The 191,577-nt window shown below is 42.2% G+C and carries 133 protein-coding genes, 1 tRNA gene and 6 pseudogenes (1 of these 140 cut by a window edge); 63 read left to right on the top strand and 77 right to left on the bottom strand.

What is annotated here, in order from left to right; translation table 11 throughout:
• Positions 1 to 271: 271 nt before the first annotated feature.
• From ACM0P2_RS20855 to ACM0P2_RS20840, 4 genes are all read right to left on the bottom strand, one after another.
• Positions 272 to 745, bottom strand: coding sequence for a nuclear transport factor 2 family protein (locus ACM0P2_RS20855; RefSeq protein WP_159119895.1), 474 nt, complete (start codon positions 743 to 745; stop codon positions 272 to 274).
• A gap of 294 nt (positions 746 to 1,039) precedes the next feature.
• Positions 1,040 to 4,081 carry a sulfatase-like hydrolase/transferase gene (locus ACM0P2_RS20850; RefSeq protein ID WP_159119896.1) on the bottom strand — a complete coding sequence of 1,014 codons (3,042 nt, stop codon included), beginning with the start codon at positions 4,079 to 4,081 and terminating at the stop codon, positions 1,040 to 1,042.
• 15 nt (positions 4,082 to 4,096) lie between these two features.
• Positions 4,097 to 6,454: an alpha-L-rhamnosidase N-terminal domain-containing protein gene (locus ACM0P2_RS20845; RefSeq protein WP_159119897.1), complete on the bottom strand. Its 2,358-nt coding sequence runs from the start codon at positions 6,452 to 6,454 to the stop codon at positions 4,097 to 4,099.
• 54 nt (positions 6,455 to 6,508) lie between these two features.
• On the bottom strand, positions 6,509 to 9,352 hold the full coding sequence (locus tag ACM0P2_RS20840) for an alpha-L-rhamnosidase (RefSeq protein WP_236547187.1): 2,844 nt from the start codon (positions 9,350 to 9,352) through the stop codon (positions 6,509 to 6,511).
• Between the two features lie 242 nt (positions 9,353 to 9,594).
• Between ACM0P2_RS20840 and ACM0P2_RS20835 the strand changes: the two genes are divergently transcribed.
• The 4 genes from ACM0P2_RS20835 (at position 9,595) to ACM0P2_RS20820 (ending at position 14,214) form a co-directional block, all read left to right on the top strand.
• Positions 9,595 to 10,140 (top strand): sigma-70 family RNA polymerase sigma factor, encoded by a 546-nt coding sequence (locus tag ACM0P2_RS20835; protein ID WP_236547188.1) that lies wholly within the window; start codon positions 9,595 to 9,597, stop codon positions 10,138 to 10,140.
• The gene (locus ACM0P2_RS20830; RefSeq protein ID WP_159119898.1) at positions 10,137 to 11,777 is read left to right on the top strand and encodes a LamG-like jellyroll fold domain-containing protein; all 1,641 of its coding nucleotides are present in this window, start codon (positions 10,137 to 10,139) and stop codon (positions 11,775 to 11,777) included. The genes ACM0P2_RS20835 and ACM0P2_RS20830 overlap by 4 nt, the downstream gene beginning before the upstream one ends.
• Before the next feature lie 161 nt (positions 11,778 to 11,938).
• Positions 11,939 to 12,499: a gluconate 2-dehydrogenase subunit 3 family protein gene (locus tag ACM0P2_RS20825; protein WP_173359782.1), complete on the top strand. Its 561-nt coding sequence runs from the start codon at positions 11,939 to 11,941 to the stop codon at positions 12,497 to 12,499.
• Positions 12,496 to 14,214, top strand: coding sequence for a GMC oxidoreductase (locus ACM0P2_RS20820; protein ID WP_419227751.1), 1,719 nt, complete (start codon positions 12,496 to 12,498; stop codon positions 14,212 to 14,214). Before ACM0P2_RS20825 ends, ACM0P2_RS20820 begins: the two co-directional genes overlap by 4 nt.
• 76 nt (positions 14,215 to 14,290) lie before the next feature.
• Here the strand turns inward: ACM0P2_RS20820 and ACM0P2_RS20815 are convergent, their stop codons facing one another.
• The 4 genes from ACM0P2_RS20815 to ACM0P2_RS20800 all read right to left on the bottom strand — a co-directional run bounded on the left by ACM0P2_RS20815 (position 14,291) and on the right by ACM0P2_RS20800 (position 21,598).
• Complete coding sequence (locus tag ACM0P2_RS20815; RefSeq protein WP_419227750.1) at positions 14,291 to 17,626, bottom strand: glycosyl hydrolase; 3,336 nt, start codon at positions 17,624 to 17,626, stop codon at positions 14,291 to 14,293.
• 57 nt (positions 17,627 to 17,683) lie between these two features.
• Positions 17,684 to 19,207: a BNR-4 repeat-containing protein gene (locus ACM0P2_RS20810; protein ID WP_419227749.1), complete on the bottom strand. Its 1,524-nt coding sequence runs from the start codon at positions 19,205 to 19,207 to the stop codon at positions 17,684 to 17,686.
• Between the two features lie 109 nt (positions 19,208 to 19,316).
• Entirely contained in the window at positions 19,317 to 20,825 is a 1,509-nt protein-coding gene (locus ACM0P2_RS20805) for a sulfatase-like hydrolase/transferase (RefSeq protein ID WP_419227748.1), read from the bottom strand.
• Positions 20,825 to 21,598: a sugar phosphate isomerase/epimerase family protein gene (locus ACM0P2_RS20800; protein WP_159119904.1), complete on the bottom strand. Its 774-nt coding sequence runs from the start codon at positions 21,596 to 21,598 to the stop codon at positions 20,825 to 20,827. The genes ACM0P2_RS20805 and ACM0P2_RS20800 overlap by 1 nt, the downstream gene beginning before the upstream one ends.
• A gap of 403 nt (positions 21,599 to 22,001) precedes the next feature.
• Here ACM0P2_RS20800 and ACM0P2_RS20795 point away from each other — a divergent pair, with 403 nt between their 5' ends.
• The 5 genes from ACM0P2_RS20795 to ACM0P2_RS20775 are packed head-to-tail and all read left to right on the top strand — an operon-like array spanning position 22,002 to position 27,591.
• Positions 22,002 to 22,562, top strand: coding sequence for a gluconate 2-dehydrogenase subunit 3 family protein (locus tag ACM0P2_RS20795; protein ID WP_159119905.1), 561 nt, complete (start codon positions 22,002 to 22,004; stop codon positions 22,560 to 22,562).
• Positions 22,559 to 24,277 (top strand): GMC oxidoreductase, encoded by a 1,719-nt coding sequence (locus tag ACM0P2_RS20790; protein ID WP_159119906.1) that lies wholly within the window; start codon positions 22,559 to 22,561, stop codon positions 24,275 to 24,277. The genes ACM0P2_RS20795 and ACM0P2_RS20790 overlap by 4 nt, the downstream gene beginning before the upstream one ends.
• A gap of 9 nt (positions 24,278 to 24,286) precedes the next feature.
• Positions 24,287 to 25,108, top strand: a complete 822-nt coding sequence (locus ACM0P2_RS20785; protein WP_419227746.1) for a 3-keto-disaccharide hydrolase — start codon at positions 24,287 to 24,289, stop codon at positions 25,106 to 25,108.
• Complete coding sequence (locus ACM0P2_RS20780; RefSeq protein ID WP_419227745.1) at positions 25,108 to 26,295, top strand: glycoside hydrolase family 88/105 protein; 1,188 nt, start codon at positions 25,108 to 25,110, stop codon at positions 26,293 to 26,295. The genes ACM0P2_RS20785 and ACM0P2_RS20780 overlap by 1 nt, the downstream gene beginning before the upstream one ends.
• 36 nt (positions 26,296 to 26,331) lie before the next feature.
• Positions 26,332 to 27,591, top strand: coding sequence for a right-handed parallel beta-helix repeat-containing protein (locus ACM0P2_RS20775; protein ID WP_159119909.1), 1,260 nt, complete (start codon positions 26,332 to 26,334; stop codon positions 27,589 to 27,591).
• Between the two features lie 170 nt (positions 27,592 to 27,761).
• Here ACM0P2_RS20775 and ACM0P2_RS20770 read toward each other — a convergent pair whose 3' ends face one another.
• Positions 27,762 to 29,564, bottom strand: coding sequence for a metallophosphoesterase family protein (locus ACM0P2_RS20770; protein WP_159119910.1), 1,803 nt, complete (start codon positions 29,562 to 29,564; stop codon positions 27,762 to 27,764).
• Positions 29,565 to 29,760: 196 nt separating this feature from the next.
• Here ACM0P2_RS20770 and ACM0P2_RS20765 point away from each other — a divergent pair, with 196 nt between their 5' ends.
• Complete coding sequence (locus tag ACM0P2_RS20765) at positions 29,761 to 30,828, top strand: Ca2+-dependent phosphoinositide-specific phospholipase C (RefSeq protein ID WP_419227744.1); 1,068 nt, start codon at positions 29,761 to 29,763, stop codon at positions 30,826 to 30,828.
• Between the two features lie 11 nt (positions 30,829 to 30,839).
• On the top strand, positions 30,840 to 33,584 hold the full coding sequence (locus ACM0P2_RS20760; RefSeq protein ID WP_159119912.1) for a TonB-dependent receptor: 2,745 nt from the start codon (positions 30,840 to 30,842) through the stop codon (positions 33,582 to 33,584).
• A 44-nt stretch (positions 33,585 to 33,628) separates the two neighbouring features.
• Here ACM0P2_RS20760 and ACM0P2_RS20755 read toward each other — a convergent pair whose 3' ends face one another.
• From ACM0P2_RS20755 to ACM0P2_RS20665, 19 genes are all read right to left on the bottom strand, one after another.
• Entirely contained in the window at positions 33,629 to 36,496 is a 2,868-nt protein-coding gene (locus ACM0P2_RS20755; RefSeq protein ID WP_419227743.1) for a TonB-dependent receptor, read from the bottom strand.
• A 72-nt stretch (positions 36,497 to 36,568) separates the two neighbouring features.
• Positions 36,569 to 37,588: a FecR family protein gene (locus ACM0P2_RS20750; protein ID WP_159119914.1), complete on the bottom strand. Its 1,020-nt coding sequence runs from the start codon at positions 37,586 to 37,588 to the stop codon at positions 36,569 to 36,571.
• A 52-nt stretch (positions 37,589 to 37,640) separates the two neighbouring features.
• Entirely contained in the window at positions 37,641 to 38,168 is a 528-nt protein-coding gene (locus ACM0P2_RS20745; RefSeq protein WP_159119915.1) for an RNA polymerase sigma factor, read from the bottom strand.
• Positions 38,169 to 38,316: 148 nt separating this feature from the next.
• Positions 38,317 to 38,937 carry a hypothetical protein gene (locus tag ACM0P2_RS20740; protein WP_419227742.1) on the bottom strand — a complete coding sequence of 207 codons (621 nt, stop codon included), beginning with the start codon at positions 38,935 to 38,937 and terminating at the stop codon, positions 38,317 to 38,319.
• Positions 38,938 to 39,220: 283 nt separating this feature from the next.
• On the bottom strand, positions 39,221 to 40,366 hold the full coding sequence (locus ACM0P2_RS20735) for an alpha-hydroxy acid oxidase (RefSeq protein WP_159120554.1): 1,146 nt from the start codon (positions 40,364 to 40,366) through the stop codon (positions 39,221 to 39,223).
• Positions 40,367 to 40,485: 119 nt separating this feature from the next.
• The gene (gene rhaI / locus ACM0P2_RS20730) at positions 40,486 to 41,781 is read right to left on the bottom strand and encodes an L-rhamnose catabolism isomerase (RefSeq protein ID WP_419227740.1); all 1,296 of its coding nucleotides are present in this window, start codon (positions 41,779 to 41,781) and stop codon (positions 40,486 to 40,488) included.
• 9 nt (positions 41,782 to 41,790) lie between these two features.
• A complete protein-coding gene (locus ACM0P2_RS20725; RefSeq protein WP_159120552.1) occupies positions 41,791 to 43,983 on the bottom strand; it encodes a bifunctional rhamnulose-1-phosphate aldolase/short-chain dehydrogenase in 2,193 nt (730 codons plus the stop codon).
• 165 nt (positions 43,984 to 44,148) lie between these two features.
• A complete protein-coding gene (locus tag ACM0P2_RS20720; protein WP_419227739.1) occupies positions 44,149 to 45,537 on the bottom strand; it encodes an FGGY-family carbohydrate kinase in 1,389 nt (462 codons plus the stop codon).
• Between the two features lie 357 nt (positions 45,538 to 45,894).
• Positions 45,895 to 46,692 (bottom strand): DeoR/GlpR family DNA-binding transcription regulator, encoded by a 798-nt coding sequence (locus tag ACM0P2_RS20715; protein WP_131094859.1) that lies wholly within the window; start codon positions 46,690 to 46,692, stop codon positions 45,895 to 45,897.
• A gap of 131 nt (positions 46,693 to 46,823) precedes the next feature.
• Complete coding sequence (kduI, locus tag ACM0P2_RS20710; protein ID WP_419227738.1) at positions 46,824 to 47,654, bottom strand: 5-dehydro-4-deoxy-D-glucuronate isomerase; 831 nt, start codon at positions 47,652 to 47,654, stop codon at positions 46,824 to 46,826.
• A gap of 44 nt (positions 47,655 to 47,698) precedes the next feature.
• The gene (locus ACM0P2_RS20705; protein WP_419227737.1) at positions 47,699 to 48,472 is read right to left on the bottom strand and encodes a glucose 1-dehydrogenase; all 774 of its coding nucleotides are present in this window, start codon (positions 48,470 to 48,472) and stop codon (positions 47,699 to 47,701) included.
• 25 nt (positions 48,473 to 48,497) lie between these two features.
• Positions 48,498 to 49,790, bottom strand: a complete 1,293-nt coding sequence (locus ACM0P2_RS20700; protein WP_159120548.1) for a TRAP transporter large permease — start codon at positions 49,788 to 49,790, stop codon at positions 48,498 to 48,500.
• Complete coding sequence (locus ACM0P2_RS20695) at positions 49,787 to 50,290, bottom strand: TRAP transporter small permease (RefSeq protein WP_159120547.1); 504 nt, start codon at positions 50,288 to 50,290, stop codon at positions 49,787 to 49,789. Before ACM0P2_RS20695 ends, ACM0P2_RS20700 begins: the two co-directional genes overlap by 4 nt.
• Positions 50,287 to 51,282 carry a TRAP transporter substrate-binding protein gene (locus ACM0P2_RS20690; RefSeq protein ID WP_159120546.1) on the bottom strand — a complete coding sequence of 332 codons (996 nt, stop codon included), beginning with the start codon at positions 51,280 to 51,282 and terminating at the stop codon, positions 50,287 to 50,289. The genes ACM0P2_RS20695 and ACM0P2_RS20690 overlap by 4 nt, the downstream gene beginning before the upstream one ends.
• A 2-nt stretch (positions 51,283 to 51,284) precedes the next feature.
• Positions 51,285 to 52,250: a sugar kinase gene (locus ACM0P2_RS20685; RefSeq protein ID WP_159120545.1), complete on the bottom strand. Its 966-nt coding sequence runs from the start codon at positions 52,248 to 52,250 to the stop codon at positions 51,285 to 51,287.
• A gap of 164 nt (positions 52,251 to 52,414) precedes the next feature.
• The gene (locus ACM0P2_RS20680) at positions 52,415 to 53,863 is read right to left on the bottom strand and encodes a sulfatase-like hydrolase/transferase (RefSeq protein WP_236547238.1); all 1,449 of its coding nucleotides are present in this window, start codon (positions 53,861 to 53,863) and stop codon (positions 52,415 to 52,417) included.
• A 71-nt stretch (positions 53,864 to 53,934) separates the two neighbouring features.
• Positions 53,935 to 55,644 carry a purine-cytosine permease family protein gene (locus tag ACM0P2_RS20675; protein ID WP_159120544.1) on the bottom strand — a complete coding sequence of 570 codons (1,710 nt, stop codon included), beginning with the start codon at positions 55,642 to 55,644 and terminating at the stop codon, positions 53,935 to 53,937.
• Positions 55,645 to 56,058: 414 nt separating this feature from the next.
• Positions 56,059 to 57,189 (bottom strand): ParB/RepB/Spo0J family partition protein, encoded by a 1,131-nt coding sequence (locus ACM0P2_RS20670; protein WP_419227736.1) that lies wholly within the window; start codon positions 57,187 to 57,189, stop codon positions 56,059 to 56,061.
• Positions 57,186 to 58,112: a ParA family protein gene (locus ACM0P2_RS20665; RefSeq protein WP_159120542.1), complete on the bottom strand. Its 927-nt coding sequence runs from the start codon at positions 58,110 to 58,112 to the stop codon at positions 57,186 to 57,188. The genes ACM0P2_RS20670 and ACM0P2_RS20665 overlap by 4 nt, the downstream gene beginning before the upstream one ends.
• Positions 58,113 to 59,353: 1,241 nt before the next feature.
• Between ACM0P2_RS20665 and ACM0P2_RS20660 the strand changes: the two genes are divergently transcribed.
• The 3 genes from ACM0P2_RS20660 to ACM0P2_RS20650 all read left to right on the top strand — a co-directional run bounded on the left by ACM0P2_RS20660 (position 59,354) and on the right by ACM0P2_RS20650 (position 64,287).
• Positions 59,354 to 60,823 carry a hypothetical protein gene (locus tag ACM0P2_RS20660; RefSeq protein WP_159120541.1) on the top strand — a complete coding sequence of 490 codons (1,470 nt, stop codon included), beginning with the start codon at positions 59,354 to 59,356 and terminating at the stop codon, positions 60,821 to 60,823.
• Positions 60,824 to 61,157: 334 nt separating this feature from the next.
• A complete protein-coding gene (locus ACM0P2_RS20655; RefSeq protein ID WP_159120540.1) occupies positions 61,158 to 62,072 on the top strand; it encodes a hypothetical protein in 915 nt (304 codons plus the stop codon).
• 514 nt (positions 62,073 to 62,586) lie between these two features.
• Positions 62,587 to 64,287 carry a glycosyl hydrolase family 28-related protein gene (locus ACM0P2_RS20650; protein WP_159120539.1) on the top strand — a complete coding sequence of 567 codons (1,701 nt, stop codon included), beginning with the start codon at positions 62,587 to 62,589 and terminating at the stop codon, positions 64,285 to 64,287.
• A 44-nt stretch (positions 64,288 to 64,331) separates the two neighbouring features.
• On the opposite strand, the gene ACM0P2_RS20645 is transcribed toward ACM0P2_RS20650, so the two are convergent.
• Together ACM0P2_RS20645 and ACM0P2_RS20640 are read right to left on the bottom strand one after the other, a co-directional pair.
• On the bottom strand, positions 64,332 to 64,847 hold the full coding sequence (locus tag ACM0P2_RS20645; protein WP_159120538.1) for a PEP-CTERM sorting domain-containing protein: 516 nt from the start codon (positions 64,845 to 64,847) through the stop codon (positions 64,332 to 64,334).
• 9 nt (positions 64,848 to 64,856) lie between these two features.
• On the bottom strand, positions 64,857 to 67,856 hold the full coding sequence (locus tag ACM0P2_RS20640; RefSeq protein ID WP_173359774.1) for a BNR-4 repeat-containing protein: 3,000 nt from the start codon (positions 67,854 to 67,856) through the stop codon (positions 64,857 to 64,859).
• Between the two features lie 169 nt (positions 67,857 to 68,025).
• Here ACM0P2_RS20640 and ACM0P2_RS20635 point away from each other — a divergent pair, with 169 nt between their 5' ends.
• The 4 genes from ACM0P2_RS20635 to ACM0P2_RS20620 all read left to right on the top strand — a co-directional run bounded on the left by ACM0P2_RS20635 (position 68,026) and on the right by ACM0P2_RS20620 (position 74,512).
• Positions 68,026 to 69,789 carry a glycoside hydrolase family 88 protein gene (locus ACM0P2_RS20635; RefSeq protein ID WP_159120536.1) on the top strand — a complete coding sequence of 588 codons (1,764 nt, stop codon included), beginning with the start codon at positions 68,026 to 68,028 and terminating at the stop codon, positions 69,787 to 69,789.
• Positions 69,790 to 69,801: 12 nt separating this feature from the next.
• Positions 69,802 to 71,286 carry a sulfatase gene (locus ACM0P2_RS20630; protein WP_236547237.1) on the top strand — a complete coding sequence of 495 codons (1,485 nt, stop codon included), beginning with the start codon at positions 69,802 to 69,804 and terminating at the stop codon, positions 71,284 to 71,286.
• Positions 71,287 to 73,338, top strand: coding sequence for a methyl-accepting chemotaxis protein (locus ACM0P2_RS20625; protein WP_419227735.1), 2,052 nt, complete (start codon positions 71,287 to 71,289; stop codon positions 73,336 to 73,338). It begins immediately after the preceding gene.
• Between the two features lie 343 nt (positions 73,339 to 73,681).
• A complete protein-coding gene (locus ACM0P2_RS20620) occupies positions 73,682 to 74,512 on the top strand; it encodes a response regulator (protein ID WP_159120534.1) in 831 nt (276 codons plus the stop codon).
• A 79-nt stretch (positions 74,513 to 74,591) separates the two neighbouring features.
• Here ACM0P2_RS20620 and ACM0P2_RS20615 read toward each other — a convergent pair whose 3' ends face one another.
• A complete protein-coding gene (locus ACM0P2_RS20615; protein WP_159120473.1) occupies positions 74,592 to 76,340 on the bottom strand; it encodes a putative bifunctional diguanylate cyclase/phosphodiesterase in 1,749 nt (582 codons plus the stop codon).
• Between the two features lie 232 nt (positions 76,341 to 76,572).
• Between ACM0P2_RS20615 and ACM0P2_RS20610 the strand changes: the two genes are divergently transcribed.
• A complete protein-coding gene (locus tag ACM0P2_RS20610; protein WP_159120474.1) occupies positions 76,573 to 77,046 on the top strand; it encodes an Lrp/AsnC family transcriptional regulator in 474 nt (157 codons plus the stop codon).
• A gap of 34 nt (positions 77,047 to 77,080) precedes the next feature.
• Here ACM0P2_RS20610 and ACM0P2_RS20605 read toward each other — a convergent pair whose 3' ends face one another.
• Positions 77,081 to 77,728, bottom strand: coding sequence for a hypothetical protein (locus ACM0P2_RS20605; protein WP_159120475.1), 648 nt, complete (start codon positions 77,726 to 77,728; stop codon positions 77,081 to 77,083).
• A gap of 329 nt (positions 77,729 to 78,057) precedes the next feature.
• Entirely contained in the window at positions 78,058 to 78,939 is an 882-nt protein-coding gene (locus ACM0P2_RS20600; protein ID WP_159120476.1) for a hypothetical protein, read from the bottom strand.
• Positions 78,940 to 79,108: 169 nt separating this feature from the next.
• Here ACM0P2_RS20600 and ACM0P2_RS20595 point away from each other — a divergent pair, with 169 nt between their 5' ends.
• On the top strand, positions 79,109 to 80,911 hold the full coding sequence (locus ACM0P2_RS20595; RefSeq protein ID WP_159120477.1) for a glycoside hydrolase 43 family protein: 1,803 nt from the start codon (positions 79,109 to 79,111) through the stop codon (positions 80,909 to 80,911).
• Between the two features lie 108 nt (positions 80,912 to 81,019).
• Positions 81,020 to 82,042, top strand: coding sequence for a HipA domain-containing protein (locus tag ACM0P2_RS20590; RefSeq protein ID WP_159120478.1), 1,023 nt, complete (start codon positions 81,020 to 81,022; stop codon positions 82,040 to 82,042).
• Positions 82,043 to 82,283: 241 nt separating this feature from the next.
• Here ACM0P2_RS20590 and ACM0P2_RS20585 read toward each other — a convergent pair whose 3' ends face one another.
• Entirely contained in the window at positions 82,284 to 83,294 is a 1,011-nt protein-coding gene (locus ACM0P2_RS20585) for a YhdH/YhfP family quinone oxidoreductase (protein ID WP_159120479.1), read from the bottom strand.
• A 206-nt stretch (positions 83,295 to 83,500) separates the two neighbouring features.
• On the opposite strand from ACM0P2_RS20585, the gene ACM0P2_RS20580 reads away from it, so the two are divergent.
• On the top strand, positions 83,501 to 83,623 hold the full coding sequence (locus ACM0P2_RS20580; protein WP_236547235.1) for a hypothetical protein: 123 nt from the start codon (positions 83,501 to 83,503) through the stop codon (positions 83,621 to 83,623).
• Between the two features lie 186 nt (positions 83,624 to 83,809).
• On the opposite strand, the gene ACM0P2_RS20575 is transcribed toward ACM0P2_RS20580, so the two are convergent.
• Together ACM0P2_RS20575 and ACM0P2_RS20570 are read right to left on the bottom strand one after the other, a co-directional pair.
• Entirely contained in the window at positions 83,810 to 84,697 is an 888-nt protein-coding gene (locus ACM0P2_RS20575) for a ThuA domain-containing protein (RefSeq protein WP_419227733.1), read from the bottom strand.
• A 115-nt stretch (positions 84,698 to 84,812) separates the two neighbouring features.
• Positions 84,813 to 87,410 (bottom strand): glycoside hydrolase family 3 C-terminal domain-containing protein, encoded by a 2,598-nt coding sequence (locus ACM0P2_RS20570; protein ID WP_173359769.1) that lies wholly within the window; start codon positions 87,408 to 87,410, stop codon positions 84,813 to 84,815.
• Between the two features lie 647 nt (positions 87,411 to 88,057).
• Between ACM0P2_RS20570 and ACM0P2_RS20565 the strand changes: the two genes are divergently transcribed.
• The 4 genes from ACM0P2_RS20565 to ACM0P2_RS20550 all read left to right on the top strand — a co-directional run bounded on the left by ACM0P2_RS20565 (position 88,058) and on the right by ACM0P2_RS20550 (position 95,733).
• Positions 88,058 to 91,069 (top strand): TonB-dependent receptor, encoded by a 3,012-nt coding sequence (locus ACM0P2_RS20565; protein WP_159120483.1) that lies wholly within the window; start codon positions 88,058 to 88,060, stop codon positions 91,067 to 91,069.
• Between the two features lie 104 nt (positions 91,070 to 91,173).
• Positions 91,174 to 92,748, top strand: coding sequence for a tryptophan halogenase family protein (locus tag ACM0P2_RS20560; RefSeq protein ID WP_419227731.1), 1,575 nt, complete (start codon positions 91,174 to 91,176; stop codon positions 92,746 to 92,748).
• A gap of 13 nt (positions 92,749 to 92,761) precedes the next feature.
• Positions 92,762 to 94,168 carry a tryptophan 7-halogenase gene (locus ACM0P2_RS20555; RefSeq protein ID WP_419227729.1) on the top strand — a complete coding sequence of 469 codons (1,407 nt, stop codon included), beginning with the start codon at positions 92,762 to 92,764 and terminating at the stop codon, positions 94,166 to 94,168.
• 23 nt (positions 94,169 to 94,191) lie between these two features.
• Positions 94,192 to 95,733, top strand: a complete 1,542-nt coding sequence (locus ACM0P2_RS20550; protein ID WP_159120486.1) for a tryptophan halogenase family protein — start codon at positions 94,192 to 94,194, stop codon at positions 95,731 to 95,733.
• A gap of 53 nt (positions 95,734 to 95,786) precedes the next feature.
• Here the strand turns inward: ACM0P2_RS20550 and ACM0P2_RS20545 are convergent, their stop codons facing one another.
• The gene (locus tag ACM0P2_RS20545; RefSeq protein WP_419227728.1) at positions 95,787 to 97,052 is read right to left on the bottom strand and encodes a helix-turn-helix domain-containing protein; all 1,266 of its coding nucleotides are present in this window, start codon (positions 97,050 to 97,052) and stop codon (positions 95,787 to 95,789) included.
• Between the two features lie 145 nt (positions 97,053 to 97,197).
• Here ACM0P2_RS20545 and ACM0P2_RS20540 point away from each other — a divergent pair, with 145 nt between their 5' ends.
• Entirely contained in the window at positions 97,198 to 98,976 is a 1,779-nt protein-coding gene (locus ACM0P2_RS20540; protein ID WP_159120487.1) for a glycoside hydrolase family 9 protein, read from the top strand.
• Between the two features lie 135 nt (positions 98,977 to 99,111).
• Here ACM0P2_RS20540 and ACM0P2_RS20535 read toward each other — a convergent pair whose 3' ends face one another.
• The 4 genes from ACM0P2_RS20535 to ACM0P2_RS20520 are packed head-to-tail and all read right to left on the bottom strand — an operon-like array spanning position 99,112 to position 105,532.
• Positions 99,112 to 99,798, bottom strand: coding sequence for a 3-keto-disaccharide hydrolase (locus ACM0P2_RS20535; RefSeq protein ID WP_159120488.1), 687 nt, complete (start codon positions 99,796 to 99,798; stop codon positions 99,112 to 99,114).
• 29 nt (positions 99,799 to 99,827) lie between these two features.
• Positions 99,828 to 101,039 (bottom strand): hypothetical protein, encoded by a 1,212-nt coding sequence (locus ACM0P2_RS20530; RefSeq protein WP_159120489.1) that lies wholly within the window; start codon positions 101,037 to 101,039, stop codon positions 99,828 to 99,830.
• Positions 101,029 to 103,800, bottom strand: coding sequence for an alpha-L-rhamnosidase (locus tag ACM0P2_RS20525; protein WP_159120490.1), 2,772 nt, complete (start codon positions 103,798 to 103,800; stop codon positions 101,029 to 101,031). The genes ACM0P2_RS20530 and ACM0P2_RS20525 overlap by 11 nt, the downstream gene beginning before the upstream one ends.
• A gap of 16 nt (positions 103,801 to 103,816) precedes the next feature.
• A complete protein-coding gene (locus ACM0P2_RS20520; protein ID WP_236547234.1) occupies positions 103,817 to 105,532 on the bottom strand; it encodes a sulfatase in 1,716 nt (571 codons plus the stop codon).
• A 402-nt stretch (positions 105,533 to 105,934) separates the two neighbouring features.
• On the opposite strand from ACM0P2_RS20520, the gene ACM0P2_RS20515 reads away from it, so the two are divergent.
• From ACM0P2_RS20515 to ACM0P2_RS20495, 5 genes are all read left to right on the top strand, one after another.
• Complete coding sequence (locus ACM0P2_RS20515) at positions 105,935 to 107,293, top strand: BNR repeat-containing protein (protein ID WP_159120491.1); 1,359 nt, start codon at positions 105,935 to 105,937, stop codon at positions 107,291 to 107,293.
• A gap of 53 nt (positions 107,294 to 107,346) precedes the next feature.
• On the top strand, positions 107,347 to 108,753 hold the full coding sequence (locus ACM0P2_RS20510) for a sulfatase-like hydrolase/transferase (RefSeq protein WP_159120492.1): 1,407 nt from the start codon (positions 107,347 to 107,349) through the stop codon (positions 108,751 to 108,753).
• 25 nt (positions 108,754 to 108,778) lie between these two features.
• Positions 108,779 to 110,236, top strand: a complete 1,458-nt coding sequence (locus tag ACM0P2_RS20505) for a BNR-4 repeat-containing protein (protein ID WP_159120493.1) — start codon at positions 108,779 to 108,781, stop codon at positions 110,234 to 110,236.
• A 68-nt stretch (positions 110,237 to 110,304) separates the two neighbouring features.
• Positions 110,305 to 111,546: a glycoside hydrolase family 88/105 protein gene (locus ACM0P2_RS20500; protein WP_159120494.1), complete on the top strand. Its 1,242-nt coding sequence runs from the start codon at positions 110,305 to 110,307 to the stop codon at positions 111,544 to 111,546.
• 224 nt (positions 111,547 to 111,770) lie between these two features.
• Positions 111,771 to 113,189 (top strand): sulfatase, encoded by a 1,419-nt coding sequence (locus tag ACM0P2_RS20495; protein WP_159120495.1) that lies wholly within the window; start codon positions 111,771 to 111,773, stop codon positions 113,187 to 113,189.
• Between the two features lie 48 nt (positions 113,190 to 113,237).
• Here ACM0P2_RS20495 and ACM0P2_RS20490 read toward each other — a convergent pair whose 3' ends face one another.
• From ACM0P2_RS20490 to ACM0P2_RS20465, 6 genes are all read right to left on the bottom strand, one after another.
• Positions 113,238 to 113,741 carry a YgjV family protein gene (locus ACM0P2_RS20490; RefSeq protein WP_159120496.1) on the bottom strand — a complete coding sequence of 168 codons (504 nt, stop codon included), beginning with the start codon at positions 113,739 to 113,741 and terminating at the stop codon, positions 113,238 to 113,240.
• 73 nt (positions 113,742 to 113,814) lie between these two features.
• Positions 113,815 to 115,197 carry an NAD(P)(+) transhydrogenase (Re/Si-specific) subunit beta gene (locus ACM0P2_RS20485; protein WP_173359809.1) on the bottom strand — a complete coding sequence of 461 codons (1,383 nt, stop codon included), beginning with the start codon at positions 115,195 to 115,197 and terminating at the stop codon, positions 113,815 to 113,817.
• A gap of 13 nt (positions 115,198 to 115,210) precedes the next feature.
• Entirely contained in the window at positions 115,211 to 115,495 is a 285-nt protein-coding gene (locus ACM0P2_RS20480; protein ID WP_159120497.1) for an NAD(P) transhydrogenase subunit alpha, read from the bottom strand.
• Positions 115,495 to 116,655: an NAD(P) transhydrogenase subunit alpha gene (locus ACM0P2_RS20475; protein WP_173359768.1), complete on the bottom strand. Its 1,161-nt coding sequence runs from the start codon at positions 116,653 to 116,655 to the stop codon at positions 115,495 to 115,497. Before ACM0P2_RS20475 ends, ACM0P2_RS20480 begins: the two co-directional genes overlap by 1 nt.
• A 173-nt stretch (positions 116,656 to 116,828) precedes the next feature.
• Positions 116,829 to 117,143 carry an L-rhamnose mutarotase gene (rhaM, locus tag ACM0P2_RS20470; RefSeq protein ID WP_159120499.1) on the bottom strand — a complete coding sequence of 105 codons (315 nt, stop codon included), beginning with the start codon at positions 117,141 to 117,143 and terminating at the stop codon, positions 116,829 to 116,831.
• 3 nt (positions 117,144 to 117,146) lie between these two features.
• The gene (locus tag ACM0P2_RS20465; protein ID WP_159120500.1) at positions 117,147 to 118,058 is read right to left on the bottom strand and encodes a DUF4861 family protein; all 912 of its coding nucleotides are present in this window, start codon (positions 118,056 to 118,058) and stop codon (positions 117,147 to 117,149) included.
• A gap of 332 nt (positions 118,059 to 118,390) precedes the next feature.
• Here ACM0P2_RS20465 and ACM0P2_RS20460 point away from each other — a divergent pair, with 332 nt between their 5' ends.
• Complete coding sequence (locus ACM0P2_RS20460; protein WP_159120501.1) at positions 118,391 to 121,459, top strand: TonB-dependent receptor; 3,069 nt, start codon at positions 118,391 to 118,393, stop codon at positions 121,457 to 121,459.
• A gap of 131 nt (positions 121,460 to 121,590) precedes the next feature.
• Here the strand turns inward: ACM0P2_RS20460 and ACM0P2_RS20455 are convergent.
• From ACM0P2_RS20455 to ACM0P2_RS20445, 3 genes and pseudogenes are all read right to left on the bottom strand, one after another.
• Positions 121,591 to 122,115: pseudogene (locus ACM0P2_RS20455) on the bottom strand (transposase); the annotation flags it as partial.
• A gap of 729 nt (positions 122,116 to 122,844) precedes the next feature.
• Positions 122,845 to 123,186, bottom strand: coding sequence for a hypothetical protein (locus ACM0P2_RS20450; protein ID WP_159120502.1), 342 nt, complete (start codon positions 123,184 to 123,186; stop codon positions 122,845 to 122,847).
• 103 nt (positions 123,187 to 123,289) lie between these two features.
• Positions 123,290 to 123,757 carry a hypothetical protein gene (locus ACM0P2_RS20445; RefSeq protein WP_159120503.1) on the bottom strand — a complete coding sequence of 156 codons (468 nt, stop codon included), beginning with the start codon at positions 123,755 to 123,757 and terminating at the stop codon, positions 123,290 to 123,292.
• 132 nt (positions 123,758 to 123,889) lie between these two features.
• On the opposite strand from ACM0P2_RS20445, the gene ACM0P2_RS20440 reads away from it, so the two are divergent.
• Complete coding sequence (locus ACM0P2_RS20440; RefSeq protein WP_419227776.1) at positions 123,890 to 125,044, top strand: IS110 family transposase; 1,155 nt, start codon at positions 123,890 to 123,892, stop codon at positions 125,042 to 125,044.
• A 1,125-nt stretch (positions 125,045 to 126,169) separates the two neighbouring features.
• Here ACM0P2_RS20440 and ACM0P2_RS20435 read toward each other — a convergent pair.
• Both ACM0P2_RS20435 and ACM0P2_RS20430 read right to left on the bottom strand, forming a co-directional pair.
• Complete coding sequence (locus ACM0P2_RS20435) at positions 126,170 to 126,505, bottom strand: SMI1/KNR4 family protein (RefSeq protein WP_159120509.1); 336 nt, start codon at positions 126,503 to 126,505, stop codon at positions 126,170 to 126,172.
• A gap of 136 nt (positions 126,506 to 126,641) precedes the next feature.
• Positions 126,642 to 127,001, bottom strand: a complete 360-nt coding sequence (locus ACM0P2_RS20430; RefSeq protein ID WP_419227775.1) for a hypothetical protein — start codon at positions 126,999 to 127,001, stop codon at positions 126,642 to 126,644.
• A 127-nt stretch (positions 127,002 to 127,128) separates the two neighbouring features.
• Between ACM0P2_RS20430 and ACM0P2_RS20425 the strand changes: the two genes are divergently transcribed.
• Positions 127,129 to 128,283 carry an IS110 family transposase gene (locus tag ACM0P2_RS20425; RefSeq protein ID WP_419227249.1) on the top strand — a complete coding sequence of 385 codons (1,155 nt, stop codon included), beginning with the start codon at positions 127,129 to 127,131 and terminating at the stop codon, positions 128,281 to 128,283.
• A 1,363-nt stretch (positions 128,284 to 129,646) separates the two neighbouring features.
• Complete coding sequence (ltrA, locus tag ACM0P2_RS20420; RefSeq protein WP_173361254.1) at positions 129,647 to 130,960, top strand: group II intron reverse transcriptase/maturase; 1,314 nt, start codon at positions 129,647 to 129,649, stop codon at positions 130,958 to 130,960.
• Positions 130,961 to 131,028: 68 nt separating this feature from the next.
• On the opposite strand, the gene ACM0P2_RS20415 is transcribed toward ltrA, so the two are convergent.
• Positions 131,029 to 131,385, bottom strand: a complete 357-nt coding sequence (locus tag ACM0P2_RS20415; RefSeq protein ID WP_419227774.1) for a hypothetical protein — start codon at positions 131,383 to 131,385, stop codon at positions 131,029 to 131,031.
• A gap of 265 nt (positions 131,386 to 131,650) precedes the next feature.
• On the opposite strand from ACM0P2_RS20415, the gene ACM0P2_RS20410 reads away from it, so the two are divergent.
• Positions 131,651 to 132,805: an IS110 family transposase gene (locus tag ACM0P2_RS20410; protein ID WP_419227249.1), complete on the top strand. Its 1,155-nt coding sequence runs from the start codon at positions 131,651 to 131,653 to the stop codon at positions 132,803 to 132,805.
• Positions 132,806 to 133,232: 427 nt separating this feature from the next.
• Here the strand turns inward: ACM0P2_RS20410 and ACM0P2_RS20405 are convergent, their stop codons facing one another.
• On the bottom strand, positions 133,233 to 133,697 hold the full coding sequence (locus tag ACM0P2_RS20405) for a hypothetical protein (protein WP_419227773.1): 465 nt from the start codon (positions 133,695 to 133,697) through the stop codon (positions 133,233 to 133,235).
• 1,688 nt (positions 133,698 to 135,385) lie between these two features.
• On the opposite strand from ACM0P2_RS20405, the gene ACM0P2_RS20400 reads away from it, so the two are divergent.
• Positions 135,386 to 136,351 carry an integron integrase gene (locus ACM0P2_RS20400; RefSeq protein WP_159119839.1) on the top strand — a complete coding sequence of 322 codons (966 nt, stop codon included), beginning with the start codon at positions 135,386 to 135,388 and terminating at the stop codon, positions 136,349 to 136,351.
• A 211-nt stretch (positions 136,352 to 136,562) separates the two neighbouring features.
• Here ACM0P2_RS20400 and ACM0P2_RS20395 read toward each other — a convergent pair whose 3' ends face one another.
• Positions 136,563 to 137,471 carry a LysR family transcriptional regulator gene (locus ACM0P2_RS20395; protein ID WP_159119840.1) on the bottom strand — a complete coding sequence of 303 codons (909 nt, stop codon included), beginning with the start codon at positions 137,469 to 137,471 and terminating at the stop codon, positions 136,563 to 136,565.
• A gap of 99 nt (positions 137,472 to 137,570) precedes the next feature.
• Between ACM0P2_RS20395 and ACM0P2_RS20390 the strand changes: the two genes are divergently transcribed.
• Positions 137,571 to 138,374 (top strand): TSUP family transporter, encoded by an 804-nt coding sequence (locus ACM0P2_RS20390; protein ID WP_159119841.1) that lies wholly within the window; start codon positions 137,571 to 137,573, stop codon positions 138,372 to 138,374.
• A 255-nt stretch (positions 138,375 to 138,629) separates the two neighbouring features.
• On the opposite strand, the gene ACM0P2_RS20385 is transcribed toward ACM0P2_RS20390, so the two are convergent.
• From ACM0P2_RS20385 to ACM0P2_RS20375, 3 genes are all read right to left on the bottom strand, one after another.
• Positions 138,630 to 141,488 (bottom strand): alpha-L-rhamnosidase, encoded by a 2,859-nt coding sequence (locus tag ACM0P2_RS20385; RefSeq protein WP_159119842.1) that lies wholly within the window; start codon positions 141,486 to 141,488, stop codon positions 138,630 to 138,632.
• 288 nt (positions 141,489 to 141,776) lie between these two features.
• Positions 141,777 to 143,195 (bottom strand): sugar porter family MFS transporter, encoded by a 1,419-nt coding sequence (locus ACM0P2_RS20380; protein WP_159119843.1) that lies wholly within the window; start codon positions 143,193 to 143,195, stop codon positions 141,777 to 141,779.
• Positions 143,196 to 143,224: 29 nt separating this feature from the next.
• Positions 143,225 to 144,439, bottom strand: coding sequence for a XylR family transcriptional regulator (locus ACM0P2_RS20375; RefSeq protein ID WP_159119844.1), 1,215 nt, complete (start codon positions 144,437 to 144,439; stop codon positions 143,225 to 143,227).
• Between the two features lie 171 nt (positions 144,440 to 144,610).
• On the opposite strand from ACM0P2_RS20375, the gene xylB reads away from it, so the two are divergent.
• From xylB to ACM0P2_RS20360, 3 genes are all read left to right on the top strand, one after another.
• On the top strand, positions 144,611 to 146,071 hold the full coding sequence (gene xylB, locus ACM0P2_RS20370; protein WP_159119845.1) for a xylulokinase: 1,461 nt from the start codon (positions 144,611 to 144,613) through the stop codon (positions 146,069 to 146,071).
• Between the two features lie 72 nt (positions 146,072 to 146,143).
• Complete coding sequence (xylA, locus tag ACM0P2_RS20365; protein WP_159119846.1) at positions 146,144 to 147,463, top strand: xylose isomerase; 1,320 nt, start codon at positions 146,144 to 146,146, stop codon at positions 147,461 to 147,463.
• Between the two features lie 136 nt (positions 147,464 to 147,599).
• Positions 147,600 to 147,675 (top strand) — tRNA-Phe (locus tag ACM0P2_RS20360).
• Positions 147,676 to 147,826: 151 nt separating this feature from the next.
• Here the strand turns inward: ACM0P2_RS20360 and ACM0P2_RS20355 are convergent.
• From ACM0P2_RS20355 to ACM0P2_RS20345, 3 genes are all read right to left on the bottom strand, one after another.
• Positions 147,827 to 149,347: a S41 family peptidase gene (locus ACM0P2_RS20355; RefSeq protein ID WP_159119847.1), complete on the bottom strand. Its 1,521-nt coding sequence runs from the start codon at positions 149,345 to 149,347 to the stop codon at positions 147,827 to 147,829.
• Between the two features lie 279 nt (positions 149,348 to 149,626).
• A complete protein-coding gene (locus tag ACM0P2_RS20350) occupies positions 149,627 to 149,941 on the bottom strand; it encodes a cupin domain-containing protein (protein WP_131094903.1) in 315 nt (104 codons plus the stop codon).
• 63 nt (positions 149,942 to 150,004) lie between these two features.
• Positions 150,005 to 152,026, bottom strand: a complete 2,022-nt coding sequence (locus ACM0P2_RS20345; RefSeq protein ID WP_236547173.1) for a multiheme c-type cytochrome — start codon at positions 152,024 to 152,026, stop codon at positions 150,005 to 150,007.
• 353 nt (positions 152,027 to 152,379) lie between these two features.
• On the opposite strand from ACM0P2_RS20345, the gene ACM0P2_RS20340 reads away from it, so the two are divergent.
• Positions 152,380 to 153,018: an RpiB/LacA/LacB family sugar-phosphate isomerase gene (locus ACM0P2_RS20340; RefSeq protein WP_159119849.1), complete on the top strand. Its 639-nt coding sequence runs from the start codon at positions 152,380 to 152,382 to the stop codon at positions 153,016 to 153,018.
• A 54-nt stretch (positions 153,019 to 153,072) separates the two neighbouring features.
• Here ACM0P2_RS20340 and ACM0P2_RS20335 read toward each other — a convergent pair whose 3' ends face one another.
• The gene (locus ACM0P2_RS20335) at positions 153,073 to 153,258 is read right to left on the bottom strand and encodes a potassium transporter TrkG (protein ID WP_419227778.1); all 186 of its coding nucleotides are present in this window, start codon (positions 153,256 to 153,258) and stop codon (positions 153,073 to 153,075) included.
• Here ACM0P2_RS20335 and ACM0P2_RS20330 point away from each other — a divergent pair.
• Positions 153,182 to 153,433 carry a hypothetical protein gene (locus tag ACM0P2_RS20330; RefSeq protein WP_236547174.1) on the top strand — a complete coding sequence of 84 codons (252 nt, stop codon included), beginning with the start codon at positions 153,182 to 153,184 and terminating at the stop codon, positions 153,431 to 153,433. The two genes, ACM0P2_RS20335 and ACM0P2_RS20330, sit on opposite strands and share 77 nt — an antisense overlap.
• Before the next feature lie 529 nt (positions 153,434 to 153,962).
• Here the strand turns inward: ACM0P2_RS20330 and ACM0P2_RS20325 are convergent.
• Together ACM0P2_RS20325 and ACM0P2_RS20320 are read right to left on the bottom strand one after the other, a co-directional pair.
• The gene (locus tag ACM0P2_RS20325) at positions 153,963 to 157,133 is read right to left on the bottom strand and encodes a TonB-dependent receptor (RefSeq protein ID WP_159119850.1); all 3,171 of its coding nucleotides are present in this window, start codon (positions 157,131 to 157,133) and stop codon (positions 153,963 to 153,965) included.
• Between the two features lie 469 nt (positions 157,134 to 157,602).
• Positions 157,603 to 158,574, bottom strand: a complete 972-nt coding sequence (locus ACM0P2_RS20320; RefSeq protein WP_173359807.1) for a tyrosine-type recombinase/integrase — start codon at positions 158,572 to 158,574, stop codon at positions 157,603 to 157,605.
• A 161-nt stretch (positions 158,575 to 158,735) separates the two neighbouring features.
• On the opposite strand from ACM0P2_RS20320, the gene ACM0P2_RS20315 reads away from it, so the two are divergent.
• Both ACM0P2_RS20315 and ACM0P2_RS20310 read left to right on the top strand, forming a co-directional pair.
• Positions 158,736 to 159,359, top strand: a complete 624-nt coding sequence (locus tag ACM0P2_RS20315) for a hypothetical protein (RefSeq protein ID WP_173359806.1) — start codon at positions 158,736 to 158,738, stop codon at positions 159,357 to 159,359.
• Positions 159,349 to 160,065, top strand: coding sequence for a hypothetical protein (locus ACM0P2_RS20310; protein WP_236547175.1), 717 nt, complete (start codon positions 159,349 to 159,351; stop codon positions 160,063 to 160,065). The genes ACM0P2_RS20315 and ACM0P2_RS20310 overlap by 11 nt, the downstream gene beginning before the upstream one ends.
• 271 nt (positions 160,066 to 160,336) lie before the next feature.
• Here the strand turns inward: ACM0P2_RS20310 and ACM0P2_RS20305 are convergent, their stop codons facing one another.
• Both ACM0P2_RS20305 and ACM0P2_RS20300 read right to left on the bottom strand, forming a co-directional pair.
• Complete coding sequence (locus tag ACM0P2_RS20305) at positions 160,337 to 160,981, bottom strand: hypothetical protein (RefSeq protein ID WP_419227772.1); 645 nt, start codon at positions 160,979 to 160,981, stop codon at positions 160,337 to 160,339.
• 69 nt (positions 160,982 to 161,050) lie between these two features.
• Positions 161,051 to 161,581, bottom strand: coding sequence for a DUF4145 domain-containing protein (locus ACM0P2_RS20300; protein ID WP_419227771.1), 531 nt, complete (start codon positions 161,579 to 161,581; stop codon positions 161,051 to 161,053).
• 574 nt (positions 161,582 to 162,155) lie between these two features.
• Between ACM0P2_RS20300 and ACM0P2_RS20295 the strand changes: the two genes are divergently transcribed.
• Entirely contained in the window at positions 162,156 to 162,977 is an 822-nt protein-coding gene (locus tag ACM0P2_RS20295) for a hypothetical protein (RefSeq protein ID WP_159119855.1), read from the top strand.
• 409 nt (positions 162,978 to 163,386) lie between these two features.
• On the opposite strand, the gene tnpC is transcribed toward ACM0P2_RS20295, so the two are convergent.
• The 5 genes and pseudogenes from tnpC to ACM0P2_RS20270 form a co-directional block, all read right to left on the bottom strand.
• A complete protein-coding gene (tnpC, locus tag ACM0P2_RS20290; protein WP_419226713.1) occupies positions 163,387 to 164,889 on the bottom strand; it encodes an IS66 family transposase in 1,503 nt (500 codons plus the stop codon).
• 86 nt (positions 164,890 to 164,975) lie between these two features.
• Complete coding sequence (gene tnpB / locus ACM0P2_RS20285) at positions 164,976 to 165,326, bottom strand: IS66 family insertion sequence element accessory protein TnpB (RefSeq protein ID WP_008305429.1); 351 nt, start codon at positions 165,324 to 165,326, stop codon at positions 164,976 to 164,978.
• Complete coding sequence (tnpA, locus tag ACM0P2_RS20280; RefSeq protein ID WP_159120620.1) at positions 165,323 to 165,643, bottom strand: IS66 family insertion sequence element accessory protein TnpA; 321 nt, start codon at positions 165,641 to 165,643, stop codon at positions 165,323 to 165,325. Before tnpA ends, tnpB begins: the two co-directional genes overlap by 4 nt.
• 37 nt (positions 165,644 to 165,680) lie before the next feature.
• Positions 165,681 to 165,986: pseudogene (locus ACM0P2_RS20275) on the bottom strand (IS66 family transposase); the annotation flags it as partial.
• 300 nt (positions 165,987 to 166,286) lie between these two features.
• Entirely contained in the window at positions 166,287 to 167,090 is an 804-nt protein-coding gene (locus tag ACM0P2_RS20270) for a GIY-YIG nuclease family protein (protein WP_159119856.1), read from the bottom strand.
• 163 nt (positions 167,091 to 167,253) lie between these two features.
• On the opposite strand from ACM0P2_RS20270, the gene ACM0P2_RS20265 reads away from it, so the two are divergent.
• The 3 genes from ACM0P2_RS20265 (at position 167,254) to ACM0P2_RS20255 (ending at position 170,266) form a co-directional block, all read left to right on the top strand.
• Positions 167,254 to 168,129, top strand: a complete 876-nt coding sequence (locus ACM0P2_RS20265; protein WP_236547176.1) for a DNA replication terminus site-binding protein — start codon at positions 167,254 to 167,256, stop codon at positions 168,127 to 168,129.
• Between the two features lie 476 nt (positions 168,130 to 168,605).
• Positions 168,606 to 168,980, top strand: a complete 375-nt coding sequence (locus ACM0P2_RS20260) for a helix-turn-helix domain-containing protein (RefSeq protein ID WP_159119858.1) — start codon at positions 168,606 to 168,608, stop codon at positions 168,978 to 168,980.
• A 2-nt stretch (positions 168,981 to 168,982) separates the two neighbouring features.
• A complete protein-coding gene (locus ACM0P2_RS20255; protein WP_159119859.1) occupies positions 168,983 to 170,266 on the top strand; it encodes a type II toxin-antitoxin system HipA family toxin in 1,284 nt (427 codons plus the stop codon).
• 1,032 nt (positions 170,267 to 171,298) lie between these two features.
• Here ACM0P2_RS20255 and ACM0P2_RS20250 read toward each other — a convergent pair.
• Positions 171,299 to 174,445, bottom strand: coding sequence for a TonB-dependent receptor (locus tag ACM0P2_RS20250; RefSeq protein WP_159119862.1), 3,147 nt, complete (start codon positions 174,443 to 174,445; stop codon positions 171,299 to 171,301).
• 467 nt (positions 174,446 to 174,912) lie between these two features.
• On the opposite strand from ACM0P2_RS20250, the gene ACM0P2_RS20245 reads away from it, so the two are divergent.
• From ACM0P2_RS20245 to ACM0P2_RS20195, 11 genes and pseudogenes are all read left to right on the top strand, one after another.
• Entirely contained in the window at positions 174,913 to 176,211 is a 1,299-nt protein-coding gene (locus tag ACM0P2_RS20245) for a DUF1800 domain-containing protein (protein ID WP_236547177.1), read from the top strand.
• A gap of 2 nt (positions 176,212 to 176,213) precedes the next feature.
• Positions 176,214 to 177,374 (top strand): DUF1501 domain-containing protein, encoded by a 1,161-nt coding sequence (locus tag ACM0P2_RS20240; RefSeq protein WP_159119864.1) that lies wholly within the window; start codon positions 176,214 to 176,216, stop codon positions 177,372 to 177,374.
• A gap of 121 nt (positions 177,375 to 177,495) precedes the next feature.
• Positions 177,496 to 179,844 carry an alpha-L-rhamnosidase N-terminal domain-containing protein gene (locus ACM0P2_RS20235; RefSeq protein ID WP_159119865.1) on the top strand — a complete coding sequence of 783 codons (2,349 nt, stop codon included), beginning with the start codon at positions 177,496 to 177,498 and terminating at the stop codon, positions 179,842 to 179,844.
• Positions 179,845 to 180,143: 299 nt separating this feature from the next.
• Positions 180,144 to 181,148 carry a hypothetical protein gene (locus ACM0P2_RS20230; protein WP_159119866.1) on the top strand — a complete coding sequence of 335 codons (1,005 nt, stop codon included), beginning with the start codon at positions 180,144 to 180,146 and terminating at the stop codon, positions 181,146 to 181,148.
• Entirely contained in the window at positions 181,145 to 182,014 is an 870-nt protein-coding gene (locus tag ACM0P2_RS20225) for a hypothetical protein (protein WP_159119867.1), read from the top strand. Before ACM0P2_RS20230 ends, ACM0P2_RS20225 begins: the two co-directional genes overlap by 4 nt.
• A 38-nt stretch (positions 182,015 to 182,052) precedes the next feature.
• Positions 182,053 to 182,838 carry a polysaccharide lyase gene (locus tag ACM0P2_RS20220; RefSeq protein WP_131137652.1) on the top strand — a complete coding sequence of 262 codons (786 nt, stop codon included), beginning with the start codon at positions 182,053 to 182,055 and terminating at the stop codon, positions 182,836 to 182,838.
• Between the two features lie 242 nt (positions 182,839 to 183,080).
• Positions 183,081 to 183,422 (top strand): annotated as a pseudogene (locus ACM0P2_RS20215) (transposase); the annotation flags it as partial.
• Between the two features lie 18 nt (positions 183,423 to 183,440).
• Positions 183,441 to 183,767 (top strand): IS66 family transposase, encoded by a 327-nt coding sequence (locus ACM0P2_RS20210; RefSeq protein WP_419227777.1) that lies wholly within the window; start codon positions 183,441 to 183,443, stop codon positions 183,765 to 183,767.
• Positions 183,680 to 184,308 (top strand): annotated as a pseudogene (locus ACM0P2_RS20205) (transglycosylase domain-containing protein); the annotation flags it as partial. The gene ACM0P2_RS20210 and the pseudogene ACM0P2_RS20205, both read left to right, overlap by 88 nt.
• 27 nt (positions 184,309 to 184,335) lie before the next feature.
• Positions 184,336 to 184,458: a hypothetical protein gene (locus ACM0P2_RS20200; RefSeq protein WP_419227779.1), complete on the top strand. Its 123-nt coding sequence runs from the start codon at positions 184,336 to 184,338 to the stop codon at positions 184,456 to 184,458.
• A gap of 21 nt (positions 184,459 to 184,479) precedes the next feature.
• Positions 184,480 to 185,619, top strand: coding sequence for a penicillin-binding transpeptidase domain-containing protein (locus ACM0P2_RS20195; RefSeq protein ID WP_419227770.1), 1,140 nt, complete (start codon positions 184,480 to 184,482; stop codon positions 185,617 to 185,619).
• A 56-nt stretch (positions 185,620 to 185,675) separates the two neighbouring features.
• Here ACM0P2_RS20195 and ACM0P2_RS20190 read toward each other — a convergent pair whose 3' ends face one another.
• Positions 185,676 to 187,517, bottom strand: coding sequence for a methyl-accepting chemotaxis protein (locus ACM0P2_RS20190; protein ID WP_159119869.1), 1,842 nt, complete (start codon positions 187,515 to 187,517; stop codon positions 185,676 to 185,678).
• A gap of 155 nt (positions 187,518 to 187,672) precedes the next feature.
• On the opposite strand from ACM0P2_RS20190, the gene ACM0P2_RS20185 reads away from it, so the two are divergent.
• Both ACM0P2_RS20185 and ACM0P2_RS20180 read left to right on the top strand, forming a co-directional pair.
• Positions 187,673 to 187,828, top strand: a complete 156-nt coding sequence (locus tag ACM0P2_RS20185; RefSeq protein WP_159119870.1) for a hypothetical protein — start codon at positions 187,673 to 187,675, stop codon at positions 187,826 to 187,828.
• Positions 187,809 to 188,376, top strand: a pseudogene (locus tag ACM0P2_RS20180) (transposase); the annotation flags it as partial. The gene ACM0P2_RS20185 and the pseudogene ACM0P2_RS20180, both read left to right, overlap by 20 nt.
• Before the next feature lie 310 nt (positions 188,377 to 188,686).
• Here ACM0P2_RS20180 and ACM0P2_RS20175 read toward each other — a convergent pair.
• The 4 genes and pseudogenes from ACM0P2_RS20175 to ACM0P2_RS20160 all read right to left on the bottom strand — a co-directional run.
• Positions 188,687 to 189,367, bottom strand: a pseudogene (locus ACM0P2_RS20175) (glutamate-1-semialdehyde 2,1-aminomutase); the annotation flags it as partial.
• A 219-nt stretch (positions 189,368 to 189,586) separates the two neighbouring features.
• Entirely contained in the window at positions 189,587 to 189,769 is a 183-nt protein-coding gene (locus ACM0P2_RS20170) for a hypothetical protein (RefSeq protein WP_419227769.1), read from the bottom strand.
• A 3-nt stretch (positions 189,770 to 189,772) separates the two neighbouring features.
• Positions 189,773 to 191,359 (bottom strand): DUF1223 domain-containing protein, encoded by a 1,587-nt coding sequence (locus tag ACM0P2_RS20165; RefSeq protein ID WP_173359798.1) that lies wholly within the window; start codon positions 191,357 to 191,359, stop codon positions 189,773 to 189,775.
• Positions 191,356 to 191,577: the end of a radical SAM protein gene (locus ACM0P2_RS20160; RefSeq protein WP_173359797.1), read on the bottom strand. 1,152 nt of this gene lie beyond the right edge of the window; only the last 222 of its 1,374 coding nucleotides appear in the window; its start codon lies beyond the right edge, outside the window; it ends in the stop codon at positions 191,356 to 191,358. The genes ACM0P2_RS20165 and ACM0P2_RS20160 overlap by 4 nt, the downstream gene beginning before the upstream one ends.

Here is a 191,577-nt window from a genome sequence, read left to right as displayed (position 1 = left end):
ACAATATATACCGTTATAACTAATTTAGCTTAACAGCATAAACAATAATCCAACAAATTTCATCAAAAACAATCATATTACGTCAGCACCAATCCTCCTTGAATAAGCAGTGAGTCAACTTCTGTCGTATCGGCTTTACGTCAAACATCAACTTTACTTCGCTTATTCAGTTGAATTAGGTCAGAAATAGCGTTAATTTTTTTAAACGGCAACTTAAGACTAAATCCGAAATCACTATTTGTTTTAACAACAAATAGTACTGAAAGTGCCTCTAGCGTTGAGGAATAAACACCTTTGAAGCAATTTTCCAGTGGTCATTAATTTTCACCAAAGTAACAACCTCATACACACGATCTTCCATTTTTATTTGCGCAGTAGCAAGTCGATCATCAATAACATCCAATTTGAGAATCTTAATTTCATTAACATTGAGGTTTGTATTAGGGATAGCCCCCCACATATCTGCCTCACTGTGCATGTCTAACCACTTTGTAAGAGCACTGTCAGGGCTATGTGGTAAAGCTGGAGTTAACATGACAGCATCTTCACTGAAAGAATCTTTAATCAAGCTTGCGTCTCCAGCGATTTGTCCGCCAATATATTTGTCAAATATCACCTTTTCAATTTGTGCAAAACTCTCGGAGGAGTTTGTGAAAGGTGCCTTTATTAAATTCTCTGTAGCAAATGATTGTTTGGACATCAGAACGAATGAAATGACCAAAAATGAATAGTATTTAAGTTTCATATATTTTCTCTCGCATTATCTTTTTAGTGTGTCTACAACAAAGGTATACTGAGAATAAAAATGATTGATAGTTATTATCTTTGAACGGCATGATTTAGAAGTTTAATGAAGGATCCGCATGGGAGAAAGCTTGTCGCGCAGTGATATTTTAATCCCAATCAACCTTTTAAATTAAGTCACCGCAAAAACAATCTAAAAAGCAAAGCTCTATGCGCTTTTTGTCTACGGAACTACCTGGCTTGAATGTAGTCAGGTAGCACTTTATCGCCCGTCTCACAGTTGAAACCGTTTTATCTATTCTTTTACCCATCGCACTTGATATGTTTGAACTGAAAAGGAAGGGATAGACGCATCAATAGAAACAATTGAAGCGCGATCATTCCCTTGAGTGCTTCTCTCAATCCAGTCACTCCACTTCAAGGAAGTGACTTTTCCATATCTTTCCTTTTGCTTACGAAAAACGTCCCGCCCTACTTCGTTTAAAGCATCGCGTATAGATGCCGTAGAATGAGCATCGGCTTTACGCCACCCGCCGTTGCTCTCTAAAATAGTAGCGTTAGGAAAATCCTTGAAAAACTGCTGTTCAATATTTGTTTCGCTATCGATTTGTGCTGCACGATATCGAAACCTTGTGCCAGTAGGCTTGTCAACGCGAACATCTATTTGAAGTAACTCTGGAGCCAGGTTTACCATGTTTTCGTTATTAAAGCTGAAGGTAAGCACGTCAATTCCTTCATCAGCCTCTCTTTTTGTGAATATTCCGTTCACCGTATTTCCCTGATGCGTTTTAGAAACACTTGAGGTATTTTCGTAGAGCGTATTACCCACCATTGAAAACAGTGCAAGCTGTGTCATTGCTTCAGGACTATAAGACCCTTCTTGCACATTCCCCCACTGAAACACCTCTTTGATGTTATGGGTTAGCATCATTTTGGCGAGCATGGCAAAAAACGCTGAGTTATGTGACGTTGCGACACTAACGAAACCTGCCCGCTTCATTTTGACAATGAATTTATACTCATGAATTTCAAAGCTAGCTTCTGGGTTATAATCTACGTGCTCCAAAATGGGAGCTATCTGATTAGCATATACCTTTTCCATATCCATTTCGTGAGGATGGGTTATATGGGGGTAGTAAGAAATCGCTAAGAAATCATAGGGCACGTTATTTTCTTTTGCCCAAGAGACAAAATGCGGTGCATAGGCATCTTCTTTGTTACCAGTGTAATCAATATACCGGCTTTTATGAGAGGCTTCTCTGAAGTGAGCGCCTACCTTTGCACTAGGTAGCACAGTCTTAATTGCTGTTACTGTATTGCGGTAGTGATCAAAAAATTCCTCTCGCGTAGCAGCCCAGTGCTGTGGCCGGGTATCTATTTCAGATCCCACTCTAAATCGCCAGTTAAGCACTCGCTCTTTGCCATAACGTTCAACCAGTTCGGTAATAAAGGCGCGAATGTAATTGTTCCATGCTGTTGCATCGTTCGGCGGTAGTCCATTTCCATACACACCCACTTTGTCTTTCAATAAATAGTGCTCACCATCGGGCTCTTCTACAAATTTATAGCCACGCTGAAAGGCCCAGGGTGGATTATCTAATACAATCTGAAAGATATCCCAATCGCCCTTCAACCAACTATCAAGCTTAGCGAATGCAGCCTCAAAGTTATAAATATACTTCTCACCGTCCCATAAATAGGTATCGCCCGATAAATCTTGGTTAAACCAGCCACCTAACATTCTAACTGAATTCACCTTAGGCCTGCGTCCAAACGTTGCCGGTTTTGAATTTGGGCTCCCTCTCTCTGTTCTCACAGCAACATCGAAAAAATCATACACTTCGCCTACTTGTGAAAGATCGTCCGTGAAATCCGCAGCCAACGTTACTGGTATATTCGTATTATTGACGATTCGCTTTTGATAAAACGATGAGGCATCGAGAGGAAACTTAGCCTGCAGTAGTTCACGTAACTTTTCCTCTATTTTTTGCAAAGCTGGCTGTCCAGACTCATTAACCCGTGCAATTTCGGAATCTGTGTGATCGTATAACTCCGTGAACTTTATTTCCTGCGTAGCAGCATCTCGCCACTGGGTATATCGCCATTGACCGTCCGTTACTGTTACCCCCATAATCTTGCCGCGATTAAACAAGCTATAGGCAGCTGGCTTGAATGAATGGTCGGGATTGTCGATAAGAGACAGCATACTTTTCCCATCTACTTCAGGCATATTAAGACCTGCCGCCTCGGCGAGCGTCGGAAAAATATCGATATTTTCAACCAGTGCAGACGAGGTTCGGTTCGCTACGCGAGCGCTATGAGAAAGCTCTCGACTGATAATCAAAGGTACGCGGGTATCTAGCTCCATGTTGGTATGCTTGTTCCACGCGCCATACTCACCTAGCTTGTAACCATGGTCGCTCATCAACACAACCATGGTATTTTGTCGCAGGCTCATTTCTTCAAGAGCCTGCATTACCCTGCCTACTTGGGCATCCATATAACTTACCGATGCGTAATATCCGTGTATGAGCTTTTTCGTGAGTTCATCATCAACATTACCTTCTTTAGGAATGCCACCGTACATACGAAGTTCCCCCCAGTTCGTAAGTGCAAGGCGGTACATGTTTTCAGGCTTATTCCGGCTTGGCACGGCAAAATCGTTGCTGTTATACAAGTCCCAGTAACGTTTCGGAGCATTAAAAGGAAGGTGAGGCTTACTGAGGCCAACGAACATCAAAAACTTATCGTCTTTTAACGCTTTCAATGTATCTATGGCATCGCTGGCCACTTTACCGTCTTTGTAAAAGTCGTCATCTACCTCGCCCGCTTCATACGCAAATCGCTTCTCTTTATTTCCGTCAATGGCGTAAAAGTTATCGAGCTTTTTGATATGAGTAGACCAGTTTTCTGCATCGTCTGTTGTACTGTGGTAAACCTTTCCAATACTAATGGTCTTGTAGCCATTGGCTTTAAACAATTGGGGCATCGACATCACATTAGGTTGATTAGGTCTAAGTCGGCCGTCTCGCCTAATCGTATACAGCCCCGTGGTTTCAGGCCGCAAGCCTGTCATAATGCTAACCCGAGAAGGGCCGCATATTGCTTGTTGTGCATAGGCTCGAGTAAACTTCACGCCCTCACTGGCCAGCTGGTCGATATTGGGGCTGTGCACCTTATTATGACCATAAACGCCCAAGTCAGGGCGAAGATCATCAATCAAGAACACCACAATGTTAGGAGTTTTATCAGATTGACTTGCATAAGTCATTGCGCTGAATAATATACCTGTAAACACGAGCATAAGCGCAGTTAAGTATTTAAGTACAAATTTCATTTCGACCTCTTGAACCTAAAGTGCGTCTATTTGCCAGGTACCTGGTTCAACTTCAAAATTGATGTATTTTGATGTCTCTGACACAAACTTTACACCGCTTACATTGTTTCTAGCTTGCCCGTTTTGCCATAAAACTCTGCCATTTACGGATATTTTGCTGATATCAAAATACGCTTTAGGCACCCCGAGCGTAGCCACCGTATTAACAGGGGAAGTGAGTTCAAGCGTAAGGTTTTCCGAGGTGCGGCTGATTACAAAATCGATATCGCCTTGCACACTAGGCACGTGCTGTTCAATGCGTTTCATATGCGCCATGTTAGGCATAATCTCATACGTATTCCATGCCACAGAAGTTGGCGCTATGCCGGCAATATATTTGCTAAGCACTGTGCTAGGTGCATTCCATGCGTGGTTTTCTGTTCCCCCGCCATTCATGTATTCGGTTAATGTAGAGCGAACCGGATTGTCTACCTGTTTGCCGTAACGTGTTTTCATTCTTGAGAGTGCATCATCATAACGCCCAGCTATTGCCATAGCGTTATACACCATCCATTCAAAGTGCGGACTGGAAAAGTGGTTGGGGACTAATACATTGTCGACTATTGAGTTGTATTGTGATTCGTCAGCTAAACCGAACAAAATAGCAACTGCGTTGGCTCGATCGTCTTTAAACTGCTGAGGGTTACTGCTGTAAAACCCATTTTGCCAAAACTCTGCCCTAAAGGCCTTTTTGAGTGCTGTGATGCGGCTATTGTAAAAATCCAGGTGAGTATCGTCCCCTAGCGCTTTGGCCATTTTGCGGGCAGATACCAGTGCGCTGTAGTAAAGCGCATTTTGAATAACGTCGTAGTCTATGGTGTCTTGTGGTCCCCAGTCTGTCCATTTCCATGCGCCGCTTCTAAACGTGGCAAGACCATCTTCTTGCGCTCCCCACAACGTAAGGTAGTTGTGCACATATGGATAGGCAAATTCCAACGTTTCCCGATCGCCGGTATTGTAGTAGTAGTGCCAAATACCTTGTTCTATAAACTGCAAGCTCTGTGCTGGCAATTCTCTAAATCGACCAGGACCTAAACCTGCGAAAATACCGGTTTCACTATCGCTGAAGGCCAGCGTTACTTTAATCGCTTTTTTAAGCAAATCTCGCCCCGGCTTATCCATTGAGTAAAACAGATAGCTTGCTTGGTCGGCTACATCGCCAATCCATAAGCCACGTTCCCTGTCAGGGGTATCCATAAAGTTATCGCGAGCACAAATATATAAGGTATTTTCAGCCATCTGCCAAATGCGCGTAAACCAAGCATCGTCTGCTTCAAAATGTCCAGGCGTTGAGCCAACCCCAGTCCAGCGATACTTTAAGCCGTGCACGATGACACCTTTTGGGAAGGTATATTCTATAGTGCGGGCGTTAAACCATGAATACGACTCAAACTGCTGCCGACCTTCTTTTGTCGTATACTCGGTCTCAATGGTGTTAAGTCGCATATTAGAATCGATATGGACCACTTGGCCCTGCTTGGCTTCAATATCAAAATAAGGCGTTACATTTTTATTAAAGTCGAGTACGCATTTAATGGTTTCTCCGTTACTCACAAAGGGAAACTCACTGGCTGGGAAATTCTCGCAGTAAGCTAATCCATAGTTATTAAGAATAGGTATTTCACTGGGGAAAAGCGCATTAAAAGGCGCGCGTGGCGGACGATGTAGACTTTTTGCTTGTTGCCAATGTGTGTCGTCGTACCCTGGCTTATACCAAGCATTGTCGGTCCAGTCTCCCATGCTGTTATTAGCATCGTAGTCAATGTTCCATGCTGCCACGCGGTAAGGAGATTGCTTTGTCACTTTAGTTGCGTAGGCTGGATGTGGGTTTACTTTCCATGAGTCGTCAGAGATAACATGAGTATTACCTATATCAGCTTGAAAGATAAAGCCCCCTTTATTAGACGAAATATGGGTGCCTTTTTGCCCGTTGTCACCGTAATACCATACCAATACTGCAATAGTATTAGTGCCTTCAGTGAGATATGGGCTAATATCAACTTGGTCATAGTACTTGTTAGATGCAATAGGAAAGAAATCCGTTCGCGGCGCAGGTGTTACGGGGGACGGCCCCCCGGTGTAACTTCCCTCGAAGACCACAAGTTCACCGTTGATCCACAACCAATATTTGGTATCTGCGCTGATATAAGCAAAGCTTTCCTGAGGTTGTTCATCTAGGCTAATTTCTTTACGAAATGTCATCCAGGTATTCGGATCGGTAAATCGTTCTTTTACCCAAATCCACTCAGCGGTCCATTCAACAGCAAGCGCAGAATGCGGTAAAACCGAACCAAGTAGCACAATACCGGTAATAATAATTTCTTTTATACGCATAATTTGTTTTCCATAAAACGGTTACAACGGCATGATTGATTAACCAACAGCACGTTACTTGGTTGTCGTAATTTCGCCCGAGATACGATAAGAGCCTGGCTCAAGCCATAAGTCTGTATCTTCCAACTCCTTGCCATCTCGGGTCAGTATCAACCCCTCAACCAACGGGAGTTTCAATTCAGCTCGGGTGTTTTTAGGTATGGTGATACTCATTGATAATTGACTGGAGGCAGTAGACCAAGCCACGCTAATATTGCCATTTATGGTTGGCACAGTGCCCTTTAAGTTATTCAGCTTACTTGTGAACTGCGGATTAATTTGAAAGGTTTTGAACCCTGGCTCTAGTGCCCTAATTCCAAGCATACCGGTATAAAACCACTCAGCCACAGCGCCGTAAGCATAATGGTTTAATGAATTCATATTGGCTTTGTTAAAACCGTCTTCAATAGAGTACGAGTCCCATCGCTCCCAAGTGGTGGTGGCGCCGTTGTTGATTGAGTAGAACCATGACGGATAGGTTTCCTGCAGCAAAATATCGTACATCAGTTCGCTATGGCCATATTGCTGAAGAACTTGATGCAGCATGGGCGTGCCGAGAAAACCGGTACGTAAATGCCGATCGCTTTTCTCTAGCAAGTCTAATAACTTCTCAACGGCAGTGGCTTGTTGGTCCTCGGAGAACAAACCAAACGCCAGCGGCAGTAAATAACTTGTTTGAGTAGTTTTGAGGTTAAGTTCAACAGTTTTTGGTGATTTAAGCCGTTTCCCTTTTTCTCTCTTAATTTGCTTAGTCGTTGTGCTTACAACATTAAGGGCATCATCGAAAAAGAACGTTCTGAATTTTTGCTTAATGTTATTAAATAAACGTCGATATTGATGAGCGTCAGATTCATAGCCTAGCGCCTGTGCAGTTTTGGCCAAGATGTCGACGGAGCGCGCGTAATAGGCTGTAGCTATCAAATCTGGGTGCGTGTCACCTGATGCACGCCCGTTTTCTGTAAAAGGCTGTAGCCAGTCACCGTACGTACCGATATTTGAGATATAGTCAAAGCTATTAAACTCGGTGAATTTTACCCACCGCTTCATCATTGAGTAATTTTCCGAAAGAACTGTTAAATCGCCTGTATGCTGATATAACTCCCATGGAACTATGGTTGCCGCATCACCCCAAGCAGCGGCGGTTCCCTCAGTAAGAAACGGCCGAAACGGCACAAATTTGGGGATCATTCCGTCAATGCCCTGCTCTTCTCGCATGCTCTCTAGCCATGATGCCCAGAATGCGTAAACGTCTGCTTTGTATAAGGATGTGCGTACAAAAACTTGAGCGTCACCCGTCCAGCCTAACCGCTCATCGCGCTGGGGACAGTCGGTTGGAATATCAAGAAAGTTACCCCTTAGCCCCCACGACACGTTGCTTGATAACTTATTAAGTTTGCTATGGTTGCTGGAAAAATTGTCATATACATCAAAATCAGAATGAAGCACCTTTCCTGTAAGCCAATCCAGCGCTGGCGTTGCTGTTTTGTCATAACCAGACACTTCTACGTAACGGTAGCCATGAAACGTAAATGTTGGTTGATAGGTGATTAGGCCGTCAGAGTTAGGAATATACCAATCGGTACTTTTGGCCGAGCGTAGATTTTTAACATAGAATTCCTCTCCTTGCAGTGCTTCAGAAAAACGAATTTTCACGGGTTGGCCCTTTTTCACCGGTAGCGATACTTCGGGCACGCCTACCATGTTTTGACCCATGTCGAAAATGGCTACACCATCTTTTACGCTCACAAGTGTGATAGCAGGAATTGTTTTTGTTACTCTTACTGGCGCATGACGTTTCGGCCGCAGCTTAACCACAGTTTCAGGGGGCTCAGAGTAAACACGTTTCCAGCCCTCACTATCAAACTCTGGAGTATTCCAACCAGGCATCTCATAATTCGCATCATAGCGCTCACCATCGTAATTACCCGCAGTGCGAATGGGGCCTTGGTCCGTTGATAGCCAGCTATCATCCGTTACAATTCGCGAGCTTGTGCCGTCTTCAAAGGTGACTTCAAGCTGCGCAATAAGACGCAGTGGTGTTACGTAATCCTGCTTTGTAGGATGGAAGATACGACCTTGCCACCCTTCTGCCAATGCAGCACCAATGGCATTAGCGCCTGACTGTAGTAGGTTAGTAACATCGTAAGTCAGCGTCTCAATACGTTTATGATATGGCGTCCACCCCGGAGTCATGACATCTTCACTCACCGCCTTACCATTAATGAAGGGCTTAAAAACGCCCTTTGCCGTGATATAAAGTCGGGCACGTTTAATGGGTTTATGAAGTTCAAAGTTTTTGCGTAAATACTGTGGCGGGTAGTATTGGTTATCTGGTTGCTCAATAGCGTTGGGACTTAGCACTTGCGTACGCTCATTGGTGTCTGGATGCCCTATCCATTGAGCGTGCCAATCACTGTTTCTCAATAAGCCAGTTTCGAGCGTCTGTATTTCACTCCATTGTGAACTATTGCTTTTTACATCCCATGTTTTAACTCGCCAAAACACGCGTTGCCTTGATTCCAAAGTGAGGCCTTCAGGTCTTATCCAAGCGTTTTTAGAGGAGGTTACTCTTCCGCTATCCCCAATGATTTGTTCAGGCTTGAATGCACCGTCGCTTGCAACTTGAAGTTGGTAGCTTTGCTGAGCTAGCTGAGAAGACTCAGTGTCAAGCTGCCAACTAAAACGTGGCACGCTCTCATAGTGGCCGATGGGATTTACCCCCCCTTCTCCCACCGTAAGTCCAATGGGGGGAGCTATTAATGATGACTCATTGTCATTGATGGAGTCAGGCCCTACGTGCTCGCAGGCAACAACAAAAATAGCGAATAAACATAATACTGAGTAACGATAATATGGCATTTTTTGGCTCAGATCAGACTTTATATAATTAGAAAAGGCAACGAATTGTGAGATTAATACCCTTAAAATTTAAATTCAATCAAATATAGTCAAAAAATGTCTTAAATGTTAAATTTGCGTAATATATTACAGCGTTGCTCATACACTAGTTGTGTGACGCTAACGCTGCTGACATGCGTATTGAACTGTTGCGATGAATTTGATGATCACATCGTAAAAGAGAGGATAAGGTGTATCAAAACGTGCCATCACCACAGAGTAGTCGAGGTTCTTTGGATACAACCTCAGACATGTTTTCGGCAATGTTTGAATCAGAAAAGCAGCGTTTGTATGCATACATCTATGCCTTTGTTTTAGACAAAGCGGCCGCAGATGATATTTTTCAGGAGACAAGCGTTATTCTCTGGAAGGAATTCGAGACTTTTGAGCGAGGAACGAGTTTTAGAAAATGGTCAAATACTATTGTGTTTAACTGTGTAAGAACGTATCGAAGACAACAGAAAAAATTCGTTTCAGGTTTGAGTGATGAGTTGCTAGAGCAGCTATCAGCAGTAGCTTCCCATCAAGATAATACAGACCAAAAATGGAGCATGCTGCAGCATTGCGTTTCTCAGCTCTCTGCTTCCGCACACGAATTATATTATGGTTTTTTCATAGAAAATTTAAGCGCACAGGCACTTGCAGACAACACGGGGCGCTCGATTTTTGGTATTCGTAAATCTATTCATTTGCTTCGCCGTAAGCTCTTCGACTGCGTTGATAAACAAAAAGTGGAGCACGACACTTGAATCGCTCAGAAAGGTTTGATGAAATTCGGGCCATAGCAGATGATATTTGCGCAGGTACCGTTACACAGATACAGCTTCAAAAACTTGAACCACTGTTGAGTAACGATGAGCAGGCTCAACGGTTTTACCTTGATTACATCGAATTTCACTTTCATCTTAAATCGAATACCCTTCCAAATCTTGAAATAGTAAGGCGAAAAACCTTCGTCGACGAGCTTATTGTGCGGCCCACGCAAGCTTTAAATTTACCTCATCAAAACCAACCTTATGAAGCCTCTTCTGAAAAGAGATCCGCGAGCACAAAACGTAAGTTTTATTTAGCGGGGGGACTCACAGTGCTGTGCATGCTGGTGGTATACCTAATTACTCAATTCAAACCGCTTCCCGACGAACCCTTTGTAGGAAAAATAGTTAGTGGGGAGCTGTTAATTGACGAAAATGGTAACGTACAAAACACGCTCGTTTATTCTGGTGTATACAAAACCGAACGACCGGTTGAGCTTGAATTACGCTCTGGTGATAGCTTAATACTCTCTGCGCATTCGCACTTTAAATTATTTAACTCTACCGAAATTGAGTTAAAAAGCGGTGAGGTTAAGGTTGTCTCTCATTCAAATAAAACTATTGCTATTTCTGCCAACGCCTCTGATATTCAGATGCATTCGGGCAAGTTAACCGTAAAGGTTGACAGTGATGCAACCTCGGTCTCTGGTAACACCAAAGCAAAAATCTTTCCTAAAACATGGCGACCTAAACACTTTTGGAACTTCGATGATGTTGGCGACAGAGTGATGGACTTTGCGGGTCGCGCAGTCGGTGTTCCAAGTAGTGGAGCTCAACGCATCGATGGACTCGTCGGAAAAGGCGCTTTCTATTTTGATAATGGAAAGCATGCAAGAATTAACGTGGGTAGCGGAGGTGGAAGTGCGCCCGCAACAGGTTCGTTCTCCGTTATTGATGGTGTCACTATAGAAGCATTGATTAAGCCTTTATATAGTGGAGAAGGCCCAACTTCGACACGATACGGTGAAATTGATGAGATTTTCAGGAAAGATCAAAGTGATAAAGATCATAGAATACTGCTTAGCTTTCAAAATGACCGCAACAAATCAATAGTAGTGCCAACTGGAGACTATACAGAGTCTCTGAGCTTCGGGTTGTACATTTTAGGTCAAGGGTACCATGAGCTCAAACTACCATTAGACGGCAGGAACGGACGTCCAACGCTTAAGCAGTTAAAAGATGGAAACCTTCACCATGTGGCGGCAACTTATGATGTTGAAAGTGGGATAAAAGCAATTTACATCGACGGACAAGTAGGCGCACTTTACCGATACCCACCTGGCTCAAAAGTATTGAGCGGTGGAGCGGGGTTAGCCAATATTGGCAATTCTCCTAACGCTCAAGGGCACGCCGCAGAGGCCTATGCGGGGACTATAGATGAAGTGGCATTTTATGATTTTGCGCTAACACCTTTTATGGTAGCGCTTCACTATAACAATGTTTTGATGGGCCTGAATTACTTCGGCAGCCAGCCATCTGCAAAAGCGTTACCGTACAAAAGCCATATAGAACTTACTCCCAATAAGACGCTACTACTAGATAACATCACCGGCTTACCCAGAGACAATTTTTAAACGAAAATTTTCAACCCACCTACAACTACTATCCTGCTACCTAATACATTGATGTCAAAACAATGTAAATTAATTTGATTGATAATGATTGCTTTTGGCTTGTTTTTATAGGTAGTATCAACGTCATCAAATTTCCCGAGTCAAAATAAGAAGAGGGTAACGTGGAAATAAACAGACGGATATTCTTAGGCTCTATGCTGTATGTGGTTTCAGCTGCTGTTTTACCATCAGAGTTAAAAAAGGCACTTCACCTTACTGTTTTTGAGTCGGATGCGGTTTTTTTTGATGCTGAGCAATTTACGCTAGTTTACGATATTGTGGACATTATGATACCCCGCACTGACACCCCCGGTGCAGTAGATTCTCACACCGCACAGGTGCTTGATGAGTTAATGATATCTTGGGCATCCCCCTCTACCCAACAGCAATTCACTCTATTTTTATTGGAGTTTTTGCAACGCGCAAAAAACGCATTTAATGCAAACTACCTGTCACTGAGTAAAGAAAATCGTCAGGCCTTTGTAGAGCAAATCGACGAGATCGTTTTCGACACGGATAAAGGTGACTTTTCCATTGCATACAAACGATTCAAAGCGCTGATTTTTCATATTCACTACTCATCTGAAATAGCCAACCCCAACTTCTTTCTTGTTCCTGGTGGCTATCGAGGAAGTCTTTCACAGGATGAGCTAAACGTTATTTACGAGAGAAAATACTTATGAACAACGACTATGACGTCATTATTGTTGGTTCAGGAATTACGGGCGGCTGGGCAGCAAAAGAGTTTTGTGAGCGAGGCTTCAATACATTGGTTATTGAGCGTGGTAGAAATGTGGATCACCGAGGGCCTGAATACAAAGATTTCCAAGCTCCTTGGGACTTACAAAATCGAGGTATGCCAGATGAAACACTCGCTGAAAATGGCCACTACGCTACATTGAGAAAAAAAAGCCACCTATATAAAACCGATGCACTTCACTTCTTTGTCGACGATAAAAAGCACCCTTACAGCTACCCCGAAGACAAGCCATTTATGTGGACGCGGGGATATCAACTCGGTGGCCGTTCATTAACGTGGGGACGGCAGGTATTACGATGGAGTCCAATGGATTTTGAGGCCAATGCGAAAGACGGCCATGGTATTGAATGGCCTATTGGTTACGAAGACTTAGCTCCATGGTATAGCTATGTTGAGAAATTTATAGGTGTTTCAGCGAATAAAGATGGTTTAAAAACTCTACCTGATGGTGAGTTTCAGGCACCGTGGGAGATGAGTTATGCAGAGCAATACATTTCCAATAATATTGCGAAAAAATATACAGACAGACACCTCATTATAGGAAGAGCCGCTAATCTCACCTCTCCCACTGAAGAACAAACTGCACTGGGCAGAGGTAAATGCCTGGCGCGTTCGTACTGTCGAAGAGGATGCAGTTTTGGCGCGTACTTTAGCTCTCAGTCTGCCACGTTACCTGCGGCTCATAAAACGGGAAACCTAACCGTAATGACAGACAGTATTGTTGAGCGTATTGACTACGACGACGTCAATAACAAAGTCTCCGGCGTGTCTGTCATCGATGCTAATACGAAAGAAAGAAGGCAATACAAGAGTCGCGTTGTGTTTATGTGCGCATCGGCATTGGGCACGGTGCAAGTTATGTTGAACTCTACATCCAAAACATTCCCAAATGGTATTGCAAATAGCAGCGGTATGCTGGGCCACTACATACTCGGTCACGTCACCGGAGTTGTAGCAAGTGCGGATGTACCGGTAAGTGAAGATAAGTATGCATTCGGACGGCGTCCTATTGCGACTTACATTCCAAATTATCGACACGAAAAGCAAGATGATGCAGATTTTGAAAGAGGCTTTGGTTTTCAAACCACAGCACAAAACCGCTCGTTCTCCTCACCGAATGCCAAGTCAAAAGGTATCGGCATTATTGCTAAAGAAAGCGTTGGAAAGCCCGGCCCATGGCGTTTCAGGGCGTTTATGTATGGTGAAGTTTTACCGTATTACGAGAATGCAGCCAGCCTCCACCCTACCAATAAAGACGAGTGGGGCATGCCATTACTTCATATCGATGCTGAAATAAAAGCCAATGAAAGAAAAATGATTAAACAAGCGGCCAAGGACATACAAGAAATACTCGAAGCAGGTGGGTGCACCAACATTCAGGTAAAAGCGACACCAGAAAACAAACATGTTCCGATGGGTAAGCAGGTTCACGAAATGGGCGGTGCATGTATGGGAAGTAATCCAGATTCATCTGTTCTCAATGGCTGGGGCCAAGCACACGATATACCCAATTTATTTGTTACCGACGGTGCCTGCATGGCATCTAGCGCAACCCAAAACCCATCGTTAACTTATATGGCGATAACTGCGCGAGCGGCAGATTACGCGGCTAAGCTTCTCAAAAACAACATTATTTAGAGTAGACGCATGCCCTCAAAAAAAGACTTTTGAAAGGGCATGCCTCACCTCAATTACCACCAAGCAAGTCGATGCTTCAATTCCTATCTTGAACCATTATACTCACAGGGCCTAGCAGTCCTGATGGAAGTAACTCATCATCTTTGTTCCAATGCTTCCATGTAGCAAACGTGCTGCGCGACCCAGGTTGTTCAGGCGCAGCTCCTTTAAGCCATTTCGGAAAACTAGTTAACTGAGAGCCTTGGTAGCCATTTTTCTTCCAAGCTGCCGTGTCAGGATACAAGCGCTCGTCGCCAATTAAACGATTGGGCCAAAGAGTAGTTACTTCTATCTCCAAACGGTTTGCTCCGCTTCGGATGATATTACTAATATTAAAGTGATAAGGCGCCCACATTCTCAGTCCGAGATCGTGACCATTTAGCCTTACGCGCGCAAACTGGAAAGCTTCGCCAAGGTTAAGAAGGTAACTTTGGGACGTTGGCAAATCATCAGCCATTTCAAATTCAGTCTCATAGCGAACCGTGCCAGAGAAATATTTGACATCCTCATCCGCGTGTTGAGACAAATCGATGAGTTCGTTAAGCGCTAATGCGTTTGGTTTTTTTACGCCTTTAATAAAATCTACCTGCCACGGTGAATCTAGTACCTGCAGTTGCCGAAGAGGGAGGGTGTTCAGTAGCTGTCCGGTACTCTTTTGAGGTGCTAAAACAACAAACAAAGACTGTGCTTGGTCAAAGTGTAATTTAAATCGCGAGCGACCGTTTTCAACCACGTAATCACTGGCGAGAAGTCGTTTACCTGATAGCGGATCCCAGATTTCAGCCACTTTACCTTTAGCTCTCAAGTCCAATTCTATTTCCGCAGACATGTGATCTAGGTTACTGATGAAATACACATCCGTGTTCTCTTCAGATATATTATGGTGTCGCCAAACAAAGCGGTTATCAGTGTGAGAAATTAGCACATCTGGTAGAATATCTTTATGGTTTAATGCGTCTTCTAAGTTTTCAAACACCTGGTTATTGAATCGCGCGCCCCAAATGTCTCCAGCTAATTGGTTAACTCTTTGATCAGTGCCCGAGGTGTCAAGGGAGCCTTCCAAACTTGGCGAGAAAGTGGGGGGTAAACCTACAACCGTTACCCCTCTCTCTAATAGAGATTTTATTTGCTCCAGTACTTCTACTCGCATACTCACATCGGGCGATATCGATAAGATATTGTAGGTTCTTCCCGACTCAAGAGCGAGTTGCCCTTGATCATTTACGTTGACGTGATTCATCACCCCATTTGTTGAGATAAATTCAAAATCATAACCCTCGGGCAGCTCTCTCAAGGCAAAATCCCTATCAAATGTCGTCGCTGAGTCATCACCTAACAGGTGCAGTACATCAAGCACCGGCTGACCCATACTGAGCAAGGCGTGAGAGCGTGTTAAGTACTTATTCCATGTTTCTACTTCATGCCACCATGTCTGTGTGCGTTCAAAATGTATCCCCCAGTACCCAAGCGTCATACCCGGTTTTAAGGTTGTCCAGGGCTGGTGGGTAAAAAGATGATGTGTTGTCAACGTCACCCCCGCTGCAAGATCGGTATCAGCTTGCGACTTATAAGTTAACGGGTGACTTAGCCACCTATTCGCTTGGGGCAATGATGTGAATGACTCTGAGCGAACAGGCTTGTTATAAATAGAGCCCGCCGAGGCAGCCATTTTTGCAGTTAGGTAGGCAAATTCTTGATTTGGTTTATTTTCTAACGGATTAGTAGAACGAAATGCACTGTTGGCATAAATGATATCCGCTTGACCTAACGCTTGAAGGTTGTCTATGAAAGGCTTCATCGATTGAGCTGAAAATGTTAACCCTAACTCGTTCGCTCGCTGCTGCATGCCTCCGTAAAAGCGCTCAGCAATGAGCTCTGCCAGTGTCTTTCTGTAATCCCAAAGAATTCTCTCGCTGAACGTTGCGTCCTTTACGACATATCCCAGCGTAACAGGAAGCAATCGAATGAGTGAATAACCCCGCCTTTCTTCGAAATCTTTTTCAAATCCCTGCGTCCAGTTTTGACGTCCTACTTCCCAACTATCAGCATGAGTAGAGACAAATGAATCACCCACGTACTTCTGCGAGCGCTCTGCATTTCTTTTAATATAATGCTCAAAGTGAATATCAAGTGCCCGTTCACTTAACTTGTCGACTTCAAGCCCTTCCCCGCCCTCCGAACCAGGTCTATTCACAGCTTCGGTAGACGACATACCAAAACGAATTACTGTCCAATCATCATTAGGTGGTGTCCAGTTAAGACGACCGCTTTCGTCAAGATATTGGGACACGTCAACAATTGAATCGGCGTTGATACTCGCATCACTCTTAAACGAGGCATTCATTGCTTCGCGTTCTGTTTCTTGCATATGAAAGGGGAATATATGCGCTGCTTTTTGACACCAGTTCGCAGTACGCGGTTTATTGTCGAAAATTACCTCACGCACCGCGACATCGACCTTCGGCATCGCCGTGTATAGAAGTTTATTATCGGTGGGCTGGAACACTATTTTTGCGTGTTTTGCTTTAATTGGCTCAAACTGAAAACAGCTTAAGTCATCATAAATCTGCCCACGTTTTGAAAAGGCGATTTCGCGATAATTCTTACCATCATCTGAAACCAGAAGGCGATTCATTCCCATCATTCCATAAGCAGCAAACTTCACAAACGCATTGCGAAAAGTAAATTCTTCAGAGAAATCAATCTGAATAAATCGCTGTTTAGTTTCTTCATCAATATTGGGGTACACCAATGTATTCCAATCACCGTCAATAGCATTTTTAGCAACTACAGTACTTTGCGAAGCAGTACCAGAGATGTTTACGCTTGCGACACGTTCTTGAAATTTCGGCTCGATGTGCGCTTTAGGTGTAGGAAAGGCAAGAACTGCTATGTCCTCATAAAAATTCAACGGAGCGTGAGGAGCGGGAAAAGTTATAGGCTGAAAGCGGTCTCGTATTTGTTGCTCACTCCAAGACAGCTCTTTCATACCGTCTTTAGGACTTATCCAAGGACCACCAGCGACGGACCATCCCTCGCTATTGTACAGGTTCACTTTTAAACCCAGCTCTGAAGCTTTTTCAAAGGTAAAAGCGAGCAGTGATTGGTAATCTTCAGAAAGAAATTTGACAGGCCCTGCGGGAATGACATGATGCTCATTAATGTGCATTAACACTACCCCACCCAATCCAGCATTAGACATCGATTCCAGGTCTGCCTTTATACCTTCTTCAGTAACATTACCATTTATCCAATACCAAAATACCCATGGCTTGTGAGCATCTCCTGGATTGCTAAATACTTCTTTCAGTGATGCTGCACTTACATTGAATGACAAGAAAGCCACAACAATAATCAATAGGATTTTACGCAAAGTATACTCCGGTTTTGAATTGAAACCTGAAAGACCACCATTACAGTATATGATGCACTACTCACCAGATGAGACTTCGCCTAGTTCAAAGTCATAAACATAAATAGGGCTGGGATCACCAATTGAGCCTGGTGCATGCTGCCAAATGACACTCGCAACACCTTGGTTCAACAAGCTGAGATCCCATGTAATATACCCACCCTCGATTTTGCCAAACTTACTATCTACAATCGGCATTTCGACTTGATGCCACTCGGTAAAGTTATCGGCTCTATCAGAATAATAAATCTCAGCACTTTCTCTTCCAGCAAAAGCGAACAGCCTATCACCTAAGAACGTTAACGTTACGTTTGAAGCGCTAAAACCAGAGACACGCTTTTGCCAATTACCTGATGTATCACGTACATAATGATGCACACGAGCCGGGCCATCAGGTGATGTCTTATGGCTAAGCAGAAGGTGGTAGTCACCTGTTTTCGTGTCTATAACGGAGTTGTGGGAAACGTTAGATGGCCGCAGTGTTGTAGGCACATGGACAGCTTCTAACCCTGGAGTTTCAACGGACAATACCTCTCCTTTTCGAGTATCAGCTACTAGATCACCCGCATTGTTGTACCACGTGAGGCCTTCATCATCGCTGTAGGTGTAGTAGATACCGTGATTACAATCAAGTCCGTTAATCTTACCAGGATTGCAATTGACAGGTCGCTCTCTAAATACCCAGCTAATGTGCATGCGACCATTAGCATCAAATTTTGGTCCACCACCAGCTAAATAGGGCCCTCTTGTCGAAGGTTCTTTGTTGCCGTTTACGTTTTGAACGTAGACACCATCACTTGACGATATATTGCGAATATACTGCCACTCACTATTCTTGGCATCATAAAGAGCAAGCTGCATTTCACCTTTTGCTGCCCCACCCTCCCGAAAATACATAAGTACATTACCGCTTTCTAACGAATAAAATTTTGGGTAAGTAACGCGCTCTACCGCGTCGTTAGGAAAACCGAGATTACGCTGAAACGTAAAAACTTCATCATTCCAATCAAGGGTTTCTGGGTGATCTGCGACTCCCGAAGCAGTGCGTGCGTAGTTGATGCGATCTAAATTGTGATGATCGAAGGAAATATGAATGGCACCGTCGCCTTTTGATATCTCGATGGCTTGGCGGTTATGTGCGTCATCAGAAGTCAGTCGATATACCGGCAAGGTGGCGTGTTGCCAGTCGTGCCCTGTTACTTTTCTACGTGCGACGACAACTTCAGCAAAAAGGTCACCGTAACCTCCCCTGTCTTTTGCTGTGTAATAAATCACATATTGATAACCTTTATAGGTAACTGCTTGAGCCCCCATAACACCCGCAAAGAGAGGCTTACCATTTTGCGCACGATCTGAGCCATCTGAAGTATGAGATTTATCAACCAAAAGACTACTCCCCAACAAAATTGGCGTCGAGTGGAGAGACAACGAAGCTACGGTGGCCTGCGTATCTTGACGTGTTGAAGCTCCTTTATCATTCGCAAAAGAAGTGCAGCCAAATAGGTATGCAATTACCATAGCTAAAAGCAGCTTATTTTTCATGTTTCTATGTTCCATATTTTGTTCAATTTGAAGCCCGATGGCCTATCGACTCCGTAAATCTATTTAGTCAATATTTGACTGCTCAATTGCTTATAAGAAGCACCAAGCTTTAAGGCGTTTTAAAAGTCACTGGGGTGAAGCTCGTTGAAAGTGGGTCGTCCAAATCGAGCATTTTCTCTTTGATAGTGTCATCCAGCCTTTTCAACGTCATCTTTTCAGCAGCTGTCAATTCTCTCTCAAGCAGGTTGTGAGTCTCATGAGGATCGACAACTAAGTGATAAAGCTCGTCTCGTTCTTTGTTTTTGAAATCTCGGACTAATTTGTATTGACCATCGCTGTACATTCTCATACCCGTGATTGACTGATGCAGCGTTGAATAAGCGGCAAAATAGTCAGTACTCACTACTAAATCTTCATCTTTTAACGCTTTGATTACACTTTGCCCTCTAATGACTGCTTCACTAGGTAAATCCAGTTTGGCGATATCCATAAGAGTAGGGAAGAAATCAAGATTTGATACGGTAGAGGCATTTTCTGTCCCTGCTGGCACCTTACCTGGCCAACGAACAATAAGAGGTACCTTAAGCACCGCATCATATAGATTTGGGCGCTGGCCTTTGGGTATGGTTTCAGTGCCTTTAGGTGGAGTGTTCAACAACCAAAAGCCATTGCCTTTATGCCAAATACCGTTCTGTCCAATAACGTATCCATGATCAGACGTAAAAATGACGACAGTATTTTCAGATAGCCCTAGTTCGTCTAGATGATCCAACAGTCTTCCGACATTTCTATCTACACCTTTAACAGAAGCTAAATATCCGCGTAATAATTTCTTAGCTCTTTCTGTATTTAAATCCGGGTAATCAGGATGTATTAAATCTACAGCTTTACTAATAGCATCTAAATCACTCTCTGAAACAGGCTCAAATGGATAGTGAGGTGCCCTATAGTGCAGTGATAAAGCAAACTTCCTGTGTTTATTCCTAGTTAAAAAGTCCATGGCATGGTTAGTGAGAAGGTCCACGGTTAATCCCTCTTCATTCTTCGGGGCACCATTTACTAGAAGTTGAGGGTCTATGGGTGAAGTTCCGCCTCCTAGAAAGCCCGTAAACTCGTTGTAGCCGAAATTTTGAGGATGATGTTCAGGTTGTTTTCCTAAATGCCACTTACCGATCAAACCATTATAATAGCCGTTTTCTTGCAATCTTTTGGGCCAGGAATCCAGTTCTGCTGAAAGCCCTAAATCTAACTGGTGCCCTGTTAGGGTTTTACTTTTAAGGTGGTCATTTATCCAATCGTCAATACCCACTTCAAAGCCATAGCGCGAAGTGAGTAAGCCTGCTCGGGAAGGACTACAAACTGGCGTGGTGGTATAGGCATTTGGAAAAGACATTCCTTGTTCCGCTAACGCGTTTAGGTTAGGCGTAACAGCATTAGGGCTTTTGCCTTCTATAGCCCATGGAGCTTGGTCGTCTGTATATATGAAAAGAATGTTAGGCGATTCGCCTTGACTGGTCTTTTTAACTACATCCGACACGTTATCTGAAGCGTTTGCTTGTTGGATAAGAACAACAAGGAAAAGGCTTGCTATTGATGCGGTATGGCATACGTTTAACATTACTCGCACTCCTCTTTTAAAGACAGAATAACATCGTCTAGACCTGCTTTAGATGCCGCAAGAGTTTGAATAGGATCAAGGTTGTGTGGAAACTCCTCTTGCTCGATTACAAACCAGCGTGTTCCGCCATGAGTTAGTGCGTCCTTCACAAGCTGATGCCAGTCGTATCCATCTTCACCAACAATCGGAGATTTGTTTTCCCCATCATGGGTTCGAACTTTAAGGTGCGTCGTGACGATTCGACCAGCATTCCGTTTAAACTGCTCAACGCTATCTGCGCCGGCATAATTTGCCCAACCTACATCTAGTTGGAGGGCAACCGTTTTGTTCGTATTTGACGCCAAGTAATCCCAGTAAGTTGACGACCCAAACGTTTTAAACTCTTTTGCATGATTGTGGTAACCAAGTGCCATTCCATAATCTTGTACTTTCGCGGTGAGAAAATTTAATTCATCGATTAGATCATCGATATCATCAACAATATCCACCCGAGGATCATGAGGGACAATAACAAGCTTCGCTCCTATGTCCTTGAAGAACTGTAAATTATTTTTCCCTATGTCTCCGCGCAATTGTGGTAGTCCAGCATGTACACCACTTACTTCAAGCTTAAGATTATCAAGAAACTGTTTGAGACCTTGCGCGTCATTTTTAAATTGTCCATATCGGCCTGCAAATTCTACAGCATGAAAACCAGCATTTTTTAACTCAACTAACGTGCCTTCAAAATCTTGTTCAATTAGTTGCTTCACTGAATGTAGCTGCACACTCACAAGATTATTCTCCAATGTACTGCACATGCGTTGATTTATTTGATTTGAGGCTACAGCACTGCTCATAAAGAGACATAATACTGCAAAAGAATAAATACGTTTCACTACGCCACGCACCATAATGATTCATTTTGACTATAAAAGCACACTTTAGACACCTAAACAATCTCAATTCAATCAAAAACTTAACAAAACAAAATTTCAATAAAACAAATAAGATTTAAATAATTAAACAAATTCAATAATTTAAAAACACAAAGAGTAATTAAAGAAGAGCTGCCAATCACAAAATCCATTAACACAAAATTGACACACAATGAACATTAATGATTGATATTGACTTGTGGTTCGATGTATTCTGGATTTTAAGGGCTGATTTAACAATGAAAAACGGCGAAGCAAAGTGAAGATAAATAGACGCGTATTCTTAGGCTCAATGCTTTATGTAGTATCCACCGCGGTAATTCCTTTTGAGCTGAAAGGTTCGTTAGAACTTACCGTTTTTAAATCAGATGCATCCTTTTTTAACGCGGAACAGATGACACTAGCTCATGATATTGCAGACATCATGATACCGAAAACTCACACACCTGGCGCATCGGACTCTTATGCAGCACAAATACTCGATGAACTCATGGTGTCATGGGCATCTCTAAATACTCAGCAGCAGATGCTTTCTTTTTTGAGCGAATTTAAAGATAGAGCGCGTGATCTGAACGGCAAAGGCTATTTGTTAATGAACAGAGAACGCCGTCTAGCTTATTTGGTAGAAATAGATCAGAAGGCTTTTGAAGACACAACTTCTTCATTTCTAATCGCTTATAAACGCTTCAAAGAACTGATTTTCCACCTCCATTACACGTCTAAGGAAGCAAACCCAGAGTTTATCTTAGTCCCCGGAGGATACAAAGGAGATGTAACGGAAGATGAATTGCAGGCAATTTATAAAAGGCAATACCTATGAATAATGAGTTCGATGTCATCGTCGTTGGCTCAGGAATAACCGGAGGCTGGGCAGCTAAGGAATTCTGTGAAAAAGGGTTTAAAACGCTTGTCGTTGAGCGGGGGCGCAACGTCAAGCATAGAGGTCCTGAATACAAGGATTTTGAGGCTCCATGGGAACTTCAAAACAGAGGGATGCCGGCGGAAGAGCTTTCTGAAAACGGACATTACACCACATTAAGGCAAAAGGGACATTTATATAGAACTGATGCGCTTCAATTTTTTGCAGACGACAAACAAAGTCCATATAGCTTTCCTAAAGACAAACCCTTCATGTGGGTCAGAGGTCATCAGCTAGGAGGGCGCTCTCTCACATGGGGGAGGCAAGTGTTGCGTTGGAGCAAAAAAGATTTTCAAGCAAACGCGAACGATGGTCATGGCATACCCTGGCCTATTGGTTACGATGATTTAGCCCCCTGGTATAGCCATGTTGAAAAGTTCATCGGTGTAGCTGCAAATAAGGATGGACTTGAAACGCTACCTGATGGTGAGTTTCAGCCACCATGGGAGATGAGCTATGCCGAACGTTTTATTTCAGATAACTTAGCTAAGAGATATAAGGACAGGCACCTAATCATTGGCCGTTCGGCAAACATTACACAGCCAACAGAAGAACAACTGAAATTGGGTAGAGGGAAGTGTTTAGCTCGTTCATATTGCCGCAGAGGCTGTTCATTTGGCGCCTATTTCAGCACACAATCAGCGACGTTGCCGGCAGCTCAAAAAACCGGAAACCTAACAGTAGTTACTGACGCTATTGTCGAACGTGTAGACTATGATGATAAAACCAGACGCGCCACCGGAGTTAGCGTCATTGATGCCAAGACCCTGGAAAAAAGACAGTACAAAGGCCGAGCCATCTTCATGTGCGCATCAGCTTTAGGGACGGTGCAAATTCTATTAAATTCTAAATCTGCCACCTTCCCAAATGGTATAGCAAACTCGTCAGGAGCCTTAGGTCACTATATTATGAGCCACTTTACGGGCGTTGTAGCAAGCGGAGATGTTCAAGTAGAGGAAGATAAGTTTGCATTCGGACGACGCCCTATAGCAACGTATATCCCGAATTATCGTCATGACAAACTCATGGACGCAGATTTTGTGAGAGGATTTGGTTTCCAAACTACCGCTCAACACCGTTCTTCAGTAAGCCCACCGGCTAAACGTCCAGGTATAGGTATAGAAGGAAAAGAAAAAGTCGGTCAATCAGGCCCCTGGAAATTTCGCGCATTTATGTACGGCGAGATACTTCCTTATTTCGACAATATGGCAACACTGCATCCGACTCAAAAAGACAATTGGGGAATGCCGATATTACACATTGATGCGGAAGTGAAGGAAAACGAGCGAAAAATGGTCAAGCAAGCAGCAAAAGATATCGAAGAAATGCTCATTGCAGGTGGATGTTCTAATATCGTTGTAAACGCAGTCCCAGACAGTAAGCACATACCTCTTGGGAAACAAATTCACGAAATGGGCGGAGCTTGCATGGGCAGCGACCCAAACACCTCCGTGCTAAATGAATGGAATCAAACTCACGATGTGGCAAACTTATTCGTTACTGATGGAGCTTGTATGTCCTCAACCGCAACGCAAAACCCTTCGTTAACATATATGGCTATTACCGCAAGAGCCGCCAATTATGCCGCTAATCTTTTAAAGAAAGGCCTAATGTGAGCATAAACAATGATCAAGTTATTAAGATTATTTGGCAAAACGTGCGTAATTCTAATGGGCCTGGTTGCTTCAGCTGATCTTCACGCGAGTGACCTTGACCCACAACCAAAAGATCAATGGATCCCAATATTTAACGGGAAAAATTTAGATGGCTGGATACCCAAGTTTGCTGGCCACGATTTAGGTGTAAATTACAAAAACACATTTCGTGTCCAAAATGGTTATCTGACTACGAATTACGACCAATACGACAAGTTCGATTTCGAATTCGGGCATTTATTCTATCAAACGCCTTATTCGTATTATAAGTTGCGGGCGACCTACCGTTTTCTAGAACAACAGCTACCGGGTTATAAAAACGCATGGAAAAATAACGGATTTATGATCCACGCCCAACCTCCATCGTCCATGACGAAAGAGCAACGTTTCCCAGTGAGTTTGGAAGTTCAGCTTTTAGGTGCTAATGGGGACAATGATGTTCGACCCACCGGTAACGTGTGCACGCCAGGCAGTCATATCTATATCGATGGGGTGAAAATTACTAAGCATTGCGTTTTATCAGCTTCAGCAACATTTCCAGGCGACCAATGGGTAGACATTGAAATTACGGTTCAAGGAAGTGAGCTGATTGCTCACGCTATTAATGGAAAGGAAGTTCTTTCCTACAGTAACCCCACTTTGGACGAGAAACATCAAAACCTTATATCGCTGTATGGTGACACAACCATGCATAGTGGTTTCATCGCCATTCAAGCAGAAAATAGTACCGTACAATTCAAGAGCATCGAAATTATGCCATTAGGCTATGTTCCATCTGAAAAGGAAGATTAATGAAAGTTCTACTAAACAGTCTAAGAAAGCCTTGCAGAAAAAAAATCATCCTTACATTAGCATGCCTTCCGATGTTTGTCTTTGCATCGAGCAACAACGCTCCTCAATTGCCAACACAAGAACACGTAATGGCACAAATGGAAAAAGTCGCAAATTGGCAAGTTGCGCGCACTCAACATATGACTCATGTCGGCCGTGCTCGAGCTGGTTCTGAAGCGTATGGACGATGGATTCAAGGCGCTTTCTATAAGGGCCTCACTAAACTTGCCGAACGATCAGAGAACCCCTTTTACGAAACTTGGATCGGGTACGTGGGTAATGCTCACAACTGGAAAATGGGTAAAGTTAAATACTTTGCCGACGACCATGTTATTGGGCAAACCAACCTTTGGTATTATCGCAGACATAAAAACGAAGAAGCGCTTGCGCCAGTAAAAGATACGTTTGACTGGCTCATTGAGAAAGCGCCAGACAATAGCCTCGAGTTCGTCGCTGGCAGAAATAAAGATAACGTACACAACTGCCAATGGAGATGGTGTTGGGCTGACGCCTTGTTTATGGGGCCGCCCGTACTATTCGAACTTTCCGCTATTACAGGCGATCCAAAATACGCTGATTACGCTCACAAAGAGTTCCAAGCAACCATTGCCTATCTACAAGATCCGAAATCCAAATTACTTTTCCGAGATTCTCGTTATTTTGACAAACAGGGGAAGTTTGGTGAACAAGTTTTCTGGTCTAGAGGAATGGGCTGGGTATACGCAGGCGTTGTACATGTTTTGGAAAACCTCCCTCGCGATCACCAATACCGTTCTTATTATGAGTCGCTCTACGAAGAGCTCACATTAGCTATCGTAGAGCTGCAAAAACAAGATGGCGCTTGGCCTATGTCACTGCTGGCAGGAGAAAAGTATGCTGAGCCAGAAACCAGTGGAACGGCCTTTTTCACTTATGGAATTGCATGGGGAATTAATAGTGGCTTACTAGATAGAAACACATATCTACCTAACGTAAAAAAAGGATGGAAGGTACTTTCTTCAGCCGTACATCCTGATGGAAAATTTGGGTGGGTACAGGGAGTCAATGAAAAGCCCGATGTAGTAACAAAAAATGACTCTCAGCTATTTGGCGTGGGTGCCTTTTTGCTTGCTGGAAGTGCTATGTATGACCTTTTAGAACCTCAATAGTGTTTATCTATTTTGGTGTAAAATCAGGAAATAAATGTGAAAAGAAATATAAAAACCTCGTTACGACTATTAACAGCATGCGGCGCTATGATTTTTGCTGGTCAGGGGCTCGCGGCAGACTGCAGCAGTACCCCAGCAAATCCAAACGGTAAGGCTTCTAAGCTGCAAAACGCGTTACAGCAAGCGACGAATACCGGCAAGCCACTTAGATTGACTGGTACTTACTATATTGGTAGCGATAAAGATGCATCAGATGGAAAAACCATTCTCAAAGGTATAACCGTAACGTTACGGAAAGACTTAATAGTAGATGCCACGGCCGCGCGTTTTATCGCAAAGGCTGATTTAGATGGTGACTTGTTTAGTTTCGACACGAAAAGTAATGACAACGTTTGTGAGAACAAAGGTCAGCTTGCTGACTTTACTTGGAAAGGCGGTGATTTCGATATGTCCCGCGCTAAAGTATCGACTGTTGTACCTATCACACGCTTAACGCCTGCAGGACGGGAAGGTAAAGACAAAACTGCCGATGCACTCTCTATCCGAGGTGTCGTAAATACAACCAACTACCATAAACTAAATGAACTCGTCATCGAATATATTAATTTTTACGGCACGCGCAACAATAGTGACCCTTTCTACAAAGCGGGTGGTGACAGTGGCATTTTGATGACAGGCGCACTGAAAGCGACGATAAGATATAACAATTTTTATGGGGTTCGGGACGCCGCGGTTTATTTATCAGCCGGCGGGGATAAGGGTCAGTTTGGCGACCACTTCACCATTCATGACAACTATGTAGAGCGCGCGTTTGATGGTTTTACGTCAAAAAGAGGGGCTGACAACATAGTTATGCGTAATAACGTACTGGAAGATGTCGTAGTTGGGCTCAGCACAAAAAGTGTTTATCCAGGCTGGCAAGCTACAAACGTGAAGATTCTAGATAACACTATCGATAACGCCATGCGCGCAATCAGCCTTGAAACCACGAACAATGTAATGATTGAACACAACGAAATAAACAAACTGGGAGATGTGGTTGCAGGCCAAACTTCAACCAGCAAAGCTAATTTCAATGCTTATGCCGACGCTTTTGAAGGCATTGCGCTTAATGGCGTTCAAGGAACAAACACTATAAGAAATAATGAAATTAGAGGCGTTACCGGTAGCGCGAGAGAAGGAACCACTACTACGTGGGGGATTGTGCATCGCAGCTATGAAGGCCGCGATACTAAAAACATTAATAAAACTAACAATACATTTTTAAATTTAGACAAGTGGAGCAAGTACCTCTAACTGCTTTGACCCATTAAGCTATCGAAGGCACAGTGTTTTTAGAGCTGGCCTTCTCATTTAACCCTCACATGGACAAGCTATACCCGGCAGCCACCGATTTAAATCGCTTATATTAGAAAACTAGCTCTTCAACTTACACTCTGTATTTTAGCTTTGCTTAGCTAAATTAGTCATAACACGAGACTAACGGCAGCCTTGTCCTCACGCGACGACAAGATCGTGTTAGTTATTAAGACCAATGCTTTTTTGAGAGCATCGCTGTCGTCTAAAGTTTGTGATGTACTTTGTGGAAATTGGCTTTTTAAGCAAAGCGAAAGTTGGTCATAGAAGTTACTGGGTAAAGCTAAATGGGCAAAACTTCCCGCATTTCTCGCTCTGTAGAAATCTATAACAAGGTTCGTCGCATTAAGCTCACTACTATTTTCCATACTCTTGACACTTGGAGCGCAATGACAGAGGTCAACGATCTCTTTTACCGTATTTGACGAGAGTTGCTCTACCAAGTCTGAAGGCCACTCATCTAAATATCTACCGTTGACCACTTGCTGTAAATGCTGGTCGGTGAAATCCAAATGATTTTTTGACGACAAAATACTGTTGTCCCACGTGGCTTGCTGACTTCTATGAAGAAAGCCCCACTCCTTTTCGTAAATCGAAAACCATTTTGAAAAATTCTTAACCTCACGAACGATGACTGTCTCTACTAGTGAATGCCCCTCTGTATTAATCGTCACAATTGAATAGCCAGGCTGGTAAGCAGCTAGAGATGGTACTTGAACATTTGTTAAACCGTGCTTTGAAGATTGGCTTACATCAAAAAGATGCATGTGACCACCAAGATGCAGCTTCAAACCTGTTGCCGCTAGCACAGCTGTAGTATCTTCACTGGGTTGACGTGACATTTGCAGTGAATTTTCGCCAAGTAGCTCAGCAATACTTTGTGTTTGTTGGTCTGAGAATTCAGCCATAGGAAAATGGCTAAAACTGACTAATTTTTTGTTCTGCTTTTTAGCACGCACAACAACATCTTTAATCCAATCCAACAGTTTTGGCTTGTACTTTACTAGCGCATTGTAGCCAGCATTGCTCGACCCATAAAACTGCTTGTCCTTCAAGCTACCTTTCGGCCTGTAGACATTGGCATCTATCGCCAAGAGCCAAAGGCCTTTCACCGGCTCGACCAAATAGCTCATATCAGGCATGTCCACACAAAACTCTTCCGTGTCACACCATTGCCAGTGGCGCTCTTCTAAATCCACTGTATTAAATGGCGTTTCGAACAACTTGTCTTCAGGCGATGGTAAGAAACCATGTTCAGATAGTGATTGTGCAATCTCTTTATACCCCCACTCTTTAAGTAGTTCTGAGCAAAAATCACTTTTCCCAGACATACACTCTTGATGTGATGGGCTCATAACACTGATTTCTGCACCTTCACGATTTATAAAGTCGCGTTTACCACCTGGTTGCGTGAAAGGCCTGACTGGGTCGTGGTTTCCGTTGATAGCGAAGAACCGTAGTCCGTGCTTATGTCGGTATTCGTCTAGTATTTCCTTTAATGCTAGGATATTTACTGGCTGACCGTCGTCTGTAAAGTCACCTGGTAACGCTACTAACTTGATATTTCTTTCTACCACATCATCAAGCGCTTCTTTAAACACCATAATATTTTCATTAAACAGTCGAGTAGAACCTAATTGAGCCCGCATGCTTCTGAGTAATATTGGAGCATGGCTTACAGGGTCTTTTGGCAGGGCATTTTTGGGAAGCCTTGCTGCCGCGGCTTCAGGTGCGTGAAGATGGATATCTGCTATAAAGGCGATTTTTACCGGCGGAATTTCGTTTTGGGCAACGATACTAGTAGAAATAAGTGAAAAGGAGTAACAAATAACTAGCAACGCGCCAGACATTACATTCAATATGCTAGCGTCACATACTCTTATTTCTTTCGCTCTCTTTTCATTTTTACCCATTACGCAGTCCTATTCAGCAAGTCCTAATAGTAATAACTGCGCTTTGCACTCAGTGGGGACAGTGGTTCACACAAACTAATTTAAAACGTTTTGGAGTATTACACTTTTGTGAAGTTTAGCGCTTCGCAAAAATTTCCTGTCCCCTTTTTCAAACAACACCGCTCTACCCTTAAAAATAGTCTTTGAATGTGTACCTATGCGTTATTTCTTACTTTCTTTAACTTTGGTTTTTAGCGCTATATCTTGCGCGAAATCACTGGACCAGTATCAAATTATTGGTTCTCACAATAGCTACAAAAAAGCGCTTCCACCAGAGGCAGAGCAATTCTTAGCAGGTACGTCACCTGAACTTTTAAAGAAGATTTCTTATAGTCACCCTTCACTTGTAGAACAGTTGAATTTAGGAATTCGTCAAATTGAAATTGATGTGGTTAACGATCCAAATGGATATCAATATGACACGCCAGAAATAGAAACGCTTTCTAATGGCAATTGGTTTACAAAGAGCGAACGTCAAATTTTGGCAGAACCTGGGTTTAAGGTTCTACATATTCCACACGTCGATGTAATGACGCACTGTTCGACCATGCAGCTTTGTGCAAGGCAACTTCTAGAGTGGTCAGAAGCGAACCCTAACCATTTCCCCATTACCGTTCTTTTGAATGTGAAAGAATCTCAGCCAACGTTTGTTAGCAAAGCGGCTCCCGCCACTTTCTCCTTTTCAGATTATAAACGCTTAGACAATGAAATTGCGCGTTTATTTGGGGGTAAGTTAGTTACTCCAGATCGCGTTCGGGGTAAGTACCACACGTTAAGGGCAGCAATAGCGGAGACTGGCTGGCCAAGTGTTGAGGCACTTCGAGGTAAGTTCTTATTTTTATTCGATGCTAATGAAGAGCAAAAAGAGATATATCTTCAACAGGGTTCAACCCTTCAAAAGAAAAGCATGTTTCTCTCTGTACCCAGAAATTCCGACGCTGCCGCAATATTCATTCGAAATGATCCAGTTAAAAATCAAAAAGAAATTCAAGCGCTAGTCAAAGATGGTTTTCTAGTGAGAACACGCGCAGATGCTGATTTATCGGCTACGACAGAAAGTTTGCGAGAGCAAAGAGATGCGGCTTTTGCGAGTGGGGCTCAGTTCATCTCTAGTGATTTCTATAAGCAGTCTCCTCAATCCACTAATCGCAGTCATTCAGTGTCTTTCGAGAATGATTGCTTGAAAAGATTTAACGCTGTTACACATCAAAATTTAATCAATTAAAAGGTAAAACCATGCATACTAACTTCAAAAAAACACTCTTAGCTACAGCTGTCCTATCAGCCACCTACATGACGCAATTTACTGCGCTAGCACAGCAGACTGAAGATGAAATGATAGAACAAATTGTAGTGAGTGGTTTTCGTGGCTCGCTGATAAAAGCTAAAGATTTAAAAAAGGACGCGCTAAGTTCGCAAGATTCAATCCTTGCTGAAGATATTGCTGACTTCCCAAGCCTCAATTTAGCGGAGTCTATTCAAAGAATACCAGGCGTAACCATAACCCGTGAAGCCGGTGAAGGAAGGCAGATATCTCTGCGAGGCCTAAATGCAGATTTTACTCAAGTGCAATTAAATGGCATGGAAGCACTGGGTACATCTTCATCTGCAATGGATAGTAGAGGTACAACTAACCTATCTCGCTCTTTCGACTTTAACATTTTTGCGTCCGAGCTATTTAACCAAATTGACGTTCAGAAGAGTTACTCTGCAGAAATGGATGAAGGCGGCATAGGCGGCACCGTCAAGCTCTATACCGCAAAGCCATTTGATTATGATGGCTTCAAAAGTGTAATTAGTGCGCAAGCAGGCAATAATTCGTTAACAGACGACGTAGCCCCTAGAGTCGCAGCCTTAGTTTCAAACACATGGGGTGATTTCGGCGCTCTTGTCTCACTAGCACTTAGCAAGCGTGATACGGCTGAACAAGGTTATAACACCTATCGTTGGCGACCTCGCAACGCCCAAGGCACAGATATATCTTCACTATCACAAACAGATCAAGATGCCGTAAATAGCGGCAACCTGCGTTTCTCACGAGGCAGTAGATACTCCCAATTTAATAGTGAACAAACCAGGGTTGGCGCTACGTTAGCGCTCCAATACAGACCGTCTGATGCATTTTCACTTGGTCTTGATGCGCTATACGGCACACTTGATAACGATCGCGGAGAGTTTCACTTACAAAGCAGAGGCTCTAGTTCTACGGCACTTGGCTGCACAGGTGCGGATTATGACGGTGCGCGCAATTTTTGTTCTAGTTTGATTGACATAGAATATAACCAAAACAACGAAGTTATATATTCGTCATGGGAAAATACCGCGCTGCACTCAGAAAGTCGCGATCAACAAGCAACAACAGACATTTCACAGTTGGTGTTGAGCACTCAGTGGCGTGTGACCGATGCACTTACAATTTCAGGCCTACTCGGCCATATGCAAAGTGAATACGAAAGTAATAGTGCAAAAGTCTACTTAGAATCTTTCGCGGACATGACCATAGATTTCAGAGAAGACCGCTTTTACGGTACCAATTCCTACATCAACGGATTCGACCCAACAGATATCAATGAGTTCCGTTATCACGAGATAGACCTTGAAGAGGATGAAGTAGAAAATAGCTTTGATATCGCTAAGCTTGATGCGGATTACTTGCTGTCTGATAACGCGTCTTTGAAATTTGGTGGCTCCTTTAAGAAGTTCGAACACAGCAACAACAGAGAACAGGTCGGCAATGCACTAAGAAGTGAATGGCAAAGCGGCGAAGTAAGCGATGTGATTAACCCTGAATTTGTTTATGTAAACTCAATTCACAAAAAACAAGATTGGCTAAGTACGGACGTTGGGGCTGTGCTAAACGAATTCAATGTTGACCGCGACATAGAATATAGCGATGCGCCTAATGAAGTCATAGAAGAGACCATGGCGCTATACGCGACATATGAATATGACATTCTATTGCCTGATTCTGAGCTGAGAGCTAGTTTTGGTTTACGCTATTTTGATACCGATATTCAATCTAGCGGCATAGTGAATGGTAGTGAATACGTCACTGTAGAGAGGGACTATGATGGACTGTTGCCCACGCTAAATGTTGCATGGTATGCCACTGAGAGCCTTGTACTAAGAGCGAGCGCAGGGAAAAACGTAACGCGACCTACATTGGGAAGCTTATCTGTATCAGGTACGGTAAATACTGACCCATTATTTGGTTCAAGTGGTTTGAGTATCAATGCGGGTAATCCTGGCCTTCAGCCTTTTGAAACAATCAATATGGAGGCAGCTGTTGAGTACTACTTTGATGAAGTCGGCTATGCCTCTATAACTTACTTCCAAAAAGAGATTGATAATTTTATCGCTACTAATGTATCTCCAATAGCCTATGGTGATACAGGATATCCGCTTTCGTTAATTGAAGGCATGGTAGACGAAAATGGAAATGCGCAAACGCCAGATACGCTGTACACCTTCTCACAGCCTCAAAATCTAGCAAAAAGCGACTTTTCAGGCTGGGAAATAGCGTTCCAGCGTGATTTCGATTTTCTGCCGGCACCGTTCGATAATCTTGGCGCTATTGTTAACTATACCTATTCTGATGGCGAGTCTTTACACAATGTTTTAGTCGACGGTGAAAGTGTGGAAGTTTACCGCCCCTTTTATGGATTGTCTGAAAATATCTACAATGCAACAGTGTATTACGAGACTGATAATTGGGGAATGCGCGTTTCTGCAGCCTATCGTGATGATTACCTAACGCAGGTTGAAACGTCGAGCAGTGACCAAGATGAGGCGGGCTTTCACGGCACCACTTACTGGGACTTCTCAGCATTTTATAATGTAAATGATTATCTCAAGGTGACACTAGAAGGAATCAACCTTTCTGATGAGCGCGAAGAGCAATACAGCGATTCGGATGACCGTTTGTACAACACAACGGTAAGTGGAAGAACCTTTTACTTAGGTTTTACTTATTCAATGTAAATAGATGTGCTCGAAGGGCCCATAGAAATAAGCCCTTCGAGCTTTTAATAGCGATAAGAAATGGCAACAGAGTAATTACGACCACTTACCGTAGTGTTGTATGGACGATAAGTAGAATCGGAGTATTGAATTTCTCGTTCATCAGTGAGATTAGTTGCTTCAATCCTTAGCTCTACACTGTCCGATATTTGATAAGCTACAACCGCATCCATATATAGCGTTGATAGAAATCCTGTCTCATCTTCATCAACTAAGGTTCCTCCATCTACTCTTGCAATATACTCATCGCGATAGGTGGCTGAGAGCCTTAGGCTCAATGCGTATCCCTCAAGATAGGCGGTAAGATTGGCCAATAGTGGAGAAAGATAAGGCGCAGTCTTTTTATCTATGCGGTCACCAGTATTAGTGTTGTAATACTGAACATTTCCAAATGTATAACTAGCATTTGCCACTATCCCAAAGTGAAATACGTTAAGGCGCGACATATAGTCGCCCAATGACCACTCTAATTGCGCACTCCCTTCTACGCCATATAAAAAATAAGTACCTTGGTTCGTTGGCTTTACAACATCTATGTAGACACGTTCAAAATCACTAGAGAATAATTCAGGATAATTGCTAGCTACGTCACTTAAAAGCAAGCGTTGTCTATTGGAAGCTAAACTGTTTTTTATCCATTTACCAAATATATTAGCTGAGTATCTATCGGTTTCTCCCGGATAGGCTTCGAAGCTTAGATCGAGATTGTAAGCACTTACAGGCTTAAGCCTATCATTGGGAAGAATGAATACATTTTCGTTTTCGATAAGCTGAATAGTTCTTGTCAAAGTATCCAATTCTTGGTGGCCTATCGTTCTGCTCATTCCAACTTTAACTACTTGCTCACCTTTTCTGTAATTAAATTGTATTGAGGGGAGAAACGCAATATTGCTTAAGTCATAGCGATTTCTAAGACTAGACTGAAATACCGAAACAGAAGACGCATCACGCTCTGCTCGTAGTCCCGCATCGAATGTCCAATCACGACCTTCGACAGAGTATTGAGTAAAGAAAGACGCTCTTTTTTCTTTTATCAGGTTGTCAATAACTCTATCGGGAGCATAAGAAAATAACAGTGAATCCACCGAAGAAGGTTTGTTGTAAAAAGAGAATACCTCTTCTGGTCTAAGGGCTAACCAATTTAAATGCTGATGACTATCAAAAACATAGGCTGTGCTTTGAGGTACTGACTCTCGTGTAGATGACCAGCGTTCTTTTAGGATGTTTTGAATATCCGTATATTTGGCCGTATTTTCAAACTGCACGAATTCCAAACCCAGCTCCCAGCTGCTTCGATGGCTTGTACTTACCTGTACTTGACCTTTCGCGTAAGTAAAATCAGAGGTAGAGATAAACTGCTCAGAGTCGAGTTCGTTCATTTGCCACATATCGGGTTGAGTCAACTCCGCACTATATTTTATATCAGGAAAGTAATAATCGCCTCTGTAGTCGACAGAAACATCACTTTCTCCTCTCATGTAAGCTCGAATACTCTGAGGCATTCTATAACTAGCACTTTGCATACCTAGCACGCCATCAAATACAAGACTGCTCGACAGTCTATGCTCAAAGTTCAGCACGGTTTGTTGAAACTGTGTTGATACCTCCTGATGACGGCTTTCTGTTCCAACACGAGCATTTCGGTAATCCGCATAAACGAGTTCGTTCTTTGAGTTAACCTCTGCATCAGCTAAAAAAGTTTTGCCCTCGATAATTGGCGTAGACTGAAAACCCCGTGGGTAAAGGTGATTCTCTTGTCGTTGGCTATCGAGTCGGCCGTAGATCCAGTCGATTGTGAAGTGACTAGGGTCAGTTTGATACTCTATAGTCGCCCCGATTCCTAGGCGGTCCATGTCTCCTCGCCACACAGAATAACGATTTCCCCTTGGAATCCTGATTTCTTGATTCTGCCAAGCTTCAACCAACTCTGGCTCTAAGTCAGAGACATTCGCCCCTTCGGGAGCAAGTCGCCTCCATCTAAAGGTATTTGCGCCTTGCTCTTGATACGACCTCTGTCCGTAGGCTGCAGAAATCAACATGCCCCAATGCTGGTCGGTTGAAGACAGAGTAAATGAAGAACGGTTTGAAAGACCTTCAGCATATTGGTTCGTATCGACTTGATGAGAAACGTTCCAATGTAGTCCTGGTGAATCGAAAGGTTTTGCTGTGGTTAAAGCAGCAATACCAGCTACGCCGCCGCTTGGTTGCCCTACAGAGTAGCTTTTAAAAACTTTAATTTGGTTAAAAAGTTCTGAAGTAAACAAGTTGAGGTCAAAGGAACGATCTCTATCTCTCTGAGTCCTGCTATCCATAGGAGAGTCATTGTTTGAAAGTACAGGCATCCCATTAATCGTAACTAAGGTAAAGTCGGGGTCTAAACCTCGAAGCACCACCTGCCGACCCTCACCTGCTTCCCTCGTTATGCTCATTCCTGGAATTCGTTGCATCGATTCTGCAAGATTTCTGTCTGGGTATCTTGAAATGTCTTGAGCGACGATAACATCTGTGACCTGTTTCTCGTTGCGCTTTTCTTGTCTAGACAGGTTTAGAGAGCCCCGAATTCCGTTAACGTTTATTTCTTCTATAACGGTTTCGTCGATTATACTTTCAGGCTTTCGAATGACTACCCCACTACTCGTAATGCTATAAGTTAGTCCTGTTCCGTCCAGCACTTTTTGTATCGCGGTTTCAAGCGTATATCTGCCAGACATAGCAGGCGACATTACTTCTTTAATCAGGGAGGGCGATGCGATATAACCAACACCGAACTTTTCTGCAATTAGCGCTAAGCTTTGACTCAGTGATGTTGAAGTCAGCGTTATATTTTCTAGTCTCTCACGGTCAACGGTAGATGCATAAGTGAAAGAGCTCATGTCACTGACCAATAGTGACAAAACAAATACTACTCTACATCTACACGAGACGTGTTTAAGCATGGTGAGTGGCTACTTTATTTGTCTCACTATGTAATCCGAACTCGTTCGTTCGACCGAGAATTCTTGCATTGAAGATAATAAGTTTAGAGACTCACTAATATCACGTAAACTAAACCGCCCTGAGATTATTACATCTGGGTCGCCAATGTAGTTGACGTGTCGTGATGAATAACGGTTCAATCTTGCTATCACCTCGTTTATAGGTGTGTCTTCAATACTTAACCACCCCATCCTCCAACTTGGGAGCTGCTGTGGCGTAAATGCCGAGTTTGATGTAATAACCCCGTTTTCGAGCTTAATTTCTTGACCTCTATTTAAGAGAATTTCGCGGTCGGCGCTAACTCTTACCGTACCGTCGTAAACTTTTACAATAGTCTGACCTTCTAGCCTATCAATGTCGAAAGCAGTCCCTACAACTGTGATTGTTGCTTCATCCAAATCGACAATGAACGGTCTTTGTGGCGCATGCGTTACGTCAAAATATGCCTGGCCTTTAGTGAGGTTAACCTCTCTCTTTTCAGCACTAAACGCTACACTTATTTGACTATCACCACCTTGATAAACAATTGAGCCATCATCTAATACGTTGGACTTTTCTTCTGTTGTAGAAGTTGAAATAACGGTGAAAGTACTGGTTTCATGGTCAGCAAGGGCAGACAGTTGTTCCTCAGAGTTCGCCGTTATATCGACATTACCCGAAGTAATAAACACGACAACACATGCAATACAGGCCGCCGAAGCAATTGACCAATAAGTCGCTATGCGATTGCGCGACACTTTATCCTCTACATTTTTGTTTTCAGTTAGACCATTTTGCGTTAGTGGCGTGATATTCGTTGTGATTTTTGTCGATAAAGCGATTGACCGTGCAGCAAGTTCGGGCTGCCCCATTGCGGTAGCTATCTTGCGAAAAGCAGCCTTGTTTTCTTCTACAGCAAGCCAGTTAGCGAAATCACGCTGCTCTTTTTCGCTTAATTCATCAATACGATCAAACCAGTCTGCTGCTTCTTCTAAAACTATTGATGTCATCTTATTACGCCATTTACCCTGTACAGTAAAACCGAGAGGTAGAATTTCATCTTTAGTTGTCCTCTAGCCATCCAGCTTCTTCAAGTTTCACCGTGATTTCTACCATCGCTCTTGTTAAATGCTTTTTGACCACCTCAACACTTACATCTAACCTTCTAGCGATGTCATCCCGCGCCAAGCCGTCTACTCTTCGAAGTAGAAAAATTTCTCTTCTGAGAGGTGACATGTTCAAGAGTATACTGTCTACCAGCGCCAGTTTCTGTTGATTAAGGTAAGTATTACTTGGCGAATAGTCGTCAGATTGAATACTTACTTCTTCAATATCGACGTACTGCGGAACATTTTTTTTCTGAAAATCGTATAAAACTGTTTTCGACACCGTAATCATATAGGCGAGTGGAGAGTCTAATTCCGATAGATGCTTGCTTTTCTTCGTCCTCAACACTGTCTCTTGAAAGATATCGTCAGCTTGGCTTTTATCGACCGTTAAACTTCGAATAAATGCCTTTAGCGAAGCGAGCAAATCTTTTACGTCGCTATTTTCTAATTCATCCCAATGTAAATCTGCCGCTGGTTTCATTATTCGTTAATGTACTGAAATTCCATTGAATTATCGTATAACTTTTGTGTGACACTAAGATTTCAGAAGCCCCGCAACCCCATTTAAAATCTAACTTTACGACTTAAATATTAAATGTAATGAGGTGAAAAAATCACCTCACTGAGAATTAATAAATATCTAGATAAAACATATCTTTGAGCAACATGTTTTCATCTTTTAAATACGAAGGGTTTCTATCACAAGTATTTTCTGTCCCGTCGATTATTCCTGCTAAAACCCTTCCTCCATCAGTTCTACACACCGTTCTTTCATGCGGCCTAAGATCCCTGTTAATTGGGTTTGTAGAACCAGGGAAAACACTATTTTGTCCAATACTAGAAAGTTCTTGAACTCCCGGAGCCCATGTTTGACCCGGCCCTCTGGGATCTTTCCAATAGTAGCAGTAGCTCCCCGTCCCAAATGCCCAACTGTCGAAAGATGCCCTACTACGCTGGTCGTGATAATTACCGTGAGAATACTTTCCTACATAAACTACTGGGTGACTACCATCGGTTTCGATTTCTGAGACTGGTTTGGTGTACCTACCATTGTGCTGCCAGTAAGTGACGTGTTTTATCGAGCCATTTACAGTGTGTACAGTTACTGGCTCCCAATCATCGGAGTGACCACTGTCAAAAGTAGTACAACCATTTTGATTGCCGTAGTAAGCCCAGTAAGTAATGAGTGAATGACTATTTCCGCCTACTAATTCGGAATAGCTTTCTACATAAACAGAAGGAGGTGACACCTGAAATGAGGATTTGCTAGTGCAATTGCCAGAGTTAAGTCCTTGGGCGGGTTCAGTTGGCCAGCACTGTAGATCGTTTCTTAGTTTAAAAACAGGCCTAAAATCCTGTACTTCTGTAGTGTTAGCTAAAGATGAAAAAGATAAGCTAGCTATAATTAATGCAGCGATAGTCTTCATAGTTAATCCAATTAGGTTAAGTTAGTTCGCAGTTAATTTAAAACTACAACTATGAAGACTAATTATTTATCAAGACGGGGACGAAAATAGTGCGTGAAATTAGAACTTATCTAAATCGAATATGATCGCGGTTAAGGTCACTAATCTTTGAACAGCCCATTAGTCGCATATCGCGCTCGATTTCCGCAACCATTAATTGCATCGCTCTCTCTACACCTTTTTGGCCCGCCGCGGCTAAAGCAAATAGATAATAACGTCCTAAGCCAACAGCTTTTGCCCCAAGCGCTAATGCTTTTAAAACGTGAGTGCCTCTTTGAGCACCACTATCAAATATGACATCTATTTTGTCGCCGACTGCGTCAACAATTTCAGCCAGATGATCAAACGAACTTCTCGAACCATCTAACTGACGACCGCCGTGATTAGAAATAACGATCCCCGTGCAACCGATATCCACAGCACGCTTTGCATCTTCAACACTCATTATGCCTTTCAAGCAAAACTGGCCACCCCAGAACTTAACCATCTCTTCAACATCTTTCCAATTCATCGAGGGGTCTAACATATTAGTAAAATAGTCACCTATTGAGCTAGCACCGCCTCCCATGTCGATGTGGGCGTCTAACTGAGGAAGAGAGAATTTCTCGTGGGTAATGTAGTTAATGCCCCACATTGGGCGTGTTGCAAATTGCCATAAACCTTTGAGGTTGAGTCGAAAGGGAATAGCGAAACCTGTTCGCAAATCGCGCTCTCTGTTGCCGCCGGTAATAGAATCTACAGTCAACATCATAACTTCGATATTAGATTCTTTGGCTCTTTCCATCATAGCCCTGTTCAGGCCACGATCTTTATGAAAATAGAACTGATAAACCTGTGGCGTATCATATTTTTTAGCGATTTCTTCCATACTCACTGTACCAAGGGAAGAAACACCAAACATCGTTCCAAATTTTTCCGCTGCTCCTGCGGTCGCGCGCTCACCTTGGTGATGAAAAAGGCGCTGCAGTGCCGTAGGGGATAAATAGACTGGAAGCGCAAGCTTCTGCCCCATCACCTCAACACTTAAATCAATGTCTTTTACACCGGTCAGAACGTTTGGAATAAGGTCGCAACTCTGAAAGGATTCAGAGTTGCGACGCATAGTTACCTCGTCGTCAGCTCCCCCGTCGATATAATTGAATATAGGACCAGGCAACCTTTTTTGCGCTAACTTTCTAAAATCATGATAGTTATGACAGTTACTCAATAACATTTGCGTTTTCTTATTCCGATAGTTTGACAATAGCTACTTATATTATTCTTATTCTTCTTTATTCTTCTTGAATCGCTTTTTTGTAGAGTACAGGTAGAAAGCGGCTACCAAATCGTTACTTACACGATACCTGAGCCAGTGGAATTAGGGTCGCGCGGACGCTCTTTATCCATTTTTTCTCTGTAATCGACAGAGCGATAAGCACCGATAGGATTAATCGCCGCAGACTGACGATAGCGCGCCATGGCCAAGATAGGCGTAACATCAACGTTAAATGCTTTCTTAAGCTCTAATGAGGCCATCATCGCATCATTGTCTTCTTGATAACCGTATAGCGCTTCTCTGTCCACTAGTAATGCTTTAACGTAAGAACGCTGAACTTCGATTGCAGAAATAATTAAGCTCTCAATAGGATCAGTAACGTTATGCGATTGATCCAACATATAAGATGGGTTGAACTCTGCCTGCTGACGATATTCAGCATCAACTAATTCATTGAAAATTAGGAATTGTTGATATGGATGCAGTGAACCACTATCTAAATCGTCATCGCCATACTTACTATCATTGAAATGGAAACCGCCAAGTTTCTTAAACTGAATCAGGCGAGAAACAATCATTTCAATGTTTGTATTCGGTGCATGGTGGCCTAAATCGACAAGTGATTTACATTTTGGACCTAAGTGCATAGCCGCAAGAATATTTGAGCCCCAGTCCTGAATCACAGTCGAGTAAAATGCGGGTTCAAACATCTTGTGTTCGATGTGCATTTCCCAGTCATCAGGAAGCCCAGCATAGATTTTTTCCATGCTAGACAAATAGCGTTCAAACGCACGTTGGAAATGCTGTTGTCCAGGGTGATTAGAACCATCACCTACCCACACCGTAAGACTTTTTGCATCTAGCGCTTTACCGTACTCGATACAGTCTAGATTGTGCTGAATGGCCAACTCGCGAGAGGCTTCTTGCGTATTGCTCAAGCTACCGTATTTGTAAGATGCCGTTTGGCCCTTCTGATCTTGAAAAGTATTTGAGTTAACGGAAACCCACTTAATTCCGTATTCATCAGACGCTTGTTTCAATTCGCTGAAGTCATCTACCTTGTCCCACGGAAAGTGCGGCGACACACTATCGGTACAACCAGAAAGCTCATTAATCACCGCGCAGTCTTCGAGTTTCTCAAAAATATTGCGGGGTTCACCCTGTAATGGGAAACGGGCAAACCTTGTACCGCCGGTACCAGTCCCCCATGAAGGAACAGCAATTTGAAAGTCTTCAGCGGCCTTGGTGAACTTCTCGATATCAATACCATCACGTGCTAGCTTCTCAGCAAGTGCGTCATAGTCAGTTTTAAGGTTGCTATATAACTCTTCGTTTTTTTCGCTTATTAAAGCTGAATCTATTCTACGTAACATAATATACTCCTAGCGTAGGAAGGCTTCGTGCAAACCGCCGTCTACACTAATAATTTGGCCTGTGGTTTTATTAAGCTGACCAGATACAAGAAGGTAAGCTGCCTCTGCTTGATCTTCAGGCGTAATTGGTGACTTAGTAAGTGTTCTCTGCGCATAGAACTCAGCTAGGCGTGTACGAAGTTCCTCAGTGGAGTCTGACTCTTGGAACGGAATGTCATACTTAGTTAGCGAAGATATAACGCGGTCACGTGGGAACATGCTACTACCCTGCACAACAGTCGCAGGTGCCAGCGCGTTAACATTTACAAGCGGTGCTAGTGTTACCGCAAGCTCACGTACCAAGTGGTTTGCTGCAGACTTACTCGTATCGTAGGCAAGCGAACCTTTCTTCGATACAGCACCATTCACACTTGTAGTTAAAACCATATTCCCTTTCATTTGCTGCTTTTCCCAAATTTTTTGGGCTTCAGAAGCAACGACATAGCCACCTTTAACGTTTACGTTAAAGCTTAGTTCAAACACTTGATCATTCTTCGCCAAATCTGCGCCTTCTGCGATGAAAACACCAGCGGTAACGATAACTTTGTCGATACCTCCGTAGGCAAGAGTAACGTTAGCAAACAACTCTTCTACGGTATCGCGCTTTGTGATATCTACTTCTAAGGCAATCGCCGGTCCGCATGAAGAAATACCTGTTCCAGCTACTCCGATACCTTTACCATATAGAGCCTCAAGCTCTTTTGCTGTGGCTTTAGCATTTTCTAAACGCAAATCAGCACAAATAACATGCGCGCCCTCTTTCGCTACGCGGTGAGCCGTAGCTTTGCCGATACCATCGCCTGCGCCGATTACTACAACTACATCTCTTGCTAAAGGGGCTTCTTTAGGCATTCTTTGTAATTTGGCTTCTTCTAACGCCCAATATTCAATATCAAATGCCTCTTGTGCTGGTAATGCTGTGTACTCTGATATAGCCTCGGCGCCTCTCATAACTTCAATTGCACAGTTATAAAATTCAGCAGTGACTCTCGACTCGCTTTTATTTTTGCCCCATGCAATCATTCCAACGCCAGGAATAAGAACAACTGTAGGACTCGGATCCCTCATTGCTGGAGAGTCTTCTCGCTTACATGCTTCGTAATAGGCCGTGTAGTCTTCTCTATATTTCTCAAGAGAATTTTCAAACTTTTCAACCAATGTCTCTAGGTCATCTGTTTCAGGATTAAAGTCTACAAACAATGGTTTAATTTTTGTGCGAAGGAAGTGGTCGGGACAAGATGTGCCTAAATCAGCGAGTCGAGGAGCATCTACACTATTTACGAAACGTAGCGTTGCTTCATCATTTTGCAATGTGCCGATATATTTAACCTTATTCGAAAGTTTGCCTCGAGCAATTGGCATAAACTCTACGAGAAGCTTCTTCGAATCCTCAGCAGATAACGGCGCATACTTTTGACCGCCAAATGTTTGCTCGCCTTTATCATGCTCTTCAATATAACGAGCAGCGGTTTCAATAACCCATAGTGACGTCTCATAACAGCTTTTACTCTCTGAAGACCAATTTGTGTGGCCATGTTGTCCCAGCAAAATTCCCCAGATATCTGGATTCGCCTTGTAACTATCCTCACAAACTTTAGCGGCTTCCCATCCAGGTCTCATCCATGGCACGTATGCCAGTTTTCCACCCCAAATCACTTCCGTAAGGGCTTCTTGGTCTTTGCAAGAGGCAACCGATATAACTGCATTTGGGTGTAAGTGATCGACATGCTTTTCGTCAATCATAGAGTGCAAAGGCGTATCGATTGATGACGCTCTCGGGTTCAAGCAAAAGTTGCAGTGTTTAAACATACCAACCATGCGATCTTCGCCTGCAGACTTATAACCTTTATCAGGATATTGCTGGTAAACTGTATCTAAAGCCTTTAGTTTATCTTCATAAAGAGAGGAGAAATTCTCTTTTTTGGAAGTACGTAAATCACCACCAGAACCTTTAACCCACAATACTTCTACCTGCTCACCTGTTAACGGATCTTCCTCAAATAGCTTTGCAGATGTATTGCCACCACCAGTGTTTGTAATTCTTTGGTCTTCTCCTAGCTTATTGGAACGATAGACTAGATTTTCTACTGGAGAAAGCTTATCTGCTTCTTCATCTTTCCAAAGATACTTTACATGCTTGTAATCATCGGGTTTAAAAGCCATTACGGTGTCCTAAAATTAACAGTAAGTTATGTATCACAAATGTGAACATCGATTAATACGCCCACAATACACGCCACTTCCAATCCTTGTCAATCAATTTCAATCACCAATGATTGATATTTGATTGTTAATGCCATTAAGCATGTACAAAATTGATTGATTTTTTTAGTTTTGCTCGCCTTTGATTGATCTATGCCATTCTTTTATATACGCATTTAGACCAAAGAAATAAGAAGGTTCAACGGTTTCTAGCTCAAGCTTATTTGCTTGTTCACCATATCTAATAAGTGCTGCCGCTCCTAGTACAGTACCGGTATTGTCTGAAGATGCGAATACGGTTTGGTTTGGTCTCAATTGAGCAACAAGACGACAGAGTAAAGGATTCTTTAAAAAAGCCCCTTCAATGTAAATCGGCCCTTCAGCGTTTAAATCACTCAGACGCTGATTGATCATTAGTGCGCAGTAAAGAGTAGCAATAGCCTGCGGAGAACTTGGTTTTTCTGGACATAGCAAGCGAGGTTTAATACCCGGAAACGGCCCATTACCTTCACTAAAATCCGGAGTAACAAGCCAAAAATTACTCAGAGCATCTTGAATTGCGCTCTCGGTCGGATTCATCTTTATATTACCACCCAAGGTTGTACATATCCTTTCGTACTCTCTCCCTCCCATGAATCTTGCACAGGAAACAGGGTTACCGTTGATATCAACATTGGCTAGGGTATCTGTTTTATCGTGAAGAGAGTTAACAGTACCACCTGACTGCATCAATATCGTCCAAGTTCCTGTAGATATGACGGTGAACTCATCATCTTGTTCGCCGGTATTCAGGTATCGTAAAAAGCTCGCGTTACTATCATGAATACCACAGTAAATCTTGCACGATGTCGGTAGGGCGGTCTGTTTAGAAACATCATCGGTCACGTTTCCGATGCAATCCCATGCTTTCTTCAAAGGAGGAAACAAGTTAGACCACCCTTTCTTATTTGCAAGAGAAGAGTATTCACCCTCTATAGGCTTCCATAAGTCTGTGTGACAACCCAATGACGTTACTTCAGAGCTTAGCTCAGCACCTAGCCTCCATGCCCAATACTGCGGATACAATAAGATTGTATCCGCATTCGAAAACGGCTCTGGATACTTCCTTTGTAACCAATATAATTGCTTGGCTAGGTTTAAACCTGCTGGAAGATAAGGCGAGTAAGTTTCTTTGAAAACTGGGCGCTCTGCCTTGTATAGCTCAGCGCATTCATCGATACCTTGATATTCATAATCTAAGATGGGAAGCGTGAGCGCTCTTGATTTATCTGTAACATTGCTATCAATAAGCGCAGCAGTTGCCCCATGGGTAGTCACAACGAACCCTTCGACATTTTTAGTGTGGGTGCATGACTTTAGCGTCTCGACAATCCAGTCCCATATGTTGTCGACATCTGCTTGAGGGTATTGGCCCGCTATAGGGGCGTTTTTGCAACTGAAACTCGCTACCTGCTCATGATTTGACACAAACAATAGTTTTATATGAGTTTTACCAATATCTAAAACAGCTTTCACTCTAACGCTAACTCCAGTTTTCTGAGATGACGGAGATACCGACTAAATAGCAACACCAACATAAGCTATGGCGTATTCATTCAAACTTTTAAGTAGTTATTCGGTATCCCTAATTGTTAACGCTATGTATACCAAATCGTGATTGCAATTGAAAGCTTTTGATTAATAACTATTGATTGACGATAGTTGAGTGCATCGCATCAAAAGGTATTAGAATTAAGGGGGGACTTATTGAACGGGCTAGTGAATAGAGGTTTCAAGTTGTAGGAAACCTCTAATAAGTAGCGTTTTACATAAGTGGTGACGGAAACTAACGTCCGCTTACCAAACTATTAGTTCAGTTATTAAAAATGATAGTTACGCAGCAGCGAGGGTTTCGACATCAACGACGATTACTTCAATACCGTAGCTTTTGATTTCATCAAGCTGTGCTTTGTCCGCGCGATTATCCGTGATCACTATATCAACCGCATCCAAATCGCAGAAAACCAGATTGCTCTGTAAACCAATTTTACTGCTGTCAGCTAATACAACTAACTTATCAGCTTGCTTACGCAATTTCTTTTCCGCCAAAATTAAGAGAGGGTCAGATTCCATTACGCCATACTTGCTAATTCCTGGCGTGCCCATGAACATCATAGTCCCGCGGTAGTTCTGAGTCGTATCATTTTCAAACGAGCTCAATATTATACTTTGTTTTCGGTAAACCTCGCCGCCAGGTAACGTCACCTGATTTTGGCTATTTTCCACTAAGTCTTGGGCAAGAACAAACGAGTTGGTGAGTACATTGAGTCGCTTATCTCTTAAAAATTCTGCCATCATAAATGTCGAACTACCGCCATTTATAATGATTGATTCACCGTCATTGCAAAGTTCGCATGCGGTTTTAGCGATAGCGCGTTTTATGTCTGCGTTTTTCTCTTTATCGATTAGAAAAGCGTTTCCAGAAAGATAGAAGTTTGAAGTGGAGCCACTATCTATTACCTGTGCGCCGCCGCGAATTTTTTTAATCTTTTTCTGCGCAGATAGTTTTTTTAAGTCTCGTCTGATAGTTGCTTCTGATGCTCCAAGTTGACTACACAACTCAGGTACACTCGCAAATGTTGACTCTTCCAATATTTCTAGAATTAACTGCTGTCGCTGCTTTTCAAGCATTACTTTTCTGTCCTATTTAGCGTTATAGATATTAATATAGGGACCAAAATAACCAAAATCAATCAAAAAACTCATTTCATGATTGATTTTGATATAATTTACATACTTGATAGCTATTTTCAGTAGATTATCTAGCTTAACGAAGAGATTTCGATGTGGTCCATGTCGTCAAATTCTTGATTCTCGCCACCCATTGCCCAGATAAAACTATAGTTAGTCGTACCGACCCCACTGTGAATAGACCAACTAGGAGATGCAATGGCAACTTCAGGTGCTAATGGCAAAGTTTTGACTTCTTTAGGCTCACCAAGCATGTGAAATACTCGTTCGCTTTGGTCAAGGTCGAAGTACATATATATTTCAGTTCTACGAAAATGCGTATGAGGTGGCTTAGTATTCCAGACGCTGCCTGTTTTTAACTCTGTAATCCCCATCACTAACTGACAACTGTCCACGATTCCTGGACGAATTGACTGAAATATCGTTCTCTCATTCGATGTTTCTTGAGAACCAAGTTCAATGTGTTTTGCATCGATTTTAGGCACGTGAACTGTTTTAGTTACACGGTGTGCTGGGTATGAAACCATATAAAATTTTGCAGGCTCATTTGGGTCATCCGATGACAAAGTAACTTCTTTACTTCCTCTCGACACATATAAGCTATCTTTTTGCGCCATCGTGTAGTTAGTGCCATCAACTTTAACAGCCCCGTTACCACCAATGTTAATGATGCCAAGTTCTCGCCTTTCACAAAAGTAATCAGCCGCTAATTCTTTGTGTGTAGGTAACTCAATAGCAGAATCAGTCGGCATTGCGCCACCTATAACAGCTCGGTCTACGTCGGTATAAGTCAGTGAAAGCTTACCAGGAGTGAAAAGCGGCTCAGTTAAGAAAGCCTCTCTAAGCTCTTCATTAGTCATGCTGGGGTAGCTGCGTTTATTTGTAGAGAAAAGAAAATTCATGCGAAACCTTTTTATCGTGAGGTGAAAAATTGAATGGGCTCGTTTTAGCGAGCCATCCAGCCACCGTCAACAAGCAATACATGCCCGTTAACATATGATGAGGCCTTTGAAGAAAGGAAAATAGCTGCACCTGCCAGGTCATCTGGTTGCCCCCATTTATCCGCAGGAATTCGGCTACTAATACTTTCAAATCTCTCTTTGTCTTGACGGATATTAAAAGTATTGTCTGTTTCGAAATAGCCAGGGGCAATTGCATTAACTTGAATGTTTTTGTTAGCCCACTCATTAGCAAGCGCTTTAGTCAACTGAGCTACGCCGCCTTTGCTTGCTGCATAGGCAGGTACTGTTATTCCACCAGAGAAACTCAGTAACGATGCGATATTAATTATCTTCCCGCTACCTTGCTTAAGCATCTGTTTGCCGGCTTCTCGGCAAAATGTAAATACACCATTTAAGTTAACATTTATTACTTCATTCCAGTCTTCATCGGAAAACTCGTGCGCTGGTGAACGCTTAATTGTCCCCGCGTTATTTACTAAAACATCAATTCGGCCATGATTCTCGACTATCTTGTTTACAGTATCGATTATTTGAGACGTATCTGATTGATCACATCCATAACCTGCACATACAACATCTTTCTTAAATAACATTTCAATTGTCGATTCTACACTTTTAGTTGAAGAGCCAATCGCTATTACTGTCGCACCCGCTTCTCCAAGAGCGAGAGCAATGCCCTGCCCTAGTCCACGACTAGCGCCTGTAACGACTGCAACTTTTCCATGTAAGCCAAATTGTCTACTTAAATAATCAGACACGTCATGTCTCCTAACTTAATTGTAATTAAATGAGACCCAGAAGCTTAGGTAAAAACTCGCTGATTTCTGGGAAAATAATGGTAAGTGCTAGTGCAAAAATCATCGCAACGTATAACGGAAGAATAGGTTTCATAATCTCACTAATAGATACTTTTCCTATACTACATCCCACAAATAAAACACTTCCTACAGGAGGTGTGCACAGGCCAATAGATAAATTTAAAATCATCATAATCCCAAAGTGAAGAGGCGATATATTCAGCATTTCAGCAATGGGTAAAAATATGGGGGTAAATATCAGTACTGCTGGGGTGACATCCATGAATGTGCCTACAGCAAGCAAAATAAGGTTCATTATAAGAAGTATAATGATGGCATTTTCAGACACCGATAATAGTGAGTTGCTGATAGCTTGCGGTATCTCCTCATAGGACATCAGCCAAGACATTGAGGCCGAGGCACCAATTAGAAACATAACAATCGCTGTTGTACCTACCGTTTTTAATAAAATTGGGTAAAGGTCTTTTGTTGACAACTCTTTATATACACCAAGGGCCAACACGAGGGAGTATAAAACAGCTATGGCCCCAGCCTCCGTCGGCGTAAATAGGCCTCCAATGATCCCACCAATGATTAGCACAATTAAGAACAAACAAGGGATAGCGCCGAATAAACTGGGCCAAAACTTCCCTACTTCTATACTGCTATCCGCGGCAATTCCGGCTCGCTTGATATAAAATGCTGCCCCCATCATTAAAAAAGCCGTAACTAAAAGGCCTGGTAAATATCCGGCTATGAACAGGGCTGCTATTGATACTCCGCCACTAGCTAATGAATAGATGATAAGAATGTTACTGGGAGGAATTAGCATGCCTGTTGTTGCAGCGGTGACAGTGACTGCCGTACTAAACGGTCTGCTGTAGCCCTCTTTTTCCATTGCAGGGACCATAAAACCGCCGACAGCAGATGTTGCCGCAACAGCTGACCCCGAAATCGAGCCAAAAAGAGCACAAGAGATAATATTTACAAAGGCTAGGCCTCCAGGGAGCTTTCCGACCAACACTTTGGCGAATTCAATCAGTCTGACAGCAATCCCACCTTGCCCCATTAAATATCCAGATAAGACAAAAAAAGGAATCGCTAATAATGCAAAACTATCAACGCCTACTGCTAGCCTTTGCGCTAGTGTAGTTAACGCAGGAAGCGTATCAATCGTTAAGAGCATAGTCGCTAAAGTCGCTACAATAATACTCACTGCGATAGGTACGTTTATCAAAAGCAGGATGAAAAACACTCCGAAAAGTACTAATGAAGTCATAGTGCGTGCTCCCTTAGATTGCTAGGGTCTTTTACTTCTAAAAGTCCCCATACACCGTACAAGATAAACAGACACCCACTAATTGGTACTACCGAATAAACATATCCCATAGGAATACCAAGTACAGGGGATTCTTGTTTTAGCAGAAAAGTGATGTAAGTAAGATTGACCCCACCTATAACCAGAACGCCTAAAGCGAACAATATTACTAGTACATATCCTAATTTTGCCGTTGTAACCGCAGCGTTACTCTGCATCTTTTTAGTTAAGTAATCGAACCCCAAATGGCTATGGGTATGAAATGCATAGGCACTGCCAAGCAAGCTAATCCATATCAAGAAAAAGCGGGCAAGCTCTTCCGTGAAGGAGCTTGGGTGAGGTAAAACAAAACGCGTTATCACCTGCCAAGTTACATTTAGAACTAGCAGAGCCATCATTGTTGCTAATAGTGCTCGCAACGCTTTATTTAGCGTAGGAATAATTCCTGAGAGTGTCTTCATTGTTCTACTCCTAACGACTTTATCTGCTTAACAAGCGCTTCCAAATCGCTACCTTTTAAAGATTCGTAGACGGGGAGTACACTCTCTTGAAATACACTTTTGTCGGCCTCAATAACTTCCACACCGGCTTTTTTTACTACTTCTAAGGATTCTCGTGTTGATTCGGCCCACAGCACCCGTTGAAAGTCAGCAGCAGCCAACATAGATTCTTCCAACCACTTCTGTTGTTCAGCATTTAGCTGTTCCCAGACATGGGTACCGATGATGATCACGTCAGGTATCGAGGTGTGTTCATCTAAAATAAGGTACTTGCTAACTTCATAGTGCTTTGAATAGTAAAAACTCGGGAGGTTATTTTCAGCACCGTCCACTACCCCCTGCTGGAGCGATGTATACAGTTCCCCCCAACTTACTGGTGTGGCCGCACCGCCCATCGTATTGACCATAGAAACAGCAGTTTGGCTATTCATGACTCTTATTTTTTGCCCTTGTAGATCATCGGGCGTAACCACTTGCTTCTTCGTCGTGTAGAAGCTTCTAGAACCGGCGTCAAAATAGCCTAGTCCTTTGAAGCGATATGGTTGACCAGCGGCAAGTAACTCTTTACCAACATTGCCGTTTAATGTTTTCCAATAATGCTCTTGGTTATTGAAAAGATAAGGGAGGCTAAACACTTTCATTTCAGGCACAAAGCTTTCTAGCGCACTCGCAGAAACCTTCGTCATTCCCATACTCCCTATTTGAATGAGTTCTAGCACCTCCCTTTCGTCACCTACTTGTGATGAAGGATAAATGACAATAGACATCGAACCGTTAGACCTTCGCTCTAGTTCCTCTTTTAGAAATACAAGACCTTTGTGTACAGGATGATTTATATCTAACTGATGTCCTAGGCGAATAATATAAGTTTCGTCTTCGGTATCATTGCCACACCCTTGCAATACTGCTAACGGAATCAATAAAAGAATTTTAAGAAAGTGCTTTATTGCCATATTTACGCTCCTATGAGTGAAATGCTTTTAGGAACTATCGCTCCTTTATGCATGATCACTTGTGCTGCGCAAAACTGACCATCACGGATACATTTTTCTAGGCTTTCTCCCTTCGCCTTGGCCGCTAAAAATGCACCGTTAAAAGAGTCACCAGCTGCTGTAGTATCGACAGGCTCTACAACGTTAGGAACGTCAAACTCGAACTTCCCATCTTTATTAGCCGCAAGAATGCCGCTAGCGCCATTTTTAACAATGACTTCAGAAACACCACATTTTAGCCAGCGCTCAATACAATATTCCATTGAGTGCTCTCCATGTAGGCTTACCTCATCCTCCATACTCAGAAGGGCCAAATCTGTAAGATTCATTATTTGGTTAAACGCTTTTGATGCTTCGCTCAGCGACAGCCAGTTCCTTTCTCGATAATTATTGTCAAAAATAACCTTGCCGCCACGCATGCGAAATTCACTGAGAAAATCATAAAGCGCTTTTCGAGTTGATTCAGAATAGATTGAAAGCGTTATACCGCTTAAAAAGATAGCGTCGTAATCTTTAATCTCGTCTAACGTTTCCGGAAATTTATCTAATAGGTATTTTGCTGGGGAGTTAGAACGCCAATAGTGGAAATGACGTTCGCCATTGGGCTCATTTTCAATCAAATACAAACCCGGCACATTGTTTTCCAATGTTTTCACATGCTTAACGCCGACTCCTTCCTCTTGCCAAAGCGAAAGCATTTTACTGCTAAACGAGTCATCGCCCAGTGCCGTTACATACTCGACGTCCCCCCCACAGCGAGAAAGATAAATAGCGGTATTAAGTGTATCTCCGCCATAATTGAGTTTATAAAGCTCACTATCACCGTTAGATAACTCAATCATACATTCGCCAATAATAGCTAACTTCACTTCTCTTTCTCTCCATCCCTTAAACTCTGTGTAATAAAACTCATAGGCTTTAACACTCATCAAGAGTCATTAAATAAATGTAAAATGATTGTATATGAACATCAAGCAATCATCAACACTCAAAAACAATCACATAAATTTAATTTGATGTTATGGGAAGTTAGAAATTACTAGGTGATGGCTCTCCCTCCAACTAGCGAGGAAGAGCCATAAGTATTGAGGATTTAATTTGGCAGGAGAGCGTTCTCGAAACTTTTTCTTGATTTAACTTCTTCACTTCGTGCATTTTCGTACTTCTCTATATACACATTTGCTCGCTGTAAAAGCCCATTAGTTAAGTACTGGTACTTTTCTTCATACGCAAGATTAGTAGTTTCGAGCGGGTCGTTTTCCAGATCGTATAGTTGCAAATAGTCATTTTTATAGAAATTCACAAATTTCCAATGTGCTGTTCGTAAACCATACATGGGCGGAATAGGAGCACGTTTCGGTTGATACATATGCTCAAAGAAAAATTCATCGCGCCACTCAGTAACTTTCTCTGCGCCAATCAATGGGATTAAACTATTACCTTGATACGTAGATGGAATAGATACACCAGCAAAGTCGAGTATTGTTGGTGCAATATCAATGTTTAGTGCAAGCTCGCTTATTTCTTTATGCTTTAGAGTGCGAGGGTCCTTAATGATGAGGGGAACTCGTAGGTCCTCTTCCCAACCAAACCACTTCCCTGCCAATTGGCGTTCGTTCAGTGCGTAGCCGTTGTCCCCAGTGTAGATAATTATCGTGTTATCATCCAAGTGGAGAGACTTAAGAAGATCGTTTAAAGAGCCAACTGCATCATCGACGCTACTAATAGCTCGATAATGTCGTTTCACTATTCTTTGATACATTTCTTCGGTTGCGAATCGATATTCCCAACGAATTCTTCCCATAGATGTTTTTAGAAAATCAGGGAGTGCTTCAAAAGCTGTGTCATCAGAAACATTGGCTTTTTCAATTTCTACATTCGAGTACATAGGCTCAAATTCTGGTGGATAATGGAACTGGTCTACTTTATCTACGTCATGTGCATGGGGGTTCCAAAAATTTACGGCCAACACCCATGGCTTGTCACCTTTTGATGCTTGCTTAATAAATTCACTCGCAAGATTTCTAATGTAATGTGTTTGTGGTATTTGCTCACCATCCCACTCATTAGTTTTCGACTGAAGAAGAGGTTTGAAATAATCAAACCGTTCATCATCCTCTCCCGACAGTTTTATTTCATACTTACCCACAAATCCTGTGTTATAGCCAGCACTTTTAAGTAGCGCCGGGTATATATTTGACGATTCCTTTTCGCCTGTAGGCGGTCGCCCAAAAGTAAAGTCGTGAGTACGCTCTGTTAAACCAGTCAGAATACTGATTCGACTCGAAGCACATATAGGAGTTGTTACGAAGGCATTCTCAAACACTACCCCGTCATTAGCTAATGCATCGAGGTTAGGCGTTTGAACTTGAGACGAATTTCTGCTTAACAAATCCCAACGATGATCATCAGCGAGTATGAAAAGTATGTTTGGAGGCCGGTTTTTAGTATTTGCAGTGTTATTTTCGTTAGCTACTGCTTCGTTGAAACATACTGCTAAGCAGTTAAGAAGTAATGTTAGATAAAAGAATGTTATTTTCACAACCTTCGTCCTGTTAAAAAGAAAAAGCCCCTCTAACTCACGGCGCTAGAGGGGAAACCCTACTTTAGAAACTAGTTTTGAGTTGCGTTAGCTACTGTCGAAGGCTCACTGTCCGATTTTGAGCTTTTCGCATTTGCAAGATAGACGTATGTAGCTGTAATGAAATAAATGATCGTCGCTATCAACAATGGCGTGTGCAAACCACTGTCACCATTATTAACGAAGGCCATTATTCCAATCACCATACACGCGACTAACGAAGCGATAGCAGTGTATGTCGCAACGGAGACCACAATCGTAGACTTTTCTTTAGAAACTTGTGTCGAACTCTTGGATAAACCATCTAGAAACGTTTTCTCTTCTTGCCTACGGCTTGCCTCCGCAGCTTCGGCGATTTCCGATTGCGGAAATCTGGTTTTAGCGCCCATAGAAATTGATAGCAAGCAATAAACTATCGTTGCGTAAATCCATATAGGAATTAGAAGGAAAAATAGATGAAGTACGCCTGACTGCTCTAGTACATAGCTTAAAGCGAGCGCTGTTAGCCATGTGATTATTGCCGCCCAGTTTGTGTTATTTCCTTTGTATTGTGACCAGTACCGAGTTAGCCCAATTCTAGGAAAGAGCCAATGTTCTGCGACAATAATTGCACCTACTGGCGCCATCATAAGCCCCATGATTCCTACAAATCCAAGAAGTTGGGAAAACACAAACGGAAAACACGCTATGATGGTCGTTACCACGCCCACCACAATGGTCGACTTCTCCCTACTCCACTTTGGGTTTAACGAACTAAATGCTAAGCCAGCACGGTAGATCGTAGGGTTTGAAGTGGTCCATCCCGCAATAATTACTGCAATGATTCCGCATGTACCTAATGCCTGATAGGCAACTGCACCGGGATCTAAATTAGTAATTGCCGTGCCCAAGATAATTGCTGCGCCAGCCCCCATGATGCCTGCACATATCCACGCCATATAATGGCCTATAAACATACCTAACGCAGAGAAAAAACCGTATCGAGAATAACGAGCGAAACGCAATAATGTCATGTCGCCCATACCGCCATGCATAGCCAAATTTGCTACCCAAGCAAACGCGGCAACGTGCCAAAAGCCGACTTCATTACTCGTTCTAACCCATATAGATTCATTTGCAATAGTATAAAAATCAGAAAATGACGAAATAGAAGTAATACCAGGCGTAGATTCGATTAGAGCGGGAAGTAAGAAAAGCGCACCAATAATGAACATTAAAATCATCCAAGGTGCACAGACTTCTGCAAACGCAGCTAACTTTTTAAAGCCTTTAACAGCCATAAATACCACTACAGCACCGACAAAAAGCGCGACGAGTACAAAGCGAAAATCGGATGGAAACCAGTCCACCTGTGGAGGAATATCTAACAAAATCCTTACAGCAGAAGCAGATACAGTAATCATTGCACCGGCAAGCACACTGAAAAGAATACCATTCACAACACTATATAATTTAATTGTTCCTTTACCTGCTATTTTTTCTAAATAAGCATATAAGGTAAGCCGGGTTTCTGTTGCTATTGGTGCGGTTAAAAGACCCCAAGTAAGCACAGCAAGTAGATTACCTAGAAGTAGGCCAACTAAAATGTCACCAGCCCCAACTCCCCAAGATACAAAAAGTGCTCCAATTACAAATTCTGTTCCTGCGACATGTTCCCCTGCATAACTCCCTGCAAATGCTCGAGCTGGCTGTAATTTATTTGGACTTATCGGTTGTGTTTCAAACTCATCTGAACTCGACACATTTCCTCCATTATTTTCATTCTAGGCTTAGACAAAAAAGCCGCTTAAAAGGAAGTAAAGATGATTACTTTTGAGCGATTATGACTTAATTGTAATTACCAATCAATAAAATTGTTATCAAATTGTGTCGCGTCGAAAATAGCCGAAGATGAATCGCCATATAAGAAATTACTTATACTGTTGGAGTAGGATTAAACGGGAAGGTGCTGGGCAGGTTTAAGCCGAGATAATTGACGTCTGACTACAACAATAAACATTCCAAGATGAGGCTGTTACCTCTCTGGATCGAATAAAGGCGGAAAGTATAATCTATATTTTATTCGATATTTAATTCATTTACTTAAAAGCACTGAAACCCGCTATTGCAAGGAGTTTCAGCGCCTACGAGCCTAAATGTTTCCGCGGAAACAAAGACTATTTTGAAAGAGACTTGAACAACTCCTTTAATGCTTTTTCTAACATCACCGGGTCATTATAGTCTACGCTGTTCCAATCGATTCCTAGCTCCAACTGAGTCACGTCTTCCGTTAATAAACGTTTTATTGCGAATACGTTGTCAACTTTTACTCTAGGAAGTGAAATAAACTGTTTAGTTCTGCCTACTTTCTTAACTACTGGTACTTGTAGATATTTGTGAAATTTTTCTTGCGATAATATAGATCCAAGGTATTTTTCTACCTCTTCCCTGCCCTCTTGCTCAGCTTTTATAATCTCTTCGTATAACCCCCGCAAGGATTCTACGATTCTATTTTCCAGAAGAGGCATTACAAACTCTCTGTATTCATAGAGTTTGTCATAACGGTAGAATGTAGTTCGACCTATTCCTAAATATGAAGTAACAACAGAAGCTCTACTTTTTGATAGCTTTTCACCTTCTATGCTTTCTAACTCAGTAACAGCATTTGAATAACTATTGAGAGCATCAGGAAGTGTTAAATCATTACGCGAAAAATTTTCGATGTGGCGTAATACATTTATGTTTTTTGGCTTTTCTGCATATATTTTTACTTTTATTTTTATCAGACCACCATATAAATAACGTATCGCATAATATCTTCTATGGCCTGCTACAATCGCATAATCAGACATATTTTTACGCCACACAGCGATTGGGTGCACTAACTCACTATGCTTTAGTGTCTCTGCTAAACCTTTAATCTCCTCTATTTCTGCGTCTACGGCGTCATATCGAGGGTTATTTTTATCAAGCCTGTTTTCAATAAGTCCTTTTTCGCATACGACACAATTCGTTAACGAGGCAATTGAATCAGCATCGTCACGTTTAGCAAACTTAACAGGTAAATACCGTGGGTTATCTGATTGAGGCTGTATGTAGTCGACAAGTACTCTGTCTATTTCAGAAGACGTTTTAAAAAGAGGGTCGTCGTGAACGTTACTTTCTTTAGATTTATCGCGTTGCTTCAAATCATCTAACATCTGTTGCGATTTCTTCGAAACACCCTCGCCCGACTGAAACTTACTGATCAAATCCTCTTGCGAAGATGGCTTCACCACTCTTCGGCTTCTCGGCTTTTTAGCAGTCATACGTCATCTCCCCATAAGCTACTTTCAATTAATGCATAAAGTTTTTGCATTTCACTTTTAGCGTGGTGGTTGTGAACATAGTTAAAATGCGTTTCGTCAACTGACGGTCTCTCCATAACTCTATAGCAGTTTCGTTGTTGAAGCCAAAATGGACTCATGTACTTTCCAGTTGGTCCCTCGCTATCGTAAAGCTTAGCTAAGGCAACCTCATCTTTTTGCGTTAACCTTGACTTACTCGGCACTTTATTGGGAACTACACCTACAATTTTCAGAGGGTTATGAGCTCTATCTTCATTAATTCGATCGATACGATTAAGAAGCATAGGCACGCCATCGATTGAGTCGTATTCTGGTTCAGTGGGAATAATTACATGTGTAGCAGCGCCCAGCATACCAGCAGACACGGGAGATTTACTCGGCGGGTTATCAACGATGACTATATCGTAATCGTCGGCCAAATCCTCAACCGAGAACCAATCTCGCATATGAGCGGTAATTTTTGAAACTAACCTGTCAGATTCAGGAGTTAGCGCGAGCACTCTATCAACGTTGCCTTCTGAAGGTAGTACCTTAATGTTTTCAAAAGCAGTTGGATATTCATATACGGGAGAATTGAACAATATGTCGGTACTGGTGTTTCTACCACTCCATTCGGGGTCATCTATATCATCAAACTCTGGATGTAAAGGCGCAGCATATTCATCATCTCCTGGGATAGCATCCATTTTCAGAAATGCTTTTGATGAATCTTGCTGTGAATCATAGTCTAATACTAAAACACGCCGCTTTTTACCTTTTCCATCTGGGCCACCAGTGGCAAGTAGGTAAGCAATAGTAGAAGCTAAAAAAGTTTTACCTACACCACCCTTGCGGTGATAGCTAGAAAGAACACGCATTCCGTTATATAACTCTGTTTTATTCATTATTCTAACCTTCTCTCAGGACATTTCGTTATATTGACATGCCAAATATTTGATGTCTCGGATCGAATCTTTAGAAGTAGAGAAGTGAGGACTTTGATAGGCTTGCAGTACCATATATAAAATTTAGAGGAAGAAGACGAATAAGGTTTGACTAAAAAGGTGTCAAACGTGAGACCTTTACGCGCAAAAATTTCGTTATACCCGCTTAAGTATTAAGTAATAAAAAACCTTTTATATTAATTAATTTTCTATTCCCGAGTTGCTACAGGCTACATCTTTGCTAGACCATACCGTTTTTTCTTCTAATTGTTTCCGCGGAAACAATTTCTAGAGACAAACCTGTTGAGTTGTTTACGCTAATCATATAACTGGAAAACGCTAATCTGCGTTTTACGCAAGGCTTACAATCTTAGGCCAACAATAAAATGATGTCCGGCTGTTCCGTCATGATATGTTGTATTTCCTCATGGAGGATAATTAAACGCTGATATATCTAGTTATCAGCTCTTGAGGAAGAGATATGTATAGGAGTTCGCTTGAATTTTGCTATTGTGAAAGACGATAGAAATACTTCCGCGAATGTTTTTATAATAGCCTGTATATAACGTTTCTGATTCCAACTAGTTTCAGTTTCGCTCAAGCTAGATTAAGTCCTACCAAGAGTTTTCGACTTACTTCGCTATCGACGAGAATTTGTCCTGGCTGTATAGAAATTTTGAACTCACGAGCTAAGCAACAAGATGTTTCCCGCATATTAATATACTTTACTAATAAAATTAAATCACGCGTGAAGTGGCGATTCTATTGGTCTACAAGGAAACAAATGTTAGTTGTTTCCGCGGAAACAATAGCGACATGAAAAGGAGGTTAGAAGACTTGCGTCATAAGCCTTCTTTACATAGACGAGGCAACAACCCGCCACAGTGAGCTCTTCTTTCAGTATAGCCAAATCAACAGAAGACATACTTTTTCTATTCAATTTTGAAGAAAGCCAACCAGCAATTCTGGTGGAAGAACAATAGACAAAGTTCAGTGCTTTATTATCGTTCTTTGCATTAAATAAAAAGGAGTAACTTAGCGTCTCTTTACGATTCTAGTTTTAACTCCTGACAGTTTGTCTTCCAGTATTTCATTCCATATCTATTCTAGCAATTTTGCGTAGACGTAGACATGATAAAGCTTCTCGGATAACCTTTGGATCGAATATGCAAAAAGACTAAAATCTATAGGAAGAAAGTAAAGTGCGTGAGCTATTCGGTTTATCTGAAAAATATGGATTCAAGGCTCCACTGGTATCAGTTCAAGACGACTTCGATTTCAAAGTATTTATGAGACTTTGTAGTTCTTTAAACATATCACCTACTACTAGTACTGTGGCCTCAGATATATTTATTGCCCTGCAAGAGATTGAAGAACTAACGGCTAGTTTAGATTTCATATCAGCGAGAATAAGTCGTAAAATTTCGAATGTACGCCACCATTTAGTGCAGTTGGAAAAGGAAGGGCTAATTTCAAGTGAGTTTATAACTACCGATCCCATCAAGAAACGTAGAGGAAAGCTTTACAAATTAGCAATTCCTAAAGGTCATTTCTTAACAGCGACTGATGTACAAAAAGAAGATGCTGCTTCAGATAATTTACAGTCCGTATCATCAAGTACTGTTGAAACGATAAATATTGAACGCTACGACGACAAAACAAGGTTCATGGAGCTTCAGATAGTTCGCTACTTGGTCAAAGCAATGCGAACTAATCGTAAAGATAAATCGAGTACAATTAGCATTAAGCTACGCGAAGAGGGAAGGCCTAAACCTGTTCTTATCACAGCCAGAGCAGAGGAGGGGAGGCTTATATATCTTCCCGATATGAGCTACTACGCTAGCGCAATCACTTGGCTGATAAATCATATATCCGAGCAATTAGATGAGTCAGAAAATATTGGGGAGACCTTTACTCTACCTTTAGAGCCTCTAATTACAATGGCCAAAGATATTCCCGTATCGGAATCCTCTGCTGGCGGCTACATTAATAATGCTATTCAGTCGCTACATCGGCTCTCAGCTACGACTTTTGATATGAGAGATTTTTACGATAGTAATAAGGACTTTATTGTTGATATCGAATTGTATTACAAGTTGTTTCGATTGGAAGCCATAGTGACCTATGAGGATTCAAAAAATATTGAAAAAAAGGCTGCGGTAATTCAATTTCCACGTTCGACGGTGAAGAGTATTGTTGCAGCGGTCAAAGAAAGGCGGACATTAGACGATATGTTACTCATTGATAGTGATGTCTTTGCAACTAAAAATGAGATCGAAATTCTTTTTGGGCTGTGGGCTAGAGAACATTTAATTACTGGTCGTCAAGCACAGCAATTATATGCCTGGAATGAGCTAAGAGAATCGGTGGCACCTTCATCTAGCCTCAATGAATTCAAACGAAAATTCTCAAATATGGTATTGGCTAATTCAGATCCGTCTTATAAAGCAAAAATACACGAAGCTGTAGAGGATAAAATCGTTAAGCAGGTCGGAACTTGTCATCTATCAGAACAGCGAAAAGGAGAGCTCGTCGTTGAATATGGAAGAGCTACTGTACAGGGCTATTTAATCAATATTGGCTATTCCCCAGAGCAGGGTATACCTGTGATCGCATTTAGACGCGATATGTCTGCACTTCATATTTTGGGTAAATTAGAAGATCGCAGATAACGCTGTATTAAATTAGTATCTGGATCGAATCTTTAATCTAACAAAATCAAGGATTAACACATGGATCGAATCTTTAAAAAGATCACAAATAGATCGTGATCCGCCTTGATCTATCATACCTTTCATATAAAGATTACACCTATCGAGAAAACAAGAACAAAAATGATATTATCTTTAAAAGCTTAGTGAAGAGCACTTTGGAATATGGATAGATAAGAAGCGCTAAAAACAAAACCCGTGAAGTGTTGGCGCACTGCACGGGTCTTTAGATGTAACTTTTTCGAAGCAGTTACACATCTAATTCTAGCGGTTTACCAGATCAGGTCAACCTCTAATGCGTTTTTTATCAGCAAATCTGCGAATATTGTTGGTAAAAAAGATGAATCCTAATAACAATTATGACGACGTTGTTTTTATGTCGCCAGGGCAATTTGAGTATTTGTCAGACACAGAGTCATTTGTGTTTGCACATATTGCTTTTTTTGCATCCCAAATGCGGCCGTACAAACGTCAATTCAAACAGACAACACAAGCAATCTGTAATAAGGTAGGCTATTCGCCAAATGCTGTCCGGGAAGCTATCTCATCTTTGATTGAAAAAGGTTTTCTAAAGAAAAGCCAACCATTAGAAGAAGAGCAAGACACCTCTCATCCGTACTACGATAAAATATCTCACCGCCTCCATGTAGGCGAACATAACTACGCAGTATCTTTTGCTCGGGAGCTGGAAAAGACTCTTATTACCTCAAAGAACAAGAGTAAAAATAACCAAGAACGTGCTATGACCTTCTTTAAAGTGCATGTAGGGCAGTTGAAACGTAATATCTCTCTATTATCAGGCAACAGTTCTAAACATGTTCACAAAGCTCTTATCATGCATGGATACCTCCAAAATCAGCACAAATGGAATGTTGAAAAAAATCGAAAGAGTTTACAACGTACAGTGCCTTCACTGTCTCGTTTTCTTAAATGGTCTCAAAACACTGTTAGGCGTGTAATCAACACCTTAAAGCACTGGGGCATAGTAGACTATAGTTACACTAAAGGGTTTGTGAAATTCTTAACTGTAAGACAATTCAACACTTCAGCTAAATGTGTAAAGTCACTTATAACGAAATTATGTAACATTATTCGCAGGGACGAACGTACGGAGAGTATTCAGGTATCAGTACCGCTTGACCGCTCACCAAAATCTCCTCACGAAGCAGCAAAATACCTACAAAAGCTCAAGAGCATAGGTAAGATCTAATTAACTTTTTGCTCAATAAAGAAAACTCGACTTTTCGAGGGCTTTTCCGTGCGTAACTTTCAATAGTTTTATCCCTCTGTCTTCTTTTTACTAAAAAACTACCGATCTATCCCACATATTCCTCTCACAAAGTTAAACATGTGCCCGAATGCTAAAATTTAACGCACTTGTGAGAAGATGCAACGCCATTCATGAGTAGTAAGTAATACATTCATGCGTAGATATTGACATTGAAGAGCAAAAGTATACTTACGAGGTCGTATAGCCACATTGATGCACACATTAGAAGTAAAATAGATGTATTAAAAGATGTATATATGGCTTCGCCCATACACATACTAATCTCTAATTAGTTATTTTACGTGAACGTTAGCCTAAATATAGCAACTTGTGCTGTGCGTTAGTTCTTTCAACTTAATATACAGGTAACATTTTGACTTGTTATGCTTGTTATTGATTGTTTGTGAATATATTGTTAAAGCCTAACTTTTTAGACAAAGAGAAAGCTTCAATAATGAGAACGACAAAAACTACATTTAAACAATTACCACTACATCATCCATTAAAGTACATTTGCTTATCATTGATGTTTACATCAGTTCATAATTCAATTATCGCAGCACCAGAGTTATCTATTGAAGATAAGCTTTTATCAAATGACACATATCTCCCCGACTACTCTTATGCAGGTTATCATTTTGGTGAAAGAGAAATTACTTATAGTGAGACAACGACTTATGTTGACGTTCAAGACTTTGGCGCTGTTCCCAATGATAATAAGGATGATACTAAGGCTATATTAAATGCATTCGAACACGCACATAGTATTAATGGGCATGTAACAGTTACCCTACCTAAAGGGAGATTTATCGTAAAAGATATTCTAAAAATTCGCCGGGGAAACATCACAGTGAGCGGCAAAGGAATGGGCGAACAAGGCACCCAACTTTACTTTCCAATGCCTCTTTCAATTATTGACAAAACACCTCATTTGGACGAACTAAGAAATTATTTAAGGCTACATAATAAGAAACAACGAGATGCAGAAATTTATATAGATGATTACTTCTCCGAGTACTCTTGGTCTGGAGGAGTGATATGGATTCAAAAGGAAGGAACTCGACCAGTACCTTATCTAGAAGAATTGGATGAACAGCTTCCAATGTTAGCGACAGTTACCAAAGGTAAGAGAGGAACGAAAACTTTAGAAGTTAGCAACACATCACAAATTTCGGTTGGCGACATTCTGAGAATAGACTGGCACAACAAAAACGGTAAACAAGCCGGTATCATAAAATCAATTTATGGAGACACCGACCTAATGATCGGTTCGCATCATTATGATTTTCCAGACCGACCACTAGTAATGCAACCCACCCAAGTTAAATCTATTCGTGGAAATACGGTTGAGATAGGTGATCCTCTATTACACGACATAAATAAGAATATTCCCGCTCACTTATCATCATGGGAACACCTAGAAGAAGTTGGTATTGAGGGGCTCTCTATACAATTTCCTTCGGGCGAAACCTACGGTCATCACGTTGAACAGGGTTTCAACGGTATCTATTTAACTAGTGTGTTTAATGGTTGGATACGAGATGTAAGCTTTAACAATGCCGATAGTGCCATATTGACCGAAAACAGCGGAAACGTGACTATCTCCAATATACACAGCTATGGAACACGTTTTGGTCATTATGGTGTTCACCTTGGCAGCGTGCACAATTTTTTAGTTGAGGATGCCAAAATATCAAATCCGACTGTTCATACCTTTAGCATGAACACTAAATCGACTAAGAGTGTATTTTTACGGGGAGAAGCTTTCACTCAGCCTACGCTAGATCAGCATGCTGGTGCTAATCATCAAAACCTTTACGACAATATGACGTTTCATATAGAAACAAAACGTGATGAAAAAGGCCCTTACTATGATTTATGGTTTGGCGGTGGAGCAGGGTACTGGCAGCCGGGGCATGGGCGTTATAACACAACGTGGAACGCAAAAATATTTGTTGAAAGTGGTGCTGATAGCAATGAAACCGTAAGAATTTTAGGCCAAACAGAAGGGCCTGACGCCAGAGTGATTGGCATTTACGGAAATAGAAAGTTTTCTATCGAACATTATCCTGTGCCGCATATTTCTGACATTAATAACAAGGTGGCGATTCCTTCTCTTTACGATTACCAGAAACAAAAACGACTCGCTAAGTAAGAAGGAGAATATGGCCCAAGGCTTCAGTCCTTGGGCCATTCCACTTAGCTTATCCGCTTTCTGAACAACATGATCCCTGCAATACAAAATATTGCTAGGGTTGATGGGGCAGGTACCGATGTTGCGTCTATATCGTCTCCGTCAAAATTTTGCGCAAACAAGTCAACCAAGGTAAGTTCAGGCGATGACACGCCGTCTTCTAACGCAACAAAGCTAAATGTTCCCAGTTTAAATGATGTTCCTAAAACGCTCTCCCAGTCAGCTAATAAACCTAGCTGAAATATTAATTCATCGCCAATAGTATAGGCATCGTCAAAATAAGAGTTGTCAAACACGCTGTTTGTGACGGAAAGTACATCAAACTCGAATAAGCTAGAATCGAAACTCCATACAACTTCAAGGAAGTCTATTGAAGGATTGGCTTCGTTTATGGATACCTCTATTTCAACGATGTCTCCATTTAGGTAGGACGAGGAATCATTTGAAAAGGTAATTAATGATGCTTTCGACGAAAAGGACATCACTAAACCAAAGATAAGAATTAAATTCGCTATTTTCATTTTTTACCCCTAATTTGAGCCGCAGCGTGAATAGGTACAGCGACGAACGAGACCGCGAGTATCTCTGTTATTTACAACGCCATCATTATTGAAGTCATAACGAATATTCATTTCTTGTCCATTGCGCATCGCAGCCGTAAAGAGTCGAATATCTCTATTATCTACAACGGAGTCATTGTTAAGGTCACCGAGTAGATTAATATTTATAAAAATGCTTGATTCAGACTGCTTATTGTTTGAATCAGTAGCAACGACTTTTACTAAATGCGTACCCTCTGGCAAATCGAGTAATTCATCTGAATAGTTTTCAGCTCCCCATTCGAATGGAGGTTCATAGATTTCTCTTACCAACTGGTCATCAATGTAGAGTGCTAAGCTAACCAGAGAAATATCGTCATTCGCCGTAGAGGCGTCTGCCGTTATGGAAAGATTTTGATATTCAGTAAGCAGTGAGATATCGCTTTCGTTTATCATTACTGAAGGCCCTGGTAAGCTTAGAACAATAAGTGTCATATCGCTTTCACCCTCTAGTCCCGCACTATCCTTCGCAACAGCAGTAAACGTATGAGTGCCGACGCCTAGAGGCGAGGGGTTTGGCTCATGACGGTCTAACCACCCCATGGCACCAAACTCATAAGGAGCGAAAGAATGCCCAAAGTTCCAAACTGGTCGAGTATCTACTCTTACCAACTCACCATTTCTATAGAGAGTCACAGATTGTATATCACGACCTTCGACAGGTGATACAGCATCAATAGTTATTGCTAATTTTTCGTACCCTTCATAGACAGTCACGGTTGAATTAGGCCACGTAACAATTGGCGGTTGCGGCTCACCTTTTACTATTAGCTGCATCGACGCTGTAGACTCTTCACCCTCGCTATCGACAGCAACAGCGGTAAATTCATAAGTACCCGCGGTCAGCGGTGAAGGATTCGGTGAATGGGTATCAAGCCATCCCATAGCACCCGTTTCATGAGGTTTAGACGCATGACCAAATAGATAGGGAAGAGATGTATCTGTTCTAACCAGCTCGCCATTTATATAAAGAGAAACTGATTCGATAGAACGCCCTTCAACCGCACTTTCTGCACTAATGTTTAGGCTGAGCTTTTCAAATCCTTCATCTACTTCCAAACTCTCTTGCGGAAATGAAACAATAGGAGCGTTTGAGTTAACGTTAAGTACCATTGTCGCGACAGAGGTATCGCCTTCACTATCTAACGCTACCGCTTTAAATACATGTCGCCCTGCTGGAAGAGGGGAGGGGTTTGGTTCGTGTGTATCTAACCATCCCATCGCACCAGTTTCATGCGGTTTAGAGCCATGACCAAATAAAAATGGCGTTGAGTCATCTGTTCGCACTAATTCATCATTGATGTAAAGGGTGACGGATTGAATAAATCTTCCTTCCACTGGACTTTCAGCAGAAATATTAAGGCTCAATTTCTCAAAACCTTGTTCTACGGTTAACGAAGGAGAAGGGAAAGATACTAGCGGTGCATTAGCGTCGGACTCTATATCCAAATCGATAATTTGGAGATAAAGCGGCATTGCGTTACCTGAAGTACGCTCCATAAGGTAGTAGTAAACTTTACCATCCTTTATATAAAGTGTACCGTGATCGAAAACTGGTCCATCGGTGGCTTTATACACTCTGACAAAGTTATTGGTACCGCCTTGGGCTTTCTCAACATAAGGGCGGCCACCCTCTAAACCTACAATATAAACATTGTCACCTGATGTATAAATCTCACTTGCACCGGTGAAATCAGTACTAATTATAAATTCATCAGCGCCAGCCGGTTTATATGAATGAATATATACTTCTTCGTAATCAGGCCTATTACGATCTGTAGAACGAACTTTGCTGATTATATGAATGTCGCCTTTCTCAGTAACCGTCCAGTCAAAATTTCCCACAATGTAAACCGAGTTGGTTTCGGTGTGGCTTATATAGTCACCTGGTTCGAATACTTTTATCTCATCTGAATTGATGAGCGGCCACGTCATTGGTTCACCTTTGTGGTTTTTCCAATCACCAAAACCATCTGGGTGGTCTGAATAGGCGTAATAGACACCGTTTTGGTATTGATACTTGTCTGAATTATCGTTACTACGCTGTTGAAAGCCCACGCGAAGCTTGCCATTCACGTATTTCATGTTTCCATAAAGGCCCCAGTTATAGTCGTTGCCTTTAAGCTTTTGGTTGTTTTCATTGAACTTAGTGAACGTCGACCACTTTTCAGTCTCAGCGTCGTAGCGATTGAAAACATAAGCGCCATTATTGTTCCCGCCCAGACGCATATAAAGAAGTAGCGTACCGTCTACTGTGGTAAAGAATTTAGGATAGGTAAGGCGAGCAAAGTTCCCTTTATCTCCAAGGTCTCCGGTCATGGTCAGATGCTTGTAATCATCGTCTCCTTGGCTTACAACGCTGGTATCTTTAACAAACTTATCTAGTGTGAATTCAGAATGAGAAAGCTCTGCAGCTCCAGGTACACTGTAAGAATATCGAAAGAAATCGTCTTTAAATTTGCCACCGTGATTATTGTCATCGTAAGCATGCATGTCGAACACCATATGAATGGTGCCGTTAATCGGGCTTACGGCTAACCCGATAGTGTTGTGTGATTCACCGACTAAAGGGTCGCCTCTGAACCCAGTGTGCCTGTGTGGAAACTCAATCGTTGATAATTCGCCGCTTAGCGTATTATAACGAGAGAGCATTACGTTTCTTTCATTTTTTCCGCCCTTGTACCAAGTCATAAACACGTAGTGTTTGTAGGTTTTTACCGCATCACCATGTGCTGAGATATTTGGGCCGAAAAAAAAGTCGTATTTTTCCCCTGTATCCGGGGAACCCACGTTAGAAAAATCGAGGTTTTTACCGTCAAAGTGCAGTCCTTCATCGGTAATTTTGATTTGTTGTTCAAGTGTCACTTCCGCATTTAACGAAAACGCGCCCAGTAAAGTGGTTGAAACTAACAATGTTTTTAGGCATTTCATAATTTTATTAGCTCAAGTTTGTTATTAAATGATGTGTGTTTATTACCAAATGTTAATACTGCAACATTTCAATAACATTTAGTTTCGGGCATACCATATTACATTGCGTTTACAAAAGCATTACTTTATGATCAATATTAGTCAAAAGTAGTCATATGGATGGAAGAGTGTGGGTCATATAAGAGATAAGAAAAAAGGTTTCTTAGTACGAGAGCATAATACGCAAGATAGCGTTCAAAAGGATATGAATTGGGTAGGTGCAACACTTTTCACTTTAATGTCAATTAGTGCATGTAGTGAACAACATCCTTCAATACCTGCAGTTGAGGAAGTTAAGACAACCCAAGAAAGTGAGCAATTATTCACCGTGCAAGATGCCCTCGGTAATCTTACCTTTGCTAAGGATCAATATCTAAAGATGGCGAGCCATATTGAAGCTGAACGTCATTTATATTATCGACCGGCCTGCGTTGAAGATACGTCAATGATTTGTGTTCCGCGCTCATATGAGCACGGAGGCATTTTTATGGATAAATATGAAAAGTGGACTAACGGCTTTTTCCCCGGAGTAATGTGGAAATTACTGTCTAACAAAGACTACGTGGAATGGGCCGAAAGTGAGGAAAAGCAACTTCTTAACTTTGCCACGCACTATCAGAAGGCGTTAGACGGTGATGCTACCCTTGATTCAACGCATGATTTAGGCTTTATGCTTTATGATTCATATGGCGAAGCCCTAAATTACGAAGGCTTGAGTGATGAGCTTAGAGCTAAGTATGTTGCAATTTTGGCCAAAGGCAGAGAAACGCTTTCCAGCCGATTCAATGCAGAAAAAGGTGTTATAAAATCTTGGGATTTCGTCCCCCATATGAAGGTATCTGTATCAAGAAACGGAAAAGACTTTGTAGAGTTACACCAAATTGCAGAGCCATGGACATTCCCAGTCATCATTGACAACATGATGAACCTAGAATACCTGCTAGATAGCGATTCATCGGATTACAAAAACATTGCAATAACGCATGCTAAAACAACGCTCAAGAATCATTATTTCTATGAAGAGAATGATTCTGAACAGCGGTATCCCATTGCATACCATGTTTTTGATTATGGCAAACTTAAACCGGGAAATTGGCAGGGGTTAGGCAATATTTCAGCATGGGCGAGAGGGCAGGGGTGGTCGTTATACGGTTATGTTACGATTGCCGACTATATGTCTGATTTAAACCTAAGTGACGCGGAACGAAGGGCTTTCGAAAAGCATTTAAGTAACGTGCTAAATAGCATTGAGCATTTGCTAGAAGAAGACTTTGTTCCTTTTTGGGACTTTTGGGCGAACAGAGACAACGCATATAAGTATGCCGAAAACACGTCTTTAGAAACGTCTGTGTATTCGGGAATTTTAGAGCTCTGTGCGAACAGAATAGAGCCACACATTCTGCCGTATAAAGGTTATCGCCCTCAAATATTAGACGCTTCAATGCTAACTGTTAAATCGCTAAACGAGCTCAAAAACCAGAAAAACTGGTATGGTTCTGACATTCTGCAGGGAGATAAGCTTGTTCCTTGCGGACGCGAACCTTACCCTGAAACGCATACTAAAATTCCTAAAGACACCTCAGCCGCCGCTATTTACGCATCTGCACTTTATCGTTACGCAATTATAACGAAAGACGTCAATCAGAAACAAAAATATGGAGCCCTCGCTGACAAAATCATGGCGGAACTGACTTCTAATTATAGAACTGATAGAGACAAAAATGGGCGAGATATGAGCTTCGAACTTGGTTTTGTGCTCGATGAAGCTACGGGAGACATGGGGAACGCTGGTGAAATCGATACGCCTATAATCTATGGCGACTTTTACTTTGTCGAAGCCAACATCAGAAAGGTCGACTTTGAGCGTTCTCGCGGCGTAAAACTGCATTATTAAGGAATTAGAGAAATGTTACGAAGAAAAGCTTTCTTACTAGGAAGTATATTTGTTTTTGCTGCAGCTAATGCCTTTGGTGGAAACACGTCAAAAGATTTTAATAATCGTCCAAACATTCTTATGTTAGCTGTCGATGATTTAAACAGCTGGGTAGGAGCGATGAATGGCCATCCTAGCACCAAAACGCCAAACATTGACAGACTGGCTTCAGAGGCCATCACGTTCACTAATGCCCATGCTCCAGCACCACTTTGTGGCCCATCAAGAGCAAGCATTATGACCGGACTTCTTCCTTCAACAACGGGAATATATGGGCATGTGCAGGACAACGACATTCGTTCTGCAAACAGTAAAGCTGCGCAGTCAACGTTTCTCAGTGAGTACTTTAAACAACACGGATATTATACTGCAGCTGTAGGCAAAATATTCCATCAAAGTGTTGCTGACGGAAGTTTCGATGTGTTTGGTGGAAGAGAGCATTTGTTCGGGCCATATTCTCCCGAGCCAATAAAGTGGGATAGGAAAGGAACCAGCACTGACTGGGGCGCCTACCCTGAAAAAGATGAAATGATGCCAGACTATGATTCGGCTCAGTGGTTAGTCGAGCAGTTACAACGTAAACATGACAAACCTTTTTTTATCGCTGGTGGATTCCTTCGTCCACACGTGCCTTGGACCGTGCCTCAAAAGTGGTTTGATATGCATCCCATCGAGAACATTGAGCTTCCCCCGTATTTACCGAGCGATTTGGATGACGTGCCAGAAATTGCTAAGCGCATTTCTAATTATGACATGATGCCAACGACGGATTGGGCAATAGAATCTGGAGAATGGAAGAATATTGTGCAGGCTTATTTGGCAAGTATTTCTTTTGTTGACCATTATATTGGTCAAGTGCTTGATGCGCTCAAAGCTAGCGAATATGCCGACAATACTATCGTCGTTTTATGGGGGGACCATGGCTATGATGTAGGGGAAAAAAATCGCTTTGCTAAAATGGCGCTATGGGAAACGTCAACAAAAACTACGCTTATCATCAAGTCACCGAGCTCTTCTTCAGGCAGCAAAAGTGACCGCCCAGTAAGTCTGGTCGATCTATATCCCACACTGGTAAAAATGGCTGGTTTGCCAGAAAACCCGCTCAATGAGGGGAACGATATCACCCCGTTGATCTCCAACCCGAATGCCGATTGGGCGCACGTTGCTTTAACCACGTTTGGTCCTAACAACCACGCGGTAAAGAGTGAGCGATTTCGATACATCCACTACGAAGACGGAAGTGAAGAATTATACGATCACTCAACAGATCCTAACGAGTGGAATAACTTAGCTGGTAATCCTTTCTATTCTGATGTCAAAAATGAGCTTAAAACTAAGCTACCTAAAGAAAACGCTAAGTGGTCGTCTGTTTCTCAGTTCAAAAGTAATGAGTACTTTAAGGCATTAACTGAATCTAGTCAGGATAAAAAGCAACAAAACTTATCAAGAGTTCGATGAATGAACAGTATGTCTGTAAAGTCCAAAATTTCTTTGCTAGTGATAACACCACTAATCATTATTAGCGCGCTTGCAGTCGAAAAAATTTACTCGGCAAACGAAAAACGAGCACAGCTCATTAATATTGATGTATTACTCAAATACTTTCATGTTATGTCACCACTCATAGACTCCCTTCAACAAGAGCTGCTTTACTCAAACTTCTATATAGAAAGTAGCAATAAAGAAATCAGTGTGGGATCTGAAATCGAAAAGAAACTTACCGAAAGTAGGCGTGACGTTGATACGGCCATAGCGAACTTTGACAGTTATATTCAGCAAAAACAAAATTTAGGTGTTCTCAGTAGTCTTGAGGTAATGAGAACTACGTTAAAAGCTATCAATCAACAACTACTCAAACTTGAAATTAGTCGTAGTGTTATTGATGAAAGAAAAAGAAATGCAACAAACCCAACCGGAGACGGCAAAGTATGGCCGCTCGCAGAACTCACGAATTTAATAAATGCATTGGTCAATAGTGGGTTTTCAGTATCTGAAGGTACAAATGGTAATGGGTCGTTAAAAAGGTTAAGTGACGCGTTTTATATTATTCTAAAAGCTAGAAATACGAATATGTTGCAGCTAACTCAGTTAAATCAGGCGTCTTATGGAATTGTAAATGGTAGTCGTTTTGCGACAATCATTTCTCTCTACAATCAAGAGAAGCAACTTATCAATGACTTCGAAAACCTTTCTTCAAAATCAGCACTAAACGTTTTCGAAGAAGTCTTAGTGTCGAAAAAACAATTTAAAGACTACATGGGCATCCTTGAGTCAATTAGAAAAAGGGGCTCAAGCCAAATAGGTATGGCCCTTGATATCGATGTGGATACTATTAATTTTTTACAACAAAGCTTGAACAGTAGTTATGCAGATGTCATTGATGTTTTACTCGAGCAAATAGAAAGAGAGAAATCTGAACAATTAGCAAATTCGGAAAGCGTACTTTTAATTACCTTTTTGGGCACCCTTCTTCTTATCTCATGTTTAACAGCATTTTCATTTTTAATTACAAAAAGCATAATTCGACCACTTTCTTCAATTGTCGGGTTGTTGCGGACGCTTTCGCAAACTAAAGACCTCACTGTAAAAAGTGTAATCGTGGGAAAGAATGAGCTTGGTGAATTAAGCCATACTGTAAACGTGCTTATAGAGTCTTTCAGTTCGACGCTTTCAATAATTCGAGACGGGATTAAGTTGTTAGAAAATAATTCTAAAAACGTTGCTACATCAGCGTTTGATTCTACCCACTTGATTGAACAGCAGAAGGCTGGAACGTACAGTATTTCTGTTGCTATTGAACAAATGACTGCAACGATAGAAGATATTGCCACAGTGACAAAGGCAGCGTTCGAGAGCGCAGAGAGTGCAAAAGCGTTGACGCTAGAAAAAGAAAGCGACTTACAGAGTTGTCTCCATGCGATGACAAATTTGTCGAACGAACTTGCACAAACGCAAACAGCGGTTCTGCAGTTAGAAGTACAAACAACGGGGATCGAGCAAGTTACAAAAATTATTAATCAGATTGCAGAGCAAACGAATCTTCTCGCTCTAAACGCCGCGATTGAAGCCGCTAGAGCCGGTGAAAACGGCCGAGGGTTTGCGGTTGTAGCTGATGAAATTAGAGAGCTATCTTCAAGAACTCAGCAGTCGACTGTAAAAATTCAGAATAATATAAATGAACTGTCTTCAGGGATGCAGAGTACAGTAAAACGTGTTTCAGCTCTGGAATCGGAAGGAAAAAATACTCAGGATACAATAAGGTCATTTGTAGCTTCGTTCGACAGTATAATACAAAGTTTCGGGGAGGTTTCCTCTGTGAACAGCAGAATAGCATGCTCTCTGCAAGAACAGTCGGGCGCAGTTAAAGATATCGCAGGACGCATATATGCAATTAATGATGATGCGGAAGATTTGTCGAAAAAGAGTGCAAGCGTGATTCAAGCTGTGGATGAAATTGATAAAAATGCTGAAATGCTAAAAGAAAGAATTTCACACTTTATTTTTCGATGAGTCGTTGAGTATTTTCAAGATTCAGTACCAACTTTATTAGTTAATTTTTTGCTGAAAAGTGAACGTTGTCTCGAAAAGATAATAACGGCATTGAGAAATACTCTATTAAGGAGGGACTTATCTCACTAGTTAAGATGTCACTCGATCTCTTTACTCTACTTCAAAAAACTGTCAACTACATAAAAATAGGTTGTGAATGACAATCCCGTCGTTTACAAGGATGTTTAAGGCAAAATAGACTCTTTCTAAATAAAAATCTTCAGGATTTTAGCTAATATTGTCCACTACGGACAAACGAAAATTAATGGAACTGAACTACCTTCATCCAGGCTGAGAGCTCAATATGTTTTTCGTTGATAATATATCCAATTTTTTTTCCATTATTCCTACCACTAATAAAGAGTTATTTTCAACTAAAAAGCTACAGCGGCTTTGCAAAGCTGACTTGATACTCCTTCAGTCCGAATCAGAGAGCTATATTTTATATGACTCCTATCTAGGGGGGAAGGGAGGTGTCGAATATCAAGAGTTACATAGGATTTTATCTCAAATATTTGGTCAAATTGAAAAGCCAGATAACCCTAATAGCGGAGTAGTCGACCATCGTGGAACTCTTTTCTTTTTTTTGGTGTTAAACGTAAATATGAAACGGGGTGAAAGAGGCAAATTTATACTGATTAGAAGAAATTGCAGACTAGAGTCCTTACAAAGTAGAGAATTCGAAAAAGAGCCAAATCGAATTGCTCAAAATATCACCAATTCTTTTAATCATAGCTTCAAAGCTTCTATTCAAAATAAAGTATTGAAATACCGCGAGTCCGACCCCCGAATCATGTTAGTAGATGATACAGAGATGAATCGAATAATTGGAGAAATGCTATTGAATGAATTAGGGTTTAGCGCTGACCATGCAAGAAATGGATGTGAAGCTGTAGAGTTATGCAAGCGCTTTAAGTACGACTTGATCCTTATGGATTTCCATATGCCGTTAATGACGGGGCCTGTGGCAGCAAAAATGATCAAAGAGTTAGTAACCTATCCTATAAAAATAGTTGCTTGTACATCTGACCAATCCAAAGAAGCAGTGTTATCGTGTTTGGAGGCTGGAATGAGCGGCTTTATACTAAAGCCATTCACAAAAGAGAAGTTACAAAGAGTACTGTTTGATACTTAATGTATCTCATGATAGTTAATTGACTTGTAAATATCAGTTCTACTCTATTGCTAGACTGACATGAGTGCGTGGCAAATTATTAAATAGACAGAGTTTTGATCAGTTCATCTTGAGATTTAGGTTTCGAAAGTAAAAAACCTTGAAATGAATCGACTCCGATAGTTTTAAGAAAAGTATAATCTGACTCATTTTCTATACCTTCAGCGACGCAGTTTAAACTGAAACTTTCAGATAGTTTTCTGATGGATTCTACAATCGCTTGTTTTTTCTTACATTTAGTTACACCACTTATAAAGCAACGGTCAATTTTTATGGTACTTAAGGGTAATTCATTCAAATATGCCAGAGAAGAATGGCCCGTTCCGAAGTCATCTAACATAAATTTAATACCCTTTGCACACAGTTCGTTCATCAACAGTTGGGTTCTTTTTAAATATGTCATCGCTACACTTTCTGTGATCTCAATCCACAGACGACCTCTAGATTTTGGGTATTTTGCTAGCAAGTACTCTAATTTATCGCTGTACATAGAGTCTTTTAACTGAATGCAACTCACATTTATGCTTATATATTTTATATTTTGAAGTTGAGAATTAAGTGCTTTGCACACTTGCTCAGCAACTAGGTTTCCGATTTCAATGACCAAACCAGATTGTTCAGCAATAGGAATAAATTCGGCAGGAGATACAATGCCCAATTGTTTGTTTTCCCATCTGAGAAGCGCTTCTGCTCCCATAATATTATTGTCTTTATCAAAGATAGGTTGATAAACGAGATAAAACTCATCGTTTGTTACTGCTAATTTAAGCTCATTTTCAATACATATACGTCGTTGATATCTAAAAAGGAGTTCGTCGGTAAAAAATAGGTACGGTACTTCTGATTCTTTTGTAACTAAATCCATCGCGAATTCAGTTTGTTTGATCAGTGCTTTTGCGTTTTCTGAAGCTCTAGAGTCACAAAAATCTGAAGGTTTAAATAACCTGATCCCTGCTTTAAACGTAAGAAAGAATTTCTGAGAGTCGATGGAGATATGGTCCTTTAATTTTCGCCTAAAATGTTGAATGTTTTTAGTAACATATTCAAACGCAATAGATTCTGATGGTGTAATATCTTGAAGCAGCACGGCAAGCAGATCGTGCTCTACTCTTGCAATCATGACATTATTGTTCAACCCAAAGCTTACGTGCTCTTGGATCAAAAGAAGCATATCGTCATTGAACGAAAATCTGACAAAGTCTTTCGCTGAACTAAAACGTTCAAAATCTATAAATATAAGAGCAGAATAGCCGGATATATTTTTTTTATCGAATAGAGTTGTAAGTGATTCAAAAAAGCAGCTAAATTCTGTCATGTTATCAGTTGATTTTGGCACTATTGTCGAATTCGATGAATTGAGCTCCCTCTGTTTTCTTGTTGCTATAATAGCTAGCTCCACGGAAATTAGAGACAACTTAGCCAGTGTACTTCTCTGACACGTATTGTTCGGTAAATCTACACACAGATAAGTGTGGTCACACAAAATACTGAGTCTAATAGTTTTATTTGCAAATCTTACTAGGAGTGTATCTTCGGTCGAATACTTTAATAAATCTGCTGCTTTTTTAACTCTATCAAGTGACAGAGGTAGTGTCTTATGAGAACTGCATAACAGTGTCGCTGATCTGGCTGGGTGGGACTGAACTATTGCGATTTTAAAATCTGGCAGTATTGATGCGGTTTCTGCAATACATTTTTGCATCATCGCTGACATTCCATTTTCCGCTTGTAGAGTTTCAATTAGTTCGTATTTTCTAAAAAGCGTGAAAAGTTCTTCATTTAGGTACATCTTGATTATCCTATATTACCCTATTTATACAGATTAACATTGGAAATGATTGTTTATGATGTAGAAAACATCGTTATGTGAACCATGGACCTTTTTAAAAAAGGTTTTTATAATAAAAATCTTATTAATGATTGAAATTGAACAATATTGACTTTATGTTATTTGTTGTGAAATGTTTATGCGGTATTTTTGGTCTCATAATTAGGTGTTAGAGACCGTTGAGAGATGCACAGTGGACAAAATAAATTTCAAGATCATTAGAGCGCTTTCCGAAGACGCAAGAATTTCATTCTCTAAATTGGCAAAGAAAGTTCATCTATCCGCGCCTGCTGTTGCTGAGAGAGTGCGGAAGTTAGAGGAGCTAGGTGTCATTACAGCATACAGGCCCATAGTAAACTTGGAAAAACTTGGTATACCTATAAGAGCATTGGTGGAGTGTGACGTCCATAAAGCACAAGAAAGAAAGCTGAAAGCAATGTTATTAGACATGGATGAAGTTATTAAAATATATAATATTACTGGCAACACGACTTTTATAGTAGAAGTTGGAGTAACAGCATTGTCGGAGCTGGACGTATTTCTTGAACGTATTATTGATTATTGTGACACCAATACGAAATTAATCATGCAAATACCGATAGAAGAGGCCCTTCCAAAGAGATTAGAAAAAATGCTAGACAAGAACGCTAAGCGAAGCGAGGGCTAGCCAAGCCCTCGCTTCGAAAGTCAGCAGTTATGTATTACCTATTGGGACTTTTATGAAAGCGGGACAAAAGTACCACCACAATCAACGATAGTATTATGGCTAGTGATGAGGGCTCGTCTACTTGTATTGGCATGGACGCAATCATTGAATTATTAGATATAACGCTCGTCTCACTAATAATTTCTTCAAATGACTCTATTGAGAAGGTAACCGATAAAATCAATTCAGATAGCGGCAATAAACTGAACCCACTAAAGTCAAAAAGAAGCGCTCCTGGCCGTAGTTCAATTTCACTTATAGAAAATCCATCTAAGCCAGTTAAACTAAAAATTTCTATACCCAGTAACGTTCTAGACTCAGTGGTCATAATATTTTGATCGGTTCGTGTTTTGGTCCCATCTGCATTCGCACTTTCGATAGATTTGACACTATTTGTTACGCTAGTTGAAGCAAAGCCCAACACAGTTTCAGTTCCTGGAAAAATGAAATCGGGCAATAAACCTGAGGTTACGGATGGCGCGGTAAGTACACCTAAATCAAGAATACTAAAGAGCGGAGCCAGTTCTCCACCCAGCAAAGCCTCTTTCCCAGGTGTTACTTGCAAGCTTTGGACAGAAATCATTGATGCGAAACTACAAGACGCATGTAGCCAAAAAACTATACCCAATATTATTTTATTCATTAAGACCTCTTTACCTTTTTTCATGGTGTTGTACAGACGAAATTATGGTAACAATTGAATACGTAGTTATCCTTTGAAATACACGTATATAACGGGCAATTAGTTTTTTATAAAAGGATTTCTTATAGGTCTTCGATTAAAAAATACTTTGTTTGAAAAGCCAAAGATCACCACTGATCTTTGTTATTGTTAGCTAGAGATAAAGTCCGAGAGCTTTTGTATAGGCTTACACGACAAGCGCTATGTAACTATTGAAGATTGTATGAGAGATATCAACAAACCTTTTTCACTTCGTTTTGGTTTATTCACACCTCTCTTAATTTGGTCAATCAAGGCATCAATATGGCTTCAATCTGCTTTGGAGTCGCATGTTTGTCTCCACCATTATCCGCACCCGTAATCCACCAATAAATCATGCCGGCATCAGAACTATCAAATTTGCCCGCTTGAAAGGGAACGATACCGTCTTGTTCGGCATATTCGAGCATTTCGTAAATAAGTGAGATACCTTCGTTTTTACTACCTTTAGCCCAATCCCAAGCATCAATTGGCGTTTGCAAGCCTACATTCTGGTCGCCTATTTGATGTTCTTCAACGCCGAAATCTAGAATTTGTTGCCAAGTAAAATAGTCTCCGCTGTTATCATTTGCGGGGTGATGAGAAACTACTTTCACGTATTGTCGTTTGCTAACTTCTGATTCTTGTAGGGCATAGCCAATCACATCAGGTTCGCCGGCTTCAATAATCCACAAGGGACTATCTGCGTTAGCATTGTTGATTGCTAGTGTTAAGTCTTTAATTGCAGCTTGTTGTTCTGCTCTACAATTAAACAATTTTTCAACGTTTTCGAATGGACCAAAAACATTAAGTGCGCGGTTTATAGAACTGTCGAGCACTCGTTGACGTCTGCTCTCGTTTTCTGGATCTATTTGATACCTAGCTTTATTTCTGAAGGGGTCTAAATCGCAAGAGTGAGAAATATGAACAAGTCTGTCGGCAGCGCCGGCCTTATCAAGTAACGCCAATAAAACAGGAGATGCGCCTATATCATCAGGATCAGGTGAATTGCCGTCTATCACAACAGCAAGTGTGCCGCTGGGTAAATTGACGTGCTCAAGAGTCGAAGACTCGGAATGTTTATTGATAATAGATGCTGAATTACAAGCAGAAAGTGCAAAACCAGCCACTACAAGGTTTATTAAAGATTTCACGAGGGCCCCTAACACGTATCTCTTCAAAACCTGAGGCAGGTATATATCCGAAGAAAGTTTGTGATTGTAAATGATTGTTGTTTGTCAATGGTAATCAAAATGTGTCATTATGTAAACATTGTTAACGGTCTCGTCAATATGACTTACTGAAAAGAGCAACTGAAAATTTATGGACACAATTAAGCAAATGAACTTTAAAAAATTGGGTATTGCATCCGTACTACTTACGGTGCTTTCTGGTTGTCAGGTTGATGCTTCAAGTACGCTTTCTGTGCAAGAGAGGCCAACAAAACAGGCAACTACCGGAAGCTTTGGTGATCAAGGCGACGGTACTTATATTAATCCCATTCTAAATGCCGACTACCCAGACTCAGATATCGAGCAAGTCGGTGATACCTATTACATGATTACGTCAAAACAGCACATGTCCCCCGGTATGCCAATACTTAAATCTAAAGACATGGTGAACTGGGAAAACGTTGGCCATGCTTTTTCAAGTTTATCTTGGGCACCGGAATACAACTGGGATCGAATGAATGGCTATTCTTTTGGAGTATGGGCTGGTGACTTAGCGTATCACGAAGGTAAGTGGTACGTGTATCAAATAGACTATCAACACGGATTAATGGTCACAACAGCCGACAATATTGAAGGCCCGTGGAGCGAGCCAATCATGATGCTTTCTAAAGCTGATGTATTAGACGATCCCGCTGTATATTGGGACGAGGAAACACACGAAGCCTACATTATTGTTAACTCAGGTACTAAACAAAAAAGTGCAGATAACACCATTGAAGGTAATGAAAATCGAATTTACCGAATGAGTTGGGATGGCACTAAAATACTTGATGAGGGCAAGCTGGTATATACCGGAATGGGTGCTGAAGCTGCCAAAATTTATAAGAAAGACGGGTATTGGTACATATTCATGGCGCAGTGGACCATGGGAGACAAATCTACAAAGCCTGGCGTTAAAAACCCAAAGAATGATAGAAAGCAATTGGTTTTGCGGTCTAAAGAAAGTATCTATGGACCGTATGAGGTTAAAACCGTATTGGAGAAAGGTTCAGAATTTGGTAACCGTAGTGCAAGCCAAGGTGGGTTAATGCAAGCCCCTGACGGTAGTTGGTGGTATATGCATCAGCTTATTCAAAATGACGATATTCCATTCCAAGGTCGTCCACAATGTCTAGAGCCTGTTACTTGGATAAACGACTGGCCAATTATTGGTGTAGATGAAGATAATGATGGGATAGGTGAGCCCGTTAAACGTTTTGAAAAACCGATAAAAGGTTACCCTATTGCCGCGCCGCGTTCAGATGACGATTTTTCTGCTAGCGATTTAGGCCCACAGTGGGAGTGGAACCATAATCCACGAGACAGTCACTGGTCATTATCAGAACGAGATGGTTGGTTAAGGCTTAAGGCTAGTAAGGTTTTACCGCAAGGCGATAAGTACGGCCCTAAAATTAACGAATGGACTAATAATGATGGTTCAGATGGTGATTTCTGGCGCGCTAGTAATACCATTAGCCAACGTATAATGGGCATTACAACAGGCACGGCTGTAGCTAAGTTCGATATTAGCGGTATAGCACCAAATCAATTAGCGGGTTTTGTTAGGTACGGCGGTACGTTTAACTTATTAGGCGTGGAAGGCCTAGAAGATGGCACAACTCGTTTGTTTTACATGGATGGAATGAGTAAAAAAGAAGTTGGCCCAATAATCGAAAGCGACACGCTATATGTCAGAACTTCTAATGCGAGAAACAAAGCAACGTACGAATACAGCTTAGATGGCAAAAGCTATCGGGCTTTCGGCCCGACTTTCACCATCAGCTTCGGTAAATGGACGGGTGACAGATTAGGCTTCTTTTCTTGGAATGAGAAAAAGGACGACGGTTACATCGACGTAGACTGGTTCAAATACGACTACGATGGTCCCAAGGGTACTCAACAGATGATGTTTTAGCCTAAAACCTTTGGCGATAAAAAAAGGCTGTAGCGTAGTGCTACGGCCTTTTTTAATGAGAGAAAGTATGTAACCTGAATTAGCTCTCACTATTTGCTGGCGAAAAACGTGAGAGTGCCAATAGAAGATGCCTTTGGATTACTCAAAGTTGCCGGTGCTGAATCTGCTGGTGCCATAACCTTGTTGCCGGAGGGCGAGCCGCTTACAAGAGGTGAAGTACATTCACTTACTTACGAAGAAGTGAATGAGCGAATAAAAAATTTGCCAAAAGCGCCTTTGAACCGCGCCGAGCGTAAAAGAATGTCCGTAGCTGGGGCGCAGAACAAGATGCTGGTTATCTATCGCGACGGTAAAATTTTGGAACCTTCGGGATTTTTTCCGTCGACTCACATTCTTAAACCTGAATATTCTTCGCCAGATGTTTATTGCCACACCGTTAGGAATAAATGGTTTGTAATGAAGTTGGCAAAGCTTTGTGGTTTAGACGTCCCTTCGGTAGATATTCGCTATTTGCCAGAGCCGGTATACCTGATAGAGCGGTTTGATCGCGTAGGCTTGTACCCTGATCAACATCGTTGCCATGTCTTAGATGGTTGTCAGTTACTGAGTCTCGCACCAAATATGAAATACCTCAACAGTACAGCAGAGAATCTAAACCAACTGGCGCAGCGCTCCAGAATGAAAGCCAAAACAACGCTGGATATCTTTCGCTGGGCTTTATTCAATGCGTTAGTTGGTAATGGCGACGCTCATCTGAAAAACCTTTCATTCTTCATCAAAGGCTCTGATGTAGTTATGACCCCACATTATGATTTATTGTCGACGGCGATATATGAGCTGCCGCATAAACACATGGATCATGAATTATCCCAGCCTATGGGAAAAGCACAATTCTTGGGAGAATTGTCAGAAGCAAACATTATGGAATTTGCTGAGGAGTTACACGTCCCCGCTTCTTTGGCGGCGGTTCAGGTAAGAAAAATGACAAAAGCTATCGAGCAAAAGGCTAGTCGTTTAATAAATGTTGTTAAAAATGAAGAACAGCATTCTGGCAAAGCTGGGGAGGAGCGTATGGTTAATGAAATATTTCATAACTCCATCAAAGAAACGATCGCTAACCTCAAGCTTTAGCGCGGGTTCTGCTTTGTGACAGCGGAAGTCCAAATTCAAACGCTAAACGCCTAGGTGTTGTCTGAAGCTGAACTTTATCAAGTAAAATACACCGTTAAGGCTCTGGCGTAGCACTAGTGTTCGTACCGTCGACTAATCGCTTGAGGTATGCTTGTTTTCAATTGATGGTGTACGTGTTGGCATAAGCGCCTCATTTCTAAAAATGAAGCGCCTGTTCAGCAATCAGCTTTCATTGTTGAATTTACGCGTCTTTTAAATTCACGACGTACCGGCCAACCACTTTACCATTGAAGAATCTATCTAGATATTCTGGCGTATCATGTAGTGATATTTCTTGATAGTAGCTTTCTAGATTAGGCAGTTTCATGTCTGTCGCTACACGCTTCCAAATATGTTGCTTGTCTTCAAGTGGTATGTAAACCGAATCGACACCCAATAGAGAAACACCCCTTGTGATAAAAGGAATAACGTTCATTGCTATGTCAGGTGAAGCAGCAAGTCCGACAGAAGTGACTCCGCCACCAGGTTTAACTTGCTTAAGCAATCCTGTTAAGTAATCTCCACCTAGCGTATCAATAGCGTGAGCCCACTTAGGCTTGCCGGCAATAGCGTCCTTTACTTCTAAAATAACTTCTCTGTGCAAAACTTCGCTAGCACCCAGTGACTTTAGCTTCTCAGATTGTTCAGGCTTTCCTGAAAAGGCTATAACGTCATAGCCAAGATGAGAGAGTAGGGCAATACTAATACTGCCAACGCCTCCAGTAGCGCCAGTCACACCCACCGGGCCATCACTGGGCTTCGCTCCCATTTTCTCTAATTTTTGTATGCAAAGCGCGGCCGTTAATCCCCCAGTGCCATAAACCATCGCTTCTTTCAAAGACAATGAACTGGGGCGCTTAACTGCCCAATCGGCTGGTATTGATATTTTTTGACCAAGCCCACCAGGAGTGTTCATGCCTAAGTCATAACCAAACACAAGGACTTCGTCACCAGCACTAAAGGTACCTGACTTATCGCTAACTACTACTCCTGCTGCATCGATTCCGGGCGTATGAGGAAAGTTCTGACTAATTCGCTTATTGCCACTTGCTGACATAGCGTCTTTGTAATTTAAAGACGAGTAATGCACATCTATCAACAAGTCATTTTCTGGAAGTTGACTTATTTCCCGCTCAACTACTTTTTTACTAAAGCTATTATCGTTATGCTCTTCAACGAGCAGGGCTTTGAACGTGGTTGAATTGTTACACATAACTTTTCTCCATAAATACTAACGCGCAAATTAAAATAATAGTTGCATCACTACTGGTTGAACGGCGATGAGACGACCAACTCCTTGTCGATGGTATTCTAAAGTCGCCATACTAATGGAAGTACAACCATGAGTTATAAGCAGCTGTTGATGGGGAAAGATACCAGATAGAGACCTACTTGCGCGAGAGTTTCAGTCACCGAGAAATGGGAAATTGCCTGAAAAAGAGTCATAGTACTTTGCGTCGCGAATTCAGGCGTAACAGAACTAGAGGTAGTCACTACATACCCGAAGTAGATCTGGCCAACCTTCATTCTTCATTGAGATGAGGGTTCAATGAAAAATAAAGGTTGGAAGCGTCAGTACATACGAAAAGGCACTGATTGACGAACAGTGATAGATAAGCAGATTACTGACGTTGAAAGATATTAAATATAAGACCGATAAGCTACTTCGGTTTTAAGCAGCCTATTGTAGTGTTTAATAATCCAAATCAAGCAAGAATATAAACTCTACTATTGTGGGCACGCCTGCTTTCCTTGTTCTAATAAAGTAGTTTCGCTTGAGTCTCTCACCCAATCAAATGCGTTCGTTAAAAATTGTCGATAAACGGTTTCATCAAAACTTTTATGCATATGGCCAATAGCAGAATAAACCGCTCGGAAATTTGGTGTGCAAAGAGCCCAAGCAATTGGGTGTTTATCTGGCGTCGACCCCATCCGCAAATTTTCAGGCCAATCGGGGACTACATTGTTTAGCGACTCATAGGTCGTTTCGTCAGTTCCTATTAATACTTGTAGCCCGGGCATATCTGGGATTTTATCGAAACTATACCATTCATCTTCGTGCTCCCATGTTTTCGGCACATTTATCATAATAGGATGATTTGAATTCAAGTTCACCAGTGTCGCTTTCTGAACCTGTGGCCCCATTGTATGACCAATAAATCTAGCGCCAATTAAATTGCTTTGATACCAGTTCCAGTCTCCCATTGAGTAATCTCCAGAACCATGTAGCCCAATCCATGATCCACCATTCAGCATCCAATGCTCGAACATACTTCTTTGCTCTTCATTCAACACTCCGCCTGAGACATTGTTAAAGATCACTACCTCGAATCGGCTGAGGTCTTCTTTGTTGAAAATACCGGGATGTTCAGTTGTATAGATACCGTAACCTCGTGCGCTAGCTAATTCTGTAAAAAACAAATCAGCACCAGAAATTCCCTCATTATGTCTCCAGCCATGGGTGCCGGAAAAAACCAGTATAGCGGGTGTTCGCATATATTCTGTTATTGGCGGCCGGTACTGTTCAAATTGCGCTATTCCTACGTGGTGTTTCGCACAGCCGAAAATAATGGGCGGAATAAGTAGTACCAATACTAGATGCTTTTTCAAGGGCATTGTTAGAGCCTTAATTAACTAGAGTTTAATTACTCACAGTACGTACACGTTTCAGGTATATCGAACTAACGCGAAAGATGCTTTGCTAAGCACCTTTCGCCAGAAAGCCCCTAAACTATTTAAGTTCTATAGTATCTTGCACTACATTGTCCTTACGTTTCAGTCCTTGTCCGCCGCCTACAAGCACCTTTAGTGTACCCAAGTAGGGTTGTCGGACACCGCTTTGATCGACATAGGTAAGTTGGTCGCCTGTTAGAGTAAATTGTACTTTTTCTTGTCGACCACTTTTAATCGTCACTCGTTTAAAGGCAACCAATTCGCGTTGTGGCACCTCGGTCGGTGCATCAGGCATGGATAGATAGACTTGCACCACTTCATCTGCCGTTATTTCGCCGAGATTTTCTATTGTTGCACTAATCGCTAGTCCGTTTTTATTTCGAGATAGTGATAATGAATCGTAGCGAAAGTCGGTATAGCTCAAGCCATAACCAAAAGGATAAAGCGGTGTACCCTTGTAGTATTTATATGTACGGTTTTCCATACTGTAGTCTTTAAAGTCGGGTAGATCGTCCACCGACGAATAAAACGTAACGGGTAATCGGCCAGAAGGGCTAACCTTTCCGTACAGAATATTCAATAAAGCTGGGCCAGTTTGTTCACCTGGATAAAAGCCTTGAATAATAGCGTTAAGGTTTTTATCGTGCCAATTCAAGGCCATGGCGCTACCGCTCATATTGACTAATACTATTGGTTTCCCTAATTTATGAAGTGCTTTAAGAAGCTTTGTTTGAATTTTCGGAAGAGAAATATGCGTTCTATCACCATGTGAAAAGCCATCAATTTGCAGTGCCATTTCCTCGCCTTCCAATTGCGCACTAATACCACCCACAAATACTATAACATCTGACTCTCTCGCAATTTTGATTGCTTCAGCGGCTAAGTCCACGTCTGTGTTTACCCATTCAAAGCGAATATCAGGAGCGATAACATTACTGTGCCAATGCTTCTGAATTACAGACTCAGCGCGAAATGAATAGGTTTTTCCTGCCTCCAAATGCATGGTGTCAGCAATGGGAATATCATCTAAATAAGCATCGATGTTACTTAGATTGAATGCATAGTTACCGGTCTTCTGAGGTTTGAATAAACCGTGCCAACGAATAGCGAATTCTTGATTAGGTTGACGATGCATAGGAATACCTGTTTCAGGCAAATTTATGTTTGGCTCTATTTGCCGAAGAGCAGGCTGTAAATTAAAATGGCTTGCCGAAAAATACTCAGCAACCAGCCCAGGAAGTCTTTCTCCTTGAGCATTGGTATGACTAAATACCGGTGCTTGAACAGCCTTGAAATGGGCGTAAATATTTTCGGTTAAGCTACTGCCCGGTGCATAGCTGAATTTATTCTTTGGAAGAAATGCACTTAGCGCTTGTTTTGGCGTGGATGGTGCTACAGGGGTACCGTGATAATTCCCTACAAGGATAGAATTATTGTTAGCGTTTGGACCGATAAGTGCAATTTTGCTTGAAGACTTTAAGGGCAATATTCCATCGTTTTTAAGTAAAACCATAGAAGACTCTGCGGCACGACGGGCGAGGTCAATATGTGCATCCGAGCCGATTACTGACTCTGATATTTGAGTATATGGATGTGTGTTGTTTTCATCAAACATTCCCAGCTTCATCCGTGCTGTAAGCAGACGAGTAAGTGCGCGGTCGATGTCCTGTTCTTCTACTAACCCTTGAGCTAATGCTTCCTTCAAATAGCTAAATGTGTTTCCGTGATGATCTCCGCAATTAAGGTCAGTGCCCGCTTTTAATGCGTTAGCCGCAGCTTCTGCAGGGCTGGTTACTACATGATGAGATTTTTCATCATAAAAGTCAGCTATAGCGCCACAATCAGAGACTACATAACCAGAGAAGCCAAAGCTACCTCGTAATAGGTCTTTCAAGAGAGGATCACTGCCGCATGCAGGTAATCCATTCACCCTATTATAAGCACACATAACAGATGAAACGTCGGTAGCTGAGATGGTATCCTTAAAGGCTCGAAGATAAGTTTCTGAGAGATCTTTTTCTGATGCTTTGTAGTCATCACTATGCCTAGATACCTCGGGCCCACTATGAACTGCGTAGTGCTTAATTGTCGCAACAGATTTTAGATAGGTAGGGTCATTTCCTTCAAGCCCCTTTACGAAGCTAGTAGCCATCGTAGAGGTTAAAAACGGGTCCTCGCCGTAGGTTTCTTGACCGCGTCCCCACCTCGGGTCGCGAAAAATGTTTATGTTAGGCGACCAGTAGGTCAGCCCGCCGTACATAGAAATCGTGCTATTGCGAAGGAAGGCATGGTGTTTCGCTCTCCCTTCATCGGAAATTGCGGTGGCAACGTTTAGCATCAAGTCTTGGTCAAATGTCGCCGCTAATCCAATAGCCTGAGGGAATACAGTGGCTTTACCTGCTCTCGCGACGCCATGAAGGGCTTCATTCCACCAATAATACTCAGGAATAGATAATCGGGGTATAGGTGCCGATTTATCAAATAGCTGACTGATCTTTTCCTCTACAGTTAATCGGTTTATCAAATCGTCTACCCGCTCTTCGATGGGCAGTTCTGCATCCCTAAATGATATTGTATTAGCTAAAGTTATAGGTGTAAGCACTATGCAAGCTGAAAACAGGCAACCTACGTGCAATCTATTTAGTACATTTTTCATTGTATTCACATGAGCTCTTTTCGTTGGAACTCACACACTAAAATAAAGCAGATAGAAAATCGTCAATACGCGTGTAGACGTAGAAACTTGAACGTTCAAATTATTTCCATTTTACCTTTCCTAAAGGTCGAATCTAGAACAAGAGGAGTGCGAGTTAACTAACATTACATGTATCGGGGATTCTCAGACAGTATAGGAGGTTAATCGGCTTTTTATGGAAATGAGATGTAATAAATATGTTTATTTAAAGAATTTTTGGCTGGTGAAAGAGTTCAAGTTTATGAACTTCGAAAAGTTGAACGATTTTTAAAGTTGTTATTATTCAATAGGAAATGGGGTTATTTCGCGTTTTTCATGAAATTTTCGTTCAAATATGCACCGAGCTACCTTATTAGTCGATGTGTTTATCATATGTTGATAATTTGTAACCGTAACTTCGGTGGACTGTTTGCTTGTATACGCGGTCATGGAAGAAAGTATGGTGGCGCACAGAAAACGGGCAACCACACAACAAGGGGAAGCCTAGCATCAAGCTTTTGCTAATTAACAACACAAAAAAAGTTTCAACATATTCGGAATGTAAGAACTGAATATGTTGAAAGATGTTTGAGTGGGCCTATTCAACACATAAAAACAAGAGATTTCGTATGACAACTGAAAAGCACATAGTACTAAGACATAAAAAACGATTCAGATATTCTTTGCTTGCATCTGCTGTATTAGGTTTAATAGCGGGTAAAGTGTATGCACAGGAGGCTGAGGCGGATAGTGAAGACGAAACGATAGAAGTTATTGACGTTCGCGGGACACGAGCCGACCTTTTCAACGCTCAAAACATTAAGCGTTTCAGTGAAACTGTTGTGGATGCGCTTGATGCTTCTGATATCGGTGGGTTTCCAGATCGTTCAGTACTTGAAGCAATTTCTCGTTTACCTGGCATAACCATGGGTCGTTTTGCCGCACCCAACGACCCTGATCACTTCGGAACAGAAGGTAGTGGAGTAGCCATTCGTGGTTTGACACACGTTCGAAGTGAATTTAATGGTCGTGATAGCTTTACAGCAGATTCAGGTCGTGGGCTGAGCTTCCAAGATGTGCCGCCCGAGCTTATGGGTTCGGTTCAAGTATTTAAAAACAGCACTGCCGACATGATTGAAGGTGGTATTGCAGGTACGGTGAACTTGATCACGAGAAAGCCGTTTGATACCAACGGTCAAATGTTTGCTTTTTCTGCAGACGTTACTTACGCGGATTTTATTGAAGAGACCACACCGACGTTTTCAGCGCTTTACAGTAACGTATTTGAAAGCGACAGCGGTAAGTGGGGCTTACTTGTTAACGCATCTCATTCCGAACTTAAAGCGCAGTCTGACGGTGCGATGGTAGGACAGTACTGGCCACAGGCTGACAACGACAATTTAATCCCTGAGGGCGCCAGACTTACACGTAAAAAAGACGACCGAACTCGTCAAGGCTTTGCAGCAGTTGTCCAGTGGCAAAATCCAGACCGCACTATCCTTGCAACGGGGGAATACATTCGTAGTGACTCCCAATTGGCGTGGACTGAAAATGCGGTAGAAATGGATGATACTGATGCTCAAGATGGCTTGATTCCGGTTGATGGTACTCAGTTTGAGTTTGATTCAAACGGCTATTTTGAGCAAGGTATTATGACGTCTAACGAAGGTTGGCGCGGAAACGAAGGTGAGCGTACTCCGGGCGGTATTTTTGGTATGAACCACGTGCTTCAGTCTCGCTTTCGTGATAATGAATCAACGGTTGAAGATTTGAGTTTCAACGTAAAATACACCCCTAATGACTCATGGGCCTTTAACTTTGATGTTCAATATGTAGAAGGGACAAACGATGTCATTGACTTTACGATAATGGGGGCAACCGATGCTGTGATAGGTTTAGATGTTTCGGGAACGGGCAAGCCCTCTATTGACTTCTATGCGCCTACATTCAACGGTCAACCTGATTTTGATAGAAATAATAATCACTTTACTGACCCGAGTCGCTCATTCTTTCGAAGTGCGATGGATCACATTGCGGCTAACGAAGGTGAAGAGATTGCAACGCGCTTTGATACAAAATATACCTTTGATGACGGTCTATTTACATCTGTGCAGTTCGGGGCTCGTTACGCTAAACGCGAGCAAACCACTCGGCAGTCAACTTACAATTGGGGTGTACTGTCTGAAGCATGGACGGGTGATGTAGCTTGGTATGATTCCGTTGCTGGATTACAAGTACCCCATGAAGAAGTTAGCTTTGATAACTTTGCGCGCGGTGGCGTTCTTAACGTAGATGGCGGCAACGCTTTTCTATTCCCTGCAATGTCATTAGCGAAAAACTACAGAAGTGCAGGTTCGGCCTTGGCGCCCGTCTCAAGCGGTTGGACGCCACTTTCAGCGCGAAATGCAGATGGTTCTGACTTTATCAATAATGAAGTAAATCAAACCGATGAAGTAAATACTGCTGTCTATATCAAAGCCAATTTCGAAGGTATGTGGGGGGATATGGACTACTCGGGTAACTTTGGCGTGCGCTATGTTAACATCGAAAACGACACCGCTGGCTTTATCGTATTCCCTGACAACGTGCCCGATGATCCAAACGACCCTACTGAACAGGAAAACTACTTACCAGATGATCAAAAAGCATTCGGGAACGCTGCTTCAACACCATTAGTATCATCGAGCGATTACAATAAGATACTTCCTAGTTTCAACTTCAAACTTAATATTACGGATGAAGTACTAATGAGAGTCGGTGTTGCAGAAACTATTGCCTTGCCTCAACTTGGTCTATTGAGAAACTATGTCGCCATACAAGAGCAAGACCGCATTAATGTGGTCGGTGATGATAACAATGGTGACGGTCAGCCTGATTTGGTCTCGTCTACCATAGGTCGTTACACAGCTAATTCGGGCAACCCTTTCTTAAAGCCAATGGAAGCGGTTAACTATGATCTAACATTGGAGTGGTATTTTGCGCCTGTTGGCTCTCTAACCTTTTCCTATTTTTATAAAGATTTAGAAAATTACTTTATTAGCGGTACACGAACGGAATCGTATACAAATAATGGAGCAACCCAAGAAGTTGAAGTTGCATCGGCACTCAACGGCGAAAAAGGCTCAGTTCAAGGCTTCGAAATTGCCTATCAGCAGTTTTTTGATATGTTGCCAGCGCCTTTTGATGGTATCGGCGTGCAAGCTAACTACACATTTGTTGATGAAGACGGCTCGCCAAATTCCGGCTTGGCACCTGACAACCCTGATACGACCGTTAATGCTAACTTTGCCTTTGAAGGACTCCCATTAGAAGGTTTGTCGGAAGACAACTATAACTTGGTGGTCATGTATGAGAAATACGGTTGGAATGCACGTATGGCATACAACTGGCGTTCGGCTTATCTTTTGACGACGCAAGACGTCATTACACAGCTACCTATCTTTAACGAGGCTATTGGATTTTTGGATGCTTCGGTGTTTTATGATGTCACTGAGAATATCAAAGTAGGTATTCAGGGCACTAATCTAACCGATGAGGTCACTCGCACGTCGATGCAAATAGATCAGGAAGGAAACCGAAGATTACGTGGTGCGTTTGTTAATGATAGACGCTTCAGTTTAGTGGTGCGCGGTGTGTTCTGACGCTAAATATTACTCAACGTAGCGGATCCTACTTTTGATAGGCACCGCTACTATGATTGTGTGTTTTTACTATGAAATTCTTGTTAAGAAAAAAGAGATAATGCGTGTTTAAAGCGCCTACACATCAAATAAGAAATATTGTTATTTTGGGCGGCGGCACCGCCGGTTGGATGACGGCAGCTGCCTTGTCTACATTGCTTGATCCTAAGTTCTTTTCAATCACTCTCGTAGAGTCAGACGCCATTGGTACAGTGGGAGTTGGTGAGGCAACTTTACCTCACTTACGTTTTTTTAATCAGCGATTAGGCATTGATGAGGGCGAGTTTATAAAGGCAACCAATGCCACCATAAAAGCTGGGATTGAGTTTTCAAATTGGGGGGATATTGGCGATACTTACATTAACCCTTTTGGTGATTACGGTAAACCAATAAAAAATGTTGCGTTTCACCATTATTTCTTTGCACGTAAAAAGTACAATAATCAGCTGAAACTCGATGATTACTCTTTGCCTGTTGTGGCATGCAAAAACAGCAAATTTAATTTTCCGACTTCCGAACCTGGTTTACTCACATCAAGCTACTCTTATGCTTACCACATTGATGCAGGTTTATACGCGCAATACTTAAGGACTTTCTCTGAGCAAAAAGGCACCACGCGTATTGAGGGTAAGGTAAATAGTGTATCGCTTCGAAAAAGTGATGGCTCTATTTCCGGCCTAAAACTGGATGATGGCACAATTGTAAACGGCGATTTTTTTGTCGATTGCTCTGGTTTCAAAGGACGTTTGATAGAGCAAAGTTTAAAGGCGGGCTATGAAGACTGGTCTCATTGGTTACCTTGTGATCGAGCCATAGCTGTACAAAGTGAACATAATGGAAGACCCCTACCTTATACCAAAGCGATTGCTCGAGATGCCGGTTGGCAATGGCAAATCCCGTTAAAGCATAGAATGGGAAATGGATATGTTTACGCTAGCCAGTACATAAATGAAGAAAATGCACTGAAAACGCTTTTGACGAATCTGCCCGGCAACCAAACATCAGAACCTAATTATTTGAAATTTGTCACAGGAAAAAGAAAATCAAGTTGGCTTAAAAATTGTGTTGCAATTGGGCTTTCAAGTGGCTTTTTAGAACCGTTGGAATCAACAAGCATTTACCTTATTCAAGCTGCTATCATGAAGTTGGTAGAGCTACTACCGCAACGAGAAAACATGGCTGTTAAAAGTACCGAATACAATCGATACTTTAGTAATGAAATGGATAAAATTCGTGACTTTCTGATTCTGCATTACCACGCGACATCTCGCGAAGACACGCCATTTTGGACTTTCTGCAAACACTTGAAAATACCGCCAAGCCTTGAAGAAAAAATGGAATTGTACAAAGAGATAGGCGTAATTGAAGATTATCAATACGGATTATTTTTAACGCCATCTTGGTTAGCGGTGTACAACGGCCAAGGTGTTATTCCGTCTTACAGTGATATACGTGTAAACGAAACCACATTAGCTCATGCAGACACATATATGTTGACGCTTTTCACTGATATCCAACAGGCGGTAGCAAGAATGCAAACAAATGAGCAAATCGTGTCACGGTTACACGACAATATGACTTGTAATGTTAAGTTACAACTCAACCAAGCAGCCCAATTTAGCCTGTATGGTCGAAAGTAATATAGGCAAAAATATGACAGACACTGTTGCTATTACAAAAGTGAAGGTAATTAGTGGTAAACACAGTGCACTAGCAGGATGGTACACGGCTGCAATGGCAGCGTACGCGCTTAAAGATACCGAAATAGCCGTATTTCATGTTGCTAGTGATGAGGAACCAGTGTTTAGTCACGGCAGTTTGGCGTTGCAAGCTGATGTGCTATTGGCACTGCAAAATCTCGGTCTAACCGAATCTGTACTAGTTAACCATGCTCGCGCTATGCCTTTTTTAGCAAACAAGTACATGGGATGGCAGGGAAAAAAACATGTTGCATTTGCAGGGCTCGCAAAAACAGGAGTGCCGCTAGGGGGCGTAAATTTCGTACACTATCTCGCTAGGCTTAGAAACGAAACCAATAATTTGAATTGGCGGGCAGAGCTATTTTCTTTGAACACTATATGTGCATTAGTAGGCACGTTTGCAATGCCTAGTGGTGACCCTCGATCAATTCTTTCTAGTTTAGAATATGGTTTACGCGTTGACGCAAAGTTACTTTGTAATTTACTTAAGCAGGTAACATTAGAGCTAGGAAAGGGGGCTGAATTACATGCCGACGCTTTTGACACTGAAGATCAATTCTCTGGCAGGGAAACGATTACGTTAGATTGTCGAGTAAGTAAAGAACCCGACTGTAAAATGCCGTTAGACACATTTCTAATTGAGACATCCGTTCTTAAAGAAAGTGTTCCCAAAGTAAATAACCTTTCAAATGAATACGAATGCACTGATGACGGTTATGTCGAGCGTCAGTACGTAAGCGGCCGTCAATACGCTAGAAAGTTCTTCTCCCGCTGTTTCACTAAAGAGAAAAAAAGTTTGTCTGGTTCGTATAGCGAATGTTTAGAAATAGCCCTAGCGCCCAATACCCATGACGTTTGGCAGCATACCTCAAACACAATCTACTTGTTTGAAACAGGTGTACATCAAATGCTGGACAATGGTGGATTGGGATACAGAACTCAACAGTTAAATACACTTTGGGCATTACTAAGTGGTGTTAATTTATCCACAGCATCGGCTAATTTTTTTAATCGAAAATCGTCAGAGCGTTATCGGTATTGGCGAGATTTAGCATTGCTTCCTGTTTTTTTATGTGACAGAAAAGATACTGAGTTTTGGCAGCTTAAAGCCGAACTTATTGAAGCGGCTGATCTAGAGTATGCTATTAGCTTTTATCAGCGTACAGGAGTCTTTCCTCAGTTAGAGCATTACCCAAACGACTTAGGATTAATTGAGAATACGTTGTTAGCTTTTGATAAATATCCCATTGCATTGGACCCTTTGAGCTTTGCAATAGAAATAGACGATCTTGAGCACAAGCTTACCATGCTTAAGCAACAGATAGAGCAAGCAGCAATGCAGCTGCCTCAGTTTAAGTGATATAAAAACCAACAGGATTCAGTATGCAAGCAGTAAAAAAAGTCGTTATTTTGGGTGGAGGGAGTGCTGGGTGGATGACCGCTGCAGCGCTAGCTACGGTCCTAAAAAATAATTATGCTGAAATTGTATTAGTTGAGTCACAAAGTATCGGAACCGTATCGGTTGGCGAGGCAACCATTCCTCAAATCGCGCTATTTAATAGCATTTTGGGGATCGATGAAAACGAATTTGTTCGCGAGACTCAAGCGACATTTAAATTGGGCATTGAGTTTGCGAACTGGAAACAAAAAGGCCATTCCTACATGCATCCTTTCGGTAGCTTTGGAACCGATATGGATGCCATTCAATTTCATCACTATTGGTTAAAAATGTTCCAAAAAGGCGAAGCTAGCGATCTCGATGCGTATTCACTTGCAGCAGTTGCAGCTAAGCAAGGCCGGTTTATGCGTCCGGAAAACAGAGGCAATTCACCGTTATCTAAAATTGCCTATGCGTTTCATTTTGACGCGACCTTGTATGCGAAATATTTAAGAAAAATTGCCGTAAGTCGCGGTGTAAAACGTATCGAAGCTAAAATGGAAGACGTTTCTATTAGAGACACCGATGGCTTTATTGACAATTTAGTGTTGGACAATGGCCAAGTTGTCAACGGAGATTTATTTATAGATTGCTCGGGCTTTAATGGCCTACTTATCGAAAAAACCTTGGATTCGGGTTTTGAAGATTGGTCACACTGGTTGCCCTGCGACAGCGCTATTGCAATGCCGTGTTTGGCAAAAAATAACGTGTACCCTTACACAATTAGTACGGCGCAAGAGGCAGGCTGGACTTGGCGCATTCCACTGCAGCATCGAATTGGTAACGGTTATGTGTTTCCAAGTCGATTTGTAGATACCCAAAAGGCAATTGACGTATTAATTCAGCAAATGGAGAGCGAACCGCTGAACGAGCCTAATATTCTTCGTTGGAAAACAGGTATACGCAAAAAATCATGGGTGAAAAATTGCGTAGCAATTGGTCTTTCCGCTGGCTTTATAGAGCCATTGGAGTCTACAGGCCTACATCTTATTCAAGCGGGCATTGCGAAGCTTCTTGGCATGTTCCCCCATCAGGGCTTCGAGCAGATTGATATTGATACCTACAATCAGCAAACCAGGTTAGAAATGGAGCGTATCCGAGACTTCATTATTTTGCACTACGTGGCGACAGAACGAGAAGACACTGAGTTTTGGCGTTACTGCAAAAATATGCCTATTCCAGATTACTTGCAACACAAGATCGATCTTTATAAAGCCAATGGTAGGATTTATCGTCAAGACGCAGAGCTATTTAACGAAACTTCATGGCTTGCGGTATTGCATGGGCAGGGCATTAGGGCAAACGGCTACCACCCTCTTGTAGATACATTGCCTGAAGTGGAGATCCGCTCTAGATTAGAACACATAAAGCAAGTGATTGATAATTCTGCGAGCGTCATGCCGACGCAATCAGCATACATTGAAAAATACTGTAAGGCTGTTTCTCAGAATCCCGTAATGAATTTGACCGAGTTAGCGTTACAGTGAGCAGAATTCTATCGTTCAACACACCGTTAATCCAACGGGATGATTCAAGTAGTTCAGTCCCAAAAATCTTTTCGATATTGCGTGGGTGTTTTGCCCACCAATTTCTTAAAAAAAGTATTAAAGGTTGCTTTGCTGTTGAAACCGGCTGCATCCATAATATCTAACATAGTGGCTTTTCGATTTGATTCACTTTTTAGCAGTAGTTTACTCTCTTCAATGCGATATTGGTTGATGAATTCAAAGAAGTTTTTATTGAAATGATGATTAATAATATGCGACAGGGCCCGTGGAGCAATATCAAGCTGTTTAGCTAAGTTTTCTAGCGTAAGTAGATGATTCAAATAAGGTTTATTCAAATGCATATAATGAGTGATTTTTTCTACTTGTCGTAAATCAATCTTTGATTTTTCTTTGGATGTATTAGGAGTGCCTTGACGCTCTATACCACGAAATATAGTTGAATAGCCGGCACTGAAAAATATCAATCCGGACACGATGAGAATTACCACGTAATTAGATGATAAACCTAATAATTCATGGTCGACATAAAAACCGACTTCATAGGCCGAAATAATCGCCAAAGCGGTAAACACGCTAATAACGCGAACCCCTAAAAAGCCTAACACGAGTATCTTTAGCCAGGTCAGATCGACACTTTCGGTTTCAGCAACCTGTTGTTTTAACTGTCTTTGATACTTATTCAATTCCATTAAGCATAGAATGCCACATGCCACACGAAATACTTCTCTGAAAAGATGAATAACTCGCTCATAGAATGGACTGTTGGCAATGGTGTCACCTTGCAAAGCGGCAATTTTCAAAGCTTCATCTTCGAGCCACCAACTATTGGCAAAGTATATGGCGTACAGCAAAAACGGAACGAGTAAGAGTAAATCGTAGCGTCTGAATTGATAATCTTTGTAAATAAGGCTGCGGATGTAGAAAAGCAATAAAGGGGCTTCTATCCAATACGCTAAACCAAATGAATAAAAAAGATTCGGGGATAACTGCAATGCGGTATCGCGAAATATTTCTCCAAAATTAATCAAGTTATCCAGTGGTATAGCCGCTTGCGACAATAAGAAAGCGGCGAGAAGCAAGTGTGTTTTACGCTTACCACGCTTCAACGTTACTAAAAATAAAGCAAACAACAAGCATTGATAAACTGTAAAAAGCAGTACCAAATCATGCATATTGAACAAAACCGCTTTCATATTAACAGCCTGAAACCATTTATTTTTTATGTTTATAACTTTTTCATTTTCGTTAAGCAATAGGATCAACACAAACGTTATAAGTAAATATTGTGTTAATGTCATGTGTTGGCCCGGTTTTCATAATTTTCATAAAAAGCGTTCAAATACCGGTTCATCGCTTTTATTTTAACTTACGATACCTATAAAAAGACGACTTGCCGCGATTTTTGACAAAAATAAAACAAAACATATTGAGGTCAAAATATCTATGGTTTCTTTCATTCATTCGACAGCCGTAATACGCAACCGACATTATTTCCGTGTGCTGTTCGCTTTACTGTCTATCATTTCAATCACCGGATGCAGTGAAGACAATAGCAAACAAAAATACACTGAAGATCAAGTCAACAAGCCTGTGAGTATTAAGGTAAGTCAGGTCGGCTATTTACCTAACGGCAGCAAGTATGCTGTAGTGCCATCAAAGTCTGCGACCCGTTTTGTAATAAAGCGTGAGACGGACGATGCCGTTCGATATGAAGGCGTATTGAACAAACCAGAGAATTGGCCGCTTAGTCAAGAAGCAAACCTTCGTAGCGCTGACTTCAGTGAATTTACTGAGCAAGGTAAGTTTTACTTAGAGATAGCGGCTCTTCCACGCTCCGCACCATTTGTCATCAGTGATGGGGTTTACTTTGCCCCACATATTGCTGCAATTAAATCGTTCTACTTTAACCGTTCGGGTACTGAATTGGATGCTACCTATGCTGGAAAGTGGGCTAGGGAAGCTGGACATTTAGACGAAGTAGTCACGGTGCACTCTTCTGCAACCGCATCATCGCTCGACTCACACACTGTTGTCACCTCTCAAAAAGGCTGGTACGACGCGGGAGATTACGGCAAGTATACAGTTAATGCAGCAATCGCCACCTATACTCTATTGGCTGCGTACGAACATAATTCACAGTATTACGAATCACTTACCATAGACATACCTGAGAGGCATAACGATATGCCCGACATCCTTGATGAAGTAAGCTGGAATTTGGATTGGTTAGCCACTATGCAGCGATATGATGGCGCCGCCTTTCACAAAGTTACGACTTTAGAGTGGCCGGGAAAGGTTATGCCACATGAAGATAGTGAGCCGCTATTTGCGATAGGTGTGTCAACTTCGGCTACCCTTGATTTAGCCGCCATTCTTGCGGTCGCGAGCCGTGTTTACCAAGAGCATGATCCCGATCTGGCTAAGCAATGGCTAGCGCAAGCTGAAAAAGCGTGGGAATGGGCGATAGAAAACCCTAATGCACCTTATATACAGCCGGATGATGTGCAAAGTGGCGAATACGGTGACAATACTTTCGATGATGAATTTTTCTGGGCTGCTGTTGAACTTTACCTTGCTACAGAAGATCTACGCTATCTAAGTCACCTTTCGAATAACCCTGTTGAATTTACAGTACCAGGATGGGCTAACGTAGAGACTCTTGGACTCATCTCGATGCTTACCCGTGACAAAGTTTCGTTACCAAGCGTGCATTACGAAAAGTGGAGGCAGAAGTTACTCACCCTAGCTGATGATATTGTTGAGCAAACAATGACATCTCCTTATCGCGTACCCATGGAAGAGGCCGATTTTGTGTGGGGAAGTAACAGTGTTCTGTTAAATAAAGCAATGGTATTACTCGCTGCGCATCGGCTCACTAGTAATGACAATTATCTGAAAGGAGTTTACCAAAGCATTGCTTATATATTTGGTATGAATGCCACGGGCTACAGTTTTGTCACAGGTATAGGAAATAAAACCCCTATGTATCCACATCATCGTATTTCTGAAAGTGATAAAGTTGAGGAGCCTATACCGGGTATGCTTGTAGGTGGGCCTCATTCTGGGCATCAGGATAATTGCACTTATCCCTATCCATTACCCGCTGATTCCTACCTAGATGAATGGTGTAGCTTTTCAACCAATGAAATTGCTATAAACTGGAATGCTCCTATGGTGTATGTACTAGGTGAGTTGAATGCAATGCAAAAAGAGCCTAAGTGACAGTGTCCACTTCCCATTATGAGACATAAATTAGAGCTTTCCAGTCCTGAACGGTAAGCTGCCCTAGGCAGATTACCCGGACTGAATCTACCATGCTTCTTTAGGCATTTGTTACGACTAGAAACAACTCTTGCGTTATAATTTTTTAATCGAAATAGCTCTAAAGCGCACGATATTATTTTTATCTCGCTTTTCCCTATATGCTTTGCTGCCGTGATGTTGAAATGCGATTACCCCTTTACTGTCTTTCACATCTTTGACATGGGTAGTCAGTAGGTCATTAATAAAGATTTTGATATCAGAACCTTTACAGACTATTTTTACCTTGTTCCACGTTAAGTGACTATAAGCTTCACCTTGCTCTTTAGTCCACTCACCTAAGTAGTTGGTAACAAAGTCTTCATCGGGGTGAGAGCGGGTAGGGTGTATTGGGTAAAGCCATTTTCTGCGGCCCTGATCGTAAAGTCCGCCTGTCCATTTTCTGTCACTGGGGTCAATATCTACTTGATAGCCTATAATTTGTTTACCTTTATCGGTTTCGATAATTTGACCTCGAAAAATTATGCCTGAATTACTGTACTCTGACGTATCTGGCATCATTACTTCTGCTTCAAGTACAAAGTCTTCATAAATTTTTCTAGTTGAAAAGAACCAGTTTTTCTCAGCTATAAGCTGCAGTTCTCCATCAACAAAATGTGCTTCGCCGTCATTATAAACATTTTTGAAGTTAGACAGTTTTTCGTCTAATAAATACTCAGTAGAAGTGCACCCATTTAACATCAAAAGCGCAGCGAATAGACTAACAAACGTGGGGTATCTCATGGTTAACTCTCCAGTTGGTGCACACTAAATTACTCTTGGAATACAAGCCCTCGCCATCTTCCTCTGGCGTATGCCGTGCCGCCATTCTCAGGAACTTTTCCATTCGTTACTGCCTTTGCTTGAACGGTAATGATGTCACCCGGCTTTAATGTAAGTGAGCCCAAGTCAAAATAGTTTTCTTGATAATCGGTGGTAGTTTCTCTATTGGTGAAGCTGCCAATTTCTTTGTCATTCAGTAGTACTTTGTAAGATGACTCACCATCTATTTCGCCAAGCGTAACTAATATTACGTTCTTAAAAGTTTTTTGAGCGCTAGCCTTTTTCCCCCACATTTTTTCAGGAACCTTTAGTTGAGATGTCGCCCAGACATTTCGAGATTGAATCTCTCTCGCATCGATGCCTAACGCACTATTTCTGCGGTCATGATAAAAGGGAACATCACCGGCAGACTCAAAGGTTTGGGAAGCTTCTAAAATAAGACTGTATTCCTGTACGTTAATGAACGTTTCTTTTAAGGAAAGGGGCAGAGGTGTGTATCTAGTTTCACTTGGCCCTGCGCCTTCGGGCTTGTAATCAGGGTCTTGAGTCAGAATGATTTTGTCTAATTCAAAGCCATCTTCACGCATAGATAGGGTGATATTGTGCACGCCATTTTCAGGTATATCTAACCAGATAGTGTTTGGAGTCCCACAATGGTTGTCTTTTTGCCTTTGATTTGATGACCAGGTCCATTTGTTTTTGCCCTCACAAAGTTGAAGCCTTTGGCCATTTGAAGGCCATGTATTGTTTAAGCCGATGTGCAAACCATTGTCTTCACTACCTGAGCTGTAAGCTCTTGCCCAAACGAAGTATCTACCCGGTGTATTAAAATATACAGGATAGGTAAGGACAGCTAACTTACCTGGTGTGGCAGAAAAATTAACGCCGTGCTCTAAGGGCTCGGAATGGTTCGTTCTTGTGTCTGGCAGTAACTCAATGTACGCATCATTGCTGGCGTCCTCTAAATGCATTTTATCGCTATCTGCTAAACCATGGGCGTTATTGCTCTGATTATTGAAAATAATCCAGCGACGCGTGTCCGCTTTATGTTGTGTAGAGTAGTGTTCAGCTTCTATCACCGCAGTTCCGTTTTCGGTAGTGATGATAGAATCTTCAATGCCCGCAAAGGTATTAGTTGCTGCGATTAATAAAAAAAGTGAGCAAGTAATAGTAGTTACCCTATTTGTATCGTTAATTATCATCGCGCTTCCTTAGACTCTTATCCTTGAGGATTACGCGAAATTGATATTGACCAGTCGGTAGAGATGTCCACTGGCTGAGCACTTCCCCATTAGATTTTTCAGCCTGTTCAACTTTGTATTGTGCCGGTGGAATAAATTCTGCGGTAGTATTGAAAGGGATCGTGACAAATACGTCGAACCCACCGCTTGCCATTTTCCAACTTACATCAATAGTTCCACTTGGTGTAGGTATGGAACCATCAGCATAGCCGAGTTGCGAAGTAAGTTGGGGGGAGATAACCGCTCTCTTGAAGCCAGGTAGCGAAGGCTTGACGCCCAAAATACCTTCGTAAAACCACCTTGAAATAGTACCGTAGGCGTAGTGATTCAACGAATTCATGCCTTGTGGGTTAAATCCGTCTTCTATTGAGTACGAGTTCCAGCGTTCCCATGTGGTGGTAGCGCCATTGTTGATTGAGTAGAACCAAGATGGATAAGTTTCTTTAAATAGCAGTGCATAGACTAAATCAGTTCGTCCAGCCTCTTGTAGAACATTAGCCAGTAACGGCGTTCCAAGAAAGCCCGTTCTTAAGTGTGTGTCCGACGCTTCAAGTAACGAAACGAGTTTAGTTTGGGCAATCTTAACATCGCTTTCAGGTAAAAGGTTGAAAGCGAGTGCAAGAAGATAAGCTGTTTGTGTTTCCTTTCCTTTTACTACGTTTAAATTTGAGTCAAAGAATTCACTTCTGAAAGCCTTCGCTAGCTCTTTGTGTTTACTCGCTAAGCGTTTAGCATCTTTCTTGAAGCCAAGCTCCAATGCTGTTTTTTTGGTTAGCTCTACCGAACGAGCAAAAAATGCTGTCGAGATAAGAGAGAAGTCAGTGTCTCCTCGGTTTGCACCTTTTCCTTCTTTTTCAGGGTAGGGTTGTAGCCAATCACCAAACGTCATCATGCTTGATATATTATCTTCAGCCTGGCTTTCGTGATAATCAATCCAGGCTGTCATTGATGGGTAGCTGTCTTCTAGGATCTTTTTATCGCCTGTCATCATGTAGAGCTCCCACGGGAGAATAGTCGCGGCGTCACCCCAACCCGATGATGTCCAGTTTATCCATTTTACAAAGGGTACGTAGAGTGGAACGAAGCCGTCTTCGGTTTGTTCTTCGCGCAAACTCTTAAGGTAGGCAGACCAGAATCCATATACATCCGCCATATACATTGATGGGGCTATAAAAGCGTTGGCATCACCTGTCCAGCCTAACCGTTCGTCGCGCTGAGGGCAGTCCAAAGGGATATCGAAAAAGTTGCCTCTTAACCCCCAATTAATATTTTCAAATAGTTTGTTCAGTTTTGGGTTGGCACTAGAAAAATTGTTATATAGCGCTATGTCAGAATGTTGTACGTTCGCTACTATCCAATCTTTTACAGGAACTTTGCTTTCGTCAAAACCAGATACTTCTATGTAACGAAATCCATGGAAGGTGAAAGTAGGCGTATATTTGGCTACGCCGTTTTTTGACGGCAAGTAGTAATCCGTTGAATGCGCAGAACGATAATTCTCTGTGTAAAAGCTTCCTTTATGTAGTGCCTCAGCAAAGCGTAATTTAACTTCTTTGCCTTCTTTAACGGGAATATTGATAGTGGGAACGCCCACCATGTTTTGGCCAAAATCAAAAATAACGGTGTCTTTATCAATTTGCTCGAATGATACTGGGGCTAACTGCTTTATATTACGAACGGGTAAGTGACGTTTCGGACGTAAGAGTGTGTCAGGCGTTACCACCTCGGTAACAGCAGTGCTCCATTTCGAATCATCAAAACCTGGTTTAGTCCAACCGTCCATTTCGAACCGCTGGTCATATCGTTCTCCATCGTAATTACTCGCAAAACGGATGGGTCCCGACTGTGTTGCTTTCCAAGAGTCGTTCGTTGTAACAAGTAATGTCGTATTGTCTGAATAAGTAATTTCAAGCTGAGTAAGAAACCGTGGAGATTTTAAATGGTCGGTTTCCTTTAAATCTGCAATTCTTCCCGAATACCAACCACCTGCAATGATAGCCCCAAGTACATTTTCGTTTTGGTTAACTAAAGAGGTTACATCATAGGTAAGGGTTTCAATTCGTTTTTCATAAGGTGTCCAACCTGGTGGCAATGCATCGTTGGCGGTGACGTCCTCACCATTTAGGAAAACCTTAAACACACCTTTCGCCGTTACATATAGCCTTGCTTTACTCACTTCCTTATCTAACGAAAACGGCTTTCTAAAATACTGCGGTGTAGCTAACGTGCTTTGTGAAGGTGATTCAGTTGCTTGGGTTTCTTTCGCCCCTATCCATGAAGCTTTCCAGTCGCTATTTTTGAGCAGGCCTAACTCAATGTGCGCTACATCGCTCCATTGCGAGACGATATTGTTTTCGTCCCAAAACCTGACTCTCCAAAATACCTTTTCTCTTGAAAAGATTGGCTTACCTTCGTAATTTACCCATGACATGGCGGAAGACTGGACTTTGCCACTATCCCATTTATCTGGTTTATCCATTAAGTTTTCAAATGTTGACGCCACTTGTATTTGATACGCCAATTGTTGGGTGGACCTTTTATTGTCTAACGGTGCCTTCCAAGAAAAACGTGGAGTAGATTCATAATAGCCAAGCGGGTTCGTGAATCCTTCTCCTACAGTTAATAATGTGGGTTTATCATTATTTGAATAAGAATGGGATGAACAGGCACTTACAAACATGACCGTTGCTACAGCAAGCCAAAATACTCTTACAAAATTCATTTTTATTCCTTGAACATCAGTTTTTTTCAATGGTCAACATTGTTGTAGCACTCTCGATGTAACCTGGTCTATGTGCGACAGCTTCTATTACACCGGGTTTAATAGGTTGCGCTTCTTTATATATTTGCCAATTTTGTGACGTTTTATCCCGTTTATACCTAAAAGCAATAAAAGCTCCAGGCGTCTCGCTAGCAATTACGGCTTTGCCATCTTCAATGACTAATTTTGGGGCTTTGGTTTTAGGCTGAGTGCTTGCATCACCCCATAAGGTAGCTATGAGTTGCCTCTCTGTTCTTGTAGGGTCGTCACCAATATCCTTTAACCAGTTGTTCAGTGCACTCTCCATCTCATTACGTTTATTTTGATAGTTTTTGATATAGGCAAGATTGGATAGTTCGTAAGGATCATTGCAAACATTGAAAAGCTCATAAGCGTCCTTGGTTTTTCGAAACCATTGGCTTTGTGCTTCATTGAGTTTACCCGCAGCATTTAATGCAAGTAGCTCGCGCATACTCGGTATTTTCTCTCGGTATGCAACAGGAAGGTAATACGGGTCATTAGGACGATAATTGCGAATATATTTATAGCATTGATCTCTGACGGCTCTTATTGTGTCAGTAAAACCATCGAACCTATCCGCTGCAGCATAAATGTATTCTCTCTCATCTGAGGTGTCTAAAAAGTTGTCCCCTTGCATATAATCAGGAATGGGCACTCCGGCCATAGCGAGTGTAGTCGGTGCGAAGTCCACAAAAGACACAAGACGCTCTTCTATCGTTCCTGCTTTCTGACCGTTGGGAAAGCGGATAATCAATGGTACTTTTAGCCCGCTGTCATAGATTAGGCGTTTTTGCTTTGGCATTGGACCGCCGTGATCAGAGTAGAAAACTACTATAGTGTTGTCTAACAAGCCGTCGTCCTCTAACACATCTAAAATTGCTCCGATTTGTTTATCAGTTTCGGCTAAATTATTGTAAACCTTCCATAGGTCTCTCTGCACAATTGGCGTATCGGGTAAATAAGGTGGGACTGGAAATTTGGTCTCTGGGTCTACATGAATAGGTGTAGACTCTTTATCCGTCTTAATTCTATGATCGGTAGGCAGTGCCGAAATCTTGTCAGCGTCATTAGAAAAGTAATGTCGTTGTTCCAGCTTTCTTATGCCGTAAGGTTCAAATAGGCCTGACTCATGAGTTGTCGTGAAATTGAAAATAGAGAAAAAAGGCTGATTACTTGGGCGGTTGCGCCAGTGAGCGTAAATTCCATTTTCATCCCACGCAGTCTTTGGTGCTTTAAATTGATAGTCGTTTTTATAGTTGTTAGTAGTGTAGTAACCTGCCTCCCTCAGCAACTGGCTTAACATCTTTGTGTTTTGAGGAGGAACTGCTTCATACTTTGGCAGGCCGGTTTCTTCAGTGTTAGATGAAGTTCTCATATTGTTAGCTCCGAACCCGTTAGGGTAGAGCCCTGTAGCTAACGCTGCTCTACTTGGTGCGCAAACGCCTGACGTTGAGAAAACGTTATTGTATACAACACCCTCGTCAGCCAATCTAGATATGTTCGGAGTTTCAATGCTGTCGTCACCGTACATAGGCAGTAGTGGGCTCATGTCCTCTATTACTAACCATAAAATGTTTGGCTGGTTGGTAGCAGCACTTGCATGTATTGAAAAGCCTAAGATTAGAGCAATAGTTGCAAAGACTTTGAGCATTTCAGCCTTCATTTTGTTCATGGCCATTTTCCTCTTTTTAACCAATCCTCTTATTCTTATAGAGAGAATCCCATTAATGACTCTAGCGCCGATGTTAACATTGTTTTAATCATAAATGTAAATATTAAGTCAAAATCAATCTTTCGTGAGGAATTACAACTCTCTTCATCAAGGCAATCACTGTCTTCACTTGGCCTATTTCTAAAGCGTACGCTTTTTTCAATTATTACAATATGTTGCTATATTTATTATGAAATTACGTTACTTATATGCATTTACAATGAATTCTAAACGGCTTTATTTATTCAATAGAAGAGACGCTCACATTGTTTTTGCGTGAATGAAAAAGATTGTAAATGACCGCTTTTTTGTTTAAAGTCACTATGGATATTAACGATGTATTAACGTTTCGAGGTTATATTAGTGAGCCGATTAAAAACATTGCTACTTCAGAGTGTTCTGGGTTGTGCGGTCAGCATCAGTGGCGTAGCCGCTGCACAGACTTTCGACAAAGCAGGCTGCTTCGAGGTTGAAGCAATAGACCGTGTTTGGTCGGGGCACCGTGTTGCGTTTGATTACATCGGTAAAGGCGACCAACAAATTGTGGCTTATTATGATGCTAGCAGACAAATGAGTGTTGCTTATAAACCCTATCCCACAGGAAACTGGATATATCAAAAGTTAGACAGTTATTTGGGATGGGACAGTCACAACAGTGTCGTTATTGGCCTCGACGAAGAAGGGTATATTCATATCGTTGGGAATCTACATGTTAACCCTATCGTCTATTTTAAAAGTGAAAACCCTTACGACGTGCGAAGTTTAAAACGTGTTGACTTCATGGCTGACAAGGAAACAGAAAGTCGAATGACTTATCCAGAGTTTTTTAACGATGCCGAGGGGAAACTCTATTTTAAATACAGAAACGGACGAAGTGGGAGCGGTAACGAAATTTATAACGCTTTCAATGCTAAAGACGGGACGTGGCAGAGGTTGCATGATTCTCCATTAGTTGACGGAGAGGGAGAAAGAAATGGTTATTTCTGGGGGCCTGTTCTTGGTCCAGACGGTTACTTCCATCTTTCGTGGGTTTGGAGAGAAACACCTGTCGCAGCCTCTAATCACGATATTTCCTATGCCAAGAGTAAAGATCTTGTGAACTGGCAGAAATCAGACGGCACTTCAATCTCTCTACCTATGAAATTAAGTAATAGTGAAGCGGCAGTTCCGCTTCCTCAATTTTCAGGCATTCTAAACGGTCACACACCTATTGGATTCGACCATAAAGCTCGACCTTTAATTTCATATCAAGCCTATGATGACAAGGGAGATAGCCAACTCTTTATAGCTAGAAATGACAATGGGAATTGGAAAAGTTTTCAAGTATCTAGTTGGAAAGACTCACGTCAAGAATTGAATATGACTGGTGCCCTTCCTACTACTCTTACAGTCAAGAAACCAGCGAAGCTTCTTAATAGCGGAGATGTAGAGGTATATGCAGACCTAAACGGTACATCTTACGCTTACACACTTGATGTTGATTCGTTAGAAGTTAAATCTGAGTCGACCGGCTCACAAATTCCACCGGCATTGCTTGCCTATGATAAAACTAACGACATGCCCTTATATACAAAGGCTTTGAAACAGCTTTCACCAGAAAATAATCATCTTACTGCTGGAAAACGCTTCTACTTGGCATGGGAAGCCTTGCCGCCTAACCGTGATAAAGGAAGGGCGTTTATACCAGAACCAACAACATTAACTGCACATTGCCTAGAATAATATGCAGAAAAAAGAAACAAGCGGTTTAATCTTCAACTTAATTAGGAAATACCATGAACAAACTTAGGTTTAGTCTTATAAGCGTACTTGGTGCTTTATTCACATCTCTTTCTTCCAGTGTAGCTGCACAGGACAAACCCAATATCCTATTCATTCTTACAGATGACTTGGGCTTTAACCAAGTCGGAGCCTATGGCAATACGCCAATCAAAACTCCAAACCTAGATGATCTTGCTTCTAATGGTATCCGCTTCGACCAAGCGTATGCAGGTAACACAGTGTGTTCTCCATCGCGTGTCTCTTTATTTACAGGGCGAGATGGCCGTTTAATGACGAACAATTCAAACACTGTTCAGTTGACAGAAATGGATATAACCCTAGCGCACGTATTAAAACATGGCGGCTACGACACGGCATTATTTGGTAAATATTCTATTGGTTCACAAATGGGTGTCACAGACCCCCATGCCATGGGATTCGATACTTGGTACGGGTTTTATTCAATCCTTGAGGGTCATCGTCAGTACCCTCATATCGTTTGGAAAGACGGTAAGAAAATTCGCGTCCCTGAAAACGAAGGCGGTAAAAAAGGCGCCTATGCTCAGGAGCTTTTCACGAAGGAAGCTATTGAATATATAAAGCAGCCACGAGAAAACCCATTCTTTATCATGCTTGCTTACTCGTCGCCACATGCTGAATTAGGTGTACCAGAGAAGTTCAGTGAGCAGTACAAATTCGCTGAAACGCCCTATACAGGTATGAAAGGTGGCAATCCAGCTGACAAGTATGCGTCCTACTATCCAGAACCTGTTGACAAGCCGAACGCGACACTGGCAGGTATGGTTTCAGCACTTGACCACTATATTGGTCAAATTGTTACACAGTTAGACGAAATGGGTGAACTTGATAACACACTCATCTTCTTTACGTCTGACAATGGCCCGCATGATGAAGGCGGCGCGGACCCTGAATACTTAAAAGCCTCTGAGCCCTATCGTGGTATGAAACGAGATTTATACGACGGCGGTATCCACGTTCCAATGATTGTTCACTGGCCAGAGCGCATTAAAGCGGGTCGGACAGACGATACACCTTGGCTATTTGCAGATGTTATGCCCACTGTAGCAGAGCTTGCGGGCGTAAATCTAAACATGGTTCCTAGAGTTAAAACCAACGGTAAATCAATTGTAGGGCTTTTAAAGACTGAACCCAGCGAGATGGGTGAGCGAGTACTCTATTGGGAGTTCTCGAAGCAGGTAGGTGATCCTAACTCAGGCGTAATTGGAGATACCTATCAAGCGGCTCGTAAAGGCGAGTGGAAAGCGGTCCGTTATGGCTACGACGCACCACTTGAACTGTTCAATATTGAAAAAGACCCTGCTGAGTTACGTGATCTTTCGAAGAAAAATCCAGATATTGCCAGCGAGTTTTTGGCGCTATTTGAAGAAAACAAAGATTAGTAGAAAAGTGACGGGGATAAATAAGATGTTAAAACGTCAATTTTTACTCAAGAAAACGCAACTAGCGTTCAGTGTAGCTTTAATGAGCGGAGCAGTTCTATCTGGCTGTGCTATGCAAACGAGTAAAGTAGGTCCTACAGCCTCTGAAAACACTCAGTTTGTAGAGTACTTTGCAGACAACGCAGTAGGTAACCCTCTCGCAATTGTTCAGCATCCAGCGGCCATACACCAAAACGGTATTACCTATGTGTCTTATCAAGGACCTAAAGAAGATCCGTTTGTTGCCACGTATGATCACAGAACCAAAGAGTGGAAAGGTCCCTTCAAAGCGGGGACCAGCGAGTTAGGTCGGCGCGATGGTGGCAAGAAATTCGATAACCATGGTAAACCAACCATGCTTATTGATAACGAAGGCTATATCCACATTTTTTATGGTGGCCATGGCGGCAATAAATCAGACGGTCACAATTCTCTGGGTAATACTCATGTTGGTGCAAACAAACATGCGGTTTCGAAACGTCCTTACGACATTACTGAATGGGAAGACTTAGATAATATCACGCCTTTCGGTACTTATAACCAAGTAGTCAAAATGGACAATGGCGATATTTATCTGTTTTTCCGTCATGGAGCTCACCGTAGTGATTGGGTGTATCAGAAGTCTGTGGACAACGGGCGAACTTTCTCTGCGCCTGTGTCATTTCTTAAGCACAAACGTCGCACAGACTTAAAGGCTGTGGATAGCTGGTACGCATGGGTCGGAAAAGGGGAAGGAGATAACCTAATCGTTTCCTACGATTATCATATTTGCTGGGATAGTGATGCTGGTAGGGATGATAGAGGGCATACCCCAGAGCGTCACGACCTTTACTTCATGAAGTTCAACACGCAGACAAATGAATGGAGCAATGTTAAAGGCGAGGCTTTGTCTCTGCCGGTTACCAAGGAAATGGCTGATGAGAAAACGTTAGCAATGAAAACGGGCGAGCTTTGGACATTTAATGGTACTTCACACCTCGATAGTAAAGGTAACCCGCATATAGCAATCAATGCTGGCGTAGATATCGGTCAGAAGGCTGGTGGACCCAAACAAACTAGACATGTTTGGTGGGACGGTGAGCAGTGGTTAGGTGGCGAAAAAATAATCGATGGATATGAAGGTGTATCTCGTGGTGACTTTCTAGTCAACGGCCCTGAAGATATTCGCTACCTCGTTGCTTACGAAAAGGACGGGGCCGCGGTTTTGTCTTGGTGGAACAGCAATAATAACGGAAATTCATTCTCAGAATCATCAACTGTGCTACGAAAAGAAAATGCGAGTTTCGCTATCACAACACTAATCGAGAACGCGCATCCAGAGGCACAAATGCTAGTGGCTGAAAAAGAGAGTGATGAAAACATAAAAATTTATCTGGTCGGTGAAGATGGTCCGGTACCGCGAGCTTTGAGCAGCCTTAATGCTTCAAAAAAACCGGATATGTAAACCTACAGAGTTGTTAATTGCTCCCGCGTTTTAGGAAGCAGACTGCAAAAAATTAATTGAGAGTAACGATGAATCACACAAAATTAAAGTTTTCAGCCATTGCGGTGAGTTTAGCTATAGGATTAAGTGCATGCTCCGGTGAGTCAACAGAGAAAAAGACAAAAAACGTAGAAGTTGAATCTGTGAAACAAATGGAATCAACGCAGGTTGAGGCCGAGCAGGACATTCAATCTGAAGCGTTGCGTATAGGAAAAAATGCAGCGAACTGGCAAATAGCTCAGTTTGGCAACTTGGACTATATACCTGAGTCGCATCGTGCTAAATCTGAAAATGCAAAGTTTTGGATTCAAGCTGCATTTTACATCGGTTTGACCCGCTGGATTGATGCTACTGATGACGAGAAGTTAAAGAATTTTGTAAAAGAAGTCGCTGAAAGAGAGAGCTACGAATTAATTCTTGAGCGTCCTTATCATGCAGATGACCACGCGATTGCTCAAACTTATCTTTGGCTCGCTGAGCGTGAAGGTATTGAAAAAGCATATGAGCCTACCAAAGAAGTGTTCGACATGATTTTGAGTAAGCCCCCTGAAGTTGGATTAGAAATGGGGGATAGTGAGTCGAGTACAGGTAAATATCATTTGGAAGGGAACTGCCAACTAAGATGGTGTTGGGCCGATGCGTTATTTATGGCACCTCGTGCATGGGCCCAAATGACGAGAGTTACCGGCGACCCAAAATATCTTGAGTACGGTGACAATGAATTTTGGGCATCGGCAGACTACCTTTTCTCAGATGAGTACGGCTTGTTTTATAGAGACAGCCGCTATTTTGATGCGAAGAGCGATAACGGAGAGCCAGTCTTCTGGGGGCGGGGCAATGGTTGGGTTTTCGCCGCCATACCGATGATTATTGAAGAATTGCCAGACGGGCATCCTTCTAGAGAACGTTATATTGAGCTCTATAAAAAGAATGCAGAGGGGTTAATGGCACTTCAGAAAGAAGACGGTTATTGGCCAGCCTCTTTGATGGACCCTGATAAGGTAAAAACACCAGAGGTGAGTGGAACAGGGTTTATAACCTTCGGTCTAGCCTGGGGCGTTAATAACGGCATCTTGACTGACCAGCGTTCAAAAGAAATTGTCGAAAAAGGCTGGGAAGCAATTACGAAAGCGGTTTCTGACGATGGCCGCGTTCATTGGGTTCAGCACGTTGGAAAGAGTCCTGACCCTGTAAAAGAGTCTGACTCTCAGCTATATGGAACAGGTGCTGTGCTACTAGCTGCGTCAGAAATGTTGAAATGGAATAAATAGAAACGTTTGTACTTCAGCCCCTAGTTTTACGCGCGTTTGCTAGGGGCTTTTTTGTATCTGCAATTCTCAATTTTGAGATCTCATCTTTCAAAATGTAATAGAGAAAGGAAGAAATCTATTTGAAACAGAGGTTTTTCTGGCACTCGATATACTCAAAGAATGATTTATTGAAAGGTTAAATAAAAAGCGCAGTGTTAACTAATATACAAATAAAGGAATCTGAAATGCTCTCATACGAAAGAAAAATAAAACAAAATCTGTTGCGTTTTACAAGCTGTGCGATTGTCTTATTTTCTCTAGCAAGCTGTGCCAACCAAACTAAACAAAATGTGATAACTAATGCTGCCGAGCAGCCAGCGCCACCAAATATACTGTTGATACTATCTGATGACCACGCATGGAATGATTATAGTTTCATGGGCCATAAGATCATTAATACACCAAGCTTAGATACTTTGGCCAACGAAGGAGTTACGTTTAGTAAAGGCTATGTTCCGACTTCACTCTGTAGACCTTCTCTAGCAACAATTGCAACAGGTCTTTATGCTAGTCAACACGGCATTACTGGAAACGATCCCTCTAGAGAAACTCCAGGAGGAAAACAAGGAGAGCAATATAAACAGCTTCGCTCGCAAATTATCGCAAAGATTGATGAAGTTAAAACCTTACCAGAATTATTAAAAGAAAAAGGCTACGTATCTCTACAGACCGGAAAGTGGTGGGAAGGCAGTTATGAACGAGGCGGTTTTGATGAAGGAATGACAAAAGGATTTCCGAATCCAGGTGGTCGACATGGCGATGAGGGCTTAAAGATTGGTCGTGAGGGAGTCGATACTATTACCCGTTTTATAGACAAGACTCATGAAGCAAATAAGCCGTTTTTTGTTTGGTATGCGCCATTTATGCCGCACTCGCCACACACGCCTCCTAAGCGAATTTTATCAAAGTACGAAAAGTATGACTTACCAGAGTCTATTGCTAAATACTACGCGATGATTGAATGGTTTGATGAAACGAATGGAGAATTGTTTAGCCATCTTGAAAAACGTGGTTTGAAAGATAACACGCTTATTGTTTACGTTTCTGACAACGGGTGGATTACTAACCCAAAGCAAACTGATAGGTTTTTACCAAAGTCGAAGCAAAGCCCAAATGAAAGTGGCGTTCGGACTCCTATTATTTACTCATTGCCAAATAAATTTAAGTCATCGTTTAGACAAGAAAGGGTGAGTAGTATTGATATAGTCCCTACTATTTTAGGTGCTGCGGGTATAAGCGTTCCAAGTGAGCTGCCAGGTATCAATTTGTACGATAATTTAGTAACGGGTGAAGATATCGACAGAGAATTAATATTTGGCGAAGGTTTTGCACATGACATGGATGACTTAGACGACGTTGAGTCTACACTGCTTTATCGCTGGGTCATTAAGAACGATTGGAAACTAATTGTTAGCTATGATGGTAAAAATGTTAGTTACCAGAAATATCATGATGAATTTTTGGTTGGCCCAAGACTTTATAATCTTGCTAACGATGAATTTGAAGAGAAAAACTTGGCTGCGCAATACCCTGATAAGGTTGGCGAACTGAAAAAAGAAATTGAAGAGTGGTATGCATTGGAAGAACGTAAACTAATCCAGTAACATCTTCAATAAACTCCATGAAGCTTGTTGCTATTGCGGCAGGCTTCTTTAATTCTTCCCGTTATTATCTTTACGCAATCGGTAAATAGTGATGCTATTTGCCGCTATCACACTAATTTCAAGCAAAACTCCTCCAACAGAACCTAGATAGATATTGTTCGTGAGCCAAAAAACGGCCCCGCAAATAAAGAGTTGTCTCATTCTTATGCCTGAAGCATAAAAGATAGCGTAAGTGCCAAAACAAGCACCAAATATAGGACATAGGTCAATAAGCTGGTTGACGTTGAAAGCGCCCCAAACAATATTTATGGCTATAAATACGATGCCTATAGACTTGTGGTTAGTTTTGACCGATATGATCGTGCGAAAAAAATTGAGAAAATTAGCGATAGTTCCAGTGACGGAACCTAAAAAGAAAAAGTGAGCCGTTTGAAATGAAAACATAACAATTAGGCTTATCTTAAGTTTTATATCGCTTTTTTGTGTAAAAGAGTAAATCGCAACTAAAAAAGCGAGCACACCAAAAAGCTGACCAAGGGAAGTAAAAGACATGCTTGTGATGTACCCACTTAACAGTAAGAAAAAGGCTCGTAAACATATAAAATACGAGCTCCGGTTCGTTCAACTAGTCGCCAAATTCGCGAATTAGGCCGTTAATCGTTTCTTTAGCATCGCCCAGGATCATTCGCGTGTTATCCTTAAAGAATAAAGGATTGTCGACACCTGCGAAGCCTGCGTTAGCTGAGCGCTTCAACACAAATACAGTTTTTGCACGATGAGCTTCAATAACCGGCATCCCGTAAATGGGACTACCTTTCATCTCTTTCGCAGCCGGGTTAACAACATCGTTAGCGCCAATTACAATAACAACATCATAATTTTCCATTCGAGGATTAACGTCGTCCATTTCGTAAAGCTGGTCGTAAGGAACATCCGCTTCCGCTAACAGAACGTTCATGTGCCCTGGCATACGCCCTGCAACTGCGTGAATGGCATAATCTACTGTACATCCGTTTTCTTCTAGTAAGGTGTGAAGCTCTCTAACAGCATGTTGAGCTTGAGCTACGGCCATTCCATATCCAGGCACAACCAGTACGGCTTGCGCCGCCTCAAGTACATAAAAGGCATCTTGAGGTGATAGCACTTTTATTTCGCCAGTAATAACCTCGCCTTGCTCGATAGGTTTGGCAAACCCAGATAACAAAACATTCATCAGCGATCTGTTCATCGCCTTACACATTATGTTCGTGAGGATCAACCCTGAGGCGCCAACCAGTAGGCCGGTTACAATCAAAATTGTATTGCCTACTGCAAGACCTGCTGCTGAAGCGGCAATACCTGAATAGCTGTTTAGCAAAGCGATAACTACAGGCATATCTGCTCCACCTATAGAGATCGTCGCCCATAGGCCGAAGCTCAGCCCTAATGCAATAATACAATACAGCCATACCTCATTAGACGGTTGTGTTACAAAGAGATACCCCACGGCTACCATAGCCACCAAATGAAGGATACTTAATTCCCTTAACCCAGTGAAAATGAACGCTTTTGAAGATAATTTTCCGGAAAGTTTTCCCCAAGCAACTACGGATCCTGAAAACGTAATCCCGCCAATGAGCAGCGTTAAAAGAACAGTAATGAAAACAAAAGCGTGATTATAACTCGATGCACTGGCTTCCATACTGCTAACTGTCGCCCATCCTAATAGCAACGAAGCAGCGCCACCAAAGCCGTTAAAAAGAGAAACCATTTCCGGCATTTGCGTCATCTGGACACTACGCGCTTTCCAAGCACCATATAGCCCACCAACAAGCACCCCAACCAAAATGTAATGGTAACTGATGACTTGTTGATCGAGCAGAGTAACCACTACTGCGACAAACATACCTACTGCCGACACGAAGTTTCCTTTGCGTGCAGTCGAAGGATGACTAAGTAATTTTAAACCAAATATAAAAAGCCCTGCTGCTAGTACGTAAGCAACGTTAATGAGTGTTTCAATTGTCATGTTCAGCGCTCTCTTAGTTATTATCTTTCTTTTTAAACATGCCAAGCATGCGATCGGTAACAAGATAACCGCCCACAACGTTAATACTTGCTAACGTTACAGCCGCAGTACCCAATATAGTTGTCAACATACTGTAATCAGAACCAGATGAGACTAGAGCACCAACTAAGGTAATACCTGAAATAGCATTTGAACCAGACATCAATGGAGTGTGTAACGTGGCAGGGACTTTACGAATGAGTTCAAATCCAAGAAACGCAGCGAGTAATACAATAAATAGTAGGTAAATAGTTTCCATTATTTAGCTCCTTCGTACGCAGACAACAGCATGTCATTTCGAATTAGTCCACCATGAGTAATGACAGCAGCATCAAGAATGTCATCTTCAAACGTTAGTTCGAATTCAATAGGCGCCTTCTTTACAAACTCATCCAGCAAGTTGTAAATGTTGTTTGCGTACATATCGGTCGCAGCCCTAGGTACGCCTTCACTCCAGAAGCCGTCTCCAATAATAGTAACGTTATTCAGTACAACGGTTTCACCTGGCTTAGAGCCTTCTACGTTGCCGCCAGAGACCGCAGCCATATCAACAACAACGCTACCTGGTTTCATAGACGCTAGTGTTTCTTTTGAAATCAACACAGGCGGCTTACGACCGAATAGCTGAGCTGTAGTGATAACTATATCTGAACTTGCTATGGCTTCTTTTTGTGCCTGTGCGAGCAACGCTTTTTGTTCGTCAGAGAGCTCTTTAGCGTAACCGTCTTTTGTCTGACCGGTTTCGCCAATATCAACGTTAAGGAATTTACCGCCTAAAGACTCTACTTGTTCGGCTACAACTGGGCGCGTGTCATACGCCAGCACATTGGCACCAAGGCGCTTTGCTGTCGCAATAGCCTGCAGACCTGCAACGCCTGCTCCAATAATAAATACTTTGGCAGGTTTGATTGTACCGGAAGGTGTCATCATCATTGGCAATATAGAAGGAAGTGTGTCCGCGGCCTTCATCACCATTGCATATCCAGCCAAACTCGCTTGAGAGCTTAATGCGTCCATTTTTTGTGCTCTAGACGTTCTGGGAATCATTTCTACGGAGAGCGCGGTCAAATTGGCTTTTGCTAGTTTAGTTACCAACGCTTCGTTAAAAAATGGGTCTAGGTGTCCAATAACAACTGTGCCAGCAGGCAGCTTTTCAACAATTGATTCTCTAGGTGTGTTGACACAGGCTAGTATATCTACTTGCTTAGCTATTTCTGTAATATCGGCAACGATACTAGCGCCAGCTTCCGCGAAGTCTTCATCTTTATAATGTGATAGCAGGCCAGCACCTTTTTCGACATAGACCTCAATGCCTTTTTTGACAAGCTTGGCGATAGTTTGTGAAGACACCGCACAGCGCCGCTCCACATGAGCGTGGTGCCTTTGCTCTAGGGCTTCGTTTAAAATTAGGATTTTCAATTAACTCTCCTTTTCAAAACTGTAGGAGAATGAGGTAACTCATTCAGTAAACTTCTCTGTCGTTAACTGATATGTTTTAAAGAAGCCCGTTCCCTTACCCATTTTAAGTATGTTGTAGGTGCTTTAGTGTTGTTAGATTTACACCGGCAACGTTCAGGTAGGTATAGAAGGTCTTACTCTAGGTGAAAAACCATTCTCAAGTCTGTAGCAACAGGTTGGTTATCTTCATGCGTGTCCATTATATCTGCCATATGTCTCCACCACATCTTAACTACGGAGTTGTGAGGCAGCGCATCCATGGTGTGGTCGTCCTCGCGCTTTAAAACAGCAAAGAGCTTATTCGAGCTTTCCTCATAGAAAATACTGTAGTCTGACACGCCTGCATTTTTAAGCTCTTTTACTAGCTCGGGCCATATTTCGTCATGACGTTTCTTATACTCTTGCTCATAACCCGGCTTTAGTGTCATAACAAAGGCAACTTTTTCCATCTATTATTCCTCTAGGCTGTCCAAGTATTCTTTCCATTGCTCTACAGTGGTGATCTCACTGTCACCTTCCCATGCAAAGCCAGCTTTGTAGTTCAACTTACCTTCCGGTGATGTTTGAGTTATTAGCCAAATATGACTTTCATCTTTCCTTTCAGAAGGTGTATGAATGATGTTACTAATTTTACTTGGCGCGATAAGGGCCGCGGTGCCTAACCCTTGGTTGTCAATTTCTTCCCAAGCGGCAATCCATCCTTCTTGTAGATTTTTATACACGTCGGCTTTTTCGTCGTGTGTAGCTACACCTATGGCAATAGGGATAGAGGCCGGGGCATTATCTAGATAGAAAGTCGAATCGACGTTGTACATTCGAGAGCCTAGCGCAAGCGACACGATTTTAACTTCTTTTACCATGCCAATAGGCGTTTCAAATTCGTAGTAAAGGGTAAACTTAACTTCGTCAGCATTGTTTTTATGAATTTCATAACGAGTGAAATTGTGGCCGTAGTACGGTGTTTCGTTTATCCACACGGCTGAGCCACCCACGCCACGACTAATACCCGTATGGTAAGGGTCGTAACCTTCTCCTCTGTCTTCGTGATACGACTGACCACTGAAGTGCATGTCATACCACTTGTCGATAATCGAATAATCGACTTTCTTTAACCATGCGTCCACGCCACTGGCGTGGCCAGCTAAAGGTGCGGCAGGGCCATAAACCCTAAAAGCTACCTTATCATTTTCCCATGCAAAATCGTCCCGTCTCTCAGGTACGAATTTAGCATATGCCTTGACTTGGTTAGCCATAGCCGGCGCGCTGTCATTATCAGTTTTTTGTACTTCAGATGAGCACGCTGACATGCCTGATAATCCAATAGCGATCGCCGCGGCTAAACAAATTTTCGTATGTTTAAACATCTACTCTTTCCTCTATTTGGTAGCAAAGCAAGTGCTTCGATATTGTTTACAAGCGTACTCATTTGGTCTTTTCAATCAACTTTATGATTGTTAATGAGCGATATTGCATTATTGTAATTTGGTTTGCAATGGTTTTAGCGCACGATTAATAAAATTGAGCTAACTGTTATTCCTTTAAGTTATTAAAATAGCTTTGTTTTTAGTTTATTTTCTGCCCTCGTATAATAATACTCTAATATTAACAAAAATATAACAAATATGTTGATATTGGTTAACTAGTGATCTATCTTGCCTTCTTGGTGATTGATAATGACTGTTTATGGAGAGAATATATGGCGTTAATCGGTGCGAAGAAATTAAAGCTAGCTGTAGCTATTTCATCTGCGATTGCTTGCTATTGTGCAGAGGCTGTCGCACAGGATACAGATACATCAAAAAGTGCAGACCAAGAAACCGAAGTAATAGAGGTTAGAGGAATAAGGAGCGCGCTAGCTAGTGCATTGGCTGAAAAGCGCTCTGCCGACAGTATTAAAGAAGTAATTCAAGCTGAAGATATTGGTAAGTTACCGGATCAGAACTTGGCAGAAGTCTTAGAAAATGTCACAGGCGTTCAGATCGATCGAACTGCCGGCGTAGGAACTGGGGTCCAAATACGCGGTACGAACGCGAACCGAGTCGAAATTAATGGGGTGTCAACTGTAGGAAGTGGAAACGGACGTTCAGGTATCAGTTTCGACGACTTACCCGCAGCGCTGATTTCGTCTCTGGAAGTTATCAAAGTGCCTACCGCGGAAACTGTTGAGGGCTCTGTAGGTGGAACGATAAATCTACGTACACTTAGAGGCCTTAGTTTAAACGAGCAACTGATTTCAATTCGTGCTCAAGCGGAAAACAGTGATTTGGCAGATGCTACTTCGCCGCGAGTATCTGCAACCTTTGGAGATAGCTTTGACACCGATTATGGGCGAGTCGGTTTGGTTCTCACCGGTAGCTACGCAGAGCAACAGGTTGCTTCGTTTGACCCACGCTTCGACAGGGACAGGGAAGTACTTCCTGATTCTGGTAGCGCTAGCGCAGAGTCGTTTCCATTTTTAAGAACGCAGTTTCTGGATCAAGTCATTTCTCGGTATGAATATGAAACTAAGAACTTCACTGGGTCTTTGGAGTTCGAGCCGATGGATAATTTAAGGTTATACTTTGATGCAACGGTAAATCGTCAAGAACGGGCTCAAAAAAGCTCTCGTGCATTCATTTCAGGTACCGGTGGAACGGCTGTCGTGGACAATACCGATAACACAGCGTTTGAAACTATCGATTTAGGAACAATTGATGGACCAAATGGACCTTTAGTTCTGGGTGAGGTTCAAGCTGTTTTAACAGGAACTCTGGGTGTAGGTGTTGATGCTAATAACAATAATATCGATCCTAATTTAAGGACTAGCGTTAATACAGGCTCACGTATTACAGACAGTGATGTATTCGCCACCGGTTTCGATCTTTTGTTAGATCGCCTTGCTCTTAAAGGTGAAGTATCTTATTCGAGCTCGGATTCGGTTTTTCCTCGATTAAATACGGAGCTTGATTTTATAAATCCAAATGGCCCGCAACCGAGCGAAGGGATGAGTATCGATAATGGTGTACCTGTAGAGTTTGATGCTTCGGGTCGCACGCTTCAATTCGGGATAGCTCAAAATGCTGAATTCGGCCCTTCGAGCCAAGACTTGTTAAATCCAGCTAACTATGCTCTTCGTGGTGTCGGTGTGGGTAGAAGTACTCAAGAAAATTCCGAAACCGCATTTAGACTAGATGGAGATTACGATATTTCTGATCTAAACCCGTATTTTTCGGGCATTAAAGCAGGATTGAGATGGAATAAAAATAAGGCAGAAAGTAATGATATAAATACTAACTCAAACTTTTCTAATCCTAATTCAGCATTCTATAGACCAAGGGCGGATCTGTTTTCAAATATTGTTTCTGCTGGCCCTTCAAACTTTAATGATGCTGATGGAAGACGCCTGTACATTGCTGACTACCTTACCGTAGACGGTGACTTATCATTTAATAACCCAGACCAAGTTTTGACTGCTATTAATAACGCTATCGCTGAAAATAATGCTGCTCAAATTGCAAATGGAAATATATCAGAGCCCTATTCGTCATTGGCACAACCTGAGCTTCAGCTAGATTCATTTTTTGATATTGAAGAAGAGACAACAGCGTTATATTTGCAAGGAGACTACTTCTTTTATATCAATGATATGACATTTCGCGGAAATGTTGGGGTTCGTTACGTTAGTACAGATATTACTTCGGTAGGTAACAACATAGAGAATGGTGAAGTAACTGGCCTGCGCGAAGAAAGTGCTTCTTATGACTATTATCTGCCGAGATTCAATATTGCGTCTGAAGTTATCGATGATTTAGTAATTCGAGCTGGTGTTGCTAAAGACATTCGAAGACCCAACTTCGATAACCTTTCAACATCAATTAACTTTCCGGGAGGAGCCGGCGCCGCAGTAAGAGTGGGTAACCCAGCTTTAACACCAGAAGAAGTTATTTCTTACGATCTATCTGCCGAATACTATTTCTCTGACTCAAGTTTTGTCAGTGTAGGTGTCTTCCACAAAGAAAGAACGGATATTTTTGCCGCGGTCCGTGATAATCCAGAAGAACCTATTGGACAGAATGGTCAAATTGAGCGGGATATAACCGCTCCATGTGAAGGTGGCGGGATATTCAATCCCACTGTCACTGATAGGAATGTTTGGTCGTCTGTTCCCGGTACGGGGATTTGTGTTCCACTCCAAACAACAATTAACTTGCCAAATGAAGAGACTCAAACTGGTATTGAATTCGCGTTTCAACATGACCTTTCTGATTATGAAGAGGAGCTTGGATGGGCTTCTGGTTTTGGGGTAATAGCAAACTATACATATCAGGAAGCGGGTGCAGGTATCGAAACATTCCGCCCAGCTACAGGAGATGGAAATGCGCTTAATAAATTGTTGGGACGTACAGATACAGACCAATCTACGGCGACATTGGCCGACGATATTGTAGAGGAACGGATTGAGTTGGAAGACTTATCTCAAAACGCATACAACATTACGTTGTTCTATGACAAATATGACCTTAGTGTAAGAGCAAGGTACACATGGCGTTCAGCGTTCAAAACAGGCGACTTGATAAGCTTTGATATGCCGCGAATAGTTGATGATAGGGCACAGCTTAATATGAGTGTGAGTTACGATATAAATGACACCTTTACCGTTGGACTCGATGGAATAAATCTACTGCGCGAAGATCGTACTGAGTGGTGCGTAAATGAAGGTGCGTTGCTTTGTGCACAAGGGTTAACTGATAGACGCATTGTGTTAGGGGTTACAGCAAACCTTTAATTAACTTTTCAATAATTAAGTAACTCTACAAATTCCGCCTTTAGCTTGTCTAGAGGTGGAGTTTTTGTTTTGATGAGCGAAGTAAGTGGACAGCTCAATGTATAAATTCAAGCTACTAGGTAGCTTTTGATGCAGTAAACGCGATAGACGCGCTTGTAATTAAAGGGGAAGCCTTTGAACCGCATTCGGCCAAAACACTTCCAGAAGCCTGCTCGTGGCGACTTCTCTAAGACCGCATTGATAGCATTAATGACAGCAGTATCTACCTTGCGCCAGTCTCTCTGGACGATAAAAGGTCGCACGGCCAATACCAACAAACAAACAGGCCTTTACGATACTTAGTCCCGCATCAACTAAGATGCTGACGCATTCTCGCTTCTCTGCTGTCACCAACCCTTTTTTGCGACAAGCTCCTTAATGGCATTATTTTCTAAGCCTACATCGGCAAACATCTTTTTGAGCTTGGCATTCTCTTCTTCAAGCTCTTTCAGTTGTTTGACGTCAGACGCTTCCATGCCGCCGTGCTTAGATTTTCAATTGTAGTAAGTTGCGCTGCTGATACCATGTTGACGGCAGACCTCCTCAACCTTCATACCAGCATCAACTTCTTTTAACACCCCGATGATCTGAGATTCTATGTAGGGTGATTTTTTCATAGTCGTCTCCTGCATTAATGATTACAGAAAACTCCAATTAAGTCTGTCTTAGCTTAAGGTAAGTGGACAACTTCTCTCAGGATAACTTTTAGAGCGCTTTCTCAATATTGTATCTGTGCGATCCGTTTTTACGTCTTTGAAAACTATATTTTTGCTCAAAAAACGTATAATACCTTCGCGTGGGTATGCGGTTTGCCAATTTTGGCATTAATCAGTTTATATCGGATGAAAAATTGATATTGAGTCATTCTTCAGCAGTATGTGATTTAAAAACTGACCTGCTTGGGGTTTGAAAATGCTTTATTTGTCAAAAAGTTAAATATTTCTTTGAGATTTTGCTAAGTAGCTTAAGAAAAAACGACTTTGGTTGAAACTATATCCAATCTCATCATTAACAATGACTCGCGAATTCAAGTCAAGTGCACCACGCCGAAAACGGCATATCGCCAGTAAAAACTAGTTGCAAACTGTTTTGTCGACGCCGAAAACGGCATATCGTCAGTAAAAACTAGTTGCAAACTGTTTTGTCGACGCCGAAAACGGCATATAGGCAGTAAAACCTAGTAGCAACTTAAAAATCGAGATACAGAAAGTGTTAAATTCCTGACTTAGTAGTACTAGCTCAGGGCTTAAGCGGACGAACAGATTATTGACTAGCTACTTCTGCTTTGTGCCAGAAGCGGACGGTGGGAACTGTTTCAGTGAACGTAAATAGTAGGGAGTTTGCGGCTATTTGGCGTTTTCATTTATATAGCTAGGAACACTGTTTGATTGGAGACGAAACTGTTTAGCAACTTGTTCGATTTCATTTTTACTCCCTATAATTACGCCCTCCATGTAATTGTCCCACTCAAAAACGAGAGTTGTATTGTCTTTTCTAATTTTTACCTTTCCGAAATCTATCCAAGCATCGATTGCGTCGTACTCATAGAGCTTTACCCAACCATTACCTAGCAACTGTTCAAGTATTTCATTAAACAAATCTGTGTTGATGTTTTCGATAATGGCTTTATTTAGATACTTATATTTAGCCTTAGTAAATTCTTTCGTAAAAAAACGTACTGGGTTCATTCGGCACCTAACTTTTAAATAAGGGGCGCAGACATGTGGGGCGTAATGGCGAAGCCGCCCCGCGTGTATGCGTCCCAGCGAACGCAGTGACTTAATTTTTTTGTTAGGTGACATTAGTGCTTCGGACTTTCCTGTAACGCATAGAAAGAACCGAAAGAATGCCACATATAATACCTGTGCTTATTGCTCCATGTAAGCCAAAAGCAACTATAAGCGGCCGCAATACGAATAGGTGAATAATAAGCGCTGGTATAAGTGCAACAGCGAATATTTTAAGCTTAATCGTTGATTCAAATGGAGAGTTGCAGTGTGGACATGTTTTTGTCTTTCCCCATTTATTAGCAGTTTTAGAGAAGAGCCCTATTTTCTTTTCACAGGTCGGACATTTGAAGAATTGTTCGTTTGGTTCAAAATCATCACTAACTGTATTTAAGATGCTTTTCTCTGATGTTTGTCGCGAAGCTAATTCGACTTTTATTCGCTCTACCCGATCTGGGAAACTTTCCTTATCTATATTGTCTAGAGCATCTTCTAGCTCTGAGGTCGAGTACTCTGAATAATTTGGTTCCATCTACTAAATTCTCCTTGTCACCTAGACACAATGACTCCCTGTAAAAGTGCTAGCCCCCGCATTTTCGTGGGTTAACTTTTCAGCCAGAGCCATAATTAGTTTGTTCAATACTAAATCAATTTGGAGGCTAGCATGAACAAACATAGCATGATTTTTATCGGGTTGGATACGCATAAAGAGTTTCATGAGGTTGCTTATTGTGAAGAACAGCGTGGAGCGACGCCGGTTCATTATGGGCGTATTCCTTCATCTAAGGTCAGTGTTAAAAAGCTGCTCCGCCAGTTTGAATCCAAATATCCTAGCGCAACGCTTCACGTTGTTTATGAAGCTGGACCGTGTGGTTATTGGATTTACCGGCTGATTACGAGCTTGGGACATTGTTGCTATGTCGTGGCTCCGTCTCTTATTCCCAAAAAGCCGGGAGAGCGAATTAAAACCGACCGCCGAGATGCGCTTAAACTCGTTAGGTCACTTAAGTCTGAAGACCTTACACCCATCTATGTGCCTGAACCAGAGGATGAGGCTGTTCGGGATTTATCCCGTGCTCGTGAAGCGGCAATGAAGGATTTAAAAGAAGCAAAGTATCAACTCAAAGCCTTATTACTTCGCAACAATATACGTTATGAAGGCACTGCCAACTGGTCGAAGAAGCACCTGCGCTGGCTCACCGAACTGATTTTGCCTCACCCAGCCCAGCAAATTGTCTTACAGGAACAACTGCAAACCATTGAGGAACGTATCCGGCGACTGGAAAGGCTCGACAACGAGTTAACCCACCATGTACACCAATGGCGTTATTATCCAGTAGTGAAAGCCGTTCAGGCGATGCGCGGCGTTCGATTGCTCGTTGCTGTTGGTGTGGTGGCAGAGCTCGGTGACTTACACCGCTTCGACCATCCCAGAAAGCTCATGGCTTATCTGGGCTTAGTTCCCAGTGAACAATCATCAGGTGGAAAGCGACACTTAGGAGCCATTACAAAAGCAGGAAATGGCCGAGCAAGGCGTTTACTGATTGAGGGGGCGCACAGCTACCGTTATCCGGCCAATGTCTCTACAGAATTACAGTTAAGGCAGGAAGGCTTACCTAAAGACATCGTTGATATTGCCTGGAAAGCACAGCTTCGTTTGTGCAAACGCTATCAGCGCATGAGCAAAAAAGGTAAGCACTACAATTTAATCATCACCGCGATTGCCAGAGAGATGGCAGCTTATACCTGGGCTATCGCAAAAGAAGTGGTACTTACTCCGGTTAATCCAAAACTAAGGTTAAGCCGAGTACCTGCATGACAAACGAGTTTGAGCTAACGCATTCGGATCAGGCCGCGGAATGTGGCACAACCTACGAGGGCGTTATGATGGCAATCACTTAATGGTGATTGATCCACGAGCATAGACTGATGAGAAGGTGCTACGGCGGAACATGTAAGGTCAGCTCTGCTTATTCAATGAATAAGTAACCTACGAATACCAGCATACCAACCGACGACATTACTGCCTCATCCGGTGCGTTAGCTCATTTATTTTAAGTGAGAAACAAAGCTAATTATGGACTGAAAGAATGTCAGGGATACGCTCGTTCAGGGTTGACAAAGGGAGTCATACCAACGCCCCACTTAGGGGCACAAATACGCAGGCTATAATACGGAGCGAAGCGAAGGGAGCCTGCGTGTTTGTGTCCCAACGAGCGCCAGCGAGTGACTACAGTGGCTTGTGTACGCCCAGCATGGGCATGAACTAATGAGGTGAAAGTCCTCTGTAGGAAGATCACCGTTGTTTAACACATTGTTATTCAACGCTAACTACTAGCGAATGGCAAGGGCTAAATCGTGAGAGATAGTCTGGAGGAAGCCGCTAGCAAATCTGCGAGCTGATGAACAAGAACATCATATGAGGCGTAGGCTGAAGGTGAGTTGGCACAAGACAACGAAACCATGTGATCTAACGGCCACCGTAAATGATGCAGCAGTGCAGAGACAGTGCATGTCCTTATCTGGGGAGATCTGCTTTACGAGCGGTCGGTAAACACCAGTGAGGCTCTGGTTTACAAGTGCCTTGGCGCAGAGGAAACGCATCATCCACTGCGAGCGAACTTGATGCAAACCGATAGCGCTGTCTCAGGCAACTGTGGCGGTGATAAAGCAGAAGTCAGCAGACGGCATAGTAGCCAAATGCCCATCGTAATGGTTGGGACACGGTGAAGGCCTGACCCTGAAAATCAATTAGGAGCCTGTGCAGCTCACTTGTTTCATATCCGACCGGACTTAGGAACAGTGGCGCAAAATCAGAAGCCATAATTGGAGCATGAAGGAGCTAATCGGCCATCATGCTTTAAACATTTTCAGGAAACGCCCTGTGCGGAGCCGCATGCAGGGTGTTGTGGGGGCCGAGGGTTAGAGACCCTTGGCTACCCGATTAGCTTTCACTCTTTTTTCCGTGCTCTTTTGCGAACTCGGGGTTAATCCATACAGAAACAACATCATCGGTATTTAAAGCGACTTCTGGTGGTTCAAAACAAGATTTTCTGAATTCTGAAATTGAGTCACTTATGAGAGTTTTTTCGTTTATTTCGTGGTCCCAAAAATAAATTTTCGATTTGAACTCTATGAAGTAGTTACCACACTCATCCTCAGCAAGGACATTGTAATTAAATAATTCGGCAGGATATGGCTTTGTCGCAGCCCTCACTAACCCATACTCAACGCCATTGTTAGCTCGTACTGCTTTTCCAAAACAACATGTAATTTCCATTTTTACCTCGTGAAAGCTAACACCTAAATATGGGGCACAAACTGGCAGGCTATAATGGCGAAGCCGCCTGACTGTTTGTGTCCCAGCCCGCCTGCGGGCGACATAATTTTTTTGTTAGGTGCGTGCATGAACAAAACTAGTCCTTTTGTGCAAATAAGTCAGAATTTACCATTTTAAGGTAAGGACCAATACCTCCGTTCCAGTTCAAGCCAAACGGTCCTGGAGGGTAGTTTGCAATGAATAACTTAATTGTAGTTGTTTCTTTGTCAAAGCCGTCTACTACCAAATCTGCACATGGCAGAATCTTATCTTCGCCGTAGTACATTTGACTAACCAAGAAATCGGTGGCCGCTTCCCAACCCTCTGCCAATGTAGCAGTTAATGAGGTGAGTCGAATGTTCTGAGTTGGAAGTTCTATTCCAATTTGTAAACTCGCTTTATCGATAGCCTCTTTGAGCGATCCTCTGGTGATTATAGAAAATTCCTTTTCAGTCATTTGCGACTCCTAAGCACCTAGACACAATGACTCCCTGAGAAATGCTAGCCTCCGCATTTTCGTGGGTTAACTTTTCAGCCAGAGCCATAATTAGTTTGTTCAATACTAAATCAATTTGGAGGCTAGCATGAACAAACATAGCATGATTTTTATCGGGTTGGATACGCATAAAGAGTTTCATGAGGTTGCTTATTGTGAAGAACAGCGTGGAGCGACACCAGTTCATTATGGGCGTATTCCCTCGTCTAAGGTCAGTGTAAAGAAGCTGCTCCGCCAGTTTGAATCCAAATATCCTGGCGCAACGCTTCACGTTGTTTATGAAGCTGGACCGTGTGGTTATTGGATTTACCGGCTGATTACGAGCTTGGGACATTGTTGCTATGTCGTGGCTCCATCTCTTATCCCTAAAAAGCCAGGGGAGCGAATTAAAACCGATCGCAGGGATGCGCTTAAACTCGTTAGGTCACTAAAATCTGAAGACCTTACACCCATCTATGTGCCTGAGCCGGAGGATGAAGCAGTTCGAGATTTGTCCCGAGCCCGTGAAGCAGCAATGAAGGATTTAAAAGAAGCCAAGTATCAGCTTAAAGCCTTACTGCTTCGCAACAACATTCGTTACGAAGGCACGGCCAATTGGTCCAAGAAGCATCTGCGCTGGCTTACCGAACTCATATTGCCTCATCCTGCCCAGCAAATTGTCTTGCAGGAACAATTGCAAACCATAGAAGAGCGTATTCGCCGGCTAGAAAGGCTCGACAATGAGTTAACCCATCACGTTCACCAGTGGCGTTATTATCCTGTGGTGAAGGCTATTCAGGCTATGCGTGGCGTTCGATTGCTAGTCGCCGTTGGTGTGGTGGCAGAGCTTGGTGATTTACACCGCTTCGATCACCCAAGAAAACTCATGGCGTATTTAGGTTTAGTGCCCAGCGAACAATCCTCCGGTGGTAAACGTCACTTAGGTGCCATTACCAAAGCAGGTAACGGCAGAGCAAGGCGTCTACTAATTGAAGGTGCGCACAGCTATCGCTATCCAGCGAATGTCTCTACCGAATTACAGTTAAGGCAAGAAGGCTTACCCAAAGACATCGTCGATATTGCTTGGAAAGCACAATTGCGTCTGTGCAAACGCTATCATCGTATGAGTAAAAAAGGTAAACACTACAATTTAATCATTACCGCGATAGCTAGGGAGATGGCGGCTTACATATGGGCCATTGCAAAGGAAGTGGTACTTACTCCGGTTAATCCAAAACTAAGACTGAGCCGAGTACCTGCATGATAAACGAGTTTGAGCTAACGCATTCGGATCAGGCCGCGGGATGTGGCACAACCTACGAGGGCGTTATGATGGCAATCACTTAATCGTGATTGACCCACGAGCATAGACTGATGAGAAGGTGCTACGGCGGAACATGTAAGGTCAGCACTGCTCATTCAACGAATGAGTAACCTACGAATACCAGCATACTAACCGACGACATTACTGCCTCATCCGGTGCGTTAGCTCATTTATTTTAAGTGAGAAACAAAGCTAATTATGGACTGAAAGAATGTCAGGGATACGCTCGTTCAGGGTTGACAAAGGGAGTCATACCAACGCTAAGCTTTGGGGCGCTAACATGGGGCTATAATCGCGAAGCGGCCCCGTGTTAGCGTCCCAGCGACCGGAGGGAGTGCCAACAGCGTTTTGTTAGGCGTACAAAGGAACGTACGCAGCTTTGCTGCCACCACTAGCCAAATAGACCGCGTGTTTAAATTATTGAATTTAAGATAAAACAACCTAGTGCGAAATGCCAGATGTTAACGACATTGCTGGATAAAAGAGCGAGTTTAGATAACTTGTATTGTTAAATGTTGGCGTTGCGGTGTTTATGAAAAGCACGTTGCTAAAGTCGCTTAAACAGCAATATGTGCTAGCCGCAAAGACAACCTAGCGAAACAACCTTGATGCTGGAATGTCACGGTTGAACCCACATATTAATGCTGTAAGTAAATGACGCCTAACTTTTAAATAAGGGGCGCAGGCATGTGGGGCATAATGGCGAAGCCGCCCCGCATGTATGCGTCCCAGCGAACGAAGTGAGTGACTTAATTTTTTTGTGTACGCCCAGCATGGGCATGAACTAATGAGGTGAAAGTCCTCTGTAGGAAGGTCACCATCCTTAGCGATTAATATTGCTATTAGATGATAACTACTAGCGAATGGCAAGGGCAAACCCGTGAGGGCTTGTCTGGAGGAAGCCGCTAGCAAATCTGCGAGCTGATGAACAAGAACATCATATGAGGCGTAGGCTGAAGGTGAGTTGGCACAAGACAACGAAACCATGTGACTTAACGGCTACCGTAAATGATGCAGCAGTGCAGAGACAGTGCATGCTCTTATCTGGGGAGATCTGCTTAACAAGCGATCGGTAATTAACCAGTGAGGTTCTGGTATACAAGTGCCTTGGCTTTTCAGCGTCATCGACTGGAAGGAGCGAACTAGATGAAAACCGATAGCGCCTACAAGGGTAACCTTGAAGGTGATTAAGTAGAAGTCAGCAGACGGCATAGTAGCCAAACGCCCATCGTAATGGTTGGGACACGGTGAAGGCCTGAATACTTAGATCAAAGGAGGAGCCTTATTGAACTTGAATACACGAATGCCGACCGGTAGTGACGTGACTCAGCGTATCGATAAGCAGCCAGCCTTTAGTGCTGATCTACTTGTGCTCATTCTCCGACCCGCTAATATTCTAGCTGCGTGGAAACGAGTTCGAGCCAATAAGGGGGCCGCTGGCATCGATGGCATGTCCATTGATGATTTCCCTGCTTGGGCAAAACAGGGCAACTGGAAACGTATTATGAATGAGCTCCACTCAGGCCAATACCAACCTTCACCTGTTAGACGCGTGGAAATTGATAAACCCGATGGCGGTAAACGCCAACTAGGTATTCCTACCGTCTTCGACAGGGTTATCCAACAAGCTATTGCTCAAGTGTTAACGCCCATCTTCGACCCAACCTTCTCAGACAACAGTTTTGGGTTTAGGCCAAACCGAAATGGGCAACAAGCGGTGAAGCAGGTACAAAGCATCATTAAAATGGGACGCCGTTTTACTGTAGATGTGGACCTGTCAAAGTTCTTCGACCGCGTTAATCACGATTTACTCATGACCCACCTTGGCTATAAAGTGAAGGATAAGCGATTGCTTAAATTGATTAAACGCTACTTGCGAGCTGGGGTTATCGATAACCAGCTTTATAGTGAGAGCCGAGAAGGTGTTCCTCAAGGCGGGCCGTTATCACCCTTACTGGCGAACATTATGCTCGACCCTTTGGACAAAGAGCTTGAGAAACGAGGCCATAAGTTTGCTCGCTACGCGGATGACTTCACTATCTTGGTGAATACTCCACGTGCGGGTAAGCGCGTGCTTAGCAGTATCAGCAGCTTCCTGAGTCACCGTCTGAAACTGATCGTGAATTCGGTCAAAAGCCACGTCGTCAAAACCAGTGAAAGCAAGTTCCTTGGATTCACATTCAAGGCAGGTCGCATTCAATGGCACCCAAAGACATTGCTGAAATTTAAGCAACAGGTCAGACGGTTAACGAACCGTAACTGGGGCGTGTCTATGCACTACCAACTCTCTAAGCTCAGCCAATATTTACGTGGCTGGATAAATTACTTTGGTATCGCTAGTGGCTATCAGCGATGCGTCGATCTAGATCATTGGATCAGGCGCAGAATCAGAATGGCCTATTGGCGACAATGGCGAAAGCCGCGCACCAAAGTGAGACGCTTAATGAAATTGGGTGTGCAAGTTCAGGCCGCAGTTGCGTGTGGTATCACCAGCAAAGGGCCATGGCGCAGTGCTAAAACTCCGGGGGTTAATCAAGCTTTATCACTTGATTACTTAAAATCCGAAGGGCTTTATTCATTGCGTGATGGTTGGATCGCGCTTCACCATTCTAAGTGAAACGCCCTGTGCGGAGCCGCATGCAGGGTGTTGTGGGGGCTGGAGGTTAGATACCTCCGGCTACCCGATTAGGTGGCATTGTTTCCTCGAAGATACACACCAATGTGGTCGCCCGAATACTTGTGATTTTTAAAGTTACCACGTTTTACAATTGGGATAGAGCCTAAAGTGCTGGTTATTTGCTGCTGAAGCTCTGGTGTATTGAAACTTGATTTTTTGGGAACAACTATGAGTGGCGTGAATAAGAAATGAGAAAAGTCTTGATTGCCACTTACTACGGTATATCCACTTTTTTCTAATTTGATTCTTAGGTTAGTTAAGTTTGCTTCGCTAACTCCATCTGAGTGGAGGTGAATAGTTGGTTTGGCGACTGAAGTGCATCCAGTTAACACAATAACAATAAATGACAGTAGTACCGTTTTCATCCCTGACACCTAACGCTAAGCTTTGGGGCGCTAGCACGTTGCTAAAGCCGTTAAGACAACCGAGAAAGCAAGCTGTAAAGACTACCTAGCGAAACAACCTAGATGCTGGAGTGTCACGGTTTAACCTACATTTTAATGCTGTAAGTAAATGACGCCTAGACACAATGACTCCCTGAGAAATGCTAGCCTCCGCATTTTCGTGGGTTAACTTTTCAGCCAGAGCCATAATTAGTTTGTTCAATACTAAATCAATTTGGAGGCTAGCATGAACAAACATAGCATGATTTTTATCGGGTTGGATACGCATAAAGAGTTTCATGAGGTTGCTTATTGTGAAGAACAGCGTGGAGCGACACCAGTTCATTATGGGCGTATTCCCTCGTCTAAGGTCAGTGTAAAGAAGCTGCTCCGCCAGTTTGAATCCAAATATCCTGGCGCAACGCTTCACGTTGTTTATGAAGCTGGACCGTGTGGTTATTGGATTTACCGGCTGATTACGAGCTTGGGACATTGTTGCTATGTCGTGGCTCCATCTCTTATCCCTAAAAAGCCAGGGGAGCGAATTAAAACCGATCGCAGGGATGCGCTTAAACTCGTTAGGTCACTAAAATCTGAAGACCTTACACCCATCTATGTGCCTGAGCCGGAGGATGAAGCAGTTCGAGATTTGTCCCGAGCCCGTGAAGCAGCAATGAAGGATTTAAAAGAAGCCAAGTATCAGCTTAAAGCCTTACTGCTTCGCAACAACATTCGTTACGAAGGCACGGCCAATTGGTCCAAGAAGCATCTGCGCTGGCTTACCGAACTCATATTGCCTCATCCTGCCCAGCAAATTGTCTTGCAGGAACAATTGCAAACCATAGAAGAGCGTATTCGCCGGCTAGAAAGGCTCGACAATGAGTTAACCCATCACGTTCACCAGTGGCGTTATTATCCTGTGGTGAAGGCTATTCAGGCTATGCGTGGCGTTCGATTGCTAGTCGCCGTTGGTGTGGTGGCAGAGCTTGGTGATTTACACCGCTTCGATCACCCAAGAAAACTCATGGCGTATTTAGGTTTAGTGCCCAGCGAACAATCCTCCGGTGGTAAACGTCACTTAGGTGCCATTACCAAAGCAGGTAACGGCAGAGCAAGGCGTCTACTAATTGAAGGTGCGCACAGCTATCGCTATCCAGCGAATGTCTCTACCGAATTACAGTTAAGGCAAGAAGGCTTACCCAAAGACATCGTCGATATTGCTTGGAAAGCACAATTGCGTCTGTGCAAACGCTATCATCGTATGAGTAAAAAAGGTAAACACTACAATTTAATCATTACCGCGATAGCTAGGGAGATGGCGGCTTACATATGGGCCATTGCAAAGGAAGTGGTACTTACTCCGGTTAATCCAAAACTAAGACTGAGCCGAGTACCTGCATGATAAACGAGTTTGAGCTAACGCATTCGGATCAGGCCGCGGGATGTGGCACAACCTACGAGGGCGTTATGATGGCAATCACTTAATCGTGATTGACCCACGAGCATAGACTGATGAGAAGGTGCTACGGCGGAACATGTAAGGTCAGCACTGCTCATTCAACGAATGAGTAACCTACGAATACCAGCATACTAACCGACGACATTACTGCCTCATCCGGTGCGTTAGCTCATTTATTTTAAGTGAGAAACAAAGCTAATTATGGACTGAAAGAATGTCAGGGATACGCTCGTTCAGGGTTGACAAAGGGAGTCATACCAACGCTAAGCTTTGGGGCGCAGGCACGTAGGGCATAATAGCGAAGCGGCCCTGCGTGTTTGCGTCCCAGCGACCGAAGGGAGTGCCAATAGCGTATTGTTATGTGCACTCACTATGAACAACCTTGATTTACAAGGCGCTTAACTAATTTTGATGTTTGCTCTGCCTCTTGAACAAACTGTTGATGACTTTTTCCAAGGAACATGCCGTCGATAGTGAGCTGATAACCGCCGATTAAATTCTTGGAGTGAAGGCTCAAACTAGTATTATTTTCCAAATACGTAAATTCTAAAGATGAGTCTAAAGCGATAACAGGTTGAAACGGTTCATACTCATTGATTGTGCTAATGAGGCACGATGCTTCAATTGGAATTTCGAAGTTCACTCCATAGCCGATCTTATTGTCGATGCTTGAGCATCCGTTTAGTAATAATAAAAGTGAAAGTGTTTGAATTCTCATGTGCACATAACTTCCAAATAAGGGGCGCAGGCGCGTGGGCGAAAATGGCGAAGCCGCCCACGTGTTTGCGTCCCAGCGAGCGGCAGCGAGAGACTTAATTTGTTTGTTATAAGCCATGTTAAATGCAATCTAGCTGTACATAACAGCCTGTTACAACGCCAAAAAATGGCCAAGCCATAGTGTTAACCATTGCTAGACAAGTTGCAATTATATGCCTTGTCTTAGGTTTTACATTTAATGTTAGCCACGAAGCAATATGTAAAACAATTACTGGTACAAAAAACATTATTAGACTGAAGCTGATTAAGGCCATCTGTCTCGTTTCAATGACGTAGTCGGAAGAAGAAAAATATGAATAAATACAACCTACAAAGCCACCAGTAAAAGACAGGAGTATCGTAAACTTGTGTCCATAACAGCGTAAAACGTAATAATTAAGTTCGACCCATAGGAAGGTCAGAACAAAAACAGTTACAAAAAAAGCTGCCAATCTAAAACTCCCTGTGGCTCATAACGCTAAGCTTTGGGGCGCTAGCACGTGGGCTAAAATCCGAACGAAGTGAGTCAGCCCACGTGTTAGCGTCCCAGCGACCGAAGGGAGTGCCAACAGCGTTTTGTTAGGCGTACAAAGGAACGTACGCAGCTTTGCTGCCACCACTAGCCAAATAGACCGCGTGTTTAAATTATTGAATTTAAGATAAAACAACCCTGTGCGAAATGCCAGATGTTAACGACATTGCTGGATAAAAGAGCGAGTTTAGAAGACAGGAGATGTTGGATGTTGGCGTTGCGGTGTTGATGAAAAGCACGTTGCCAAAGCCGTTGAAACTACCGAAAAAGTAAGCTGTAAAGACACCCTAGCGAAACAACCTTGATGCTGAAATGTCACGGTTAAACCCACATTTTAATGCTGTGAGTAAATGACGCCTAACGCTAAGCTTTGGGGCGCTAGCACGTGGGCTAAAATCCGAACGAAGTGAGTCAGCCCACGTGTTAGCGTCCCAGCGACCGAAGGGAGTGCCAACAGCGTTTTGTTAGGCGTACAAAGGAACGTACGCAGCTTTGCTGCCACCACTAGCCAAATAGACCGCGTGTTTAAATTATTGAATTTAAGATAAAACAACCCTGTGCGAAATGCCAGATGTTAACGACATTGCTGGATAAAAGAGCGAGTTTAGAAGACAGGAGATGTTGGATGTTGGCGTTGCGGTGTTGATGAAAAGCACGTTGCCAAAGCCGTTGAAACTACCGAAAAAGTAAGCTGTAAAGACACCCTAGCGAAACAACCTTGATGCTGAAATGTCACGGTTAAACCCACATTTTAATGCTGTGAGTAAATGACGCCTAACATCTTATTATGGAGACTTCACTGTAACACGCAGTAGGTTTCACGCAACAAAACTCCACAAATGTATTGGATATCATCCTCTTACAAGACTGATAACAATTAAATTAAACATCTTTGATGCATATTACTAAGAATTCTCTTTAATAACGGGCACATTTTGTAAGCTAATATTTCATTATCAATAAGTTATCGGTTTTATATGCTTAAATTTGCTGATTACTAAGACTTCTCATTAAATCCAAAGTTAAACTGTGCTCTATTGTCTCTAGAACTGGGGCTTACAGCGTATTTTTGAGGAAATTTCTTGTGTGGTTACTATGAACTCTTATTAATAACATAATATAAACTGACCAATGCTTCTGTATCTACTGGGCTACAACTCCATTTATCCAATTTTATGATGCGTCTTACTGAGACTTCTCAGTAATTACACAACATCATTTATTGGAGGATAGTTATGGGTCAAAGCCCTTTCATAGAAAAAATTCGTGCTATTTTGCGGACTAAGCATTACTCAATTCAGACCGAAAAAACCTACTTACTATGGATAAAGCGTTTTATTATTTTTAATCAAAAACGTCACCCTGAAGAATTGGGTGAGCAGGAAGTGACAAACTTCCTAACATACTTGGCTGTTAAGCGGCATGTAACCTCATCGACCCAAAATCTCGCTCTGTGTGCAATTGTCTTTATGTACAAACATGTGTTTGAACGCGAACTAACCTTGTTGCCAGACACGATTAGGGCCCGCGCTCCCAAACGCATACCAACAGTACTTAGCCATGAGGAAACACTTTCTATCATCAGTCACATGAGTGAGAAGTATCAGTTAGCTTTCTCGTTACTGTATGGATGCGGTTTGCGAAAAGCAGAACTGCTTAAACTACGCGTTAAAGATATCGACTTTGAGGGAAAAAGTGTTTTTGTTTTTCGCGGTAAAGGAGGCAAAGACCGCGTAACTATGTTGCCCAACAACCTTCATGAAGCCCTCAAAAAGCAAATCAATGCAGTAGCGGTTATCCATCAAAGAGATCTTGCTGAAGGTGGCGGTGAAACCAGTCTACCAACAGGGTTAGCTAGAAAATATCCGTATGCGATTAAAGAGTTGAAATGGCAGTATATTTTTCCATCGGCTACTCGGTGTCAACACCCAGTAGATGGTTACTACTGTCGTCATCATTTGCACTGGACATCGTTAACCAAAGCCTTACGAGCAGCGGTTAAGAAAGCTGGAGTAAGAAAGCATGTTACCGCACACACGTTTAGGCATTCCTTTGCAACACAACTTCTTCTCTCTGGGGCTGACATAAGAACAGTTCAAGAGTTGCTGGGGCACAATGACCTGAGAACCACGCAAATCTATACACATGTTATTGGCCAGCATTCCTCGGGCACAATAAGTCCATTAGATAGACGAAACTAACCGTCACTAAAGCGGTTGTAATAAATAATTTTGAGCAACCGCTTTTCATCTAAATAAATCTGCATTGCATTTGTCAGTGAATGTCCGCTTAACGTACTTTTCAGCCTGTACATTTTCAGAGGCACCTCCAGATAAGGAGCCAACGCTCATGATCTGTTAAAGGGAGGTTTAGTGTTAGTTTAGTGCCAAATTGACTAAAACCAAATTCACTCTAAATGGCTAGGCGGGCTGGTAAATGATACTGCACAAACTCCAGAAAGGCGCTGACTTTATCGGAGCGGTGCAGACGCTCAGACGCCACCAGAGCGACAATATCGGCTTCGGCTAACTGGTATTCCGGCAGGACTCTCACCAGGGTGCCTGCTTTGAGCTCTTGTTTTACATCCCATTCCGAACGTTGAATGATTCCTTCTCCCTTAATACACCAATCTTTCGTCACCTGACTGACATTACTGGCCAGAACCGCATTGACACGCACGCTGGTGATTTGTCCGTTGCTGATGTCAGCCAAACGCCACATGGTGGCATCTTCATCATTTTCGCGCAGCGCAATGCAGCGGTGCTGCTCCAGATCTTTCGGCGTGGTTAGCGGTGGAGCGGATTGTAAGTAGTCAGGTGCAGCAAGCATTAAACGACGGTTCTTGGCCAGGATAAGTCGTTTAAGTGAGGAATCCTGCAAGTGACCGATGTAAAACATTATGTCCGGACTATTGTGCTGTGCCCACCTGGGGTTGTCTGACAGGTTGAGTTCAATCCTGGTCAGCGGATACTGGCGCTGAAATTCGGCCGCCAATGGCCCGATGTGCTTTTCACCGAACCCCAAAGACGCCACTAAGCGGATATCACCAGAAATCATCCGTTTGCTGTCAGTGACCTCCTGCGTCAGGTGTTCTAAATCTTGCAGCAGGTTCTGCCCACAACGTGCCAGGGTTTCGCCTTCCGGGGTAAGCGCAATAAAACGCGCACTGCGGTCAACGAGTTTTACCCCCAGCTTGCGCTCAATGTGCTGCAAACGCTGCGATACGCTCGGCGGTGTGACGTTGAGTTTACGTGCGGCCGCCGCCAGTGAGCGGCTGCCGGCGATGTTAATAAAGAATTCGATATCTTGAGAACTGACCATTAAGTTAAACCTTAATGATTAAATAATAATATATTAATTTAACCACATGCTAGCCAGTGATACAAATAGCGCTCTGTCTGCCATTGATGTGAGGAAAACATGCACAGTGACGTTATTTTGAGTGGTGGTGAACTCTTGTCTCACCGCGAATGGGTATACGCGTTTTTATTTGCTGTGGCCATTATTGCCGGGGTAGTAGATGCCATCGCCGGAGGTGGCGGTTTGATCACTGTGCCGAGTTTATTGCTGGCTGGCTTGCCACCCATGGTGGTTTTGGGGACCAACCGGTTACAGGCCGTAATTGGGGAACTGACAACCTCGCTGATGTTTATTGCCAGCCGTCAGTTTCCGTTACAGGGAATGATGATGGGGGTGCTGTTCACTTCAATCGGGGCTTTATCCGGCGCTGTGGCGGTCAGCCTGATCGATAAGGCGGCGCTGGAAGTTTTGCTCCCGGTGTTAATGGTGGCGATTACCCTTTATTCCATTTTCTCTAGGCGTTTAAAAGCAACCGAGGCCATTGAGGCAAAATGGCCTAACCGTAAATTTATGCTGGTCGCTGGATTGCTCATTGGCTTTTATAATGGTTTTTTTGGCCCGGGGACCGGTTCGCTGTGGATGCTCGGCTTTGTTGCTCTGTTAGGTTATACCCTCAAGCAGGCCACAATGGCGACCAAGCCGTTAAACCTGGTCGGTAACATGATTTCTCTGATCCTGTTCATCGCTTTGGGCCAGGTGGACTATAAGCTTGGCTTGTTGATGGCAGCCGGACAGCTTATCGGTTCTGTGGTCGGCAGCAAGTTTGTGATGCGTTTTGGCACGCGGCTAGTGCGTCCAGTGTTTATCTCGGTGACCGTTCTGATGACCAGCAAGCTGATTTACGAGAACTTTGCTAATGTCTAAATAAATGCCTGTATTACACAGGCTGCAACTACCCTAAAGCTAAAGCTCACAGATTACCGCCATCTCGTGCAGAGCGCCTCCACTCACTATTCAATGCGCCAACGGCGGCTTTGCGTACTCTTCGGAAGTTTAATTAAAAATTTGGACGGCTGCTAATGGCACATGGCGGCCTTACGACTTAGGCTAAAATTTCTATTCTCTAACTAAAAAAGCGCCGTATAAAAACGGCGCTTTTTAACACATCAATATATATTTTTATTGTTCAATCGTCACTGAATGTTGCCCAGCTCCATATATACGGCTTGGTTTATCCTGCAATGAAACCATGGCTGACGAATTGCTCGGCACTTCGAATTGCCAATGAATTGTATTGCCACGGCGTTGCCAATTGCTCACTATTTTCCCATAGCCCGTCTTATAACTCACTTCAACCCATTCTAGGTCTTTGGGGAATACAGGTGATAGTTCGAAATGTTGGTATCCGGGGTTGTCACCAAGTGGTCGAATACCGCCTAAACCCTCGTAAAACCAACCGTCATATCCACTGTGAAAAGGGTGGTTTAATGAGCGTCCCGGTGGGTTTCTACCTTCTGGATCTTTAGTTGGATCCCATACGCCTTTACGCTCCCATAGGGTTGTTGCCTTGAGATTATCGAATTGCCACTGGTAACCTGGATAGCCCTGAGCCGTAAATATACCAAAAGCAGTATCTCCGTAACCGTAATCACTCAGTGCGCGATATACATAAGTTTGACCCAATGCGCCAATAGAGCCGTGACCATTCCAGCTTTCCACAACATCTTTATTCAGTGCTTCGGCAACAGAAGACCTTAAGTGTATAGGGGTAATACCGAATCTAAGTGCCATGGCGTCAGCGGTTTGGCTCCCATAATGCCCGGTTTTTGGGTTATAAAATTCTTTGTGATATTGCGAGGCAATCCTTTCGAATAAAGCACTATAGTGTTTAGCTTTTTCCGGTTTATTCAGAAGCGTAGACATTTTAGCCATTAGGTCGGCGCCATGTGCTAAAAAGCCAGATGTCGTCATCGTTGGTAGAGTATATTCAGGATTACAGCGTTTGCGCGTCATCCCGGGTACTCGAACTGGATCACACCAGTCACCATAGCCATCGCGCAGAAGGTTATCGGTTAGTTGTGTCTCCGCAGCGTCCATGTATTCCACCATACTATCGTACTGTTCGGCGATTACTTGGATATCACCATGATGGCGATAATGCTCCCAAGCAATAATGACTTCAGCTACAGCCCAATCGTACTTTTCGCCGTGTGAACGTTTGCCAGGAACGACTGCCGGTGCGATGTGACTTGATGTCTCGAAGTCACCTAAATATTTTGCCCAGAGGTTTTGCATGTCGTAATTGTAGTTACCAGTAATCAGCGCTGCATGTGCATCACCTGTCCACCCAGCTCGCTCTCTTATTGGGCAGTCCATCGGTAGCGCCATTAAATTTCCTTCGTAACTCCACAGCGCCATGCCATGAATTTTATTTAGTAATTTACTAGAGCTTTTAAATTGCCCAGCAATTTCAACGTCGCTTCGAACTAGATGTCCGTGTACGGCGTTCAAATCTGGCTCAAAGTCTATGCCTGTTAATTCTAGATAACGAAAACCATGCCAAGTAAAAACCGGACTCCAAAATTGCGCGTCTTCTCCAGAAGCTATATAGGTATCAACCTGTTTTAGAAGTGGTGCACCTCCCCCAGACTTTTGGCTTAAATTACCGTCTATGTCTGCCCATTCTCCGTAGCGCATATGGACAGCTTGCCCTGGTTTTAAATTTAGAGCTTCTAGGTTTAATGTTGGTATACCAGTGAAGTTTTGTCCGAAGTCGAAAACCCAAACATTCTTTTGCGGTTGATAAAGCTTAATAGGTTCTAATTTTTTTATTGCTCTTATTGGCGGCAGAAGCTGTGGTTCCAATGATTCAGTAGGCCATTCATCCAAGGCTTCAACCGGTTGCCAGTTAAGTAGATTATTTGCAGATGTATTTACGTTCCATTCTTCAACAGCTTCATTGGCGTCATAAAGCTCTCCAGAAAAAAGCCCTTCTTTTAAAATAGGTGAAGGGTGTGATATCCAGTTTTCATTAGACGCTACAATTTGACTGCTTCCATCTTCATAAATAAGTTCTAATTGGGCTATGAATTTCGGCTGTCCATAGGATAAGGTTTTCTGATTTCTCTTATCCTTAGCTGCGTCTGGGTTAGACCATTTGCTAAAGGCAATGTTCTCGTCGTACCAGCCGCTCCCAAGATGAACGGCGATAGTATTCTGACCGTTTAATAGTAAATCGCTGACTTCATCAGTGTTATATAAAATACGCTTATCAAAATCAGTTTGACCCGGGTCAGCAAGTCGATCATCAACCTTCTGTCCGTTTAAGAATATTTCATAGTACCCACCAGCTGTGCTGTGAAGTTTAGCTCTCGCGATTTTTTTGCCAGTTTCTGTAGTAAATGAGTGACGAAATAAGCTGGCAGTCGGCTGCTGCTTTAATTGTTCAACAACGCCTAGCTGCTTTTTGAAAGCACTCTCCGGTAGTTTTTCAGTAATATTGGGGTGAATATTGGCTGCATATTTTATCCAGTTCAGCCTGTCTTCTGTTATCTTCGCTATATCGCGCTCTTTAACTTGTACCCATTTGGCATGCCAGTCGGATTTTTTAAGTAACCCCATTTCCCAGTATGAGGGGGGGCTCCATTCACCGGGCGTTTCGGCGCCTTTTGACCAGACTCGAACTCTCCAAACGGCTTTGCTATTTGCCTCTAGCGTCGGACCTTGATAGGGAACGTTAACAGAAATACTAGATATGATTTTCTCGCTATCCCAAAGATCTGGAAAGCCAGAAACTAGTTTGTCCTGAGTAGTAGCGACTTGTATTTGGAAAGCCTCTTGCGCTTCAACATTGGCATGCCAGGATAACCTTGGAGTTTCGTTGTGAACGTTAAGCGGATGGATATTATCTTCAACTAGTAAGTTACTAGGTTGTGGTTGTTCATTATATTGTACTTTGCTGGAACTTGATTCAGGTTCAGGAAGGGTACAAGCAACTAATATAAGCAATGAGGCGACAAAGGTAAGGTGTCTTAACATGTAATTTTGCTCTTCTCATAACAATTTAAAGGTTCATGATGAATAGGCAATCTTCTTGAAGATTGATACCCAAGATTTGTAGCTATTTTTCAAAATTAGTCGTCGCAAAAAAAAGCACTTTCAATATGTAAGGGCTTTGACGTAACTAACTACTTGAGAGCTGCTACCAAAATTCTTTTACGGTGTCACAAGTTTTACTTAGAAAGAGTAGTAACTAGGTGCCAGCAAGCATTCACCGAGGCACCTATTTAACTAAATTGCAAAAGCCTAATTCTTTAGGACAGGTAATTAGCCCTGCATATCTTCAAGTTCTACGCCTCTAGTTTCATAGACATAACGTACAACAAATACAATCGACAGCAGTGAGAAAAGCGCATAGAGGCCGTAAGCACCTGCGAGCCCTATACCTGCAAGCAACATCGGGAATGACCAAGTTATTAGAAAGTTTGTTGACCATTGGACTAAGCCGCTAACAGCAAGGCCTGAACCTCTTATCTGATTTGGGAACATTTCCCCTAACATTACCCACATCACAGGCCCCCATGAGAAGTTAAAGCAGAAAACATAGAGGTTCGCTGCAATCAAGGCTATTGGGCCCCATTCGTTTAGAGATAACTTCCCATCAACAGACTGCTCAGCATTTAAGAAGGCAATGGCGAGCACGGCAAGCGTAACTGTCATGCCAATAGACCCCCACTTTAACAATGGTTTACGGCCCACTTTGTCGATCACGGCGAGAGCAACAATGCATGCCGCTATACTTATAGCTCCACTTATAACGTTTATTAGTAATGCGTCAGACTCAGAAAAGCCTACGGCTTGCCATAGTACAGCTCCATAGTAAAAAACAACGTTTATACCCACGAGTTGCTGTAGCGCAGCTAAACCAATGCCAATCCATACTATAGATTTCAACTTCCCTGAGCTTTTATCGATTAAATCCTTCAACTGAGGCTTATGATCGTCAGATAGTGATGCTTCTATTTCCATAAGTTTATTCTGAGCTCGTGTTCCATATAGCTTACTAAGTACCGAGCCTGCCTCTACCGTTTTTTGTTTGACCACCAGAAAACGTGGACTTTCAGGAATGAATAGAAGCATTATGAAAAAAAGTGATGCTGGCACTATCTCCATCCAGAACATCCAGCGCCAAGCTTCAAAATCCAACCAAAGTTTTTGAGTAGAGCCTGAAGCGATATCAGCAAGAAAATAATTACTCAGAAAGGCTGTGAAAAGGCCCCCGATAATAGCTATTTGCTGTATAGAGGCGAGCATACCTCTATATTTTGCTGGTGATACCTCTGCGATGTATGCGGGCGCCATGACTGAAGCTGCACCTACAGCAAGGCCCCCGATAACTCGATAAAGAACAAACTCGACACTGCTTGTGGCTACACCTGAACCCCAAGCACTTATTAAAAAGAAAATAGCGGCAACAAGCAGTAGAGACTTACGGCCGTATTGATCAGCTAAGCGTCCAGCAAAAAAAGCACCCACGGCACATCCTAAAAGCATACTGGATACATTGAAACCAGTGCCTACACTTTGAGAATTAAAAGCGGTTTGCAGCCCATCAACAGTGCCATTTATCACGCCACTATCGAATCCGAAAAGGAACCCTCCTATCGTCGCTACGATAGTTATGAAGAGAATAAACCCAGTGTTTGTCGATTCACTAGGAGTGTTATTGGTTAATGTCGTGTCCATATTGTTTTCTCTATTGTTATAGTCCTAATCTAGGAGATGTTGATAAGCGGGCTTTCTGATTCACTTTCTAAATAATCAGGTTGCGCTGCTTGGCGGTACTCAACAGGAGTTTGATCAAAGTGTTTACGAAAAAGCGCATACATATATTGAACCGAAGGATAGCCACAGCGCTTTGCTATTTCGCTACTGTGCGCGTCGGTCTCTTTTAACATTCTGCATGCTCTGTTTAATTTTTCGTTGTGTATTTCGGTGTGAATGCTATGGCCCCGCTCTTCTTTAAAACGGGCCTCTAAGTTAGACCTTGAAATGCCTACGTGGTCCAGCACTTGGTCAACTTTTATACCCTTACAGGCATTCATTCTTATAAAATGCGACGCTTGCATTACAAGAGGGTCTTTGATGGCTTTAAACTCTGTTGACTGTCTTGCCGCTACGGTAACAGGGGGGACGAGTAACTGGGTGTTCTTAGGCGCGTGCCCTTTTAGTTGTCTGTGAAGTAGCTTCGCAGCTTGAAAACCCATTTCGAGACAACCTTGTCTAACAGAGGACAAACTAACTCGGCTCAAGAATCGCGTAAGTTCATCGTCGTCGATTCCAATAACGGCAAATCGCTCTGGAATGAGCAGGTCTAAATGGTCACATGCTTGGAGTAGATGCCTAGCTCGGGAATCTGTAACAGCTACAATCCCGGTAGGCGCAGGTAAACTTTTAAGCCAATCGGTAAGCCTCTTTTGAGAATATTGCCAAGTCTCGGCCCTCACAGCATGACCACGATAAACATAACACTCATATCCATGCTGCTTAGTAAGAGCTAACATTGCGTTTTCGCGCTCTTGCGCCCACCGCTGCCCTTCACTAATTGGGCTACCATAGAACGCAAACCTCTCTATACCCTTTTGGCGTAAGTGTTCAAATGCGGCTTCTACGAGCGCAAAGTTATCCGTGGCAACATAGGGCACATTGGGGTAATTGCTTTTGTCTTGATAAGAGCCCCCTACGCCAACAACTGGTACAGATGTACTAGTCAATGCGCGCTCTATCGCAGGGTTATCGAAGTCGGCAATTATGCCGTCACCGCGCCATTCATCTAAATGCTCCAGCCGAGTTAAGAAATCTTCTTCTAAATACAAATCCCAATCTGCATCTGATGTTTGGAGGTACCGCCCAATCCCTTCGATAATTTGTCTGTCGAATATCTTACTCGCATTCAGAAGTAGCGTAATACTGTGCGCTTTTTCGAACATGTTAGCTTCCTACGTATAAACAAATTACGTAACGTTTATTATGATTATTTGTTTAGTGATACTAAACCAGGATGTTGTAATTAACAAAACGATTACAAAATTTCGTAATTGATATAAACGCTTTTAGTAATCAACATTCGTACATCAGCGCTTATTTTATGAGAAATGTCGATGTACATAGGAATAGACTTAGGCACCTCTGGTGTGAAAACTGTGTTAACCAACGAAGCTGGAGCGATTGTTCATTCAGTAAGCCGTCCGCTTAGCGTATCTATGCCGCATCCCCTTTGGTCGGAGCAGGATCCTAACGACTGGTGGCAGGCCACCTGTGACTGTCTTGATGAGTTGAGTGATAAGAACAGTTTATCTACCGTCAAAGCAATCGGCTTGAGCGGTCAAATGCATGGTGCGACGTTGTTGGATAGTAAAGGGAACGTTTTAAGACCTGCAATATTGTGGAACGACGGTCGAAGTACCAACGAGTGTGAAGAGCTAACTCGCTTAGTGCCAGACTCGTCTATTCGTACCGGCAACCTCATAATGGCAGGTTTCACTGCCCCCAAAATTGTTTGGGTAAGAAAAAATGAGCCAGAAATCTTTTCTAAAATAGACAAAGTTCTGCTTCCGAAAGATTTTTTAAGGTATCAGCTTACCGGTGAGTTTGGGTCTGATATGTCGGATGCCGCCGGTACCGTTTGGCTCAATACCGAGTCTCGTAGTTGGGATGAAGAACTATTAAAAGCCTGCGGCTTGAGCGTCGACAACATGCCTTCTCTTTATGAGGGCAGCAGCATTACAGGGCACTTAAAAGACTCACTACAGGCACGCTGGGGAATGCAGGATGTCATTATTGCTGGTGGTGCTGGCGATAATGCCGCGGGGGCAATTGGGTGTGGAATTTATGAGCCTGGTCACGCAATGCTATCACTTGGAACATCAGGTGTTTATTTTGCCGTAACTGATCGATTTACCGTAAATACTGCTCAGGCTGTTCACAGTTTCTGCCATGCTATTCCTAATCGTTGGCATATGATGTCGGTTATGCTCAGCGCGGCGAGTTGCTTAGACTGGTATGCAAAGCAAAGTGGTTATGCCGAAGTCGGGTCTATGATTGACGATGTACAGAAAAATACAAGCCACCATGACACTCAAACACCTGTTTTTCTCCCTTATCTAACGGGCGAAAGAACACCTCATAATAACCCTTCAGCTAAGGCCGCATTTTTTGGGGTATCGGCATCGACTGAGCGGGTTCATATGGCACGAGCTGTCATAGAAGGGGTTTCGATGGCACTTGCTGACGGCATTGACGCGGTGCATCAAAGTGGTGTCACTGCAAAGTCAATAAGCCTTATAGGTGGAGGCGCAAGAAGTACTTTTTGGCGTCAGCTCCTTAGCGATATCAGCGGTTACGAACTGGAGTACAGAGAGGGCGGGGATGTTGGTCCGGCTCTTGGAGCAGCTCGGCTGGCCCAACTCGCTGCCAATCCGGATGCCGACCTTTCAGACATATGCTTTAAGCCAAAGCTTGAGGCGACATACACACCGAACAAAAAGATTCATGACAATTACCTCAATAAACGGCAGAAGTTTAGAGAATTGTACTACGCCGTCGAGACATTTTATTCGTAATGTTGCGGTTTGAGTTAAAAACTGTAAGTGACTGTTACGTATCAATATGGTGCGGACTACAAAGGAAATACTATGAGCAACTATTTTGAAAGCATTCCTTCTATACAATATGAAGGGCCAGATTCAACGAACCCACTTTCGTTCAAGCACTACAACCCCCAAGAGGTGATTGGTGGTAAAACAATGGAAGAGCACCTTCGCTTTGCAGTGTGCTACTGGCATAACTTCTGTTGGGATGGCGCCGATGTATTTGGAGGCGGCACGTTTAATAGACCTTGGCTTACTGCGGGTGATCCCATGGAGAGAGCCAAACAAAAAGCCGATGTAGCGTTTTCATTTTTCGAAAAGTTGGGTGCGCCATTTTATTGTTTTCATGATATTGACGTAGCACCAGAAGGCGACGCTATTCAAGATTACATTCGCAATTTTGGGGAGATGACAGATGTCTTAGCCCGTAAGCAAGAAGAAACCGGTATGAAACTCTTGTGGGGAACCGCTAACGTATTTAGCCATCCTCGCTATATGTCTGGCGCGGCAACGAACCCAAATCCAGAAATCTTCACTCGGGCTGCTACTCAAGTTTACCATGCGATGAATGCGACCAAAACCCTCGGCGGTGCAAACTACGTCTTGTGGGGTGGCCGTGAAGGTTATGAAACGCTTTTGAACACGGACTTGAAGCGCGAACGCCAACAATTTGGTCGCTTTATGAATATGGTTGTTGAGCACAAGCACAAAATTGGTTTTGATGGATTATTGTTGATTGAGCCAAAGCCTCAAGAACCAACTAAGCATCAATATGATTATGATACAGCTACGGTTTATGGCTTCTTGAAAGAGTTCGGTTTGGAAAAAGAGTTCGCTGTAAATATTGAAGCCAACCACGCGACCTTGTCTGGCCACTCTTTCCATCACGAAGTGGCTACGGCATTTGCGCTTGATATTTTCGGTTCAATTGATGCAAACCGAGGTGATCCGCAGCTTGGTTGGGATACCGATCAGTTTCCTAATTCAGTAGAAGAAATGACACTTATTTGTTACGAAATTCTGAAAAACGGCGGTTATACGTCAGGCGGATTCAATTTCGATACTAAATTAAGACGTCAAAGCCTTGATGCTGAAGATCTTTTCTTGGGTCATATTGGTGGCATGGACACCTGTGCGCTTGGTTTGAAGAAAGCTTACGAATTGTTATCTAACGGTGTGTTGGATAGTAAAGTTAAGAGTCGCTATGCAGAATGGAATTCTGTGTTCGGCAGAGAAATCTTAGACGGTAATATGTCGCTAGAGTCTTTAGCTGAGCACGCGAAAGCCAAATCTTTAGACCCTAAACCAGTATCTGGAAAGCAAGAAGGGCTAGAAAACATAGTGAATCAGGTTATATACAGATAATGTTTTAAACCCAGCTACAAGTTAAAAAGGGCAAACACTTCTGCCCACTTACAATAAAAACAATAGGTTAAAAGCTTGCAGGCACTTTGTTAAAGCTCGCAAAGTTTTTATCAAGCTTAAATAGCACACTTTATGTGCCTAGATAGCTCAGTTGATAGAGCTGCGGGTTGAAAATCCGCGTGTCTTTGGTTCGATCCCGGGTCGAGGCACCATTTACAGAAAACCTGAACATTTTTGTTCAGGTTTTTTTGTCCTTAAAAAATTTCCATAGAACAGAATCATATAATTCTTTTACCTTGTACCTTTCACAATAGCATTTAGAGAATGATTAGTGGCTTCAAGGCCATTTATTTGAAGTATATGTCACGGTTCTTGAATAACATGCTTAAACCACGTTTTTAGTTGCTCCTGGTCTGCAAAATTTCCTTCATACTTAATATCTGGTTCTAAATTTTCAGGTTGTGAGGCTTCCAACAGCGTCAATGCTCTATATGGAATGTTTACCTTCATATTGTTTTTTGTACGAATACTAATCTGGTCTGTATAGATAGTACTCATATGTGGATGTTCACCGATGTGGATAACGTTATCCAATTCCTTCATTATTTTTAGAAAAACTACACATGCACTAGCGCACCTACCGTCTGTCAATATGTAGATTTTTTTCGCAAACTTTTTCGTTCTTACATTGTTAAAATTTGAATAAAATGTTTCCGTCGAAACTACAGGAAAAACGATGCTAGAGAGATTTCCAGCTAAAGCTTTTTTTGAAACATTCACTAAGCGTTCTAGCATAACTTGATCATAACTAATTTGCTCTTGGCTAATAGCTATTTTCCTTAGTCTTTTATCTAAAACATCAATTAGTTCATCCGTAATACGAAATCTATTGTAAGATATTTGCTCAACAGTAGTGGAAGAACGTAGATGATTTGGAACTAATGACTCTATTATTTCAAAGACTCTAGTGCTTGATCCTCCGGTATTGAACCTCAAATCGATTACTGTTGCTTCTCTTTCTTCTATTGATTGCAGTCGTTTTAAAAATCTATCTTGAAAAATTTGATTTTCTTTTTCATTAAAACTGAATGAGGGTATAGCTATATATATTATACCGTTGCTCTGAACATTAACTACTTGTGAATTCATATTTTCATTAATGAGTAAGCCCTTAGAATTCTCTGCGTCAAATGATGCCCATTTGATATCGTAAGAAGTGCTTTTTTTGTCTGATTCACTAGTAAAAACACAGGTCTTCCATTTTTGAGAATTCAAGAGCGGAAAAATTGATGGAAATCTCATCGAAAACAAATTTATTACTTTTTGGGTAGAATTGACTGAATGAGTGTTATGGTTCACATAAGGTAATATACGTGACTCCCATATTGTTTTGACGCTAAGCCCATCGCAAGAGGCTAGCTTATCACCAACAGCAGGCAATTTTTTATCCCAAGATGGACTGACATACTTAACTGTATAAGTATTATCCAGTTGATAACCTGCCCACGATGGATTTTCAGGGCCTATTTGCCAAAATCTAAAGGAAAATTTGTTTGAGACAAAACACCCAATACAATACTTATAATGACCAGAGTTTACGTGTATGTCTTTAAAACCGTTAATATAATACTTTACGACGGCAGTAGCGTCTTCTATGTTATCAATCTCTGCTAATTTTTTCTTTGCAACTAAATAGCCCTCTTCGTGCCAACTAGCTACCTCAATTTCCGATAGGCCAGGATGGATAACCTCAATATTTTTATAAATAACCTTAAGGTCTTCTTCCACCCTGTGTTGCCAAGTGATAGCAGAGAACTCATGAATCGTATCAAGAATTAAAGTAGCAATGATAAGCCCAAAAAAGAGAATGAATGTTTTGCGCATGATAGCCAACTAATTATGTTGTTTGTAAAACACGTATTCTGTCGACTATCTTATAAATTCTAAGCTAAATCATAAGCAGATATGTAAGCTCAATATTACCCACAAAAGTAACTATTCGAATAGAAGCCACTATCGAAGAACACAATAAATAACTGCAAAACCGAGTAACGTTTATGACGATTAACGCTATCTTTGAATCGAAAAGACCTCCAATGACCACTCTACTTCATCACTGAAGGCCCTTACTTCAAGACGTAATTTTCACTTCTTAATTGCTTTTTATAAGAAGTCTTCCCGCATTGGGCTGAACATGTCAATAAGGATCCCACCGGTTTCTGTAGTGGTACCGTGCTCAACATGTGGATCGATCACGCAGCTATCTCCTGCCTTCAATACCTTGAGTTTACCGTCAATGACGAAGTTAAATTCACCTTCTTCGCAGTAAACAATTTGTGTATGACGATGGCTGTGGGCGTAACCTTCTGCGCCTTTTTCAAACCATACTTTCACGGCCATAGCATCGTCATTGTATGCGAGTATCTGACGTTTGATACCGCCACCCATATCTTCTACAACACCTAACTTTTCAGACATTTCAGTTTTCCTTCTTAAAGTGTTTTAACAATCAATTACGTGATTTCTGCGCATCTACGGACGCTAAATTTTCTCTAGTTCTTTTCTAAAGTATGTAGATTCACCGTTGAGCCCCATTTTTTGGGATAAAGCCAATCCGAGTTGTAGCAATTCGTATCGACCTTCCACACTAGGGCTTCGTGCTTTTAGCAACTCAATAGCTCGTTTGGTATTACCTGCTTTGTCTAGCGCTAAGGCCAAAATATACAGATAGTTGCTGTTTGTAGGCTCGATATCGGTGGCAGTGGTAAAGTGTGTTATTGCAGTATTCAAATCTTGGCTACGTATTAAGCGCATTCCTTCTGCGTAGTGCATTAACGGTGAGTGTTGATTGGCATTTAGGCCTTTCTCAAGTGTTGCTGCCTCTAAAGCGCTATCTCCCAAAGAGCGGTATAAATTCGCTAGGTTTATGTAATTAGGCTCAAAGAATGGGTCTCGGGATATACCTGCCTCAAGAAAATATTTTGCTTTTTCAAAGTTACCTTGATTAGCTTGAATAAGACTAGCGTTTAAGTTTCCTTCACCACGCCAGAGGTTTTGTTCAGATGCTTCGTATAACTCGTCTAATACTTTTGCGGAAATAATGGCCAATTCCCCCGAAGCTATTAGCTGTTCAGCAGCCGAAACTCTAACCGCCTTATATTCATCCGCTAAAAGCGCTTTTAGAAGCTCGACGCGTCTGTGTTTATCGACAAGAAATGAAATATCGGAAAATGCTAGACGAACTAAGGGGCTCTCGTCATTGGCCAGCATTTTGGCATACTTATACGCTAGAGTTTGAACTGATGCGGGGAGCAGTGAAACGACAGTCGCTCGTTTTATATCAGGCAGTGCTTTGTTTTTTGCTAAGGAAAAGTGACTATTGAGTGTCAAGGTGTCGCCACTCAGCAATAACATATATTGCATTTCAGCAGGGTGTGAAGGCGCTGACGGGCCATGCCACTCGTGAATTTTGTCTTGCGCCCATTGCGGGCTTTTGTCTTCGTGGCAGCTATTACAGGCGTTAGGCGTGCCAAACTTCTCAGTAAGGTGCGGTGCTGGGACCTTGAAACTATGATCTCTCCGTTTATCAACGCCCATGTAAGTATTCGTAGGCATGTGACAATTTACACATTGTGAGCCCTGACTATTGGGTTCGTGCTTATGATGCTCGACGTCATCATATGCTGTTGCTTTGTGGCACTGTAAACAGAGGCCATTTCCTTCGACTTTCACTTTCGCAGTATGCGGGTTGTGACAGTCGTTACAGTTCACGCCAGCCTCAAACATTTTACTTTGTAAAAACGAGCCGTAGACATACACTTCATCCTTTATCTGGCCATCAACATGGTATTGCGGGGTAGTCAGCAAAGTGGGTTTAAATTGCGACAAGAAAGGTTCAGATGGTGTGATACCATCGGTGAGTGGAGTGCGAAGTGAATGGCACGCAAAACAGCGTTCCATGAAGCTATTGTCGCGCTTTGGGCCTTCCCATGTGGCTATTTTTTTGTCTTTACCTAAAAGCCAGTTGCCAATATCTTGCTGTTCGCTTTCAGAAAGCACCGAGTGAGAAGAGCGGTTACCAGCATAGTGATTGTCGTCGACGTGACCATGGCAAGATTGACAAGAAACGTTTATCTCATTCCACACTGTATTGAATGTGTCTTTTTCACTGTCGTAGTTTCTTTTTAATCCTGACGAGTGACAGTCCGCACACATACCATTCCAATTCTGCAAAGGCTGAAGCCAGTGCAGCCTATCCTGCCTGCTTATCTCCTCGTCGGGATATATGGGGTACCATTTTTGACCGCGGTTCGACTTATCTCTTGAGTCCCATGCAAATGGAAAGACCTGCATTTTTCCCTGTTCAGTTTTGATAAGGTATTCTTGAAGAGGAAAGTGACCGAACACATAGCTGACTTCGTAAACCCTCGGTTCTTTTTTATCTTCTTGAAACTTTATATAGAACTTTTTACCTTTTTTATAGAATGTGGCTTTTTGATTGAAATGTTCAAACGTAAAGTCATTAAAGTCGCCTAAAACCGTGTTTTCTGAGGCGATAGCCATTGCTTTACTGTGGTCCGATTCTAGCCAATCGGTCAGCTCTTTCTCATGACAAGCACCACACTGGTGCGCCTCGTTTGCAAAAGAACTGAAGGAAATACTAATAAGAGTGAGTAAAAAGCACAGTCGTAACATTAATTAAGAAAACCAAAAGCAATAAAATACAATCATAAAATATCACGGTAGAAGTACGATCGCTAACATTCGATTAACTTTCATTCTCTTGTGACGTATGTAAAGCGCGAAATGAGGTAAATTCAAAAACGAATGAGATTACGATTTAACTTAATTTGCTTATTAATGACAGATAAAGATGATATCATCAGTTTGAAATTCAACTTTATTCAGGAGTAGTCATGAAGATTGCCTTAATGATGGAAAATAGCCAAGCGGCGAAGAACCCTGTAATTCTTAAAGAATTGACTTCTGTGGCCGACTCGCTAGGACATAGTGTTCATAATGTAGGTATGGAAAGTGAAACCGATCATCACTTAACTTATGTACACCTTGGGATTATGGCCGGCGCTCTTTTGAACTCTGGCGCTGTAGACTTCGTTATCGCCGGCTGCGGTACCGGGCAGGGCGCTATGATGTCTTTGAATGCGCAACCTGGTGTTTTCTGTGGTTATTGTATCGATCCTTCTGACGCCTTTTTGTTTAACCAAGTAAATAACGGTAATGCGTTAGCGCTTCCTTTTGCGAAAGGTTTTGGTTGGGGAGCTGAGCTGAACGCCCGTTATATTTTCGAAAAGGCTTTTACTGGTGAGCGCGGAGCTGGTTATCCGGTTGAAAGACGCGAGCCTCAAGTGCGCAATGCCGGTATTCTTTCAGAATTAAAAGCGGCATTGGCATGCGACAACTATGTCGATACATTGAAGAAAATTGATCAGGAATTGGTAAAAGTTGCAGTGTCTGGTGAGCGCTTTCAAAAGTGCTTGTTTGAAAATGGCAAAGACGAATCTATCAAGTCATACATCAAAACGCTCGTATCATAAGTCAACTGTAGCCAGTGTAAGGCGTGGACAATACGCCTTACCCTGTTTTTATTCTTATCCAACGGGTAGCGTACTATTTGGATACTTGATTCTTTTCTGACGAGGGCAAGTAAGAAAATACGCAATGGTCAGTGGGCCCAATCGGCCAACAAACATCAAAAATATGATAACAAGGCTTCCAGCATCAGATAACTCTCCGGTTAAACCGCGTGATAATCCTACTGTACCTAAAGCCGATATAGCCTCAAAAATAATATCTATAAATGCCGCATTTTCGTTTGTCGATAAAAAGGCCCATTCGTTTATAGGTGATATTAACGTAAGCGCTAGCGCTTACCCACCAATTTCACTCGACTACGCGCTACCGAATATCGATGGCGAGGATGTACTGCATATAGGTAAGGCCGAACAATAAAGGCAACAATCTTTATGCCGCTTTCGGTATTTATAGAGCCTCTTCCAATAAGCATCAACAGTAGCGTTAGCCAAGTAACAGCACTTTCTCATGCACTCACTATCTATAGTGTTGAAACGAGCCGTGAAGGGCGTCATAGCCTGAAATCAAGATGTCTACCATAGCGAAGAGCTATCTGTTGTTTTTTGTAAAACGAAGAGGCTTTACTTGCCCTTATAGTTGCTATGAAAAAGGTCGCTATACTTGTAACATCGTCAACATCTGCTATTCGTACTGAATAAAATGTTGTGGTAAATAATTAGTTGAAACTTATAGCGCCAATTACGGCTGCAATTAGTTCATTAAAATGTGTAAGCAGAATGGAGCACGTTACCGCACCCTAAGGGAGTATGAGCAAAGTTTCTCCGATACGAAAAAATAAAACGGCTTGAGGAAATTTATCAGGGATGTGTAAAAATTGAACTGTATGGTAAGAGCTATTGGAAGAAGGCGAGCGCATTGCACGCTCGCCAATACAACAGTATGTCAATTAGAATCTGTAGTTGACCGCTAATTGATAAATACGACCTGTATAGGTTAGACGGCTAATAGCGCGCTCGTCTGTTCCTAGGAACTCTTCGCCAACCTCATCCGTAAGGTTGAAAGCACGGAGGAACAATTTAGTCTTCTTGTTGAGCGCATAAGAACCAACGAAGTCCAAACGACCAATTGCTTTTCTGGTACGAGCATTAGTGCCAAGGAATGAGTTTGCACCTCTAAGAGTTTGGTCATCACGCCAGTTATACGACAAACGCAAACTGATGCCATCGTTTTCCCAATATGTGATTACGTTAAACGATTCAGGCGAAACACGTGTTAACTCAACTTCGCTGCCTTCTTGGTCTAAACTTGTATAGTTGAATACACCACCGAAGCCATTCCATGGATAAGGTAGGAAATCTAGTTTTTGCTGTATTGCAACTTCGTAACCTTCAACAGTAATGGTGTCAGCTATGTTAATAGGAGCAGTAATATTTACTTCTCTCAAGTTTTCGTTACCGTCATCATCGATAATTGGCGTAGTTTGAATACAGCCAAATTCCCTACCATTAGTGCCAGGTGTTCGTTCAATATCACCAAGTAGTCTATCGACAATAGGGTTTGTGCCTGGATCTGGACAGAATCCTTGTTCAGAATCAAATAGATTTGAAATGTCTTTTTTGAAGTAACCTATTGAAATAGCGCTACCTTCACGGTTATACCACTCCAATGACACATCGTAGTTCTTCGCTTCATAGGGACGCACTGTTGCTGTAGGAAGATCCAATCGTACTGTTTGGTTACCACCGCGCAGGGCAGCTGTTGGACGTTGGGCGAGCAAGTTGGGGCGTACAATACCCTCGTAGTAAGCTGCCCTGAGTAAAACATCATCATGTAACTCGAACGTTATGTTAGCCATAGGGAGCGTATGCTGGTAGTCATCTTCAAATGTAACTGGAGCTGCTACACCGTTACGACCACGATCGTCCACCTGTGTTTCAAAACCGTCAAAGGTATTATCTGTTTGAATATGACGAACACCGATATTACCACGGTAAGGAATTGAGCCCAGCTCACCACCGAAATCTGACATCACATACATCGCGAGAATATCTTGCTCCGCACCAAAGTTGAAGCCTAAGTTTATCGGAAGACCACTATTTCTATCTTGTTGATCCCAGAAACCCGTTCTGTTTCTAACGAGTTCTTGATACGGTGTCGTAAAAGAAGTCGCTGTTGCGATATTATTGACGTCGGTTTCGATACCTTCCTGAAGCGTTTGAAGAGCGAGTTCGTTATCTATCGTCATCCAACCCGAAGTATTATCAAATGTGCCGGGAATGTTGCCGCCAAAATAATCATTCTGGTCTGCTGAAAGGATGTTAGAGGTCAAGAAACCATCTGAAATATTACTCGTGTCTATACCGGCTACGCCCTGTCTGAAGTCTTGACTTTCTAAAGACTCCCTAGAGAACCTTGCTCCAAATTTAATTGACTCGAAGTTCAATTTATTACCTAGACCAAAATCTGTGAATCGTTCAGCATTAAATTCCGCACTACTTATTTCTCGAGACAAATCTCTTACACGACCTGTGATCCTAAAAGATAATCTCCTACCCTGATTAGCGTCTGAAACAGAGTTAATCGATGATGCGCTCAAATTTGTCTCTTGCCAAACTAGGTCATTGTACACATAGGGTTGGTCAAACTGTCCTCGTACTACAATGTCATTTAGGTTTCCGTTCCCAGAATTGATTGAGCCATTAAATCCTGTTGGCACGCTCTCAACACCGTTTCTTCTGCCATCTGCATCGGTAAAATTAAAGCTGTCGCGCCAATCCTGGTCATGCAGGAAAGTAAAGCCAACATTTTGGAACTGGTTACTCGCTTCTGAATGCGTAATTTTGCCATCAAAAGCCCAGTCTTCTGTAAAATAATCACCGTAAAGAATGATGCCTTCCGTTTTTTCTCTAAAGGTTGTTTTACGGTTTTCAGTTTGCAATGAACCGTTAGTGTAATCATAGGAGTTCACGGCGTAAACTAATGGAGCACCTTCCTCATCTGAGACTCTATCGTAGACAAATGGTGCGGCATCCATATCAAGTGTTACACGCGCATCAAAATTATCTCTGTCACGACGGCGAGTATTAAAGCCTGGACTCATGGTCGTTGCTTCTTTAGTGCCGTCAGCTAAATCACGTTCTGAGAAGAGTAAATGAGCACCAAGTTTAAAATTTTCATTTACCCGGTATTCGATATTTCCTGAGAAAGAAATTCTGTCACCATCGCTATATTCACTAACGTTACGGCCTCGCGCGGGTGCTGTAAGTTGAGCATCTTCTTCTAAGCCCCACTTTTCGCGATATTCTGCAATGTTAGTTGCACGAACGTCGCCGTCTACAGTGTCCACTGATGTATAGTCGATAATATCAAAGGTGTCACGTCGAAATGTTTGTCCTGACCCTGCAATTTTAAAAGCAACACCTAGTTTGTTGTCGATAAGGTGTTTAACTCCGGAAATTCTAAAGTTAGGATCAACGTTACCCGTTAAATCTTCGTAACGACCACCTAAACTCACAGAAGCCGAACCATCTTTCTTTGAAAGAGCCTGTTGTAACTTTTGATCTACAATACCTGCGATACCACCAGCCTGAAGATCAGCTGTTGGGCTTTTAACGACTGTAACTCCATCAAAAATACTAGCTTCAAACGCTGCGAATGGGTTTGGTTCACCGACAGCATTAATGTTGCTTGCACCTGAGGGAGTTGCAAATGTCTGTCCCATGGCGGTCGTTTTAACAAAACCGCTGCCTAATCCGCGAAGGCTTATAGTACTTTGTCTTCCTTCCTCATCTGAATTAAGTTGTACGCCTGGGATTGCTTGAAGTGCCTCACCAAAATCGAGCGCTGGAAGTGCGTCGATATCAGTAGCAGAGATGGCATCTACGATAGATGCGGCATTACGTTTGGTATTAAGTGCATTTTCCAGAGAAGCTCTTACACCAGAAACTTCAATGACTTCAACGTCTTCGTCTTGGGGTTTATTATCTACTTTCTGTTGAGCGTTATTTACTGCGGTATTAACTTCCTGAGCAAGTAGTGTGGGAGAGCTAATGGTTAATAATAGTGCCGCCGTATTCCCTAACAGCTTTCTATTTATATTTGATCTTGTGTTTTGCATCGACCCATTCTCTTCGTTGTGTGATTTAGGTGTGTATCTCTTAAAAACCTTGTTAAAGATTTGTGAAACCATAGTAACCACATGAAACAATCAAAACAAGTCATTTGTCATCATTTTTATCAAAAAACTGACTATTCATTAGTCTAATATTGAATATTAATGAGTTATTAGTTTATATCTTTACTTAAATTAACTGTTTTAAATATCTTTGTGATGATTTTTATTTCTATTAAAACAGTGTGTTATGAATAGAGCAGTTAAACTAAATTAGACTTAAGTATAATTTAACATTAATCAAATTCAATCAGGCGGGGTCGCTATGTGCTTGATGTTTTCTAAGGTTAGGCTCGTATTTAACCAATGCTCAAAGACTTCGTTAATTGATCAAAGTGACGTTTCCATCATTTTATTGTAGAGGATAATATATTTTGGAAACGGATGGGTTACTTCACAAACTTTTTGATTCTCTTTATCTCACTTTCGCCATACCAGTTTTCCCTGCCTGATATTGTTTAGCGTAGCGGATGGCCATAGCTTCGCTTTTCCAATTCCCTGAAAGCACAATTTCCGCCATAGGTACATCAGCTTCCATGAGTGTAAGAACACCACCAGTACGAGTGCTGTGGCAGGTAAATTTACCTTCGGAGTTGATAGCCATACCAATTGCCTCATACCTCTTTAATAGTGCTTGGTATTGCATAGGCTCTTTTTGAACAGTTTGCTTGGGAGAGAGCTTACGAAACACGAAACCATCAGTAATTCTGGCTTTATCTAGCCACCTTGTAAGCAAATCTGCGGTCTCGTCAGATAGATACCCGTAGTGGCCTTCGCCCGATTGATCCGTTTTGGAACGGGGGGCAAAAACTGTCTTTGCCTGCCAATCGATATGGTTGACTGTGATGGCCAAAATATTTGATGCACGAAAGAGTGTATCGAGCGCTACGTTGACCAGTACCGCATCGCGTAATCCTAATAGTGAGTCCACATTCAACACCCGATTTGCTACGCGCACATCATTTAACTTTAATGGCTTTGCTTGCTTTTGTGCCGCGGGTTTTTCTTTAAGCTTACCATTCACGTAACGACTGAAAAGCTTGGAGTGTTTCCATGGGTCGGGTAATTCGCTTACGCCAATGAAAAAGCGTACAGACGCGAGCTTTCGTTTGATGGTGTGATGTTTGAGCTCAGACGCCATGAGGTCATCGAAGAAAGCCTTGCATGCAATCTTAGTAATTTTCCAATCACTTGCCAGTGCCGGCAATACATGCGCACGACAAAACTTGAGGTATTGATTGAAATCAGACTGATAAGCCTTACGCGTATTCAGCGACATCGTTTGCCACACCGAGTCTCTTAGTTCAGTTAAATTTTGAACCACCAGCGTTCGATGTTCTTCATTCAGCGAAAAGTCGCTTTGCGCTAACGCGATTTCATTTGCCATGCTATTAATCGATATAACTATAATTATCTGTAATAATAAAGTAGCACAGCACAAAGAGCAAATAAAGCGTTACATATAACGCTTACATAAAATAACAATAGTAGGGTGATTATAGTCATGATATAAAAGCGTTATAAGTAACGCAGGCGCAGGGCAGGGTAGTGAGCAAAGATAAGATTTGGCAAGAATATATGGAAAAGAATTTTGATAAATTCATTTCATCTTTAAAAAGCGACGATTTTATAAAGGGGAAAAAAGAAATTATTAATCATCAGGATTTTGATTTTTTAGAGCCTAAAAAGACTTATGATTGCCTTAGAAAAATAATCACGCAAGATGCCATTAAAAAGCTACAAAATAGATTTAGAGCGCACAAACATAGAGAGAATAGAGGAATAAAAAACCTCCAATTAAAATCACACTCTCTTTATATGCTTGATAAGTTTAAAGCGCAGGTGGGCGCCGACACATTGGAAGAGGCGATAGATTTTTTATTGTCACCGGACTATCGCGATTATGAACACGATGTAGGCCTAGCCAAGCAGCGTTTAGGCGAAGGAAACTTTGATAGCACCGAATTGATGATAGATAGCTTTGCCAAAAGACTGAAAAACTACGACAGAGAGCGCTTATCATTAATTATCGCGCTGGCGTTCAATGAAGGCTGGAGAGCTGCAAAGCAAACAAAGAAGCGTACCGGCAACCCTCGCCAAGAAGCGCTTAACCAGTCTGATTTATATAATATCGTAGTAAAATCCATAGCAAGGAGTGTAAGTGTTGATTGAAGAAAACTATTGGAGAATATTCGCACCCAATAACATGCTAGCTTCACTACGTGACCTAATGGATGAAGTATGCCGACAAATTTGCGAATACAGAGAATCTGTTCCCATCGTGCCGGAACTGTGCCTGCCCACTGCAGCAAAGGAAATATCGCTGACACCACTCATGATGCAAGCTGCCTACAATCTACAAAGAAATGATAAGGCCGTCTTTTGGCCAGTTTCGGAGCTGACCGCTACAAGAAATAGAAATGAATCTAAGGGCCGCATTGATATAGGTTTATTCAGTAAGAGACATGCCACTTTTATTGAGTGCAAGGCTGTAAGAACCAGCGCAGCCAACAACAACAATAATAGAATTGAAAAGGCGTTAAACAAAGCAACGGATCAGCTGCTCGATATAGATATGGCGACACTTCTATTCAATTCACCAAAAGAAACTATTACTAATATTCGTGCGAATAACAAGCTTATACCCATGGTCGCAATCAACGTGACATGCGATAAGAATAGGGTAGAAGATCGAGACCGTCTATTTATGAAAAAAGTAGAATCAATTCGTGATAGTTTCCGAAATTCGATGATAGTACAGGTCAGATATAAGCCTCACTTTATTCGTTATAATGGTGACATCGATGTAAAAGTTTGGGATAGAAAGCTAATGTCTATTGGTCATGTTTTTATTTTAAAAGAAGTTTTCAAAAGCTAAATTTGGGGAATCTCAACTTGATCTGACACTTTAGATGATAGAAAGGTAACAATTACGAAGGGCTGTTGTTTACGTGAAGTAGAAGTTTGCACTCTGGGGGACAGAGGTCAGCTATGAGCGTTTAGCGGACGTTGGACATAACTTTTGCGCAAGTCCGCTTCAGACAAGGTGCGGACGTTCAACGCCATTATCAAGCACCGTTTTGAAAGCGTCCGCTTGCGCTACCAAGTACAGAAAGAACTACGGAAAAACTGTCAGTTTGACAACTTTGTTAAAATGTTATCGTTGGCTCAATTCTTTCAAAAGCATCTTTCAATTTTTTCTCGTTGGGTAAGAGTTTAACCAAGCTGTTAAAACAGTCCATATTTTGCCTGATTGCAGCTCGAACTGCGGTATGCATCTCCTTTGTTAGAGAATCTAATTTAGCAGACCATGCATCACCAATTATTTTAGTTGCTTGTTCTTTACTCAGCTTTCTCGAAGAACCTTTGGAGATTAGATACTTTTGCAGTTCTGCATACTCCAAGTCACGCTTCTCTATTACATTGATAGCAGATTTTGCAACCCATTCAGCATGAATAATACTGGCGACAAGGTCATATTCACTTTTACCTAGATAGGTGATCAGCTCTGATGGGTTATGCTGAATGTTAGGGGGCATAAATATCTCAACCAAATTAACTTCATACCACTCTAGCTCCCGCCCATCGGGAACAATCTTTTTATCAACTTTACTAATCACCTCACCATAATGACGACAGATTATAAGAGCATTGATAATCGTAGCTTCTCGTGCCTTCACGAGGCTTTTCTCTTCTTTCTTCTCTTGCCACCACGTCGCCGCTAGTGCGCCGCCATAAGCGCCAGCCATTGCGGATAAAAAAGATAAAACAATATTTAACATTAACTCAGACATATTCTCTCTCAACTCCAAAGCTTCAATAACCGGCGCCGAAGGCGCTGAGTAAATTGAATTGTTATATATTTAAGTTCTACCGTCTTTCTTCTCAGCGGCTTGCCTTGGCTTCTCCGGTAGTCCTAGATACATTGCATCCCATTCTTTCGGCTGGGTTATACCTGCATGTACAATTAAATTTAACAATCCAAATAGCCCATTGCAGATATTATCTATGTCTTGTTCGTTCATTTCACCGGGGTGAACAGCGTTATTCCCTGCAATTCTCAAAGTATCAGCCGCCTTGATAAGCCGCTCTCCAAATTCAGGGCGCTTTGCTAAGGAACGAATGTCTGTATCAATGTGAGTTCCTGGCTCACCGAGATACTTACAGAGTTTTTGAAGTGCGAGTCTTAGAAGAGCAGCGGCAGATCTAGGGGAGTATGCTGCGACCAATCTCGCCTCTTCGTAGTCACTGGAAACATCTTCTGGCATGTCGTCCGAAGCTAGTGGAGCTGAAGGGAGTATTGGGTCAACCAATCGAAGGTTGTAGTTATAGTTATCCTTTCTATCAAACTGTTTCCAAACAGACCCTTCTCCACATGCTCTACATAAAAGCATGTAAGTTCCAGTAGATATATGTGTCTGAATACTCATATACAAAATATCACTCAGAGATTTGGCCTGACAAATTGGGCAATCAAACTTTATCGTATTTCCTTGTGTTCTGACTCTGATGATTCTCACTTAATATTTCCTTGATACATAACATATTCTACTTAGACCAAATAGTAACACCAGTTTTCATTGAAGAACCAATATCTATTTTTTCGGCGGAAAAATGTGAGACGTCTGCTTCACGTACTTTTCTGCCGTTTAATTACAAATATTCGAACGGCTGCTATTGGCACTAAATTGCAGGACTTATTCGCAGTTTCCTTAGTAAAGAGCAGGACTCGGGCCCCTAGACTTAACTGTGGTGAATCAATGGAAATATTATAAACGGTATTACTGGCTCTATAGTATCGATAGTATTTCCTTTAAACCAATTCTTTGTCGCAACATGTGTTAAGGCTTAATGTCTAGAGTTACTTTTTTGAGGTATCAGTCTTTTAGTCGTAACAAAAAAATAATACCTACGTCATCATTTTTTGGCCTACTAAAAGCCCATTTGAACAGTAAAAGGAAGTAATAAATGAAATTAATGTCTATTGGATTTTTTTTAGCTATTCTAGTGTCATTTTCTAAGCTAGCTGTAAGTTCGGAAGTCGTTGAGTGTTATGATTGCAGCCATTCCGATAAAATTGTGTCATGGGGTATGTTGAACTTAAAGGTTGGTGAAAAAAAGCATATTACGCTTGTTGATATTTACAATAAAAATGCTCGTTCTTTTGATGTAACGCTTTCTCTCACTCCCACTCTTCCAGGGATGCCTGAAGTTCCGGTTGTGACATACATGCTTTCCTCAGTTCCTTCGGGTATTTCAACAATGATGACGGACCTCAGTAATGCTTCGAACTCTCTGGTGGCCGAAGCTGAAGCAAAATCAATTCCGAAAGAAGTTATATCTTCACCCTGGGAATTCGTTAATTGCAGCTATTGTCGTGCTGATGTAAGCGACTATCTAAATAATAGCTTAGAGGGAAAGATAAAAACTGTAGAAGCGACGGCTATCTCCATAGCTCAGGCGCTTAACTTGATTAATACTAGTGTGCCAAACCAGTTTCAAATTCCACTTGAAACTGGCGGCAGTATTTTAGTTGAATTAACAGTAATTAACTCTCCAATAAAGTTAGAAGTTAAAATACTCAGAATTCTTGATACTAACAATAATGAAGTACAGCAAGATGTAACTAAGTTGAACAATATGAACATCAAAGCGGCGCTAGAGGCTCACATAGAAGATATGAACAACTATTTGGGCCCACTAGGATACGGCGTAAACATGAATTCTTTAATTTTTAGTGGTGGATTTTACAGAGGAAGGATAACGATAGAACGCTTCGATTATAAATAGCGATACCTATCTTTACTGTACTAAATCTTTCCAAAAGCTACGAAATTTGTTTTTAAGCAACTAGAGATACTTCTATTAAAAAGCTTGGCCCTTGTTTGGGCTTAGCTTTTGGTGTAGCCGTTTACAAGGATAATAGGTTTCATAGTTTGAGACTATTTTGAGTGTTTATAAATCCGTGGATAACCAAAGATTACTGCATACGCTACTCGTCTAAGCGTACAATTGAAGCTAAAGCGGCCACCTGAAGAACTAGAGGCTATGAAGTACTTTTATTGCTGCAACTAAGAACATCAGCACATAAGTGTAAACGTCCGGTAATCCCACCTAACGCTTAGCAAATTGCCATGGCAATTTGCTCGATATCAACATCGGCCTTACTGAGTTTATCGTATCCGTCCGGCAATACCACCTAGCGCTTAGCAAACTGCCATGGTAGCAGTTGCTCAATATCGACGTTGGGGAAGCTGAGTTCGTCAAGGCAAGTCATCATATATTCGAACACATTGAGGTCGTTGGCTTTAGCAGTTTCGATCATGCTGTAGAGCACTGCGCTGGCGTTTGCGCCTGTGGCAGTTTGGCTAAACAGCCAGTTTTTCCGGCCGATGACGAACGGTTTAATTGCGCGCTCAGCACGATTATTATCAATACTGAGTAGCCCATCGAGTGTATAACGTACAAGCTTTTCCCATTGGTTCAAGCAGTATTGTATCGCTTCACCTAATTTGGTTTTCGGTAACACCTGTTGCACTGACTTTGTGAGCCATGTATGGAACTGATTGAGTAGTGGCAGACTTTTTTCTTGTCTGATGAGATAGCGCTCTTCCACTGTTTTATCTTTTAACTGTGTTTCGATGCGGTAGAGCTTTTGGATGTGATTGAGTGCCCAGTCTGCTTTGCCACTGCCTTTTTTACCTGCGCCTTTTTTGGCTTCCATGAACTTACGACGTGCATGTGCCCAACAGCCAATGAGTGTCGCTTGCGTTTGCTCATAGCCTTGATAGCCATCCACTTGTAAGTAGCCGTTATAGCCTTTCAAGAAGTTTACCGCGCATTGCCCTGCGCGACTATTGTGATAGTCGTACAGCACGATATTGGGTGTCTCTGTACCAGGTATATTTCCGCCAGGTGAGTCAGCACCACAGGCGTACAGCCACATATAGCTAGTCGCTTTATCAGATTCAACCACCTTCAGCGTGGTTTCATCCGCCGCGATAACAGCTTGCTTTAACAGGTGTTGACGAAGCTGCTCGTAAAGCGGTTTAAACAACGCAGCACAGCGGATTATCCAGTCCGCCATCGTCTTACGATTTAATTCGATACCATGCTGTTTGAACATCGCTTCTTGTCGATACAGCGGTAAGCCATACTGATATTTGCTGGTAATGATTTGACTTAATAAGCTTGGCGTCGCATAACCTTTTGGGATAACGCTGTGAGGTACGGGCGCTTGTTTAATCGTGTTGCTGATACCGCCCTTTTCACAGGTACGGCACGCATATTTAGGGCGAACATGCTCAATCACTTTTACCTGAGCAGGGATAAACTGAAGCGTCTCTGCCTTATCTTCACCAATGCGGTGTAATTCGCCCGAACAGCAGTCACAGGTTTTTTCTTCGTCGCTAATATCGTGAACGATAACTTCACGAGGCAGGTCTTTAGGTAGCGATTTACGTGTGGGCTTTTTACGAGTGTAGCTAATCGCTTCTTCAGCTGTTTCAGTTTCAGCCTCAACAACTAATTCTTCCGCTTCATTGAACAACTCACCTTGCCCAGGGTGACCTTCGGTGCTTTTTCCGAACTGCTTGTGCTGGGCAACACGGAACTGTTCTTCTAAATAGGCAATCCGCGCGCGCTTCTCTTCAAGAAGCGCTTCAAGTTCAGCGATGCGGGATTGGTATTCTTTCTCGTTCATACCGCTATTATCCCGTATTAAGCTGCTGATTACCTTACATTATTAAGACTATTTCGTGATCGTTAATCGCTACTTATGATCACAGGTTATAAGCCGGATGCGTTGTAGTGCAACGGCTGATGCCCTATGACATCGTAGCCCGATAACAGCCACTGTAGTTGCTGTTCACTCATATGCATCTGTTTTAAGTTCGCATCGACAGGCCATTTAAAGCGATGTTTTTCGAGGCGTTTATACCAGAGTGCGAAGCCCGTTTTATCCCAATAGAGTATTTTGACCTTATCGCGCTTTTTGTTGCAGAAGACGAACAGCGCATCGCGAAACGGATTCAGTTTCATATCCTGCTCAACCACGACAATTAAGCCATTAATCGATTTGCGGAAGTCGACGATATCCATGTACAGGTAAATGTCGGCAGGCTCTACGAACATCTTCATTCGGCCAATGCCTTCATCACAGTAGCAACCCAGTGAGGGTTAATATTGGTTGGCACGGTAAGTTGGGCATTTCCAAGTTGCAAGAGAAGTTCGCCACCCATTGCTTCGGTGTAGGATTCAACCTTCGTGACTTCACGGTTCACCTGAACAAACTTGCTACTTGTTCGTTGAAGCCGAATATCGCGACGTCGGGTATAATAAGTTTGAACGTTAATCTGCTGCTGACGACAAAACTCCACTGCGGTGAGTCCGCTTTGTTTTTGTTGCTCAAATAAATTGAGCCAATCTTGCACTTCTCTTCGTTGATATTGCTGCATGGTCATTCTCCTTTGCAAAGCGAACACCATGCCGTAGCTAATTTATGAATTGAATGTGGGGATTACCGGACGGACACAGTTTATCGAGGCCAGTCATCACATACTCGAACACATTGAGGTCATTAGCTTTAGCGGTTTCGATGATGCTGTAGAGAACCGCACTGGCATTTGCGCCCGTGGAGGTCTGGCTAAACAGCCAGTTTTCTCTGCCTATCACGAACGGTTTAATCGCGCGCTCAGCGCGATTATTATCGATATTCAATAATCCGTCGAGTGTATAACGCGCCAGCTTTTCCCATTGATTCAAGCAGTATTGTATCGCTTCGCCTAACTTGGTTTTCGGTAGTGTCCAGAGACAGAGGTAGTTGGAGTTTTTAGCGATGAATAATGCAGGGTGCAATCAAAAAGTTTAACTTTTCATAACCTTAGCTCATCAGTGTGTTGGATTAAATCGATGTTATTAGGTAGATTGAGGTAGTAAATATTATTATGATTTAATATCCGATGGATGCATTTGAACTCATAACATATCTAAAGCTTCAAGTTAATCTCAAGCTTTATAAATTTTCGGATTCACGCATGATAATTAAACTTATCATGCGTGAACTATTAAATTAATACAGAATACATTATCTTGAAAATTTTAATTATCGTTCCAACCAAACTCTTTAGAAAGTAATTTTCTTTTCCATCTATTCTCTATTTCAATGACAGACTCTTTTGATAAATCAATGTCGCAGACTTCAAGGATAGAGTATTGAAACTGGCTAAAGCCCACTTCTCCGGTTTCATTGAATAGTAACCGCAAGAGCTTATTGCCTCCATGGTGGCCGTTGGCATAGGCTGACCAGCGATTCCAAAAGCCACCAGCCCCATAGGCACTTCCCACATATTGCTTGCCTGTTAATCTATCACTAATTAGATAGACGCCAGACACAGATGAAAGTGCGGTCTTCCATGAGGGATATTGGTGTCGATATAGCATTTCTAGTTCACTACGGGATAGGCACACATGCTTGAAGTCGGAGAAATCTTGGAACGCCATTGGCTCTGGTAGAATAGAGCGAATCGTTGCTCTTCCAGAAAGGGTTTCACCGGTGGGATACGAATTACGCCCTGTACGTTTAAAGTGAACTACCAGCCGCCCGATAAGGCTCTCGCCTATGGTAGTAAGCTCAGTGTCATAGTAATGACATTTACCGTCACTGCTCGACAATGAAATGCCTTTTGATAGATAAACACCGACAAATAGCCACTGGCAAACCCCGGGCAACTTGATAAGCGAAACGATATAGTTACGACCGAAATTGCGCTTAGTTTGAGCTTGCTGCCATTGCTCAAATCGCCCGTCGAAAAATTTTTCTAATGGGTTTTCAATTCCGTTCCATACGGCTAAGTGGCCTTTCACATCTACTGGGTCTAGCTCTAAAAGCCTAAGTACTTCCATGTTCCTAATTTACCTATTATTTAATACTACAAATTCAGCCAAACTTATAACACACTGCCACTAACCCATAAACCGGAATAGATTTGAGCTGGTGGGTAAATAGGCTTAAAATTGCTGTATAAGTAAACAGCACTATGGTTAATAAGTGTTTCTACAATTCCACATGAGTAATATTGAAGCGTTTCTGAAAGAGCTTGAAGAACTGCTCCTCGATAGCGCCTGCCCGGCTTCAACATATTACTACGCCATTGAGCCTGTACTTAAAGAACAAGAAGAGGAACTTATTGAGCACGGCTACTCAAGCATTAATGTTGATATGTTTACTGGCCGAGCAGCGATTTTAAAAATTATTGATGCTTATAAGGATATGTACGTATTCGATGAAACGCCACAAAAGTCACGGCGGTTCGTGCAAAAACACCCTGGCTTCGTAGTAGCGACCAAAAACAAACGAGAGATTATTGCTTGCGTTGAAAAGATCAATAATGAGAAGAAGGCATTTAGAGCGGCAGTAGTAAAAAGCAGTGATGATGCTTACGAAAAGTGGCAGAACGTGCACGACCGGTTCAATTTTTTAATCACAACGTCGGCTTATCGCACCATCTATGCTTTTAAAGAGGATGTTCACCGCGTAAATTTCAATTGGGTTTCACGACCACTCCATAAAGCTTATACGCTCGAAGAGTTGAAACAGAAAATAGATAAAGGGGTTCATACCGTTCCCTTGTCTTATTCTCGTCAGAGTTGGCTAGAGAAGCTTGAACACGATAAGTCGTTACTAGATGCACATCAAAACGCAGAATTTGCGGTTAAACGCCGGATAAAGCTGCGGCCTGAATCATCCATTCGATTAGAGGATGCAGAAAAAGCAAAGGGATATGCTGCGAGTTTACCTTATGTCCTTTTCTCTCCCCCTAAATACCATACCCACCTTAGTAGTTTTATTGCGCCTCGGCACGTGAAAGTTAAAGAGAAGGTAGGGGATGGTTGGGTTTTGATTAATCGACGAATGAATCTCTATAAGCGAAGTATTAAATAACAAACGCTTCAAATTCTTGTCGTGTTTTCCGTATGTGATCTTACTCTGTTGTCAGATCACTTTTTTATTGCAGCGTTCATTCACTGCTAGATAAATGCTGTTCATACTAAAAATCTTACCTCCTAGTAATCTAGAAAGCCTTCCAACATTGTATCTAAGTCCCAAATGGAGCGTTTAGATTTGAATATTGATAATCTTATAGCTTTATCGAAGGCCTAGACTCACCTTCAAGCATCACCTGAGATAGAAGGTACTTTTACATTCTCTGCCTCTCAGTTGTATCACAACGTCTCGTTTTGTTTACCTCCAAAACCGCTTAATAACGGTGTGGAGGTAACGCCCTTTCTTTTTCTTGCTGCTCCTTAAATATTCTTCATATGGAATAAAAAGTAATATTCCTTTTAGAGAATATTGAATAATATTCAATATAAGGTATATTTATAAATATACTTCTTATGGAATATATTGAGTTAACAATGAGAATTAAGATCCCAAAAGACGTAGGTCACTACATAGCATCTACACGCAAGGCGCTAGGGTGGTCTCAAACAGACTTGGCCACTAAAATTGGTAAAGACCAGCGCTTTGTATCGAGATTAGAGAATGACCCCACCAGCGTGTCATTTGGTACTGTGCTGATGGTTCTAAACGTTCTCAATATCAATATCGATATGACAAACCAAAACACTCATAAAACAGATGAGACAGCAGCAGTAGCCGGTGGACAGCGTATTCCCCAGAACGCCCCAAAAGACGTTAAAAGCCCATTAAGAAGAGTGGAATCAGGTAGGTTTGTCAGTAAGCCAATGAGAACGCCGGTGGTTGTTAGTAAGAATAAAGCTAAGGAATAGTTATGGCTAAGAGGAGAAAAACTAACAATCTCTCAGTGGGCATCAATGGCCGGCACGTAGGTACATTCGAGCGCTATGGTGCCACGCATGCATTTACTTACGACGATGAGTGGCTATCCGCAGAATACGCACACCCAATTAGTCTATCGATGCCGCTTACCAAAAAGAGACACACCGGTGACCTGGTGCGCTTTTACTTCGACAACCTACTGCCGGACGACATAGAGATTCGTAAGTTAATTGTTGACCGAGTTGGCGCCTACTCTACAGACACAATGGATTTGTTGAGTGAAATTGGCCGTGATTGTGTGGGCTCTCTTTCTTTGACACCGGAACCAGTCGATGGATTCGACGAATTAAAGCTTGAGGCGATGAGTCATGCCGATATCGAAGCGCACCTTAGGAATACAGTAAGACGTAAAACACTGGGTATGGATGATGATGACGTATTCAGAATATCCCTTGCAGGTGCACAAGAGAAAACGGCGCTGACACTTCATGAAAGTAAATGGCATCGCCCTCTAGGTACCACTCCAACTACTCATATATTTAAACTACCTATCCACGATTTAGAAAACGGGCTTAAGCTAACTAACAGTGTCGATAATGAGTGGTTTTGCCTGAGGTTTATGCATCACCTAGGGTTTAACGTTGCTCATGCTGATATACACACTTACGGTGGCCAAAAAGCGCTGGTGGTTGAACGGTTTGATAGGCAACAAGGTAAGGACGGCCTTATATACCGACTGACTCAAGAAGACATGTGCCAAGCGCTTGGTAGGGCTGGCCAGTCAAAGTATGAAGCAAATGGGGGACCGGGTGCGAGTGAGATAGCCAATCTACTTCGCTTTAGTACTGATAGTGAAAATGACATGTATCAGTTCTTTCTTGCGCAATACGTATTTTGGCTGTTGATGGGCATTGATGGCCACGCAAAAAACTTCAGTGTTTACCTTGACCATACTGGCCATTGGCTTACCCCGCTTTACGACGTGATTTCAGCGTATCCATTCAGAAACCAATTCAGACGCAAGGAATTGCGGATGGCTATGAAGGTAATGTCTAAAAGTAATCATTATATCTGGGCAGACATTCAAATGAGACATTGGAAATCACATGCAGCTAAGACGTTCTTAAATGATGAGTTGGCTATGGGTTACATTGAAGCTCTTAATGCGGAAATTGACGTTGCTTTGAGTAAAACTTTTGCTGATGCTTCTGAAGACTTCGACCAAGAGACTGGGGAACTGATTGCTGAAGGCGTGTTGCCCAAAGCGAGAATATAAAAATGAGGGCTATCCTAATAACGAAAAAGTGAATAACTCATCAAACACCAGCAAATCCAACGAATAAACCATCCACAGCCTTGTTGATAACTGGCCAAGGGTGATAACTACGGCAACATACCATAAAGCACCCTTAACCAACAAACCCTCTTCTCATCACCGCAGCATAAAAACCTTGCCCGGACTCATTAACCGAGACACAAACTAGGACGAATTTACCACACCAAAAAACTCACCTCACGCACCACTAAACATCTACCAGCCTGCCTCATAGTAAACGTACGTTACTTGTCCGCTACCTGTGACCCACTTTCGTTTACCTCCCCTACTCACTCACCAATTTCTCACGTTCTACCTGCACAACTGCGCGGAGCGCGCGGCCGCCGCAGCGAAGCTGCGGGAAGTTTAGCGAGATAATATAGGGGTATGTTGCCGTAGTGTTTTGAGAGTGGTTTTTTTAGGGAAGCGTGATTACTGTGGTGATGCCCTACTCGAAAACAAAACCCATTCACCCCATTTAACTTGCCAATTTTTATCTTTAAAGCGATGGGAAATCTGCGTGGCTGATGAACATTTCTTACACCAACTGCATACCGCTTTATGTTTGGTAATAAGGGGGGAGATTTAATAGATTTTTAACGTGGCTTAGTTTTTTATTTATTGAGGCTTTAATATGGAAATTGGCTGACCGGTATCCATGTCAATTTCTATCCATGTCAATTTCTATCCATTGCAACGAAGGCAATTGAAGGTATAAAGAAGAAGGTAACTCTTTTTTGAAGGGACGAGAGCCGAAATACCTAAGTCCACTCTTTGTATTTTCAAAGTGATTTCTGATTGTATAAGATGTTAAAGCAAAATCGTAAAATGCCACTTCGTTAATCACTCCGGCATATGCTTCTGAATCGCTTCCTAATGTATTTGGAGAGTTGGATGACCAGTTATGACTAATAAGTATTGGTTAAGACTAATCGAGAAATTGGTTAGCAAGAGAATAGCCACCCACAAGTAGGTGGCTATTTGCTCAATAGTCTAGAATCGATAATTGACCGCTAACTGGTAAATCCGGCCGTTATATGTCAAACGGCTTAACGCTTGCTCGTCGGACCCCAAATACTCCACTCCAACATCGTCCGTGAGGTTAAACGCTCTCAGGAAGAGTTTGGTCTGGTCATTTAATTGATACGACCCTACGAAATCAAGACGCTCAGTAGATTCCCGCGTTCTGGCATTGGTCCCCAAGAAGGAGTTTGCACCTCGTAAAGTTTGGTCATCTCTCCAGTTATATGCCAACCGCAAGCTGATACCTTTATGCTCCCAATACCCTATTACGTTAAATGACTCCGGCGACACACGAGTTAACTCCAGCTCACTGCCAGACTGTCTTAGGTTTGTATAGTTGAACACGCCACCAAATCCACTCCATGGAAAAGGCAGAAAATCTAGGTTTTGTTGAATAGCGAGTTCAAAACCTTCGACTGATATTTTTTCAGTCGTATTAATTGGTGAAGTAATAATTACTTCACGTAAGTTTTCATTACCATCGTCGTCAACAATCGGCGTTAGTTGAATACAGCCAAACTCGCGGCCCCCTGTTCCCGGAACGCGTTCAATTGGACCCAATAGTCGGTCAACGACTGGGTTGGTGCCAGAAGACGGGCAGAAGCCTTCCTCCTCGTCAAACAAATTGGTAATGTCTTTTTTGAAAAATCCTAAAGTAACAGCGCTACCTTCACGGTTATACCACTCTAGCGACACATCATAATTAGTTGCGTCGTAAGGCCTTACCGTTGCTGTTGGGAGATCCAAATTAACCGAATTATTTCCCCCGCGAAGCGAAGCTGTGGGCCTTTGTGAAAGAAGGTTTGGGCGAACTATACCTTCATAATATGCTGCTCTAAGAATAATATCGTCTGAAAGCTCGAAAGCGATGTTCGCCATTGGCAGCGTATGTGAATAATCATCTTTGAATTCAGTTAAGACCGCTATACCATTGCGTCCTTGAGCATCCACTTGTGTCTCAAAACCATCAAAGGTGTTGTCGGTTTCCACATAACGCACACCGATATTTCCAGTATAGGGTACCGGTCCGAATTCTCCGGAAAAATCTGACATTACGTAAAATGCTGTAATATCTTGTTGAGCCCCAAAATTAAACCCGATATTTGTAGGCAAGCCCGAGTTACGATCTTGAGTATCCCAAAACCCCGTTCTATTTCTCTCTAAAATAGGAGAAGCCACACTAAACGATGTCGCCGTCGGTATTTCGGAGGCATTGAGCGCAATATTCTGCTGTAAAATGGCGATGGCAAGATCATTGTCTATCGTTAACCATCCCGAAGTATTATCAAATGTTCCAGGAATGTTGCCATTGAAATATTCATTCTGAACCGCCGACAAGACATTTGAAGTTATAAATGCGTCAGATATATTGCTTGTATCAATACCAGGTGCCCCTTGCCGTTGGTCAAGGCTGTTAAGCTTTTCACGTGAGAATCGAGCACCAAATTTAACTGCATCAGCCCTGAATACCTCACCTATACCCAAGTCAAGAAAGCGAGCGCTGTTAAACTCCACACTGCTAACCTTTCGGTCGAGGTCCTGCACACGACCGTTTATGCCAAAAATCAGTTGCCTACCTTGGTTTGCATCTGAAATAGAGCTTACCGTTGATGAACTCAAATTAGTTTCTTGCCAGACCAATCCGTTATACACATAAGGAACCGCAAAGCCGCCTTGTACAACGATATCGTTCAAGTTCCCGTAACCACTGTCAATAATCCCATCAAACCCAGTAGGCACTGTGATAAGATCTCTCCTAGTGCCCTCTGCATCGGTGAAATTAAATTGGCGTCTCCAATCTTGAGTATGATTAAAGTTTATACCCACATTTGCAAATTGGTTTGTGGCTTCGGAATGCGTAATTTTACTGTCGAAACTCCAATCATCAGTGATGTAGTCAGCGTATAAGATAAGCCCTTCGGACTTCTCCCTGAACGTAGTTTTACGGTTTTCAGTTTGCAAGTTTCCGTTCACAAAGCTGTATCTCGGAGCTGCATAAACAAGTGGGGAATCGGGGTCATCTGACACTCTATCGTATACAAACGGTGCAGAGTTCAAATCAAGAGTGATTCTTCCATCAAAGTTGTCACGGTCTCGTCGTGTGGTATTGAATCCAGGGCTAAAAGTCGTTGCTTCCTTCGTTCCGTTATCAAGATTACGCTCAGAAAAAAGAACATGAGCTCCAACTTTAAAGTCGTCCGTTATCTTATATTCAATGTTCCCAGTGAAAGAAAGACGATCTCCTTCACTAAACTCGCTGACATTTCTCCCTCTCGCCGGTGCAGTTAGCTGTGCATCCTCGGGTAGGCCCCACCGTGCTCGATATTCGTCTATATTGGTTGCCCGAACAAAGCCCTCTTCTGTATCCACTGTTATATAGTCAATAATATCAAACGTGTCGCGTCTGAAAGTTTGACCTGATCCAGCAAATTTAAAAGCAACAGCTAACTTGTCATCAATGATATGTTTAACGCCTGCTAGCTTTAGTTCTTCATCAATTTCTCCGGTAAGCTCTTCGTATCGCCCCCCAACACTGATATTGAAATTACCATCTTTTTTAGACAACGCCTGTTGGAGTTGCATGTCTACAACACCCGCTATCCCCCCTTCTTGTAGATCTGCTGTAGGGCTTTTTATTACCGTTACACCATCAAATACACCAGCTTCAAATGCCGCAAACGGATTAGGAGACCCTACAGCATTTAGTTCGCGCGCTGCTGAAGGAGTAGCAAATGTTTGACCGAATGCGGTTGTGTTGACAAACCCACTGCCAAGCCCTCGAAGGCTAATCGTGCTTTGCCGCCCTTCTTCGTCGCTGTTTAGTTGAATACCCGGTATAGCCTGCAGTGCTTCACCTAAGTCAAGCGCGGGCAAGGCATCAATATCGGTAGCAGAAATTGCATCGACGATTGAAGAAGATTCTTTCTTCACGTTTAACGCGTTTTCAAGAGAAGCTCTCACGCCAGTTACTTCGATTACTTCGGTGTCATCAGAAATACTCTTGTTAATTGCAGCGTTAACTTCTTGAGCGACAATAGTTGGTGAGCTCACGGCGAGTAAAAAGGCCGTCGTGCTATTTAAAATTAGGTGAGAGCCATTAATTTTGTTGGTGTGCATGAACGCGATCTCTATAAATACAACAAATATAAATATGTTTTTTTGGAACCCAACTTCCCCAACAACACATCATGTTAAGGAATTGTGAATGATAATATCACCCCTCATAATCATTAAAAATCACTAACAATCAATTTCGATCGTAATTTTTTTAATCTTAAAGATTTATAATTTCAATGGAAAGTATATAAAAACCATACTCCACCTTCATGCTGGATTGTAAATTACAATAAAAACTGTATTTACAAGCATATAGAAGAGAAAAGCCATCGTATTTATTTAGACGCGTAGTAAAAACCAAAGAATCATATCCAGCCATAAGTAATCAATAAATATCAACCTAGGCTTGTATCTTCTTCCGAAAGGAGTGTAAATAGTGTGTAAATTTCATGACTGTAGTTAGCAATCTTACCTATCGGTAGTATTGTTTATTCAATAAGCCAGCACGTGTGATGACGAGTAAAAATATGAAGGCCGCAATAGCAACGAATCGATTTGGTCTAGGAGCTACCCCCGTCGAACTAAAAGTAGCAGCTGACGACCCTGTCGGACATGTTGTCGCTCAAATAGTACCAATACATTTAAATAAAACGAATTCGTCTCAATCAATTGCTTTGACACTTAACCGATATCGTAAAGACAACTCTGAAGAATCAAAAGACGAGGCTCGTAAGTTTAGGCAAGCCATCTACAAGCAACTCTCCATTGGGACGATCAATAACGCAATTAGTAGCACGCAGCCGTTTATGTGGAGAATGCTAGATTTCTTTTCAAATCACTTTAGCGTTACTGCGCAGGGAGCATATCTGACAGCGCTTTCACCGACACTGGAACGCGAGGCAATAGCTCCCAATCTCTTAGGTAATTTTTCAGACATGCTGCTTTCTGTTTGTCGCCATCCGGTTATGCTCGTATACCTGAATAATGAAAAGTCATTTGGCAAGAACTCGCGTTTGGGAAAAAAAGGAAAGGGGCTCAACGAAAACTTAGCACGGGAAATACTTGAATTGCATACCTTAGGCGTAAATGGTGGATATACCCAAAGCGATGTTATCGCATTAGCAAACGGTATTTCCGGGTGGGGTGTTCAGGCCCCTGAAAAAACAAAAGCTGGGCTTTTCTTCTTTAGAAAAGCCGGACATGAACCCGGTTCACAGTCATTGTTGGGCAGGTTATTTGCTCAAGAAAACGAAGAGCAAGGTGAAGCCATGCTCAGGTATATTGCAGCTCGACCAGCAACAGCTAAACATATCAGCGAAAAGTTAGTTAAACATGTTGTCAGTGATACTCCCTCACCAGCGTTACTAAAACATGTAGAACAAACTTGGATAGACACAGAGGGTGATCTCAAATCGATTTATCATGCACTCGTTACTCATCCGCACGCCTGGTTCGACACCTTAGATAAATTCAAGACTCCCAGAGAGTTTCTGATCTCTACTTGCAGAGGGATAGGACTTACTTCACTTAAAGAAGGGTTTGCAATCCGTAGTCTCACTGAAATGGGCCAAGCACCTTTCAAAGCAGGTAGTCCCGCTGGTTATGAAGACTCAGAGGACTTCTGGAATAGTGGCTATGGATTAATGGCAAGAGCAGATTGGCTCTCATCTTTGCGCATAAACCGACAGTTTGAAATCCCCGAACTGGCCAGCAAATTATTAGGATCAACATTATCTGAACACACGAGACAACTAGTGTCTCGAGCAGAAAGTCGTGACCGTGCGTTTGCTCTTTTATTTTTAAGCCCAGAGTTTATGAGGAGATAGCTATGCAAAGACGTGCATTATTAAAGCTCTTAGCGAGCGGTGCAATTATGCTTCACTCTCCAACATTGTACGCAGTTAATGAAGTAAAAAAGGCAAAACCATTAAAGCGTGTGATATGGATACTGCAACGAGGCGCTGTTGACAGCCTACATACTATTATTCCAGCCTTTGAGAAGAACCTCATCTCTCTTCGCCCAGATTTAGTGACTGGGCTTGAAAACGCTTTTTCATTAGATGATCAATACAAACTTCATCCGTCGCTAATTAATGTGCATGATTTATTCATGCGCAAAGAACTATCGTGTATTGTGGCAACTTCTACAGGCTATAAAGGTCGCTCCCACTTCGATGGTCAAGATTATCTTGAAAGCGGTTTAGGGGCTCCTAACCTTCAATCTGGTTGGCTTGGTCGCGCTATGGACACTCTTGGTACTGAAGGCATTGCAATATCAAAGTCAACACCTTTGGCATTTAGAGATTCTTCACGAGGACGCAACTTTTACCCATCCAATTTTGACAATTCGATAGACAGCTTAACCGATGATCTCGTTGCGCTTTATCAATATGACGAAAAGCTGACCAAAGCGCTGACCTCTGGCACAGAAATAAAAAGTGCCTTAATGAGTGATAGCAAGAAGCGCCCATCTGCCTCTTTTTCTAAATTATGCAGTGAATGTGCTGACATAATGCAATCAAAACCAAACATTCAGTTTGTAATGATAGAGTCGGGAGGCTGGGATACCCATAAAGCCCAGAATGCCAGATTATCCCGGGAGTTAGGGCAATTAGATGACGGCATCGCGCAACTAAAGAAAGGATTAGGCAAAGACTGGAAAAATACCCTTGTTTTAGTCACGTCCGAGTTTGGAAGAACAGTGCGGCAAAATGGAACAGGCGGCACAGATCATGGCACAGCCAGCAGTATGTTTATTGCGGGTGGCTCTCATTTAGGAGGCTCGGTCCATGGAACGTGGCCTGGGCTTTCAGATGACGCTCTTTTCGAGAAGCGCGACCTTGCTCCAACGACGAATACGTTTTCTTGGATATCTACCGCTATAAAACAACACCTTGGACTTACCTTGAGTCAAGCAGGGGCTATATTTCCTGACCATTCACTATATAACTACAAACTTTTTAATGACGAAAAGATTCATCTACAGTGAGTTAAACAAACATGGTTCAGCAAAAATAATTTCGTAAATGTTATAAGTGGATATAATTAGGGTATCAATTTTCTAAAAAATTACCTTATTACTTGTATTAGTAATTTATTGGTAAAAGTATATGAAACGATTTATCTGGCTAATGTTAATAGCCACTATCAACCTTTCCCTTTTCATCCCCGTACAAGCAAAAACATGGACTGCACAATGGATTTGGGTAAAAGAACGCTTTACTGAGCCAAACTCATGGGTAGCGCTTAGAAAAGAGGTTGAACTGGATAAGGTTCCCTCGGAATCACTTGCCTATATTAGCGCTGATACAAAGTACTGGCTTTGGATAAATGGTGAGCTCGTCATCTTCGAAGGAAGCTACACCGGCGGCCCCTCACCGGTGAAACCCTCTCCCAGGGTAGATTTCTACCCTATCGCGTCTAACAAATATTATGACACGGTCGATATAAGTCCATATCTTAAGAAGGGTAAAAATACCATTGCTGCCCTCGCATGGTATTACGGAGATGATGGTCAAAAAGGCACACACATATCTTCAAACAAAGGTGGTTTCATCTTTGAAGCTAAGGTTGGCAACACGCTTATTGCGACTGATGAAACTTGGAAAGCCCAAACTCATAACGCTTATAAAAAAGTAGAGAAAAAAAGTCCCTACCGTATTGCCGCGTGGAGTATCAACTACGACGCAAGAAACGACATGCAAGATTGGACTAAAGATGCTTGGTATACTTCGCACTTTAATGACGAACGCTGGCCTAACGCTCACCCTATTAAGCAGCCTCCTAGGCCACCTTTTTTCGACTTATTCCCAAGCGAAATTCCTCCTCTTGTAAATTATGGTTTATCGCACTGTACTAATTTCTCTAAAGAATCATTTCCGTTTATTTCGGACGGAACATCTATCCAGTGCAAGTTGGATTTTAATAAAAATTTTACACCTTACTTTGATATAGAAGCCGATGAGGGAAAAGTAATTCGCGTGGCTTCAAATATGCGCCTAAACACAATAGAAACGCTATATACAACTAAATCTGGCCGTCAACAATTTGAAGGCTATTCTTGGAGCAACGGTCGAACCATTGAGTTCAGCATTCCTAAAGGTGTAAAAGTGCATGCACTTAAATATCGCTGGACGGGCGTGGGCAAAACTCCCGGATATTTTGAATCGGATGATGCTTGGTTAAATCGAATCTGGCAAATGGCTGAAAATACACTTTATATTTGTGCCAGAGACAACTTCATGGACACCCCCGATAGAGAACGAGGCCTGTGGATTGGTGACGTCGCCGACCAAGCAAGCTATTTGTTCTATTCTATGGACCAAGCTGGTCGAGACCTTTTGAAGAAAGCCATCAAAGTTACGCTGGCGTTTAGCGATACCGAATCCGGCATTTTTGCTGGCTTGGGTCCTGGAAGATTCCGAGAACTCCCCGCGCAGAGCCTTCAGTTTATTGAACAAGGTATTTGGCACTATTACTACAATACTGGTGACGTAGAAACATTGTCATATGCATATCCTTTCGTGCATAAATACCTGCTGCTCTGGGATATAAAACAGAACGGTCTTCCAACGTTCAGAACTGGAGATTGGAAGTGGACTGATTGGGGACCACAGGAAACCATTGATTATGACGTTATTCAAACCGCCTTGTACTACAGTGCACTTGTGGCTGCAAGAAAAATGGCTAGCGAACTGGATAGGGATGAGAACCTTGCATTTTATAATGCGCGTATTGAATCTATACGTTTAGCCTTTCAAAAAGAGTTTTGGCAAAACGGTTATTTTAGTAGCGATAAAATGTTTAAGGATGATCGCGCAAATGCCGTCGCCATCCTTTTTGATTTAGCGTTGCCAACTCAATTTCAGCAAATCGTTGATAACGTATTAGTGCCCAATCATTATGCGAGCCCTCATTTTGAATGGATGATTTATAACGCAATGGCAAAAGCCGGGCGTTATAAGGATGCTATCGCTAGAATGAAAGAGCGCTATGGTCCGCAAGTCGACAATCCAGAGCTATCAACATTAGCTGAATACTTACCCGCCAGAGGAACAGAAAATCATGCCTGGAATGCTCCAAGTACTGTATTGAGTAAACATATCGCTGGTGTGAAGCCAACGTCAGTCGCTTGGAAAAGTTATGAAATCATGCCGAATCTTGCACACCTAACCAAAGTCAGCCAACTAATACCTAGTGTAAAAGGCGATATATTGTTCAAGCTAGAATTCGACAATGACACGTTAAATATTGTACTCAACTCGCCAGCAAAGACGACTGCCGAAATTGGTGTTCCTAAAATCCTGACCAAAACGTCACAGATTTTATTTAATAGAAAAGAAGTATGGAGTAATGGTAGTGAGAGGAATGAAATACCGGGAATAAAGTTTGTTGAAGAAAGTAATGATTATTTTATCTTCTCAGTAAAGCCAGGAAATTGGGATATCCTCGCCCGTTAGTTCTATCTAGGAAAGACTTCACAACTTTGACTGACCTAGCCCTATCGCTAGGTCAGTACTTCTGCAGCAGCAGACTATTGATGCTTCTATATCCTTCCGTGTGTCACCTCAAATATAGTCAACGCATTGGTAGGGCTGAAATCTACATGTAGTATCAAATTTCTTTCGCCCTATTGAGTAACCTTTTTTCCAAATACCGCAACACAGAAAATTCATTACAAACACACTAAAGTGTTTACATATGATTAATAATGATCAAACATTATTAAAACATTCATATGAAATCAATTTGAGTCAAAGTGTCGCTAAAGGATATCTCTCCATTCACTAACTTCTACTTGACGATACCAATCGTAATAATGATTGTTACTGCCGCTTTTAATATTCACAAAATAAGACCCAACGAGCATGAGAATTTAAACACTGATTGTGAAGAATGGCAGATTGTCTCATCGGAGCAAAGTTCAAAGCCCGCGATAAACGTTCCAATTGACTTTGAAAATGGTAAGAAAAATTCGGTAAAAAAAATAGAAGAGGATACGCTACATCAATTGTTGTTCAACTCTGAAAACCAACTGGAACATGCCCTAACGACGGAATTAAGTTCCGGTCAACTGGAAGTACTCGCAGAGATTCCTGAGGATTTCGAGTTTATAGCCCTAGCGCAAAATCTACATTTGCTGCACGATGTAGTTTTACGCATAATAAATCTCGAGCTTTCATCTGACACCCGAAAGTACCTAATATCACTGTTAAATGGCTTACCTTCCAGAGCAAAAGAAGAGGCAATTGAGTTCTTGTTGCTGTCTCACCGAGACGAAGATAAATTGATTGCCATTGAGCTTCTTTCAGCAGTAGAGGATCACGTCAAACCAAAGATACTAAGCAGACTATTGTCCGAAAGCCTCTCTGAAACACTCTTATCTAGCCTCATGACTTTTTCAAAAAACCAAAACAACAGACAGGTATTGTCTTTGGTTTCGAATGCCATTCAGAACAGATTTTTTGCAGTACAAGATACGACTAGAAAGCTTCAACTTTTATCCATAAGCGCTTTTCCCGATGAGTTTAGAGAAGACGCTTTTTCAATTGTTCTGAAATCGCTGAAATCTGAAGACGTTAAAAATCAACAGCTAGGATATGTTATCGCCAAGAATTGGGTTGGCAGTAGCGAAGAAAAGCTAACGACAAAGCAAGTACGAGCGATACTGGACGTCGCGAAAAGTGTGCTAAACGATACATCTTTACCAGTGGAGCAACGTTTAGCCTCTCTGCAATTACTAGAAGTGATGCCCAACGTATGAAAAAAATAAAGCTTTTAGGTACGTTACTAGTGTTTCTAACTCTAGCAAGCTTAGCCGTTGAATATTACTTTGATCATCGCCCTGACAATAGCAAGGGAGAAATATCAAACATTAAAACGTCTCAGAAATGTCTGAAATCTGCTCATGAAGTCAATCGTTCTGCGCATTTAATAAATGATTCTCACGAAACCACACTAGAAAAAAAAGTAAACAGCGAAACGTCAAATCACATCCGTTTTGAAGACGAATACTCTACAGATTTAATCTTAGCTCTGTTAATGGAACTTCCAAACAATCCTAAAAGAAGAGAACTGCTGCAAAATGTTCAACAGCTAAATGAAGTACAACAAGAAGAGATTGTTTATCTCCTTACGAAGTCTGAGAGAGAGTTAGACCAAGAATCAGCCGTAGATTTAGCCATTAAGTTAAAGAGCGAGTCTGTAAGGCATCGTGCTATACGTGAACTTTTGGAGAGTAGTATTTCTGACGACGTTAAATTGATACTTTCACACGAATTGAACACTAGCCTTCCTAGCCACGCATTCGATCTCGCTATTTCTACATACTTTGAAACCCAATCGGTCAAAATCAGGACAGCACTGATTGATTCGATTTTTTCTTCCCCCGACTCTCTATCTTTATCCATGGAAGAAGTTTTCCTCGCAGTAAGAAGCGCACCGTCTGGTTCCGTAACACAACGATTAGAGCCTTTGTTTGAATGGCTTAAACACGAACATGAGGCCTTAAGTGAATCACAAAAGAAATCCATAGCCTTATTTAGTGACGACCTTTTCTTTGAAACAAATAACCTAGAACAAAAAAAAATCGCTTTGCTCATTAGACAGTTAGTTTCGTCTGAAGAGTGATATTCACCAATAAGTTAGAAAATATAAGGAAACATAAAGTGAAAAAGAGAACTCGGATAATAGCCTCAATTGGCGCGTTGTTCACAGTAGTGATGGCAACTACAGCAAGCGCTTCAGGCGTTTTGTACACTGAAAACTTCAATTCAGGTTCAGCCGGTGAATGGTCACATCCCAACGTACAGTTTAGAAATGGCGCAAACAACATCCGCATCAAATATCCACAGTATAAAGTTAATTCAAATGGTAAGGTTGGGTCTCACCCCATGATGGTAGGTCAAATCCCTATTTCAGCTAATGCTATTGATGCGACATTTAAATACAGGATTAAGCTTGAAGACAATTATGATACAAACATGGGCGGTAAGTTTTTTGGCTTGGGACCGGAAGAGCCAGTCACTGGCTGTCGCGACATTACGACAAATGGCTGGAGTGCGCGAGTTGGCATTAGGGATAAACACCCACAACTATATATATACAGACAAGGAAAGCCTGATGGTGAATGTGGCGAGATAATTCGAGCTGAACAATTCACATTTGAGAAAAATAAATGGTACGACGTAGCTCTCTATGTAAAGGTAAATAGCTCTAGTACCAAAAGCGATGCCCAAGCTAGGCTGTATATTGACGGAACTGAAGTTGCGAAAAAAACAGGTTTCAAATTTTTTGGCGGAACAAGTTCTAATGTTCCACCAGCGGCTAAAATTCAAAAAATCATTAGAACTAGCTTTTTAGGTTCAATGCCAAGCTTAACAGGGGCGGTAAAAACTGGTGAAGTATCTGCGCTTTATGACAACTTCGTAGTGGTACGTGGTAACCAGCCTTAAATTTTATAGCGTAACATTTAGTAGCGTAACATGTAGTAGCTCCTATCTGATCTGACAGTTTCGATCAATAGGTTTAGACTCTATCTGACGGTCAGCTATGAGCGCAGGCTGTGTGAAAACTATTGATCACCTTTTGGTCTAAGTACTTGCTTAATATGAGCAATCGGTCTTAAGTATCGATCCTCAATTAAGGTGACAATTGGTAAAATGAAACTATCAAAAAGCTGATAGGTTTCATGTACATGTCGAGATTTATCAAAGGTCAAAGCAGAACGCAAAGCACGATGTTTTCAGAAGTTCTGGATGACTATGTTCATGAAGAAAAACCAATTCGTGCCATCGATATGTTTATCAATTCTTTGGAGTTATCCGAGTTGGGGTTTGCTCGTTACCGACCTGCTAAAACAGGTAGACCAAGCTATTCTCCAGCAACTATGCTCAAGATATACCTTTATAGTTATCTAAACCGCATTCATTCAAGTCGACGCCTAGAAAAAGAAACGCAGCGGAATGTGGAGTTAATGTGGCTGGTTGAGCGCCTCAGCCAACACATCACCCATGCAGCGTGTTGGGCACACACCCGCCGTCACTTCGAAAAAGCATTGGATTATCATCCTAAAGAGGCGCAAACCGCCTTGGCTGAAATCCAAAAGCTGTATAAACTGGAAGCGCACATACGAAAACACGCGCTTAACGCTGACGATACCGTCCAATATCGGCTCAAACATAGCGAGCCTGCCATTGCTGCATTATTCAACTGGCTATACGAGCAACGCCAACGCCCAGAGTTATTGCCTAAAGACCCTTTCAGCAAAGCTTTAGCTTATGCCTATGAGCGCCAATTAAAATTTATCGACGTGAGTTTGAATTTTATGATGGGCTGGAGGAGTCTAAGGTTGTTGAACTGCGTTTTGCAGGGCAAAAGGTAGCCTCTGTAAAAGATAAATTTGGTAGGCGCTTGAACAACGCTCGATTAGAGCCTGTTCAAATAGCCCGCATTGGTAACGATTCGAAGCAAGATAGGGAATTTGTTCCCCTTGATAAGTTTCCTGCTATGTTAAAAGACACTTTGCTAGTGGTGGAAGACCGTAATTTTTATGAGCACCACGGTGTCTCTGTTTTTTCTATTTTACGCGCTTTGTATACCAATATTAGAGCAGGGCGAACAGTCCAAGGCGGTAGTACATTAACGCAGCAACTCGCTAAAAATATATATTTAACCCGTGAACGTTCGCTGCTGCGAAAAATAAATGAGGCGTTTATAGCGCTTATTCTGGATTATCGTTATTCAAAAGACCAAATATTAGAGGCCTACTTAAACGAGGTTTCTTTAGGGCAATCGTATAACCAAGGCGTGCATGGCATGGGCTGGGCTGGGCGTCTGAGTTTTATTTTTCAAAACCCGTTGATGAGCTTGAATACGACCAAATAGCGCTGCTAGTAGCTATGGTAAAGGGCCCGTCCTATTACAATCCTCGCCGTTATAAAGAGCGCACTATGGAGCGTCGCGATTTAGTGCTTCGCCTTATGGTAGAAAACAAATTAATAAGTACAAAGGAATACCGAGCATCGCTAAAGCGCTCAATAGACATTGCGCCAATGAAAGAAAGTTTACAATAATCATACCCAGGGTGTTTAGAATTGGTAAACCGTGAATTAAATAAATTACTACCCGATCAGCAAATATTAGATGCTGGCGTTAGAGTTTTTACTTACTTTGATTTACAAAAACAAACAGCAATGGAAAATTCGGTTGAGAAAAGCTTACCGTATTTAGAGAAACGCCCTAAAACAGATAAACTTGAAGTGGCTATTATCTCTGTAAACTCAGTTAAGGGGGGTGTATCGGCCCTTGTAGCAGGGCGTGACGTTCGATATTCAGGCTTTAATAGAGTGCTGGATACAAAGAGAAATATAGGATCTTTAGTTAAGCCCGCAGTTTATTTAACAGCACTACAATCACCAATTTATAATTTAGCCACATTACTTGATGATTCTCCGTTACAGGTAATAAACGAAGAAGGTAATGTATGGCAACCTGAAAATTTTGATCGCCAATACCGTGGTGCAATCCCACTTTATCAAGCATTTAGTAATAGTATTCCTGCTGTTAATTTAGGCTTAGATATGGGAGTGGATAAAGTTGCAAACACGCTTAAATCACTCGGAGTGGAAGATCAAATAGATGAATACCCGTCTTTACTCTTAGGTGCTTTAGAGTTATCTAGTTTTGATGTTACCCAGCTTTACACCACCATAGAAAATGATGGCGAATATAAGAAGTTGACGTCTATATCAGCACTTACCGACTCGGTAGGTAACGTGCTATATAAAAATCATGTGAGTGCAGAGCCTCGTTTTGAGGTAGCTTCTGTGTACATGACCAAATATGCAATGAAGCGTGTAACAAAAGACGGGACAGCAAGGCGGTTAAACTTACACTTTCCGTCTATTCAATTAGCTGGCAGAACTGGCACCATCAACGATTTGCGCGACAGCTGGTTTGCTGGATTTGACCAAAATACGGTAACTGTTGCATGGCTTGGCCGCGATGATAATAAAAGCATAGGTTCAACTGGCAGCGTAGGGGCGCTTGAGGCTTATATTCGTTATTTAAAACCACTTAACCCACAAGCTATTGCTGATACTCGTCCACCTTCAATTAGTTGGGCTTTTATAAACGAGCGCACAGGTAAACAAGCTCCGCTAGGATGTGGCAAAGTGATACAGCTTCCATTAAGAGTGAGTGAATTTGAGCCAAGGCCGCGCTGTATAAAATGACAACCCAAGCAACACAGCCGCTATTTAGCGGCTGTGTTGTTTATAGATATTAATAACTAAGATTTAAAAAAGCGCATTGACGTTGTTAAGTCGTTCGATAAGCGTGAGAGCTGCTCCGCGTCTTGCAGCGTCGATTGTGCTGAGACGAGTGTGTGGTCAGCCAAGTTATTAACTTCTTGCGAGTCATTTAGAGCCTGAGTTGTCGCATTGGCTTGTTGTTTTACTCGTTCAGCGATTACCTCGCCTTGATGCTTTATATCACCCATACTACTTTCCGCACTTTGCAGTACCGTATTTGTTTGGTTTGCGGCTTCAACAGATAACTCCATTTTTTCAACGCTTGAACGCATTTTAACTTGTGTATCGTCAGATGCTTTTTGCAGAGAGCTGATAATTTGGTGAATTTCTTGTGTTTGTGTTTGAGTACGTAACGCAAGTGTTCTTACCTCATCTGCGACTACCGCAAAACCTCGTCCGTGTTCACCGGCTCTGGCCGCTTCAATTGCTGCATTTAGCGCTAATAAGTTTGTTTGGTCGGCAATTTCACTGATCCCTTTACTGACTTTGCTTATTTCTTGGCTATCTTGGGCTAGTCGGTCGAGTGCTTGTTGGCTTTCGGTAAACTCCATTTTTAAATCTTGCATATATTGAGCAAGCTCCATGGTATTGCTCGACCCTTCTTTTACATGCTCTGCGGCATTTTGAGCGGTGAGGGTTGCTTGATGAGCCGATTCTTCAATTGTATGTGCAGTTTGCGCCATATCGCTTAATGCATGGCTAATTGCATTTACCCGCGTTTGCTGTTTTATTACGTCGTCGCTGGTTTGGCTACTGGCATGCGAAAGAGACTTAGTGGCATCGCAGAGTGCTTTTGTGCTGGTTTTAACATCTGAAAGTAAATGTGAAAAGGCATTGAGTAGAGCGTTATATTGCTCAGCAATAACGCTCATTTCGTCCTTCCCGATTGAGTTAAGGGTTGCTTTCAAGTCACCGTTAGCCGCTTTAGTGGCTGCTTTAGTGAAGCGACTTATGGTATCAACGACTGCAAAATAAAACCCAACCATTAAATAAAGTGCAAATAATAAACTCACTATTGAGGCAACTAATACGGTGTTTCGGGTCCACTGCTGGGTTTGTAATTTATTACTAATTAACGATTCTAGAGTTGGAATACTGATGTTGATTAAAGTGCTAATATTTTTTTGAACATCGTCAGTGAGTGCTGAAAATTCACGCTGAGTTAACTCTATATCGTCGGGTTCTAGTAGCTTTTTATCTATCGCGTTCTTAAATGCTGAGACTGATTTTTGTAGTTCATTTAAAGTGGGAAAAAGCGCTTTATTTACCGATTTATCCGCTGACGTTGCAATAGCTAGTGTTTTTAAAAGTTGCTGCTCAAATTGGGGTAACGATTTACTTAGGTTTGAAAGTGCAATAAAGGTATCTGGTGTAAATTGGTTATTGTTCAGTACTGTATTTGCGCTCGCGGCAGTTAGGTTTATTTGAGTGATAAAAGCAGGGACACGGGTTACCAATGCACGATTTAAATAGGCGCTGGCAAGTTCGCTATCTAGCGCTAAGTTAGATTGAATAGACACAAGTTCAAGCACATCGTCTACTTCGCTGTCTTTAATTTTAAAGCCCAGCGAGCGTGCCACATTTATATTTTTATCGGTTGTCCCTTGTATTTGATTGGTAAGTATTGCCCGGTAGCCTTTTAAACCTTGCTGTTCCATTTTCGACACATCAATACTTTTACTCAATAACGACACCAAAAAAAACATGCTTAGTGCTAGTGGGATCAAGAGAATGCCAAACGTGATGCTTATTTTAATTTTGTATTTTAAATTCGCCATTAAGCGCACTGCAGGCGCAGCTAACTGCCGTAATCCAGACATAAGACTCTCTTGTATTTAATAAAGAAGGGTGAAGATAAGTAGACCTTGTTATGCTTAAATATCATTCAATTATATCTATTTACAAATAAAAAAAGCCCTAGACGAAAGTCTGGGGCTTTGATCTAATAGGCATAGTGAAATTCGGAGTGTTCACCATGCTTGCCCCAAAGTACCCACAACAATACGAGTTTGAAACCGTATATATCAATGAACTGGTGCCAGAAGACCACTTGGTTCGTTTGATTGATATGGCGATAGATTTTGAGTTTATCCGCGATGAAGTGGCTCACCTTTATTGCGCGTATCGATAGAGCCCGAGACACCTTCAAACTCAACCATATTGCCGTTGGTCTAGACGCGGGCTACTTCACCGCCGCGGTGTGTCATCACCTCGAAGAGCGTCAACTGATTGGTGTAATGGGGTATCGTCGCCCTACGAAAAAAAAGCTACTTCGCTAAGCGTGAGTATGTATACGACACAGAATCTGATACGTACACTTGCCCCCAAGGCCAGATTATTGCTTACAACACCACTAATCGCGAAGGCTACCGACAGTACCATTCTGATGCAAAGCAAAGCATAAACTGCCCCGTTCGCACGCAATGCACAAACAGTAAGAATCATGCCAAAGTCATTACTCGCCATGTCTGGCAAAAGAGTATTGAGAACGCGAATGAAGTCAGGTTAAGTGAGTGGGGTAAGAAGCAATATCGAACGCGAGCTGAAACAGTAGAACTAAGCTTCGCTGACGCAAAACAACATCATGGACATCGATACTGCCGCTATCGCGGAATAAGTAAGGTCTCGATGCAGTGTCTGCTCGCCGCTGCATGCCAAAACATGAAGAAAATGGCCTTAGCCAAGGCTGCATAAGCCTAAATACACTCAAATCTCGTTCGAATACCAGTTAATCCAGTAAATAACTCGCTTATTGCCCTCTAAGAACTCAACACTCAAACAAATACGCCTCATTAAAAAATATCCCGATCGCAGCCTTCGGCTGCTCAAAAAAATAAACCCCTCCGAAAAAAGAGGGGTTTATCATCAATCTGAAAAGCCCTTAAAGGGCTTTTTCAATCTTTAGTATTGATTGCCTGTTTTAAAAGTAGGTATATAAACCCCGTTTAGGCAATGCTTGCGATTAAAGTTTTGCGAAACAGCGCTCTGCTGCAGCCATAGCTATTGGATTACCAGACAGTGTTCCGGCTTGATATACTGGGCCAACAGGAGCAATGTAATCCATAATTTCAGTTTTGCCGCCAAATGCGCCTACCGGCATGCCGCCGCCTATTACTTTAGCTAAACATGTTAGGTTAGGTTTTATGTTGTAATACGCTTGTGCACCACCAAGAGCCACACGAAAAACGGTCATTACTTGGTCAAAAATAAGCACCGATTTGTATTCATCACATACTGCGCGCAGGCCCTCTAAAAAGCCTTCAACAAGTGGAATACAGTTCATGTTACCCGCTACCGGTTCAACGATAATACAGGCAATTTCGTCAGCGTATTTTTCAAAAATAACCTTCACTTCTTCAATGTTATTAAACGATACTGTTAATGTGTGTTTAGCAAGGTCTTCAGGAATACCTGGTGAATTAGACACGCCCATAGTTAATGCACCTGAGCCCGCTTTAACTAAAAGTGAGTTGGCATGGCCGTGGTAACAGCCTTCAAATTTAAGAATTTTGTCACGATTAGTAAAACCACGCGCTAGGCGAATTGCGCTCATAGTTGCTTCGGTACCTGAGCTAACCATGCGTACTTTTTCAATTGATGGTACAAGCGCTTTTACTTTCTCAGCTATTAAAATTTCAGCTTCAGTTGGCGCGCCATAGCTAAGGCCGTTCGAGTATAAGAAATATTAACGCTATGTACTACCCACCGTGTCAGATGTATTTAAGGCTAGTTGAACGCGTGTTAAACGGGTACTTTTCAGAAATCAGTGAAGTAGTTGTCATCAAGACAGGCAAGTTAACTGGTCTTTGGTACTGAAATCTGCAACAAGATATTTGAAAGCCCTCACCCCAACAATTTGCGTGTTTAAGTAATGGTAGGTTTTTGTGGTTCATGCACCAAAGTCGAAGTCACGTTGAATGGTATAGTCGCTGAATGCGTCAATGCTTGGTGGCGCACGAAGTGGCGGCGTACGGGGATTATTGCTCGCTTCCGGTAAATTGTGCTTGTCCAAATATGACAAAATTTTATTGATAATGATCGCGTCAGTTATGCAAGCAATGATCTTTAGCAATGCTTAATACCAGTCGGCCGCGACTTGCAATGGCGTTGGGTCTTGTCGCGTCGACACCCACAGCACTAACGCTCTTCTCGTGGTTTCAACATCGTCATTTTCAGGAATAGGAAGTGATGCACCGTGCTTTCCCTCTAATTCCCCCATAGGTGCTTTGACATAATCAATAACCACAAAGTCATGGCTTAACACCCTGTTTGCATTCTCGCCGCGCTTTACTGAGGTCTTAATACCAAACCCGAGTAACGCCGCGTGCGCGACTAAGTCACTCTCTTCAAAGCCATCTTGCGATTTAACATACTGAGTGTCTATCTGACTGTTTCCTACCTCAGCCTCCAAGTATCCTGCTAACATAGGTACGCTTTGAGGTATTGGTTGTCCTCGAAACCATCCATTCCATCCTTTGCCATTAAGCGCAAAGCCTGGTGTACCTACGGTTTTTGATTTTCCCACGCGTTTGTAATCGCGCTGTCTTACACTAAACGCCCTGTTAGCAAACGGGTCTTTCCAACCCAAGTAATCCCAGTAGTCCACGTGAAAGTTAATAGGCACGAGCGACTGCCACAGAGAGGTACTATCTACCATTGTCGACAGCCATTTTTCAGCAGGCGGGCAGCTGCTGCAACCTTGTGAGGTGTAGATTTCTAGTACCGTCGTTGGCGACGTTGAGCTGTAAAGCATTATTGCCTTTTCTTCTCTTTTATTGCCACCTTCACCCTCTATTTCAGAATTATACGCATTTATCGTGTCTGTTGAGTTAATGTGCCAGTCATAGTCAATAAAGCGTACTTTATAGTCGCTCGGTATAGGCGTTGTAAGGTATCGATTAATGTACTGCGGTAAATCTCGCGCTTTGCCAGAGTCGACAAAGTCTTCTGTGTAGAAGTCGAGTATTTCAGAAATATAGGCACGTTTTGCTTTATTATCTAAATAAAAATGCTTAGGTTTAGCAAAGAACTCCACCGTTAAACTTTCAAGCACCTCATTTAGATTATCGGCATAAAACGGCTCTTGGGGTAACCTTGGACAGTCTTTTACCATGCAGTTAAGCGCAAAGTGAACACGAGGCTCATTAAGCGGTCGAATCACGTCATTCTCGTAGTCGTATAAATTCGTCTCGTCGCCACCAATAACAACATCGCGAAACTTAAAGAAGCTAGCCCGGGAAAAAAAGCTGGTAAAGCCATCCGGTATATCTCGTTCAATAACCCCGTACATGGCCAATGCATTGTAGCTATTGATATGATAAGCCAGCACAGCTTCAGGTGTAGGAAACAATGAAGGCGTTTTGCTCGGGCTCACCGCGCCAATAAACGAAACGACATTTTCAAGCTTTGCCATGTCCTTTGATAACGCTTTAAAGTTTGTACGCCCTTGGTCATCTACATAGGTTTTAAGCACATACGCCCAGTCCTCTAGTGCTTTTTGATAGTCTTGCTTCATTTGCAAAGCAGTATCATTTGAAGCGGCAACACTAACGTTTGATACCGGAAGCAAGTAAACCAGTGTGAGGGACAAGAAAAGTAAAAATGATGTCGATACTTTGAAGGCGACTTTAGACCATGACGATGTTTCGTAAGGTTTAATCATAGGGCTTTTTCCCCGGTAAAATGTGTTTGCTGCGTGCTCTCATTGGTGTCTTTCGACATAGCTGTTGGCGAATCGCCACTGAGAACAGTTATCGGAATAATGTTTTCACCGTTATAACGCTCGCCTTTGTAACGTTCGCTCAACGGTTCGTACTGCTTAACCTGGCCTCTTGCATTAGTATAGGAAAGCGGCTTTAAAATGTAGTCGTCACGTTGTGC

The sequence above is a fragment of the Alteromonas sp. OM2203 genome, from assembly GCF_048517045.1.
Taxonomy (GTDB): Bacteria; Pseudomonadota; Gammaproteobacteria; order Enterobacterales; family Alteromonadaceae; genus Alteromonas; species Alteromonas gracilis.
Note: the sequence above shows the minus strand (reverse complement) of the source record. Positions and strands in the feature narration are given on the sequence as shown.

Bases quoted from the DNA above. Each gene is read 5' to 3' on its own strand.
- ACM0P2_RS20855 (WP_159119895.1), bottom strand. From the start codon at position 745: ATGAAACTTAAATACTATTCATTTTTGGTCATTTCATTCGTTCTGATG.
- ACM0P2_RS20850 (WP_159119896.1), bottom strand. From the start codon at position 4,081: ATGAAATTTGTACTTAAATACTTAACTGCGCTTATGCTCGTGTTTACA.
- ACM0P2_RS20845 (WP_159119897.1), bottom strand. From the start codon at position 6,454: ATGCGTATAAAAGAAATTATTATTACCGGTATTGTGCTACTTGGTTCG.
- ACM0P2_RS20840 (WP_236547187.1), bottom strand. From the start codon at position 9,352: ATGCCATATTATCGTTACTCAGTATTATGTTTATTCGCTATTTTTGTT.
- ACM0P2_RS20820 (WP_419227751.1), top strand. From the start codon at position 12,496: ATGAACAACGACTATGACGTCATTATTGTTGGTTCAGGAATTACGGGC.
- ACM0P2_RS20810 (WP_419227749.1), bottom strand. From the start codon at position 19,207: ATGAAAAATAAGCTGCTTTTAGCTATGGTAATTGCATACCTATTTGGC.
- ACM0P2_RS20805 (WP_419227748.1), bottom strand. From the start codon at position 20,825: ATGTTAAACGTATGCCATACCGCATCAATAGCAAGCCTTTTCCTTGTT.
- ACM0P2_RS20790 (WP_159119906.1), top strand. From the start codon at position 22,559: ATGAATAATGAGTTCGATGTCATCGTCGTTGGCTCAGGAATAACCGGA.
- ACM0P2_RS20785 (WP_419227746.1), top strand. From the start codon at position 24,287: ATGATCAAGTTATTAAGATTATTTGGCAAAACGTGCGTAATTCTAATG.
- ACM0P2_RS20780 (WP_419227745.1), top strand. From the start codon at position 25,108: ATGAAAGTTCTACTAAACAGTCTAAGAAAGCCTTGCAGAAAAAAAATC.
- ACM0P2_RS20770 (WP_159119910.1), bottom strand. From the start codon at position 29,564: ATGGGTAAAAATGAAAAGAGAGCGAAAGAAATAAGAGTATGTGACGCT.
- ACM0P2_RS20765 (WP_419227744.1), top strand. From the start codon at position 29,761: ATGCGTTATTTCTTACTTTCTTTAACTTTGGTTTTTAGCGCTATATCT.
- ACM0P2_RS20760 (WP_159119912.1), top strand. From the start codon at position 30,840: ATGCATACTAACTTCAAAAAAACACTCTTAGCTACAGCTGTCCTATCA.
- ACM0P2_RS20755 (WP_419227743.1), bottom strand. From the start codon at position 36,496: ATGAGCTCTTTCACTTATGCATCTACCGTTGACCGTGAGAGACTAGAA.
- ACM0P2_RS20750 (WP_159119914.1), bottom strand. From the start codon at position 37,588: ATGACATCAATAGTTTTAGAAGAAGCAGCAGACTGGTTTGATCGTATT.
- ACM0P2_RS20745 (WP_159119915.1), bottom strand. From the start codon at position 38,168: ATGAAACCAGCGGCAGATTTACATTGGGATGAATTAGAAAATAGCGAC.
- ACM0P2_RS20735 (WP_159120554.1), bottom strand. From the start codon at position 40,366: ATGTTATTGAGTAACTGTCATAACTATCATGATTTTAGAAAGTTAGCG.
- rhaI (WP_419227740.1), bottom strand. From the start codon at position 41,781: ATGTTACGTAGAATAGATTCAGCTTTAATAAGCGAAAAAAACGAAGAG.
- ACM0P2_RS20725 (WP_159120552.1), bottom strand. From the start codon at position 43,983: ATGGCTTTTAAACCCGATGATTACAAGCATGTAAAGTATCTTTGGAAA.
- ACM0P2_RS20715 (WP_131094859.1), bottom strand. From the start codon at position 46,692: ATGCTTGAAAAGCAGCGACAGCAGTTAATTCTAGAAATATTGGAAGAG.
- kduI (WP_419227738.1), bottom strand. From the start codon at position 47,654: ATGAATTTTCTTTTCTCTACAAATAAACGCAGCTACCCCAGCATGACT.
- ACM0P2_RS20700 (WP_159120548.1), bottom strand. From the start codon at position 49,790: ATGACTTCATTAGTACTTTTCGGAGTGTTTTTCATCCTGCTTTTGATA.
- ACM0P2_RS20695 (WP_159120547.1), bottom strand. From the start codon at position 50,290: ATGAAGACACTCTCAGGAATTATTCCTACGCTAAATAAAGCGTTGCGA.
- ACM0P2_RS20690 (WP_159120546.1), bottom strand. From the start codon at position 51,282: ATGGCAATAAAGCACTTTCTTAAAATTCTTTTATTGATTCCGTTAGCA.
- ACM0P2_RS20685 (WP_159120545.1), bottom strand. From the start codon at position 52,250: ATGAGTGTTAAAGCCTATGAGTTTTATTACACAGAGTTTAAGGGATGG.
- ACM0P2_RS20670 (WP_419227736.1), bottom strand. From the start codon at position 57,189: ATGACTGCTAAAAAGCCGAGAAGCCGAAGAGTGGTGAAGCCATCTTCG.
- ACM0P2_RS20665 (WP_159120542.1), bottom strand. From the start codon at position 58,112: ATGAATAAAACAGAGTTATATAACGGAATGCGTGTTCTTTCTAGCTAT.
- ACM0P2_RS20655 (WP_159120540.1), top strand. From the start codon at position 61,158: ATGCGTTTTTTATCAGCAAATCTGCGAATATTGTTGGTAAAAAAGATG.
- ACM0P2_RS20650 (WP_159120539.1), top strand. From the start codon at position 62,587: ATGAGAACGACAAAAACTACATTTAAACAATTACCACTACATCATCCA.
- ACM0P2_RS20645 (WP_159120538.1), bottom strand. From the start codon at position 64,847: ATGAAAATAGCGAATTTAATTCTTATCTTTGGTTTAGTGATGTCCTTT.
- ACM0P2_RS20640 (WP_173359774.1), bottom strand. From the start codon at position 67,856: ATGAAATGCCTAAAAACATTGTTAGTTTCAACCACTTTACTGGGCGCG.
- ACM0P2_RS20630 (WP_236547237.1), top strand. From the start codon at position 69,802: ATGTTACGAAGAAAAGCTTTCTTACTAGGAAGTATATTTGTTTTTGCT.
- ACM0P2_RS20625 (WP_419227735.1), top strand. From the start codon at position 71,287: ATGAACAGTATGTCTGTAAAGTCCAAAATTTCTTTGCTAGTGATAACA.
- ACM0P2_RS20620 (WP_159120534.1), top strand. From the start codon at position 73,682: ATGTTTTTCGTTGATAATATATCCAATTTTTTTTCCATTATTCCTACC.
- ACM0P2_RS20615 (WP_159120473.1), bottom strand. From the start codon at position 76,340: ATGTACCTAAATGAAGAACTTTTCACGCTTTTTAGAAAATACGAACTA.
- ACM0P2_RS20605 (WP_159120475.1), bottom strand. From the start codon at position 77,728: ATGAATAAAATAATATTGGGTATAGTTTTTTGGCTACATGCGTCTTGT.
- ACM0P2_RS20595 (WP_159120477.1), top strand. From the start codon at position 79,109: ATGGACACAATTAAGCAAATGAACTTTAAAAAATTGGGTATTGCATCC.
- ACM0P2_RS20585 (WP_159120479.1), bottom strand. From the start codon at position 83,294: ATGTGTAACAATTCAACCACGTTCAAAGCCCTGCTCGTTGAAGAGCAT.
- ACM0P2_RS20580 (WP_236547235.1), top strand. From the start codon at position 83,501: ATGGGAAATTGCCTGAAAAAGAGTCATAGTACTTTGCGTCGCGAATTC.
- ACM0P2_RS20575 (WP_419227733.1), bottom strand. From the start codon at position 84,697: ATGCCCTTGAAAAAGCATCTAGTATTGGTACTACTTATTCCGCCCATT.
- ACM0P2_RS20570 (WP_173359769.1), bottom strand. From the start codon at position 87,410: ATGAAAAATGTACTAAATAGATTGCACGTAGGTTGCCTGTTTTCAGCT.
- ACM0P2_RS20565 (WP_159120483.1), top strand. From the start codon at position 88,058: ATGACAACTGAAAAGCACATAGTACTAAGACATAAAAAACGATTCAGA.
- ACM0P2_RS20555 (WP_419227729.1), top strand. From the start codon at position 92,762: ATGACAGACACTGTTGCTATTACAAAAGTGAAGGTAATTAGTGGTAAA.
- ACM0P2_RS20550 (WP_159120486.1), top strand. From the start codon at position 94,192: ATGCAAGCAGTAAAAAAAGTCGTTATTTTGGGTGGAGGGAGTGCTGGG.
- ACM0P2_RS20545 (WP_419227728.1), bottom strand. From the start codon at position 97,052: ATGACATTAACACAATATTTACTTATAACGTTTGTGTTGATCCTATTG.
- ACM0P2_RS20540 (WP_159120487.1), top strand. From the start codon at position 97,198: ATGGTTTCTTTCATTCATTCGACAGCCGTAATACGCAACCGACATTAT.
- ACM0P2_RS20535 (WP_159120488.1), bottom strand. From the start codon at position 99,798: ATGAGATACCCCACGTTTGTTAGTCTATTCGCTGCGCTTTTGATGTTA.
- ACM0P2_RS20530 (WP_159120489.1), bottom strand. From the start codon at position 101,039: ATGATAATTAACGATACAAATAGGGTAACTACTATTACTTGCTCACTT.
- ACM0P2_RS20525 (WP_159120490.1), bottom strand. From the start codon at position 103,800: ATGAATTTTGTAAGAGTATTTTGGCTTGCTGTAGCAACGGTCATGTTT.
- ACM0P2_RS20520 (WP_236547234.1), bottom strand. From the start codon at position 105,532: ATGAACAAAATGAAGGCTGAAATGCTCAAAGTCTTTGCAACTATTGCT.
- ACM0P2_RS20510 (WP_159120492.1), top strand. From the start codon at position 107,347: ATGAACAAACTTAGGTTTAGTCTTATAAGCGTACTTGGTGCTTTATTC.
- ACM0P2_RS20505 (WP_159120493.1), top strand. From the start codon at position 108,779: ATGTTAAAACGTCAATTTTTACTCAAGAAAACGCAACTAGCGTTCAGT.
- ACM0P2_RS20500 (WP_159120494.1), top strand. From the start codon at position 110,305: ATGAATCACACAAAATTAAAGTTTTCAGCCATTGCGGTGAGTTTAGCT.
- ACM0P2_RS20495 (WP_159120495.1), top strand. From the start codon at position 111,771: ATGCTCTCATACGAAAGAAAAATAAAACAAAATCTGTTGCGTTTTACA.
- ACM0P2_RS20490 (WP_159120496.1), bottom strand. From the start codon at position 113,741: ATGTCTTTTACTTCCCTTGGTCAGCTTTTTGGTGTGCTCGCTTTTTTA.
- ACM0P2_RS20485 (WP_173359809.1), bottom strand. From the start codon at position 115,197: ATGACAATTGAAACACTCATTAACGTTGCTTACGTACTAGCAGCAGGG.
- ACM0P2_RS20480 (WP_159120497.1), bottom strand. From the start codon at position 115,495: ATGGAAACTATTTACCTACTATTTATTGTATTACTCGCTGCGTTTCTT.
- rhaM (WP_159120499.1), bottom strand. From the start codon at position 117,143: ATGGAAAAAGTTGCCTTTGTTATGACACTAAAGCCGGGTTATGAGCAA.
- ACM0P2_RS20465 (WP_159120500.1), bottom strand. From the start codon at position 118,058: ATGTTTAAACATACGAAAATTTGTTTAGCCGCGGCGATCGCTATTGGA.
- ACM0P2_RS20460 (WP_159120501.1), top strand. From the start codon at position 118,391: ATGGCGTTAATCGGTGCGAAGAAATTAAAGCTAGCTGTAGCTATTTCA.
- ACM0P2_RS20450 (WP_159120502.1), bottom strand. From the start codon at position 123,186: ATGAACCCAGTACGTTTTTTTACGAAAGAATTTACTAAGGCTAAATAT.
- ACM0P2_RS20445 (WP_159120503.1), bottom strand. From the start codon at position 123,757: ATGGAACCAAATTATTCAGAGTACTCGACCTCAGAGCTAGAAGATGCT.
- ACM0P2_RS20440 (WP_419227776.1), top strand. From the start codon at position 123,890: ATGAACAAACATAGCATGATTTTTATCGGGTTGGATACGCATAAAGAG.
- ACM0P2_RS20435 (WP_159120509.1), bottom strand. From the start codon at position 126,505: ATGGAAATTACATGTTGTTTTGGAAAAGCAGTACGAGCTAACAATGGC.
- ACM0P2_RS20430 (WP_419227775.1), bottom strand. From the start codon at position 127,001: ATGACTGAAAAGGAATTTTCTATAATCACCAGAGGATCGCTCAAAGAG.
- ACM0P2_RS20425 (WP_419227249.1), top strand. From the start codon at position 127,129: ATGAACAAACATAGCATGATTTTTATCGGGTTGGATACGCATAAAGAG.
- ltrA (WP_173361254.1), top strand. From the start codon at position 129,647: ATGCCGACCGGTAGTGACGTGACTCAGCGTATCGATAAGCAGCCAGCC.
- ACM0P2_RS20415 (WP_419227774.1), bottom strand. From the start codon at position 131,385: ATGAAAACGGTACTACTGTCATTTATTGTTATTGTGTTAACTGGATGC.
- ACM0P2_RS20410 (WP_419227249.1), top strand. From the start codon at position 131,651: ATGAACAAACATAGCATGATTTTTATCGGGTTGGATACGCATAAAGAG.
- ACM0P2_RS20405 (WP_419227773.1), bottom strand. From the start codon at position 133,697: ATGGCTTATAACAAACAAATTAAGTCTCTCGCTGCCGCTCGCTGGGAC.
- ACM0P2_RS20400 (WP_159119839.1), top strand. From the start codon at position 135,386: ATGGGTCAAAGCCCTTTCATAGAAAAAATTCGTGCTATTTTGCGGACT.
- ACM0P2_RS20395 (WP_159119840.1), bottom strand. From the start codon at position 137,471: ATGGTCAGTTCTCAAGATATCGAATTCTTTATTAACATCGCCGGCAGC.
- ACM0P2_RS20390 (WP_159119841.1), top strand. From the start codon at position 137,571: ATGCACAGTGACGTTATTTTGAGTGGTGGTGAACTCTTGTCTCACCGC.
- ACM0P2_RS20385 (WP_159119842.1), bottom strand. From the start codon at position 141,488: ATGTTAAGACACCTTACCTTTGTCGCCTCATTGCTTATATTAGTTGCT.
- ACM0P2_RS20380 (WP_159119843.1), bottom strand. From the start codon at position 143,195: ATGGACACGACATTAACCAATAACACTCCTAGTGAATCGACAAACACT.
- ACM0P2_RS20375 (WP_159119844.1), bottom strand. From the start codon at position 144,439: ATGTTCGAAAAAGCGCACAGTATTACGCTACTTCTGAATGCGAGTAAG.
- xylB (WP_159119845.1), top strand. From the start codon at position 144,611: ATGTACATAGGAATAGACTTAGGCACCTCTGGTGTGAAAACTGTGTTA.
- xylA (WP_159119846.1), top strand. From the start codon at position 146,144: ATGAGCAACTATTTTGAAAGCATTCCTTCTATACAATATGAAGGGCCA.
- ACM0P2_RS20355 (WP_159119847.1), bottom strand. From the start codon at position 149,347: ATGCGCAAAACATTCATTCTCTTTTTTGGGCTTATCATTGCTACTTTA.
- ACM0P2_RS20350 (WP_131094903.1), bottom strand. From the start codon at position 149,941: ATGTCTGAAAAGTTAGGTGTTGTAGAAGATATGGGTGGCGGTATCAAA.
- ACM0P2_RS20345 (WP_236547173.1), bottom strand. From the start codon at position 152,026: ATGGCTATCGCCTCAGAAAACACGGTTTTAGGCGACTTTAATGACTTT.
- ACM0P2_RS20340 (WP_159119849.1), top strand. From the start codon at position 152,380: ATGAAGATTGCCTTAATGATGGAAAATAGCCAAGCGGCGAAGAACCCT.
- ACM0P2_RS20330 (WP_236547174.1), top strand. From the start codon at position 153,182: ATGATAACAAGGCTTCCAGCATCAGATAACTCTCCGGTTAAACCGCGT.
- ACM0P2_RS20325 (WP_159119850.1), bottom strand. From the start codon at position 157,133: ATGCAAAACACAAGATCAAATATAAATAGAAAGCTGTTAGGGAATACG.
- ACM0P2_RS20320 (WP_173359807.1), bottom strand. From the start codon at position 158,574: ATGGCAAATGAAATCGCGTTAGCGCAAAGCGACTTTTCGCTGAATGAA.
- ACM0P2_RS20305 (WP_419227772.1), bottom strand. From the start codon at position 160,981: ATGTCTGAGTTAATGTTAAATATTGTTTTATCTTTTTTATCCGCAATG.
- ACM0P2_RS20300 (WP_419227771.1), bottom strand. From the start codon at position 161,581: ATGCTTTTATGTAGAGCATGTGGAGAAGGGTCTGTTTGGAAACAGTTT.
- ACM0P2_RS20295 (WP_159119855.1), top strand. From the start codon at position 162,156: ATGAAATTAATGTCTATTGGATTTTTTTTAGCTATTCTAGTGTCATTT.
- tnpC (WP_419226713.1), bottom strand. From the start codon at position 164,889: ATGAACGAGAAAGAATACCAATCCCGCATCGCTGAACTTGAAGCGCTT.
- tnpB (WP_008305429.1), bottom strand. From the start codon at position 165,326: ATGAAGATGTTCGTAGAGCCTGCCGACATTTACCTGTACATGGATATC.
- tnpA (WP_159120620.1), bottom strand. From the start codon at position 165,643: ATGCAGCAATATCAACGAAGAGAAGTGCAAGATTGGCTCAATTTATTT.
- ACM0P2_RS20270 (WP_159119856.1), bottom strand. From the start codon at position 167,090: ATGGAAGTACTTAGGCTTTTAGAGCTAGACCCAGTAGATGTGAAAGGC.
- ACM0P2_RS20265 (WP_236547176.1), top strand. From the start codon at position 167,254: ATGAGTAATATTGAAGCGTTTCTGAAAGAGCTTGAAGAACTGCTCCTC.
- ACM0P2_RS20260 (WP_159119858.1), top strand. From the start codon at position 168,606: ATGAGAATTAAGATCCCAAAAGACGTAGGTCACTACATAGCATCTACA.
- ACM0P2_RS20255 (WP_159119859.1), top strand. From the start codon at position 168,983: ATGGCTAAGAGGAGAAAAACTAACAATCTCTCAGTGGGCATCAATGGC.
- ACM0P2_RS20250 (WP_159119862.1), bottom strand. From the start codon at position 174,445: ATGCACACCAACAAAATTAATGGCTCTCACCTAATTTTAAATAGCACG.
- ACM0P2_RS20245 (WP_236547177.1), top strand. From the start codon at position 174,913: ATGAAGGCCGCAATAGCAACGAATCGATTTGGTCTAGGAGCTACCCCC.
- ACM0P2_RS20240 (WP_159119864.1), top strand. From the start codon at position 176,214: ATGCAAAGACGTGCATTATTAAAGCTCTTAGCGAGCGGTGCAATTATG.
- ACM0P2_RS20235 (WP_159119865.1), top strand. From the start codon at position 177,496: ATGAAACGATTTATCTGGCTAATGTTAATAGCCACTATCAACCTTTCC.
- ACM0P2_RS20225 (WP_159119867.1), top strand. From the start codon at position 181,145: ATGAAAAAAATAAAGCTTTTAGGTACGTTACTAGTGTTTCTAACTCTA.
- ACM0P2_RS20200 (WP_419227779.1), top strand. From the start codon at position 184,336: ATGGAGCGTCGCGATTTAGTGCTTCGCCTTATGGTAGAAAACAAATTA.
- ACM0P2_RS20190 (WP_159119869.1), bottom strand. From the start codon at position 187,517: ATGTCTGGATTACGGCAGTTAGCTGCGCCTGCAGTGCGCTTAATGGCG.
- ACM0P2_RS20185 (WP_159119870.1), top strand. From the start codon at position 187,673: ATGCTTGCCCCAAAGTACCCACAACAATACGAGTTTGAAACCGTATAT.
- ACM0P2_RS20165 (WP_173359798.1), bottom strand. From the start codon at position 191,359: ATGATTAAACCTTACGAAACATCGTCATGGTCTAAAGTCGCCTTCAAA.